194 protein-coding genes, 1 tRNA gene and 6 pseudogenes (2 of these 201 cut by a window edge) are annotated in these 230,686 nt (G+C 63.3%); 101 read left to right on the top strand and 100 right to left on the bottom strand.

Features of this window, described 5'->3' with window-relative positions:
• The 4 genes from HB777_27090 to HB777_27075 all read left to right on the top strand — a co-directional run.
• A protein-coding gene (locus HB777_27090) for a DMT family transporter (GenBank protein ID QND67229.1) crosses the window boundary here: on the top strand, positions 1-376 show its 3' portion. It extends 509 nt beyond the left edge of the window; 376 of the gene's 885 nt are visible here — the last part of the coding sequence; its start codon lies off the left edge, out of view; it ends in the stop codon at positions 374-376.
• A 77-nt stretch (positions 377-453) separates the two neighbouring features.
• Complete coding sequence (locus tag HB777_27085) at positions 454-1,476, top strand: substrate-binding domain-containing protein (protein QND68920.1); 1,023 nt, start codon at positions 454-456, stop codon at positions 1,474-1,476.
• Positions 1,473-2,456: a 2-hydroxyacid dehydrogenase gene (locus HB777_27080; GenBank protein ID QND67228.1), complete on the top strand. Its 984-nt coding sequence runs from the start codon at positions 1,473-1,475 to the stop codon at positions 2,454-2,456. Before HB777_27085 ends, HB777_27080 begins: the two co-directional genes overlap by 4 nt.
• 75 nt (positions 2,457-2,531) lie before the next feature.
• Positions 2,532-2,936, top strand: coding sequence for a hypothetical protein (locus HB777_27075; protein ID QND67227.1), 405 nt, complete (start codon positions 2,532-2,534; stop codon positions 2,934-2,936).
• On the opposite strand, the gene HB777_27070 is transcribed toward HB777_27075, so the two are convergent.
• Positions 2,937-3,710, bottom strand: a complete 774-nt coding sequence (locus HB777_27070; GenBank protein ID QND67226.1) for a gamma-glutamyl-gamma-aminobutyrate hydrolase family protein — start codon at positions 3,708-3,710, stop codon at positions 2,937-2,939. It lies immediately after the preceding gene.
• Between the two features lie 301 nt (positions 3,711-4,011).
• Here HB777_27070 and HB777_27065 point away from each other — a divergent pair, with 301 nt between their 5' ends.
• A complete protein-coding gene (locus HB777_27065; protein ID QND67225.1) occupies positions 4,012-5,121 on the top strand; it encodes a TRAP transporter substrate-binding protein in 1,110 nt (369 codons plus the stop codon).
• A 122-nt stretch (positions 5,122-5,243) separates the two neighbouring features.
• Here the strand turns inward: HB777_27065 and HB777_27060 are convergent, their stop codons facing one another.
• The 5 genes from HB777_27060 to HB777_27040 form a co-directional block, all read right to left on the bottom strand.
• Positions 5,244-5,618 carry a VOC family protein gene (locus HB777_27060; protein QND67224.1) on the bottom strand — a complete coding sequence of 125 codons (375 nt, stop codon included), beginning with the start codon at positions 5,616-5,618 and terminating at the stop codon, positions 5,244-5,246.
• Between the two features lie 279 nt (positions 5,619-5,897).
• On the bottom strand, positions 5,898-6,926 hold the full coding sequence (locus tag HB777_27055) for a zinc-dependent alcohol dehydrogenase family protein (protein QND68919.1): 1,029 nt from the start codon (positions 6,924-6,926) through the stop codon (positions 5,898-5,900).
• A gap of 19 nt (positions 6,927-6,945) precedes the next feature.
• Positions 6,946-8,727 (bottom strand): TRAP transporter large permease subunit, encoded by a 1,782-nt coding sequence (locus HB777_27050; GenBank protein ID QND67223.1) that lies wholly within the window; start codon positions 8,725-8,727, stop codon positions 6,946-6,948.
• The gene (locus HB777_27045; protein ID QND67222.1) at positions 8,727-9,311 is read right to left on the bottom strand and encodes a TRAP transporter small permease subunit; all 585 of its coding nucleotides are present in this window, start codon (positions 9,309-9,311) and stop codon (positions 8,727-8,729) included. The genes HB777_27050 and HB777_27045 overlap by 1 nt, the downstream gene beginning before the upstream one ends.
• 187 nt (positions 9,312-9,498) lie before the next feature.
• Positions 9,499-10,404, bottom strand: coding sequence for a branched-chain amino acid ABC transporter permease (locus HB777_27040; GenBank protein QND67221.1), 906 nt, complete (start codon positions 10,402-10,404; stop codon positions 9,499-9,501).
• A gap of 151 nt (positions 10,405-10,555) precedes the next feature.
• On the opposite strand from HB777_27040, the gene HB777_27035 reads away from it, so the two are divergent.
• The 6 genes from HB777_27035 to HB777_27010 all read left to right on the top strand — a co-directional run bounded on the left by HB777_27035 (position 10,556) and on the right by HB777_27010 (position 19,259).
• Positions 10,556-11,167, top strand: a complete 612-nt coding sequence (locus HB777_27035; GenBank protein ID QND67220.1) for a hypothetical protein — start codon at positions 10,556-10,558, stop codon at positions 11,165-11,167.
• Positions 11,148-11,696, top strand: coding sequence for a hypothetical protein (locus HB777_27030; GenBank protein ID QND67219.1), 549 nt, complete (start codon positions 11,148-11,150; stop codon positions 11,694-11,696). The genes HB777_27035 and HB777_27030 overlap by 20 nt, the downstream gene beginning before the upstream one ends.
• A gap of 220 nt (positions 11,697-11,916) precedes the next feature.
• Entirely contained in the window at positions 11,917-15,411 is a 3,495-nt protein-coding gene (locus HB777_27025) for an indolepyruvate ferredoxin oxidoreductase family protein (GenBank protein ID QND67218.1), read from the top strand.
• Positions 15,412-15,556: 145 nt separating this feature from the next.
• Positions 15,557-17,872 carry an EAL domain-containing protein gene (locus tag HB777_27020; protein ID QND67217.1) on the top strand — a complete coding sequence of 772 codons (2,316 nt, stop codon included), beginning with the start codon at positions 15,557-15,559 and terminating at the stop codon, positions 17,870-17,872.
• A gap of 319 nt (positions 17,873-18,191) precedes the next feature.
• Positions 18,192-18,971 (top strand): hypothetical protein, encoded by a 780-nt coding sequence (locus HB777_27015; protein QND67216.1) that lies wholly within the window; start codon positions 18,192-18,194, stop codon positions 18,969-18,971.
• 138 nt (positions 18,972-19,109) lie between these two features.
• Entirely contained in the window at positions 19,110-19,259 is a 150-nt protein-coding gene (locus HB777_27010; protein QND67215.1) for a DUF3096 domain-containing protein, read from the top strand.
• Between the two features lie 8 nt (positions 19,260-19,267).
• Here the strand turns inward: HB777_27010 and HB777_27005 are convergent, their stop codons facing one another.
• Positions 19,268-20,083, bottom strand: a complete 816-nt coding sequence (locus HB777_27005) for an alpha/beta hydrolase (GenBank protein ID QND67214.1) — start codon at positions 20,081-20,083, stop codon at positions 19,268-19,270.
• Positions 20,084-20,342: 259 nt separating this feature from the next.
• Between HB777_27005 and HB777_27000 the strand changes: the two genes are divergently transcribed.
• The 5 genes from HB777_27000 (at position 20,343) to HB777_26980 (ending at position 25,372) form a co-directional block, all read left to right on the top strand.
• Complete coding sequence (locus HB777_27000) at positions 20,343-20,567, top strand: aa3-type cytochrome c oxidase subunit IV (protein ID QND67213.1); 225 nt, start codon at positions 20,343-20,345, stop codon at positions 20,565-20,567.
• A gap of 85 nt (positions 20,568-20,652) precedes the next feature.
• Entirely contained in the window at positions 20,653-21,927 is a 1,275-nt protein-coding gene (locus HB777_26995) for a Re/Si-specific NAD(P)(+) transhydrogenase subunit alpha (protein QND67212.1), read from the top strand.
• Positions 21,927-22,352 (top strand): NAD(P) transhydrogenase subunit alpha, encoded by a 426-nt coding sequence (locus HB777_26990; protein QND67211.1) that lies wholly within the window; start codon positions 21,927-21,929, stop codon positions 22,350-22,352. The genes HB777_26995 and HB777_26990 overlap by 1 nt, the downstream gene beginning before the upstream one ends.
• Before the next feature lie 6 nt (positions 22,353-22,358).
• Positions 22,359-23,756 (top strand): NAD(P)(+) transhydrogenase (Re/Si-specific) subunit beta, encoded by a 1,398-nt coding sequence (locus HB777_26985; GenBank protein QND67210.1) that lies wholly within the window; start codon positions 22,359-22,361, stop codon positions 23,754-23,756.
• Between the two features lie 143 nt (positions 23,757-23,899).
• Positions 23,900-25,372 (top strand): hypothetical protein, encoded by a 1,473-nt coding sequence (locus HB777_26980; protein ID QND67209.1) that lies wholly within the window; start codon positions 23,900-23,902, stop codon positions 25,370-25,372.
• A gap of 103 nt (positions 25,373-25,475) precedes the next feature.
• On the opposite strand, the gene HB777_26975 is transcribed toward HB777_26980, so the two are convergent.
• The 4 genes and pseudogenes from HB777_26975 to HB777_26960 all read right to left on the bottom strand — a co-directional run bounded on the left by HB777_26975 (position 25,476) and on the right by HB777_26960 (position 32,537).
• Positions 25,476-26,393 carry a hypothetical protein gene (locus HB777_26975; protein QND67208.1) on the bottom strand — a complete coding sequence of 306 codons (918 nt, stop codon included), beginning with the start codon at positions 26,391-26,393 and terminating at the stop codon, positions 25,476-25,478.
• Positions 26,394-26,629: 236 nt separating this feature from the next.
• Entirely contained in the window at positions 26,630-29,101 is a 2,472-nt protein-coding gene (gene gyrB / locus HB777_26970) for a DNA topoisomerase (ATP-hydrolyzing) subunit B (GenBank protein QND67207.1), read from the bottom strand.
• A 145-nt stretch (positions 29,102-29,246) separates the two neighbouring features.
• Positions 29,247-31,825: pseudogene (locus HB777_26965) on the bottom strand (peptidase C14).
• A 142-nt stretch (positions 31,826-31,967) separates the two neighbouring features.
• Positions 31,968-32,537, bottom strand: a complete 570-nt coding sequence (locus tag HB777_26960) for an NAD(P)H-dependent oxidoreductase (protein ID QND67206.1) — start codon at positions 32,535-32,537, stop codon at positions 31,968-31,970.
• Positions 32,538-32,730: 193 nt separating this feature from the next.
• Here HB777_26960 and HB777_26955 point away from each other — a divergent pair, with 193 nt between their 5' ends.
• Positions 32,731-34,098, top strand: coding sequence for a cytochrome P450 (locus HB777_26955; GenBank protein QND67205.1), 1,368 nt, complete (start codon positions 32,731-32,733; stop codon positions 34,096-34,098).
• Positions 34,099-34,127: 29 nt separating this feature from the next.
• Here the strand turns inward: HB777_26955 and HB777_26950 are convergent, their stop codons facing one another.
• From HB777_26950 to HB777_26915, 8 genes and pseudogenes are all read right to left on the bottom strand, one after another.
• Positions 34,128-35,105, bottom strand: a complete 978-nt coding sequence (locus HB777_26950) for a complex I NDUFA9 subunit family protein (protein QND67204.1) — start codon at positions 35,103-35,105, stop codon at positions 34,128-34,130.
• A 186-nt stretch (positions 35,106-35,291) separates the two neighbouring features.
• Positions 35,292-35,744, bottom strand: coding sequence for a DoxX family protein (locus HB777_26945; GenBank protein QND67203.1), 453 nt, complete (start codon positions 35,742-35,744; stop codon positions 35,292-35,294).
• 194 nt (positions 35,745-35,938) lie between these two features.
• Entirely contained in the window at positions 35,939-36,220 is a 282-nt protein-coding gene (locus tag HB777_26940) for a hypothetical protein (protein ID QND67202.1), read from the bottom strand.
• 243 nt (positions 36,221-36,463) lie between these two features.
• Positions 36,464-37,465, bottom strand: coding sequence for an Ldh family oxidoreductase (locus HB777_26935; GenBank protein QND67201.1), 1,002 nt, complete (start codon positions 37,463-37,465; stop codon positions 36,464-36,466).
• Positions 37,466-37,636: 171 nt separating this feature from the next.
• Positions 37,637-38,446, bottom strand: a complete 810-nt coding sequence (locus HB777_26930; GenBank protein QND67200.1) for an ABC transporter permease — start codon at positions 38,444-38,446, stop codon at positions 37,637-37,639.
• A pseudogene (locus tag HB777_26925) lies at positions 38,446-39,110 on the bottom strand (ABC transporter permease). The gene HB777_26930 and the pseudogene HB777_26925 overlap by 1 nt, the downstream one beginning before the upstream one ends.
• 205 nt (positions 39,111-39,315) lie before the next feature.
• Positions 39,316-40,116: a transporter substrate-binding domain-containing protein gene (locus tag HB777_26920; protein QND67199.1), complete on the bottom strand. Its 801-nt coding sequence runs from the start codon at positions 40,114-40,116 to the stop codon at positions 39,316-39,318.
• 54 nt (positions 40,117-40,170) lie between these two features.
• On the bottom strand, positions 40,171-40,986 hold the full coding sequence (locus HB777_26915) for an ABC transporter ATP-binding protein (protein QND67198.1): 816 nt from the start codon (positions 40,984-40,986) through the stop codon (positions 40,171-40,173).
• 212 nt (positions 40,987-41,198) lie between these two features.
• Here HB777_26915 and HB777_26910 point away from each other — a divergent pair, with 212 nt between their 5' ends.
• From HB777_26910 to HB777_26895, 4 genes are all read left to right on the top strand, one after another.
• A complete protein-coding gene (locus HB777_26910) occupies positions 41,199-42,071 on the top strand; it encodes an amidinotransferase (GenBank protein QND67197.1) in 873 nt (290 codons plus the stop codon).
• Positions 42,041-42,715 (top strand): TetR family transcriptional regulator, encoded by a 675-nt coding sequence (locus HB777_26905; protein ID QND67196.1) that lies wholly within the window; start codon positions 42,041-42,043, stop codon positions 42,713-42,715. The genes HB777_26910 and HB777_26905 overlap by 31 nt, the downstream gene beginning before the upstream one ends.
• Positions 42,712-44,289, top strand: coding sequence for a 5-guanidino-2-oxopentanoate decarboxylase (locus tag HB777_26900; GenBank protein QND67195.1), 1,578 nt, complete (start codon positions 42,712-42,714; stop codon positions 44,287-44,289). The genes HB777_26905 and HB777_26900 overlap by 4 nt, the downstream gene beginning before the upstream one ends.
• A gap of 189 nt (positions 44,290-44,478) precedes the next feature.
• On the top strand, positions 44,479-45,186 hold the full coding sequence (locus HB777_26895; protein QND67194.1) for an SDR family NAD(P)-dependent oxidoreductase: 708 nt from the start codon (positions 44,479-44,481) through the stop codon (positions 45,184-45,186).
• Positions 45,187-45,286: 100 nt separating this feature from the next.
• Here the strand turns inward: HB777_26895 and HB777_26890 are convergent, their stop codons facing one another.
• From HB777_26890 to aroA, 5 genes are all read right to left on the bottom strand, one after another.
• Positions 45,287-45,586, bottom strand: a complete 300-nt coding sequence (locus HB777_26890) for a hypothetical protein (protein ID QND67193.1) — start codon at positions 45,584-45,586, stop codon at positions 45,287-45,289.
• Between the two features lie 110 nt (positions 45,587-45,696).
• Complete coding sequence (locus HB777_26885; protein QND67192.1) at positions 45,697-46,518, bottom strand: MOSC domain-containing protein; 822 nt, start codon at positions 46,516-46,518, stop codon at positions 45,697-45,699.
• Positions 46,519-46,750: 232 nt separating this feature from the next.
• Entirely contained in the window at positions 46,751-48,448 is a 1,698-nt protein-coding gene (gene rpsA, locus HB777_26880; GenBank protein ID QND67191.1) for a 30S ribosomal protein S1, read from the bottom strand.
• Positions 48,449-48,656: 208 nt separating this feature from the next.
• Positions 48,657-49,307: a (d)CMP kinase gene (locus tag HB777_26875; GenBank protein QND67190.1), complete on the bottom strand. Its 651-nt coding sequence runs from the start codon at positions 49,305-49,307 to the stop codon at positions 48,657-48,659.
• 277 nt (positions 49,308-49,584) lie between these two features.
• A complete protein-coding gene (aroA, locus tag HB777_26870; GenBank protein QND67189.1) occupies positions 49,585-50,943 on the bottom strand; it encodes a 3-phosphoshikimate 1-carboxyvinyltransferase in 1,359 nt (452 codons plus the stop codon).
• Between the two features lie 206 nt (positions 50,944-51,149).
• Between aroA and HB777_26865 the strand changes: the two genes are divergently transcribed.
• Both HB777_26865 and HB777_26860 read left to right on the top strand, forming a co-directional pair.
• A complete protein-coding gene (locus HB777_26865; GenBank protein ID QND67188.1) occupies positions 51,150-51,539 on the top strand; it encodes a TIGR02300 family protein in 390 nt (129 codons plus the stop codon).
• Positions 51,540-51,710: 171 nt separating this feature from the next.
• Positions 51,711-51,786: transfer RNA gene (locus HB777_26860), tRNA-Ala, on the top strand.
• Positions 51,787-51,902: 116 nt separating this feature from the next.
• Here HB777_26860 and HB777_26855 read toward each other — a convergent pair.
• A complete protein-coding gene (locus HB777_26855; GenBank protein ID QND67187.1) occupies positions 51,903-52,373 on the bottom strand; it encodes a hypothetical protein in 471 nt (156 codons plus the stop codon).
• Between the two features lie 323 nt (positions 52,374-52,696).
• Between HB777_26855 and HB777_26850 the strand changes: the two genes are divergently transcribed.
• The 3 genes from HB777_26850 (at position 52,697) to HB777_26840 (ending at position 61,438) form a co-directional block, all read left to right on the top strand.
• Positions 52,697-53,410, top strand: a complete 714-nt coding sequence (locus HB777_26850) for a 4'-phosphopantetheinyl transferase superfamily protein (protein QND67186.1) — start codon at positions 52,697-52,699, stop codon at positions 53,408-53,410.
• Positions 53,411-53,508: 98 nt separating this feature from the next.
• Positions 53,509-59,784: an amino acid adenylation domain-containing protein gene (locus HB777_26845; protein QND67185.1), complete on the top strand. Its 6,276-nt coding sequence runs from the start codon at positions 53,509-53,511 to the stop codon at positions 59,782-59,784.
• Complete coding sequence (locus HB777_26840) at positions 59,777-61,438, top strand: amino acid adenylation domain-containing protein (GenBank protein QND67184.1); 1,662 nt, start codon at positions 59,777-59,779, stop codon at positions 61,436-61,438. Before HB777_26845 ends, HB777_26840 begins: the two co-directional genes overlap by 8 nt.
• A gap of 19 nt (positions 61,439-61,457) precedes the next feature.
• On the opposite strand, the gene dgoD is transcribed toward HB777_26840, so the two are convergent.
• Complete coding sequence (dgoD, locus tag HB777_26835) at positions 61,458-62,606, bottom strand: galactonate dehydratase (protein QND67183.1); 1,149 nt, start codon at positions 62,604-62,606, stop codon at positions 61,458-61,460.
• An 8-nt stretch (positions 62,607-62,614) separates the two neighbouring features.
• The gene (locus HB777_26830) at positions 62,615-63,355 is read right to left on the bottom strand and encodes a FadR family transcriptional regulator (GenBank protein ID QND67182.1); all 741 of its coding nucleotides are present in this window, start codon (positions 63,353-63,355) and stop codon (positions 62,615-62,617) included.
• A 201-nt stretch (positions 63,356-63,556) separates the two neighbouring features.
• Here HB777_26830 and HB777_26825 point away from each other — a divergent pair, with 201 nt between their 5' ends.
• The 6 genes from HB777_26825 to HB777_26800 all read left to right on the top strand — a co-directional run bounded on the left by HB777_26825 (position 63,557) and on the right by HB777_26800 (position 70,525).
• Positions 63,557-64,546, top strand: a complete 990-nt coding sequence (locus tag HB777_26825; GenBank protein QND67181.1) for an arabinose ABC transporter substrate-binding protein — start codon at positions 63,557-63,559, stop codon at positions 64,544-64,546.
• Positions 64,547-64,617: 71 nt separating this feature from the next.
• Positions 64,618-66,129 carry an L-arabinose ABC transporter ATP-binding protein AraG gene (locus HB777_26820; GenBank protein ID QND67180.1) on the top strand — a complete coding sequence of 504 codons (1,512 nt, stop codon included), beginning with the start codon at positions 64,618-64,620 and terminating at the stop codon, positions 66,127-66,129.
• 10 nt (positions 66,130-66,139) lie between these two features.
• Positions 66,140-67,090, top strand: a complete 951-nt coding sequence (gene araH / locus HB777_26815; protein QND67179.1) for an L-arabinose ABC transporter permease AraH — start codon at positions 66,140-66,142, stop codon at positions 67,088-67,090.
• 15 nt (positions 67,091-67,105) lie between these two features.
• On the top strand, positions 67,106-67,885 hold the full coding sequence (locus HB777_26810; GenBank protein QND67178.1) for an SDR family oxidoreductase: 780 nt from the start codon (positions 67,106-67,108) through the stop codon (positions 67,883-67,885).
• Positions 67,886-67,899: 14 nt separating this feature from the next.
• Entirely contained in the window at positions 67,900-69,612 is a 1,713-nt protein-coding gene (locus tag HB777_26805; GenBank protein ID QND67177.1) for a dihydroxy-acid dehydratase, read from the top strand.
• Between the two features lie 7 nt (positions 69,613-69,619).
• Positions 69,620-70,525, top strand: coding sequence for a dihydrodipicolinate synthase family protein (locus tag HB777_26800; GenBank protein QND67176.1), 906 nt, complete (start codon positions 69,620-69,622; stop codon positions 70,523-70,525).
• A 56-nt stretch (positions 70,526-70,581) separates the two neighbouring features.
• Here the strand turns inward: HB777_26800 and HB777_26795 are convergent, their stop codons facing one another.
• A complete protein-coding gene (locus tag HB777_26795; GenBank protein ID QND67175.1) occupies positions 70,582-71,256 on the bottom strand; it encodes a GntR family transcriptional regulator in 675 nt (224 codons plus the stop codon).
• Positions 71,257-71,645: 389 nt separating this feature from the next.
• Between HB777_26795 and ssuD the strand changes: the two genes are divergently transcribed.
• The 12 genes from ssuD (at position 71,646) to HB777_26735 (ending at position 84,784) form a co-directional block, all read left to right on the top strand.
• On the top strand, positions 71,646-72,818 hold the full coding sequence (gene ssuD, locus HB777_26790) for an FMNH2-dependent alkanesulfonate monooxygenase (protein QND67174.1): 1,173 nt from the start codon (positions 71,646-71,648) through the stop codon (positions 72,816-72,818).
• On the top strand, positions 72,815-74,275 hold the full coding sequence (locus HB777_26785; GenBank protein QND67173.1) for an NAD(P)-binding protein: 1,461 nt from the start codon (positions 72,815-72,817) through the stop codon (positions 74,273-74,275). Before ssuD ends, HB777_26785 begins: the two co-directional genes overlap by 4 nt.
• A gap of 164 nt (positions 74,276-74,439) precedes the next feature.
• Positions 74,440-75,543, top strand: a complete 1,104-nt coding sequence (sfnG, locus tag HB777_26780; protein QND67172.1) for a dimethyl sulfone monooxygenase SfnG — start codon at positions 74,440-74,442, stop codon at positions 75,541-75,543.
• A 126-nt stretch (positions 75,544-75,669) separates the two neighbouring features.
• The gene (locus HB777_26775) at positions 75,670-76,602 is read left to right on the top strand and encodes an ABC transporter ATP-binding protein (GenBank protein QND67171.1); all 933 of its coding nucleotides are present in this window, start codon (positions 75,670-75,672) and stop codon (positions 76,600-76,602) included.
• Positions 76,599-77,498 carry a branched-chain amino acid ABC transporter permease gene (locus tag HB777_26770; protein QND67170.1) on the top strand — a complete coding sequence of 300 codons (900 nt, stop codon included), beginning with the start codon at positions 76,599-76,601 and terminating at the stop codon, positions 77,496-77,498. The genes HB777_26775 and HB777_26770 overlap by 4 nt, the downstream gene beginning before the upstream one ends.
• A 3-nt stretch (positions 77,499-77,501) precedes the next feature.
• Entirely contained in the window at positions 77,502-78,542 is a 1,041-nt protein-coding gene (locus HB777_26765; GenBank protein QND67169.1) for a branched-chain amino acid ABC transporter permease, read from the top strand.
• 84 nt (positions 78,543-78,626) lie between these two features.
• Entirely contained in the window at positions 78,627-79,964 is a 1,338-nt protein-coding gene (locus HB777_26760; GenBank protein ID QND67168.1) for an ABC transporter substrate-binding protein, read from the top strand.
• Between the two features lie 81 nt (positions 79,965-80,045).
• Positions 80,046-80,837, top strand: coding sequence for an ABC transporter ATP-binding protein (locus HB777_26755; GenBank protein ID QND67167.1), 792 nt, complete (start codon positions 80,046-80,048; stop codon positions 80,835-80,837).
• 24 nt (positions 80,838-80,861) lie between these two features.
• Positions 80,862-82,109, top strand: coding sequence for an SfnB family sulfur acquisition oxidoreductase (locus tag HB777_26750; GenBank protein QND67166.1), 1,248 nt, complete (start codon positions 80,862-80,864; stop codon positions 82,107-82,109).
• Between the two features lie 69 nt (positions 82,110-82,178).
• The gene (gene msuE / locus HB777_26745; GenBank protein ID QND67165.1) at positions 82,179-82,739 is read left to right on the top strand and encodes an FMN reductase; all 561 of its coding nucleotides are present in this window, start codon (positions 82,179-82,181) and stop codon (positions 82,737-82,739) included.
• 119 nt (positions 82,740-82,858) lie between these two features.
• Positions 82,859-83,344 (top strand): hypothetical protein, encoded by a 486-nt coding sequence (locus HB777_26740; GenBank protein ID QND67164.1) that lies wholly within the window; start codon positions 82,859-82,861, stop codon positions 83,342-83,344.
• A 321-nt stretch (positions 83,345-83,665) separates the two neighbouring features.
• On the top strand, positions 83,666-84,784 hold the full coding sequence (locus HB777_26735) for an epoxide hydrolase (protein ID QND67163.1): 1,119 nt from the start codon (positions 83,666-83,668) through the stop codon (positions 84,782-84,784).
• Between the two features lie 41 nt (positions 84,785-84,825).
• On the opposite strand, the gene HB777_26730 is transcribed toward HB777_26735, so the two are convergent.
• The 7 genes from HB777_26730 to HB777_26700 form a co-directional block, all read right to left on the bottom strand.
• The gene (locus HB777_26730) at positions 84,826-85,500 is read right to left on the bottom strand and encodes a helix-turn-helix domain-containing protein (protein ID QND67162.1); all 675 of its coding nucleotides are present in this window, start codon (positions 85,498-85,500) and stop codon (positions 84,826-84,828) included.
• 174 nt (positions 85,501-85,674) lie between these two features.
• Positions 85,675-86,214 (bottom strand): hypothetical protein, encoded by a 540-nt coding sequence (locus HB777_26725; GenBank protein QND67161.1) that lies wholly within the window; start codon positions 86,212-86,214, stop codon positions 85,675-85,677.
• A complete protein-coding gene (locus tag HB777_26720; protein QND67160.1) occupies positions 86,207-89,089 on the bottom strand; it encodes a sarcosine oxidase subunit alpha family protein in 2,883 nt (960 codons plus the stop codon). Before HB777_26720 ends, HB777_26725 begins: the two co-directional genes overlap by 8 nt.
• Positions 89,086-89,352, bottom strand: coding sequence for a sarcosine oxidase subunit delta (locus HB777_26715; GenBank protein ID QND67159.1), 267 nt, complete (start codon positions 89,350-89,352; stop codon positions 89,086-89,088). The genes HB777_26720 and HB777_26715 overlap by 4 nt, the downstream gene beginning before the upstream one ends.
• Before the next feature lie 20 nt (positions 89,353-89,372).
• Positions 89,373-90,626, bottom strand: coding sequence for a sarcosine oxidase subunit beta (locus HB777_26710; protein ID QND67158.1), 1,254 nt, complete (start codon positions 90,624-90,626; stop codon positions 89,373-89,375).
• 82 nt (positions 90,627-90,708) lie between these two features.
• Positions 90,709-93,120: an FAD-dependent oxidoreductase gene (locus HB777_26705; protein QND67157.1), complete on the bottom strand. Its 2,412-nt coding sequence runs from the start codon at positions 93,118-93,120 to the stop codon at positions 90,709-90,711.
• A 136-nt stretch (positions 93,121-93,256) separates the two neighbouring features.
• On the bottom strand, positions 93,257-93,916 hold the full coding sequence (locus HB777_26700) for a TetR/AcrR family transcriptional regulator (GenBank protein ID QND67156.1): 660 nt from the start codon (positions 93,914-93,916) through the stop codon (positions 93,257-93,259).
• 270 nt (positions 93,917-94,186) lie between these two features.
• On the opposite strand from HB777_26700, the gene HB777_26695 reads away from it, so the two are divergent.
• The 4 genes from HB777_26695 to HB777_26680 all read left to right on the top strand — a co-directional run bounded on the left by HB777_26695 (position 94,187) and on the right by HB777_26680 (position 98,100).
• A complete protein-coding gene (locus tag HB777_26695) occupies positions 94,187-95,626 on the top strand; it encodes an aldehyde dehydrogenase family protein (GenBank protein ID QND67155.1) in 1,440 nt (479 codons plus the stop codon).
• Positions 95,627-95,734: 108 nt separating this feature from the next.
• Entirely contained in the window at positions 95,735-96,310 is a 576-nt protein-coding gene (locus HB777_26690; GenBank protein ID QND67154.1) for a DUF1349 domain-containing protein, read from the top strand.
• A gap of 196 nt (positions 96,311-96,506) precedes the next feature.
• Positions 96,507-97,403 carry a dihydrodipicolinate synthase family protein gene (locus HB777_26685; protein ID QND67153.1) on the top strand — a complete coding sequence of 299 codons (897 nt, stop codon included), beginning with the start codon at positions 96,507-96,509 and terminating at the stop codon, positions 97,401-97,403.
• Positions 97,404-97,416: 13 nt separating this feature from the next.
• The gene (locus tag HB777_26680) at positions 97,417-98,100 is read left to right on the top strand and encodes a GntR family transcriptional regulator (GenBank protein ID QND67152.1); all 684 of its coding nucleotides are present in this window, start codon (positions 97,417-97,419) and stop codon (positions 98,098-98,100) included.
• A 95-nt stretch (positions 98,101-98,195) separates the two neighbouring features.
• On the opposite strand, the gene HB777_26675 is transcribed toward HB777_26680, so the two are convergent.
• The 5 genes from HB777_26675 to HB777_26655 all read right to left on the bottom strand — a co-directional run bounded on the left by HB777_26675 (position 98,196) and on the right by HB777_26655 (position 104,329).
• Positions 98,196-99,416, bottom strand: coding sequence for a glycosyltransferase (locus HB777_26675; GenBank protein QND67151.1), 1,221 nt, complete (start codon positions 99,414-99,416; stop codon positions 98,196-98,198).
• Positions 99,417-99,613: 197 nt separating this feature from the next.
• Entirely contained in the window at positions 99,614-101,140 is a 1,527-nt protein-coding gene (locus tag HB777_26670; GenBank protein QND67150.1) for a mercuric reductase, read from the bottom strand.
• Positions 101,130-102,479, bottom strand: a complete 1,350-nt coding sequence (locus tag HB777_26665) for a hypothetical protein (protein QND68918.1) — start codon at positions 102,477-102,479, stop codon at positions 101,130-101,132. Before HB777_26665 ends, HB777_26670 begins: the two co-directional genes overlap by 11 nt.
• 147 nt (positions 102,480-102,626) lie before the next feature.
• Positions 102,627-103,379 carry an SDR family oxidoreductase gene (locus HB777_26660; GenBank protein QND67149.1) on the bottom strand — a complete coding sequence of 251 codons (753 nt, stop codon included), beginning with the start codon at positions 103,377-103,379 and terminating at the stop codon, positions 102,627-102,629.
• A 140-nt stretch (positions 103,380-103,519) separates the two neighbouring features.
• Entirely contained in the window at positions 103,520-104,329 is an 810-nt protein-coding gene (locus HB777_26655) for an IclR family transcriptional regulator (GenBank protein ID QND67148.1), read from the bottom strand.
• Positions 104,330-104,513: 184 nt separating this feature from the next.
• Here HB777_26655 and HB777_26650 point away from each other — a divergent pair, with 184 nt between their 5' ends.
• The 6 genes from HB777_26650 (at position 104,514) to HB777_26625 (ending at position 111,242) form a co-directional block, all read left to right on the top strand.
• Entirely contained in the window at positions 104,514-105,527 is a 1,014-nt protein-coding gene (locus tag HB777_26650; GenBank protein QND67147.1) for an ABC transporter permease, read from the top strand.
• Entirely contained in the window at positions 105,527-106,369 is an 843-nt protein-coding gene (locus tag HB777_26645; GenBank protein ID QND67146.1) for an ABC transporter permease, read from the top strand. Before HB777_26650 ends, HB777_26645 begins: the two co-directional genes overlap by 1 nt.
• Positions 106,370-106,435: 66 nt before the next feature.
• Complete coding sequence (locus HB777_26640; protein ID QND68917.1) at positions 106,436-107,449, top strand: ABC transporter ATP-binding protein; 1,014 nt, start codon at positions 106,436-106,438, stop codon at positions 107,447-107,449.
• Positions 107,446-108,477 carry a dipeptide ABC transporter ATP-binding protein gene (locus HB777_26635; GenBank protein ID QND67145.1) on the top strand — a complete coding sequence of 344 codons (1,032 nt, stop codon included), beginning with the start codon at positions 107,446-107,448 and terminating at the stop codon, positions 108,475-108,477. Before HB777_26640 ends, HB777_26635 begins: the two co-directional genes overlap by 4 nt.
• An 87-nt stretch (positions 108,478-108,564) precedes the next feature.
• On the top strand, positions 108,565-109,788 hold the full coding sequence (locus HB777_26630; protein ID QND68916.1) for a CoA transferase: 1,224 nt from the start codon (positions 108,565-108,567) through the stop codon (positions 109,786-109,788).
• A gap of 17 nt (positions 109,789-109,805) precedes the next feature.
• Positions 109,806-111,242 carry an NAD-dependent succinate-semialdehyde dehydrogenase gene (locus HB777_26625; GenBank protein ID QND67144.1) on the top strand — a complete coding sequence of 479 codons (1,437 nt, stop codon included), beginning with the start codon at positions 109,806-109,808 and terminating at the stop codon, positions 111,240-111,242.
• 4 nt (positions 111,243-111,246) lie between these two features.
• On the opposite strand, the gene HB777_26620 is transcribed toward HB777_26625, so the two are convergent.
• Both HB777_26620 and HB777_26615 read right to left on the bottom strand, forming a co-directional pair.
• Positions 111,247-111,888 (bottom strand): class II aldolase/adducin family protein, encoded by a 642-nt coding sequence (locus HB777_26620; protein QND68915.1) that lies wholly within the window; start codon positions 111,886-111,888, stop codon positions 111,247-111,249.
• Positions 111,888-113,240, bottom strand: coding sequence for a four-carbon acid sugar kinase family protein (locus tag HB777_26615; protein QND67143.1), 1,353 nt, complete (start codon positions 113,238-113,240; stop codon positions 111,888-111,890). The genes HB777_26620 and HB777_26615 overlap by 1 nt, the downstream gene beginning before the upstream one ends.
• 131 nt (positions 113,241-113,371) lie before the next feature.
• Here HB777_26615 and HB777_26610 point away from each other — a divergent pair, with 131 nt between their 5' ends.
• Positions 113,372-114,109 carry a GntR family transcriptional regulator gene (locus HB777_26610; protein ID QND67142.1) on the top strand — a complete coding sequence of 246 codons (738 nt, stop codon included), beginning with the start codon at positions 113,372-113,374 and terminating at the stop codon, positions 114,107-114,109.
• 34 nt (positions 114,110-114,143) lie between these two features.
• Here HB777_26610 and HB777_26605 read toward each other — a convergent pair whose 3' ends face one another.
• The 3 genes from HB777_26605 to HB777_26595 form a co-directional block, all read right to left on the bottom strand.
• Entirely contained in the window at positions 114,144-115,364 is a 1,221-nt protein-coding gene (locus HB777_26605; protein ID QND68914.1) for an aminotransferase class III-fold pyridoxal phosphate-dependent enzyme, read from the bottom strand.
• 128 nt (positions 115,365-115,492) lie between these two features.
• Positions 115,493-117,055 (bottom strand): ABC transporter substrate-binding protein, encoded by a 1,563-nt coding sequence (locus HB777_26600; GenBank protein ID QND68913.1) that lies wholly within the window; start codon positions 117,053-117,055, stop codon positions 115,493-115,495.
• Positions 117,056-117,139: 84 nt separating this feature from the next.
• Positions 117,140-119,314, bottom strand: a complete 2,175-nt coding sequence (locus HB777_26595) for an MFS transporter (GenBank protein QND67141.1) — start codon at positions 119,312-119,314, stop codon at positions 117,140-117,142.
• Positions 119,315-119,656: 342 nt separating this feature from the next.
• Between HB777_26595 and HB777_26590 the strand changes: the two genes are divergently transcribed.
• Together HB777_26590 and HB777_26585 are read left to right on the top strand one after the other, a co-directional pair.
• Positions 119,657-119,935, top strand: coding sequence for a type II toxin-antitoxin system ParD family antitoxin (locus HB777_26590; GenBank protein QND67140.1), 279 nt, complete (start codon positions 119,657-119,659; stop codon positions 119,933-119,935).
• Positions 119,932-120,231: a type II toxin-antitoxin system RelE/ParE family toxin gene (locus HB777_26585; protein QND67139.1), complete on the top strand. Its 300-nt coding sequence runs from the start codon at positions 119,932-119,934 to the stop codon at positions 120,229-120,231. The genes HB777_26590 and HB777_26585 overlap by 4 nt, the downstream gene beginning before the upstream one ends.
• A 47-nt stretch (positions 120,232-120,278) precedes the next feature.
• On the opposite strand, the gene HB777_26580 is transcribed toward HB777_26585, so the two are convergent.
• On the bottom strand, positions 120,279-121,058 hold the full coding sequence (locus HB777_26580; GenBank protein ID QND67138.1) for a helix-turn-helix transcriptional regulator: 780 nt from the start codon (positions 121,056-121,058) through the stop codon (positions 120,279-120,281).
• A gap of 157 nt (positions 121,059-121,215) precedes the next feature.
• Between HB777_26580 and HB777_26575 the strand changes: the two genes are divergently transcribed.
• The 5 genes from HB777_26575 to HB777_26555 all read left to right on the top strand — a co-directional run bounded on the left by HB777_26575 (position 121,216) and on the right by HB777_26555 (position 128,503).
• Positions 121,216-123,330, top strand: coding sequence for a hydantoinase/oxoprolinase family protein (locus HB777_26575; protein ID QND68912.1), 2,115 nt, complete (start codon positions 121,216-121,218; stop codon positions 123,328-123,330).
• Positions 123,331-123,343: 13 nt separating this feature from the next.
• Positions 123,344-125,548, top strand: coding sequence for a 5-oxoprolinase (locus HB777_26570; protein ID QND67137.1), 2,205 nt, complete (start codon positions 123,344-123,346; stop codon positions 125,546-125,548).
• Entirely contained in the window at positions 125,545-126,030 is a 486-nt protein-coding gene (locus HB777_26565; GenBank protein QND67136.1) for an acetone carboxylase subunit gamma, read from the top strand. The genes HB777_26570 and HB777_26565 overlap by 4 nt, the downstream gene beginning before the upstream one ends.
• A gap of 96 nt (positions 126,031-126,126) precedes the next feature.
• Positions 126,127-126,954, top strand: a complete 828-nt coding sequence (locus HB777_26560) for an SDR family oxidoreductase (protein ID QND67135.1) — start codon at positions 126,127-126,129, stop codon at positions 126,952-126,954.
• Positions 126,955-127,183: 229 nt separating this feature from the next.
• Positions 127,184-128,503 carry an O-antigen ligase family protein gene (locus HB777_26555; GenBank protein ID QND67134.1) on the top strand — a complete coding sequence of 440 codons (1,320 nt, stop codon included), beginning with the start codon at positions 127,184-127,186 and terminating at the stop codon, positions 128,501-128,503.
• Positions 128,504-128,695: 192 nt separating this feature from the next.
• On the opposite strand, the gene HB777_26550 is transcribed toward HB777_26555, so the two are convergent.
• The gene (locus tag HB777_26550) at positions 128,696-129,961 is read right to left on the bottom strand and encodes a sugar ABC transporter substrate-binding protein (GenBank protein ID QND67133.1); all 1,266 of its coding nucleotides are present in this window, start codon (positions 129,959-129,961) and stop codon (positions 128,696-128,698) included.
• A gap of 100 nt (positions 129,962-130,061) precedes the next feature.
• Entirely contained in the window at positions 130,062-130,739 is a 678-nt protein-coding gene (locus HB777_26545; protein ID QND67132.1) for a sugar transferase, read from the bottom strand.
• A gap of 602 nt (positions 130,740-131,341) precedes the next feature.
• On the opposite strand from HB777_26545, the gene HB777_26540 reads away from it, so the two are divergent.
• Positions 131,342-131,617: an exopolysaccharide production repressor exox gene (locus tag HB777_26540; protein QND68911.1), complete on the top strand. Its 276-nt coding sequence runs from the start codon at positions 131,342-131,344 to the stop codon at positions 131,615-131,617.
• Positions 131,618-131,634: 17 nt separating this feature from the next.
• Here the strand turns inward: HB777_26540 and HB777_26535 are convergent, their stop codons facing one another.
• From HB777_26535 to HB777_26510, 6 genes and pseudogenes are all read right to left on the bottom strand, one after another.
• Entirely contained in the window at positions 131,635-133,479 is a 1,845-nt protein-coding gene (locus HB777_26535; GenBank protein ID QND67131.1) for an ABC transporter ATP-binding protein, read from the bottom strand.
• Between the two features lie 8 nt (positions 133,480-133,487).
• Entirely contained in the window at positions 133,488-134,474 is a 987-nt protein-coding gene (locus tag HB777_26530) for a serine kinase (GenBank protein QND67130.1), read from the bottom strand.
• Positions 134,471-136,398: pseudogene (locus tag HB777_26525) on the bottom strand (lasso peptide isopeptide bond-forming cyclase). The gene HB777_26530 and the pseudogene HB777_26525 overlap by 4 nt, the downstream one beginning before the upstream one ends.
• A complete protein-coding gene (locus HB777_26520; protein QND67129.1) occupies positions 136,395-136,928 on the bottom strand; it encodes a lasso peptide biosynthesis B2 protein in 534 nt (177 codons plus the stop codon). The pseudogene HB777_26525 and the gene HB777_26520 overlap by 4 nt, the downstream one beginning before the upstream one ends.
• Positions 136,912-137,241, bottom strand: coding sequence for a PqqD family protein (locus tag HB777_26515; protein QND67128.1), 330 nt, complete (start codon positions 137,239-137,241; stop codon positions 136,912-136,914). The genes HB777_26520 and HB777_26515 overlap by 17 nt, the downstream gene beginning before the upstream one ends.
• 132 nt (positions 137,242-137,373) lie before the next feature.
• Positions 137,374-137,526, bottom strand: coding sequence for a lasso peptide (locus HB777_26510; GenBank protein ID QND67127.1), 153 nt, complete (start codon positions 137,524-137,526; stop codon positions 137,374-137,376).
• 520 nt (positions 137,527-138,046) lie between these two features.
• On the opposite strand from HB777_26510, the gene HB777_26505 reads away from it, so the two are divergent.
• The 8 genes from HB777_26505 (at position 138,047) to HB777_26470 (ending at position 146,563) form a co-directional block, all read left to right on the top strand.
• Positions 138,047-139,177, top strand: a complete 1,131-nt coding sequence (locus tag HB777_26505; protein QND67126.1) for a nucleotidyltransferase family protein — start codon at positions 138,047-138,049, stop codon at positions 139,175-139,177.
• A gap of 95 nt (positions 139,178-139,272) precedes the next feature.
• Complete coding sequence (locus tag HB777_26500) at positions 139,273-140,295, top strand: glycosyltransferase family 2 protein (protein ID QND67125.1); 1,023 nt, start codon at positions 139,273-139,275, stop codon at positions 140,293-140,295.
• Between the two features lie 311 nt (positions 140,296-140,606).
• Positions 140,607-141,002, top strand: a complete 396-nt coding sequence (locus tag HB777_26495; protein QND67124.1) for a hypothetical protein — start codon at positions 140,607-140,609, stop codon at positions 141,000-141,002.
• Positions 141,003-141,154: 152 nt separating this feature from the next.
• Positions 141,155-142,018, top strand: coding sequence for a family 16 glycosylhydrolase (locus HB777_26490; protein QND67123.1), 864 nt, complete (start codon positions 141,155-141,157; stop codon positions 142,016-142,018).
• A 67-nt stretch (positions 142,019-142,085) separates the two neighbouring features.
• Positions 142,086-143,417 carry a UDP-glucose/GDP-mannose dehydrogenase family protein gene (locus HB777_26485; protein ID QND67122.1) on the top strand — a complete coding sequence of 444 codons (1,332 nt, stop codon included), beginning with the start codon at positions 142,086-142,088 and terminating at the stop codon, positions 143,415-143,417.
• A gap of 92 nt (positions 143,418-143,509) precedes the next feature.
• Positions 143,510-144,952, top strand: a complete 1,443-nt coding sequence (locus HB777_26480) for a GMC family oxidoreductase (protein ID QND67121.1) — start codon at positions 143,510-143,512, stop codon at positions 144,950-144,952.
• A 13-nt stretch (positions 144,953-144,965) separates the two neighbouring features.
• On the top strand, positions 144,966-145,415 hold the full coding sequence (locus HB777_26475; GenBank protein ID QND67120.1) for a hypothetical protein: 450 nt from the start codon (positions 144,966-144,968) through the stop codon (positions 145,413-145,415).
• A gap of 68 nt (positions 145,416-145,483) precedes the next feature.
• On the top strand, positions 145,484-146,563 hold the full coding sequence (locus HB777_26470) for a glycosyltransferase family 4 protein (protein QND67119.1): 1,080 nt from the start codon (positions 145,484-145,486) through the stop codon (positions 146,561-146,563).
• 10 nt (positions 146,564-146,573) lie between these two features.
• Here the strand turns inward: HB777_26470 and HB777_26465 are convergent, their stop codons facing one another.
• Both HB777_26465 and HB777_26460 read right to left on the bottom strand, forming a co-directional pair.
• Entirely contained in the window at positions 146,574-147,596 is a 1,023-nt protein-coding gene (locus tag HB777_26465; GenBank protein QND67118.1) for a phosphoribosyltransferase, read from the bottom strand.
• A 52-nt stretch (positions 147,597-147,648) separates the two neighbouring features.
• A complete protein-coding gene (locus HB777_26460; GenBank protein QND67117.1) occupies positions 147,649-149,145 on the bottom strand; it encodes a lipopolysaccharide biosynthesis protein in 1,497 nt (498 codons plus the stop codon).
• Positions 149,146-149,330: 185 nt separating this feature from the next.
• Here HB777_26460 and HB777_26455 point away from each other — a divergent pair, with 185 nt between their 5' ends.
• From HB777_26455 to HB777_26430, 6 genes and pseudogenes are all read left to right on the top strand, one after another.
• Positions 149,331-150,503, top strand: a complete 1,173-nt coding sequence (locus HB777_26455; protein QND67116.1) for a glycosyltransferase family 4 protein — start codon at positions 149,331-149,333, stop codon at positions 150,501-150,503.
• Positions 150,504-150,543: 40 nt separating this feature from the next.
• Positions 150,544-151,538: pseudogene (locus tag HB777_26450) on the top strand (glycosyltransferase family 2 protein).
• Positions 151,538-152,488, top strand: coding sequence for a glycosyltransferase family 2 protein (locus tag HB777_26445; protein ID QND67115.1), 951 nt, complete (start codon positions 151,538-151,540; stop codon positions 152,486-152,488). The pseudogene HB777_26450 and the gene HB777_26445 overlap by 1 nt, the downstream one beginning before the upstream one ends.
• On the top strand, positions 152,478-153,428 hold the full coding sequence (locus tag HB777_26440; protein ID QND67114.1) for a glycosyltransferase family 2 protein: 951 nt from the start codon (positions 152,478-152,480) through the stop codon (positions 153,426-153,428). The genes HB777_26445 and HB777_26440 overlap by 11 nt, the downstream gene beginning before the upstream one ends.
• A 74-nt stretch (positions 153,429-153,502) precedes the next feature.
• Positions 153,503-154,399, top strand: coding sequence for a UTP--glucose-1-phosphate uridylyltransferase (locus HB777_26435; GenBank protein ID QND67113.1), 897 nt, complete (start codon positions 153,503-153,505; stop codon positions 154,397-154,399).
• A 236-nt stretch (positions 154,400-154,635) separates the two neighbouring features.
• Positions 154,636-157,023, top strand: a complete 2,388-nt coding sequence (locus HB777_26430) for a polysaccharide biosynthesis tyrosine autokinase (GenBank protein ID QND67112.1) — start codon at positions 154,636-154,638, stop codon at positions 157,021-157,023.
• A 40-nt stretch (positions 157,024-157,063) separates the two neighbouring features.
• Here HB777_26430 and HB777_26425 read toward each other — a convergent pair whose 3' ends face one another.
• From HB777_26425 to HB777_26410, 4 genes are all read right to left on the bottom strand, one after another.
• Positions 157,064-157,516 carry an OsmC family peroxiredoxin gene (locus HB777_26425; GenBank protein QND68910.1) on the bottom strand — a complete coding sequence of 151 codons (453 nt, stop codon included), beginning with the start codon at positions 157,514-157,516 and terminating at the stop codon, positions 157,064-157,066.
• A complete protein-coding gene (locus HB777_26420) occupies positions 157,510-158,139 on the bottom strand; it encodes a GntR family transcriptional regulator (protein ID QND68909.1) in 630 nt (209 codons plus the stop codon). Before HB777_26420 ends, HB777_26425 begins: the two co-directional genes overlap by 7 nt.
• Before the next feature lie 83 nt (positions 158,140-158,222).
• Positions 158,223-159,305: an acyltransferase gene (locus HB777_26415; GenBank protein ID QND67111.1), complete on the bottom strand. Its 1,083-nt coding sequence runs from the start codon at positions 159,303-159,305 to the stop codon at positions 158,223-158,225.
• 137 nt (positions 159,306-159,442) lie between these two features.
• Positions 159,443-161,350: a propionyl-CoA synthetase gene (locus HB777_26410; protein ID QND67110.1), complete on the bottom strand. Its 1,908-nt coding sequence runs from the start codon at positions 161,348-161,350 to the stop codon at positions 159,443-159,445.
• A gap of 192 nt (positions 161,351-161,542) precedes the next feature.
• On the opposite strand from HB777_26410, the pseudogene HB777_26405 reads away from it, so the two are divergent.
• The 4 genes and pseudogenes from HB777_26405 (at position 161,543) to HB777_26390 (ending at position 164,512) form a co-directional block, all read left to right on the top strand.
• A pseudogene (locus tag HB777_26405) lies at positions 161,543-162,324 on the top strand (DUF2259 domain-containing protein).
• 446 nt (positions 162,325-162,770) lie between these two features.
• Positions 162,771-163,058, top strand: coding sequence for a PqqD family protein (locus HB777_26400; protein QND67109.1), 288 nt, complete (start codon positions 162,771-162,773; stop codon positions 163,056-163,058).
• A 36-nt stretch (positions 163,059-163,094) separates the two neighbouring features.
• Entirely contained in the window at positions 163,095-163,529 is a 435-nt protein-coding gene (locus tag HB777_26395; protein ID QND67108.1) for a lasso peptide biosynthesis B2 protein, read from the top strand.
• Complete coding sequence (locus HB777_26390) at positions 163,526-164,512, top strand: serine kinase (GenBank protein ID QND67107.1); 987 nt, start codon at positions 163,526-163,528, stop codon at positions 164,510-164,512. The genes HB777_26395 and HB777_26390 overlap by 4 nt, the downstream gene beginning before the upstream one ends.
• Positions 164,513-164,747: 235 nt before the next feature.
• Here the strand turns inward: HB777_26390 and HB777_26385 are convergent, their stop codons facing one another.
• From HB777_26385 to HB777_26305, 17 genes and pseudogenes are all read right to left on the bottom strand, one after another.
• Complete coding sequence (locus HB777_26385) at positions 164,748-165,698, bottom strand: glycosyltransferase family 4 protein (GenBank protein QND67106.1); 951 nt, start codon at positions 165,696-165,698, stop codon at positions 164,748-164,750.
• Positions 165,695-166,561, bottom strand: coding sequence for a glycosyltransferase family 2 protein (locus tag HB777_26380; protein QND67105.1), 867 nt, complete (start codon positions 166,559-166,561; stop codon positions 165,695-165,697). Before HB777_26380 ends, HB777_26385 begins: the two co-directional genes overlap by 4 nt.
• Before the next feature lie 162 nt (positions 166,562-166,723).
• Positions 166,724-167,738 (bottom strand): annotated as a pseudogene (locus tag HB777_26375) (nucleotidyltransferase family protein).
• 69 nt (positions 167,739-167,807) lie between these two features.
• Positions 167,808-168,794: a dihydroxyacetone kinase subunit DhaK gene (gene dhaK, locus HB777_26370; protein ID QND67104.1), complete on the bottom strand. Its 987-nt coding sequence runs from the start codon at positions 168,792-168,794 to the stop codon at positions 167,808-167,810.
• Between the two features lie 93 nt (positions 168,795-168,887).
• Positions 168,888-169,310 carry a hypothetical protein gene (locus HB777_26365; GenBank protein QND67103.1) on the bottom strand — a complete coding sequence of 141 codons (423 nt, stop codon included), beginning with the start codon at positions 169,308-169,310 and terminating at the stop codon, positions 168,888-168,890.
• A gap of 11 nt (positions 169,311-169,321) precedes the next feature.
• Positions 169,322-170,908 (bottom strand): phosphoenolpyruvate--protein phosphotransferase, encoded by a 1,587-nt coding sequence (ptsP, locus tag HB777_26360; protein QND67102.1) that lies wholly within the window; start codon positions 170,906-170,908, stop codon positions 169,322-169,324.
• Positions 170,892-171,194 (bottom strand): HPr family phosphocarrier protein, encoded by a 303-nt coding sequence (locus HB777_26355; GenBank protein ID QND67101.1) that lies wholly within the window; start codon positions 171,192-171,194, stop codon positions 170,892-170,894. The genes ptsP and HB777_26355 overlap by 17 nt, the downstream gene beginning before the upstream one ends.
• A gap of 22 nt (positions 171,195-171,216) precedes the next feature.
• A complete protein-coding gene (locus tag HB777_26350; protein ID QND67100.1) occupies positions 171,217-171,606 on the bottom strand; it encodes a PTS-dependent dihydroxyacetone kinase phosphotransferase subunit DhaM in 390 nt (129 codons plus the stop codon).
• Positions 171,603-172,205 (bottom strand): dihydroxyacetone kinase subunit L, encoded by a 603-nt coding sequence (gene dhaL, locus HB777_26345; GenBank protein QND67099.1) that lies wholly within the window; start codon positions 172,203-172,205, stop codon positions 171,603-171,605. Before dhaL ends, HB777_26350 begins: the two co-directional genes overlap by 4 nt.
• Positions 172,206-172,277: 72 nt before the next feature.
• Complete coding sequence (locus HB777_26340; GenBank protein QND67098.1) at positions 172,278-173,921, bottom strand: DAK2 domain-containing protein; 1,644 nt, start codon at positions 173,919-173,921, stop codon at positions 172,278-172,280.
• Positions 173,922-173,994: 73 nt separating this feature from the next.
• Entirely contained in the window at positions 173,995-175,008 is a 1,014-nt protein-coding gene (locus tag HB777_26335; protein QND67097.1) for an ABC transporter ATP-binding protein, read from the bottom strand.
• Entirely contained in the window at positions 175,001-176,113 is a 1,113-nt protein-coding gene (locus HB777_26330; protein QND67096.1) for an ABC transporter ATP-binding protein, read from the bottom strand. The genes HB777_26335 and HB777_26330 overlap by 8 nt, the downstream gene beginning before the upstream one ends.
• Before the next feature lie 2 nt (positions 176,114-176,115).
• Complete coding sequence (locus HB777_26325) at positions 176,116-176,319, bottom strand: hypothetical protein (GenBank protein QND67095.1); 204 nt, start codon at positions 176,317-176,319, stop codon at positions 176,116-176,118.
• Between the two features lie 335 nt (positions 176,320-176,654).
• A complete protein-coding gene (locus HB777_26320; protein ID QND67094.1) occupies positions 176,655-177,605 on the bottom strand; it encodes a carbohydrate ABC transporter permease in 951 nt (316 codons plus the stop codon).
• Entirely contained in the window at positions 177,602-178,549 is a 948-nt protein-coding gene (locus HB777_26315) for a sugar ABC transporter permease (GenBank protein ID QND67093.1), read from the bottom strand. Before HB777_26315 ends, HB777_26320 begins: the two co-directional genes overlap by 4 nt.
• 126 nt (positions 178,550-178,675) lie before the next feature.
• The gene (locus HB777_26310; protein ID QND67092.1) at positions 178,676-180,007 is read right to left on the bottom strand and encodes a carbohydrate ABC transporter substrate-binding protein; all 1,332 of its coding nucleotides are present in this window, start codon (positions 180,005-180,007) and stop codon (positions 178,676-178,678) included.
• Between the two features lie 283 nt (positions 180,008-180,290).
• Positions 180,291-180,980 carry a PIG-L family deacetylase gene (locus HB777_26305; protein ID QND67091.1) on the bottom strand — a complete coding sequence of 230 codons (690 nt, stop codon included), beginning with the start codon at positions 180,978-180,980 and terminating at the stop codon, positions 180,291-180,293.
• A gap of 28 nt (positions 180,981-181,008) precedes the next feature.
• Here HB777_26305 and HB777_26300 point away from each other — a divergent pair, with 28 nt between their 5' ends.
• The 5 genes from HB777_26300 (at position 181,009) to nhaA (ending at position 188,125) form a co-directional block, all read left to right on the top strand.
• Positions 181,009-181,899 (top strand): DMT family transporter, encoded by an 891-nt coding sequence (locus HB777_26300; GenBank protein QND67090.1) that lies wholly within the window; start codon positions 181,009-181,011, stop codon positions 181,897-181,899.
• A gap of 94 nt (positions 181,900-181,993) precedes the next feature.
• Positions 181,994-184,606 carry an ATP-dependent helicase HrpB gene (gene hrpB, locus HB777_26295; GenBank protein QND67089.1) on the top strand — a complete coding sequence of 871 codons (2,613 nt, stop codon included), beginning with the start codon at positions 181,994-181,996 and terminating at the stop codon, positions 184,604-184,606.
• Between the two features lie 26 nt (positions 184,607-184,632).
• A complete protein-coding gene (locus HB777_26290) occupies positions 184,633-185,964 on the top strand; it encodes an ActS/PrrB/RegB family redox-sensitive histidine kinase (GenBank protein ID QND67088.1) in 1,332 nt (443 codons plus the stop codon).
• A 112-nt stretch (positions 185,965-186,076) separates the two neighbouring features.
• Positions 186,077-186,613 carry an ActR/PrrA/RegA family redox response regulator transcription factor gene (locus tag HB777_26285; protein QND68908.1) on the top strand — a complete coding sequence of 179 codons (537 nt, stop codon included), beginning with the start codon at positions 186,077-186,079 and terminating at the stop codon, positions 186,611-186,613.
• 315 nt (positions 186,614-186,928) lie between these two features.
• Positions 186,929-188,125, top strand: a complete 1,197-nt coding sequence (gene nhaA, locus HB777_26280) for a Na+/H+ antiporter NhaA (GenBank protein ID QND67087.1) — start codon at positions 186,929-186,931, stop codon at positions 188,123-188,125.
• A gap of 9 nt (positions 188,126-188,134) precedes the next feature.
• Here the strand turns inward: nhaA and HB777_26275 are convergent, their stop codons facing one another.
• The 5 genes from HB777_26275 to HB777_26255 form a co-directional block, all read right to left on the bottom strand.
• Positions 188,135-188,635, bottom strand: a complete 501-nt coding sequence (locus HB777_26275) for an MmcB family DNA repair protein (protein QND67086.1) — start codon at positions 188,633-188,635, stop codon at positions 188,135-188,137.
• 229 nt (positions 188,636-188,864) lie between these two features.
• The gene (locus tag HB777_26270) at positions 188,865-189,296 is read right to left on the bottom strand and encodes a hypothetical protein (GenBank protein ID QND67085.1); all 432 of its coding nucleotides are present in this window, start codon (positions 189,294-189,296) and stop codon (positions 188,865-188,867) included.
• Positions 189,297-189,421: 125 nt separating this feature from the next.
• The gene (locus HB777_26265; protein ID QND67084.1) at positions 189,422-189,595 is read right to left on the bottom strand and encodes a hypothetical protein; all 174 of its coding nucleotides are present in this window, start codon (positions 189,593-189,595) and stop codon (positions 189,422-189,424) included.
• A 173-nt stretch (positions 189,596-189,768) separates the two neighbouring features.
• The gene (locus HB777_26260) at positions 189,769-190,341 is read right to left on the bottom strand and encodes a hypothetical protein (protein ID QND67083.1); all 573 of its coding nucleotides are present in this window, start codon (positions 190,339-190,341) and stop codon (positions 189,769-189,771) included.
• 166 nt (positions 190,342-190,507) lie between these two features.
• A complete protein-coding gene (locus tag HB777_26255; GenBank protein QND67082.1) occupies positions 190,508-191,479 on the bottom strand; it encodes an IS1595 family transposase in 972 nt (323 codons plus the stop codon).
• An 829-nt stretch (positions 191,480-192,308) separates the two neighbouring features.
• Here HB777_26255 and HB777_26250 point away from each other — a divergent pair.
• Complete coding sequence (locus HB777_26250; GenBank protein QND67081.1) at positions 192,309-192,512, top strand: hypothetical protein; 204 nt, start codon at positions 192,309-192,311, stop codon at positions 192,510-192,512.
• 877 nt (positions 192,513-193,389) lie between these two features.
• Here HB777_26250 and HB777_26245 read toward each other — a convergent pair.
• Entirely contained in the window at positions 193,390-193,722 is a 333-nt protein-coding gene (locus tag HB777_26245; protein QND68907.1) for a QacE family quaternary ammonium compound efflux SMR transporter, read from the bottom strand.
• Positions 193,723-194,235: 513 nt separating this feature from the next.
• On the opposite strand from HB777_26245, the gene HB777_26240 reads away from it, so the two are divergent.
• Positions 194,236-194,511, top strand: coding sequence for a hypothetical protein (locus HB777_26240; protein ID QND67080.1), 276 nt, complete (start codon positions 194,236-194,238; stop codon positions 194,509-194,511).
• Between the two features lie 366 nt (positions 194,512-194,877).
• Here HB777_26240 and cueR read toward each other — a convergent pair whose 3' ends face one another.
• Entirely contained in the window at positions 194,878-195,297 is a 420-nt protein-coding gene (gene cueR / locus HB777_26235) for a Cu(I)-responsive transcriptional regulator (protein ID QND67079.1), read from the bottom strand.
• A 227-nt stretch (positions 195,298-195,524) separates the two neighbouring features.
• On the opposite strand from cueR, the gene HB777_26230 reads away from it, so the two are divergent.
• A complete protein-coding gene (locus HB777_26230; protein QND67078.1) occupies positions 195,525-196,142 on the top strand; it encodes a L,D-transpeptidase in 618 nt (205 codons plus the stop codon).
• Between the two features lie 165 nt (positions 196,143-196,307).
• Here the strand turns inward: HB777_26230 and HB777_26225 are convergent, their stop codons facing one another.
• From HB777_26225 to HB777_26190, 8 genes are all read right to left on the bottom strand, one after another.
• Positions 196,308-196,634, bottom strand: a complete 327-nt coding sequence (locus tag HB777_26225; GenBank protein QND67077.1) for an NIPSNAP family protein — start codon at positions 196,632-196,634, stop codon at positions 196,308-196,310.
• 71 nt (positions 196,635-196,705) lie between these two features.
• Positions 196,706-197,275, bottom strand: a complete 570-nt coding sequence (locus tag HB777_26220) for a NifU family protein (protein QND67076.1) — start codon at positions 197,273-197,275, stop codon at positions 196,706-196,708.
• A gap of 143 nt (positions 197,276-197,418) precedes the next feature.
• The gene (locus tag HB777_26215; GenBank protein QND67075.1) at positions 197,419-197,910 is read right to left on the bottom strand and encodes a universal stress protein; all 492 of its coding nucleotides are present in this window, start codon (positions 197,908-197,910) and stop codon (positions 197,419-197,421) included.
• Positions 197,911-198,015: 105 nt separating this feature from the next.
• On the bottom strand, positions 198,016-199,083 hold the full coding sequence (gene trpS / locus HB777_26210) for a tryptophan--tRNA ligase (protein ID QND67074.1): 1,068 nt from the start codon (positions 199,081-199,083) through the stop codon (positions 198,016-198,018).
• Positions 199,084-199,179: 96 nt separating this feature from the next.
• Positions 199,180-200,484 carry a glycosyltransferase family 2 protein gene (locus tag HB777_26205; GenBank protein QND67073.1) on the bottom strand — a complete coding sequence of 435 codons (1,305 nt, stop codon included), beginning with the start codon at positions 200,482-200,484 and terminating at the stop codon, positions 199,180-199,182.
• A gap of 2 nt (positions 200,485-200,486) precedes the next feature.
• Positions 200,487-201,017, bottom strand: a complete 531-nt coding sequence (locus HB777_26200) for a polysaccharide biosynthesis protein (GenBank protein ID QND67072.1) — start codon at positions 201,015-201,017, stop codon at positions 200,487-200,489.
• A 103-nt stretch (positions 201,018-201,120) separates the two neighbouring features.
• Entirely contained in the window at positions 201,121-202,734 is a 1,614-nt protein-coding gene (gene murJ, locus HB777_26195) for a murein biosynthesis integral membrane protein MurJ (GenBank protein ID QND67071.1), read from the bottom strand.
• A 46-nt stretch (positions 202,735-202,780) separates the two neighbouring features.
• Positions 202,781-205,585 (bottom strand): [protein-PII] uridylyltransferase, encoded by a 2,805-nt coding sequence (locus HB777_26190; protein QND67070.1) that lies wholly within the window; start codon positions 205,583-205,585, stop codon positions 202,781-202,783.
• Between the two features lie 193 nt (positions 205,586-205,778).
• On the opposite strand from HB777_26190, the gene HB777_26185 reads away from it, so the two are divergent.
• The 3 genes from HB777_26185 (at position 205,779) to HB777_26175 (ending at position 209,633) form a co-directional block, all read left to right on the top strand.
• On the top strand, positions 205,779-208,283 hold the full coding sequence (locus HB777_26185) for a heavy metal translocating P-type ATPase (protein QND67069.1): 2,505 nt from the start codon (positions 205,779-205,781) through the stop codon (positions 208,281-208,283).
• Positions 208,284-208,326: 43 nt separating this feature from the next.
• The gene (locus tag HB777_26180) at positions 208,327-208,719 is read left to right on the top strand and encodes a DUF305 domain-containing protein (protein QND67068.1); all 393 of its coding nucleotides are present in this window, start codon (positions 208,327-208,329) and stop codon (positions 208,717-208,719) included.
• Between the two features lie 68 nt (positions 208,720-208,787).
• On the top strand, positions 208,788-209,633 hold the full coding sequence (locus HB777_26175) for an aldo/keto reductase (protein ID QND67067.1): 846 nt from the start codon (positions 208,788-208,790) through the stop codon (positions 209,631-209,633).
• 208 nt (positions 209,634-209,841) lie between these two features.
• On the opposite strand, the gene HB777_26170 is transcribed toward HB777_26175, so the two are convergent.
• Positions 209,842-210,048, bottom strand: a complete 207-nt coding sequence (locus HB777_26170) for a hypothetical protein (GenBank protein ID QND67066.1) — start codon at positions 210,046-210,048, stop codon at positions 209,842-209,844.
• A gap of 33 nt (positions 210,049-210,081) precedes the next feature.
• Here HB777_26170 and HB777_26165 point away from each other — a divergent pair, with 33 nt between their 5' ends.
• From HB777_26165 to HB777_26155, 3 genes are read left to right on the top strand one after another with little or no spacing between them, the layout of a single operon-like run.
• Positions 210,082-210,873: a S1 family peptidase gene (locus tag HB777_26165; protein QND67065.1), complete on the top strand. Its 792-nt coding sequence runs from the start codon at positions 210,082-210,084 to the stop codon at positions 210,871-210,873.
• A gap of 11 nt (positions 210,874-210,884) precedes the next feature.
• The gene (locus HB777_26160) at positions 210,885-212,888 is read left to right on the top strand and encodes a S8/S53 family peptidase (protein QND67064.1); all 2,004 of its coding nucleotides are present in this window, start codon (positions 210,885-210,887) and stop codon (positions 212,886-212,888) included.
• Positions 212,889-212,912: 24 nt separating this feature from the next.
• Positions 212,913-214,568 carry a hypothetical protein gene (locus HB777_26155; protein ID QND67063.1) on the top strand — a complete coding sequence of 552 codons (1,656 nt, stop codon included), beginning with the start codon at positions 212,913-212,915 and terminating at the stop codon, positions 214,566-214,568.
• A 168-nt stretch (positions 214,569-214,736) separates the two neighbouring features.
• Here HB777_26155 and mutS read toward each other — a convergent pair whose 3' ends face one another.
• Positions 214,737-217,463, bottom strand: coding sequence for a DNA mismatch repair protein MutS (mutS, locus tag HB777_26150; GenBank protein QND67062.1), 2,727 nt, complete (start codon positions 217,461-217,463; stop codon positions 214,737-214,739).
• A gap of 214 nt (positions 217,464-217,677) precedes the next feature.
• Here mutS and HB777_26145 point away from each other — a divergent pair, with 214 nt between their 5' ends.
• Both HB777_26145 and HB777_26140 read left to right on the top strand, forming a co-directional pair.
• On the top strand, positions 217,678-219,957 hold the full coding sequence (locus HB777_26145) for an NADP-dependent malic enzyme (GenBank protein ID QND67061.1): 2,280 nt from the start codon (positions 217,678-217,680) through the stop codon (positions 219,955-219,957).
• A 276-nt stretch (positions 219,958-220,233) separates the two neighbouring features.
• On the top strand, positions 220,234-221,325 hold the full coding sequence (locus HB777_26140) for a sensor domain-containing diguanylate cyclase (GenBank protein QND67060.1): 1,092 nt from the start codon (positions 220,234-220,236) through the stop codon (positions 221,323-221,325).
• Positions 221,326-221,344: 19 nt separating this feature from the next.
• Here the strand turns inward: HB777_26140 and HB777_26135 are convergent, their stop codons facing one another.
• Positions 221,345-222,250: a LysR family transcriptional regulator gene (locus HB777_26135; protein ID QND67059.1), complete on the bottom strand. Its 906-nt coding sequence runs from the start codon at positions 222,248-222,250 to the stop codon at positions 221,345-221,347.
• A 117-nt stretch (positions 222,251-222,367) separates the two neighbouring features.
• On the opposite strand from HB777_26135, the gene HB777_26130 reads away from it, so the two are divergent.
• Positions 222,368-223,474 (top strand): polyamine ABC transporter substrate-binding protein, encoded by a 1,107-nt coding sequence (locus HB777_26130; protein ID QND67058.1) that lies wholly within the window; start codon positions 222,368-222,370, stop codon positions 223,472-223,474.
• Positions 223,475-223,526: 52 nt separating this feature from the next.
• Positions 223,527-224,486, top strand: coding sequence for an agmatinase (gene speB / locus HB777_26125; GenBank protein QND67057.1), 960 nt, complete (start codon positions 223,527-223,529; stop codon positions 224,484-224,486).
• A gap of 33 nt (positions 224,487-224,519) precedes the next feature.
• On the opposite strand, the gene HB777_26120 is transcribed toward speB, so the two are convergent.
• Complete coding sequence (locus HB777_26120) at positions 224,520-225,221, bottom strand: DUF2384 domain-containing protein (protein ID QND67056.1); 702 nt, start codon at positions 225,219-225,221, stop codon at positions 224,520-224,522.
• Positions 225,222-225,647: 426 nt separating this feature from the next.
• The gene (locus HB777_26115; protein QND67055.1) at positions 225,648-226,640 is read right to left on the bottom strand and encodes an adenosine kinase; all 993 of its coding nucleotides are present in this window, start codon (positions 226,638-226,640) and stop codon (positions 225,648-225,650) included.
• Positions 226,641-226,867: 227 nt separating this feature from the next.
• On the opposite strand from HB777_26115, the gene HB777_26110 reads away from it, so the two are divergent.
• Both HB777_26110 and HB777_26105 read left to right on the top strand, forming a co-directional pair.
• Positions 226,868-227,770 carry an EamA family transporter gene (locus HB777_26110; protein ID QND67054.1) on the top strand — a complete coding sequence of 301 codons (903 nt, stop codon included), beginning with the start codon at positions 226,868-226,870 and terminating at the stop codon, positions 227,768-227,770.
• Positions 227,771-227,861: 91 nt separating this feature from the next.
• On the top strand, positions 227,862-228,578 hold the full coding sequence (locus tag HB777_26105; GenBank protein ID QND67053.1) for a sulfate transporter family protein: 717 nt from the start codon (positions 227,862-227,864) through the stop codon (positions 228,576-228,578).
• Here the strand turns inward: HB777_26105 and HB777_26100 are convergent.
• The 3 genes from HB777_26100 to HB777_26090 form a co-directional block, all read right to left on the bottom strand.
• On the bottom strand, positions 228,575-229,573 hold the full coding sequence (locus tag HB777_26100) for a proline racemase family protein (protein ID QND67052.1): 999 nt from the start codon (positions 229,571-229,573) through the stop codon (positions 228,575-228,577). The two genes, HB777_26105 and HB777_26100, sit on opposite strands and share 4 nt — an antisense overlap.
• A 14-nt stretch (positions 229,574-229,587) precedes the next feature.
• Positions 229,588-230,391 carry an oxaloacetate decarboxylase gene (locus HB777_26095; protein ID QND67051.1) on the bottom strand — a complete coding sequence of 268 codons (804 nt, stop codon included), beginning with the start codon at positions 230,389-230,391 and terminating at the stop codon, positions 229,588-229,590.
• An 80-nt stretch (positions 230,392-230,471) separates the two neighbouring features.
• Positions 230,472-230,686, bottom strand: the final stretch of a protein-coding gene (locus HB777_26090; protein ID QND67050.1) for a hypothetical protein. Its footprint extends 640 nt past the window's final position; 215 of the gene's 855 nt are visible here — the last part of the coding sequence; its start codon lies off the right edge, out of view; its stop codon occupies positions 230,472-230,474.

Genomic DNA, 230,686 nt, shown 5'->3' with positions numbered 1-230,686 from the left:
CCTGTTCTCGGCGCTGGCGCCGGCGTTGCTGCTGTTGCCCCTGCTGCCGTTTTCGTTCTCCCTGCCGCATGACGGCTGGCACTGGTTCGTGCTGGTCATGCTTGGCGTGTTCGGCGGCGTCGGTCACTGGTTGCTGGTCCAGGCCTACCGGCTGGCGACAACCACCGCATTGGCGCCCTATCCCTATTCGCAGATGGTGTGGATGATCATTTCAGGCTGGATCGTCTTCAAGCAGTTTCCCGACCGCTGGACGTTGGTCGGCGCCGCCATCATTGTCGCCAGCGGCCTCTACATCGTCCATCGCGAGCACCGGCTTCGGCTGCAGAGCCGCGCGGCCTCGGATGTCGAGGCGGAAGCGCTGGCAAAAAAACTTTGATTTGCCCCCGATCGGTGGCATAACGCCGCCTTTAAACAGTTTAGGTCTGGAAATTCAGGTCCGGGGAGCGCAAGGCGCTGGCACAGAAAATCAAGCTTTCGACGATCGCGGATGCGCTCGGCGTGTCCACGGCCACGGTCTCGCTGGCGCTACGCGACAGCCCTTTGGTTGCCGGGGCCACCCGCGATCGCATCAAGGAACATGCCCGCGCCATCGGCTATATCTACAACCGCCGCGCCGCCAGCCTGCGCACCTCGCGGTCGGGCATTGTCGGCGTCGTCGTCCACGACATCATGAACCCGTTCTTCGCCGAGATCCTGCGCTCGATCGAAAGCGAACTCGACCGCAGCCGGCAGACCTTCATCCTGTCCAACCACTACGATCAGCTCGAAAAGCAGCGCACTTTCATCGACACGCTTTTGCAGCTCGGCGCCGACGGCGTCATCATGTCGCCGGCCATCGGCACACCGGCTTCCGACATCGTGATGGCCGAGGAGAACGGACTGCCGGCGGTGCTGATCGCGCGCACCGTCGAGGGCGCCGACGTGCCGGTCTTTCGCGGCGACGACTCTTATGGAACAGGCCTCGCCACCAACCATCTGATCTCGCTCGGCCACAAGCGTATCGCCATGATCGGCGGCACCGACCAGACCTCGACCGGCCGCGACCGCTACCAGGGCTATGTCAACGCCATGGATGCGGCCGGGCTGGAAGTCAGGCCGTCCTGGCGCATCGCCGGCCCGCGCACCAAGCAGGCCGGCTTCGAAGCCGCGGGACAATTCCTGGCGCTGAAGGACAGGCCGACGGCCGCCTGCTGCTGGAATGACCTTGTCGCGATAGGCCTGATGAACGGCATTGCCCGTGCCGGCCTGGTGCCTGGCGTCGACATCTCCGTTACCGGCTATGACGACCTCGAAGAGGCGGCGATCGCGACGCCGGCGCTGACCACCGTCTGGAACGGCCAGCGCGAGGTTGGCCGCCGCGCCGCCAGCGCGCTGCTCGACAAGCTCAACGGGCAGACGGTGCGGCCTTCGCAGGAATTGATCAAGCCGGAACTGCATGTGCGTCAGTCGACCGGCAAGCCGGTGGAGCGTGCATGACCAAGGCCGAACAGCTGCAGACCGTCGCCATTCTGGTGCCGGGCGATTTCAACGACCATGCGGTCGACCGCATCCACCACACATTCAGGCCTGTCCCGATCGAACGCGCCGATCCGTCCCTCGTCACCGACGAGATGCGCAGCAATGTGCGTGGCATCGCTTCGTTCGCCGGCATCAACGCGGCGATGATGGATGCACTGCCCAACCTCGAACTCATCGCCTCGTTCGGCGTCGGCTATGATTCGGTCGATGTCGGCCATGCGGCCGCGAACAACATCATGGTCACCAACACGCCTGACGTGTTGACCGAGGAGGTTGCCGACACCACCATCGGGCTGCTCATCAACACCGTCCGCGACCTGCCGCGCGCCGAAACCTGGCTGCGCGACGGCAGCTGGGTGCGCAAGGGCAACTATCCGCTGAGCCGGCTGACCTTGCGCGGGCGAAAGGTCGGTATCTTTGGCATGGGTCGCATCGGGCAGGCCATCGCCCGGCGTCTGGAAGCCTTTGGCTTGCCTGTCGCCTATCACAATCGGCGCCTTGTCGAAGGTCTTTCCTACCAGTACCACCCGACCCTGAAAGGTCTTGCCGAAGCCGTCGATACGCTGATTTCGGTGGCGCCAGGCGGCGCCTCAACGGAGAAGGCGGTCAATGCCGAGATCCTGTCGGCGCTCGGCGCCAATGGCGTTTTCGTCAACATCGGCCGTGGCAGCACGGTCGACGAGGCAGCGCTTGCGGCAGCCCTTGCCAACGGCACCATCGCCGCCGCTGGCCTCGATGTCTTTGCCGACGAACCGAACGTGCCCAAGGCGCTGCTCGACGCGCCCAACACCTCGCTGCTGCCGCATGTCGGCTCAGCCTCGGACCACACCCGCCGCGCCATGGCGGATCTATGCGTCGACAATCTGGTGTCCTGGTTCACCGAGCGCCGGCCGCTGACGCCGGTGCCCGAGACGGCGCATGTGAAGGCCAAAAGCTGATTGCCACACTTATTAACGTCAGCTTAACCCTTTGGAAACATTCTCCATCCTGTCCGTGTGCGTGGATGAAGAACGATGAAAACACTTTCCGTATTGATCGCTGCCGCAGCGCTGTTTGGCGGCGTTCAGTTGTTTCATGTTGGCAGCGGGGAAAGCGTGGCCAACGAGGCCGCCCCGTCCAGCAGCTACAGGCTGGTCGCCAATGGCGATGAGGCGGCCTGTGCAGTCAGCCGCGGGGCCGAAATTTCGGACGGCTTGTCGCTGCTCACCGTTGCTCCGAAATGCCGCCGGCTCTTGCCGGGCATAGAGCAGGCGAAGTTCTGGCGCGAGCAAAACGACGGCACGGTTGCCTTCAGCGCCAATGGTGTCGATCCGATCGTCACTTTCGCGGCTGCCGATGGCGACGGCTACGAATCCTATGCCCCGGCGCTGCCGCTGCTGTCGCTGGCGGCCACCGGTGATAAGAAGTCCGGCGACTGATTATTCCGCTGCGGCCCGCGCTCCAGCCTTCGCTGCGGCGTGCAGGCGAACCGCATCGCCGAAGGCACGGAATATTTTCACCGAGTTGCTGTCAGACTTGACCCAATATTCCGGGTGCCATTGCACGCCGACGGCGAAGGCGCGGGAGTCGCGCACCGAAACCGCCTCGACCGTGCCGTCGCTGGCGACCGCCTCGATCTGCAGATTCGAGCCGAGCCGGTCGATCGCCTGGCGGTGCAACGAATTGACCTTGATGTCGCCGGCACCGAACACGCCGGCCAGACAGCTGCCTGGCTTGATCGAAATGGTTTGGTGTATGGCGAAGCGTTCGTCCTGCTTGTCGCTCACCGGCGCGCGGTGGTCGAGCGAGCCCTCTCGCTCCTGGATCTCGGTGCCCAGCGTGCCGCCGAGCGCCACGTTCAATTCCTGAATGCCGCGGCAGATGGCGAGCAGCGGCACGCCGCGCTCGATCGCCCGGCGGATCAGCGGCAGCGTCGTGGCGTCGCGCGCCGGGTCATAGGGACCATTGGCTTCGCTGGCGTCGCCACCATAAAGCGAGGGATGCACATTGGATTTCGAGCCGGTGACCATGACGCCGTCGACCGACGACAGAAGCTCGTCGAAGTCGAGCCGGTCGCCGAACGATGGCACCAGCAGCGGGAACACGCCGGCGCCGGTGATCGCCGCTTCCAGATATTGCTGTGGGGCGGCATGCCAAGTGTAGTTGTCGAACTGACGGACGTCGGTCGATATGGCGACGAGCGGCTGATGCATTTTGGCTCTGTGTTCCATCTGGGCAAGGAATGTCCTGCCTCTAAAATAGGCGATCCCTGGGTATTTTTCCATGCCAAGTTTCAGCGTGTCGCATGGGCCACGAAATCAGGCAGGACATAGCATTAGACTATAGTTGCAGGCCACGCGCCGGCGCCGCGAATTCCGCGAAAGCGCCATCGTCAAATCCGGCCGCCGTGCTGGACTCGACCTTTTGCCTGTGTATTGTTTCGCCCCAGACTGAGCCGGGATATCGAGGATGTTCCCGAATCTTGGTCTGTTTGATCCAAAAGGGAGGTACTTCATGGATCGTCGTTCATTCATTCGCAAGGCCGGTGTCACCGGCGTCGGTGCCGCCGCGGCGGCGGCCACGCTGGCGACGCCAGCAATCGCCCAGTCCAATCCCAAGGTGACGTGGCGATTGGCGTCCTCCTTCCCGAAGTCGCTCGACACCATCTATGGCGGCGCCGAGGTGTTCTCCAAGATGCTGTCGGAAGCCACCGACGGCAACTTCCAGATCCAGGTTTTTGCTGCCGGTGAGCTGGTGCCAGGCCTGCAGGCGGCCGACGCCACCACCGCCGGCACGGTCGAGGCCTGCCACACGGTGGCATATTATTACTGGGGCAAGGACCCGACATGGGCGCTCGGTGCGGCCGTTCCGTTCTCGCTCAACGCGCGCGGCATGAATGCCTGGCACTACCATGGCGGCGGCATCGACCTGTTCAACGAGTTTCTCGCCACGCAGGGCCTTTTCGGCCTGCCGGGCGGCAACACCGGCGTGCAGATGGGCGGCTGGTTCCGCAAGGAAATCAACACGGTGGCCGACCTTTCCGGCCTCAAGATGCGCATCGGCGGTTTTGCCGGCAAGGTGGTGCAGAAGCTCGGCGTCGTGCCGCAGCAGATCGCCGGCGGCGATATCTATCCGGCGCTGGAAAAAGGCACCATCGACGCCGCCGAATGGGTCGGCCCCTATGACGACGAGAAGCTCGGCTTCTACAAGGTCGCGCCCTATTACTACTATCCCGGCTGGTGGGAAGGCGGTCCGACCGTCCACCTGATGTTCAACAAGGCGAAATACGACGAGCTTTCGCCGGCTTACAAGTCGTTGCTGCGCACCGCGGCACAGGCGGCCGACGCCAACATGCTGCAGAAATACGATTATCTGAACCCTGCAGCGGTGAAGCGGCTGGTGGCTGGCGGCGCGAAACTGCGCCCGTTCAGCCAGGAGATCATGGCCGCCTGCTTCGAAAAGGCCAACGAGGTCTATGCCGAAATGGAAGCCACCAACGCCCCGTTCAAGAAGATCTGGGAATCGATCAAGGGCTTCCGCAAGGAGCACTATCTCTGGGCGCAGGTGGCCGAATACAATTACGACACCTTCATGATGGTGCAGCAGCGCAACGGCAAGCTCTAGAGCAATTCCAGGAAAAGTGCGTAGCGGTTTTCCGTCCGGAATTGCGTCAAAACAAAGAGATAGAGCAGCCCATCGCATTGACGCAAAAGACCCCGTGCCTGCTTGCCCGGGGTCTTTCTTTTTCAGGCTGGTGAGGAACTGACCTCGACCAGTATTCCGCCCGGCGCATGGCAGTAGAAGGTCGTCGAGCTGACGCCGCCGCGCGTCAGCTCTTGCACCGCACCCGGCATGAGGCCCGCATCGGCAAGCTCGGCCTGCTTTGCATGCACGATGTCCGGTTTGCCAACGAAGAAGCCGATGTGAAAGCCGCCGGGATAGGCGGCGGTCTCTCCCTTGCCCGGCACCATCAGGTTGAGGATGAAGCCATCGGTCCCGCGCAGGACAGCGAAGGCATCCTTGCCGCGCATGGCGAGAAGTTCGAAGCCGAAATGGCTGGTGAAGAAGCCGGCAAGAGCCGCGACTTCCGGTGTAACGAGATTGGCGTGGTTCAGTTTCATGGTCTTTGTCCTGTCGCGGGTTGAAATGCGGACAGGCTTGGCTGCAGACCGTGAACCGGCGGGGCGTGGCATCAGGAAATCCGGACATGACCCAACCGGCCCGCGGGCTTTCGCCTCGCTTGCCGGCCGCGGGTTCTCCCGCAAATCATGCGGTGAACAGGCTTCCGTTTTAGAAACGGAAGAGACCGGACTACCGGACCGGTCATGTCTTTTTCGGCGCGCCCCCAATAGCCGATCGATGGGTTGCCGGCAAGCCTGCGCGCGAGGGCCAGACGCAGCTCAGCCCCGGCGCGGCACCACCAGCACCTTGACCTCACCCGGCGCCGGCGGATTGGCGATCACCGCTGCCGCGTCTTCGAGCGGCACCTGCCTGGAGATCAGCCTGTCGATTTCGATCGCACCCGATGCAATGAGTTCGGCGGCGCGGCGATGGGTGTGGGGATTGAGGAAGGAACCGAGCACCTTCAGTTCCCGGAACAGCAGGTCGAAGGGCTCGAATTCCGCTTTCATGCCTTGCGGCGTCACGCCGACAATGACGACCGTGCCGCCGGCCCGGGCCAGCCGCATCGACTGCTCGACGGTCTCCCGCACGCCCGCGCATTCGAAGACGACGTCGGCTCCGCCTGGCGTCAGACCAGCCGGTCCGGCGATGGCCTTGATGACGTCGGTGGCGGTCGGATCGACCGTCACTGTCGCGCCGAGCTCCTCGGCGAGGGCGCGCCGCGAGGCTTGCCTGGTCGACAGGATGATGGTCGTGGCCCCGGCCAGTCTTGCCAGTTGCACGGTGAGCAGGCCGATCACGCCGCCGCCCAGCACCACAACCGAGCTGCCTGGTTTGATACCGGCAAGGTCCACACCATGCAGACAACAGCCGAGCGGCTCGCAGAAGGCGCCATGTGTCGGCTTCAGATCGGCAGGCAGGACAAAAGCCTGCTGCTGCGGCAAGGCAAGATAGTCGGCAAAGCCGCCATCGCGATGAATGCCGATGGCGCGCAAATTGCTGCAGAGGTTGACCCGCCCGGCGTGACAGTGCGCGCAACGCCCGCAGGCGATGTTGGGGTCGCCGGTGACGCGATCGCCGACGGCAAAGCCCGAGACGGACCTGCCGATCGCCTCGACGATGCCGGAAAACTCGTGGCCGGGCGTCACGGGCGGTGTGCACGGGAATTCGCCGTGAAACAGATGCCGGTCCGTGCCGCAGACACCGCAGGCTTCGATCCGCACCAGAAGCTCGTCCGGCCCGATGTCAGGCTTGTCGACGTCGCGCAGCGCGATGCTGCCCACCGCCTCAAGCCGCACCGCTTTCATCATCGTCGCCATGCCGGTTTCAATTGAAGCTCGGTGGCTGCGACAGGTCGGGCTGTGGCGCCGCTGGCTTGGCTGGTGCCGGATCGCCGAAACTCGGCGGCTGCGAAAGGTCAGGGGCTGCCGGCGCCGTGCCGCCGCCAGTAGGCGCTGCACCATCCGCCGGCGGCGTGCCGAGCGGCGACAGGCCGGGTACTTCCGGCACCTTGTAGTCGATGGTGCCCGGATCGACGGTCGTTGCCTTGTAGTGCATCACCATTTGCGGGAAGGCGATGGTCAGTCCGATCATGATCACCTGGATACAGACGAAGGGCACCGCGCCCCAATAGATCTGTCCGGTGGTCACCGGCGCGATCTGTTTGCCGGTGAGGCGATCGAGATAGGGCACGCGGGCGGCCACCGAGCGCAGGTAGAACAGCGCGAAGCCGAAGGGCGGATGCATGAAGCTGGTCTGCATGTTGACGCCCAGAAGCACGCCGAACCAGATCAGGTCGATGCCGAGCTTGTCGGCCGCCGGCGCCAGCAGCGGCACGATAATGAAGGCGAGCTCGAAGAAGTCGAGGAAGAAGGCGAGGAAGAACACGAGAATGTTGACGCCGATCAGGAAGCCGACCTCGCCGCCCGGCAGCGAAGTCAAAAGGTGTTCGACCCAGATGTGGCCGTTGACGCCGTAGAAGGTCAGCGAGAACACCCGCGCGCCGATCAGGATGAACAGCACGAAGGACGACAGCCGCGTCGTCGCGGTCAGGGCCTGCTTGACCACGTCCAGCGACAGCCGACCCTTTGCCGCCGCCATGATCAAGGCGCCGACAGAGCCCATGGCGCCGCCCTCGGTCGGGGTGGCGATGCCGAGGAAGATGGTGCCCAGCACCAGGAAGATCAGCGCCAGCGGCGGGATCAGCACGATGATCACCTGCTGGGCGAGCCTGGACATCATGTTGAAGTTCAAACGCTTGTCGGCAATGGCCACGATGTAGATGAACAGCACCCCGGCAGTGGCGCCGAGGATGTCGGCATTGTCGCCATGCGCCGGCGCGAGATAGCGGTACGCCGCGTAGGAGATCGCTGATGTGACCACCAACGCCACCAGCAGGGACATCACGCCATGGCCGAGCGTGCGCGCTTCCAGCGGCAGCGCCGGCACCATTTTTGGCCGGAAGATCGAAACGATCAGGATGTAGAGCGCGTAGAGGCCGGTGAGCACGAGACCGGGAATCAGCGCCCCGGCATACATGTCGCCGACCGAGCGGCCGAGCTGGTCGGCGAGCACGATCAGCACCAGCGAGGGTGGGATGATCTGGGCAAGCGTGCCCGAGGCGGCAATGACGCCGGATGCCAGCCGCCGGTCGTAGCCATAGCGCAGCATGATCGGCAGCGAGATCAAGCCCATGGCGATGACGGAAGCCGCCACCACGCCGGTGGTCGCCGCCAAAAGCGCGCCAACGAAGATCACCGCATAGGCGAGGCCGCCGCGGATCGGCCCGAACAGCTGGCCGATCGTGTCGAGCAGGTCTTCGGCCATGCCCGATCGTTCGAGCACGATGCCCATGAAGGTGAAGAACGGAATGGCCAGCAGCGTGTCGTTCGACATCACCCGGCTGCCGTAGAAATTATCCGGCAATGCGTGCAGGAGCGGCCAGGCGAGGTTGATCGATCCGCCGGAATAGGGCGACAGGAGCACGCCGATGAAAAAGAACATCAAGCCGTTGGCGGCCAGCGAGAAGGCGACGGGATAGCCGATCAGCAGGAAGATGATCAGCGAGGCGAACATGATCGGCGCCATGTTCTGGGCGATGAACTCCATCACGAGCGCACCTCATCGGCCAGTGCCTTGGCTTCGAGCTCGGCCTGCTCATGCGCCGATATGAAGGGATTGGGGTCGTCCATGTCGCCGCGCATGATGGCGATCTTCTTGATGATTTCGGAGATGCCCTGCAGCGCGAGCAGGAAAAAGCCGACGAGCAGGATGGCCTTGGCCGGCCAGATGATCAGCCCGCCGGAATTGTTGGACATCTCGCCGCTGCGAAACGACAGCGACACATAGGGGACGAAATAGATCACCATCAGCGTCACGAACGGCATCAGGAAGAGGAGATGGCCAAGCAGGTCGATCCAGTGCTGCACGCGGCGTGAAAACAGGCCGTAGACGATGTCGATACGGATATGTTCGTTCTGCTTCAGCGTATAGGCGGCGGCCAGCATGAAGGCGGCGCCGAACAGATACCACTGCAGCTCGAGCCAGGCGTTCGAGGATATGTCGAACACCTTGCGGATGATGGCGTTGGCGGCGCTCACCAGGATCGCCAGCAGGATCAGCCACGACACCCATTTGCCGATGAATTCGTTCGCGCGATCAATGGTTCTGGATAGAGCGAGAAGCCCTGCCATGCATTCCTCCCTTGTACCGAGGCGTGCCGGCTTCCCCCTTTTCGTCCGTCACGCCGCGTGGTCCAACGGTATGCCGCGCGTGGACTGACGGGTCAACAAGGATAGAGGCAGCAAAATATCGTCGCTTGGCAGGCAGTGCCGGATACCGGCGGTCTGCCCCGGCGTCATGCAACCAAAGTCTGATGGCTCAGGCGAGCTTGCCGGTATCGCGGCCGGCGCCGATCAGGATCAGCGTGGCGACCAGGAACAGATACATCCACGCATCACGCCATTCGACCGGGAAATAGCCGGCCCACAGCGATTCGGCCATGCCGAAGGCGGCCGCGCCCAGCGCCGCCCGTGGCGGCGACAGATAGCCGCCGACCGCCGTCACGAACAGGATCTTCAACCCGTAGACGAGGCCCGAGCCGAAGCTGACATTGCCGTAATAGAGGCCGGCCATGACGCCGGCCAGCGCGGCGCAGAAGCCGCCGAACAGCACCGCATGCCGGAACACCGTGCGCACGTTGACGCCGCACATCGCCGCCGCCTTGGGGTCGTCGGAGACGGCGCGCCAGCGCCGGCCGAAGCTCGAGCGGGCAAATGCCCAGCTGGCCAGCGCGATTGCCGCCAGCGCCAGCGCGCAATCAATGAGCTGGATGAGCGTCAGCGTTGCCTTGAAGGTCGCGCCCTGTGCGAAAACGATGGGCTGCGCCAGCATCGGCGGCAGCCACAGATCATGCGTGTCGGCGGCGATGCGGCTTGCCTCCGACAACAGCAGCAATATGCCCAGCGTCGTCACCACGATTGCGTTGGGTGTCCGGTCGGCCAAAGGTTCGAAGACGCTGCGCGACAGCACGTGGCTGATCAGCGCGGCATAGAGGAACGCCGCCACGACGCCGAGCGCCACCGCCGCCAGAAGCGTCAGCCACAGCACCTGATAGCCGAAGGCGGCCGTGAGGATCATCGTCTGGCCGCAAAAGGCGAACAGCGCGCCATAGGCGAGGTTGGTGCGGTGCAGGATGCCGTTGGTCAGCACATAGCCGAAGGCGAGCAGCGCGTAGAGCGCGCCCGAATGCAGTCCGTTCAGCACCTGCTGGAAGAAGTAGAGCATGCGAAACCCTCGGAGCATGTCGCCCAAACGTGCAAAGCGGTTTTGGGACAACGATATGCTCAAGACAGAGGCTGCGGAGTCCGCGCCCGGTAGAGAAATTGCATTGCTGAATCTAACTTGTCAAATGCGATTTATCGGTTAGATTCCGAGCATGACGGTATCCTGGACCCCGCACCGCTTCACTGGCGGCCTGCTCGCGCTCGACACGGCGAACACCGTCGTGCTGCGCGGCGATCCGGAGCGCACCTTCGACCGTTTCGACAATCCGTCCGAGATTGCCCGCTTCGCCGATGCGGCGAGCCGCTTTCGCGCCGCCGAGCTTGGCGACAGGCCGCTGGCTGCACCGTCACCGGAGACGATCGCACCCGTCGTGCTGTCGATCCGCGAGACGACGGACCAGCTGTTTCGCGGAGCGGTGTCGAAGGGCGCGGTTGTCACCACCGATCTGCCGGGGTTCCTGAGAGCCTGCGCCGAGGGTCTGGCCGGCAGCCGGACCGAGATCGGTGCGCCGGGAAGGCCGTTCGGTGATCCCCTGACGCCGATCGCCTTCGAGGCGGCGCTGGCGGTTTCCGCGCTATCACTGTTGCGCGACGACACCGTCGCAAGGCTTAGGATCTGTCCCAACTGCACCTGGCTGTTCGTCGACAGAAGCCGCAATTCCAGCCGCCTTTGGTGCGACATGGCGGTGTGCGGCAACAGGCAGAAGGCAAGTCGTCACTATCGTCGCCGCCGTATGGCGGAAAATGAGGTCAAGGATGCCTAGAGGTCTTTCCCGTTCGATCGTTGTCGGCGCGGCACTCATTGCCGCCGTGGCGCTCGGCGCCTGCCGCGATACCGGCAACGCCGAAGGCAAGCTGTTCGAGATTTCCGGCAAGATATTCGTCTTCAACTACCGCCTCGCCAGGGCGACCTATGTGGTGACGTTGCGGCCGCTGCAGCCGATGGGAGAGGGCCAGGTCGCGGTCGCAAGCTTCCAGAATCCCGCCGGCGGCGCGCCTCTGGTGGTCGAGCAGAAGGTGTGGCCAAAGCTCGACAAGGTGACGCTGGAGAGCCCGGCGCTGACCTGCGTCGTCAAGAACAAGCCCTATGCGATTGCCATCAGCGTCAAGGGCGCCGACGGTGCGGTTCTGCAGAAGATCGACACCACGCTGATGTCGACGGAGGACCAGTCGGTGCTGCCCGACCGGCCATTGGTCATCGACCAGCTCTATACGGCCAATCCAGATCTCGTCGGCCATCCCGACGGCAAGCTGCCGGGCGAACCGAAGCCGGATTGCTCGAAGGGCAGCTGACGCATCGCTGTCAGCCCTGGTTGCAGCTGAAACTTTCGTGCGCCGGGAAACGCCTGCTGGTCGGTTTCGTACTCGATTCGAATGGCCACGGACTGTTCGTTGCGCGTTGCCTGGCACCTTCGATTTTGTTTGACCTGCCTTGCAAGGGGAGAAAGGATGCGTCATCCGACCCCGACGTTGGCTGCCTGCCCCCGCGTGGCCTCCGCAGAGGAAATTCCTGATGACGCTGCATGACGTCGCGCTCGACGACAAGTTCGACCTTGGAAAGGAGCGCATCTTCCTGTCCGGCGCGCAGGCGGTCATCCGCATGCTCCTGATGCAGCGCGAGCGTGATCGCCGCGCCGGCCTGAACACGGCCGGCTTCGTCTCCGGCTATCGCGGTTCGCCGCTCGGCGGCCTCGACATGCAGCTGTGGAAGGCGAAGAAACAGCTCGCTCAGGCCGACATCGTCTTCCAGCCAGGGCTCAACGAGGAGCTTGCCGCCACCGCTTGCTGGGGATCGCAGCAGACGGAACTGCTGGGCGAGGGCACCCATGACGGCGTCTTTTCGGTCTGGTACGGCAAGGGGCCGGGCGTCGATCGCTCCGGCGATGTGTTTCGCCATGCCAATCTCGCCGGCTCTTCCAAACATGGCGGCGTGCTCGCCCTGATGGGCGACGACCATATGGCCGAATCCTCGACCAACGCGCACGCCACCGAATTCCTGTTCGTCGACACGATGGTGCCGATCCTCAACCCGGCCGGCGTCCAGGAGATCATCGACTACGGGCTCTACGGCTTTGCCATGTCGCGCTTTGCCGGCACCTGGGCGGCCATCAAATGCGTCAAGGACAACATCGAATCGACGGCCTCGGTCGATGCCTCGCTCGAGCGGCTGAACATCGTCGTGCCGGATTTCGACATGCCATCAGGCGGTCTCAACATCCGCCACGAGATCGACATGCTCGGCCAGGAGGAGCGGCTGCATGAGCACAAGCGCGCAGCCGCTTCCGCCTTCATCCATGCCAACGGGCTGAACCGCATCGTCTATTCGGGCGGCCGCAACCCCAAGATCGGCATCATCACGCTGGGCAAGAGCTATCTCGATGTCCGCCAGGCGCTGGAGGACATCGGCATCGACGAGGCGGCCGCCAACCGCATCGGCGTGCGGCTGTTCAAGGTCGGCTGCCCCTGGCCGCTCGACCTGCATCACATCGCCGATTTCGCCCGCGGCCTCGACACCATCGTCGTCGTCGAGGAAAAGCGCTCGCTGATCGAGGTGCAACTGCGCGAAAGCCTTTACGGCACCGCCACGCAGCCGGTCATTGTCGGCAAGAAGGACGAGCGCGGCGACTGGCTGTTCCCGGCCAAGGGTGCGCTCGACCCCAACGAGATCGCCATCGCGCTAGGCGAGAGGATCGTGCGGACCATCGGCCCGTCCGAGGAGATCCTGGCGCGGGTGGCAAAGCTGCGCCAGTTCCAGGCAATGCTCACCGATGCCACCGACATCGGCTCGCGCACGCCGTTCTTCTGTTCCGGTTGCCCGCACAATTCGTCGACCAAGGTGCCGGACGGCTCGATCGCCGCGGCCGGCATCGGCTGCCACTTCATGGCGCTGTGGATGGACCGCAACACCGTAGGCTTCACGGCGATGGGCGGCGAGGGCGCGCAATGGGTCGGCCAGGCGCCGTTCTCGAAGCGTGGCCACATCTTCCAGAATCTCGGCGACGGCACCTACAACCATTCCGGCACGCTGGCGATCCGTTTCGCGCTGTTGAGCGACGCCAACATCACCTACAAGATCCTCTACAACGACGCCGTCGCCATGACCGGCGGCCAGCCGCACGAAGGCGGCCTGACCGTCGACATGATCGCCAGGCAGGTGCGCGCCGAGGGTGTCGACCGCATCGCCATCGTCACCGATGAGCCGGACAAATATGCCGGCAAGGCCGAATTCCCGGCTGGCGCCAGCATTCATCACCGCGACGACCTCGATCTCGTCCAGCGCGAACTGCGGGACGTAAAGGGCGTATCAGTGCTGCTCTACGACCAGACCTGCGCCGCCGAAAAACGCCGCCGCCGCAAGCGCGGCACATTCCCCGATCCCGACAAGCGCGTCTTCATCAACGAGCTGGTCTGCGAAGGCTGCGGCGATTGCGGCGTGCAGTCGAACTGCGTCTCGATCCAGCCGGTCGAAACCGAATTCGGCCGCAAGCGCAAGATCGACCAGTCGAGCTGCAACAAGGACTTCTCCTGCGTCAACGGCTTCTGCCCGTCCTTCGTCACCGTGCACGGCGCCAAGATCCGCAAGGCCGAGGGCCTGGCCGGCAAGACCGATCCGCTCGACGGCGTGCCCGTGCCGTCCGAATTCCCGCTTGGCGAGCAGGGCTGGGCAGCGATCATCGACGGCGTCGGCGGCACCGGCGTCGTCACCGTCGGTGCGGTGCTTGGCATGGCGGCGCATCTCGAGGACAAGGGCTGCGGCATGATCGATATGGCCGGCCTCGCCCAGAAGGGTGGCTCGGTGTTCACCCATGTCCGCATCGCCCGCACCCCGGACGACATCCATGCCATCCGCGTCTCGGCCGGCAAGGCCGATCTCGTGCTTGGCTGCGATCTCGTCGTGTCGGGCGCCAAGAAGGTGCTGACCGCGGTGCGCGAGGGCCACACCATCTTCGTCGCCAACACCGCCGAGATCATGCCCGGCGAATTCGCCCGTTCGGCGGATTTCTCGTTGCCGATAGAACGCCTGAAGAAGGCGATCCGTGCGGCCGCGGGCGACGACAAGGCGCATTTCTTCGACGCCACCCGCACCGCCACGGCACTTTTCGGCAATTCGCTCGGCGCCAACATGTTCATGCTCGGCTTTGCCTTCCAGCATGGCGGCCTGCCGCTGTCGGCCGAGGCGGTCGAGAAGGCGATCGAGCTCAATGGCGAAGCCGTGGCGATGAACATCGCTGCCTTCCGTTGGGGCCGCCGCGCTGCCCATCAGCCGGATTTCGTGCGCGGCCTCGTCGCCCAGCCGGGCCCAACCGTCGCTGGAAAGACCGGCCAGGCTGCCGACGTCGCCGAGACGCTGGACGACATCGTTGCCCGCCGCGTCGCTTTCCTGACCGCCTATCAGAATGCCGCCTATGGCAAGCGTTATGCCGAGAAACTGGCGGTTTTGCGTGCCGCCGAAGCCAAGGCCGTGCCGGGTTCGACGGCGGTGTCGGAAGCCGCCGCGAAAAACCTGTTCAAGCTGATGGCGATCAAGGACGAGTACGAGGTGGCGCGTCTTTACACGGACGGCTCTTTCGCCGCTGAACTCGGAAAACAGTTCCAGAGCTACGAAAAGCTCGAATTCCACCTCGCGCCGCCGATCATGGGCCGCCGCGGCAATGACGGCAGCCCCAGGAAATCGAGCTTCGGCCCGTGGATGATGAAGGGTTTTCGCCTGCTGGCGGCGATGAAGGGCCTGCGCGGCACCGCCTTCGACCTGTTCGGCTACACCGCCGAGCGGCGCATGGAGCGGCAGTTGCTGGCGCGGTACGAGGCGGATCTGGAACTCATCGCCGGATCGCTGGCCCCGGCCAGGGTCGATGCGGCGGTTGCGTTGGCCTCGGTGCCGGCCCTCATTCGCGGCTATGGCCACGTCCGCCAGGCCAGCGCGGAAAAGGCCGCCGGCGAACGCCAAAGGCTGCTCGAACGCCTGTCGGGCACGCCGTCGCGGCCGGAGCTTCAAGCCGCCGAATGATCGATACGCCTTGTTTACCTGAACGACAGTTTCCTCGCTTTCCGCAACGTCACCCGGCTTGACGGCAGCGGCGCGAGGGGCTCTCTAAATCTTTCTTAAGGCGGATGTGACACTGCTTGGGTCCCCAAGGGTTGGGATTCAGGCGTTGAATCTGAGAAAAAAGAACGAGATCCCGGTCGACGTCTACATTCCGTTCGTGGAAACCCTGTTTCGCGACGGACTGACGCTTTCGATCGGCATTCTCGCGCAGACCTTCCTGATTGGCCTTGTCTGGTGGAAAAACGGCGATCCGCTGTATTTGCTGGTCGCCATTTCGATGGTTCTCGTCGGTATCTTCCGCATGAGAAACTTTCGAAAATACAACAGCATGCCGTCGCCGACGACCTGGGAAGAAGCGCACAAGCGCGAGAATGACTACATTCTCTACGGTTCCCTGCACGGCTTGACGCTGGGCGCCTTCTGCCTGCTCGGCATCTATTTCGCGCGCGACGGTTTTGCCGAAATCGCCTCCGTCTGCCTGACGCTGGCGACGGCGACCTCGATCGCCGGCCGGAACTACGGCTCGCCGCGCATGGTCACCATCCTGACCCTTGCCTTGACCTGGCCGATCTCGCTGGGCTTCCTGCTGCGCGGCGACATCTACCATGTCCTCCTCGGGCTCCTGTCCGCGCCGTTCCTGTTCGCCATCCGCAAATTCGCCAACACCGTGCGCGACGTGCTTTTTGCGGCGGTATCGGAAGAGAAGAAGGCCAACCGCATCGCCCAGCGCTTCAACCGGGCGCTCAACACCATGTCGCATGGGCTTGTCATGCTCGGCCCGGACGGCCGCGTCGCGGTGGCCAATGCCGAGGCCGCGCATCTGATGTCGCTGAAGTCGCCGGATGCGCTGCTCGGGCGGTCGATCCATGGTCTGTTGATGCGTGGCGTCGCCGGCGGCATGCTGGCGCCCAAGGATTGCCGCTATATCGAGGCTCAGCTGACGCGCGCCCTGCGCGAGGGCCGCGACCGCAAGGTGCTGGTTTCCCTTGCCAACGGCCAGCACTACGAATTCTCGGCTCGCGAAGGCAGCCAGGAGCTGGGTGTCATCACCTTCGAGGATGTCACCGCCCGTGTCGAGGCGGAAGACAAGATCCGCTTCATGGCACGCTACGACAACCTCACCGGCCTGCCCAACCGCGCCTATTTCCATGAGCTCATCGGCGAGGCCATGGTATCAGGCGATCGCGACCGTCTCTGCGGCCTGGCGGTGCTCGACCTCGACGATTTCAAGAGCGTCAACGACACGCTTGGCCATCCGATCGGCGACGGCTTGATCTACGCCGTTGCCGAGCGGCTTGCCGCCATTGCCGGGCAAGGCATCACGGTCAGCCGTTTCGGCGGCGACGAGTTCATGATCTTCTTCGACCGCGTCGAGGATGAAAGCCATCTGACCAGCCAGCTCGACGAGATCTTCGCCGGCCTGCAAGGGGAAGTCGATGTCGCCGGGCACGGGCTGCGCATCCAGGCCAGCGGTGGCGCGGTGCTGTCGCGGGTCAAGGATACCGATGTCGACGCCATGATCGTCAAGGCGGACCTGGCGCTCTACAAGGCCAAGGAGCTCGGCAAGAACAGCTGGCGGCTGTTCGAAGCCTCGATGGATGCCGCCTTCCGCAACCGTCAGCTGATGAAGGCGGATCTACGCACCGCTGTGGAAAGCAAGAGCCTGCGGGTGGTCTATCAGCCGATCGTGGCGATGAGCACCATGCGCATCGCCAGCTGTGAGGCGCTGTGCCGGTGGGATCATCCCGATCTCGGGCCGATCTCGCCCAGCATCTTCATTCCGCTGGCCGAGGAAATGGGCATCATTTCCGAGATCAGCACCTTCGTGCTGCAGGCAGCCTGCGCCGAATGCGCCAAATGGCCGGACCAGACCAGCGTCTCGGTCAATCTCTCGGCCAAGGATTTCCGCAACCGCGACGTCATCCAGAAGGTTCGCGATGCGTTGGCGAGCACCGGCCTCGCCGCCAGCCGGCTCGAGATCGAGGTCACCGAAACGGCGCTGCTCGACGACAAGTCGCTGACGCGCCAGTATATCGAGGAGCTGAAGCAGATTGGCGTGCGCATCGCGCTCGACGATTTCGGCACCGGCTATTCGAGCCTGAGCTACCTGCACAAGCTGCCGCTCGACAAGATCAAGATCGACCGTTCTTTCCTGATGGACGTCACCCAGAACCCCCGTTCGCTCGAGCTGCTCAAGGGCATCGTCAACCTGTCGCGACCGCTGGGGCTTTCGGTGACCGTCGAAGGCGTCGAGACCTTCGAGCAGCTCAAGATCCTGGCGCTGCAGGTCAAGCCCGACCTTGTCCAGGGGTTCCTGTTCGGTTCGGCGCTCAGCGCCTCCGGCATCGAGACCATGTCGAACACGGTATGGCCCTTCGCCAAGGACATCAGGACTGCCAAGAAGGCGGCGGTACGTCGCTGATTCGCGGCGTATGGAGCATGGAGATCATGCCCAAACACGGATGGGGCAGGCTCCAGGTCCGAGGATATTCATGGCAGTCAGAGATTTCCTCGCACATGGCAGCGCTATGCCAAAATCGCTGCCGCCTCCTATCAGGTTCGAGAACCGTTCTTTCTCCATTTGGATGCAGAAAATGAAGAAATTAATCGAATTTTAGTAATATTTTACCAATTGTTAACCTTAACGACTGGTAAACGGCCCCCTTCCCATTTTCATCTTTTACATACCATGACCCTGTCGTAGTGTCGGATCGCGGCGGCAAAGTACGGGGATTGAGTTGATGATTGTGCAGTTGAGTTCGCTTCGCCCGGTGGCGGGCGAGGCCGGCAAGGATGCCGCCGACAACATGTCCAGCTTCGCCCGCAACGTTTCGGCGATGCTTGAGCGGACAGAGTATCGCCGCTGCGACAAGGGCGAAGATCTCGAAGATATCTACCGCCTGCGCTACAAGTCATATCGCTCCAACGATATGGTGCCCGACAACGAGAACCACACCATTCATGACGAGCTCGACGAGGCACCGAATGTGTATCGTTTCGGGGTCTATATCGACCAGGAACTCGTCAGCACGCTGCGTATCCACCACGTCACCTTGGCGACGCCGATGTCGCCTTCCACCAAGGCGTTCGGCGACATCGTCATGCCGATGCTTCATGAAGGGTTGAGCTTCATCTGCCCCAGCCGGTTTGCGTCCGATCCTGAATGGTCGCGCGTCTATCCGCAAATCCCCTATCTGACGCTGCGGCTGGCCGGCATGGCGTGCTTCCATTTCAACGCACCCTACTGCCTGTCGACCATTCGCGAGGATCACGCCGGCTTCTACAAGCGCATCTACTACTCGGAGAAGATCAGCGAGTCGCGCGCGTATCCGGGCGTGTTCAACAAGGTCGTGCTCTATCGCGCCGACGTCAACGCCATCCGCGAGCGGTCCTTCTCACGGTTCCCGTTCTTCCGTTCGACGCCGATGGAACAGCGCATGCTGTTCGATACGCCGCATGTCGGCGAACTTGCGCCGCTGACCATCCTGCCCACGGCAAAATACTATCACGAAGCCGCCTGATACGGCAGGATCGCACGATTTTGCCGGATGGACATTTTGCCGGATCGACCGGGAGCCTTTCGGCCGCTCGGGCGTTCTGGATGACGCCAAGGGCGCCGCCGCACTCTGGCACGTCACGAAGTCTTTGAGGAACCCGACATGACCATTTCCACGCTTGCGCTCACCCCGCTCATCTCGCTGATCGCCGGCGTGCTGATCCTCGTCATGCCAAGGCTGTTGAACTACATCGTCGCGCTCTATCTGATCGTCGTCGGACTGCTCGGGCTTTTCCCGCATCTTGCCGGCTGAAGGGTTCGTCAGCGGGCGAAGAAGCGCAAGGCGGCGGCTACGATCGCCTCAGGGGCATCTTCCTGCATGAGATGACCGGACCCTGGAATGAGGGTCAAGGCGCAATCCGGCAGCAGGGCCGCGAGCGAGTGACCGCTTTGCAGCGGTATCCAGCGATCCTCTTCTCCCCACAGCAAGGCCACCGGGCAGCGGAATTTGGCATAAAGCGGTTCGACCTCGTCGGTGAAACGCTGATCCATCTGGGCGATCTGGCGGTAGAAAGCCGGCTGGCCAACTGGCCCCATCCATGGCGCGACATAGGGTTCCAGTTCGTTCTCCGACAAGGGGCTCGCCGCGGCGCCCGAAACATACGCTTTCAGGATCGCCGCTTGAATGTAGTCCGGCACGCCGGCAAACGCAGATTCATGGTGCCGGACATGCTGGACGAAGGGCGAGCCCCAGGGCCGCACAGCCACCGGGTCGATGAGCAGCAGCCTTTCATAGTCGCAACCGTCGATCAGATGTGCACGCAAGGCGGTGGCGCCGCCGAAATCATGGGCGATGACTTTGGGGCGCTCGAGCTTCCAGAAAGCCAGCATCGCCGCCAGCGCCTTGTTCTGGATGCCCAGCGAAACATCCTGGCCTGCCCGTTTGTCGGATTGCCCATATCCAGGGAGATCGTAGAAATACAACTGGTGGCCGCGCGCCAGCTCCGGAACGATCCGGTGCCAGACATGTGACGAAAACGGCGTCCCATGGATGAGCACGAGCGAGGGTCCAGAGCCGATCGTGTCCCAGGCTATGCCGGTGCCGTTCCAGTCAAATCTCTGTGTCGGCGAAATCATGGCGTTTCACCCTTCGGCCGATGGTGTCCGCGACAATAGTCTTCCCTCATGTCGGCAAAAATCGCGAAATTATCACAGCATGTTCAAAGACGCTGACAGGGTCGCCGGTTCCGGCTGTGGTTGGCCTCCAGGGCCGCGTCGGCAGTCGGCTTCAATTTTCCTTTGAGGCAGTTGTCGGCTGCAATGCGGCAATAGCGCCATTGCTCTCGGCCCGGCTTTTCGCTATGTGCCTCAAAGATGTCTTCGAAGGGGTATTCCTATGGCTGATCACTCGCCGACCGGTCCTGTCGAACTGGGCGCGAAGATGGACTATGCAGAGCATGACCGCACCTATGCGGGCTTCCTCATGCTGGCCAAATACGGATCGCTTTTCTGCGGAGCCCTGCTTCTGGCGATGGCTTTTGGTTTCTTCGCGGGCGGCTTCTTCTCGGCGACCATCCTCTTCGTGCTGATTCTGGCCGTCGGCGGCTTTATCCTCCGATAGATTTTTCCGACACCTTGTCCATGGCGCTGCCGCGAGGCCGGCCGGCGTCTTGCGGGAAACAGCTTCCGGCCGAAAGGATCATGCGGTGGGACAGACGGTTTTCATCCCTCGTGAACTCGATGCCAACGAGCCGCGCGTCGCGGCCTCGCCCGACACGGTGAAACGGCTGGTGGCGCTGGGCTTCGACGTCGTTGTCGAGGCCGGTGCCGGTTTGAATTCGCGCATCGTCGATGCCGATTATGCGAGCGTTGGCGCCGCCATCGGCAAGGCTTCCGATGTCGCCAAGGCCGATGTGGTGCTGAAGGTGCGTCGGCCCGGTGATGCCGAGCTGAAGAGCTACAAGCCCGGTACGGCGGTCATCGCCATCATGGATCCCTATGGCAACGATGCCGCCGTGGCAGCCCTTGCCAAGGCCGGCGTCACCGCTTTCTCGATGGAATTCATGCCGCGCATCACCCGCGCCCAGTCGATGGACGTCTTGTCCTCGCAGGCCAATCTTGCCGGCTATCAGGCGGTGATCGACGGCGCTTCGGAATATGATCGCGCATTGCCGATGATGATGACGGCGGCGGGCACGGTGCCGGCGGCAAAGGTCTTCATCATGGGCGTCGGCGTTGCCGGCCTGCAGGCGATCGCCACCGCGCGCCGGCTAGGCGCGGTCGTCACAGCCACCGACGTTCGCCCCGCCGCCAAGGAACAGGTAGCCTCGCTCGGCGCGAAGTTCCTCGCGGTCGAGGACGAGGAGTTCAAGGCTGCCGAGACGGCCGGCGGCTACGCCAAGGAAATGTCGAAGGAATACCAGGCCAAGCAGGCGGCACTCACATCAGAGCACATTGCCAAGCAGGACATCGTCATCACCACGGCGCTGATCCCAGGTCGGCCGGCGCCGAAGCTGGTGTCGGCGGCGATGGTCGCCTCGATGAAGCCGGGCTCGGTGCTCGTCGACCTGGCGGTCGAACGTGGCGGCAATGTCGAGGGTGCTGTACCGGGCCAAGTGGTGACAACGGCCAATGGCGTAAAAATCGTCGGCCACCTCAATGTGCCCGGCCGCATCGCGGCGTCGGCATCGCTGCTTTACGCCAGGAACCTGTTTGCCTTTCTCGAAACGCTGGTCGACAAGACGACCAAGACGCTCGCCATCAATCGCGACGACGATCTGGTCAAGGCAACGATGCTGACCGATGGCGGCAAGGTGGTTCATCCGGCCTTCGCCAAGGCCGACCAGCAGCCTCATGTCGAGCCGGCCGCGATCCCGGCCAAGACCATGGTCGCCGACGCTTCGCCTGCTGCCAAGAAAGCCGCGCCCAAGAAGGCGGCCGCATCCAAGTCGCCCTCGTCGAAGCCGAAAGGGATCGCGTGATGGACCAGACCCTGCAGAAAGCCCTCGACCAGCTCGACCAGGCCTCCGCCGCCGTCCGGCTGGCGGTGCACAATATGGCGACCGCACCCGGTGGTGCCGATGCCGCGGGTGATGCCGCGCATGCGCTGTCCGGCGGCGCCATAGATCCCTTCGTCTTCCGCTTCGCCATCTTCATCCTGGCGATCTTCGTCGGCTACTACGTCGTCTGGTCGGTGACCCCGGCGCTGCATACGCCGCTGATGGCCGTCACCAACGCCATCTCCTCGGTCATCGTCGTCGGCGCGCTGCTTGCCGTCGGCATCGCCGCCTCCGGTGTTGCGGCTGGCTTCGGCTTCGTCGCGCTGATGCTGGTCTCGGTCAACATCTTCGGCGGCTTCCTCGTCACCCAGCGCATGCTGGCCATGTACAAGAAGAAGGACAAGTAGAGCGCCATGAACGCCAACTTCGCGTCCTTCCTCTATCTGGTCTCCGGCGTCCTGTTCATCATGGCGTTGCGCGGCCTGTCGCATCCGACCACCAGCCGCCAGGGCAATCTCTACGGCATGATAGGCATGGGCATCGCCATCGCCACCACACTGGCGCTGGCGACCCCGTCCGCCGGCCGCTTCGGCCTGATCGTGCTTGGCCTTGCCATTGGCGGCGGCGTCGGCGCCGTCACCGCGCGCCGCATCGCCATGACCTCTATGCCGCAACTGGTCGCTGCCTTCCACAGCCTCGTCGGCCTCGCCGCCGTCATGGTGGCTGCCGCGGCCATCTATGCCCCGGAAAGCTTCGGCATCGGCACGGATGGCGACATCCATGCCCAGGCCCTGATCGAGATGAGCCTTGGCGTCGCCATCGGCGCCATCACCTTCACCGGCTCGGTCATCGCCTTCCTCAAGCTCGACGGCCGCATGTCCGGCAAGCCGATCATGATCGGCGGCCGTCACTTCATCAACGCAGCGCTTGCCATCGCGCTCGTCGTCCTGATCGTTCTGCTGGTGACCACCGAGGCCAAGCTGGTGTTCTGGCTGATCGTCGCCGCCTCGCTGGTGCTCGGCATACTGCTGATCATCCCGATCGGCGGCGCCGATATGCCGGTCGTCGTCTCGATGCTGAATTCCTACTCGGGTTGGGCGGCGGCCGCACTCGGCTTCACGCTCGGCAATCTGGCGCTGATCATCACCGGCGCGCTGGTCGGCTCGTCCGGCGCGATCCTGTCCTACATCATGTGCAAGGGCATGAACCGGAGCTTCATCTCGGTCATCCTCGGCGGCTTCGGCGGCGAGACGGCGGTAGCGGCCGACGACGGCATCGAGCGCACGGTCAAGCAGGGCTCGGCCGACGACGCCGCCTATCTGATGATGAACGCGCAGAAAGTCATCATCGTGCCGGGCTACGGCATGGCGGTTGCCCAGGCTCAGCATGCGCTGCGCGAAATGGCCGACAAGCTCAAAGCCAACGGCGTCGACGTCAAATACGCCATTCACCCGGTGGCCGGCCGCATGCCCGGCCACATGAACGTGCTGCTCGCCGAAGCCAACGTGCCTTACGACGAAGTGTTCGAACTCGAGGACATCAACTCCGAATTCGCGCAGGCCGACGTTGCCTATGTCATCGGCGCCAACGATGTCACCAACCCGTCCGCGCGCGACGACAAATCGTCGCCGATCTACGGCATGCCGATCCTCGACGTCGACAAGGCCCGCACCTGCCTGTTCGTCAAGCGCTCGCTCGGTTCCGGCTATGCCGGCATCGACAACACGCTGTTCTACAAGGACGGCACCATGATGCTGCTCGGCGACGCCAAGAAGATGACCGAGGAAATCGTCAAGGCCATGGATCACTGATCGGCGATCAGCACTGAGACAAGAAACGCCCGGCTTCGCGCCGGGCTTTTTCTTGGCTGGGCTTTCTTGGCTTGACGGGGGTTTCAGCGCTACGATGACGGCTTCCCGTCTCGCCGGCGGGATTGTCGTCAACGGAGGCGCTGGTGCTCGATCCCGTCGCATCGCCGGTCACCGGAAAGGCACCGCACAAGCTGAGCCAGGCGGTGGTGATCGTGCATGGCATGGGCGAACAGCGGCCGATGGATACGCTGCGCGGTTTTGTCCAGGCCGTCTGGAGCCATGATCCCAGCCGCGCGCCGTTTTATGCTCATGTCGCCGATCCGGCCGACCCCACCGGCGCGAAGATCAACCAGAGCTGGATCACACCCGACAGCCGGACAAATTCATACGAACTTCGGCGCATCACCACGCCTTACGATGTCGATGACCGCCGCACCGATTTCTACGAGCTCTACTGGGCCGACATCACACAGGGCACGACGCGGGGGCGGCTTGCCGCCTGGGTGACAAATCTGCTGTGGCGCAAGCCCGCCGACATTCCGCACGACGCCCGCAAGCTCTATCTCGTCACTCTTCTGGCCGTCATCGTCGTCCTGGGCGCGATGATCGCGCTCGCGACCTCGGTTTGGCAGCACTATATCTCCTGGGCCGCCGCTCTGTTCGTCACCATCCTGGCCTCGTTCATCATCTGGGCGGTGGACCGGTTTGGCCTTCCCTATTTCGGCGATGTCGCCGCCTATGTGCGCGCCGAAGCGGCGACGGTCGAGAAGCGCGCACTGATCCGTGAGCGCGGCCTGAAGCTGCTGAAGCGTCTGATGATGGACGATGGCTACGACCGGATCGTGCTGGTCTCGCACAGCCTTGGGTCGATGATCGCCTATGACCTTTTGCAGATCTTGTGGGCCGATTTCAGGCCTCGAAAACTGGAGGCCATCCGCGACAAGGCGAAACTGAAGGCGATTCACGCCATCGACAAGGCGACGCTTGTTGCCGACGGTTCGGCTTGGCCCGGCAGCCTGGACGATCTCGCCGGCTTCCGGCGCGATCAGTGGGAGCTCTACCGGCAACTGCGCACTGGCGATGCCGACCATCGGCCCTGGAAGATCAGCGATTTCGTCACCCTTGGCAGCCCTCTGACCCACAGCGAATTCCTGGTGACGTACAATCTCGCCGAATTCAGGCGCGGCATCGCCGAGCGGCTGTTCTCGGCGTGCCCGCCGATTGCCGAAGGGGCAGCGGCTGGTGGCACCGTGCTCTATCAGGAAGGCCGCAACCGTTCGGGCAAGCCGCAGCGCGCCGTGCATCATGGCGCGGTGTTTGCGGCGACGCGCTGGACCAACATCTTCGACCGCGGCAATGGCTGGCTGACGGGCGATCCGATCTCCGGGCCGATGGCGGAAAATTTCGGTCCGGGTGTGGAGAATATCCAGGTCGAGCTGCACAGCTCACTTGGTCGCGTCTTCACCCACACCCTGTACTGGTCGCTGGCGGCGACCGGTGTCGAGGTCGCCGCCGGCGCTCGCTCGCATCTTGCCGTGCTGCGTGACGCTGTCGACCTCGGCCGCAAGCTGGAGCCGAGCCAAGCGGAAGCGCCGGCTATGACTTCCGAAAAATGAGAACGGCGAACGGGATCGAGACTCCACGCGCCGCCTGGCAATTTAAACAAAAATCCACCCCGGGGTTTTGGCCCGGAGTGGATCGATCTGCCTCAGGTCCAGATCAGCGGCTGGTCAGGAACACCGCTTCTTCGTCGTCGCGCTGCCTGCCGCCGAGAGCGGCTGCCGCACTGGCGATGAAGGCGCCGATCACCAGCGACAAGGCACCGAGCAAGGCAAAAGTCGCGCTGCCCTTCCTGGCGGTGTCGGCGGCCTGTTGTGCCTTGACCTTGGCGTCCTGGACCTTGGCGATTAGGGCATCGACACGTGCCCTGGCGTCGGCCTCGGAGAGGCCGGTGCGGGCGGCGACCAGTTGCGACAGATAGGTCCTGTCGTCGGCCGAGATTTCGCCTGCCACGGCACTTGCGACCAGGATACGCGAGGCCTGCCCGATCGCGGCCGCATCGCCGTCTGGACTGACCGCCGTGAGCTTGCTCGAATCAGCCGGACGAAACAGCGAATCCACCAAGTAGGACGTCGCATTGTCAGCAGCAGCGCCACCAGCATTGTCGGATGCACCGGCCGACGCACCCATGGCGGCGCCCGACGCCACGGTCGAGACTGCCTGCACGCCTGAACCCACCGCAGCGGAAAGCGCCGAGCCCAGGACACCGACGACGAGCAAGGTGGCCAGCGCCCAAGCCAAAAAGCCGTGGGCAGTGTCACGGAAATAGATCTCGTCGGTGTGGATGCCGACCCATTTCGTGCGCAGGCGTCCGGCAAGGTAGCCTCCGACACCGGAGGACAGCCATTGCACGACGACCAGCCAGATCGCGGTGGAGACCGCGAAGGTCGTGACCGACGCGCCGGAGCCAGACCAGGGTGACACCATGCTCAGCCCAAGGCCTGAACCAAGCAGCATGAGGATGAAGGTCAACGTCGAGGCCGCGAAGGCGCCGGCGATGATCGGTCCCCAGCTGACGGCCGTGGCGGATGATTCTGTTGAAGTGGAAACGTCGACAGCCGATAGGGTGGACTGCATGAATTCCCCCTATCGTACGAAAAGCATGATCAGAATGATGATCGGAATCGGAATACCGAGCAACCAGAGCAAAATTCCGCGTCCCATGAAGGCCTCCTGTGAGAAATTGTGATCGATGTTGTCACAATGTCCCGAGGGGACTTCCGTTCCGGCGGGTTATAAAATGATTTTGTTTACCACGGGTGGAACAATTGGCGCGCCGCGGCGCGCCAACGTCAGAGAATAGAATATCGAGATCAGATATCCAGATTGGCGACCGACAGCGCGTTGTCCTGGATGAACTCACGCCTGGGTTCGACCTCGTCGCCCATCAACCGCGAGAACAGACTATCCGCATCCGTCGCGTCGTTGACCTTGACCTGCAGCAGCGAGCGCACGTTCGGATCGAGCGTGGTTTCCCAAAGCTGTTCGGCGTTCATCTCGCCGAGACCCTTGTAGCGCTGCATGGTCAGGCCCTTGCGCCCGGTCGCGAAGACCGCGTTGAGCAGCGCCATCGGCCCCGAGATGGTCTCCGAGACATCCTTGCGGCGCAGCACCGGTGGTTCGCCATAGACTTCCGTAAGGCGCGGCGCATAGCGGTCGAGCTGACGTGCATCGGCCGAATTGATCAGCCCCAGATCGAGATGCGCGTATTCCTTGACGCTGCGCACCGTGCGCTCGAACACATAACCGCCAATGCCCTCGTTCGAGGTCGACATGCGACCGGTCCAGCCGCGTTCGGTGTCCTCGGCGATGATGTCGAGACGCTTGGCGATGCGCTCGGCCATGGCGTTGGCCTGGGCGAGATCGGTAAAGACGTCCGGGTTGAGGCCGCCGGCAATCGCCGCCTGCTCGACCACGCCCCTGTTGTAGCGCGTATGCAGGCCGTTGATCAGCTGGCGCACGGCCAGCGCGTCATCGATGGCGCCGCGCAGATCCTGTCCGATGCGAACCTCGCCCGAGCCGAGTGTAAGCGATGCTTCCTCCAGACCCGAGCCGATCAGGAATTCCTCGAAGGCGCTCTCGTCCTTGATGTATTGCGAGCTCTTGCCACGCGTCACTTTGTAGAGCGGCGGCTGGGCGATGTAGAGATGGCCGCGCTCGATCAGCTCCGGCATCTGCCGGAAGAAGAAGGTGAGCAGCAAGGTTCTGATATGGGCGCCGTCGACGTCGGCGTCGGTCATCAGGATGATCTTGTGGTAGCGCAACTTGTCGGCGTTGAACTCGTCCTTGCCGATCGAGGTGCCGAGCGCGGTGATCAGCGTGCCGATCATCTCGGAGCCGAGCATACGGTCGAAACGGGCCCGCTCGACATTGAGGATCTTGCCGCGCAGCGGAAGGATGGCCTGGTTCTGGCGCGAACGGCCGCCCTTGGCCGAGCCGCCGGCGGAGTCACCCTCGACGATGAAGATCTCGGATTTCGCCGGGTCGCGTTCCTGGCAGTCGGCCAGCTTGCCGGGCAGCGAGGTGATGCCGAGTGAACTCTTGCGGGTGATGTCGCGGGCCTTGCGCGCCGCCTCGCGCGCCGCGGCGGCCTGGATCACCTTGTCGATCACCACCTTGCCTTCGGCCGGATGTTCCTCGAGCCAGGTGCCGAGAGCCTCGTTGACCAGTCCTTCAACCACGGGGCGGACTTCGGACGAGACCAGCTTGTCCTTGGTCTGCGAGGAGAATTTCGGGTCGGGAACCTTGACCGACAGCACCGCCGTCAGGCCCTCGCGGCAATCGTCGCCGATCAGCCCCACCTTTTCCCTCTTGGTCAGCCCCGAGGATTCGCCATAGCCGGTGATCTGGCGTGTCAGCGCGCCGCGGAAACCGGCCAGATGGGTGCCGCCGTCGCGCTGCGGGATGTTGTTGGTGAAGGCCAGCACGTTCTCGTGGTAGCTGTCGTTCCACCACATCGCCACTTCGACGGTGATGCCGTCGCGCTCGGCCTTGATGGCGATCGGCTTGTCGATCAGCGGCTTCTTCACCCGGTCGAGATATTTGACGAACTCTTCCAGCCCGCCATCATAGTGCAGTTCATGGCGCACGACGTCGGCATGGCGGGCATCGGTCAAAATGATGCGCACGCCGGAATTCAGGAAGGCGAGCTCGCGCAGCCGGTGCTCCAGCGTGCCGAAATCGAACTCGACCATGGTGAAGGTCTCGGACGACGGGAAGAAGGTGATCTCGCTGCCGCTGCGCCCTTCATAGGTGCCGGGCTGCTTGTCCTGCTCATAGCTGCCGGTGGCCTTCAGCGGCGCGTCGGCATTGCCATGCGTGAAGCTCATCTCGAAGATCTGGCCATTGCGGCGAATCCTGAGCTTCAGCCAGGCCGAAAGCGCATTGACCACCGAGACGCCGACGCCATGCAGGCCGCCCGAGACCTTGTAGGAGTTCTGGTCGAACTTGCCGCCGGCATGCAGCTGCGTCATGATCACTTCGGCCGCCGAAATGCCTTCGCCGGTGTGGATATCGGTCGGAATGCCGCGGCCATTGTCGATCACGGTGACCGAACCGTCGGGGTTGAGCGTCACGGTGACGAGGTCGGCGTGGCCCGCCAGCGCCTCGTCGATCGCGTTGTCGACCACCTCATAGACCATGTGATGCAGGCCCGAACCGTCGTCGGTATCGCCGATATACATTCCGGGGCGTTTGCGGACAGCATCCAACCCCTTCAAAACCTTGATGGAATCAGCGCCGTATTCGGCTTCAGCGCCGTTGTTGTTGTCGATCTGATCGCTCATGAAAACCTGTTGTCTGGGTGCCGTTTGCACGGCTCGAAAAATCGGCCCCGAATCGCGCCTCTGATATGCGCTAGATATAGGCGCAAAAGGCGGTTTTTCCAAGGTTTGCGGGCATTTCCGGGTCGAATACCGAGCCGGCAGCCGGCTATTTTTTTCGGGCGCCGAATTTGGCGAGAAGACCGCGCAAATATTTGACGGTGGATTTGTCCCTGGGCGCCAGCCGGCCCGTGCGGTCGAGCTCCAGCGTCAGGTTGAGCGCCTTGGTCAGCACCGCCTTGGGATCCTTCGCCACATAGGCATAGTTGATGTAGGCTTGCACCAGATCAAATTGCCAGATCGCATTGTCCGGATCGGACTGGGCCAGCCGCTGGCGGATACCGAGGCTGGCTTCGAAGGCTTTCCTGGAGCCCTCGAAGTGGCGCTGCTTGGTCTCCAGCATGCCGATTTCCGAGAGCGTGATCGACAGGTCGCGTTGCCAGTCGGAATTGGCTGGGTCGAGCTTGGCCAGGCGGTCGGCAATGGCAAAACTGTCCTGATAGTTTTGCAGCGCGCCGCCGACATCGCCCTGGACGTCAAGCACACCGGCGACCTTCTCCAGACAGACCGACAGGTCCCGCTGCCAGTTTGTGTTGCCAGGATCGGTGGCGGCCAGTTCGCGCGCTATATCAAGCGCTTGCTGATAGGAAGCCAGTGCTGGCGACCAGCTCTTCTGGTCGCTCAGCGCATTGCCGGCCTTGGCGTAGCTGATCGACAGGTCGCGCTTCAAATCGGTATCGTTGGGGTCGCGGCGCACCAGCTCTTCGGCGATCGCCTGGCTCTGGTTGTAGGCCACGAGTGCACCGGCGGGGTCGCCGCGCTCGCGCAGCACGTCACCGATCTTTTCATGGCTGACGGAGACGGCGCGCTGGCGCTCAGGGTCATCGGGTTTGTTCTCGGCCAGTGCCAGCCGAATTCTCAGGCTCTCTTCAAAGGCCGTCTGGGCGCTGTCCAACTGGCCGGCGGTACGGGCAAGGTCGCCGATTTCATCATAGGTGATGGTCAGATCGCGCATCAAATAGGCGCGGTCCGGCTCCGCATCGGCCAATTGCCGCTTGATCGACAGGCTTTGCTGATAGGCCTGGGCCGCCGCGCCAACATCGCCTTGCGTCGCCAGCACGTTGCCGATCTTGTCATTGGCCATGGCCAGATCGCCAAGCCAGCCTTTCTCGTCCGGCAGGCTTGCGATCAGGCCCTGCAGCATGTCCCTCGCGGCCTCGTAGTTTTCCAGGGCGGTTGGCAGGTCGCCTTGTACCATCTTGATGTTGGCGAGCTTGATATGGCTGATGGCGAGATCGCGCTTGACGCTTGGATCGGTTTCCTGACGCGACCGCTGCTCGAGGTTGGCCAACAATGCGCTAAAGGCGCGGCCGGCCGCCTCGACATTGCCGACCGTCGTATAGAGGATACCGAGTTCCTCCAGCGTGCGGCTCTGGCGGTCGGCCTGTTCCAGGCTGAGCGAGGTTTGCCCGGCCTCGCCATACAGCGACAGCACGGTTTCATAGCCCTTGATGGCCGCCGCATAGTTGAGGTCCGCGCGTGCCGCGCCCGCCGACAGGAACAGTGTTGCGGCTTGCGACAGCGTGCGGTCGACGAAATTCACCTTCAGCGCCTTGCGCGACACTTCGTCGATATCGGCCGCTTCCGCCAGCTTTGCCTGTGCCGCGTCGAAGGCGCCCAGGGCCAGTTGCTCCTCGGCCTGCCGGCGCAGTTCCGCCACACGCGGATCGTCGGCGGCCAGCGTCTTCATCTCGCCGCGCACCTTGACGAAGGCGTCCGCCGCCTCGCGTAGGCTGGCGTCCAGGCTCTCGGCGGAAAGGTGCTTGGTGTCGAGACCGATCAGCGCGCCATAAAGCGGCGCCAGCGGCATATCGGCGTCACTGGCGATCTGCTCGACCTGGCCGCGCATTTCGGGCGTCACATCGGCCATGGCGAGCAACAGGCGCTCGCGCTCGGGCAAATCCTGCCTGGCTTTCGCGGCAAAAAGAGCTGCGGCAGGCCGCTCTCGACGTAAGGCAGTTGCTTGCCGCGCGACAGGTCGTAGACCTCCTGCTGCACCAGCGTCAGCACCGATCGGATCTCGAGCCCGTCGGTGCCGAGATATTTGGTCAGCGCCGTCGTGAATGGCGAGTTCTGGCCGGCTCCGTCGGCGGCCGTCTCACCCGGTGCGGCGGAAAAGGCAAACAGGATGTTTTCCGCGCGGCCAGTCCGGCCGAGACCCGGCTTCACCTTGTCGGCGACATCCTTGGCCAGCGACGTCGCGCCGCGCCCTTCACCGCTGCTTCCCGAGAAGGGATCGCTGCGGCAGGCATCGAGCATGATCAAGCCGACCTTGGCGGTGGCCGCCACGGTGTCGCGCACCTCCTCCAACGGCAGGCTGGTCTTCTCCAGGGCATCGAGCGAGGAGGCGTCGGCGTCGACCGGCAGCAGCCGGTTGTTGCCCGAGATTTCCACGCCATGGCCGGAGAAATAGACCAGCGCCACATCGGCGCCTTTGGCATCGTCGCGAAAATCGTCGAGCGCGCGGCGCATGCGCCGCAGGTCGCGATTGGTTTCGAGAACGACCTCGAAGCCGAGCTTCTTCAGCACCGCTTCCATCGCCTCGCCGTCATGAACCGGGTTGGCAAGCGGCCGGATCAGGCGGTAGTCGTCGGCGGCGATGACCAAGGCTACGCGCCGCTCAGCCATCGCCGTGGCGGCGGTCATGAGCGTCAGCAGCAAGGCAAAAAGCAAACGCAAGTCGAACCGCCCCCCGGCTTGTTCATTTGCGCGAACATTCCACCTCTTTATGGCATGAGCAAGCCGGGCTTTTGGTGGAAGACCAGCGCTTTCAGGCAGCCCGCATCGGCTTCAAGGCCTCGCTCCAGCGCGACAGCTCGTCGAGCATGGTTTTGGCTCCGCCCTGCACCTGTTCGCTGGCGTTGAAAGCCCCGTTCTCGTCGAGCAGTTTCTGATACATCGGCAGGGCGACGCCTTCCGAGATCGGCATGACACCCACCGAGGTCAGCAGCGGCTTCAGCGCCTGCGCCGCACGCAGGCCGCCGGAGACGCCGCCATAGCTGAAAATGGCGGCAGCTTTGTACTTCCACTCGCGCGAGAGATAGTCGATCGCGTTGACGATCGCCGGCGCCACGAAATAATTGTATTCCGGCGCCACGAAGACGAAGGCATCGGCGGCGTCGATCGCCTTGGACCAGGCCTTGGTATGGTCGTTCTGGTAGTTGCCAAGCCGTGGATGGTGCGGTTCGTCCAGCACCGGAAGCTTGAACGTATCGATGTCGGTCAGCACCGGCTCGAACTTTCCGTGCTCGCGCGCGAACCTCTCCAGCCACTCGGCAAAAACCGGTCCGGTGCGGCCAGGCCGCGTGCTGCCGATGATGATGTTCAACTGGTGCTTCAAGATGGGCTCCTGCGGTGGCGGTATCTATTGGTGACTGCCACCTAAGCCATGCCGCTCGGGGCAACAAGAAGGCACTTCGCGGTAACCGGTCACATTCCGGAGAGCAGGGGGCCGGAGAGCAGGGGTCTTGCCGTTCGGTCACATGGACGCCTGCTTTGCGGCCCACTACATTGGGTCATCAGCGGAGCACAGCATGGACATCCAGCCCGCCCCATTCGTCCCCCCGGCGCCGAAGCCGCGCACGACGCCGCCCTCGACGCTGGAGATGATCCGCATCGTCTACCGCAATCCGCTCGAACTGTGGGGTGAGCACACCTACAACGAGCCCTGGATTTCGGCGAATGGCGTTGGCGGACATCTGATCGTCGCCAACGATCCAGGCCTTATCCGCCACGTGCTGGTCGACAACGCCAGGAACTACAAGATGGCGACGGTGCGTCAGAAGATCCTGCGCCCGATCCTTCGCGACGGCCTGCTGACCGCCGAGGGCGAAGTCTGGAAGCGGTCGCGCAAGGCGATGGCGCCGGTGTTCACGCCGCGCCACATTTTCGGCTTCGCCCAGCCGATGCTCAGGCGCACGCAGGACTTCGTCACCCGCTACGAAGACGGCGGCACGTCTGACATCGCCCATGACATGACGCTGCTCACCTATGACATCCTGGCCGAGACGCTGTTTTCCGGCGAGATCGCTGGCGAGCCCGGCAGTTTCGCCAATGAGATCGACCGCCTGTTCGAGACCATGGGCCGCGTCGACCCGCTCGATTTGTTGCGCGCGCCCGACTGGCTGCCGCGTCTCACCCGCATCCGCGGTCGCAAGACCATGGCCTATTTCCGCAAGATCGTCACCGATACGGTCAAGATGCGCGAAGAGAAATTCAAGCGCGACCCCGATGGGGTGCCGCAGGATTTCCTGACGCTGCTGCTCAAGGCCGAGGGGCCGGAGGGACTGACGCGAGCCGAGGTCGAGGACAACATCATCACCTTCATCGGCGCCGGCCATGAGACGACCGCGCGTGCGCTCGGCTGGACGCTCTATTGCCTCGCGGAATCACCGTGGGAGCGCAACCGGGTCGAACAGGAGATCGACCGGGTGCTCGCACGCGAGCCCGATCCGACGAAATGGCTCGATGCCATGCCGTTCACGCGCGCGGCTTTCGACGAAGCGCTCCGGCTCTATCCGCCGGCGCCGTCGATCAACCGCGAGCCGATCGAGCCGGAAATGTGGAAGGATCTTTATATCCCCAAGCACGCCGCGGTGCTGGTGATGCCATGGGTCGTGCATCGCCACAGGAAGCTGTGGGACCGGCCGAACGCCTTCCTGCCGGAGCGCTTCCACCCGGGAAATCGCGAAAAGATCGACCGCTTCCAGTATCTGCCGTTTGGCGCCGGTCCGCGCGTCTGCATCGGCGCCAGCTTCGCCATGCAGGAGGCGATCATCGCGCTGGCGATCATGCTGTCGCGCTTCCGCTTCGACACCACCGCCGAAACCAAACCCTGGCCGGTGCAGAAACTGACGACACAGCCGCAAGGTGGTCTACCGATGCGGGTCACGCCGAGATAGGCGTGACACCTTCAGGCAGCTGCGCTGAATTAAGCTGCCGGCTTGCGCTGCTGGAACTGCCCGGCGGCGCGGTAGCGCCAGAGGTAGCTGGGCAGGATCGTCGCGATCGATTGCGGCTGGATGCCGAGCCCGGCGAGTGTCCGGTTGGCCTTGGCGGCCGCGTCCGAGACGATGTTGTGCTCGCGCAACTGCATCACCTGGTCCTTGGTCAGCAGCGGATTGGGCAGGAGGCCGAGGATCGAGGCCTGGATGTTGGCCACCCACCACGGCACCGGCACCAGCAGGCGCTTGCGCTCGATCACCGCGAGCAATTCTTCCATGCATTCCTTGAAAGTGAGCACCCTCGGCCCGCCGAGCTCATAAATCTGGCCGCCATCGACCTTGCCGTCGACGGAGCGCGCCACCGCTTCGGCGACGTCGCCGACATAGACCGGCTGGAACTTGGTCTGGCCGCCACCGATCAGCGGCAGCACCGGCGAATACCGCGCCATGTTGGCGAAGCGGTTGAAGAATTCGTCCTCTGGCCCAAAGTTGACCGACGGGCGAAAGATGACCGCGTCCTTGATCGTCTCCATGACGGCCTTTTCGCCAAGCGCCTTGGTGCGCGCGTAGTCCGATTCGGAGTTCGCATCCGCGCCTAGCGCCGAGACATGGGTGAGGCCGGCGCCGACGGCGCGCGCGGCTTCGGCCACCGCGCGGGCGCCGAATTCGTGCACGGCAGAGAATTTCTGCCGGCCGCTCTCATGCAGGATGGCGACCAGATTGACGACATGGTCGGCACCCTGAACGGCGCGGTCGACCGACCAGCGCATGCGCACATTGGCCTGCACCGGCTGGATCTGGCCCACATTGCCAAGCGGCTGCAGATGGCCGGCGAGATCGGGCCGCCGGCAGGCGACGCGGATGCGATAGCCGCGCTTGGCCAGCGCGCGCACCACATGGCGGCCGACAAAGCCTGATCCGCCAAAGACGACGACGAGCTTTGGGGTCTGCAGGATTTCGGTCATGGCTGGCTCCGGCGCTCGCAAGCTTGGCTGAAGCCGTTTCATAATCCGTTTCGCGCCAAAGGCAAAGGGCGACGCGTCGTCGCTGCCGCCCTTGTTTTCAGAGCAATCCCAGGAAAAGTGTGAAGCGGTTTTCCCGGGAAAAGCGCATAGCGCTTTCCCTTGGGGATTGCGTCTAAACAAGCCTTGTCAGAACGCCTTGCCAACACGGGCGTCGACCGAATGTCGGTTGCCGCCGCGGATGACGAAGAAGAGCAGGATTGCCGCCCACAGCAGCGACTTTTCCGCGCCCGAAAAGCCCTGGCCCATGGTGACCCAGTGGAACCAGACCGTGACCAGCAGCACGAACAGGCCGGCGAAGGCGGCCGGTCGTGTCAAAAGCCCGATGGCGATGAAAATGCCGCCGAAGAATTCGGTGCAGGCCAGGAGCAACGACCACAAGGCGCCCGGATAGAAGCCGAGGCCCTCGACCATCTCGGCGGCGCCGAAAGGATTGGTGATCTTCTGCGAACCATGAATGGTGAGAAACGCACCGGCGACGACGCGAAGAGCGGTTTCCGCACCCTCGTGCAAGGCTGCGTAAAGCCTGCCAAAGGCTGGAATGATGAGGCTGTTGCGGGGATTGTCCGTGCTTGCCGACATTATGGCTCCTCTGTTTGCTCAATCAGCGCAAACGGCCGGTCAGGTCGGGCGAAGTCAAATAAACAAAAGTTGACCAAAATGCGAATGTTTATCCTTGCAGCGACGAAACGCAGAAAACCCCGCCGAGGCGGGGTTTTCCGGGTGACATCCATGCGAAGCCAGGGGCCGACGGAGCGGCCTGACCTGAGACGGTATCAGGAGGGCGTGAAGCAAGTACGCCCACCCCAGCCCTGAACATCCGACATGGTGCCGCCAACCTTCTTGCAGGCCGCGACGAAATCGGCGCTGCAATTGGCGAATTTTGCATGGCCGTCCTTGCAGTAATGATCCTCGGTGGCGCCGCCGCTCGGGGCGGTGATGACGCCCGGGCTGGACGGCTTGGCCGGCGCGGCCTTCAGAGAGGCTGCCTGTGTGGCACCCATGAACGAGCCGAGCAGAAGGACAGCGGTCAGCATGGTGATCTTGGTGTTGGTCATGACAATTTCCTTTGATTTGGGTTGAGTTTTCCGAGACGCAAAGGACGATCCTTTGCGTGAAACAGGCTTTCGCTTTTCGGTTTGCTGCTTCCCTCGGTGTGGATCGGGCAAGCTCGCCTTGCCCTGGACAAAGGTGGGTCGCAGCAAGGCGCGGAAAGGTTCAGCGGCGCGCAAAGAAAATCGCACCGCGCCGCGCCTCAGGCGGGCAGATCTGAGATAACTATCTGATATCTAACTGTTTATTCAGGAAGAATAGCGGGCGGCGAATTCGGAAATGCGCTGCACCACCGCCTTGGACGCGGTGATGCCGCGCGCTTGCGCCTTCTCGGCTGCTTCGGCCCGGGCACGACCAGGCACATGCACGCCGAAGCGCCGCCGCAGCCGGTCGAGCTGGTCCTTCATCCGCTGCTCGAAATCCGGATCGAGCAGCTTTGGCTCGACCGCAAGCACGAACAGCCCGGTGCCGGGGCTGTCCGGCCCACCGCTGAACCATGGCGCGTCGAGCGACCAGTTGGCGCCCGACAGGCCCGCCGCCAGCACCTCGACCATCAGCGCGATGTTGGCGCCGCGCTGGCCGCCGAAGGCAAGCATGGCGCCTTTCATGGCGGCGGCTGGATCGGTGGTCGGGTTGCCGCTGGCGTCCAGCGCCCAGCCCTCGGGGATTGTCTTGCCGTCCTCGGCCGCCTTGCGGATGTTGACGAAAGCGGTGGCGCTCGACGACTGGTCGATGACCAGCGGCGCGCCGTCGGCCGCGGGTGCGGCAAACGACATCGGGTTGGTGCAATAGACCGGCTTGACCGAGCCGGAGCCGGCAAGCACGGCCGGGCCGTTGGTGGCGGCGAACGACACCAGTCCCTGGGCCGCCAGGCGCCCGGTGAAATAGCCAAGCGCGCCACATGTATAGGCGTTCTTCTGCGAGAAGATGGCGACGCCGAACAGTTTTGCCGCCTTGGCGAGGTCGTCGATGGTGCGGTCGAAGCCGGTATGCGCCAGCCCGCCGCGCGCATCGGAGAGATAGACCGCCAGCGCCGGCCGGGTGATCACCGGGTCGGCATTGCCGTCGATGCGTCCGGCTTCCAGTGCCTCGAGATAATCGATGAAATGCGACAGTCCGACGGAGGAAAGCCCTTCTGCCTCGGCTGATATGATCGAGGCAGTGAGCGATTGCGCCGCTTCCTCATTGGCGCCGGCGCCAAGCGCCGCCATCCGGCACAGTCCTTTTGCCTGGTCGAGACTGAGTTGCATCATGGCCGTCCTAGGGGAGTAAGGGAACAGGGGAGTACGAGAGTAGGGGACAGTGGGCAGTGAATAGCGAATGGGGATGGAAATGTGAATGTGGATAGTGGCCTGATACTCCCCTACTCCCCTACTCCCCTACTCCCCTACTCCCCTACTCCCCTACTCCCCTACTCCCCTCTAACCGATCTTGTTCGGGATCCTGGCCTCTATCCTGCTGAAGGCGAAGACCAGAATGCCGGTGATCGTCATGTAGATCAGCGCCAGCAGCAGCAGGGGTTCATAGGTGAGGTAGGTGTCCTGCCGCACCTTGGACGAAACGGCGAAGATGTCGATGACGCTGATCGTCGCCACCAGCGGCGTCGACTTCAATTGCAGCACGGTCTCGCCGGTCAACGTCGGCAGCGCCCGGTAGATGGCTTGTGGCAGCCAGATGCGCCGGAACGCCTTCCAGCGGCTCATGCCGAAGGCGCGGGCAGCCTCCAGTTGTCCCTTGGGCACGCCGGCAAAGGCGCCGCGCATCACCTCGCCCTCATAGCCGGCGAAAGACAGGGTCAACGCCAGCACACCATAGGGCCAGGCTTGCCTGAGATACGGCCACATCCAGGATTCGCGGATCCACGGATATTGCGGGAACAGCGAGCCCAGGCCGTAATAGAGCAGCCACAGCTGGATCAGCAGCGGCGTGCCCCGGATCACCGTGCAGAACACCTTGGCGGGCGCGGCGAACCAGAACGAGCCGGCGGCCTGCGCCAGCCCGAGCGGCACGGCGAGCAGGAAGCCCAGCACGCAGGTGACGGCCAGGATCCACAGCGAGCGCCAGATGCCGATCAATCCCATTTCGTAATATTGCGGCAGCCAGTCCCAGCGCATGAAAAAGGCGGCCGACAGAACCAGGCCGAGTGCGATCAGGATCAGCACGATGCGGTGTGGCTGCAGCCACAGCGACGTTCGCGCGACGACGTTGATGATGGCCGCTTCGTTGGCCATCAGCGCGCCTCCTTGAGCGAAGGCATGCCGCGCCTGGACCAGGCCTCGATCCGGCCGATGATGAGATTGGAAAACAGCGACAGCAGCAGGTAGAGCACGCCCGCTGCAAAAAGAAGGTGAAATAGGCTTTGGTGACACCGGCGGCCTGCCGCGTTGCCAGCGCCAGCTCGTAGAAACCGACGACCGCCAGAAGTGCTGTGTCCTTGGTGGCGATCAGCCAGAGATTGGCGAGGCCCGGTATGGCGAAGGGCAGCATGGACGGCAAGGTGATGCGCCGTAAGAGAAGGCCGGGAGACATTCCATAGGCGCGGGCGGCTTCGATCTGGCCCTGCGGAATGGCCAGGATCGCGCCGCGTATCACCTCGGTCGAATAGGCGCCCTGGACAAAGCCGAGCACGGCGATGCCGGCGGCAAGGCCGCTGATGTCGACACGCTGATAACCCATTGCCGTCAGCGCCTGGTTGATCAGGTCGGTGCCGGCATAATAGAGCAGCAGGATCAGCACCAGTTCGGGCACCGCGCGCACGATGGTGGTGTAGACCGCCAGCAGATCGCGCACCACCGGGCCGCCATAGAGCTTGCCATAGGCGCCGCCGGTGCCAATCAACAGACCGAGGCAGGTGGCGCCCAGGGCGATCTCGATCGAATGCAGGAGCCCGACCAGAAGCGTCCCGCCCCAGCCCGGCGGGTAGGGCGAGAGGAGTTCGGCGATCCCCGCCGCCGAGGCCGAAAGAAGTGCGTCGATCAGCGTCGCCCCCGGATTGCTGGCTCTAACCGCCGACGGCTGCGCCGGCGGCAAACATGCCTGGGAAAGATCGGGCAGGAGGGCATGGCGCTGACGCCATGCCCCTCAGCTCATGCGAGGATCGTCAGTTCGACTGCGCGCCGCCGCCGCCGTAAATGTCGAAATCGAAATACTTCTTCGAGATTTCGTCATACTTGCCGTTGGCGCGGATCGCCTTGATGCCTGCGTTGATTTTGCCCTTCAGCTCGGTGTCCTCCTTGCGCACGCCGGCGCCGACGCCTGGTCCGAGCACTTCGTCGTCCGGAGCCACCATGCCCTTCAGATCGCAGCAGGCTTTGCCCTGGTCCGATTTGAGGAATTCGCCAAGCGCGATGGAATCGGCCTGCACCGCGTCGAGACGGCCGGCCGCAAGATCGTTGTTGGCTTCGTCCTGGGTCTGGTATTCCTTGATCTCGGAAGCCGTGGCGCCGAAGTGCTTCTTGGCGTAGACGGCATGCACCGTCGACACCTGAACCCCGACGACCTTGCCCTTGAGGTCGTCCGGAGCGGAGCCGAATTTCTGGTCCTTCGGGCCGATGATCGCGGTCGGGGTGTTATAGTATTTGTCCGAAAAATCGATCGTCTTCTCGCGTTCGGCGGTGATCGACATCGAGGAAACGATGAGGTCGATCTTCTTGGTCGTCAGCGCCGGAATGATGCCGTCCCAGGCAACCGGGGTGATGACGCAATCAAGCTTCTCTTCGGCGCACACCGCGTCGATGAACTCGATCTCCCAGCCGACCCATTTGCCGGAAGCGTCCGGCGAGGTGAAGGGCGGATAGGGCTCGGCGGCGACGCCGATCTTGACCGGATCGGCCTTGGCCACGCCCATGGCGGCGACGCCCAGCAGCAGCGCTGCGGCGAATGTCTTCAGAACGGTCTTCATGTCACGACTCCCAGTTTGTTGTTGGTTCCCGGTTTTCTTCCGTCCCGGCCTGTCCTAGCCGATGTTGCGGATGAACTGCTTCAGCCTTTCGGATTTGGGCGCGCCGAAGATCTGCTCGGGCGGTCCTTCTTCCTCGACCAATCCATTGTAGAGATAGACGACATGCGTCGCGACCTCGCGGGCGAACTTCATCTCGTGCGTGACCAGCACCATGGTGCGGCCTTCGCGCGCCAGGTCGCCGATCACCTTCAACACCTCGCCGACCAGCTCGGGATCGAGCGCCGAGGTCGGTTCGTCGAACAGCATGACGCGCGGATTGATGGCCAGCGCACGGGCGATCGCGGCGCGCTGCTGCTGGCCGCCCGACAGATAGGCCGGATAGACGTCGCGCTTTTCGGCCAGGCCGACGCGGGCGAGCAGCTTTTCGGCCTCTGCGATCGCCACGTCGCGCTTGATGCCAAGCACATGCACGGGAACCTCGATGACGTTCTCGATCAGCGTCATGTGGCTCCACAGGTTGAAGTTCTGGAACACCATGCCGAGCTTGGAGCGGATGCGCTCGATCTGCTTGCGGTCGGCCGGAACCGTGTGGCCATGGCTGTCGGCCTTGAGCTTGATCTCCTCGCCATTGACGCGGATGATGCCGCTCGTCGGGTTTTCAAGGCAGTTGATGCAGCGCAGCAGTGTCGATTTGCCCGAGCCTGAGCCGCCGATGATGGCGATGACCTCGCCGTCGCGCGCCGACAGCGAGACGCCCTTCAGCACATGCAGCTCACCGAATCTCTTGTGCAGGTTCTCGACATGGATGGCTTCGGCGGCGCCGTCCTGCGCCGTGCCAGATTGGACTGCGGCAGCTTCCGCCGCGCTCACGGTGTGGCCTCTATAGGGTAGGCGGCAGTTCGTCGAACGTCTATCCGGCTAATCAACATATACGCTGTACTGCCCCGCTCCAGACTTCAGCATGGACCCAACGGCGCGAGCCCGTCAATCCTGCTCATTACGGCACTTGCGAGCTTGTTGTGCAAGTGTATAAATAGCCGTCCATGAAATTTTCTCGATTTTTTCAGCGAAAAAGGGCTTCGATGAGCGCTTTCGGATCACAGTCCATGGCGGCGCCGCTGCGCCGCGTGCTGATGCGGTCGGCGGCCAACGCCATGCGCAATGCCGACAGGGCTGCCTGGCACTATGGCCCGGGATTCAATCCGGCGAAAGCTGCATCGCAGCACGCGCTCCTTGCTGAACTGGTGGCGGCTTCCGGTGCCGAAATCGAATGGATCGAGGACACGGCGGATGGACTTTCGGATTCGGTGTTCACGCACGACCCGTCGCTGATGACCGATCGCGGCGCGCTGATTCTGTCCATGGGCAAACCGTTGCGCGCCAGGGAGCCCTCGCTGCATGAGGAAACCTACCGAAGGCTGGGCATTCCAATCCTGGGCCGCGTCGACGTTCCTGGCCAGGTCGAAGGCGGTGATTGTGTATGGCTCGATGCCCGCACGCTGGTGATCGGGCGCGGTGTCCGCTCCAACCAGGAAGGCATCCAGCAGGTTTCCAACCTGCTGACGCCGCTGGGCGTTACCGTCTACGGCTTTGATCTGCCGCTGTGGCAAGGCGAAGAGGCGTGCCTGCATCTGATGTCGGTGATCAGCCCGCTGGCCGACGACCTCGCACTGGTCTATTCACCGCTTTTGCCGGCCCCGTTCTATCAGATGCTGAAGGCGCACAACATCCGGCTGGTCGAAGGCGACGCCGAAGAGTTCGCGGCTTCCAACGGCCTTAGCCTGAACGTGCTGCCGACCAGCCCACACAAGGTCATTGCCGTTGCAGGCTTTCCAAAGACCAAAGCCGCGATGGAAGCCGCCGGCTGCACGGTCGAAATCTTCGAGGCGGATGCGCTCTGCATCGCCTGCGAGGGCGGGCCGACATGCCTGACGCGACCGATCCTGCGCCAATGAATACGCCATCCCGCCGCAGGTTCCGTCGCGAGGGCGAGGAGCGGCGGCGGCAGGATCTGATCGAGGCCACTCTGGACAGCGTGGCCGAACATGGCCTGCAGGGCGCCACCTTGCGCACCATCGCATTGCGTGCCGGCGTCACCGCTGGGCTGATCCGGCACTATTTTCCCGGCAAGGAAGAATTGCTGCAGGAAGCCTATGCAGCGCTGATGGGCCGCATGACCGAGCAGGCGAAAGCGGCGTTGGTCATGGAGGATACCTCGCCTCGCCAGCGCCTTGCGGCTTTCGTCACCGCCAACCTCAATGCGCCGATCATCGATGCGCGGGTGTTTTCGCTCTGGGCAACCTTCATCGGCCGCGCCAGAGCGGATCCGACCTTGGCCCATGCCCACCGCGAAGGCTACCTTGGTTTTCGCAATGAGGTGGAAGCGGTTGTGGCTGAGGTGCTCGCCGCCGAACGGCGCAATCCGGACACAAGCCAATTGCGCCACCATGCCATCGCGATTAATGCGATCATCGACGGACTCTGGATCGAAGGTTGCCTGGCCGGCGAGATGTTCTCGCCCGGCGAATTGGCGGCGATCGGCATCAAGACTGTCGAGGCCGAACTAGGCCTCGCGCCGGAAGGGGAGGAAAACCAATGACGACACTCGGCGAAGCCCTCATTTCGCTGCTCGAAGCCCATGGCGTCGACACGGTGTTCGGCATTCCCGGCGTGCACACGGTCGAACTCTACCGTGGGCTGGCGCGCTCCAAGATCCGCCATGTCACGCCGCGTCACGAGCAGGGCGCCGGCTTCATGGCCGACGGCTATGCGCGCGCCAGCGGCAGGCCGGGTGTCGCCTTCGTCATCACCGGACCGGGGCTGACCAACACCATCACCGCCATGGGACAGGCACGCGCCGATTCGGTGCCGATGCTGGTCATATCAGGCGTCAACGCCATGCCGACGCTGGGCAAGGGGCTGGGCCATCTGCATGAACTGCCGGACCAGCGCGGCATGATGGAGAAGGTGGCGCTGTTTTCGCAGCGCGTCACCGAGGCCAGCGAATTGCCCGGTGCGCTGGCGCAGGCCTTCGCCCTGTTTTCATCGGTCAGGCCTGGTCCGGTGCATATCGAAATCCCGACCGACGTCATGGTCAAGCCGGCGGATGGCATCGCTGCCATGCTGAGCAATGTGACGCCACCCGCGCCGGAAGGTGCCGCAATTGCCAGCGCTGCCAAACTCATCGCTGCCGCGCGCCGCCCACTGATCCTGGTCGGCGGCGGCGCCAAACGCGCCGAGGCGCCATTGCGGCGTCTGGCCGAACGGCTGGGCGCGCCGGTCGTCCAGACCGCCAATGCGCGCGGTCTGCTGCATGGTCATCCGCTTTGCGTGCCGGCCAGTCCCAGCCTGAAGGCGGTGCGGGCGCTGATGGCCGACGCAGATCTGGTCATTGCCGCCGGCACCGAGTTCGGCCCGACCGACTATGACGGCTACAGCGATGGCGGCTTCGTCCTGCCCGCCAATCTGATCCGCATCGATATCGGCGCGGACCAGCTTGCCCGCCGCCCGGCGACGGTTTCGATCCAGGCCGATTGCGCCGAGGCGCTCGAAGCGCTGCTTCTGGAAACCGGCCATGTCCCGGCAAGCGAAGGCGGTTCGTCGCGCGCCGCTGCTGCACGAAAAGCAGCCTTTGCCGAACTCAATCCGACCCTGCAGGCGCAAGTGCGCGCCGTCGAGATGATCCGCGACGCTTTGCCGGGCGCACTTATCGTCGGCGATTCGACGCAACCGATCTACGCCGCAAACCTCTATTACGACCATGACCGGCCGGGCGGCTGGTTCAATGCCGCCACCGGCTTCGGCGCGCTCGGCTATGGCCCGCCGGCGGCGATCGGCGCTGCCCTTGCGGTGCCCGATGCGCCGGTCGTCTGCCTCACGGGTGACGGCGGCTTCCAGTTCACGCTGCCGGAACTGGGCGCCGCACTCGATGCCCGGGCACCGGTCATCTTCGTCGTCTGGAATAACAGAGGTTACCGCGAGATCGAAACCTCGATGCTCGACGTCGGCGTCGAGCCGGTTGGCGTATCGCCGGCGCCGCCGGATTTCTGCAAGCTGGCGCAAGCCTATGGCATCGGCGCCGAACGGCTTGCCGATATTGATGGTCTGGCGGACGCGCTGAAACGCGCGCGGGCCACCGGACTGCCGCGCGTCATCGAAATCACGGTTGACTGAATATCAGTGTCGCGTGGCTCCCGTCCCGGCTGGCATGACCCATGGCCGAGTGGTGGGCGGACGCATGCAAAGACGCGACAACTGCCATGTCGAGATTTCAATTGAGTGATGGCGCGAAAGGCGCGACGCTTCGCGTCGGCGTGGCGTAAGAAACGACCTAACGATAAAAAAATGACAGGAGCGTCCAAGATGACGGAAACACTTGAAGGCAAGCATATCGTCGTGACCGGCGGGACCGGTGCGCTCGGCGGTGCGGTTGTCGGCAAACTGCTGAGTGACGGCGCGATCTGCCATGTGCCCAATGCCCATGCCGCCGCACCAACGCATTTCCCTTTCGCCACGCATGACCGTGTCAGGCTGGTGCACAATGTCGATCTCTCGGACCCCGCCAAGGTCGAAGCGTTCTACAGCCAGGTTCCAGGCCTGTGGGGCTCGATCCACCTGGCCGGCGGCTTCACCTCGGCACCTGTGGAAAAGATCGAGTCGGCGTCCTTTGCCGAGATGATGGACACCAATGCACGCACTGCCTTCCTGTGCTGCCGCGCCGCGGTCCGCTCGATGCTGGCATCAGGCACGGCAGGCCGCATCGTCAACATCGCTGCACGAGCAGCACTGGAACCGCGCAGGGGCGCCGGTTCGGTCGCCTACGCGGCCAGCAAGGCCGCGGTGGCGGCGATGACGGTGGCGATGGCCGAGGAGCTGAAGCACAAGGGCATCCTGGTCAATGCAGTGGCGCCGTCGACGCTCGACACCCCGGCAAACCGCGCCGATATGCCGGATGCCGATGTCACCAGATGGGTCAGCCTCGAAGCTGCCGCCGAGGCCATCGCCTACCTTGCCTCGCCGGCCAACCAGGCGATGAGCGGCACGCTGGTGCCGCTTTACGGCAGGGCCTGAGGACCCGCCGCGGCGCGACCGCCGGCTTCGCCTGACACGGCGATGAAGCGGTCGCCCCGCTCGAGCATCTCGGCAGCCGTCGGCGGTGGAGTCCGGCGGCTCATTTGCAGACGAGCTTGCCAATCTGCAGCTTGAACTTGCGCGGACCCGGCATCGGCTCGGCGCTTGTGTCGTCGACGATCAGCACATCGAGCGTGCAGCCGCCGGCCCCCACCCGGTAGCGGTCGGTTCCCATATGCTCGATCGCGTCGATGGGGCGGCTTTCCAGTTTGCCGGCAAGATCGGCACTGTCCGCGATGGCTCGGATCTCGGCCTGTCGTTGCCAGTAAGGCGGCAACGCCGCCGCCGCCGCCACGGTGCCGGTCAACAGCAATGCGGCAACAAAGCCGATACGGATCATGGGGCCTCCGATCGTTTGGCTTCCAAGGGCGGCTTGTTGCCGACCTTGTCAGTCTACAGCCGAGGTCGGCCCGTTCCAAGCATGGCGGCCGCCGACGCTGGGAGCAGCGACTATGTCAGGTTCGAGCCCCCTGCTTCCATGATCTCGACCGCGTCGCCGATGGAGATCGTGCCGGCGTTGTTGGGAATCGCATTCTGGCCGAAGATGATGCCGCCCTTGGCGGAGCGATGGAGTTTGCCAAGCGTCTGCAACGGCTCGCGCGGATCCGGTTGCTCGCCACTGTGCGGATCGCGGGTGGTGATGACACAGCGCGCGCAGGGCTTTGCGATCCGCAACTCGACAGAACCGATACGGATCGTTTTCCAGCTGTCTTCGGGCCATGCGCCTTCTGCGTCGAGCACGATGTTTGGCCGAAACCGCGCCATCTCGATGGGCCTGGCAAGATGGCTGTTCAGAAGGTCCAGCGAGCCCGTGGTGGTGACCAGCAGCGGAAAGCCGTCGGCAAAGCTGACGTAGTCGCCAGGCTGGCCGAATTCCGGGTCGACCGGCCGGTTTTGCGGATCGTCCAAATAGACGAGATCGACGGGCCGGCCAAGAATCGTGGAGAGATAGGCGCCGGCGGCAGGGTCACCCGGCCGCGCAGCAACTATATCCTTCCAGATCTTGACCTGACGGAGCACGGCGTCTGGGGCTGGAGCCTCGACGGCGTGCGAACCATGCTTGTCATGCTTCAACAGGATGCCCGTGCCGCGATGGTCGACGTCGATCGTCGTCATTGCCGGTATCTGGCGAATGGTGAGGAAGTGTCCATCCTTGTCGACGACCATCCAGCGGCGGTCCCCCGCCATGCCCATGGTCTCGATGTCAGCACTCTGTACGGCATGACCGCGCAGGCTCTTGACCGGATAGCGATAGATTCCGACGACCTTCATGCGCAATGTTTCTCTGTTGCCTCGGGCATGGCGTTCCGATGTCTACCTGCAACGACGGCCCGAACTTACAGCCGCGCGTGCGCAATTGAAGGTGTTCCATCGTCTTTGTCTTGTGCCAACCCCATCGCAAGGCCACCACCTGGCTTTATCGCGCATGAAAAAACCCGCGAGCCTTGCGACCCGCGGGTTTCCTTGTTCAGGCCGCGCGCGAGGCGCGGCGGACAGCCGAAGCTTAGCTGCCCTGCTTCTTCAGCGCGGCGCCCAGGATGTCGCCCAGCGAAGCGCCGGAGTCGGTCGAGCCGTACTGAGCGACCGCTTCCTTCTCTTCGGCGATTTCCAGCGCCTTGATCGAGACCTGCAGCTTGCGGGTCTTCTTGTCGAAGGCGATGACGCGGGCGTCAACCTTCTGGCCGACGGTGAAGCGCTCGGGGCGCTGCTCGTCGCGGTCACGGCTCAGGTCGGAGCGCTTGATGAAGGTCTCGATGCCGCTGTCGACCAGCCGCACTTCCAGACCGCCATCCTTGACGCCGATGACTTCACAGGTGACGACCGCGTTCTTGCGCAGTTCGCCTGAAGTCGCCGCCTCGCCGACCGTATCCTTGGCCAGCTGCTTGATGCCGAGCGAGATGCGCTCCTTGTCGATGTCGACGTCGAGCACCTGCGCCTTGACCATGTCGCCGCGATTGTACTCTTCGATGACCTGCTCGCCCGGACGGGTCCAGTCGAGGTCGGAAAGGTGCACCATGCCGTCCACGTCGCCTTCGAGGCCGATGAACAGGCCGAACTCGGTCTTGTTCTTGACCTCGCCCTCGACCTGGCTGCCGACCGGATGGCTCGAGGCGAAAGCCTGCCACGGATTCTCGAGCGTCTGCTTGAGGCCGAGCGAGATGCGGCGCTTGGCCGGATCGACCTCGAGCACCACCACGTCGACTTCCTGGGTCGTCGACAGGATCTTGCCGGGATGCACGTTCTTCTTCGTCCACGACATTTCCGAAACGTGGATGAGACCCTCGATGCCCGGCTCCAGCTCGACGAACGCGCCGTAGTCGGTGATGTTGGTGACGGTACCCTTGATCTTCTTGCCGATCGGGAACTTGGTGCCGATCTCGGACCACGGATCGCTCTCGAGCTGCTTCATGCCGAGCGAGATGCGGTGGGTTTCCTGGTTGATGCGGATGATCTGCACCTTGACCGTCTGACCGATGTTGAGGATTTCGGTCGGATGGTTGACGCGGCGCCATGCCATGTCGGTGACATGCAGCAGACCGTCGATGCCGCCGAGGTCGACGAACGCACCGTAATCGGTGATGTTCTTGACGACGCCTTCGACAACCTGGCCTTCTTCGAGGTTCTGCACGATTTCCGAACGCTGTTCGGCGCGGCTCTCCTCGAGCACGGTACGGCGCGACACCACGATGTTGCCGCGGCGGCGATCCATCTTGAGGATCTCGAAGGGCTGCGGGTTGTGCATCAGCGGGGAGACGTCGCGGATCGGGCGGATATCGACCTGGCTGCGCGGCAGGAAGGCCACGGCGCCGTCGAGGTCGACGGTGAAGCCGCCCTTGACCTGGTTGAAGATGACGCCTTCGACGCGCTCACCCTTGGTGAACTTCTCTTCGAGACGGACCCAGCTCTCTTCACGGCGGGCCTTCTCACGGGAAAGCATCGCTTCGCCAAGCGCGTTTTCGATGCGCTCGACATAGACTTCGACGGTGTCACCAACCTTGAGGGTGGTGTCCTTGCCCTTGACGCCGAATTCCTTCAGCGGCACGCGGCCTTCGACCTTGAGGCCGACGTCGATGATGGCCATGTCCTTTTCAATGGCGGTGATGATGCCCTTGACGACCTGGCCTTCGCCGGAGTGACCGGCGGTAAAAGATTCTTCGAGCAGGCTCGCGAAATCATCGCGAGTGGGATTTGCAGCTGACATTGTTTCTCCTGGAGTGCCCCGCATCTAGAAGCGGGACGGGCGCCGTGGGTTAGCGTTGCGTTGGCCTGCCGGCGTTCCGGGCTACAAAAGCCCTGGGCCGCTCTTTAAGCGGCAATTCCGGCGCATGAAGAATGCTGGCAGGCTGGTTCGTGCCCGATATGGGTATTTTCTTCGCCTCCGACAATCGGAACACGAGGGAAAACCCGGATCAGGCCTTGTCTCTCTTGGCCAGCACGTCGTCTATGATCGCCATGGCTGCAAGAAACGCGGCTTCTATAGCCATTTCGCTGGTATCAAGCAAGTGCGCGTCGGTCGCCGGCTTCAAAGGTGAGTCCGCACGGCCCATGTCGCGCTCGTCGCGGCGCACGATATCGGCGAGAATCTCGGTGAAATCAGCGGTCCCGCCGATGCTCTCGATCTCGGCCAGCCGCCGCCGTGCCCGCACCTCGGCGCTCGCCGTCACATAGAGTTTGATGTCGGCGTCGGGACAGACGACGGTGCCGATGTCGCGCCCGTCGAGCACCGCACCCGGCGGCGTCTTGGCGAAGTCGCGCTGTTTTTCGACGAGGATGCGCCGCACTGTCGCGTACACGGCGACCTTCGAGGCTGCCTCGCCGACCGCATGCGCTGACAAGACCGTCCGGTCGAGCTTCGCCAGATTGACCTGGCGGGCAGCGGTCTCGGCGGCCGAGACATTGTCGAGCGGCAGCGCGTGCTGGATGAGCGCATAGGCAACGGCGCGATAGGTGAGGCCTGTGTCGAGAAGGTTCAACCGGTAGTGGTCGGCCAACCTGCGGGCAAGGGTGCCCTTGCCGGCGCCGGCGGGGCCGTCGATGGCGATGGTGAAGACGTGTGTCATGTGCAGGCCACCAAAACCGGGATCGAGAAGCCCAACGAACCAGGCAGACGTAGCGATCCTTTGCGCCCCCCTCTGTCCTGCCGGACATCTCCCCCACGAGGGGGAGATTGGCAGTTTCGACATCGGCGCATTTTCTTCGACGTTGAAAATTGGCGAAAGCCGTCCCGACATCCGATCTCCCCCCTCGTGGGGGAGATGCCCGGCAGGGCAGAGGGGGGCGCCGTCCCGCAGACATTCCAGTCCGGCCCCAGTCTCCACGCCCAATCATTGCCATCGACTAGCCAATCTCCGCGCCCAGGCCCGTCATCAGGCCCATGAATTCCGGAAAGCTCGTCGCGATCATCGCCTGATCGTCGATGGTGACAGGCTTTTCCGTCGCCAGCCCCATGACCAGAAAACTCATGGCGATGCGGTGGTCGAGATGGGTCTGCACGGTGGTGTCCTGGCCGTTGGGATGACCGCCAAGGCCCTTGCCGCCTGGTTTGCCGCGCACGGCGAGCGAGGCCTCGCCTTCGGTGCAGTCGACGCCGTTGAGCTTTAGCCCGTTGGCGACGGCCGACAGCCGGTCGGATTCCTTCACGCGCAGCTCCTCCAGCCCCTGCATCAGCGTTTCACCCTCGGCGAAGCTGGCAGCGACCGCGAGCACAGGGTACTCATCGATCATCGACGGCGCCCGCTCGGGCGGCACGATGACGCCTTTCAGTTCGGAGTAACGCACGCGCAGATCGGCGACATCCTCACCGCCGGCATTGCGCGGGTTCAGGATGTCGATCTTGCCGCCCATCTCCTGCAACGTCAAAAGCAGGCCGGTGCGGGTCGGGTTCATCAACACGTTTTCGATTGTGATGTCCGAACCCGGCACGATCAGTGCGGCCACCAGCGGGAAGCCGGCCGAGGAGGGGTCGCCCGGCACGGCGATCGTCTGGCCGGTCAGCTTGCCCTGGCCTTCGATGAAGATGTGGCGCACGCCGCGCTCGTCGGTCTCGACCGACAAATTGGCGCCGAATCCTTTCAGCATCTTTTCGGTGTGGTCGCGCGTCATCACGGGTTCGATGACGGTGGTGATGCCGGGCGTGTTCAGCCCGGCGAGCAGCACCGCCGATTTCACCTGCGCCGAGGCCATCGGCACGCGATAGGTGATCGGGGCTGCATGCTTTGGTCCATGCAGTGTGATCGGCATGCGGTCGCCCGGCGTCGCCTTCAGCACTTGCACGCCCATCTGGCGCAAGGGTTCGAGGACGCGACCCATCGGCCGGCCGGATAGCGAGGCGTCGCCGATGAAGGTCGTTTCCATGTCATAGGTGCCGACAAGGCCCATGGTGAGGCGCGAGCCGGTGCCGGCATTGCCGAAATCGAGCGGGCCTTCCGGCTGCAGCAACGCGCCGTTGCCGGTGCCGCGGATCACCCACTCAGCGCCGCGTTTTTCTATATGTGCGCCCATTGCCTTCATGGCCGCACCCGTGCGCATCACGTCCTCGCCTTCGAGCAGGCCGGTGATACGGGTCTCGCCGGAGGCGAGGCCGCCAAACATGAAGGAACGGTGCGAGATCGACTTGTCGCCCGGCACGCGAGCGGTGCCGGAAAGGGCTGGGGATCGGCGGGCGGTGGCCGGCTTGGGGGCGGCGGCGTGAGACATGGAATTTCCCTGGACGGAATGCCGGCGGGCCGGCGCTTTTCATTTGTTGCGGCGGTCTCGTATCACGGCGGGCCGAAATGGTCATCCCCATGGTCGTCACTTGACGCGAGGCCTTTCAATGCATGGTTTTGTGACGCCGGCTTTTCGCTTTGACAGCGCTGCAAACTGTGGTTAAGGGGACCACTCTTTTATTGACGAGGCTTGCCGTGGCAAAAACCGAACTTGGCACAAAACGCATCGACCCGGAGACGGGCCGAAAATTCTACGACCTGAACAAGGACCCGATCGTCTCGCCCTACACCGGCAAGACCTATCCGCGTTCCTATTTCGAGGAAGGCAAGATTGCCGCTCTCGAGGAGGAAGAGGAAGTGGCCGAGAAGGAAGTGGACGCCGAGGAGGAAGAGGGCGTTGAGGTCGTCTCGCTCGAAGAGGCGGACGAGGACGTCAAGGCCGATGATCTTCCCGATCTCGGCGATGACGAGGACGATGTCGACCTCGGCGACGACGAGGATGACACTTTCCTTGCCGACGAAGAGGAAGAAGACGACGACGTCGCCGACATGATCGGCGTCGGCGACGACGACGACGAGGTCTGATCGGCCTTGAAAGCGGGCGTTTGCGGGCTTTCGAGGCCTGTGAAGAAAAAGCGGCTCTCGAAGGCTTGATATCTGAGAAAGGCGGGGTTAGAAGCCGCCTGCACTAACGGCGCGGTCTCCAACCCGCGCCGGATCTCTTCGCCGGAAACGGCGCCGGTGACTGCCGGAAGTGGGGCCATAGCTCAGTTGGGAGAGCGCTTGAATGGCATTCAAGAGGTCGTCGGTTCGATCCCGATTGGCTCCACCAGTTTTCATCTAACATTTTCAGATAGTTAGATGACCACCTGAGTTGGTCTAGCTTGCTGACGCCTCGGGGACCGCCAAGGTAGCCGCGAGACGCCGTTTCGACACGCGGGCCATGACTTAGATAAACGCGTTGATAGACATAAGTCCCATCATGAAGAACCCCAACCCGGTAAGAGCTCCGCAAAGGGAGAGCAGGAAAGTAAACGTCGCCCACAGATGCCACCGCCGCGACGCAGCGGTCTCGACAAGATAGGGCGGGTCCTGGGTCCTTTCCCTGGCCAGTCCTTCGTCTGCGTAGCCGCGATTGGATAGGAAGGCCACGACTGTTGCGAGTACCGTCACAAAGGCGCCGAGCGCGAACCAGCGGAGCGATGCAACCATGCTGGTCAGCAAATGCTGCTGTGCTTCGGGTACGTTCTCCTTGGCGAATGTGTTCGCAAGAAATCCCAATAAAGCGATGCATGCCCCGCCATTAAGCAACAGCAGCGCCTGGAACGACTGCTTGGCAAACTGAATACCGGCGTCCGTCTGTCGTTCGTAGCGTTCATGGGCCCTATCGTGAGCAATCTTCGCCTTGCTATCGGCCACGGCTTGTCCCCCAATCACCACAACTATCTTAAGTCGATCAGCAAGCTCATTGGCGACGCCGGGTCAATTACCGCTGTGGTTCGGCGCCTGCCAAGGTAGCCCGCGCAAAGTTCGTCTGCTTTCGGGATGACACGCGCAGTGGGCGCAATGAACTTGAAATGTTTCGACTTTTCAACCCTGCGCCAGTCGTAAATTTACAAATGGATTGATCAAGCTTCCGACCGAGAGACGTTGCCACTTCCTTGTGTTTAGTGTGCGATCGCCATCGGCACGAAGGAGCGGGCGAGTGTCTAGTCGTTACTAAATTTTTCCGGAGCAAAGGAATGGCATTGCCTGTTGAGCCGGAACTCCGCGACGATCGTTCGTCAGTCCAGCTGGTGGCAGCTGTCCGGCGGTTGGTTGGCCACGGCCTCGTCATCGAGGGCGGCGATCTCACACCAGCCGATCGCGACCTGTTGCTCGAGGAAGAACTTTCGCTGGGCAATGTCGTGCCGGCACGACGCCGTGAATTTCGCGCGGGACGCTTCTACGCACGGCAGGCGTTGCAGGGCCTTGGCGCGGGCGGCAGCGTCATCCCGATCGGGGACAATCGTGCGCCGCTATGGCCGACAGGCGTTGTCGGTTCCATCTCTCATACCCGAAGCCTGTGCGTCGTCGCCGTCGGATCATCCACCGAATTCCTCGGCGTCGGCATCGACATCGAGGAGGATTCTCCCCTTTCGTACGAACTGGCGCGATTGGTGTCCAACGCTGCCGAACTAGAGGGGCGGGAAGAGATTGAAAGGCGTCTGGGCTGCGACCTGCCAAAGCTTCTGTTCGTGATCAAGGAAGCGTTCTACAAAATGTATTCCCCGCTTACCGGCCGGTTTTTGGCGTTTCACGATGTTCGCGTCGAACTGGATGTGGAAAAACACGCCGCCAGGGCCCGGATCGTTCCATCAAAGCGCCTGGCGGCGATCGACAGCCGCTGTTTTGAGGGTCGCTTCGGCAGCAGCGGCGGAACCCTGTTTTCATGTTTTGAGCTCTCCGCGCGTTGACAGCCGCGCCGCCAGCAAGCACTCAGGGAACCGGGCACAGGCTATTTGGGTTGAACGGTGGGTATTTCTGATCGACGTCGATCCCGGATCGGGATCTGATGGGCACGATACGTGACCATGTGGACCGGCATGCCGGATACAATTCGCAGACGGTGGCCCTTCTGGCCGCGGGACGGCCAGCGCTTACCTTTGAAGGGCTGGCTGCCCAGATCCGCCATGTCGGCGAAGCGCTGGCGCTGCAGGGCATCGGCCTGTCCGACCGTGTCGCCTTGCTGCTGCCCGAGGGTGCGGAAGCCGCGGTAGCGATCGTGGCCGTCGCAGCCAATGCGGCGTGCACTCCCTTGAACCCCGCATGGCCGGCGCGGGAACTTGAATCGCAGCTGGACGCGCTGCGCGCCACGGCGCTGATCGTGCCGCATGGCTGGCAATCGCCGCTGCTTGCTGTGGCGGCCTCACTCGATATCCGCGTCCTGCAACTGCTTGCCGAGCCGGGTGCGGCGGCCGGGCGCTTTTTGCTGACAGGTGCCGGCGCGACGCATCGCGATGATCGGCACATGGCCTCACAACGGGATGCCGCAACGCCGGACGATACCGCGCTGCTGCTGTTCACCTCGGGCACGTCGGCGCGGCCCAAGCTGGTACCGCTGACCCATCGAAACCTCTGCGTTTCGGCGCAGGATATCTGCGCGGCACTGGATCTGCGGCACACCGACCGCTGTCTGGGCGTGATGCCGCTGTTCCATATCCATGGCATCAGCAGCCTTTTGGCGTCGCTGGTTTCAGGGAGTTGCTACGTCAGCCTGGCGGGCTTTTCCGCCGACGGCTTTTTCAGCGGCCTCGAAGAATTCAGACCGACTTGGTATTCGGCCTCGCCCGCCATCCATCGCACGATCCTCGACCAGATCCGTCTTTGCCGGGGAGACCCGCGGGCGGCCGGGCTGCGCTTCATTCGTTCGGCTTCGGCGCCAATGCCATCCCAATGGATCGCGGATATCGAAGGCGTGTTCGGCGTACCGTTCGTCGAGGCCTACGGGATGACCGAGGCGGCGCCGCAAATTGCCAGCAACGGCCTGCCGCCGTTCGAACGCAAGCGTGGCTCCGTCGGCAGGTCCGCAGGCCCGCGGATCGCCATCATGGATCAAGCCGGACGTCTCCTGATGCCGGACGAGAGAGGCGAAATTGTCATTCGTGGCGCCAATGTCATGCCCGGCTACGATGGCGATCCCGCTGCCAATCAGGCGGCTTTCGTCGATGGCTGGCTGCGGACAGGAGACAGGGGCCATCTCGACGCAGACGGCTATCTGTTCGTCTCCGGCCGCCTGGCGGACACCATCAATCGCGGCGGCGAAAAGATCGCACCGGCGCTGGTGGAGCAAGTCCTGCTCGACCATCCCGGCATCGAACAGGCGGTCGTCTTCGGCATCCCCCATCCGGTGCTTGGCGAGACTATCGCCGCAGCGGTCGTTCCCAGGCCGGGGAAAGTGCTGTCGACGCAGCAGATCCGCGGCTTTGTCGCCGAGCGGCTGGCGCGCTCCAAGGTGCCGCAACGGATCGTGCTGGTGGATGAGGTCCCGGTCGATGCCGGCGGCAAGATCAATCGCAAGTATCTGGCTCTGGCGCTGAACCTGCAAGAACAGGACGGTCAACCTGTTCCGCCGCAGGCTGGCAAGGTGGTTGCGCGAACCGCGATCGAGCGCCGGGTAGCGGCGGTCTTTGCCGAGGTTCTCGGAACCGATCCGCCCGGCATCGATGACGACTTCTTCGACCTTGGCGGTCATTCGCTGACCGCAATGCAGGTTCTCGTCCGGCTGCATGCCACATTCGAGATCACATTGCCGGTCGATTGCATGTTTGACTGCCCGACCGTGGCCCGGCTTTCCCAGCGCATCGGCGAGGAGATGGCCAACCTCGTCGCGGATGGCCTGGCGCGGCTCGAGCGGGGATCGGCCTCCGGGCAGGCAACGACACGCATTCCTCGCCGACAGGAGGCTGTGCCTGCGCCGCTTTCCTCAGCCCAGCAGCGCGTTTTTTTCCTCGACCGGATGGGCGCCGGCAGCGCTTACACCATGTCGGCCTCGCTGTGGTTGAGAGGCGCGCTTGATGAGCGTGCGCTGGCCTTGGCGCTCGATGAGATTCGCCGACGCCACGACATCTTGCGCACGACCTTTCACCTGCGCGACGGCGACCCTGTACAGGTCGTTTCCGGATTTCAGGAAACCGGGCTGGTGACGATCGACCTGGCCGGCCACGAGGCGGATGCGCGAACCGCCGAGGCCATGCGCATCGCCACGCAGGAAAGTGCTGAACCGTTCGATCTGGCGCAAGGTCCGTTGTTTCGCGTCAGCCTGGTTCAGCTGGCCGAGCAGGACCATGCCTTGCTGCTGACGATGCACCACATCATCTGCGATGGCTGGTCGGTGGGTGTGCTGCATGACGAGCTGAAGCAGCTCTACGAAGCTTTCCATGACAACCGGGCGTCGCCGCTCGCGGAGCTGCCGCTGCAGTTCGGAGACTTCGCCGCCTGGCAGCAACGCAGCCTCGAGACGGCGGAGATCGAACGCCAGACCGCATACTGGGTCCGGCAACTCAAGGACCCGCCGCCGATCTGCACGCTGCCCACGGATCGGCCCCGCCCGGCGGTCCAGTCCCATCGCGGTGGCACGGTGCAGGTCGAGATCGATCGGCAAACGACGGATCGCCTGAAGCTCCTCGGCCGAAGCCAGGACGCGACAATGTTCATGGTCTTTCTGGCGGCCTTCAAGACATTGCTGTTCCGATACAACGGGCAGGATGATTGCGTCGTCGGCATGCCGATCGCCAATCGCCCGAGGAAGGAACTGGAGCCGCTCATCGGCTTCTTCGCCAACACGCTGGTTTTGCGCACGACGCTGGGCGGCGACCCGTCCTTCGTCGAATTGCTCGGTCGCATCCGCTCGACGGCGCTCGACGCCTACGCGCATCAGGATGTCGCCGTCGAACGCATCGTCGATCAGCTGAAGGTCGCGCGCGATCCCGGCCACACGCCCCTGTTCCAGGTGATGTTCGCGTTCCAGAACGTCCCGGATCATCTGGCGGGACCGTCTTTCGATTTCGCGCCGGATCTTGCGGCACAGAAGCTGCCCATCGACAGGGCGATGGCGAAATTCGACCTCACTTTGTACCTGTCGGAAACCCCGGACGGGATGGCTGCGACCTGGCAATTCAACGCCGATCTCCATGAGCAGGCCGCCATCGATCGGCTGGCCCGGCAGTTCCAGGCCTTGCTCGAAGGCATAGCAAGCGATCCCGCGCAAACGCTTTCGCAATTGCCGCTGTTGCCCGAGGTTGATCGTCGCCAGATCGAGACCGACTGGAACCGCACGCAAGCCGGAGAACTGCTGGGGCAGGACTATGTCCAGCTGTTTGAGGCACAGGTCGAGCGGACGCCTGATTCTGTCGCCGTGCTGGACCGGGACCAGCGGCTCACCTATCGCGAGCTGAATGAACGGGCCAACCGCTTCGCACGCTATTTCAGCAGTTGCGGCGTCACCAGCGAGACATTGACTGCGGTCTGCCTGCCAAGGTCGGCCGAGGTGCTGGCGGTGTTGCTCGGCGTGTGGAAGGCGGGCGGCGCGTTTCTGCCGCTTGACCCCGACTACCCGCCCGATCGCATTGCCTTCATGCTGGCCGATGCGGGTGCGGCACTGCTCATCACCGAGACGTCGCTGTTGCCGAAATTCGGCGCCGCGTTTCAGCCGGGGGCATCAGGCCAACCTGCCGCGGGGCGGGCCATTTGCATCGACGCCTGCCGGTCGTCCGTCGCGGAGCAGGATCCAGGCAATCCGGGCGTCGTCGCTGCACCCGATGCGCTCGCCTACGTCATCTATACGTCGGGCTCCACGGGCCGGCCCAAGGGCGCGATGATCACGCAGGCGAATGTCGGCCACTATGCGCAGGCGATGGTCCGCGCCGTCGGGCTCGAACCGGACGACACCTGGCTGCACACCGCCTCGTTTTCGTTTTCCTCGTCGATACGCCAGTTTGCCGTTCCCTTGTCGTGCGGTGCGGCGGTTTCGATCGCCTCTGCCGAGGAAATCAGCGACCCGCATCTGCTGTTCGAGACGGTGCGCCGCCAGTGCGTGTCGGTGGTCGATCTCGTCCCGTCCTTTTCGGCCGGCTGCCTGCATGTGCTGATGTCGCTCGATCCATCCGTGCGCCAGGGACTGCTCGACAATCGGGTGCGGCTGATGTTGTGGGCCAGCGAGCCCCTGCCGGGCGCCCTGGTCGAAAAATGGCGGCGTCTCTGCAGGCCGGCGACGGAATTCATCAACATGTTTGGCCAGACCGAGACGACGGGAATCGTGACCGTCCATCCCATTCCGGTCGAGGCCGGCACGACGGGGATGATCCCGATCGGCCGGCCGATCGCCAATACGCAGGCCTATGTCTTGGACACGTCCCGTCGTCCGGTTCCGGTCGGCATCAGCGGCGAGCTTTATGTCGGCGGCGCCGGTGTCGGCCGCGGCTACATCAATCACTCCGGAGCCAGCAACCTCGTGCCGAACCCGTTCAGCACGGGCGAGCGGCTGCAGCGAACCGGCGATCTGGCACGCTACCTGCCCGACGGGACGATCGAAATTGTCGGGCGTGCCGACGAACAGATCAAGATCAACGGCTTCCGCATCGAACCGGGTGAGATCGAGGCTGCACTCCACGCGCATCCGGAGGTGCGCGAATGTCTCGTCCGAATTGTCGAGGATGCCCTCGAAGATGACGATATCGGCAATCGCAAACGCCTGGTCGCCTTCGTTGCGGTGAATGTCCCGCATGATGCGGAAACGCTGGCTCTGTCGCGGCGGCTGCGCGATTTTCTGCGGCGGCTGCTGCCGCAATACATGCTGCCTCAACGCATCGTCATCCTGGATCGCTTGCCGCGCACGCCAAACGGCAAGATCGACCGGCGGGCTCTGCTTGCCAGCCAGCCGCAAGCCGCGACGCAGTCAATTGCCGGCATAGCTCCCCTGGGCCAGGCCGCGTTGCATGGCGTGGCGCCAACGGAGGCCGAGACGATCCTGGCGGTGGTTTGGAAGAAGGTCCTGAGGCTGGAGGAGGTTGGCCTGCACGACAACTTCTTCGACCTCGGCGGCAATTCCCTGCTCAGCATCAACATCGTCGTCGAAGCAGGCAAGGCCGGCCTGGCCATCGATTTGCGTCAGCTCTACCAGCACCAGACGATCGCCGATCTGGCGCGCGCTGCCTCCCAGGCGCGGCCTGGGCAAACCGTTGCGGCTGCCCCGGTGGACGCGGCGAAAGTTCCGGTGACGATCGAAAGCCTCCGTGCCTATGGCCGCGAAGCGCTGACGCGGGCCGGACTGAGCGCGCAGGGTGCGGCGATCGTCACCGAAGTGCAGCTCGAGGCAAGCCTGCGCGGACAACCGACGCACGACATTGTCAGCATTCCCCGCTACGCCACGCGGATTGCCTCGGGCAAGATCAATCCGCACCCGCAAATCCGCATCGAGCATGACAGCGCCACCATCGCCGGCATCGATGGCGACAACGGCCCCGGCCAGTGGGTCAGCACGGTGGCAATGGACCTCGCCATCGAAAAGGCGGGCAGGCATGGCGTCGGCATTGTCGGTGTCCGCCGCTCCAACCATTTCGGCGCCGCCGGCCACTATGTCTGGCAGGCGGCACGGAAAGGGCTGATCGGTCTGTGCACCACCAATGGACCGCTGATCCTGGCGCCGACCGGCGGCGTTACGCCGACTTTCGGCAACAACCCGCTCGGCGTCGGCATTCCGGCAGGGCGGCATTTTCCCATCCTTCTCGACGTCGCCATGAGCGTTGCGCCGCGCGGCAAGATCGGCCTGTCGGTCGCCGAAGGCAGTCCGTTGCCGGCGGGCTGGATTCTGGACCGACTCGGGCGGCCTTCGACAGACCTTAGCGATCTCGCATCCGGGCTCGGCGTACCGATCGGCGGACACAAGGGCTATGGCCTGGCCATGGTGATGGAAGTGCTCGCCGGCGTGCTCACAGGCGCCGGTTTTGGCAGCGACCACCATCAGGACAGGTTGCGCGAAGGCTCCCACACGCCGGATTACGGCCATTTCTTCATGGCGCTCGATCCCGAGCGGTTCATGCCCTTGGCCGACTTCACCGAACGCGTCGATCGTCTCATCGAGCAGACCAAAAATGGCGAACACGCCGAAAACGCCACCGAAATCCTCATCCCGGGCGAAATGGAATTGCGCACCCGGCAAGAGAGCCTGAGCCAAGGCGTGCGGCTGAGGTCATCGACCTACAAGGTACTCCTCGCCTACGCCCGCAAGGCCGGGTTCGATGCCGGACTGGAGATCGTGGGAGAAAACCAGTTTGCCGAAAGCCATGGCTGAGCTGCCGACGTTCGATCGAAGCGAGCTGGACGGGAGCATTCCGGCGCGTTTCGGCAAAGTGGTGCACAGCTTCGGCTCGCACGTGGCGATCGGTGGCGGCGACCGGCCATGGACCTATGACGAGGTCGACCGGCGGACCAATCAACTGGCCCGGGCGATCCTCGAGCGCAAGCAGCCCGGGAACGGATGCGTCGCCTATCTTGTCGACCATTCGCCCGAGATGGTGATATGCGCGCTGGCCGTGCTCAAGGCGGCGAAGGCGTTCCTGTGCGTCCATCCGGCTATGCCGCTCAAAGCGCAACGTGACATCATCGGCGATGCCGTCCCGGACCTGCTGCTGACCGACGCGGCCCACGCAGCAGCAGCGCGTGACCTTGTCGGCGATGAAAGCCGGCTTCTGCTGCTGGAAGACATCGACGCGCGGTACTCCGCCGATGCGCTGCATGTTTCGGTCGAGCCAAGCGACCCGGCGGCGATCTTCTACACGTCGGGAAGCACCGGGCGGCCGAAGGGTGTGGTCAAAAGCCATCGCACCGTGCTGCACAGGGCCTGGCTTTGTGCCGGGTATGACGGGTTGGCCCCCACCGACCGGCAGTCTCTTCTGACCTATTGCAGTTTCGCCTCATCGGAGGCGGATGTTTTCGGCGCGCTGCTGAATGGGGCCACGCTGGAACTCTACGATGCCGCATCGCGTGGCCTCGGCGAACTCGGCGCGTGGATCGACGAGCGTCGCATCACGCTGCTGCACCCGCCCGTGATGCTGTTTCGCAAATATCTGGAGATGATCGACGGCGACGGCCTGCATCCCTCGGTCCGGCTGGTGGCGCTGGCAGGCCAGACGGTCATTGCCTCCGATATCGAACTATGGCGCCGCCGCTTCGCCCCGTCCTGCGGCTTGCGTCACCGTTTCTCTTCCACCGAGGCCGGCCATATCGCCGTGGCATCGGTGGCTCCGGGCGAGACACCTGGATCAGGCACGGTGCCGGCGCCTCGACCCGTCGCCGACAAGTTTCTCCTGGTCGTCGATGAGGACGGGCAACCGGCCGAACCGGGCGGCGTCGGCGAGCTCGTCGTGCGCAGTGCCTTTTTGGCCGAAGGCTATTGGCGCCAGCCTTCCGAAACGGCGAAATATTTTCGCGATGCCCCAGGTTTCCCCGACCAGCGCCTGTTTCACACCGGCGACCTCGGGCGGCTGTCGAGCGATGGCAGTCTTGAATTTCTCGGGCGCCGCGACGACCAGGTCAAGATTCGCGGCTATCGCGTCGAGACGCGGGAAGTCGAGCAGGCTTTGCTGCAGCTTCCAATGGTGGATGAAGCCGTCGTCATCACCGAGCTCCGCCAGGATGCGCACTCGCTTGCCGCCTTCGTCGTGATGAAGCAGGGAGCCTTGTTCCGGGCTGACGCACTAAGAGCCGGCTTGGGGGCCATCTTGCCGCCGTGGAAAATTCCAGGCCGAATCCATGCGATGGAGTCTTTGCCGCTGACGCCAACCGGCAAGATCGACAGGCCACGCCTCCAGCAAGTCCTGCAGGCACGTAACGGCTCCGTCGAAAACAGTCAGGTTGCGCAGTCGCCCGACGAGAACATGACGGTGCCGACCGCCAAACGGATCAGGAACTGGAAGCGGCTGTTTACCCGGACCGGTAACCGGTGAAGGGCGAGCGACAATCCCGTCACCACTCGGCGAAAGAACCGTCCTTGTGGCGCCAGATCGGGTTGCGCCAGCGGTGGCCTTCTTTAGCGCGTTCCTTGACATAGTCCTCGTCGATCTCGACACCCAGGCCTGGGCCGTCGGGGATGGCGACATAGCCATCCTCGTAGCGGAAGACATCCTTGTTGGCTGCATAGTCGAGCAGGTCGTTGGCGGCGTTGTAGTGGATGCCGAGGCTCTGTTCCTGGATGAAGCAGTTGTAGCTGACCGCGTCGAGCTGCAGGCAGGCGGCAAGCGCGATTGGCCCAAGCGGGCAGTGCGGCGCCACGGCGACGTCATAGGCTTCCGCCATCGCCGCGATCTTGCGGCATTCGGTGATGCCGCCGGCATGCGACAGGTCTGGCTGGATGATATCGACGACACCTTCCTCGAACACCGACTTGAAGTCCCAGCGGCTGTAGAGCCGCTCGCCGAGCGCGATTGGCGTCGAGCCAAGAGCGGCGATCTCCTTCAACGCCTCGCGGTTTTCGCTGAGCACCGGCTCCTCGATGAACATCAGCCTGTAAGGCTCCAACTCCTTGACCAGGGCGCGCGCCATCGGCCGGTGCACGCGGCCGTGGAAATCGACAGCGATGCCGATGTTGGGGCCGACAGCCTCGCGCACCATGGCGACGCGTTCGACAGCGGCGTCGATCTTGTCATGGCTGTCGACGATCTGCAGCTCTTCCGTGCCGTTCATCTTGAGCGCCAGGAAGCCGCGCGCCACCATTTCCCTGGCGCCGGCCGCGACCTCCGCAGGCCGGTCGCCGCCGATCCACGAATAGACCTTGATCGTGTCGCGCAACTTGCCGCCGAGCAGTTCATGCACGGGCACGCCGAGCGCCTTGCCCTTGATGTCCCACAACGCCTGGTCGATGCCGGCAATGGCGCTCATCAGGATCGGCCCGCCACGATAGAAGCCGCCGCGATGCATCACCGTCCAATGGTCCTCGATCAGGCGGGGATCCTTGCCGATGAGATAATCACCAAGCTCCTTGACCGCTGCCTCGACGGTCAGCGCCCGGCCTTCCACGACCGGCTCGCCCCAGCCGGTGACGCCGGCATCGGTTTCGATCTTCAGGAAAAGCCAGCGCGGCGGAACGATGTAGGTGGTGAGCGAGATGATTTTCATGCGCAGTCTCAGTTGCTCTTGAGTTTCTTGGCGCTGACGAGGTCGCGCGCCGCGAGGTCGAGGATCTTGTTTGCCGCCCCACGTGCCGCATCGACGTCGCGCATGCGCAGCGCCTCGACCACCTCGCGGTGCGCCGCCACGGCCTCCGTGCGCCGGTCGAGCGAAATCACCGCCGTCGCCTCCAGCGAGAATTTCAGCCCTGTGTCGATCAGATTGCCGATCTGGCGAAAGATCGGGTTGTGGCTCGCGGCATAGACGATCTGGTGGAAAGCGATGTCGCTGCGCGAGAAGGCGGCCAGATCCTCGCCGGCGCCGGCCATGCCGCGCCAGGCGGCTTCGAGATCGGCGATCTCCTGCAGCGTCGCGCGGGTGGCGGCGAGTTCCGCGACCAGCGGCTCGATGGCCCGGCGCGTTTCGAGGATGGCGTCGAAGAGCTTGTCGTCCAGCGCATGCGGTGCGTGCCAGGCCAGCACCTGCGGGTCGATGATGTTCCAGTCGTCCTCGTTGCAGACGATCGTGCCGACGCGCGGCCGTGACAGCACCAGCCCCTTGGCCGCCAGCACCTTCAGCGCCTCGCGGATGACGGTGCGGCTGACGCCATATTCGACGCCGAGTTCGTTTTCCGTAGGCAAGGAGGATCCGGCCGGGTAGCGCCCGGAAAAGATGTCCGAGGCCATCGCCTTGGTCACATCGGGCATGACGCGCGGGCGGCGGGTGTCGCCAGGTGCCTTCTTCAAAATCTCGGTCACCTCAGCCCTCCTCCAAGGCGGCGAACCTGCTGGGTTCGCACAATTGGTCCGGCCTTAAAGGATGCGGATGATTTGCGCCAGCGGTCGTTGGTCAGAGCATGTACATTAATTATCATACCAGATCAATTGACGAGTATGATAAAAACGAATAGAGACTCCGGCATCCGGGCTGAGCGCCCGGCCTATCGCTGGGAGGAAATCATGCGACTTTTGAAGACCGCGCTCGTCGCGGGTGCGCTTGCCGTGCTGTCCGTCACGACCATTGCTGCATATGCTCAGGACACCAAGATCGGTTTCATCGTCAAACAGCCGGAGGAGCCGTGGTTCCAGGACGAATGGAAATTCGCCGACCAGGCCGCCAAGGAAAAAGGCTTTACCCTGGTCAAGATCGGCGCCGAGGACGGTGAGAAGCTGATGTCGGCGATCGACAATCTCGGCGCCCAGGGCGCCCAGGGTTTCATCGTCTGCACACCCGACGTGAAACTCGGACCCGGCATCGTCGCCAAAGCCGCCGCCAACAATCTCAAGCTGATGACCGTCGACGACCGTCTGGTCGGCGCCGACGGCAAGGCGCTGGAAGACGTGCCGCATATGGGCATCTCGGCCACCAAGATCGGCGAGGCCGTCGGCCAGGCGATCGTCGACGAGATGAAGGCGCGCGGCTGGAAGGCCGACGAGGTCGGCGCCATCCGAGTCTCCTACGACCAGCTGCCGACCGCCGTCGATCGCGTCGAAGGCGCCATCTCGGTGCTCAAGGCGAACGGCTTCAAGGCCGAGAATATCTTTGACGCGCCGCAGGCCAAGACCGATACCGAAGCTGCCCTCAACGCCGCGACGGTCGTGCTCAACGCCCATGCCGACATCAAGAAGTGGGTCTCCTTCGGCCTCAACGACGAAGCGGTGCTGGGTGCGGTGCGTGCTTCCGAAAGCGTCGGCATTCCGGCCGAGAACGTGATCGGCGTCGGCATTGGCGGCGCGGATTCAGCGATCAACGAGTTCAAGAAGCCGACTGCCACCGGCTTCGTCGGCACGGTGATCATCTCGCCGAAACGTCATGGCTACGAGACGGCGCTCAACATGTATGACTGGGTTGCCAACAACAAGGAACCGGAGAAGCTGATCCTGACCTCGGGTGCACTCGCCAAGCGCGACGACTACCAGAAGGTCCGCCAGGGTCTCGGCATCCAATAATCCTCCCTGTACAAACAGGCGGCGGCTCATCCCGCCGCCTGTTCGCCATGGCACAAGAAGGATCGGCGCCCTTGTCCTTTCTCGACTTCTCGCACATCACCAAGACCTATCCGGGCGTCAAGGCGCTGTCGGACGTCTCGTTCGGCGTCGACAAGGGCGCCGTGCACGGCCTGATGGGCGAGAACGGCGCCGGCAAATCCACCCTGATCAAGATCCTGTCCGGCGACCAGCATGCCGATGAGGGCGAGATCCGCATCGACAGCAAGGTCCAGGCCTATGCCTCGACCCGGGATGCCTTCGACAATGGCGTCATCGTCATCCATCAGGAACTACAGCTCGTCCCCGAGCTTACCGTTGCCGAAAATCTCAGCCTCGGGCGTTTCCCCGCCAACGCCGGCATCATCGCCGGCCGCCGGATGCTGGACGACGTCGGCGCCAAGCTGAAATCGGCCGGCATCGACATCGACATGCGCCGCAAGGTCAAGACGCTGTCGATCGGCGAACGCCAGATGGTCGAGATCGCCAAGGCGATCATGCTCGACGCACGCGTCATCGCGCTGGACGAACCGACCTCGTCGCTGTCGTCGCGCGAAAGCGAAATCCTGTTTGCCCTGATCGACCGCCTGCGCGGCGAGGGCAAGGTCATCATCTACGTCTCGCATCGGCTCGACGAAGTGTTCCGGCTCTGCGACAGCCTGACCGTACTGCGCGACGGCAAGCTCGCGGCGCACCACGCTTCCTTGAAAGGCGTCACGCGCGACCAGGTCGTCGCCGAAATGGTCGGCCGCGAAATCTCTGATATCTGGGGCTTTCGCCCGCGCCAGGCTGGAGATATCAGACTGAAGGTCGAGACCCTGTCCGGCTCGAAACTGAAGACGCCGGCCAGCTTCGAGGCTCGCGCCGGCGAGATCGTCGGTTTCTTCGGTCTGATCGGCGCCGGGCGCTCGGAACTGATGCGGCTGGTCTATGGCGCCGATCCGCGCTCGGGCGGCACCATCACTGTCGACGGCAAGCTGGTCCGCGCCACCGATCCGCGTGGCACGATCCGGGCCGGCATCGTGCTGTGCTCGGAGGATCGCAAGCATGACGGCATCATCCAGGGCCGTTCGATCGAGGAAAACATCAACATCTCGTCGCGGCGCCATCACACGCGCTTCGGCGTGCTCAACCGCGCCAGCGAGATCGCCACCGCCGAAACCTTCATCAAGAAGCTCAAGGTGCGCACGCCGTCGCGCAAGCAGGACATCATCAACCTCTCCGGCGGCAACCAGCAGAAGGTCATTCTTGGCCGCTGGTTGTCCGAACAGGGCGTGCGGGTCCTCATCGTCGACGAACCGACGCGCGGCATCGATGTCGGCGCCAAATCGGAAATCTACGAATTGCTCTACCAGCTTGCGCAGGACGGCATGGCGATCGTCGTCGTTTCGTCCGAACTGCCGGAGGTGATGGGCATCTGCGACCGCATCCTGGTGATGTGCGGCGGACGCGTCAGCGCCGAACTCACCCGCGACCAGTTCGCCGAAAGGGCGATCCTGGCCGCCGCTCTCCCCGATCAGAAAACTCCCGACGCGATCGCATCCTGAGGACTTTGGCATGACCGACCAGTTGAAGAAAATCCTGCTCGGCGAACAGGGCCTCGTCGTCATCTTCGTCGTTGCCTTCGCGCTGGTGTCGTTGCTGGTGCCGAACTTCCTTACCGACCGCAACATGCTCGGCCTGCTGCAGTCGGTGGTCACCGTCGGCATCGTCGCCTGCACCATGATGTTCTGCCTTGCCGCGCGCGACTTCGACCTGTCGGTTGGTTCGATCGTCGCCTTCGCCGGCATGGTCGCGGTGATGGCGTCGAATTACACCGGTTCGATCCTGCTCGGCCTCCTGGCGGCAATCGCCTGCGGCGCCTTCGTCGGCTTCATCAACGGCGTCGTCATCGCCAAATTCCGCATCAACGCGCTGATCACCACTTTGGCCACCATGCAGATCGTGCGCGGTCTTGCGCTGATCGCTTCCGACGGCCGCGCCGTCGGCATCAACAGCCCGGATTTCTACCAGCTGGCACTGTCCAAACTGCTCGGCATACCGACGCCGGTCTGGGTGCTCGCCATCCTGTTTTGCATCTTCGGCTTCGTGCTCAACCGCACCGTCTTCGGCAAGAACACGCTGGCCATCGGCGGCAATCCGGAGGCCTCGCGGCTTGCCGGCGTCAATGTCGACTGGACGCGCATCTGGATTTTTGCGCTGCAGGGCGTCGTCTGCGGCATCGCCGGTATCCTGCTGGCGTCGCGCATCACCTCGGGCCAGCCCAACGCGGCGGTCGGGCTGGAACTCTCGGTCATCTCGGCCTGCGTGCTCGGCGGCGTCTCGCTTGCCGGCGGCCGCGCCACCATGTCGGGCGTCATCGTCGGCGTGCTGATCATGGGCATCGCCGAGAACGCCATGAACCTGCTCAACATCCCGGCCTTCTACCAGTATATCGTGCGCGGCGTGATCCTGCTGCTTGCCGTGCTGCTCGACAATCTGCGCTCGTCGGCACTGGGCCGGCGTTAGGCTGGAGGGATAAAAATGGCTGAGCGCCTTTCCGGCAAACGCATCTTCCTGACCGGCGCCGCGCAAGGCATCGGGCTCGCCATCGCCGAGGCCTGCCTTGCCGAAGGTGCAAGGCTGTTCCTGGTCGACCGCGATGGTGCGCTGCTGGACAAAACGGTCGCCGGCCTCGCCGCACCGCAAGGCCATGTCGGACACCTTGCAGCCGACATCAGCGACGGAGCTGCGATTGCCGCCGCCGTCAGCCAAGCGACCGTCGAGATCGGTCCGATCAACGCGCTGATCAACAATGCCGGGGTCAATGTGTTCTCGACGCCGCTCGAGGCGACCGAGGAAGAATGGAACCGCAATTTCGACGTCAACGTCAAGGGCGCCTGGAATTGCAGCAAGGCGGTGCTGCCGGGCATGATCGCGAGCGGCGGCGGCGCCATCCTCAACATCGCCTCGACGCACAGCTTCACCATCATCCCGCACACCTTCCCCTATCCGGTCGCCAAGCACGCGCTGCTCGGCCTGACCAAATCGCTGGCGCTCGAATATGCGGCGCAAGGCGTGCGCGTGAACGCGCTGGCCCCGGGCTATGTGGAGACGCAGAAGGCCATCGACTACTGGAACAGCTTTCCTGATCCGGCAGCAGCACACGCCAACACCATGGCGCTGCATCCCGGCGGCCGCATCGCCACGGCGCGTGAGATCGCGCTGGCTGCGGTGTTCATGATTTCCGACGAGTGCCCGTTCATGAACGCGGCCACGCTTGTCGTCGATGGCGGGCTGAGCCAGCTCCAGCATCCTGCCTGAATTCCGGGAAAACCATGACCAAGAGACGATCGCAGCACTGGTTCGGCGGCCTCGGCAAGGATGCCTTCATCCACCGCAGTTGGATGAAGAACAACGGCCTGCCCGACGACGCCTTCGACGGCCGGCCGGTGATCGGCATCTGCAACACCTTCTCCGAATTCACGCCTTGCCACGTGCATTTCCGTGGCCTGATCGAACACATCAAGGCAGGCGTGCTGGAGGCCGGCGGCTTGCCGCTGGAGTTCCCGGTCTTCTCCTGCGGCGAGTCCAACCTGCGCCCGACGGCGATGCTGTTTCGTAACCTCGCCTCGATGGATGTCGAGGAGGCGATCCGCGGCAATCCGATGGATGGCGTCGTGCTGATGGCTGGCTGCGACAAGACCACGCCGTCGCTGGTCATGGGCGCGGCCTCCTGCGACCTGCCGTCGATCGTCATTTCCGGCGGGCCGATGCTCAATGGCCGCTTCCAGGGCCGCGAAATCGGCTCCGGCACCGATGTCTGGAAATTCTCCGAGGATGTCCGCGCCGGCGTGATGAGCGAGCAGGATTTCGCCAATGCCGAGAGCGCCATGTCGCGCTCGCCGGGTCACTGCATGACCATGGGCACCGCCTCGACAATGGCCTCGATGGTCGAGGCGCTCGGCCTGGCGCTGCCCGGCAACGCCGCCTATCCCGCCGTCGACGCGCGCCGCAGCCGCATTGCCCGCATGAGCGGGCGGCGCATCGTCGAGATGGTCAACGAGGATTTGCGCCCGTCGGCCATCCTGAAGAAGGCGGCCTTCGCCAACGCGATCCGCGTCAATGGCGCCATCGGCGGCTCGACCAATGCGGTCGTGCATCTCATCGCCATCGCCGGCCGCGTCGGCACCGAGCTGACGCTGGACGATTGGGACAGATATGGCCGCGATGTGCCGACCATCCTCGACCTGATGCCATCGGGCCGCTTTCTGATGGAGGATTTCTGCTACGCTGGCGGCATTCCGGCGGTCATGAAGGAGATCGCCGATCTGCTCGATCTCGACGCGCTGACGGTCACCGGCAAGACCGTGCGCGACAACATCACTGATGCCCAAAATTACAATCCCGAGGTGATCCGACCGCGCGACAAGGCGCTCACTTCGCAGGGCGGCATCGCGGTGCTGCGCGGCAATCTGGCGCCCGACGGCGCCATCATCAAGCCATCAGCCGCGTCGCCGGTTCTGATGAAGCATCGCGGCCGCGCCGTCGTCTTCGAGGACATCGACGACTACAAGGCGCGCATCGACGACCCCCTGCTCGACATCGACGAGACGTCGATCATGGTGCTGAAGAATTGCGGCCCCAAGGGCTATCCGGGGATGGCTGAGGTCGGCAACATGGCATTGCCCCAGAAGCTGCTGAAGCAAGGCGTCCGCGACATGATCCGCATCTCCGATGCTCGCATGTCCGGCACCGCCTTCGGCACTGTCGTTCTGCATGCCGCACCCGAAGCCGCTATCGGCGGCCCGCTGGCGTTGGTCAGGAGCGGCGACATGATCGAACTCGATGTCGAAGCGCGGAAATTGCATCTCGACGTTTCGGAACAGGAGCTCGCAAAGCGGCGGACATCCTGGGCTCCGCCGCAGCCGGCGATGCGCGGCGGCTATCAGGGGCTTTACGTCGACCATGTCCTGCAGGCGGATCGTGGCGCCGACCTCGATTTTCTCGTCGGAAGCCGTGGCCATGCCATCCCGCGCGAAAGCCATTGAGGTCCGCGTGACAAAGTTCAAGCCCGATGATTTCCACGGCATTCACGCCATTCTCTACGCGCTGTTCGACGAGAATGAACGGCTAGACCGCGCGGCGATGCGCAGGCAGGTCGAGATCTGCCTGGCGAGCGGCGTGCACGGCATGGCCGCACTCGGCCTGGCGACGGAAGTCGCCAAGCTGACCGAGGCCGAGCGCCGCACGATCATGGACTGGACGGCGGAAGACACCGCCGGGAAAGTGCCGCTCGCCTTCACCATCTTCGGCGCTTCGGTGGCCGAGCAGGTGGCACAGCTTCGCCATGCTGAAAGCGTGGGAGCGGATTGGGTGATCCTGCAGCCGCCGCCGGTCGGATCCTATGGTGCGCCGGAATACATCAAGTTCTTCGGCCGCGTCGCCGAGGCGACCGACCTGCCTGTGGCGATCCAGAACGCACCAGCCTTTTTCGGGCGCGGCCTGTCATCGGACGAAATCCGCGACCTCGTCACGCTGCATCCCAACATAAGGCTGATCAAGGGCGAGGGTCCGGTCACTGACATTGCGGGATTGATCGAACGCACCGAAGGCCGGATACCGGTTTTCAACGGACGTGGCGGCCTGGAGCTGATCGACAATTTCCGCATTGGTTGCCGCGGCATGATCCTGGCGCCTGATGGCATCGACCTCGCCGTGCGCGCCTGCAATGCGTTCCGGGCCGGTGACGAAGCAACGGCCGAGGCCGAGTATGCAAGAATGCTGCCGGCAGCGGTCTTCGTCATGCAGGGCATCGAAAACCTGATCTGCTACGGCAAGCGGCTGTTCGGCGCTCGTACCGGCATCCCGATACACGACCGGGCTCCCGCGATGCGACCGAGCGAGGTTGGCATGGCGATGGTGGCGCGCTTTGCGGCTGGCCTCGGCCGGTTGCCGGGCTAAGCGGCAATTCCCGCTAATAGGTCGTCCGCCCGACCCGCGACAATATCAGCGGGAGGCTAACCGAGGAGGTCGGCTGCGACATCCAGCGTGTTGCGCAACGACGTCTCGAGATGGCGTTCCATCGCTTGCGCGGCGCCTTCGGCGTCGTGATGCCTCAAAGCCTCGAAGATGGCTTCGTGCTGCTCGATCGTCTGTTCGCCATAGCCGGGCTTCGGGATGACGAGGTGGCGGCCGCGATCCATCTGCGCCTTGGAGATGTCGACGGCTCTCCAGATCATCGGCAGGCCGCAGATTTCGGCGATGGTGCGGTGAAAGACATCGTCGAGTTGTATCGCGGTGGCATATCTGCCCTGCGATATGGCAAGCCGGTGCGCTGCCATATTGTCTTCCAGCAATTCGCTGGCTGCCAGTGAGAACTTGGCGGCCGCGCGCCTGGCGCTTTCCATCTCCAGGGCTCGGCGGATGACGTAGGCTTCTTCCAGGTCGGCCCGGCTGATCGGTGCGACATAGGTGCCGGTCTGCGCCAGGACGTTGACCAGACCCTCGTCGCTGATGCGCTTTACCGCTTCGCGCACCGGGGTACGCGAAACACCGAGCGCTTCAGCGATGGCCACCTCGTTGATCACTTCGCCTGGCCTCATCTGCCCGACGACGATCAGGTTGCGAATCTGGTGATAGATCTGATCGCGGAGCGGAAGAGCCCTATTGAGCGCCGAAGGATCCAGGTCCATGGGAAATCCGTGGCTTAAGTCGCCGGAAATGGTCAGTTTAGAATGAAAATCAGAAAGCCTCTAATACGAGGGGCGGCTCGGGCGTGCAACTCGCCCATGGCTTCCGGAATCCGATGCCGAGGACAACAGGCCAGCCGCCGGGGGAGGGACCTGGCCGCCCGAGGAAGGCGTGGCAGCCAGTGAGTTCGCGTTCGGGCGGATGGAGAGAATTTCTAATTCCGTCAGCGGATTTGGAATAAACTAACTCTACAGAATTTATGGAATAAGCAATCTGCACTGGCGATCTGGTTTCCACCCGGACAGGACCACGCCATGCCTAATCTTTTGCGCCTGCGCTCAACCACAGCAGGCATAGCCGGCCGCCTCCGTCAGCACACGGGAGGAAGACCATGACCAAAGACATTCCAGAACGCATCAAGGTGCTCTGGTTTCTGCCGACGCATGGCGACAGCCGCTATCTCGGCACGACAGAAGGCGGCAGGGCCGTCGATCTGCCCTATCTGACGCAAGTGGCGAAGGCTGCCGACACGCTGGGTTACTACGGCGTGCTGCTGCCGACCGGCCGGGCATGCGAGGATTCCTGGGTGATCGCATCGGCTTTGGTGCCGCTGACCGAGCGCTTGCGTTTCCTCGTCGCCGTGCGGCCGGGCCTGCAATCGCCGACGCTGGCCGCGCGCATGACGGCGACGCTGGATCGCATCTCCAACGGGCGCCTGCTGATCAACGTGGTCACCGGTGGCGATCCGCTGGAGAACAAGGGCGACGGCATCTTCCTGTCGCACGCCGAGCGCTATGAGGTGACGCAGGAGTTCCTGCAGATCTACAAGCGGGTGCTGAGTGGCGAGACGGTCGAGCACGACGGCAAGCATTTCCGCATCGAGGATGGAAGGCTGCTGTTTCCGCCGGTGCAGACGCCCTATCCGCCGCTCTATTTCGGCGGCTCGTCCGACGCCGGATCCGTGGTGGCGGCGCAGGAGATCGATAAGTATCTGACCTGGGGCGAGCCACCCGCCGATGTCGAGCGCAAGCTGGACGGCGTGCGCGAACTGGCCGAGAAGGCCGGCCGCAAGCTGTCTTTCGGCATTCGCCTGCATGTCATCGCGCGTGAAACGACCGAGGAGGCCTGGGCCGCCGCCGACAGGCTGATCAGCCGCCTCGACGATGCGACGATCGCCTCGGCGCAAAAGGTTTTTGCCCGCATGGATTCGGTTGGCCAGGCGCGGATGAGCGCGCTGCACGGCGGCAATCGCGCCAAGCTCGAGATCGCGCCCAACCTCTGGGCCGGCGTCGGCCTGGTGCGCGGCGGTGCCGGCACTGCCCTTGTCGGTGACCCCGACACGATCGCTGAGCGCATCGACGAATACCGGCGCCTCGGCATCGATACCTTCATCCTCTCCGGCTACCCGCATCTGGAAGAAGCCTATCGCTTCGGTGAGCTGGTGCTGCCGAAACTGCCGACCGATCATCCGGTGAAAGTTGCTGCTTCGTCCGTCAACACCGGTCCGTTCGGCGAGACCATCGCCGGCGACCACCGGCCGAAGTCGCTCGCCAGCGCCTCGTGAACGCGCTCCCTCCGGCCCGTCGGTTGCGCGTCGCCATAATCGGCGGCGGCTTTTCCGGCGCGGCGCTGGCCTGGCACCTGGCGCAACTCCATCGGTCGGAGCGCATTTCCATTTCTGTGATCGAGCCGCGACCCTTGCTGGGCGGCGGCCTTGCCTACTCCAGCGAGGAGCCGTCGCACCGGGTCAATGTCCCGGCTGTCAGAATGAGCATGGCTCCCGACGATCCGCAGCACTTTGCGCGCTGGTTGGCCGGCAGTGGCGAGCTCGAGCGCGACATCGACGCCATCTGGAAAAATGGCGACGCCTATCCGCGCCGGCGCGTGTTCGGCCGCTATGTCGCCGAGCATCTGGCGCCCTATCTCAGTTCCGGCGCTGTCCACCATGTTGAAGGTTCCGCCACCCGTGTGACGCGTGATGCCAGTGGCACGGGCTGGACCGTGCGCACGCCAAGTGGGCCAATTGGCGCCGACATCGTCGTCCTGGCAGCGACGCATCCGCAGCCTGGAATTCCCACCGCGCTGACCTCGCTGTCGGAAGCGTCGGGTTTCATCGCCGATCCATACGCGCCATCAGCACTTGCCGGGATCGGTCCGGACGCGTCGGTGTTGATCGTCGGCTCGGGACTGACCTCGGCCGACATGGTCGCCGAACTCGACCGCCGAGGCCATCGCGGCCGCATCCTGTCGCTGTCGCGCCGCGGCTTACGCTCGCGCGGCCACCCTGACATCAGGGGCGAGCCCTTCGGCGACTTTGCCTCGGCGCCGGCTGCCACGGCGCTTGGCTTGCTCAAGACCATACGCGCGGCACTGGCCTCGGCGCGTGCGGCCAATGTCAACTGGCAGTCCGTTTTCGACCAGCTGCGCCTGCAGGGTCCTGTGGTGTGGGCCGCACTTGCCCCGTCGGAGCGGGCAAGGCTGGTGCGCCAACTGCGCGTGTTCTGGGACGTGCATCGCTTCAGGATCGCTCCGCAGGTCGCTTCCGTGCTCGACCGGCGTCATGCGGCCGGCACATTCGACACCATTGCCGCCAGGCTTGTCGCATCGAACGATGAGGACGGTAGCCTGGCGGTCAGCTTTCAACGGCGCGGGCAGACGCGGATCGAGACGACGCGCTTCGATGCCGTCATCAACACCACCGGTCCGGCCCATGGGCAGGCGCTGCGGCTGAACCCGGCGCTAAGCTCGCTGGCTGAGGCCGGGTTGATCAGGACGGACCAATACGGGCTGGGCATCGAGACAAGTCTCGACAGCCGCGCCGTCGGCCGGGATGGCAAGATAGTCTCGACACTCTTCGTTGCCGGTCCGCTGGCGCGAGCGACTTTCGGCGAGCTCATGGGCCTGCCCGAGGTTGCCCGCCATGCCCAGGCGGTCGCGGCCGAAATTACGAAGCTGCTCGAAACGCTGCCGTCGACTGAGGCTGTCGGCGCCAATGCCACGCTCGGGCCAGTCACGAGCTGACCCCGGCAAGCCGGCTCGGCCTGATGAAATTGGTATTTCCGTCCCAAGAGGGCCTTAAAAACGGAAAATCCTTCTTTGTATATATATTCTATAAACATAATAAATATTGGGGAAGCCGGCGCGGCCGGGGCGATCAACGACACGGCCAGAATGGGAGACAGTTCATGGCACACGCAGAAACCGACGCGATCAAATTCGCCTACTGGGTGCCCAATGTTTCGGGCGGCCTGGTGATCTCCAACATCGAGCAGCGCACCAACCATTCGGCCGAATACAACCGCAAGCTGGCGCAGATCGCCGAGAAGTCCGGCTTCGACTACGCGCTCAGCCAGATCCGTTTCACCGCCGGCTACGGCGCCGACGAACAGCATGAATCGGTGGCGTTCAGCCATGATCTGCTGGCGGCGACCACGACGCTCAAGGTCATCGCAGCGATCCTGCCCGGACCGTGGAACCCGGCGCTGGCGGCAAAGCAGATCGCCACCATCAGCTACCTGACCAATGGCCGCGTCGCGATCAACCTCGTCTCCGGCTGGTTCCGTGGCGAGTTCCACGCCATCGGCGAGCATTGGCTCGATCATGACGAGCGCTATCGCCGCTCGGAGGAATTCATCCGGGCACTGCGCGGAATCTGGACGGAAGACAGCTTCACTTTCCGCGGCGATTTCTATCGCTTCAATGAATATTCGCTGAAGCCGAAGCCACCGCAACCGCTGCCCGAAATCTTCCAGGGCGGTTCATCGCGGGCCGCGCGAGACATGGCATCGCGGGTTTCGGACTGGTATTTCACCAACGGCAACACACCCACCGAGATTGCCAAGCAGGTCGACGATATCAGGGCCAAGGCGAAGGCCAACAACCATTCCGTCAAGGTCGGCGTCAACGCTTTTGCGGTCGTTCGCGAGGCCGAGGACGAGGCCAGGGCGGTGCTCGCCGAAATCATCGTCAAGGCCAATCCCGAGGCGGTAAACGCCTTTGGCCACGAGGTGAAGAATGCCGGCAAGGCTTCGCCGGAGGGTGAGGGCAATTGGGCGAAATCCTCCTTCGACGATCTGGTCCAGTACAATGACGGCTTCCGCTCGAACCTGATCGGCACGCCAAGGCAAGTCGCCGAGCGCATCGTTGACCTGAAGCGCGCAGGCGCCGATCTCATCCTGCTCGGCTTCCTGCACTTCCAGGAAGAGGTCGAGTATTTCGGCAAGCATGTCATTCCGCTCGTCCGCGAGTTGGAAAACGCCGAGCAGGCAGCGTCGCTGGCGGCGGAGTAGTCACCCCCCACCGGCTGGCCGGACAGGTTCCGGCCGGCACACGAAATGAAAGCCACCCGGCGCGCTCGAGCCATCGAGCCGCAATGGGAATTTGCGCGCCTGCTGAAGCAATCGAGGACGATTGGAATGCCTCTGCCCAGTTATACGCTCGGAGTGATGGAGGCTTCCGCCTATGCGCCGGAGGTCTTTGCGCGCGGCCTGCCGTCAAGCCCGCTGGAGCAGCAGCCCGAAGCCGACGGTGAGCCGATCGGCTCCGTTGACGGCGTCGCCTCTGCATTGCTTTCGCTTCAGAGCATCAGCCTGTCGTTTGGTGGCGTCGTGGCACTGGCCGATATCGATCTGTCGGTTCTATCAGGAGAGATCCGCGCCATCATCGGCCCGAATGGCGCCGGCAAGAGTTCGCTGATCAACGTCATCAGCGGCGTCTACCGGCCGGATCGCGGCCATGTCCAGCTCGACGGCACTTTCTATGCCCAGGTGCCGACGCAGCGGCTGGCGCATCTCGGCGTCGCCAGGACCTTCCAGAACCTTGCGCTGTTCAAAGGCCTCAGCGTCCTCGACAATGTCGCTTCCGGCCTCGCTTACAAGGTCCGCTCCAACTTTGCCGGCCAGGTGCTCGGCATCGGCCGCTCGCGCGGCGAGCAGCGCGACTCGCGCAGCCGCGCCGAACAAATCCTCGAATTCCTCCACCTCACCCATGTTCGCGATCGTCTAGTCGGCACACTGCCTTACGGGCTGCAGAAGCGGGTCGAACTGGCTCGTGCACTGGTCGCTGAGCCGCGCCTGCTTTTGCTCGACGAGCCGATGGCCGGCATGACGGCAAGCGAAAAGAGCGAGATGGCGGGTTTCGTCCGCGCCGCGCGCGACCGCTTCGCCACCACCGTCGTGCTGATCGAGCACGATGTCGGCGTCGTCATGGGCCTGTCCGACCGCATCGCCGTTCTCGACTACGGCCGCAAGATCGCCGACGCCACGCCCGACGAAGTCAGGAACGACCAGCGCGTCATCGATGCCTATCTCGGCGTCGCCTCGGACAATGAGGACGGGGCAGGCATATGATCGCCGATTTCGACTACCAGTTCTTCATCGAAGTGCTCGTCGGCGGCCTGCTCTCCGGCGTCATGTATTCGCTGGTCGCGATCGGCTTCGTGCTGATCTACAAGACCTCGGGCGTGCTCAACTTCGCGCAAGGCGCGATGCTGCTGTTCGCGGCACTCACCTTCGTCAGCCTTGTCGAGCGCGGCATTCCGTTCGCGCTGGCGCTGGTGGTCACCTTCGCCATCATGGTGGCGATGGGTGTCGCCATCGAGCGCACTGTGCTGCGGCCGCTGACCAACAAGCCGCCGATCACGCTGTTCATGGCGACGCTCGGCCTGTCCTACATCATCGAGGGCGCCGCCCAGCTGATCTGGGGCACGCAGGTCCATGGCCTCGACCTCGGCATCGAGGACGTGCCGCTCGAAGTTGGCGGCGTGCTGATCAGCCAGTTCGACATCTTCGCGGCTGTGGTTGCGGCAGGCATGGTTCTCCTGCTGTCGCTGTTCTTCCGCTACACCCGCATCGGCCTCTCCTTTCGCGCCGTCGCCGACGACCAGTTCGCAGCCCTTGCGGTCGGCCTCAGGCTGCCCTTGATCTGGGCCACCGTCTGGGCTGCTGCCGGCCTCGTCGCGCTGGTGGCCGGACTGCTCTGGGGCGCACGCCTCGGCGTGCAGTTCTCGCTGTCGCTGGTGGTGCTGAAGGCGCTGCCGGTGCTGGTGCTGGGCGGCTTCGATTCCATCCTCGGCGCCATCGTCGGCGGCCTCTTGATCGGCGCCAGCGAGAAGCTCGCCGAGGTCTATATCGGCGACTATTTCGGCGGCGGCATAGAGAGCTGGTTCGCCTATGTCGTCGCGCTCGTCTTCCTGCTCATCCGTCCTTCCGGCCTGTTCGGCCAGAAGCTTGTCGAGAGGATCTGAGCGATGACCGCCATAACAAGCGATTTCTCCTCCGCGCCGGTGCTGCCCAAATGGGTCGTGCCCGTGCTGCTGCTCGCCTTCGCCTATGGCGTCGTGCCGTTGATCGGCTCGAGCTATCTGTTCGAAGCCATCCTGCTGCCGTTCCTGGCGCTCAGCCTCGCTGGCGTGGGCTTGAACATCCTCACCGGCTACGCCGGCCAGGTTTCGCTTGGCAGTGCCGCCTTCATGGCGGCCGGCGCCTTCGCCGCCTACAATTTCAACCTGCGCGTCGAAGGGTTGCCGCTGATCGGCAGCATCTTCCTGGCCGGCATCGTCGCCGCCGCGATCGGCATCGTCTTCGGCCTGCCCAGCTTGCGACTGAAGGGTTTTTATCTCGCGGTCTCGACGCTTGCCGCGCAGTTCTTCGTGCAATGGGCGCTGACCAAGTTCAGCTGGTTCTCCAACAACTCGGCGTCCGGCGTCATCGATGCGCCGAGGCTGTCGATTTCAGGCTTCGCGCTCGACGGCGCCATCGGCCGCTATCTCTTCGCGCTGACCATCGTCAGCATCCTGACTTTCCTTGCCCACCGGCTGGTCACGTCGCAGACCGGCCGCAACTTCATCGCCATCCGCGACAATGAAACCGCCGCTCGCATCATCGGCATCCCGGTGCTGAAGACCAAGCTGCTGGCTTTCGCCATCTCGTCCTTCATCATCGGCGTTGCCGGCGTCATCTGGGCCTTCGCCTATCTGCGGACCGTCGAGCCGGATGGCTTCGATCTCGACCGGTCGTTCCAGATCCTGTTCATCATCATCATTGGTGGCCTGGCCTCGATCCGTGGCGCCTTCTTCGGCGCCGCCCTCATCGTGGTCTTTCCGCTTGGCTTGTCTCGCCTCGGCGGCTTCCTGCTCGGCGATCTCTTCGACTCGGGCGTGCTCGACATGAGCCAGCGCATCGTGCTGGGCGCGCTCATCATCCTGTTTCTGATCCTCGAACCCGACGGGCTGGTAGCGCTGTGGGACAGGATCCGAAGACGGCTCCTGTTCGCCTGGCAGTCGACCTGAGCCCCATGCATCCACTCCGAACTGACATTTGAAAATGAGCCAGAGGCCGAACCCAAGACGGCCCATACCGGGAGTACTCTAACCATGACTTTCCTCAGCACAATCAAGGCGGCGGCGCTGTCCGCGGCGATGATCGTGTCGGTGGCCTTGCCCGCCGCGCATGCCGACGAACAATATTTCCCGCTGCAGAGCTATCGCGTCGGACCGTACGCGGCCGGCGGCACCGGCTTCTTCGGCGGCTTCATCGATTACCTCAACCTCATCAACATCCGCGACGGCGGCGTCAACGGCGTCAAGCTGACCTGGGACGAGTGCGAGACCCAGTATGAGGTCGAGCGCGGCGTCGAATGCTACGAGCGGCAGAAGAGCCATGCGGGTGCTGCCGCCTGGAACCCGCTTTCGGTCGGCATCGCCTATGCCATGATCGACCGCATCACCGCCGACAAGGTGCCGCTGATCACCGTTAACCACGGCCGCACTGACTCGACCGACGGACGTGTCTTCCCTTACGTCTTCCCGCTGCTGCTCAACCCCTACAGCGAAACCTCGGGCATCGTGAACTACATCGCCTCCAAGGAAGGCGGCATCGACAGACTGAAGGGCAAGAAGATCGTCGTGCTCTATCACGGCTCGCCCTACGGCAAGGAGACCATCCCGATCTATGAGCTGCTGGCGCAGAAATACGGCTTCACCGTGCAGCAGATCGAGGTGCCGCATCCCGGCAATGAGCAGCAGTCGCAGTGGCTGACCATCCGCCGCGCCAAGCCGGACTTCGTCGTCCTGCGCGGCTGGGGCGTGATGAACCCGGTGGCGTTGAAGACGGCGGTGAAAGTCGGCTTCCCCGTCGACCATATCGTCGGCAATGTCTGGTCGAATTCCGAAGAGGACGTCATCCCCGCCGGCGACGCCGCCAAGGGCTACACCGCCATCACCACCCAGGCTTCCGGCAACTCCTACCCGGTGGTGCAGGAGATCGTGAAGACGGTCTACGGCGCCGGCAAGGGCAATCTGGAAGACAAGGCGCGCATCGGCTCGGTCTACCACAATCTCGGCATCGTCAACGGCATCCTCAATGTCGAGGCGATCCGCGTCGCGCAGGAGAAGTTCGGCCACCGCACGCTGACCGGCGACGAGGTCCGCTGGGGCTTCGAGCATCTCAAGCTCGATCCGGCCAAGGTCGAGGCGCTCGGCGCCAAGGACCTGTTCCACTCGATCAATGTCAGCTGGGACAACCATGAAGGCGAAGGCTACGTGACCTTCCAGCAATGGGACGGCAAGAAGTGGAACGTCGTCTCCGACTGGATCGCGCCGGACTGGGCGCTGCTGCGGCCGATCATCGAGAAGTCCGCCGAGGCCTATGCGGCCGAAAAGGGCATCAAGCTGCGCACGGCTGACGACGCCGACGCCGTGACCACAAACTGATCAGCCAAGGCCTGGCGCTGCGGATCGGGTTCCGCGGCGCCAGGCCTGTTTCGGTTCATCGAACCACGGAAATGAGAGCCCATGCCGGACAATGACGTCATTCTTGCCGTGGATACGGTCCATGCCACCTACAACCACGCCATCACGGCGCTGCACGGCGTCAGCTTCGAGCTTCGGCGCGGCCATATCCTGGCGCTGCTCGGCGCCAATGGCGCCGGCAAGACCACGACGCTGAAGGCTGTCTCCAACCTGCTGCCGGCGGAACGCGGGCAGGTCAATTCCGGCACCATCCGCTATGAAGGCTCGGATGTCTCGCGCCGCAAGCCGGGCGATCTCGTGCGTGCCGGGCTGGTGCAGGTGCTGGAAGGGCGCCACTGCTTCAAGAGCCTCACCGTCGAGGAGAACCTGATCGCCGGCGGCATCGGCCGCAGCGGCAGCCGCGCCGAGATCAATCAAGACCTCGAGCGGATTTACGGCTATTTCCCGAGGCTCAGGGAAAAGCGCCGGACATTGTCCGGCCTGACTTCGGGCGGCGAACAGCAGATGACGGCGATCGGCCGGGCGCTGATGTCGCGGCCGCGCCTGCTGGTTCTCGACGAACCGTCGATGGGGCTCGCCCCGCTCATCGTCCAGGACATCTTCCAGAGCTTGAGAAAACTCAACCGCGAGACCGGCCTGTCGATCCTGGTCGCCGAGCAGAACTCGGCGGTGGCGCTCAGATACGCCGACCACGCCACGGTGCTGGAAAACGGCGTCTCCGTCCTCTCTGGCGCGGCTGCCGAGCTTCGCCAGCGCGAGGACGTCAGGGCCTTTTATCTCGGGCAGCAGGCATCGCCTGCCGCCAAGCCAGCCCATCTCCATGCCGTGGCCTGAAACGAAATCCGAAGGAGCATTGAAATGACCGTTTCGACCGTCAAGACCGACCACGCTTCCGCCGCCGTGCCGCCAGTCGCGCGGCCAACCGCCCCGGCGCATATCATCAAGGATGACGCCGAGGCGATTGCCATCGCTCACGCGCTCGCTGCCGAATTCGTCAAGGACTCCTCCAAACGCGACCGCGAGCGGATCTGGCCGGTTGCCGAACTCGATGCATTCTCGCAAAGCGGCCTATGGTCGATCAATGTGCCCAGAGCTTTTGGCGGGCCGGAGGTGTCCTATGCGACGCTGGCGAAGGTGATCGAGATCATCTCGGCCGCCGATTCCTCGATCGGCCAGATTGCCCAGAACCATCTCGGCGTCGTCGCCGCCATCCGCACCGTGTCCGAAGCCGATCAGCAGAAGCTGCTGTTCGCCGAAGCGCTGAAGGGCACCCGGTTCGGCAACGCCTTCTCCGAATTCGGTTCCAAGCGCGCCGCCGATTTCGAGACCCGCTTCACCGATGCCGGCGATCATGTCGTCGTCAACGGCCGGAAATTCTATTCGTCCGGCGCGCTGCTTGCCCATCTGGTGCCGATCGTGGCGCTCGATGACGAGGGCCGCGCCTGGTATGCGATCGCCGACCGCGGCGCACCCGGCCTGACGGTCATCGACGATTGGTCGAGCTTCGGCCAGCGCACGACACTGTCCGGCACCGTCATCATCGACAATGTCAAAGTGCCGAAGACGCATCTGGTGCCAGGCTACAAGGGCTACGACAAGCCGACCGCCGACGGCGCCATCTTCCAGATCATCCAGGTGGCGGTCGACACCGGCATCGCCCAGGCGGCGATCGACGAGACGGTTCACTTCGTCAGGACCAGGAGCCGCGCCTGGATCGACAGCGGCGTCGACAATGCCTGGGACGATCCCTACACCATCCAGGCCATCGGCGATCTGACGCTGCGTTTGCACGCGGCGCAGGCGTTGCTGGAAAAGGCCGGCCTGGCAATCGACCGCGCGGTGGCCGAGCCGACCGCCGAGACGGTGGCGCATGCACAGATCGTCACCGCCGAGGCAAAAATCCTGTCGACCGAGATCGCTATCGCCGCCACCAACAAGCTGTTTGAGCTAGCGGGAACCCGCTCGACGCTGGCCGAACACAATCTCGACCGGCATTGGCGCAACGCCCGTACCCACACGCTGCACGATCCGGTGCGCTGGAAGTATTCGATCCTCGGCAAATATTTCCTCAACGGCGAAAACCCGCCGCTGCACGCCTGGAGCTGATTTCCCACCGGCGGGCGGGCGGCCCGCCACGTCAAACCTTCGACTATCATTCCCAAGAGGCCCACTGCCATGTCAAATCCAACAGTCGTCGGCTTTTCCGGCAACATCACCCGGCCGTCAAAGACGCGCGCCTTCGTCGATCTGGTCACCAGGGACATCGCCGCCAGCCACGGCCTTTCGGCGAGCACCTATGACATCGAAGATCTCGGTCCGTCGCTGGGAACGGCGAAATGGGCCCGCGATCTCGACGGCCAGGCGCGCGCGATCCTGGAACAGATCCTCGCCGCCGACGTCCTCGTCGTCGGCTCGCCGACCTACAAGGGCAGCTATACCGGTCTGTTCAAGCATTTCTTCGACCTGATCGATCCGGCGGCATTGCGGGGAAAGCCCGTCGTGTTGACGGCGACCGGCGGTGGCGAGCGCCATGCCTTGATCGTCGAACATCAGCTGCGGCCGCTGTTCGGCTTCTTCGAGGCCTTTGCCCTGCCGACCGCCGTCTACGCCACCGACAAGGATTTCACCGACGGGGTGTTGCGCTCGGAGGCCATCCTGAAGCGTGCGGCGCAAGCGGTCGACGAGGTCGGCTTCGTGTTGGCCAACCGCTCGGCCGGCAGGATCGCCGCCGAATAACTTGCCGGCAGCGGATTGCGCCGCGATCGAAATAGGCGAGGGCAGTGCCCTCGCTTACGCGCAATTTACGACCGCCCGCTAAAAACGTTCCTGTCTGATTCGTCTGGGACAGGAACGTCATGAGCAAAGCCCTCACATCCTTCGCACTCGTCGCCGTGCTGACGGCCTTGCTCATGGCGTTGAGCCTGGCTGTCGCCAGGCACGGCTATCCCTATGGCGCGATCGGCGTCAGGCGCCTTGACGGCATTGCCGATGCCGGCGTGTTCATCCCGATTGCCGCCGTCTATTTCTTCAGCGCGATGCTGATGATGATCCTGCCGATCAGGGCGGCCGGCATCGTCCTGACTCATACCGCCGACGCCCTCTTCTGGACCGTGATCGCGCTGTTTGCGACCATCGTCGGCTGTCTGGTCGCCAGATGGGCTTTCGGCCAGGGCAGCGCCGTGTGGGCATTGCTGAACTGGCGGTTCCTGTTTGCGGCGGCGATCGTCGGTTGTCACTTCGTCATGAACGAGCTGCGCCGCAACGTGCTGCTGCGCAGCCTGTTCTTCGTGGTGTTCGCCGCCGCGACACTGGCCTGCCTGTTCTGGTCGTTCTCGCTCTAGCAAAAGCGACTGCTCGCCTTGCCGGCCGCACCCTTTACCTGCGACGCGGTTGAACGCGTCGCAGGTAGCCCAGGCTAGTCGTCGTGTCTCCATTCCTAGCCCAACTTGGGCAGGAGAATGAAAACCGTCCAGCATTCGTTTCAACGGGACGATTTGCGTAAATTTACAATCCGCGCTGCCGCCGCTCCGTTAGTTTGGTTCCATTGAACAAAACAGGAGCTGCGAAATGAACCGCCGCGGATCTGCGATAAGCCTCATCGCAACAGCGCTTCTCGGCAGCCTCACCAATCGTCGCGCCTTCTCACAGAGGAGAACACCACAATGGCCAAGCCAGCCCCGTTCAAGATTGCCATTTCCGATGACCAACTCGCCGATCTAAAGGCGCGCCTGCAACACACCCGTTGGCCGGACGAGCCCGCCGGAGCAGGATGGATGACTGGTACAAATCTCGATTACATGAAGAGACTGACCGACTATTGGCTCCATGAATATGATTGGCGAAAGGCCGAAGCGAGCCTGAACGCGTTGCCGAACTACAAGGTCAATATTGAGGGGATTGACCTGCATTTCGTCCATCGACCGTCACGAAAGAAGGGCGCGACGGCAATCCTCTTGCTTCATGGCTGGCCGGACAGTTTTTACCGGTACCACAAAGTCGTGGATGCGCTGGCGGAGGAATTTCACGTTGTCGTGCCCTCCATTCCGGGGTTTGGCTTCTCCGGCAAAACGGCTCTTCCCGCCGACAAGGTGGCCGACATTTTTGCCCGGCTCATGGATGATGTCCTGGGTTACCACCGCTTCATCGTGGCGGGCGGCGATCTGGGGTCGGTGATCGCCATGTCGCTGGCGCAGCGCCACGCGGACAAGCTTATTGGTTCCCATCTGACCGATGTGGGCTACCCGGACCAGACCACGGATTTTGGCGCCCTGAGCGGGCTGGAACAAGGTTATGCAGGGGCGATTCAACAATGGTTCTTCATGCATGGCGCCTTTAATCTTGTGCAGGCCACAAAGCCGCAAAGCCTTGCCTTCGCCATGAATGACTCGCCGGTAGGACTCGCGGCATGGATCATGAGCTTCATGGCCGGAATGGGGGTCGGCGATGATGCGGATGCCAGATTTGGTCGCGATGAGCTTTTGACCAACATCATGATCTACTGGCTGACGGAAACGGCCGCCTCATCGTTCCGCGTCTACAATCAAAACGCTATGCAGCCGCCTACGATCAAGGGGAAGAACACCAGGGTTCCGGTGGCGGTGGCGACTGAAGTGCCGATTCCAGGCGGAGTTCGCCTGCCCCGTGAATGGGCGGAGCGCCAGACCTCGGGAAATGTCGTGCAATTTCACGATATGGAAAAGGCAGGTCATTTCGCTGCGTGGGAGGATCCAGCGTTCTATGTCGAAGACATCAAGCAATTCGCTGCACTTGTTGCGAAATAGCTCAGCCGTGGGCGCTCGCCGGGCGAAAGGCTCGCCCGGCATCAGATCTTGTGAACCGCATCAAGGTTTGATGGCAACGAACCCATTATCTTCTTGATGGACCTGATCATGTGCGATTGATCCGTGTAGCCAAGGTCGAAAGCCACCGTTACGGCGCTATGACCGGCTTTCAAGCGCCGCACCGCTTCCTGCGCGCGACGGATCAGCTGAAAATCTTTCTGCGTAATGCCGGTGGTGTTTTTGAAATGCTGTTGTACCGAGCGTTTGGAGGCGGCTTTGGGTTTTTCGGTAAAGGCCCTGGCCACAACGTCGTTGGAAACGAGCAACCCTGCCACGATCATCCGATCGACAAGAGCTTCGGCGTTCAGAAATGTTGGGAGCGGCAGTTCAACTCCGTCGAGTAAAAATTCGTCTTCTTTTACATCTAGAAAACGGACGGTCGCGCCGGTTCGCACCTCTTTGTCGCGCGCAAGATAGACATGGGCGGCAAAGGAGATGACAACGGAGTGCTCACCTTCAACGTATGGCACTTCGACGGGCTCAGTTGCCTGCCCGCTTAGAAACATAACGGATTGACCATCCGGGGCGACGCTGCGGATCAGATCCCACGATCCGTCCGGTGTGGCCAGATAAATTCCGTCACTTAAACACACAGTTTGCCAGATCGTGTCGATCCAGGGATGGGAGGATGACCGGCTGGTGTGCTTTTGGACCATGATCGGCTCCGGTAAAACTGCGACGGCGATTCAAAAACGGCGCACCGGCTACAGAGTTGAATCCTTGCGCGACGGCGTCCAGCCCTTGCAACGGATTCTCTGAAGATCCAAACGCACCCTCTCCGAAGCGGAAGGGCGATTGGCTCAAGGGATTTCCGGCTGCGTATTAGCCGGCTAATTTGCTGATCCGGCGGCAATGTTGCGGGCCGCCGTTTCCATCCATGTCCAGAGATAGGCGGCAAGACCGCGGTCGACGTGGATGCGCAGTTTGTCTTCATGGCGATAGACGATGGCGCTGATGCCGGCAAAGGACAGTGCTGCACTGGCACTTGGCTTCGCGGGATCGAGTGTCGTTCCACGCATGATGAAAGCATCGAGCGCCGTGCCCTCGACCTCGAACACTTGCAGCCCGGCACTGATCGCCGTCACCGCGAACCCGTCTGCGTGCCAGCCCGTCGCGATGGCGAGCGGGCTGTCCGAGACGACGAGCAGCCGGTCGCGCGCCAGCCGCGCCGCGTAGCGATCGCCCTGCGCGGCACCAAAGGCGCCCACGCCGGTCCCATCGGCGCCCGAAACGCGTGCCCACGCGTCGAGGTCGCCGCTGACCAGCAACTGGTTGAGGTCGAGGACAGCTCGTATCGCGAGGCCCGGCGTGGCGATGATCGCGCCCTGCCAGTCCGGTGCAACGAACCATTTTTCCGCGAGATCACGCATGCAGCCGCTCTCCTGCCGGGTCGAAGGCGCAAGGGGCGGTAATCGTCGCCTTGCTGATCTTGCCGAGATGCTGGATGTCGATCGTCTCGCCATGGCGCGTCGCGCCGCGCTCGATCAGGCCGAGCGCAACCGGGCGGCCAAGCGTCGGGCTCTGGTAGCTCGAGGTGACAAAGCCCTGGCTGCGCAATCCGCCGTCGATCCGTTTGATGCCATGCGCGCCGGTCGGCAGCGGCGCTTCGCCTTGCGGCACCGCCAATCCGACAAGCTGCATGCGGTTGTCGCGCGAGGCCTCTTCGGTGAACAGCGAGCGGCGGCCGACGAACTCGGTCTGGCGCTTGGCGCGCGGACCGTCGACGCCGAGATCGTGCGGCAGCGTGGTGCCGTCAGTGTCCTTGCCGATGACGATAAAGCCTTTCTCGGCGCGCAGGATCATCAGCGCTTCGAGGCCGATGACGATGGCATCGAACGCCTGGCCGGCCTGGCGCAGTCGCGCCCATAGCGGCTCGGCTCGATCGGCACGGATCGAGATTTCGTAGCTCCTGTCGCCGGTGAAGCTGACGCGGGCGATGCGGACTTCGTCACCGGCATAGGTGCCATGACCGATCGCCATATGCGGCAGGTCGGCGTCGTCGAGCGAGAGACCGAGGTCCAGCGCTTCGAGCAGTTTTCGGGCGTTTGGCCCCGAGACGGTCAGCGTCGCCATGTCTGATGTAGCGTTGTGGATGTAGACGGCGCCGCGCCCGAAGCGGTCCTGGCGCCATTCCTCCAGCCGCGCATGGACGGCAGCTACATGCGAGGACGAGCACGACACGACGAAGCGATGCTCGTCCAGCCGCACCAGCACGCCGTCGTCGAAGACCACGCCATTCTCCGACAGCATGAAGCCGTAGCGGCAGCGCCCCGGTTTCAGCGTCGACATGGTGTTGTAGTAGAGGAAATCGACGAACGCCGCCGCCTGCGGTCCGATTACCTCGATCTTGCCGAGCGTCGAGCCATCGAACAGCGCCACAGATTGACGGGCGCGTAGCGCCTCGTCCGCGATCGAACGCTCCGCGTCAGTACTGCCGCCATAGTGGGCTGGGCGCAGCCAGCCGCCATATTCCTGGAAGACGGCGCCGCTGGAACGGTGGACGTTTTCGAGCGGCAGCCGGCGCACAGGCGCCATCAATTCGCCGACGCGCGCCCCGGCAAAGCTTGCCAACGGCACCGGCGTGAACGGCGGCCGATAGGTGGTGGTGCCGACCTCCGGCACCGTGCGGCCGGTGATACCGGCCATCAGCGCCAGGCCCGGCAGATTGGAGGTCTTGCCCTGGTCGGTCGCCATGCCGAGCGTGGTGTAGCGCTTCAGATGTTCGACCGAGACGAAGTTTTCGCGCGCCGCCAGTTCGACGTCCTTCACCGTCACGTCGTTCTGATAGTCGATCCAGATGCGTCCCTTCGAGCCCGGAATCGGCCATGCCGGGCGGATGCCGCCCGTCGCCTCCGGTCCGGTGCTGCGCGGTAGGGCAGCCTTCGTCTGGCCGAGCGATGCAACGGCGGTGCCGGCGCCAGCAAACACCTCCGACAAGGCGACCGCGCCGGCTGCGGCACCAACCACGGCGATGCCGTCGACCGGATCGCCGGGCAGGAAGGCCGCGCGCGCCTCGCTCCAGGCGAGCTTGCCCTTGGCCTGGCCGAAGAGATGAATGGTCGGCGTCCAGCCGCCGGAGATCAGCACACAATCGGCATCCAACCTGGAGCCGTCGTCGAGCGTCACGCCGTCGACGCGCAGTCTGCCGCTGGCGGAAGCCAGGGCGCGCCCTTTGATCAGCCGGACATTGGCGGGCGCGTTAGGCGTGCCGTTGCGCCGAATGTCCACAAGCGCAACGTCAGCCCCAGCCTCGGCGAGCGCGCCCGCAACTTCGTAAGCGCTGTCATTGTTGGTGGCGACGACGATGCGGCGGCCGACAAGTACGGCGTGGCGCCGGAGATAAGCGAGCGCCGCATCCGCCGACAGGATGCCCGGCAGGTCGTTATTGGCGAAAGGCAGCGGACGCTCGATGGCGCCGGTCGCCAGCACGATCCGGCGCGGCCTGACCCGCCACAGCGTATCCGGCCGGCCGTCGAAATGGCGCTGGTTCAGCCCGACCAGATTGTGGTCGTAAATGCCGAAGGCAGTGGTCGAAGGCAGGATCAGCTGGCCGGCCGAGCCAAGTGCTGCAACCGTCTCCGCAATCCAGGCCGCCGCCGGTTTGTCGTCGATCTCAGCGGCACGATGGCCAAGCGATCCGCCGGGGCTCTGCTGGTCGTCGACCAGTGTGACGGTCAGACCAGCGCCAGACGCCAGTCTTGCCGCCGCCAGCCCAGCCGGCCCCGCGCCCACCACCAGCACGTCGCAATGGTGGTTGACCTGGTCCGCCATGCCCGGCGAGGTCCAGTCGGCATCGACTTTGCCCAGCCCCGCCATGGCGCGGATGCGTGACTCGAACCTGTGCCAGTCCGGCCACATGAAAGTCTTGTAGTAGAACGCGGCCGGGATGAAGCGCGCAAAACGGTCGAGGAAGGCGTTGCGGTCGGTCAGCGCACTGGGCGTCGCGTTGACGCTTTTCGCCACCAGCCCGTCGCGCGCCGGCTCGGTCGTGGCCCGCGTGTTCGGCGTCGCCCGTGGGCCGCCAATATCGACCAGCGCGTTCGGTTCTTCCACGCCTGCGCCCCAGATGCCGCGCGGCCGGTGGTACTTGAAGCTGCGGCCGACGACCGCGACGTCACCCGCCAGCAGCGCCGAGGCGATGGTGTCGCCGGCAAAGCCTTGCACGGTGGCGCAGTCGAAGCTGAAACGGATCGGGCGCGACCGGTCGATGGCGCTGCCGCCGGTGGCAAGACGCGAGGCGGTCACGCGGCGTGCTCCCCGCCGAGAGCGGCCGAGGACAGCACCTTGTGGGTGACGGTGTCACGCTCCATGACGAAGAACTCGCCGCAGTTCATGTGAACCCAGATTTCGCGCGCCGTGCCTTTGGGGTTGGCGCGCAGATAGAGATAGTTTGCCCAGCGCTCGATCGGCACGTCGGCGCCGTCCGGCCGCGCATTGCCGGCATCCCCGCCAAAGTGGAACTCGGTCTCGTCACGCGGGCCGCAGAATGGGCAAGGAAAGAGTTGCATGATTGCCTCTGATCTTTGTCTCAGTGCGCGATGCCGGAGCCGGCCGCTTCGTCGATCAGCCGCCCGCTGGCGAAGCGATCGAGATCGAAGGGGCGGCTGATGTCGTTGTGTTTGCCCGACGCCAGCAATTGCGCCAGCAGTGTGCCGCCGGCGGGAATGGCCTTGAAGCCGCCCGTGCCCCAGCCGCAATTGAGGAACAGGCCGGGCAGCGGCGATTCGCCGATGATCGGCGAGGAGTCCGGCACGACGTCGACAATGCCCGCCCATTGCCGCATCAGCTTCAACTGGCCGAAGATCGGGAACATCTCAAGCAGGCCGGCAATCACCGCCTCCAGCGTCGGCAGATTGCCGCGTTGCGCATAGGAGGGGATGCGGTCGAGGCCGCCGCCGATGACGATCTCGCCCTTGTCCGACTGGCTGACATAGACGCCGCAGCCGGGCGAAAGCACCACCGTGTCGAGGATCGGCTTGACCGGCTCGGAAACACAGGCTTGTAGCGCGTAGGAATTGATCGGCAGCCGGAAGCCGGCCTTGGCCGCCAGCACCGAGGAATGCCCGGCCACCGCCATGCCGATGCGCTCGGCACGGATCGCGCCACGCGAAGTCTGGACGCCGCGGCAGCGGCCGCCCTCGATGATGAAATCGGTGATCTCGCAATTCTGGATGATGTCGACGCCGAGCCGGCTCGCCGCCCGCGCGTAACCCCAGGCGACCGCGTCATGGCGCGCCGTTCCGGCCCTGCCTTGCCAGATGCCGCCGAACACCGGGAAGCGTGCGTCCGGTGAAAAATTGTAGATCGGCGCCACCCGGCGCACATCGTCAGGTGAAAACAGCTCGGCATCGATGCCGTTGATCTGCATGGCGTTGACGGTGCGTGCGCCGATCTCCATCTCGGCGGTCGAGTGGCAGAGATTGACCATGCCGCGCTGTGACAGCATGACGTTGTAGTTCAGGTCTTTCGACAATCCCTCATAGAGCCGGTGCGCCAGCCCGTAGAGCTCGACGCTTGCCGGATAATAGTAGTTGGAGCGCACCACGGTGGTGTTGCGGCCGGTGTTGCCGCCGCCGATCCAACCTCTTTCCAGCACAGCTACTCTTGCGATGTTGTGGTTCTTGGCCAGGTAATAGGCGGTCGCCAGGCCATGGCCGCCGCCGCCAATGACGATCGCGTCATAGGACGGCTTCGGTTCTGGCGAGCGCCAGGCCGGCTGCCAGCCGGTCTGGCCGGCCAGGCCCTCCTTGAACAGCGACAGGGCGGAATAGCGTCGGGTCATGGCGTGCCGGACAGGCCTGATTTCGAGGGAGAAGCGTGGATCATCGCATGGTCTTTTACAGGGATGGCGCCGGTTCGATCGGTCATGCCCGCATCGCCTTGCCTAGTGGATCGTATGGCGACGAAGCGATGACGCGCGCACCTCTTTCGACGCCGACGATGTGGGTTGTCAACTCAGTATCGATACCGGCCGCATCGCGATCGACCAGCGCCATGGCGAGGCTCTTGCCGACCGTGTGGCCATAGCCGCCCGAGGTGACGAAGCCGGCAAGTCTGCCCTTGTTCCAGATAGGCTCGTAGCCGCTGGCATCAGCGCCCGCCGCGTCGATTTCGAGTGTCACCAGCGTGCGCCTCGATGGAACCTTCTGCTCTTTCAGGGCCGCCTCGCGCCCGATGAAATCGCCCTTGTCGAAGGCGACCCAGCGGTCCATCCCGGTCTCATCAGGCGTATAGTCCTGCGTGAACTCGCGCGACCAGATGCCAAAACTCTTTTCGAGCCGCAGCGAATTGACCGCGCCGAAGCCGTATTCGGTCACGCCGAGGTCCTTGCCTGCCGTCAGCAGCGCGCGGCGCAGCGCCGCGTGCTCATTGGCCCGGCAATGGATCTCGTAGCCAAGTTCGCCGATGACCGACAGTCGCCCGACCTTGGCCCGCACCAGTCCGACATCGAGCGTCCTGCAGGCGAGGAATCCGAAGGCCTCGTGCGAGACATCCTGGTGTGTCAGCCGCTCAAGCAGAAGACGCGCATTGGGTCCGGCCAGAGAGAAGCCGACGACCGTGTCCGAGATATCGCGGACTGTGACGCCGTCAGCCAGATGCTGTTCGAACCAGCGCATGTGCCACTGGCGCAGATAGTAGGAGCCCATGATCCACCAGGAGCCATCGCCCCAGTTGAAGACGGTGAGGTCGCCCTTGAGCTTGCCGTTCTCACCCAGCATCGGCGCGAGTTTGGCGCGACCCGGCTTGGGCAGCGCACAGGCGAGCAGCCGGTTGAGCCAGGCCTCGGCCTGTGGGCCGGTGATCTCGTAGCGCGAGAAGGCTGATATATCGAGCAGGCCGACGCCTTCGCGCACCTTGCGGCATTCCTGTGCGACGATGTCGAAGGCGTTGGAGCGCTTCAGCGTCGGTGTCTCGACGAAGCCTTGCGGCGCGAAATAGAGCGGCACTTCCATGCCCCACGAATTGCCCCAGCGCGCTCCGGCTGCGTCCATGGCGTCATGCGCGCCGGCCGTCTTCAAGGGCCGTCCCGCCGGCAGCTGCTCGTTCGGATAGCTCATGACGAAGCGGCGCGAATAGAATTGCCCGGTGGTCTGCCTGATGTATTCGCGGTTGGAGGCGAAGTCGCCGTAGCGGGCGATGTCCATGCCGTAGACATCAGCTTCCGGCTCGCCATGGATCATCCATTCGGCAAGCGACTTGCCGACGCCGCCGCCTTGCAGGAAGCCGGCCATGACGCCGCACGCCACCCAGTAATTGGGCACGCCGCGCACCGGGCCGACCAGCGGATTGCCGTCCGGCGAGAAGGTGAAGGCGCCGTTCACCCAGCGCTTGATGCCGGCATTCTCCAGGCAAGGGTAGCGGCTGAAGCCGAGCGCCAGCTCGTCGGCGATGCGGTCAGTGTCTTCCTGGATCAGTTCGATGCCGTAGTCCCACGGCGCTCCGTCCATGTTCCAGTGCTTGTGGTTGATCTCGTAGATGCCGAGCAGCAGGCCCTTCTGCTCCTGGCGCATATAGGTGAAGCCTTCGAGATCGACGATCAGCGGCAATTCCTTGTCCAGCGCCTGGATTTCGGGCAGCGCCTCGGTGACGAGATAATGGTGCTCCATCGGCGATACCGGCAGGTCGATGCCGGCCATCCGGCCGACCTGCTTGGCCCACAGCCCGCCGGCATTGACGACGTGCTCGGCAATCACCGTGCCCTTCTCGGTGACCACGTCCCAGCAGCCGTCGGCGCGGCGATTGAGTTCCAGCACGCGGTTGTGCTCGATGATGTCGGCGCCGCGCAGCCTGGCGGCCTTGGCATAGGCGTGCACGACGCCCGAGGGATCGATATGGCCTTCGCGCGCGGCATAGAGCCCACCCAGCATGCCGTCGGTGTTGAGGATCGGGCAGCGCTGCTTGATCTCATCGACGCCGACCAGATGGACATCGTCGATGCCCATGGTCTGGAAGATGCGGTAGGAGGCCTTCAGCCATTCCCAACGCTCCGGCGCCGAGGCGACCGAGATGCCGCCGGTCATGTGCATGCCGATGCTCTGGCCCGATTCCTTCCCGACCTCGGAGAGCAGGTCGATCGTATAGGCTTGCAGCGCGGCGATGTTGGGATCGGCATTCAGCGCATGGAAGCCGCCGGCCGCATGCCAGCTCGACCCTGCGGTCAGCACCTCGCGTTCGATCAGCGCGACGTCGCTCCAGCCGAACTTTGCCAGGTGATAGAGCACCGAGGCCCCAACCACGCCGCCGCCGATGACGATCGCCCTATATTGGGATTTCATTCTGTCGCGCTCCACCCAGTCATGGCGACGCAACCTAGTGGCATTGTACATCAGTGTCTAGTGCTTTGCGCGGCTTCGCACTGCGGTGGCGTTTTCGCTGTGGTCATGATTGACAACGATGCGAGCGAGTGGATGGCTAGCGGCTGCGGGGAACGGTTTTCTCGACGTAGCGCGAGAAATCCTCGACGTCCTGGGGTGACGGCTCCTGGCCGGTAAAACTGCGCAGATACGAGGCAACTTGAGCCAGGCGGCTGCTCATCGGCTCGTTGAGTTCGAGCGAGTAATAGCCGATCTGCATGAAATAGAGCACGCGGGCCCGCACGAACGCATCCACCTCGTCATAGCCATGACGCATGAACATGTCGCGAATGGCGTTGACGCGCTCCTCGTCGGCCTCGTCGAGCGCGCGCCGGATGGCAGGCGACCGGCGAGCCCAGGCCCTGATCGCGAAATCCAGTTGCGGATCGAACAGCCTTTCGTCCACCCAGCATTCGAAAATGCTCATCACCCCGCGGATGACGGTGGCGGAAGGCCGCCTGGCGCGTTCGACGATGAATTTGGTGTTGGTCTGCCGCCAGTAGTCGAGCAACTGGTCGAGCAGATCCTGCCGGCTCTTGAAATACCAGTAGAAGCTGGAACGCGACACATCGAGCTTCTGGCCCAGCGTCAGCACGCGGACACGTTCGACGCCATCCGAGATCAACGTTTCAAGCGCAAGCTTCAGCCAGTCTTCGCGAGTGGCCTTGATGTTGCCGGTGGCGCCGGCGCGCTGGATCGTCGTTTCGAGAGCTGCCATCGACACGACGCATGACACGCTGCCTCAGGCAAATCAAGGCCGTGTACACTCATGTACAGCGCAATTGGATCAACTTCGAACGACGCGTCACGAATGTTAGCCGGGTTGGGGTCGACAAGGCGCTATGGCCATCGCGTCATCGGCGTGGTGCAGAGCCAGGGGATTTTTGTCGCGGCCACCGGCTCAGTGTTTGCTTTCCCGCAAGGCAATTGTCTGGCAAATACCAGTTCAGACAGATGCCCGCGCGGCCAACCAGCAGGAACACACGACATGACGCTGTTTCGACAGAACCTCATCGATGGCGAATGGGTCGGCGAGGCCGGTTCGCGTAACATCAACCCCTCGGATACCGGCGATGTCGTCGGCGACTATGCCTCGGCGGGAGCCGAGCAGGCGGGTCAAGCGATCGCGGCGGCCAAGGCGGCGTTTCCGGCATGGTCCCGTTCCGGTCCGCTGGCGCGCCACGCGGTGCTGAAAAAGACCGCCGACGAGATCATGGCGCGCAAGGACGAGATCGGCCGCAATCTGGCGCGTGAGGAAGGCAAGACGCTGGCCGAAGGCATCGGCGAGACCATTCGCGCTGCCCAGATATTCGACTTCTTTGCCGGGGAAACATTGCGTTTGACCGGAGAGGTCGTACCGAGCGTGCGACCGGGCGTCGGCGTTGAGATGACGCGCGAGGCGGTCGGCGTCGTCGGCATCATCACGCCGTGGAATTTCCCCATCGCCATTCCGGCGTGGAAGATTGCGCCGGCGCTGACCCACGGCAACACCGTCGTCTTCAAGCCGGCCGAGCTGGTTCCGGAGAGCGCCTGGACCATCGTCGACATCCTGCATCGCGCCGGCCTGCCGAAGGGCGTGCTCAATCTCGTCATGGGCAAGGGCTCGGTCGTTGGTCAGGCGATGCTCGACAGTCCCGATGTCAACGCCATCAGCTTCACCGGCTCGGTCGGCACCGGCAAGCGCGTCGCCGCGGCAAGCATCGAGCATATGCGCAAGTTCCAGCTTGAAATGGGCGGCAAGAACCCGCTGGTCGTGCTCGACGATGCCGACCTTGCGGTCGCCGTCGATTGCGCGCTCAATGGCGCCTTCTTCTCGACCGGCCAGCGCTGCACTGCCTCGTCCCGGCTTGTCGTGACGGAGGGCATTCATGATCGCTTCGTCGACGCCCTCAAGGATCGCATGAGCAAACTGGTGATCGGCGATGCGCTCGACGCGCAGACCCAGATCGGCCCGGTCGTCGACGCGACGCAGCTGAAGCAGGACGAGGACTACATCGCCATCGGCGTCAGGGAAGGTGCCACGCTTGCCTTCGGCGGCGAGCGGCTCGATCGCAAGGCGCCGGGCTTCTACTTGCAGCCGGCATTGCTGACTGAGGCCACCAACGCCATGCGCAGTTCGCGCGAGGAGATTTTCGGCCCTGTCGCCAGCGTCATCCGCGTCAAGGACTATGACGAGGCGCTTGCCGTCGCCAACGACACGCCCTTCGGCTTGACCTCGGGCATCTGCACCTCGAGCCTCAAGCATGCCACCCACTTCAAGCGCAATTCGGAGGCCGGCATGGTGATGGTCAACCTGCCGACGGCGGGCGTCGACTTCCATGTTCCCTTCGGCGGCCGCAAGGGCTCGAGCTACGGCCCGCGCGAACAAGGCCGCTACGCGGCGGAATTCTACACCACGGTGAAGACCGCCTATACGTTCGCTGGCTGATCGGCCGTCGGTCGATCATGCCGGGCTGATCGGCTGTAGGCTGATCATGCCGGGCTGATCGGGGCCGGCCACCCGCCACGCATATCTGGATTGGAGCGGCGCGAAGCGATGACAGTGCAGAACCTGACCTGGCTCAACCCGCCGTCGCACCACACCGTCGGCGGCGATAGTGTTCGTGTGCGCACCGGCAAGGAAACCGATTTCTGGCGCGAGACCTTTTACGGTTTCTGGCGTGACAACGGCCACTTCCTGTACCGGACGGTCGAGGGCGATTTCACCGCCGAAGTCACGGTCAAAGGCGATTACAAGGTGCTTTATGATCAGGCCGGGCTGATGGTCCGGCTCAGCGAAACGCATTGGATCAAGGCCGGTATCGAATACACCGATGGCCTTGCCTATTTCTCCGTTGTCGTCACCAACGACACGTCGGACTGGTCGCTGGTGGCCATTCATGCCGATCCGAACGGCGTCAGGATACGGTTGACCCGTCACGCCGAGGCGATCCGGGTCCAGTACCTCGATGCTTCCGACGGCCACTGGAAGCCGGTGCGGCTCGCTTACTTCCCGATTTCGAAGACGGTCGATGTCGGCATGATGTGCTGTTCGCCGCAGCGCGAAGGCTTCGAGGTCACGTTCTCCGATTTTTCCGTCGGTCCGCCGATATCGCGCGAATTGCACGATTGAGGCGTGCGGTCTTGCGCGGAACCGCGAGCACTTCGACCTTTACGACAGCCACTGTTTGAAGACTTGCCGCGCGCGCCGTCGGGTTGTCCGACCGCGCCGTGAAGGGGGCGCGGCAATTGCCCTGGGCCTTGCCCTTTCACATATTGTATGATTGGATCCAATCATACAATATGGATATGAAGAGGAAGACCGCACGATGACGCACTGGCAAGGGGTCTTCCCGGCGGTTACGACCAAGCTGAACCAGGATGGTTCGATCGACATCGAGGCGACGCAGGCGAGCATCGATCGCCTGATCGCCAATGGCGTGTCTGGCGTCATCGTCCTGCCGATGCTTGGCGAGAACGCATCACTGCAGCCGCAGGAGCGGGAAGCGGTCATCCGGGCCGCGAAGGAGGTGGTGGCCGGACGTGTCCCGCTGCTGTCCGGCCTTGCCGAGATTTCGACGGCCAACGCAACCGCAGCCGCGCGCAAGTACCAGGATTTCGGCGCCGAAGGCCTGATGGTGTTCCCCAGTCTTGGCTACAAGACCGACCCGCGCGAGACGGCTGAGTGGTACAAGGCGATCGCCAACGCCAGCGATCTGCCGATCATGATCTACAACAACCCGATCGCCTATGGCGTCGACGTCACCCCGGCCATCCTGAAGGCGCTGGCGGACTGCCCGACCATCGTTGCGGTGAAGGAAGAGACCGGCGATGTGCGCCGGGTCACCGACATGATCATCGAGCTCGGCGATCGCTTCGATATCTTCTGCGGCGTCGACGACCAGATCGTCGAGAGCATGGCGCTCGGCGCCACCGGCTGGGTGTCCGGCATGACGAACGCATGGCCAAAGCAATGCGTCCGCATCTTCAATTTGTGCGCGGCCGGCGATTTCGCCGGCGCGCGCGATCTCTACCGCATCATGACGCCGTCCTTTCACCTCGACACGCATGTCAAGCTGGTCCAGTACATCAAGATGGCCGAGCATCTCGTCTATGGCGCGCCGGAGTGGACCCGAGCGCCGCGTCTGCTCCTGGTCGGCGAGGAGCGCGCGCGCGTAACCGCCATTATCGAGGCGGCGATCGAAAAGCTCAGGCAGCAGGACTGAACACGGGACGCCCATGGCCACCACCGATAAGCCGCTGCTGCAGCGCCAGACCGTGACGGCAATGGTCGCCGAGTACATCGCCGCCCGGATCATCGGCGGCGATTACCCGGGTGGGCATCAGATCCGCCAGGAAGCCATCGCTGCCGAGCTTGGCGTGAGCCGGATCCCGGTGCGCGAAGCGCTTCTGCAACTGGAGGCGGACGGCCTTGTCGTCATCAGGACGCATCGCGGCGCGGTCGTGTCGGAGCTGTCCGCCGACGATGCGATCGACCTATTCGATGCGCGTCTGCTGCTTGAGCCCTTCCTGGTCGAAAAGGCGATCGCGCACGCCTCGGATCAGGATATTGCCGCCCTCGAAAAATCGCTGCGCGCCTATGAGGCCGCCATCGCCCGGGGCGATGATCCCAAGGACCTCAGCCGTCTCAACTGGGCGTTCCACACCGCATTGCTCGAACCCTCTATGCGGCCGCGTTCGATGGCCGTCGTCCAGGCGCTCTACAATTCCGCCGACCGCTATTTGCGTCTGCAGATCGAGCCCGCCAAGGCACAGGCCAAGGCTCTGCAGGAGCATCGCGAGCTCTTCGAGGCCTATCGTCGGAAGGATATCGCCGAGACCGCACGCCTGTTGAGAAAACACATCGCCGACGCGGCCGGCGAAATCGTCAGCCAGTTGCGGCGCAGCGAGACCGCCGCCTGACGATTATCCGTAAATGTCGCGGCAACCCTGTTGCGGCAGGGCACATCGATGCGGGACGATGTCGCTCTTCCATGTCTGGTGGAGGGTCGTTGGAATCATGCGTCGGCCTCGTCCGGTCCCAGCCCGGCGCGGACGGCGTTGCGGATGGCTTGCGGGCCGAACCTAGTCCAAACCGCTTGATGTGCGCGGATGCGCTGGCGTGCTCTGCGGTCGGTGTCCAGGCAAAGTCCGACAGCCATGTCGGCCAGCCCTTCATCGGTATCCGACAGCAGCAGTTCCTCCTTGTCGACCAGATCCAGACCCTCGGCCGCCATCGGCGTCGCGATCACCGGCACGCCCCAGGCCATCGCCTCCAGGATCTTGATGCGCGTCCCGCCGCCTGCCGCAAGCGGCATGATGCTGAGATGCGCCCTGGACAGGAGCGGTGCCACGCTTTCGGGGTTTTCGACGAGTTCCACGCCAGGCAACCCGGCCAGCGCCTGCACGGCCGATTTCGGGTTGCGTCCAGCGAGGATCAGTGTCGCGTCCGGCAAGGCCTGTCGGATACGCGGCAATATGGAGCCGGCTAAGCGCTCGACAGCATCGACGTTTGGCGGATAGCCGAGATGGCCGATAAACAGGATCACCGGAAAGCCGTTGCCGACCCCAGGCTCGGCTGGTAGCGTTTCGAGACGGTGCGCTGTGTGCGGAATTCCGTTCGGAACGACGTCGATCGGCACGGTGTGCCGGGAAAGCGTCATCAGCCTTTCGCGATCCTGGCGCGAGCAGACCCAGACCCTGTCGACCAGGGCAAGCGCCTTTCTCTCGAGACGCCTGATGCCAAGGCTTGGCGCGATCGTCGCCACGGCAGGTCGCTTCGCATCGACGCGCCGCAACTGTCCCGCCAGGTCGGACTCGACATTGTGCATGTCGAGGATCAGCTGTTTCGTCAGCGCCCGCAAAGGCCGCAGCAGCTTGAACAGGCCGATACCCTCAACCAGCACGGTGTCAGGGCGGAAGTCTCGAACCAGTGCTTCCAGCCGCGTCAAGGCGGCGCGCGAAATGCGATGCTCCGCCCTTATGCGCCACCACCCGATCGAACCGGAGCGGGTCTCTCCTTCGATCGACAAGGCCTCGGTACGGATCGACGGATCGGCAGCTTCCATGGCTCGCGGCCGCACCGACACCAGGCAGACCGGGCCGAATTCCGCTGCCGCTTCAGCGTTGCGATGATTTCGCAGATCCGCGCCGGAGGTTGGCGGAAAGGCCGGATCGTGGGTCACGACAAGCGTACGCCTTTCGGCATTCCGTGCCGGGAGGGCCACGTGCGAGGTCATCGTGTTGGCGGCGTGCACTCGGGACTGTGCGCCCGGAGCTGCACCAAAGACTTTATTCCAGACGGCATTCCTGACGGCCCCGCAGCCACAAAACCAGCTTCGACTTGTTTAGCTGATCGGCACTTTCGTCAAGCGCTGGATAGTCCTTGAGTGTCTGGTGCGCCGGGTTGGCGACAAGGTCCGGTCAGAATGTAGGGTCATCGTCTGGATCGTTCCAGCCAACGCGTCGTGACATGTCTCCAGAATGAGGTGAACCGCGTTCGCCTGTAAGCGTCGGCGGCCATCTTTATGCCTTGTGCCTGCGTTGGGAACGGATGGATGACGTCGGCCAGCGCGAGCAGACCCATGCCCGACTTGATCGCCAGCGACACCGCATTGATCATCTCGCCGGCATGGCTGGCGACGACCGTCGCACCCAGGATGCGGTCGGACCCCTCCCTGACGTGGATTTTGACAAACCCCTCTTCCTCGCCGTCCATGACCGCACGGGCGACATCGTGCATCAGCACCGTATAGGTCTTGACCGGGATGCCGTTCTGGCGCGCCTGCGCCGGATAGAGGCCGACATGGGCGATCTCCGGATCGGTGTAGGTGCACCACGGAATGACCAGTTCGCTCAGTTTGCTGCGTCCGAGAAACAGGGCGTTGTGCACGACCATGCGGGCTGTCGCCTCGGCGGTATGGGTGAATTTGTAGGCGAGGCAGACATCGCCCGCCGCATAGATGCGCGGATTGGTGGTTCTGAGATAATCGTCCACTTTGACGCCGGTGGCGTCGTATGCCACCCCGGCGTTCTCCAGGTCGAGACCATCGACATTGGGCGAACGGCCGATGCCGGTGATGATCTCGTCGACGGAAATCGTCGTCGTCTCGTCGTCGCGCACCAGGTCGGCGAGCTTCTTCCCACCCCCTGTCCGCACCGCGACGACCTCGGTGTTCAGGCGAACCTCGACCCCTTCGCGTGCCAGCGCGTCCGAAAGGATCTGGGCGGCGTCGCGTTCCTCGCCAGGTAGGAACATCGGATCGCTCTGCGCCAGAATGACCTTCGCTCCCAGCAGGCAGAAGGCCTGCGCGGCCTCGCAACCGAGCGGTCCGCCGCCGATGACCAGAAGCCGTTTCGGGCGGTCTGTGAGATCGAACATGGTCTCGTTGCTGAGATAACCGGCTTCCGCCAGGCCCGGAATCGTCGGCAGGGCCGCACGCGCGCCCGTCGCGACCAGCGCCTTCCTGAAACGCAGCGTCTTGTCCGCGACCATGACCGCGTCCGGTCCAGAAAATCGCGCCTCGCCGAAATAGAGGTCGATGCCTTCGGAGGCCAGGCTCGCGGCCGAATCGGCACGGCTGATCCGCTGCCGGATCTGCCGCATCCGCGTCATGGCCCGCTGAAAGTCGACGTGAAGACGATCCGGCGTGTCGCCGCCAAAAGTCTCGGCATCGCGCATATCGGCGTAGAGCCTGGCCGTGCGGATGATCGCTTTCGAGGGGATGCAGCCGACATTGACGCAGGCGCCGCCGATCAGCCCGCGCTCGATCAGCGCGACTTTCGCGCCAAGGTTTGCCGCCTCGCGCGCGGCGGTCAGCCCAGCCGGCCCGGCGCCGATGACGACCAGATTGTATGGGCCGTCGGGTTGCGGGTTCTTCCAGTGCGGCGGATGGGCGCTCTTGATCAGGCTGATGTCGTTGCTGTCGACGGGGAAGGCGGGAGCCCAGTGGTCACGCGCCATCGCCGTCATCCCTCGCCGGGCTTGCCGGCTGCGACAGCCAGCCGCCGCTGAACCCGGCCTTGCGCAGGCCGCGACGGATATGCTGATTGGACCGCATCAGCTTCCAGATCAGCCCTGACCGATGGTTCTCGATCATCATCACCACGATGCCCTGATCCAGCCCGAAATGGCCTTCCGATACCCAGCCGTGCCGGCCGAATTTCCGCCGGTTCGCCAATGTCGGATTGAAGCCGCTCGGCAGCCGGAAATTATCGATCACCTCGGGGTAGCGATCCCCGAGATGGCGCAAGGCAGTCAGGCAGATCTCCGGCGCGAACGGCAGCGATGCCGGATAGGACCATGGCGCGATCGTCCCGTCATCGGGCCCGAACGGCGCGCCGCGCGCGGCATAGCCGGAAAACCGCCGGCGCTGTCGCGCCACGCTGGTGCGAAAGCCGCCTGGCCCGTCGCCCGCCGAAAGTCCCCACAAATTCTCGTCGTAGCCGCCGTAGCCGTAAGGGTTGTGGCGCGCATAGTCGCGATGCAGGTAGGTCGCGCGGCGGCTGTTTTCGAAATAGTCGGAGTTCTTCTCTCGCATGAAGGCGTCGCGGATGCCGGCAAAGTCGATCCAGGCATGCGAGAACTGGTGCATGAACAGCGGACCGCCATAGAGCACGTCGTAGCCGTAGATGTTTTCCCACTGATAGGTCGCCGTCCAGCCCTCGTAGCTGTTGTCCGAGGTCGGGCTGTCGGGCGAGGCCATCGACAGCACATAGAGGATCGTCGCTTCGTTGTAGCCTTCCCAGCCATAGTGGAGAAAGCCGCTCTTCGGCTTCCAGCCCTGACGGAGCGTCGGGCTTGAGCCTTGCGCCCATCGCCAGTCGACGCGCCGGTAGAGCGCCTCGGCCAGTTCCCGGATTCTCGCTTCCTCCTCATCCTCGCCGGAGAAATAGGATGCCGCCACCAGCATGCCTGATATCAGCAACGCCGTGTCCACCATCGACAGTTCGCAGCGCCAGACGCGCAGGCCGGTCCGCATGTCGAGGAAATGATAGTAGAAACCCTTGTGGCCGGTGACGTCCTCGCCATTGCCTTGCTGGCTGGTCGAGAAGAAACGCAGTGCGGCCAGCGTCAGCTTCACGGCTGCTTCGCGCGTCATCCAGCCGCGCTCGACGCCGATCGGATAGCAGGACAGCGCGAAGCCGACGACAGCGATGCTGACCGGCGAATTCGGTCGCGATGTATCGGCGACCAGTCCGTTTTCGGGGTTCACGTTCTCGAGGAAATAATCGAAGGCGGCGCGCTGATAGCGGTCCAGAAGCTCGTCGTCGGACAGTGCGGCAGGCTCGGCTCTAAGCAAAAGCAGCAAGCTCCCGCCGGATGGCTGCATCCCGTGTCATGGTTTCCCGCTACCTTTGTTGCGATTTGTCGGTTCGAAGCCTGCAACTATACGCCCGTAAGCTCCCGTTCGTTGCACCGTCACGCGGAATTGAGATGCGTCTTGGTCTCAGTAGGTGGCGCGGCCGCCGGAAACGTCGAACACGGCGGCCGTCGTGAACGAGCACTCCTCCGAGGCGATCCAGCAGATCAGCGCCGCCACCTCGTCAACCTCGCCGAAGCGCGCCATCGGTATCTTGGACAGCATGAAGTCGATGTGCTCCTGGCTCATCTGCTTGAAGATCGCGGTGCGCACGGCCGCCGGTGTAACGCAATTGACCGTCACCCTGGTCTTGGCCAGTTCCTTGCCGAGCGACTTGGTCAGGCCGATCACCGCGGCCTTGGACGTGCTGTAGGCGGAGGCGTTGGGGTTGCCTTCCTTGCCGGCGATCGAGGCGATGTTGACGATGCGGCCATAGTTGCGCTCGAGCATGTGCGGCACGAGCGCCTTGTTGCAGTAGAAGACGCCGTTGATGTTGATGTCGATGACCTTCTGCCAATCCTCGGTCGAATAATTCCAGGTCGTCATGTTGGGTCCGGTGATCGCCGCACTGGTAACCAGGATGTCGACACCGCCAAACGCTTCGATCGTCCGTGCGGCGGCGTTTGCAACGCCGACGGCATCGGCGACGTCCACCGCCACGCCGTGCAGTCCCGGAATGACGACTTTCGCCTGCTCGATCTGGGCAGGATCGCGATCCCAGACCGAAACCCGTCCGCCCTCTTCGACAATCCTCTGAGCCACCGCCAACCCGATGCCCGATGCGCCGCCGGTGATGACCGCCGCCCGACCACTGAATCGTCCTGCAAAATTCATCGGCATCCAATTTTCCCCCGTCACCTGAACCCGATGGACGCCGACGATGCGCGACCGTCATACCATCGGCGGCGACTGTGCGGTCACCGTCGGGCAAGTTCAAGCCGGCATGCAGGCTGATCGTCTGGGCCAATCCCGCGCCGGGATTACATGGGGTTTCCCTCGAGCTCACTGCCCAGCGCTTTCACCATCGCCACCAGCGCCGGTCCGATCTCGCCATGCGCGCGGTCCTCGGTGATGATTTCGCCGATGCCGCCGCAGGTGATGGCAACCAGCGGCGAGCCGTCACGCGGGCGGAACGGCACGCCGACCGCATGGATGTAGCTGTGCCAGGCGCCGAACGACGTCACGTAGCCCTGCCGTGCATATTGGGCGATCGCATCGTCGATCGCAGTCGCGATCAGCGCTGCCTTGTCCGGCTCCGCTTCCTGCAAAGCCCGCACAAGGCCGGCGCGCTCCTCGGGGGAAAGCGCCGCCGCATAGGCCAGCCCCATCGATGTCTTCCAGATCGGCAGATAGGAGCCTGGATTGAGCCGCAGCGTGACAAGGCTCTCCGACCGGCAATTGGCGAGATAGACCATGTTGAGGCTGTCGCGCGTGCCGAGCGCCACCGCCGCGCCGGTCAGATCGGCCAGCGGCTGCATCAGCGGCCGGGCGACGTGAACGACGGCGCTGGAACTCAGCGCCGAATAGCCCAGCGCCACGGTGGCCGGTCCCAGGCTGTAGCGGCCGAGATCCTTGTCGTAGAGGAGGTAGCCGAGCGCGCTCAGCGTATAGGTGATGCGCGACACCGTGGCTTTGGGCAGGCCGGTGCGGGCGATGATGTCCTGGTTGCCGAGCGAGGCATCGCCCGGCCGGAAGGCGCGCAGGATGCCCAGCCCGCGCACCAGCGACGACGAAAGCTGCGCGCCTTCGCCTTCAAGCTCCGTCTCGTCCCTGGTCGCTCGCTTGCGCACGCTGGGTCTTTCTGGCGTCGTCGTCCGCCTGTCGGCCGGTGCCGCCGGCACGGTCGATCAAAAATGAAATTAAATTCCATTTATATTGACAGCGGCTTTCGCGGACTGTCAATATGCTTCCATCGATGGCATCTCCCAGCGCCTTGTGCCATCTTACGAAGCCCCTCCTTGTGAAGGTAGCCACGTGTCTCGCTATATTTTGCGCCGGCTTATCGCGATGCCGTTTCTGGTGCTCGGCATCGTCACCATCGCCTTCCTGATCACCACGGTGACCAAGGGCGATCCGCTGACCGCCATTGTCGCCGAACAGCAGATGAGCAACCCGGAAGTGGTGGCCGCGGCCAAGGCGCGCTGGGGTCTCGATCGCCCCTTGCCGGAACGCTATATGATATATCTCGGCAATCTGCTGAGCGGCGACCTTGGCACCTCCTTCATCACCAAGCGCAATGTCGGCACCGACATTCTCTACCGCTTGCCGGCAACGCTCGAACTGGTTTTCGCGGCGATGATCTTCGGCACCACGCTCGGCATCGTGCTTGGCGTGCTGGCGGCTTATTTCCGCAACAGCCTGATCGACCACGGCGCCCGCCTGTTCGCTTTGTTCGGCTCGTCGCTGCCGGTGTTCTGGTCGGGGCTCGGCCTGTTGTTCATTTTCTCGGTCATGCTCAACTGGCTGCCGGGGCCGGGCAGGGTTGATGCCCGCCTGGCATTGCCGCCCGGCATCACCGGCTTCCTGACCATCGATTCGCTGCTGGCTGGCGACTGGACCGTCTTCAAGGACGCGCTCTGGCACCTGCTTCTGCCGGCGTTCGTGCTCGGCTGGACGGTTTCGGGCACCATATCGCGGCTGGTGCGCGCCAACATGCTGGATGTGATGAGCCGCGAGTTCGTGCTCACCGCGCGCGCCAAGGGGGCGAGCGAATTCCGCGTCGTCATCGTGCACGCGCTGCGCAACACCATGGTGCCGACCTTGACCGTCATCGGCTATTCCTTCGCCTATCTGATCACCGGCGCGGTGCTGACCGAAACCATCTTTTCCTGGCCGGGCATGGGCTCCTATGCCGTCGAGGCGGCGCGCGCCCTCGACTTCCCGGCGATCATCGGCGTCACCATCGTCGGCGGCCTTGCCTTCTTGGTCACCAACCTCATCACCGACATACTCTACGTCGTGGCCAACCCGCGCGTGAGATTGAGCTGATGTCGGCGGTCGCAACCAAATCCCGTTCCGCCGCCGTTCCCGAATGGCTGACCGCGCCTTTGGTCATCGGCACGGTCGTCATCCTGTTCTGGCTGTTCATGACCGTGTTCGCCAACCTGGTCGTGCAGTTCGATCCGCTCGAAATGGTGGCGCGCCGGCTGCAGCCGCCGAGCTGGGCGCACTGGCTGGGCACCGATGCGCTCGGCCGCGATGTCTTGAGCCGCACCTTGCACGGAGCGGCGCATTCGCTGCCGATCGCGGTTCTGGTCGTCGTCTCGGCCGTGGTGATCGGCTCGCTGCTCGGCGCCATCTCCGGCTTCGTCGGCGGCCTGACCGGCGCGGCGATCATGCGGCTTGTCGACGTCACTCTGTCCTTCCCGCCGATGCTGCTGGCGATGGCTGTTGCGGCCTCGCTCGGGCCTGGCCTCGGCAATGCGGCCATTGCCATGGTGCTGGTCTGGTGGCCGGTCTATGCCCGCCTGATGCGGGCGCAGGTGCTGGAGGTGAAGGAGCGCGAACATGTCGAGGCGGCGATCGCCGCCGGCGCTAGGCCGCGGCGCGTGCTGTTCACACACATATTGCCGCTTTGCTGGACCCCCGTGCTGATTAGCGCGACCATGGATCTCGGCCAGGTCGTGCTGCTTGCGGCGTCGCTCAGCTTCATCGGCCTCGGCGCCACGCCGCCGACGCCCGAATGGGGCTCGATGATCTCCGACGGCGCGGTCCATTTCTATCAGTGGTGGATCGCTTTCGGTCCCGGCATCGCCATCCTCACCATCGTGCTCGGCTTCAACTTCATCGGCGATGGCTTACGCGACATTCTCGATCCAAGGTCGGACTAGGCGATGAGCGCACAGATATCTTCAGCGCAGTCCGGCGCAGTCGACAAGGCAGGCGAGCGCGAGCCGCTGCTGTCCATACGCGGCCTGCGGGTCGGGTTCCGGCGGGCCGGCAGTCAGTTCGAAGCGGTGCGCGGCATCGACCTCGACGTCGCCAAGGGCGAAGTGGTCGGCATTGTCGGCGAGTCCGGCTCGGGCAAGTCCGTTGGCATGCTCGCCGCGCTCGGCCTGACCTCCAAGAACGCGGTGGTCACCGGCTCGGTCCGCTTCAACGGCGATGAACTGGTCGGCAAACCGGCGCGCGAGATGCGCAAGATCAGGGGCGCGCGTATCGCCATGATTTTCCAGGACCCGCTGTCCTCGTTGAACCCGGTGATGACCGTCGGCGCCCAGATCGCCGAGGCGGTCAGGCTGCATCAGCGCGTGACGCGCAAGCAGGCGATGGCGCGCGCCGTGGAACTGCTCCATCTGGTGGCGATCCCGCAGCCGGAGCGCCGGGTCAACCAATATCCGCACGAATTCTCCGGCGGCATGCGCCAGCGCGCGGTCATCGCCATGGCCGTCGCCAACGATCCAGACCTGTTGATCGCCGACGAGCCGACGACGGCGCTCGATGTCACCGTGCAGGCGCAGATACTGTCGGTGCTGCGCTCGCTGCAGGAAAGGCTCGGCCTCGGCCTGGTGCTGATCACCCATGATCTCGGCGTCGTTGCCGGTCATGCCGACCGCGTCGCGGTCGTCTATTCCGGCCGTGTCGTCGAACAGGCTAGCGTGTCCGAGCTGTTCGCCGACCCGCGCCATCCCTACACGCGCGGCCTCATCGCCTCGATCCCCAATCTCGAGGAAAGCCGCGAGCGGCTGTTCTCGATCGATGGCTCGCCGCCCGCACTTGGCCGCTTGCCGGGCGGCTGCGCCTTCCATCCGCGTTGCATCTATGCCGAGGCGCGCTGCCGGGCCGAGGATCCGCCTTTGCATGATATCGGCGGCCGCTTCTCGGCCTGCCACTTCGCGACGACCTTGCCGCCCTTCCACAGCGCCGCGCTGGCGGCGGCAAGCCTGGACAGTGGAAGCGTGGCCCCATGAGCGCAGCGGAGCAACTCCAGGCGGAAACCAAACCGGCGCCGGCGCTGTCGGTTCGCCATCTCGTCAAGGACTTTCCGGTTCGCGGCGGCCTCGTCTTCGACCGCGCCATTGCCCATGTCCGTGCGGTCGCCGATGTCTCGTTCGACGTAGCGTCAGGCGAAACGCTGGGCCTCGTCGGTGAATCCGGTTGCGGCAAGTCGACCCTCGGGCGCTGCCTGATGCGGCTGATCGAGCCGACCAGCGGCGAAAGCTGGTTCCGTGGCCAGAACCTGCTCGCCCTCAACCACGAAGACATGCGCCTGATGCGGCGCTACATCCAACTGGTCTTCCAGGACCCCTACGGGTCGCTGCATCCACGCATGCGCATTGCCGACAACATCGCCGAGCCGCTGCGCATGAGCGACATGTCGGCGGCCGACCGCCGCGCGCGCGTCGCCGAGCTGCTCGAACTGGTGCGGCTCAATCCCGAGCATGGCAAGCGCTATCCGCACGAACTCTCCGGCGGCCAGCGCCAGCGTGTGGTTATCGCGCGCGCTCTGGCCCTCAACCCGCAAGTGGTGATCCTCGACGAGCCGGTTTCGGCCCTCGACGTTTCGGTGCAGGCGGGCGTGCTCAACCTGCTCAAGGATATCCAGCAATCCTTCGGCACCTCCTATCTGTTCATCGCCCATGACCTGTCGGTGGTGCGCCACATCTCGCATCAGGTCGCGGTGATGTATCTCGGCAAGATCGTCGAAATCGCGCCCGCGGCCGAGCTTTATTCCAGGGCGCTGCATCCCTACACCCAGGCGCTGCTGTCGGCGGTGCCGCTCGCCAACCCCGAAAAGGAGCGCAAGCGTGAGCGGATCGTGCTGACCGGCGACGTGCCGAGCCCGCTCAACCCGCCATCCGGCTGCCGCTTCCGCACGCGCTGCTTCAAGGCGCAGGCGATCTGCGCCGCCGTCGAACCGCCGCTCGATCCGGCCGGTGGGTCGCATCGCGTAGCCTGCCATTTCCCGGAGCCCGTCAACACGTTCAAGACCGTCTGACCGGTCCTCACGGTTGCTGTACCCACGAAGGATATCATCGTGACTGAAGCCCAGACCGACGATGCCAGCACGTCAGGCCGCGCACGCTTGCCGCTCGAAAGCATCAAGGTTCTCGATCTCTCGCGCGTTCTGGCCGGACCGTGGGCGACGATGAGCCTTGCCGACCTCGGCGCCGAGGTCTGGAAAATCGAGAACATCGATGGCGGCGACGACACCAGGGCGTGGTCGGTGCCGAGCTACAAGGGTGTTTCCACCTACTATCTCTGCGCCAATCGCGGCAAGCAGAGCATCGCACTCGACATGAAGAGCCCGCAGGGGCTGGCGATCGTGCGCGAGCTGGCGGCGAAGGCCGACATCGTCGTCGAGAATTTCCGCTCCGGTACCGCCGATCGCCTCGGCGTCGGTTTCAAGGAACTCAGTGCGTCGAATCCGCGGCTGATCTACTGTTCGATCTCCGGCTACGGCCAGACCGGCCCCGATGCCGGACGGCCCGGTTACGATTTCGTCATGCAGGCCGAAAGCGGCCTGATGGCCATCACCGGCGAGAGCGATGGCGAGCCGATGCGCGTCGGCGTCGCCATCACCGATATTGTCTGTGGCATGGTCGCTACGCAGTCGATCCTGGCGGCGCTTTTCGAGCGGTCGACGACCGGCAAGGGCCAGTTCCTCGACCTGTCGCTGATCGACTGTGCGCTCAGCCTGCTGATCAATGTCGGCAGCGGTTACCTCAACACCGGCCGCGAGGTCGCCCGCTATGGCAATGCCCATCCGACGGTTGTTCCCTACCAGATATTCGAAGCTTCCGACGGTGGCTTCGCGCTGGCCGTCGGCAACGACCGTCAGTTTGCGGCTCTGTGCGAGCAGGTCGTGCACCTGCCACATCTGGCTGGGGATGCGCGCTTCATCAAGGCAGGGGCGCGCGCCACCAACCGCGAGGCGCTGATCCCGCAGCTGGCGGCCGCCTTCAGGACCAAAACACGCGACCATTGGATGGCGGCTTGCGCCGCCGCCAGCGTGCCGGCCGGCACGGTAAAATCGATACCGGAAGTCTTCGACAGCCCCAATGTGCGCGAGCGCGGCCTTGTCCACACCTTGCCGCATCCGCATCTCGGCTCCGTCGCCATGGTGCGCCCGGCGCAGGGACTTGCAGCGCAATTGACCGCCGACTTCACGGCGCCGCCGATGCTGGGTCAGGACACGCAAGCCGTGCTGGCCGACGTGCTCGGCTACAGCGCCGAGACCATCGACCAGCTGATCGGCACCGGCGCCATCGGCGTCTATGCGCCGGCCGCCGAGCCTGTCCCCGCCTGATCTTCACGGAGCCCGACATGTACAAGAACGTGCTGCTGCACATAGATGGCGCGTGGCGCTCGGCCCGAGATGGCCGCACCATGCCGATCGTCAATCCGGCGACGGAGGCCGAACTCGGCTCGCTCGCCCATGCCGGTATCGACGATCTCGACGAGGCGCTGGCCGCTGCCGCAAAAGGGTTCGAAACATGGCGCCGCGTCTCGCCTTTCGATCGCTCCAAACTGATGCGCAAGGCCGCCACCATCCTGCGCGAGCGCAACGAGCACATCGCCACGCTGATGACGCTTGAGCAAGGCAAGCCAATCGCCGAATCGCGCATGGAGGCCTTTGCCGCCGCCGACATCATCGACTGGTTCGCCGAGGAGGCTCGACGTTCCTACGGCCGCATCGTGCCGGCGCGTCTTGAGGGCGTCAGCCAGTCGGTGGTCAAGGAACCCGTCGGCCCGGTCGCCGCCTTCACCCCGTGGAATTTTCCGCTCAACCAGGCGGTGCGCAAATTGTCGGCCGCATTTGCCGCCGGCTGCTCGATCATCATCAAGGGGCCGGAAGAAACGCCGGCTTCACCCGCCGAACTGGTGCGTGCCTTTGTCGATGCCGGGCTGCCCGATGGCGTCTTGAACCTGGTCTATGGCACGCCGTCGGAAATCTCCGCCTATCTCATTCCGCATCCGGTGATCCGCAAGATCTCCTTTACCGGCTCGACGCCGGTCGGCAAACAACTGGCGTCGCTTGCCGGCCTGCACATGAAGCGGGCGACGATGGAACTTGGCGGCCATGCGCCGGTCATCGTCCTGCCCGACGCCGATCTCGACCGCGCCGCACGCTCGATGGTCGCATCCAAATTCCGCAATGCCGGGCAGATCTGCGTCGCGCCGACGCGCTTCCTCGTCGACCATGCGGTCTATGACGAGTTCGTCGGCCGCTTCGCCGAGGCGACACGCCAGATCAAGGTCGGTGACGGTCTTGCCGAAGGCACCACCATGGGGCCGCTCGCCAATCCGCGCCGCGTGCAGGCGATGGAGGACCTGGTCCACGACGCCGTGCAGAAAGGCGCCGAACTCGTCACTGGCGGCAAGCGCATCGGCAATTCAGGCTATTTCTTCGAGCCGACCATCCTGTCGGGTGTCGGGACAGATGCCCGCGCCATGAACGAGGAGCCGTTCGGCCCGCTGGCGCTGATGACTCCGGTCGGCGGTCTCGACGAAGCCCTGGCCGAAGCCAACCGGCTGAATTACGGCCTTGCCGCCTATGGCTTCACCCGCTCGGCGGCGAGCGCGGCAAAGATGTCGTCGGGTATCGCCAGCGGCATGGTGTCGATCAACCATTATGGTCTGGCGCTGCCGGAGGTGCCGTTCGGCGGCATCAACGATTCCGGCAACGGCACCGAAGGCGGCGCCGACGCGCTGGAGAGCTACCTCAACAGCAAATTCGTCTCGCACCTGCAGGTCGATTGAACGGTTACGGCTTCTGCTGACCGTAAGTCTTGTAGCGCCCGCGAATGGCGGCGAGCTCGGTGCCCTCGATCAGCACCGGCGTGCCGGCGCTGCGCGCCAAAAGATACTGCCGCGCCAGGGTTTCCAGCTTGATGGTGCGGATGAGCGCCATGTCGAGATCCCCGCCGAAGGCGATCATGCCGTGATTGGCGAGCAGGCAGGCCGTGCGGTCCTTGAGCGCCACGACGGCGACCTTGGCCAGTTCGCTTGATGCGAACAGCGCATAGTCCGAGCAGCGCACATCATCGCCGCCGAAACCGGCGACCATGTAGTGGAACAGCGGCAACGGTTCGCGCAGGCACGATAGCGCCACGCAATGGTCGGGATGGGCATGCACCACGGCGCCGGCCTCGGGAAAAGCCTTGTAGATCTCGGCATGCATTTCCCATTCGCTCGACGGCCGGAATGCGCCGTCCCAGGATCCATCGAGCTGCATCGCCACCATCTGCTCCGGCCGCAGGGCGCTCGTGGCTATTCCCGTCGGCGTGATCAGCATGCCGCCTGTCGTGCGCACGCTGATGTTTCCGGTGGTGCCGACATTCATCCCACTGGCGTCCAGCGTCTGCGTCGCGGTGATCAGGCTCGTGCGCTCGATTTCGAGATTCATCACGATGCTCTCCTTGCCGGGGGCCATGTGTCGATTGCCGGTGCGATGGCGCTCGGCCGTGTCATGTCTTGCAGAACGTCGGTGAAGATATCGGGGCCGCCGAGCTTTCCCGATTTCAGCATCAGCGCCAGCGGATCGGATGGCAGGCCGGGGAGGTGGGCGATGGCGCGCGACAATCCCGGGCCCTGATAGGCACCCATGGCGATGCGGTCGATGCCGAGCGCCTTGACCACCGAACCGGCGGTCTCGCCGCCGGCGACGACGAGCCGGCGTACGCCGAGTTCGCGCACCAGAATCTCTGCAATCCCGGCCAGGATCTTTTCCGCCTTTGCCGCTACCGCCTCGCGGCCATACGCCTGCTGCAGCGTTTCGACCGTCGCTTGCGGCGCTGTCGTGGCAATGGCGATCATTGCACCGGGCAAATGGCGCTCGGCAAAGGCGCGCGCTTCGGCTGTGACATCGGCGCCGGCAAAGGCTCTGGCAAGGTCGATCGTCAGCAATGGATTGTTTTGCGCGAAACGTTCGAGCTGTTCGATGGTGCGGTCGGCGACGCTGCCGGCCAGCACCGCTGCCGGGCCGTTTACGGCCGGTAGGCTGGCGGCAACGAGCTCGCTGGATGTCAGCAGCCCATGCGCCAGCCAGGCCGGTGGCAGATGCGCCGCGACCGAGGAATTGCCGGTCATCAGCGGCAGGTCGAAGGTTGCTTCCGCGATCGCCGCCAGGTCACGCTCGCGGATCGTGTCGGTGACCAGCAGCGTCTCGCCGCGCGCGCTGTGCTCTCGTATGGCGTTGCGGATCGCCACGGCGCCGGCATCGACGACGAGATAGGGCACCAGCCCGACCTTGCCCTTGCTCTGCGCCTGCAGCACGCGAACCAGATTGGAATCGGTCATCGGCGTCAGCGGATCGAAGCGCTTGGGCGATTCACCCAGCAACTGGGCGCCGCCGAACATATGCCCCTGATAGACGGTGCGGCCGGTCTCACACAGCGCCGGGGTGAACAGCGTGACGCCGCCGCCAAGCCGCTCAAGCAGCGCTTCGGCGCAAGGGCCGATGTTGCCTGCGGGGGTGGAATCGAAGGTGGCGCAGTATTTGAAGAAGATCTGCCGCGCGCCCGCTTCCACCAGCCGGTCCGCCGCCTCCAGCACCTGGCGCACCGCATCGCTGGCCGCGATGACGCGGGTCTTCAGCAGGATCACATGGGCAAGACTGCCTGAAGGGATCGGCGCCTCCAGCCCGACCGTGCATCCCGTTGGAATGCCGCGCGCCACGAGCATCGACGCCAGCTCGGTGCCGCCGGTCAGGTCGTCGGCTATGGCGCCGAACAGGAGGGAAGGCATCGACGCGGTCATGCGGCCCGTCTCGTGTCTGGCCGTTTCTGGGCTGCTTGTCTCATGTCGGTGGTCAGGCCATTCGTGGTATCATATACACAGGCCACGCGACGCAGGCGACGCCTGCGCTGTTGCAAGGACGGAGAGCGGATGTGACTGCTTCTATCGCGCCGATCGCGCGCGACAATCTGACGACGCGTGTCTACGAGGAGCTTCGCCGCGCCATGATGGAAGGCCGTTTCTGGCCGGGCCATCGCTTCAAGATCCGCGACCTCGCCGCCAGCCTTCAGGTGTCTGAGACGCCGGTGCGCGAGGCGCTGATGCAGCTGGTGCGCGAAAAAGGACTGGAGATGGAGGCCGGCCGCTCGATCACCGTCGCCCAGCTGTCGCTGGCCCAGTATCTGGAGCTGCGCAGCATCAGGCTGCATCTCGAAGGCATGGCCGGCGCGGCGGCGACGACGCGCATCGAGCCGCGCGAGATCGACCGCCTGGCGGCGGTGCATGACAGGCTGATCGCCGACGAGGACAATGGCCGCTGGTTCGAAGCCGTCCGCGACAATTGGGAATTCCATCACTCGATCTACCAGGCGGCGCAAATGCCGGAGCTGCTGGCGATCATCGAGGGCATCTGGCTGCGCAACGGACCGCTGGTGAACTACCAGTACCCGCACGCCAGGCCGACCTATGACGGCCGCCACCGGCATCTCGACATCCTCGACGCGCTGCGGGCGCGCGACGAGAACGGCGTGCGCAAGGGCATTCAGCAGGACATGATCGAAGGCGGCCGCCTGCTGGTCAAGGTTCTCGAACGGTTGAACGATGGCGCGGTCACGCCCGAGGAGCTGCGCCGCGCCGCGCAGAACGGCCGGCTGGTGTCGGCCGCCGGCTGAGCGGGTTTTTCTCCTCGACCGCATCGGCGCCGGTTCACGCCACCTGCGCGGCTGCGGCCATGCCGGCATCGGCAGCCTGCAGGGCGAGATCTATGTCTTTTGCGGTGTGCGCAGCGCTCAGGAACATGTTGTGCCGGGGATGGAAATAGGCGCCTTCGCGCAACGCCGCAGAACAGAAGGCGTTGGCCAGCTTGAATTCGGCATCGCCGTCGAACAGCACCATCGGCATCGACACCGGACCTGTCTGTCGCAGCGAAAGACCGTGCTTCTTCGCTGCAGCATCGAGGCCTGAACGTAGCCTGTCGCCGGCCTCAGTCATGCGGGCGATAGCGTCGGTATCGCGCAGCGTGTTGATGGTGGCGATCGCGGCGGCCATGGCGACGGCGCCATACCAGAACGAACCCGTCACATAGACCTTGGTCGCGGCCTCGCGGAACCGGTCGGTGCCGGTGATCGCGGCAAGCGGATAGCCATTGGCGATCGCCTTCGAGAAGGCGGAGAGATCCGGCCGAACACCGAGCGGCTCCCAGCTGCCGGCGAGGTCGATGCGGAAGCCGGCGCGCACATCGTCGACGATCAATGCTGCGTCGGCGGCGGTGGTCAGTTCGCGCGCCCGTCTGGCGAAGGCGGCGGTCGGCAATTCCTGGTCGCGGGCGATGTCGTGCCGGAAGGCGGTGACGACGACAGCAGCGAGATCGTCGCCGGCCTGCTCGACGGCTGCCTCGAGGCTGGCAACGTCATTGTAGTCGAAATGGATCAGATGGGCGCGGTCCTCGGCAGTGACGCCGGCGAGCGAAGGCGTGCACCACGGCACGGCGCCGTGATAGGAGCCGCGCGCGACCAGAACCTTGCGACGGCCGGTGCCGGCGCGGGCGATCGTCACGCAGGCGGTGGTGGCGTCGGTGCCGTTCTTCTGCAGCATTGCCCAGTCGGCATGCGCGACGGTCTTGACCAGCAGCTCGGCCAGCTCGACCAGCACTTCGCCGGGGCCGTTCATCGCATCGCCCAGGCGCCGCTGCCGCTCGGCCGCCGCCTCGACCGCCTGATGATGATGGCCGAGAATGTTGGGCCCCCAGCTGCACATCAGGTCGATGTATTCGCGGCCATCGACGTCCCAGACCCGGCAGCCGTCGGCGCGTTCGAAGAACTGCGGATAGGCGGAGCCGAGATAGCGCGTCGCCATGTGTCCCCACATGCCGCCCGGAATGACCGAGGCCGCACGCTCGCGCAGCAACTGGTCCTTGGAATTGATCAGGGAAGGCATAGCGAGGTCTCCGCTCATTGATATATCATATATGGACTTTGGTGTTGGAAGAACAGGATTTGCTGGCCTTCCGTGATGGAGAACAGGGAGGCGGCTGTCGCCTCCCTGTATTGTTTCGCTCAGTGGCTGAGTTCCGCCAACGGCAGGTTGCAGCAGGCGCTGTAGCGCACACCCTTGACGTCCGACTTGTAGGCCAGGATCAGGTTCGGGCTGATCAGCGGCAGGATGATCCTGTCCTTGATCATTTCCTCGCCGGCCTGGTGCCACAGCTTGGCGGCCTCGTCGCCGCTTGCCGCAAGGGCTGCCTTGTAGATATCCGCCTCCTTCGGGTTGAGCACAGACGGGTCGCGCTCCGCACCGGCGCGGCGCGACCACGGGCTGCCCTTGGTCATGGCGAAATAGTCGATGTATTGCGAGGTGCCGTAGTAGTCCGGCGCGTAGAACACCGCCGTCATCGGGATGCCGTCGCCATTGACGCGTTCGCGCCAGTTGGCGAAGGGGATCGGCTGCAGGTCGAGCTTGATGTTGATCTTGGCCAGATCCTGCTGGACCTTCTGCATCAATAGCGAGAGATCGACGCCGTAGACGTTCATGCCCGGGAAGGCAGCTTCCATCTCGAACCCGTCGGCATGGCCGGCCTTGGCCAGAAGTTCCTTTGCCTTGGCGACGTCATAGGGCTGCGCCTCGAAGCCCGAACCACCGGGGAAGCCAAGCGGGATCGGCGCGCTGATCAGCTGGCCCTCGGAGCCGATGGTGAAGTCCAGGATACTCGGACGGTCGAGGCCGAGCGAGATCGCCTCGCGCACTTCGGGCGTCAGCGGAACCTTGTTGGCCTTGGCGCCCGGCGACAGCGCCACATAGATGAAGTTGTAGGACGGCACGGTCTCGATCTTGACGTCGCTGCCGGTCATCGTCTTGGCCGTATCCGGGTCGATCTGCATGGCGATGTCGGCGGTGCCGCTTTGCAGCATCTGCGCCTGCGCCACCGCATCCTTGGTCTGCCGGATGACGACTTCGCTCAGCGCCGGCGCGGTGCGCCAGTATTTGTCGTTGCGCGCCAGCCGCAGTTCCGAATTCGGCTCATAGGACTTCAGCACGAACGGTGCGCTGCCGGCCGAATGCGCCAGGAACCAGGCCTCGGCATTGTCTGTCGTCGAAGCGTCCGCATCGGCCTTGGCGCCGGCTTCGGAAGCAACCTTGCTGTTGACGACCGCGGCGTAGGGCGCCGCCGCGATGTTGAGGAATTCGGAGCTCGGCGCGACCATCTTGACGACGACCGTATGCGCGTCCGGGGTCTCGATCGAGGCGACATTGTCCATCAGGAACGAGGCGCTGCCCTTGAGGTTCTTCAGCCGCTCCCAGGACCATTTGACATCCTTGGCTTCGACCGGCGAACCATCCGAGAATTTGGCGGCCGGGTCGAGCGTGAAGGTGAAGCTGCTCTGGTCGGCATTGCCTTCCCATTTCGACGCGAGCAGCGGGATCAGCTTGTTGTCCTTGTCCAGCGTCAGCAGCGATTCATAGACGCTGGAATTGTAGATCTGGCAGGTGTCGCAGAAGGCGCGGTGCGGATCGAGCGAGTTGAGGTCGATGTTGCGCGCGATGACCAGCGGCTTGCTGTCCTGCGCGAAGGTGGCCGGTGCCCAGAAGGCGCTGGTGGCCAGCAGCACCGCTGCCAGCATCGTCGCCCTGGTCTTGTTTCTCGGTAGGATGGTCATGTCAGTTCTCCCATTTTCTTGTCGGATCTTTGTGGCAATGCGTTCGCTCTATCCACCCACGGCAGTGAGGGATTGAAGCGCGGCCTTGAGCTTTTCAGCGCCGCCCAGTGCGGCGCGGTTGAGCGGGGCCGATACGACGGGAGCCGAGAGGCTTCCCGTCACATGCAGGATCTCATGGTCGAGATAGTCGAACACGCGATCCTGAATCTCTTGTGTCAGCCGTCCGCCAAGCGACAGCCCACGCTGCACCTGCTCGACGACGGCCACCCGGTTGGTCTTGCGGATCGAGGCTTCCACCAGCGGCCAGTCGAGCCCGGTCGGGTCGAGGCTGCGCAGGTCGATGATCTCGGCGTCGATGCCGGTCTCCTCGACCACCTGGCTGGCGACGGCAACCATGCTGGCGCTGGTGAGCAGTGTGCAGGCGCTGCCCGGCCTGACGATCTTCGCCTTGCCGAGCCGCACGCAATAGTCGCGGTCGTCCGTCGGAACAGGACCCTCGCTCGGGAACAGTTCGACATGCTCGATGACGACGACCGGATCGTCGCATTTCAAGGCGGAATTCATCAGGCCGATATAGTCGAAGGGCGTCGTCGGGGCGACGATGCGCCAGCCTGGGAACAGGGCGAACAGGCCGGACGGATCGCCCGAATGCTGCGAGCCGTAGCCGGTGTGCGGCGAGACGCGGACCCTGACCACGATCGGCACCGGAAAGCCGCCGCCGAACATATGGCGCACCTTGCTGACCGCGTTGAACAGCTGGTCGGCGGCAACCAGGCAGAAGTCGCCGAACATGATCTCGACGATTGGCCGCAAGCCGCAAAGCGCTGCACCCAGCGCAACGCCGACAAAACCATTCTCGGCGATCGGCATCGCCAGCACGCGCTCGGGCCAGCGCTCCAGCGCGCCCTTGGTGGCGCCCGAAACGCCGCCGCGCAGCCGGTGCACGTCCTCGCCCATGATGATGATGCGCGGGTCCTGCTCCATGGCGCGGGCAATCACCTCGGAGGCGGCAACCATGAACTTGACCGGCCTGGTGTCGGCCGCCGGCACATCCTCGATCTCGAGGAAACGCTCATCCCTGAGTTCGGAAAGATCGCCGCGTATCTGGTTGTCGATGTCGCTTGGGTTCGGCCACAGATGGTCGGGAATGCGCAGCGCGTTGCCACTCATTTCGGTGAGCGAATCGGCGGCGGTGTTGACCACCTCCAGGACGCGCTGGTCGAGTGTGCCGAGGTCGGAAACGTTCAGAATGCCCATCGTCTTCAGGCGAGCCGCCATGGTGGCAAGCGGGTCACGGGCTTTCCAGGCGTCTTCCTCGGCGCGCGTGCGGTAGCCGAATTCGCTGCCCGGGCGGGCGCCGCTCTGATGTAAAAACCGGTAGCAAAGCGCCTCGACCAGCACCGGGCCGCCTTCTTCCTCGATCGTCCGGCGCGCTTCGCGCATGGCGTGATGGACCGCCACCACATCCATGCCGTCGCATTCGATGCCACGAAAGCCGAGCATGGGTCCGCGCGAGGCCAGCCGCGTCTCGCGCGTCTGCTCATTGATGTGCGTCGAGACGGCATAGAGATTGTTTTCGGCGAAAAAGATCACCGGCAGCCGGTAGAGCGCGGCGATATTCATCGCCTCATAGGCCGGTCCCGCCATCATCGTGCCGTCGCCGAAGAAGGCGACCGAGATGTTGCCGGTGCCGAGCAGCTTGTCGGCGAGCGCGTAGCCGGCCGCGTGCGGCAGGTTGCCGCCGATGATGGCGCTGGTGCCAGGAATCCCTGAAGCATCGTCACGCATATGCATCGAGCCGCCACGGCCGCCGCAATAGCCTGACTTGAGGCCCATGATCTCGGCCATCAGGCCGCGAACCGATCCCTGCATGTCCGGATTGAAAGCGTCGCCCAGCGGGTCGAATCCCCTGGGCGTCTGCGCGTTGACCAGCTTGGCCAACACCTGGTGATGGGCGCGATGGGTGCCGTTGATGCGGTCGCCGGTGCCGAGCACGGACATCGCGCCGACCGCCGTCGCCTCCTGGCCGATGCTGGCATGCGCCGGACCATGCACCAGCCCGGCGTTGGCGAGATCGAGCACTTTTTCCTCGAAACGGCGGATGAGCAGCATCTGGTGATACCAGCGCACCAGGCTCGAAACCTCGGCGTCGTTCCAGTCCGAATCGTCGACGTCTAGCCGCAACCAGGGCGCCGATGGCTGGATCGATGTCTGCTGGACCATGTCAGCTATTTCCGTTCTGGTAGATGATATATCAAATATTTTCTCAGTCGATTGGGCCGTTCGTTTTTCCTGGGCACGGCACTGGCTTGCGGGCACCGAACAAATGGAATTAAATTTCATTTTCTGTGCGAAGCCGAGACTAAGCCGGGACGCCGCCGTTCCGCAAGAGGAATTTTGAAGCCTGCTTTCGGGTCATTCCACTCTTGAAACCGAATGCCAGATTGCGGTGAAATCAACGCCTTAAGCGGGCATGTCGGCACCCGTCCCCGGATGACGGCGTCAGATTTCAGGTGCGATCCCGCGTCGGTATGATATAATCACACCGATGTTATAGGAGAAATCATGGCCGCTACCGAAAAACGCACCTTCAGCCTGCCAACAGAGCAGGCTGCTTTCATCGACCAACTCGTTAAATCGGGAACCTACGCGACCAGCAGCGAAGTGATCCGCGCCGGGCTTCGTGCCCTGCAAGAGCGCGACGCGGCTGTTGAGCGCTGGCTGCGCGAGGAAGTCGTGCCGACCTATGACAGATGGAAGGCAGACCCAAACGGGATCTCGCGGGAAGAAATGGCAGAGCGGGCGCGAAAACGCCACGAGGCGCGCATGCAGAGGGATGCGTGAAGCAACGGACTGTCATTTATGCCGCCAAAGCCGGCGACGATCTCGACTGGATTTACGACACCATTGCGGACGCCAGCAGCGCCTTCACGGCTGATCGCTACGACCAACGCATCAGGGCATTCTGCGAAAACCTTGACTACGGCTCTGAGCGAGGTTCGCGTAGGGATGACCTGCGGCCGGGGCTTCGCGTAATCGGATTTGAGCGCCGCGTCACCGTTGCTTTCATCGTGGAACCTCACCAGGTGGTGATATTGCGCGTGTTCTATGGCGGGGCCAATTGGGAGGATGAGCTGTAATCCGCGACGGGAAAGAGTCATGAATCGGATGGTCGCGTGAACCCCGGCTAGCGATCCGCTTGGTGCTGGAAGAACTGCAAAAACAATTCTCGCTCCGTGGTGATGTCGAGCTTCTCGTAGATGCGCCGGCGATGGTTCTTGACCGTGCCGACGGTGATGCCGAGGCGCTCGGCGATGTTCGCCGTCGGATGGCCGGCAAGGATCAGCTGGACAAGTTCCCGCTCCCGCAGCGACAGCTCCGGCCACAGGCTGGCTGGAATGGTCGGCTCCTGCCGGGGCGAGGCGCCGGGGCCTGTCGGCGCCGACGTGCGGGAGAATTCGGTTCCGCGCGCCTTGATGTCGAGCGCGTGCAGCGCCTCGAACACCGGCAGCCGCTCATCCAGCAGGGCGATCTCGCTATCCTTGAATGTGGTGGTCGAGCGGTCGAGGAAGATGCCGAGGCAGCAGTCGCCGCCATCGGCCAGCATGATGCCGACCTCGTCGCAGATCTCCGACTGCGCCAGGAAGCCGGCTATGTACTGGCCGCGCTTGGCCTCGTCGTCGGCGAGCCGTTTCAGCGGCATGATGCCGAGCCTTCGTTCGCGCCGCCACGAGGCATAGAACGGGTCGAAGACGTAGTAATTGTCGAGATAGCGCCGGACCATTTCATCCGAGAAGCGCCGGTGCTTGATGAATTCGGGTGTCTGCGTCGCCGAATAGCGCGTCACCGTGACGAGGTCGTGCTCGATGTCGGCGCCGATCAGGTCGATCAGGCAATCGACATGCCTGTCCGTGCCGGTGGCGGCGATCGCCTTGGCGAGCGGCGCCCAGATATTGCCCATGCGCATGCCCTTTTCTCGGCGATCCCAGCCCAACCGTCATTGTGTCTTTAGGCATATGGCGCGACGCCGCCTGTCGAATCTAGCCTGGCGTCAACCTAGACCAGATCCCGAGGCGACCGTGACCCAACCCAATCTCACCGCCCCCATCGTCGGCAACCCAATCGTGATTGGCATCGACGCCGGCGGCACCATGACCGACACGATCCTTGTCGATCAGGACGGCCACTTCAAGATCGGCAAGTCGGCGACCACGCCGAAGAACGAAGCCGAGGGTTTTCTGGCTTCGGCCGAGGACGCGGCGGATGCCTGGGGCATCTCGCTGGAATCATTGTTTTCCGGCGTCAACGTCGTGCTCTATTCCGGCACCGGCATGCTCAACACGCTGTTGTCGCGCACCGGGCGTCGGCTCGGCCTGATCACCACCAAGGGCCTGGAAGACATGATCCTGATGGGCCGCGGGCTGCAGGCCTGGGCCGACTATTCCTATGCCGACCGGCTGCATGCCGTCACCCATCACCATCCCGATCCGCTGGTGCCGCGCCGCCGCACGCATGGCGTCACCGAGCGCATCGACCAGTTCGGCGACATCGTGCTGCCGCTCTACGAGCATGAGGTCTCCGCCGCCGCCAAAAAACTGATCGCCGACAAGGTCGAGGCGATCTGCATCATGACCATCTTCTCGCACGTCAATCCGGTGCACGAGAAGCGCATCGCCGAGATCTGCCGCGAAGAGGTCGACAAGGCCGGCGCCGACATCATCGTCTACACCAGCCACGAGGTCCGCCCGGTCATCCGCGAGCAGTCGCGGCTGAACTCGGTGCTGATCGAGGCCTACGCTACCTCGCGTGGCCGCAAGCAGCTCAAGGGCATCGAGGACGTTTCGAAGAAATACGGCTTCAAATATGGCGTGCAGACGCTGCTCTCCTTCGGCGGCCTGACCTCGATCAACCACCCGCGACTGCACGAAACCATGATCTCAGGCCCGATCGGCGGCATCCTCGGTGCGGCCTATGTCGGCAAGCTGATCGGCAACGACTCGCTGATCTGCTCGGACATGGGCGGAACCTCTTTCGACATGGGCGTCATCACACGCGGCCAGACGCGGATCGAGAACGAGCCGCTGATGGATCGTTTCAAGCTCAACGTGCCGACGCTGCATCTCGACACCATCGGCGCCGGCGCCGGCATGATCCTCAAGGTTGATCCCCTGACCAAGAAGGTCTCGCTTGGGCCGGAAAGCGCCGGCTCGGATCCCGGTCCGATCTGCTTCGATCGCGGCGGCACCGAACCGACCATCGCCGATTGCGACGCCATTCTCGGCCGCCTTAACCCGCATTACTTCCTCGGCGGCAAGGTCGTGCTGCAGGTCGAAAAGGCGCGCCGCGCCTTCCAGGAGAAATGCTCCGACATATTGGGCGTCGGGGTGGAGGAAGCCGCCGAAGGCATGATCGACATGCTGGAATCCGATGCCAACAACGCGCTGCGCCGCGTCATCTCGGGCCAAGGCATTCATCCTTCGGAGTTCACACTGCTGTCCTATGGCGGCTCCGGTCCGCTGCATCTGGCCGGCTGCTCCAGGGGCATAGGCTTCAAGGACATCATCACCTTCCAGTTCGCGGCCGCCTTCTCCGCCTTCGGCTGCACCACGGCCGATTTCATGCGCCGGCATTCGGTGTCGACGCAGCACGACATTCCGTCACGCGCCGACGAGGCGACGCTGGCCGCCTTCGGCGCAAAGGTCACCACGGTCTGGAACGACCTGACCAAGGCCGCGGTCGACGAGATGATCGCCGACGGCCACGCGCGCGAAAAGATCAGGACCGTGCCGTTCCTGATGATGCGCTACACCGGCCAGCTCGAGGATGTCGAGGTGATGGCGCCGCTCGCCGAGGTCAATTCGGCCGACGACATGCGTAGGGTTATCGACGAGTTCGAGGCGGTCTACGCCAAGGTCAACCATCGCGTATCGCGCTATGGCGAAGCCGGCTTCACCATCACCGAACTCGGGCTGATCGCCACCGCCGACAAGGTCAAGCCGGTGCTGCTCAAGCGGCCGCTCGGCGCCTCCAATCCGGCAGCCGCCCACAAGGGCGTGCGCGAGGCCTATATTGGCGGACGCTGGCATAAGGCCAATCTCTATGAGATGGACCAGCTGCAACCCGGCCACGAAGTGATCGGCCCGGCCATCATCGAACATCCCGCCACCACGCTCGTCGTTCATCCGCTGGATCGCGTCCATGTCGATGAATGGACGCTGCTGCACTACACCCACGCTTGAGAGGGCGACCGCCATGTTGGACAAACCTGCCTCGGCCCTGCGCCTTCGCGAAAGACTGCTCGATTCCGAGCGGCTGATGGAAGAGACCGGCTGCTATGACGGCATCACGGAACTCACCCTGCGCAACCAGGATCCGCTGAAATTCGAGACGCTGCACACCAAGCTGCGCGCCTATTGCGTCTCGGCGCGCGAAATGGCCCGCCGCATCTCGGCCTCGCCCGGCGTGCGCGAGGTCGGCGAGATGGTGGTCGCCATCTACACGCCCGAAGGCGATGCCATCGCGCTGTCCAACGGCATCATGGTGCATGTCCATACGATGAGCCGCTTCATCAAATGGATGATCAAAAACGGCTACGAGGAAAACCCGAAGATCCGCGAAGGCGACATCTTCGCCAACAACGATGCCTTCATCGGCACCGTGCAGGTGCCTGATGTCATGGACGTGGTGCCGATCTTCCATGAAGGCACGCTGGTCGGCTGGGCCGGTGCGGTCTGCCATGAGCTGGAAGCCGGCGGCATCACGCCGGGCGGCGACGTCTGCTTGGCGCAGGAGCGCTTCACCGAAGGCCTGTTCGTGTGCGCCGAGAAGATCGGCGAGAACGATGAGATCCGCCGCGACTATGTCATCCGCTGCGAGCGCAATCTGCGCATGCCGATCTACTGGGTGCTCGACGAGAAGGCCAAGGTCGCCTCCTGCATCGACATGCGCGAAAGCGTCAAGCAGTTGATCTCGGAGATCGGCCTCGACTACTGGATGAAGGTGTCGAAGGAGTTCATCGAGGAAGGCCGTCGCGCCCAGCTCGCCCGCACCCGCCAGCTCACCGTGCCCGGCATCTATCGCGGCCACACTCTTTACGGCCACGTCACGGCGGGAAAGCCCGGCTTCCAGCTGCTCGGCGATCCCGACTGGCTCTACAACATCCCGATCGAGATGGAAATCACCACCGACGGCAAGATCACCATGGACTTCGAGGGCACGCAGCCCTGGGGCTATCATTCGATGAACTGCACGCCGGCCGGCATGGATGGCGGCATGTTCGTCACCTTGACCCAGCACATGAATTTCGAAGGCCTGGTCAATGACGGCGCCTGGATGGCGACCGAGCTGAAATTGCCGCACGGCACCTGGACCAACCCCGACAACGAGATGGTGGCCACCGCCACCTCATGGGCCTTGCTGCTGCCGGCCTACGGCGTCTTCCAGCGGCTTTTGTCGCGCAGCTTCGTGGCGCGCGGTTATGTCGAGGAGGCCTTCGTCGGCCAGGTCAACAGCCCGATGATCGAGATGGGCGGCGAAAGCCAGTACGGCACGCCGTTCGGCATGGCGCATTTCGAGTGCGCCGCCGCCGGTTCCGGTGCACTGGCCATCAAGGATGGTCTCGACACCGCCTATGTCGGCTGGAATCCGGAATCCGACATGGGCAACATCGAGGTCTGGGAACAGTCGATGCCGATGGTCTATATCGGCCGCTCGATCGTGCCCAACTCCGGCGGGGCCGGCAAATATCGCGGCGGCTGTTCGTTTGTCTCGACCTGGCTGATCAACAAGACTTCGCATCTGCGGCTCCACACCTCGGAGCACTCCTCGCGCGTGTTCGACAATGCCGGCATGTGCGGCGGTTATCCCGCGCCGACCTGCCAGAAGCATCGCGCGGTGCGCAATTCCAACATCCACGAACTGGCCGCAAGAGGCGAACCGCTGGCGCATGCGCCCGGCATCGACCCGCATGTCTCGGATTACGAGCGGAACATCGGCGGCGACCATGTTGTGGTCGAGGGCCCCTACATCACCTCGCCACACAAATCCGGCGATATCTTCAGCCATTCCTACAATGGCGGCGGCGGCTATGGCGACGTGCTGGAGCGCGATCCGATCAAGACGGCCTGGGATGTCGAGAACGGCTTTCTCACCCGCGAAGCGGCGGACCAGGTGTTCGGCATCGTGCTGGAGGACGATGAGGACGGCTATCCCGTTGCCGATATCGACGCCACGGTCGAGCGTCGCGCCGCCATGCGCAAGGAGCGTCTGGCCAAGGCGATCCCGGTTTCGGACTGGATAGCCAAGGAGCGTGGCCGAGTCGAAAAGGCCGACTTCGCGCCGGAGGTGAAGAAAATGTACGCCAGCGCGATCAAGCTGTCGTCGCGCTTCACCAGGGATTTCAGCGATTTCTGGAACGTCGACGCGAAGTCGATCTTCATGCCGGGAGCAAAGCCATGACCTCGTACAGCAAGGAAGTCCTCGGCGATTTGGCCGCCGGCAAGCTGCCCTGGCCGCAGACAAGGCGCATCATGAGCGCCTACAAGGATGATGACCGCTTCTTCAAGATGGTCGCCGTCTATCAGGACCGCGTCGCCTGGAAGGATCCGATCCTGCTGCCGGTCTCGGATCACCTGTTCATCTGCCAGAGCGGCGATGGGCGGATAACCCGCTGCGAATGCGGCCATTCCTTCGGCGACTATCGCAAGAACTGGAAGCTCAACGCCGCGATCAACGTCCGCAACACCGAGGAGGCGCTGCGCGAGATCTATCCCAACAGCGATCTCCCCGATCCCGAATGGATGGAAATCCGTGAATTCATCTGCCCGGAATGCGGCACGCTGCATGAGGTGGAAGCGGCGGCGCCCGGTTATCCCATCGTCCACGATTTCGAGCCCGACCTCGAAGGCTTCTATCGCGAATGGCTGGGCAAGCCGCTCTAGGAAACATGAATCGCTGTCGATGGAGGCTGGCCGGTATGATTGCCAAATCCGGTCAGGCCTGATTGCCTGCCCGGAACAAAGCGGAGACCGTGCGCCATGAACAACCTTTCCGGCCGCAGCGCCATCGTCACCGGCGGTTTCTCGGGCATGGGCTTCGCCATTGCCACGGCTTTGGCCGAGGCCGGCGCCAACGTTGCCGTCGGCTCCTACATCGCGCCGCCCGGCTCTGACAGGTCCGATGCCGCCTACTATCCAGGCGTGGACGAGATCGAGCGTGTGCGGTCTACCCTTTCAGCCCATGGCACCAAGGTTTATGCCGCCCATCTCGACGTGCGCGACAGCGACGTCACCAATCGTTTCGCGGCGGACGCCGAAGCCGCCATCGGACCGGCGGACATCCTGGTCAACGCCGCGGGCACCACCGCCGAGCAGCCGGTCTGCGGCCATTCCGACGCGCTGTGGGACAAGATCGTCGACACCAACCTGACCGGCGCCTTCCGCGCCACCCGCGCGGTTCTCCCCGGCATGATCGAGCGCGGCTGGGGCCGCATCGTCAATATCGGCTCGACCGCCGCCTCGGTCGGCTGGAGGGACAACCCTGCCTACTGCGCGTCCAAGGCCGGCCTTCTCGGTCTCACGCGCTGCGTGGCACTGGAAGGGGCCGCGCATGGCGTCACCTGCGTCATGATCAGCCCGACCTGGGTCGAAACTGAACTGATGCGCCGCAACGTGGCGCAAGTCGTCGAGCGCGAGGGCAAGGGGCGCACCGCTGAGGAAGCGATGGCCGAGATCGCCAAAGGCAACCCGCAGCAGCGCATGCTGCAACCGCAGGAGATCGCGGCTCTGGCGGTCTTCCTGTGCTCGGACCTGGCCATGGGCATCACCATGGAAAACATACAGATCACCGGCGGAGCCCTGTGGTAGCGTTTGCGCCGACAGGAGACAGAGCCTGATCCAGGCCATCAGGCCGGACGGACCTCTCCGCAAATGCCGCGCTGTAAGACAAGGTGACCGGATTTGCCATTGAGCGCCGGGCGCGATAGGTTATATTGCACTGCACAATGGAGACGCCGTTTATTGCACGACCATGTTTGCGCAGATTCCGGCCGGCTCATGGCTTGCCGGCCCTGGGTCGCGTCGGCGGGACTCTGAGATGAAGATTCCAAAGTCCCTGCTGATCGATCCCGAGAAGAACTCTGTCTATGGTGCCTTTGCCGTAGCCGTCTCGATCTGGGCGTTTTCCTATTCGGTCATTTTCGGCCAGGTGCTGATCCTGGCCTACTATGCGGTCTGGCTTCCGCTCATCATGGTCGACTACAGGCGGTTCCTGCGGCATCTGTCCAGCGCCTGGCTGCCGCTGCTGTTTGCCGCCTATGTCTGCTTCTCGGTTTTCTGGTCGCAGGCTCCCGGCGTCACCGCAAGGACGTCGGTCCAGTATTTTTCCCATATCGCCTGCGCATATGTCGCCGCGCGCACCGTCAGCGTGCGCACGCTGACCATAGGGGCGCTGGTCGGGATATTCGTCGTCCTTCTCTATTCGCTGAAGGTCGCGAACTATTCCGAGGACGTTCTCGACGGCACCGTCAACTTTGTCGGCGCCTTCGCCTCCAAGAACCAGATCGGCTTTGTCGGCTCGCTCGGCATCTATTTCTGCGCCGTCTTCCTTGCGTTCTACAGGCGCGGCCGGCTGAGCTTCATCCTGGCGGTGCCCGTCGTGCTGCTGTCGGCCTATGTGCTGGTCGTGTCGCATTCCGCCACCTCGATGGCCTCGATACCGGCGGTTCTGGCGCTGGTGGCGCTTCTTGCCATGAGCAAACTTCTGTCACGACGCTATCGCCGGGTGATCTTCCTGATCGGCGCCGGCCTGCTGGTCGTGACTGCCTTCGTCGCCTTGAATCTCGGGCTGATGGACTTCGTCCTCGGCCTCTTCGGCAAGGATTCGACACTCACCGGGCGGACCTATCTGTGGGAGCAAGGCTGGAACGCCGTGCAGAAATCGCCGATTCTCGGCGTCGGCTATGCCGCCTATTGGGTGCAGGGCTTCGCCGAAGCCGAGCGGCTGTGGAACGAGTTCTACATCACCACCCGCACCGGCTTCCACTTCCACAACACCTATATCGAAGCCCTCGTCGAGCTCGGCTTCGTCGGAGCGACGCTGGTATCGCTGATCATGCTGCGCACGCTCTACGGCCACGTTTCGGCGGTGATCTTCAGGACATGGCAGGCGGATTCGGTGATCCTCTTCGGCGTGATGGTGCTGCTTTTGATCCGCTCCTTCGTCGAGGTCGAGATACTCAACCCCTACATCATGGGCTCTTTCCTGATGTATTTCAGCTTCTTCAAGCTGGCGCGGCTGCCCGTCGTCACTACCCGCACGCGGCGGTCGCAGGCCCTGGAGCCGGCGGAGGCGGCCAGGGGCGAGGCCGACTGGCCCCGGCATGCCGGCCGTCCGGCGGCGGCCGGTCGGTCATGAACTATCATCTCGCGGGCTGAAGGGAGCGGCCGTCCCCTTGAGCAGGCATGTGCTCGGACGGGAAGCCTCGATCCGGAGACGGTTATTACAGTTTCCGCAGGGAGATGTTCAAACAAACTGAGCCAGAGCCTCATCCCGATTCTATCGGGGTGAGGCTCCGGCTCGAAACACTGGATCGTGTTGGAAGTCGGACTACTGGCTGGCCAGCGGCGCCAGCTTGACCTTGATCACATCGCCAGGCAGCACCAGTGTGTCTTCCTTGGCGGCGATTTCGCTGGTCTTGCCGTCGACATTGCGCACCAGTGAATAGAGCAGGGTGGGCTGCTGATCATTTGTCATAGCGGCCGTCGTCGCGGGATCGGTGGCCTGGGCTATCAGGCCCTTCTGCATATTCGCCTTCAGCGCGGCCTCGTTCAGGTCGGCTTCGGTCTGCTGCCGGTCGGTGGCGAGACTTGAGCTCAAGGTGTTCTGGGCATCGATAGCGTCCTGCTTCGCCTTGCTGATCGCCTGCTTGGCGGTGAGGATGGCCGTTTCGTAGTCCAGGATCTTACCCTGCAGGTCGGCGACCGACTGCCGCGAATCCAGCAGCCGGGCGTTGGCGATCAGGCCTTTCTGCGCCAGCGGGCCGATGCTGGTGAGTTGCTGCTGTGCCAGGTCGACCTGCTGCTGCTGGTTGACGATCTTCTTCTGCAGCGATTCGATCTCGGATTCCAAAACCCCTTTCAGATCGTCGAGCGCCTCGAGTTTCAGCTTCAGCGCCTTTTGGTCAGCCGTCAGGATCGTCATCTCGTCCGCGACGATGGCTGGCAGTCTCGGATCGCCCTCGGCCTCCTTCGGCACGTCGAAACTCGCCTTGCCGGCCATGTCCGCGTCGATGCGGGCGCGCCTGACGATCAGCCGAATGCGCTGGTCGTCAGAGATATCGAAATTGCCCTTGGCGGTGACCAGGTCCTTGCCGAGCTGGGGACCGTAGTCGGCGTTGCGCCGGATGCCTCCGGCGACGCTGATGGCCTTCAACACTGTCAGATCGGGTACAAAAGGAAACTGGCCGGGGTTCTGGACTTCGCCCGAAATGTAGAATGGCCGGAACTGCGCCATCTCGACCGAGGCTTCCGGTCTGTCTGACAAAGCGAGCTTTTTCTGCAAAGCCTCGCCGATCGCCGTTGCGATTTCGGACGTGGTCTTGCCGGATGCCGGCAGTTCGCCGGCGAACGGCACCGACAGCGTGCCGGATGGACCGACCGTGTACTCGCCGTTCACCGCCGACCAGTCACGGAATGTGCCTTCCACGGTCTGCCATTCGGCAACGCGGATGGTGAGCTTGTCCTGCGATCCGAGGCGGTAGTCGCCGGCAGTGGCGATGTGGGGCACGACGAGCGACACGGCAAGGCATGTGGCCAGCAAACGCGCCCGCCGTAGGCGGCCGGAAACCGGGCCGCTGCGAAAGGCTTCGAACATATCTGTTTTCAACTGAACGTTCCGATCCGCTTTAGCCCCATCGCCCGATGAGCTTGCGTCGAATGGCCGGCGCCAATGTCTGGCATTGGCCACCGGCTGGTCAGTAAGAGCCGCGCGACATCCACACGGCCGGGACGGTCTTGATGATGATGCGAACGTCCTCGAACAGCGACCAGTTCTCGACATAGTGGCGGTCGAAGGCGACGCGGCTGTCATAGGATACGTCGTTGCGGCCGCTGACCTGCCACAGGCCGGTCAGGCCGGGGCGGGATTTCAGGTAGTAGACGGCGGATGTGCCATAGATCTCCAGTTCGTCGCGCACGACTGGACGAGGCCCGACAAGGCTCATGTCACCTTGCAGGATGTTGATGATCTGCGGCAGCTCATCAAGGCTGAGCTTCCTCAGCACCGCGCCGACGCGGGTGACGCGCGGGTCGTTCTTCAGCTTGCGGGTCGCTACCCATTCCGCGTTGGCGTCCGGGTTGGTGGCGAGATAGGTTGCCAGCACCTTGTCGCCGTCCGGAACCATGGTGCGGAACTTCAGGCAAGGAAAAACCCGCCCGCCGCGCCCGATTCGCCGGTGGCCGTAGAAAATCGAGCCGCCGTCGGAAAACTTGACGAGCAGCGCTATCATGACAAACAGCGGGCTGAGGGCGATCAAGCCAATCAGTGAACCGGTGATATCGAAGCTGCGTTTGAGCAGGCCGCCGATCGGCGGCGGAAAATCGATGTCAGCCTGCGAAAAGCTCGCGGTGGCTGACTTGGCAGCGTCCCTCATGCCGTAAACTCCATGCGTTGAACGAATGGTTCACCACACGATACCAAAAAAATGTTGCAGCGCAACACACAATTTCCCACCCCGTTGAAATAGTCGCGTCATGAATTGACTAAATAATAAGCTAGACATGCACAAATTTCGGGATGTTTAGCACATTTGTGACAATAAACGGGCAGCGTTGAAAAAATAAGGACATTTTCGGGGCGGTTTTTAGGCAGGCCTACCTATCTGTCGAGATGTGGCGCACGTTAGTGCTTTAGCAAGCCATGATACTCGGGAAAAACCATATAAAATACTACTTAATATTGCCCATTCTACTGAAAATCGCGGATGGCAGGAGGTCGGCTTGAATCCGGTCGCGTGCATTGCACCATGGCAGAGTCGATCGCAAACGCTCAATCAAAAATATCCGCGGTTGCCCTTGCCGCCTACTGCTCGCCTTAATAGAATTGCAAATTATACCTGTCAGAGTAGCGACAGGTATCAAAGGCCGGAAGCAACCGGTCGAGAGTGGGCGACCTTAACAAGCCCACATGACAAGGGACGGCGCTCGGGTGGGGCAATCGTTAAATGTACCCGAGCCGGTTTATGGGCTGTTGGGTATGGCGCTTCCAAAATTCATCCTCGGGATGATTTTCGCTTTGGCGATCGTTGTCGGCTGGTCGTGGCTGGGCGGCGCGTCGATAGGCACAATACTGCTGCGCGTCATCATCTGCGCCGTGGTTATCCAGGCGGGCTATTTCGTGCTCATCTACGCCATGATTGCCAGGAGCGCACCGACGCCGGCCGACATGGCTCGTGACGCCGAACGAAAACTGAATGCGCCCGAGGTGGCCGAAGGCGAGAAACTGGGCAGCGCCAGGCGTAGCCTGCACTAACCAGCGCCCGACCGGCCTCACGCCACGTTGGCGGGTTCGGTCTCCGACTGCTCCCCCGACAGCATCCTCGACAACCGGCTGCCGGTTTTTTCCTTCAGCCGCTGATATTGGCCGACCTCGACGATGCGGCCGTTTTCCATCGCCACCACCCAGTCGGCGAAGGCGATCATCGACGGCCGGTGCGCAATGGTCAGGATCGTCATCGTGCCGCGCAATCCGTCGATCGACCTGGCGATCAGCGACTGGTTCTGCCAGTCGAGCGCGCTGGTGGCCTCGTCCAGGATGAGCAGCGACGGCTTGCGCAGCAGCGCGCGTGCAAGCGCGATGCGCTGGCGTTCGCCGCCCGACAGCCGCACGCCGCGGTCGCCGACCACCGTCTCGAGCCCGAGGTCGAGCCGTTCGACGAACTCGCCGGCGTGCGCCTGATGCAGCGCGGTCCACAGATCGTCATCGCTGGCCTGCGGCGCGGCAAGGCGCAGGTTCGCCGCGATCGTGTCATGCAGCAGGAACACGTCCTGCGGCACATACGCCACCTGGTCGCGCCAGCGGCGGCGATTGCCGGCATCGATCTCGACGCCGTCGACGAGCATTTTGCCGGCGGTCGGCTCGAGCAAGCCGAGCAGCATGTCGGCGATCGTGCTCTTGCCCGATCCGGACGGGCCGATCAGCGCGGTGACCTTGCCCGCCGGCAGGCCGAAGGTGATGCCGGTGACCACCGTCCTGGCAGGGTCGTCGCCATAGAAGAAGGAAACGTCCCTCACGTTGAGCCCGGTGGCGAGCGACAGCTTGTCGCCTTCCCCGGCCCCCGCCTCGTCCGGTTCGCGCTCGGCGTCGAAACGCGCCTGCAGGCCGCGCATCGCCGTATAGGCGGGCAGATTGATCAGCACTTGCTGAGCCTGCGTCTGCATGTCCATGAAGCGCGGCGCGATGCGCATGAAGACCAGGAGCAGGACGACGATCTCAGCCAGCGACAGGTTGAAGCGGACCAGCGCCACATAGATGAACAGGCTCAGGCCTATGACGCTCGCCACCTGGAACACCGCGGTGCCGATGGTGCTGTTGCGCACATAGTCGACATTGTCGGCCTTCATCTTTTCCAGCGTCGACTGCAACTGCGCGAAATAACTGGCTTCGACGTTCAGGCTCTTAGCCACCTTGATGCCGCCGAGAAATTCCGAAACCGTCCGGTACTGATCCTGGCGATTGGCGGTCAGCACCCGGCCAAAGGCAGTGGCCCGCGCCCGGAAGGGCTGTAGCGCCACGAACATCACGATGCCAATGGCGACGGCAAACAGTGTCATGACCGGCGAGATGAACATGGAAATCAGCAGATAGCCGGCCAGGAGCACGGCTATCTGCACCAGCATCAACAGCGAGAACGCGGCGCCCTGGACGCGGTCGATGTCGCCGGTCAGGGCGTGGTCGAGGTCGGAGCTCCGCATGCGCGTGAAAACGCCCCAGCGCGCCTTGCCGATGCTTTCGAACAGGTTCATGCGCACGCGGTTGATGAAATCGAACAGCAGTCTGGCCATGTAGACCGACTTGAAGCGGTTGAATGCCGCCTGGACCGCAACGAGCCCGACGAGCGCACAGAGCACCGTGGTCAGTTGCAGCGTGCCGTCCGGCACCAGCCAGCGCACGAAATCATTGTTCGGCAGCTTGACCGCGAAATCCTGGTCGGAGCGTCCGACCAGATGCAGCAGCGGGATGAGCAGCAGGATGGAGATGCCTTCGGTCAGGCTGCCCAGGATCAGGAAGATCAGTGCCGTCCAGGCTCGCCGGCCGCCGATCTGGGCAATGGCGGCGCCAAATGCGGCGACGTCTCGAAACAGCGACAGGCGAAGGATTGAGGACTTCGACATGATTGCGCTCACGACCGCCGGCTGCCAGCCGCCAGATCCCTTTCGATCAGGTCCACAGCCTCACCGATCCTGTCCAGGCCCGTCGGGACTTCCAGCCGGCACACACCGACATGGTTAGCAATCCCTGAACAGTGCCGAAGATGCGCCGCCGCGAAATGGTCGGGCAGGGCCGCGCGACCGAAACGCGTCACATAGGAGAATTTGATGATGGCCGGCAGGGCGGCGATGGCGGGCAAGGGCGTGATATCGGCCTTTTCGCCGCGCTGGAGAATATAGATCCTGGTCGCCGGCACCTTGTTGCCGGAAAAGCCACCGTTCAGGCGATGCTGCATCTTGTCGATCGCCGGATGAACCTGCGGCCGCACCTCCGCTTGCCTCAGCGAGATCGCCGCCGCGGCGTCGGCGGCCAGTTTGATCTGCGGAAAACCCGGAACGATCATCGGCTCGCCCGGATCGGCGAGGTCCAGCGCCACCACGTCATCGGTAAGCAGTTGATGTCCGGCCCGGATCATAGCGCTTGCCGTCGTCGACTTGCCGGCGCCCTTGTCGCCCATGAAGATGGCGCTCCTGCCGGCAACGGCAATGGCGCTGGCGTGCAGGACGAGCAGGCCGCGCCGATGCAGGAGCAGCGCCATGACCGGACCCAACAGCGGAAACGCGATCAGCGTATCGTCGACGCCGGGCGCCGGCTCGATGTCGATACGGCTGAAATCACTGATCAGGAACGCGCCGACGGCATGCCAGGCTAGATATTGCCGGTCCGGCCCGAAACGGAAGTCGGTCGCGGCTTCGGGCGAGGGCTTTGGCAGGTCGATCGCGCCGACGGCGATCACGACATCCGCCGTCCCCGGCGCCGCCGGCTCCAGTTCGGGCAACGTCACCTCGGACGCGATGGTCAGGCCATAGGCCCGGTAGAAGCGGCGTTCCCGCACGACCCGGCCATGCGGGCGGGGATCGTCACCGTATGCGGCGAGCGGCTCGTTGCGAGGCATCATGCGGGGCTCCCGCTGTGCTGGAGTTGCCGCAGCCAGAGCGACAGCGAGGCCGAGCGCCAGACATACTGGACATCCAGGGGGCTGCCTGATCGGGTTGGCGCAGCAGTCGCGCATAGGCTGCACTCACCTGAGGCAGATTGACGTAGGGCGCGATACGGTTCGCATCCGAGACCAGCAGCTGTTCCAGGAGGTCGCGATGGTTGCGCAGCATGCCGTTGACGAGATTGGCGGTGAAATCGATCTTGTCGCGCCGCCATTGCACCGCCGCCGGCAGGACGCCTTGCATGGCGCGGCGCAGCACATAGCGGCCGAAGCCGTGGCTCAGCTTCTCCTCACCCGGCAGTGCCAGGCAGAACTCGACCAGCGGCTTGTCCCAGAAAGGGTAGCGCGGCTCGACGCCGAAATTGGCGGCGGCCTTGTCGAGAACCTCGAAAGCATGCGGGACATAGCCGTTTGACAGGATCCAGCGGTGGCTCAAGGCATCGCTGGCCTGGATGCCGGGCGGCATATAGCCGGCCCGGTGAAACCGGTCGACAAGCTCGGTGCGCCTGGCCAGGTCCGGATTGATCAGGTCGCGCCAGCCGCGCGGCGCCCCGGTCGGCTTGCGGATCCTGCTCAGCACACGGTTCGCCATGTGCCTCAGCCTGGCGATGCGCCAGGCCGGCCCGTAGAGGGTCAGGAACTGGAAATAGAGGCCAAGCGTGCTGTCGCCATAGGTGTTGGAGGCGCTGCGGATCTCGCGCCACAGATCCATCCATCGGCCGGCATTGGCAAGCTCATGCAGATGACCGTGGCCTTGTGAAACGACCTCGTCGCCGCCGTGGCCATCCAGCAACACCCTGATGCCCTTGGCGCCGGCGGTCCGGTAGATACCGCGGGTGAGCGTCAGGCCCGGCGCCAGGAACGTTCCTTGCTGCTCTTCCAGCACGCGTTCGAATTCGGCGAATGGCGCATAGTTGCCCACTGGTATCAGCGTTGGGTCAAACTGCTGCTGGTCGAGAACGGCATCGATAAAGGGCCGCTCGTCCATCGGCGAGCCCTTCTCGAAAATCAGCGAGAAGGTCTGCAGCTTCGGCTTGCGCGCAGCGGCGTTCTGCAGGCCGGCGACACAGGCGATCGACGAGGAATCGAGGCCGCCGCTCAGCATTGCGCCGACCGCCTGACTTCCCCGCATGCGGTTGCGCACCGATTGAGAGAACAGGTGGGCGAATTCCTCCGGTGCATCGGACCGCAAGGGCCGCGCCGATGGCTCGATCTGCCAGTAGCGGCGCAGCACCACCTGTTGCGCGGTGACGGTGAGGCTGTGGCGGGCCGGCAGGCTGAATACATCGCTGTAGGGAGTAGACTGCGGGTCGTCGGGAAGCCCGGCCAGGAACCCGGATATCTGGTGCTCGCTGATACGTGCGCCGACCCCCTCGACGCCCAGGATCGGCCCGATCTCCGAGGCAAAGGAGAAGCGCTGGTCCGCCGCGTGGTAGTAGAACGGCTTGACGCCGAAATGATCGCGCGCGCAAAACAGCGATTGCCGTTCGCCATCCCAGATGGCGAAGGCGAAATCGCCTTGCAGGTGCACCGGGCAGGCTTCGCCCCAGCGCAGATAGGCCCGCATCAGCAAGATCGCGTCGGCGACCGACTGGTCGCGGATGCCGAGCCTGGCCAGCAGCTCGTCACGGTTGTCCAGCCGGCAATCGGCGGTGACGGCGAGTCTGCCCCCAGCCATCGTCAGCGGACCGGGGCCGGCTTCATCCGTGGTGTTGAGCCAGGCGTGGCCAAGCGCGATGTTGGTGTCCAGCCACCACGAACTGCCGTCAGGGCCGCGATGGCGCATGCGGGCCAGCATCCGCTGGATGTCGGCCGCCGCGACCGCCGGTGGATGTCCCAGTGGATGCCCTTGTCGCAGCAGAATTCCGGCGACGCCGCTCATCGGCTGCCGTGATCGACGAGATGGGCGAAACCGTCGATCGATCCGCCAAGCACGATATGGTTGTCGCTGATCAGCCAGGCATGTGCTTTCAGTTGCTCGCCCGTGCCGCGTTCGATGCCGATGCGTATCTTCGATTCATTGCCCTGGCGGGCGAGAATGTATTGACCTGAAAGCGCCTGGGTCAGGCACGTGGCGTAAGGCACGAAACGGGCCGCGGCGGCAACGCCCCAGGCGACACGCCGCAACTCGCCCATCGAGGCGCATTGACGCGTATCGAGCCGTGTCACCAGGCTGCGAACACGATTGTAGGACAGCAGCGTCAGCCCCAGCCGAACCGCCGCGACCACCAGCAGGCAGCGGCCGAGGAAGATCATTTCCGAGCCGCTCAGGGAGAAAACCCTGAACAGACTGCGCCGGCTTCCCCGACGTTTCGTCTGCTTAAGGCTTCTTTCCGTCGCGGGTTCCTGCCGCAAAACCATGGCCCCCGAAACGATGACCTTGTGCGGAGCCGGCCTAGACAAGTGCCTCATGATGCAGCCTCGCAAGCCCGTTGTCGGCCAGCCCCTTCAGCAATGCGTCGATATCGGCCTGGCAGCGCTCCGGGTCGACATTGTAGCGCGCAAGCACGGCGCCGCGGATGTCGGCGATCGACCTGGGTTCCTGGATCAGCTCCCAGATGAAGGCACCGACACCATTCAGGCTGTAATAGACATTGGATTTGAGATTGAGCAGCGCCAGGCCATTGCCGAACTCGCAAGCCACGGCGTCCTTGGCAGCACTCACCAGATCGTGGTCGGCCAAGGGGTGGTCAGCCAAAAGGGGAGCGGATAGCTTCAAGTTCATCCCAAAACCTCGCTTACACTACGCTTCGCAGTTCCAGGCAATGAAGTGGAGTCGGAGGCTTTGCCCCCCGACTCTCTTATGTTTTTGGACCCAGAGCCCCAACATCGTCGCCCTGGAAAAACTGCGATAACCTCAAGAGAAGGTAATGTCGCCGAAAGGCGTTCCTGCCGGGAAAGCGGCGTCCGTTACTGCGCCTGACGAGCCGCCCTGGGTGATCGTTTCAATCGAACCATGCACCGTCAGGCTTGGCGTTTCGTATTCATGCTTTTCAACATTCTGTTCCATTTTACTCTCCGATAAGGACTGGAAACGGCTTGTCGAGTGCCGTCAGCAGGTACATGCTGCAGCGCAATAGCTGCATAGCAGCATTTATGAGTCAAGCCTGATTTACCAGGCGTTAATCAATTACGGGTTGTGCGCGTCACCATACGTGTGAGCCATGCCCAAAACCTGACTTCTTTTGAGCCGATTCCTTGTGCACAAGGACCACGTCGACGTCTCTTCTTTAAGCATCTGATTTTGCTTGCATAAAGTGTCTACTTAGGTGCCTCTTTTTTAGGTATCGCTAATGTGGCGAATCTTGCTTGGCAAATCCTTGCTGAGGATCGGCTGAAACGCCCTGGCAAGCGGGTGTTTCTACTGCGGTTTTCGCCGCCCCTCAAGCGAGCCCGGTAAACGCTGTGGTTGCAAAATTCCGCACTGCAAAAGGAAAGGCTTTACGGCGTCGAGGTTTTTGGTGATGTTTGCTTCGCACTTGCAGCATAAGCGTCCGCGCAAACCGCTTTCTTTGGAGACTGTGCGCTAAATGGCCTTGCCGGATGGTTCATACGAACGATTGCGCGCCGCCGGCTGTGCCGACGAGGTGGCCTATGTGCAGGCCTGCCTGCGGTTGTATTTCGCCGGGCCGCTCGCAACCGCGGGCGACGTGTCGATGCACGGTCTTGACGGTGCCAAAATTGCCGACATTGTCAGGCTGAACAAGGTTGCCACCTTTGTCCTCAAGGCCCTGTCGCGGGCACCCGCGCATGAGAGGCCGGCCGAGCTCTTCCAGTGGCTCGACACCTACCGCAGGAGAACGGTTTCGATGAACGCGTCCTGCATCATGGATTCGATGGCGATCCATGACGTGCTGCGCGCCAGCGAGATCGATTTCGTTTTTCTGAAGGGTCCGTTCCAGCAGCAGCTTCTCTATGACGACCACTTCATGAAGCCTTCGGGCGATGTCGACATCCTGGTTTCGCCGGTGGGGTTTTTCAGGACGCGTGATGCGCTTCGTACGATCGGCTACGAGGTGTCGGGCAAATCGCGCTCCGTCTGGTGGGTCCGCTTCCTCGGCGAACAGCATATGACCCGCGGCGATGGGCCGAGACCGTCCACGGTCGATCTCCACTACCGCCTCCAGCAGCCCGGCTCGCCGAGCCCGCGCGACGCGGACGGGTTCCTGCGGCGCAAACGACAGGTCGAAATCGCCGGCGGGGTAGTGCCGTTCACCTCGATCGCCGACACTTTGCTTTTGTCCTGCATCAGCGTTGCCAAGGCGCTTTTCAACAGGGAACCCTGTGCGGGCTACGTCTGCGATATCAGCGCCAGCGCCAGCCGCCTCGACGAGGCGGATCAGCAGCGTGTGCTCGATGCCGCAACCGCGCAGGGACTGGATGACACGCTGCTGCTCGGCCTGCGCGCCGCCGATGTCCTGCTTGGCGGCGCCGGCACGCTGCTGTCGCAGCGCGCGACCCGGATCCTGTCGCGCATCGGCAATGAGGATCTGCTCAGCATGGTCATCGCGCCGTGGCTGCCGTCGCTGCGCTGGCCGCAGCGGCGAACGGTGCTGTGGGAACTGTGCGGCCGCGCGCCGGTGCGCTATCTGGCCGAAGCCGGCTGGGCGGCGTCCGCCGACATCAGCCGCCGCATCTTTGAGCGGCCAGGCAGTCGCTGAATGAAGACAGATCGGGCGCTGATGGCAATTCAATCGGGCATCGAACGAGTACGGGGCAAGGGCAAATCGATATCACCTGTACGAGAGGCAAATCCATGTCGATGACGAAACCCCAAGTCTGCGTGATCATCGCGGCAAAAAACGCGGCGGCGACAATCGCCGTCGCCATCGCGTCCGCGTTGCGCGAACCGGAAGTGGCGGAGGTCGTCGTCGTCGATGACGCCTCCACCGACGACACCGCTGATGTCGCGCGATCCGCCGACGATGGCAGCGGGCGGCTCGCGGTGATGCGCCTCGACGTCAATCGCGGTCCCTCCTTTGCCCGCAATGCAGCGATCGCCGGCTCGAAATCGCCGTTCATCAGCATTCTCGACGCCGACGATTTTTTCCTCGAAGGCCGGTTTGGCAGCCTGTTTGCCGGCGCCGATTGGGATTTCGCGGCGGACAACATCATGCTGATCAGGGATGATGCGACAGGCGATGCGACGAAAATCGTCGCGCCTAAATTTGCCGCCGATCCGGAATTCCTCGATTTCGAGCGCTTCGTCGAAGGCAACATCTCAAGGCGGCGCGTGCAGAGGGGCGAACTGGGTTTTTTGAAGCCGGTGATCAGCCGTGCCTTCCTCGACCGCCATGGCTTGCGCTACGACGAGAGCCTGCGGCTGGGCGAGGACTATGAGCTCTACGCCCGCGCGGTCGCCCGTGGGGCGCGGTTCAAGGTCATTCGCTCCTGCGGCTACGGCGCCATCGTCCGCGCCGATTCGCTGAGCGGCCGCCACAAGACCCAGGATCTGAAGCGTCTGGCCGATGCGGATCTGGCGCTGCTGGCGATCGACAGCCTGCCGGAAGGCTCGAAGGCGGTGCTGCGGCGGCACGAGCGGCACGTGCGCGACAAGTATCGGCTGCGCAATTTCCTCGACGTCAAGGCCGAGCGGGGCCTGGCATCGGCCGCGGCTTACGCTTTCGCCAGCCAATCCAACCTCGTTCCCATCGTCCAGGGCGTGGCTTCCGACAAACTCGAGGCGCTGTTTCGTCGTGTCGGCCTTGTGTCCAGGCAAAAGCATGTGCCGCCGCTGCGTTTTCTGATGGCCGGAACCAGCACGGGCAACGAACGTTAAGAGCGGGTCCGTTGCGTGCGATTTGCCCGCCAGGGACACGTTGATCACGCAAAGCATTTCGGCATCACGCAAACCATTTCGGCCGGATTTATGAGTTTACGAATTGGGTGGTTGCCTCGCGGCTCCGACGATGGCAGTCTATGTTGCGGTGCAGCAAATTAGACGACCAGCCGAACTGGCCCCCGATCGGATTGGTCTGATGTCTCTCCTTCAGAGGAGCAGGACAATGCGACACGAGTTTTTGAGCCCCGGCTGCGGGGATCGGCCAGAAAGCCCGGCCCACAAGCCGGCGATGACAGGAATCTGAGTTCATGGCCTCGATATTCGGTTTCAGATCAAGGGATCCGGCCCGCGACCGGCAGGCCGATGTTTCACGTCTTGATCGTCTGGCAAAGCTGTTCGAGCAGATCGCGGCCGAGATCGAGGCCGAGAGGGCAGGGCTTGAGAATCGCTACCGGACGACGGCGACCAACGCCGCCTTCCTGGTCGAAGCGATGGAAAACGGCTCCGCCTCCGACCGTCGGTCATCCGAAGTCAGCGCACTGACGACGTCGATCCTGAATTGCGAACGCCGCATCGCGGCGCTGTCGCGCCAGGACGGCATGATGAAAGAGCTCCGTCACTCGCTGGATATGGTCTTCGACGAGAATGCCGATTCGGCCGCCACGGCCGAATTCGCCCGGCCGGCAGGCGCCGGCAGAGGTTGAAAGTGAAGGCACGGAGCTGTTGCAACGGATTTGATGCGAGGCAGGGGAAAGCAATTCGAGAGGGTCACGAAGGAGGTCAAGGTTGGCCCGTTCAGGAGCGGTTCGAACGTCGACTTTGGGTTGGGGACGCACAGCGCAAAGGTGAGTTTGGTATGAATTCGAATCCGAGAACTACGTCCACGACAGCAATTGACGCATCGCCGTTCGCGCACCGGACCGGGCAAACCGGCTGGCGGCGACTTGTTTCGCTCGGTGCGTTGCTGCTGGCCGCTCTTGGCAGCTTCCTGGCAACCCCTTCCTATGCCCAGGACATTCCGACATCGCCGTCCTTTGTCGACGATTTCAAAAGCTTCGATCGTGCGCGCTGGTATGTTTCCGACGGCTGGAACAATGGCAGCCATCAGAATTGCACCTGGTCGAAGGGACTGGTCAGCCTGTCGGACGGGGTGCTGTCGCTCGGTTTCGAGAAGCAGAAGCTGAAGGACCGCGAGTTTGCCTGCGGCGAGATCCAGACCAAGCAGCGGTTCGGCTACGGCACCTATGAGGCACGGCTGAAGACCGATACCGGCTCCGGCCTCAACGCGGCGTTCTTCACCTATATCGGCCCCACCGACAAGCAGCCCTGGGACGAGATCGACTTCGAGATCCTCACCAAGGACACCTCCAAGGTGCAGGTCAATGCGTATATCGCCGGCAAGGGCAAGAACGAGAAGCTGGTCGATGTGCCGGGCGGCACCGAGAACGCCTTCAACGACTACGCCTTCGTCTGGAAGAAGGACAGCTTGAGCTGGTACGTCAACGGCAAGCTGGTCAACACGATCACCGATCCGGCGAAATTGCCGACGCACGCGCAGAAGATCTTCTTCAGCCTTTGGGGCAGCGATACGATGAAGGGTTGGATGGGAGCTTTCGCCGATCCAGGCCGCAAGCTTTCGCTGCAGGTCAAGCGCGTTGCCTTCACAGCCTTGGGCGAACCCTGTCAGTTTCCGGAATCGCTGGCATGCAGCGTAAAGTAGTTGGGAAAGTCGATTTGAACTGGCCGGGCCGGAAACGGTCCGCTGCCTTGCATGGGAATGAAACCGAATGAATTTGACGGTGTTTGGAATTGGCTATGTCGGCCTCGTGCAGGCGGCGGTGCTTGCCGAAGTCGGACACCAGGTGGTGTGCGTCGACATCGACGCCGCCAAGGTCGAGCGGCTCAACCAGGGCCTGGTTCCCATCTTCGAACCCGGACTGGAAAACCTCGTCAAGGAGAACCATGCCGCCGGCCGCATCAAGTTCACCACCGATGCCGCCGCCGCCGTCAGGCATGGCGAGATCCAGATGATCGCCGTCGGCACGCCGCCCGGCGAGGACGGCTCGGCCGACCTCAAATATGTGCTGGCCGTCGCCGAGACCATCGGCCGCGAGATGGACAAACCCAAGATCGTCGTCGGCAAGTCGACGGTGCCGGTCGGCACCTGCGAAAAGGTCAAGGCGAGGATCGCCGAAACGTTGAAGAAAAGGGGCCGCGAGGACCTGACCTTCGATGTCGCCTCCAATCCGGAATTCCTCAAGGAAGGCTCCGCTGTCGCCGACTGCATGAAGCCGGACCGCATCATCGTCGGCACCGACAGCGAGGGCACCGAGGCGGTGATGCGCGAACTCTACGCGCCGTTCAACCGCAACCACGAGAAGATGATCGTGATGGACGTGCGCAGCGCCGAATTCACCAAATACGCCGCCAACTGCATGCTGGCGACCAAGATCAGCTTCATGAACGAGATGGCCAACCTGGCCGAGCAGCTCGGCGCCGACATCGAGGAGGTCCGCAAGGGCATCGGCAGCGATCCGCGCATCGGCTACCATTTCATCTATCCGGGTCTGGGGTATGGCGGCTCGTGTTTCCCGAAGGATGTGCGGGCGCTGATCAAGACCGCCGAAGGCGTCAAGTTCGACGCCAAGCTGCTGCGCGCCGTCGAGGAACGCAACAACGACCAGAAATCCGTGCTGTTCGACAAGGTGAACCGCTATTTCAAGGGCAATCTCAAAGGCAAGACCTTTGCGCTTTGGGGCCTCGCCTTCAAGCCCAACACCGATGATATGCGCGAGGCTCCGGCGCGTGTGCTGATGGAAGCGCTGTGGAAGGCCGGTGCCAACGTGCAGGCCTATGATCCGGAGGCGATGCAGGAGTGCCAGGCCATCTACGGGCTGCGCGACGACCTGCTTCTGTGCGGCACCAAGGAGGCGGCACTGCGCGGCGCCGACGCGCTGCTCATCGCCACCGAATGGAAGAGCTTCCGTGCGCCATCCTTCGACGCGCTGAAGGACGCGCTGACCACGCCGGTGATCTTCGACGGCCGCAATTTGTATGACCCCAAGGTCGTCGCCCGCCATGGCATCGAATATCACTCGATCGGCAGAATGGCGGCATGAGACCGGGCCGGGACAAACCGATGCGAGACCGGCCCGGATATGGCCTGCGGGCGCCACGGCTGAGCGCGTATTTCTGTGTGGAGTTGTAGCTGATGGTGCTGGATGTAAAGCCGGAACAAATCACCAAGGATCATTTCGATCTCGTCGCGATCGGTTCCGGCTTCGGTTCGGCCTTCTTCCTGCATGAGTTCGCCAAGCGGCGAAAGGCACGCATCCTCGTGCTGGAGTGGGGCCGCCACAACACCCATGAATGGCAGCTCGACCAGAACGCCAACACCGACATCGACGACGAGACGACCTACAAGACCAACTCCGACAAGCCGTGGAACTACACGATCGGACTGGGTGGCGGAACGAACTGCTGGTTCGCGCAGACGCCAAGGTTCCATCCCAACGACTTCAGGCTGAAAAGCACCTACGGCATCGGCAATGACTGGCCGATCAGCTATGACGACGTCGAGCCGTTCTACTGCGACGCCGAAGACATCATGTCGATCTCCGGCGATCCCGACATGGCGGCGATGCTGCCGCGCTCGAAGCCGTTTCCGCAACCGCCGCATCGCATGTCGACACCAGACAAGATGATGAAGGCGGCGCAGCCCGGTCAGCATTTCGTCATGCCAACCGCGCGGGCGCGGCTGCCGACATCACAGCGCACCTCGTGCTGTGCCAATCTGCGCTGCTGGCTGTGTCCGGTCGATGCCAAATTCACCGTCAACAACGGGTTGATGCATGTCTTCGAGCATCCCGACATTTCGGTCTGCCTCGGTGCGGAAGTGCGCCGGCTCGATCACGTCGGCGGCGCGGTCCGTTCGGTCAATTTCACGCATGACGGCAAGGAATACCAGGTCAGCGGCGACCTCTTCATCCTCGGCGCCAATGCTATCCAGAGCGCGGCGATCATGCTGCGATCCGGCCTCGGCGGCGAATTCGTCGGTCGCGGCCTGCACGAATCCTACGGCTGGAATTTCGAGGTCTATCTCGACGGCGTCGACAATTTCGACGGCAGCACCATCACCACCGGCCTGAATTTCGGCCTCTATGACGGTCCGCACCGATCGGAACATGCGGCGGCACTGGTCTATTTCGAGAACCGTTGGCAGCACGGGATGCGTGCTGAAAAGGGGCGGCTGCGCCAGGCGCTGCCACTTGTCGTGGTCACCGAAAACCTGCTCGATCCCGAGAACTTCGTCACGCTTGATGCGGATGAGAATGCCTTCGTCAGCTTCAAGGCGCCATCGGACTACGCGGTGAAGGGGATGGCTCGTGCGTTGGAGAAATTGCCTGACCTTTTGGCGCCGCTGCCGGTCGAAAAGCTCTTCGACCGTGGCATCCGGCCGACCGAATCGCATGTCCAGGGCACGCTGAGGATGGGCACCGGCCCGGCCGATTCGGTTATCGACAGCGGCATGATCCACCACCAGCTCAGAAACCTGGTCGTCGTTGGCACCAGCACCTATCCGAGCTGCTCCTGCGCCAATCCCAGCCTGACCGCGGCAGCGCTGTCCTTGCGGGCGGCGAGCCGGATCGCGTGAAAGGAGGTATCGCATGATCGAGATTTCCCGACGCTCGGCCCTGGCCGTCATGGCTGGCGGAGTGGTTTCGACCGGGGTCGCCTACGCCGCCGTTTCCTCCTTCTCGGACGAGGATCTGGTGCGCGTCACGCTGGAAAAATACCTTGGCAGGCTGAACATCCGCATCGAGCATCTGCAGCAGTTCGTGCTGGAGTTCCGCAACCGCAATCCGTGGATATTTCCAAGCGAAAAACTAAGCGACGCCGTCACTCTGGTGGAGGAGCTCAAATTGGGCGTCGCACGCCGCCTGCTGCCCCAGCAGAAGCGGGAAGATCTGCTGCATTTCGACCGCTGGGTCGTCGCTGAATTCCATATGTTGACGGACTACGCCTGGCGCAGTTCGCCCAGCGACCCGATCCGGTTTACCGGCTGGCAATCCTGTACCAATCCCTTCGCGAATCTGGAGCCGCCGAAGCTTGCCTGATGTCGAAGCGAGGCGGCGGGCTTTGCCTGTCGCCTTTGAGCGAAGAATACGAGAAGGAGCCCGATCCCATGAAAGTTCTTTTTGCAGGCGGCAACGGCTACCCACCCGAGTTCAGTGGCGGCGTTCAGTCCAGCACGCATCATCTGGCCGAACAGCTTATCGAGCATGGCCACGAGGCCGCCGTGCTTGCCGCTCTGTTCGGGGATGGCGTCTTCGGGCTCAAGGCGCGCGCCAAGATGAAGCTCCTGCGGCAGCCGGCGGTCGTCGACAGCTATCCCGGCTATCCGGTGATCCGGGCCTGGTTTCCCTGGGAGGCGGCGAGCTTTGCCGTCGACAGGGTGAAACCGGATGTGGCCCTGGTTCAGTGTCACAAGTCGGTTCCCCTCGGCAAGGCGCTGCAGGCCGAGGGCGTGCCGCTGGTCGTGTATCTCAGAAATGTCGAATTTCACGAACTGGGCGGCGATCTCCGCGAATTGCATTCAGCGCTCTACATAGCCAATTCCGAGTTCACCGCGCGCACCTACAAGCAACAGTTCGACATCGATGCGACGGTGATCCCGCCGACCATTAACCCGGCGCATTACTCGACGCCGACGACGGGCCAGTTTGTCACGCTGATCAATCCTTATGAGGAAAAGGGTTTTGAGCTCGCGGTGCGGATCGCCGGCGCCTGCCGCGAGATACCGTTCCTGTTCGTCGAAAGCTGGAAGCTGGAGGACGATCACCGGGCGCGGATCGAACAGACGATCGCCCCTCTGGGCAATGTCGTGCTGGAGGGCCGCACCAGTGACATGAAGACGGTCTATGGCCGCACCAGGATTCTGCTTGCACCCAGCAAGTGGGAGGAAGCCTGGGGCCGCGTCGCGTCGGAGGCCCATTGCAGCGGAATCCCGGTTGTCGGCTCGCGGCGTGGCGGTCTGCCCGAGGCGATCGGCTCGGGGGGCGTGGTGCTCGACTATGATGCCCCGCTTGCCGACTGGGTCGCAGCCGTCAGGCGGCTGTGGAACGACAACCAGGAATATGACCGGCTCTCAGGCCTCGCGCGCAGCTTCGCCGGGCGCCCGGAACTCGATCTCGATCGCCAGTTCGTTACCTTCTTCTCGATACTCGACAGGGCGGTGCAGCAGCGCGCGCGGCAGGCCGCATAGGCGCTCCGGATCAGGCGGGACGCTTGACCCGGCTTTTCAGCGTCTCGTAGCCGCGGGCGCCAAGCAGGGCGCGGGCAATGGTCTTGGCGGCGCTCTTGCGGCTCTCTTGCGACTTGATCTGCCGCAGCCGTGCCGGCAGGTTGCGGGCTGCCTGGCCAAGTGCCGGCAGCGACAGCGTGTCGGGAAAGCTGACCATATGCGTTTCGACGCACAGCACCGGCTTGCCGGACAGTTCGGTGATCCGCAGCGCCTGTTCATGTTCGCTCTCGATGAACAGAATGGCATCGGATTTGCGATAGAAATCGGCCTTGAAACTGCCATGCGCGCCAAGCCGCTGCCGTTCCGCCTTGCTGGGCAGGTCGAGCATGATCAGCCGGTCGTATTTGATCTCGTGCTTGGCGAGCCATGCTTCGGTCAGCGCGCGGTATTTCTCCAGCCGGCTGGTGACCAGCCAGCCGATCTTGTGGGTCGCAACATGGAGCGGCCGGGCTTCGCTGAGGAATTTCTCGTAGGCCGGGCCGTCGTCGTTTTCCGCCTCTGTCGGATCGAGGCACAGCACGCCGTCAATGTCGACGCAGCACTGCGCCAGGAATTTGTGATGCATGAAGTTCCACTGGAACATGCGCGGATGCGGTACGACCTCGAAGACGAGGTCGGTTTCCTGGTGCCGCGGCTCGAGGCCGAACACGGCGGCAAAGGTGAAATCCGCCTCGATGCCGGCAGCCTGGATGCGGGCGCGCGCGTCGCGCATGGCGTTGCCGCCGGCGACGCTGTCGTCGATCACCAGCACCTTGCGCATCTCGGAGACCTTGCGGTCGAGAGCGGCACGGCGCTTGGTGACGCCTGACGTGTAGATCCGCCCAGCCAGGAAGCTGTCGAGATCGGTCATCGGGATGTTCGCCGCAAGGCTGACCAGCGTTGCCGCCAGCACGCCGCTTCTGGGAACGCCGACGACCAGGTCGATGTCACGCGGCAGACGGTGCAGGCCCCTGACAATGGTGTCGTTCATATCGGAGATCGATCGGTAGTGCATGGTTCAGACCTGGTCCTGTAGGAGATGTCCGTAGCTGTCGAAGGCGACCAAATTATTGCGCCTCGCGCGGCGCTGCCGCGGGCAGCCTTGCCGGCAGCATCTTGAGTGCCTCGCGCAAGGCTTCGCGGCCGGAGGCGAATGCCAGTGCGATGGCGATGGTGATGAGGTAAGCGAGCACGGCGCCGCTGGCCAGGGCAACAACATGCTGCTGCGGCAGCAGTGGCTTGATGAACCAGATCGCGGCCAGCGCCAGATGGGCGCCAAGCACGAATGGCGTTGCCGCGCGAAGCACATGGTGCGCCTGCAGCGGTCCGCTCTTGCCGACATAGAGCCACAGGAACGGCGTCCGCAGATACTCGCTGATAGCATAGGCAATCGCCACGCCGAGCGCGCCATAGGGCAGGCCGATCATGAAGGCCAGCACGGAGGTTACGGCCGTTACGATGCCCCAGCGCATGAAGTCGCCGGAGCGGCCCTGGCTGACGAAAAGCCACCCGGCCGGATTGTTGAGCGGCTGCAGCAGGCCGGCAAAGCCGAGCGCCAGGAAGATCGAGGCGCTTGCGCGCCATTGCTCGCCGAGCACGAAGGGGATCAGCACATCCGACATCGCGGTGGCGAAGGCGACGCCGGGAAGCGCCACCAACAGGATCAGCGGCATGACGCGCAGATAGGCGCTGCGGTAACGATCCGGCTCGTCCTTCAGCCTGGAAAGCGCCGGCACCATCACCTTCGACAAAGGGTTGGTGATCTGGCTGAGCGGGAACAGAAGCAGCTTGTAGGCGCGGTCATAGAGGCCGAGCTGCGCCTCGCCCCAGTATTTGCCGATCAGCACATTGTCGAGGTTGCGGGCGAAGAAATTGGCGAAGTTGAAGCCGGTGATGCCGGCGCCGAAATTGATCAGCTCGCTGATGCCGGCGACCTTGCGCGGCAGGCCCGGGCGCCAGCGCGAGCTTGCCCAGTAGCAGAGCGTCGGCAGCACCGCACCGGTCAGCGTGCCGGCAAACAGCGCCCAATAGGAGCGGTCGATGAAGGTCCAGGCGATCGACACGGCGAGGCCTGCGATGGCGCTGGCGACGTCGATGACGGCCAGCCGGCCGAACTGCATGCGGCGCGTCAGGAGCGCCAGATGCTGCGCGCCCAGCCCATAGGCCATGATCTGCAGCCCGAATGCGGCGACCAGGCCGGTCACGCGCGGTTCGCCATAGAAAGCAGCAACCAGCGGTGCTGCGCCCGCAAGCACGCAAGCCAGGATCGCGCTGACGGCGACATTGATCCAGAAGAGGTAGTTCACCTCCTCATGCCGGATGCCGCTTTTCTGGATTGTCGCCTGGGTCAGGCCGAAATCCTGGAACAGCGCGATGAAGGCCAGCACCGGCGCGCACATCGCCACGACGCCGAAATCCTGTGGCGACAACAGCCGCGACAAGACGATGACGGACAGGATCTGTGTCGCGACCCGCACCGATTGCGCCATGGCCGTGACGACCGCGCCGCGCCCAACCGATTTGCGCAAGGAGCCTTCTGGCGGATCGAATGCATTGGCTTCCAAATTCAGGATTCCTGATTTTTTACGCGGATTTCCGAGCTCGAAAATCCACGACCGCCGCCAACCACAAACTACGGCAATAATTTTGCAGTGCAACAGAAAACGTCGATCGGTGCAGCAAAAATGTTGCGATGCAGCAAGAGCTGTACTAGCATTCCCGTGGGTGGGCCAACAGCGGTCGAGTTTGTATGCTGCATGTCTTGTACCTTGTGCACGACGTTTCCGACCCGGCCGTGCGCCGGCGGATCACGATGCTCAGGGCAGGTGGGGCCCAGGTCACCCTGGCCGGCTTCCGTCGCACCACGAATCCGATCGCGGATGTCGAGGGATTGCGGCCGATCGACCTCGGCGCGACGCGTGACGGGCGATTCGGCCAACGCCTCGCGGCGGTCGCCAAGGCTGCTCTATCGATAGGCTCGAAGCTTGGCGCCATGCCAAGGCCCGATCTCATCATCGCGCGCAACCTGGAAATGCTGGCGCTCACCCGCCGCGCCAGATCGGCCTTCGGTGCATCGGTTCCAATCGTATACGAGTGCCTCGACATTCATCGCCTCGTGCTGCGCAACGATCTCCTGGGCAGGGCGCTGCGCGCCACCGAACGCTTTCTGGCCAGGGACGTGAAGCTGCTGGTGACCAGTTCGCCTGCTTTCATCGCCAATTACTTCGAGCCGTTCCGCCAGGTCGCGGCACCCATCGAGCTGGTCGAGAACAAGTATTTCGAGGCCGCGGCGATTTTGCCCGGCGCCTCCGAGAGGGTAGAGAGTCCGGTCGGCCCGCCGTGGCGGATCGGCTGGTTCGGCGCGCTGCGCTGCCGCCGTTCGCTCGAGCTTCTGGCCGATTTCTCCCGCCGCATGGAGGGGCGCTTCGAGATCGTGCTGCGCGGCCGTCCAGCCCTGTCGGAATTCCCTGACTTTCACGGCTTTGTCGAAGCCGAGCCATGGCTGTCGTTTGGCGGACCTTATCGCAATCCGGAAGACATGGCGGCGATCTACAACGACGTCCATTTTTCCTGGGCGATCGATTTCTTCGAGGCGGGGCAGAACTCCGAATGGCTTTTGCCAAACCGGCTGTACGAAGGCTGTCGTTTCGGTGCGGTGCCGATCTCGATGGGCAACACCGAGACCGGGCGGTTCCTCAAACAGCAGGATATAGGCGTGCTGTTGCCCGATGCGTCACGCGAGGCGCTCGAAGCCGCGCTCGGCAAGATGGAGGAGCATCGCTTCGCCAGGCTGAAGGGGCGTGTTCTGGCCCGCAACCCGAGGACCTGGAGCTACGATCGCAGCGATTGCCGGGCGCTTGTCGAGCGGCTGCGCAGCCTGACCGCCATGCCCGGCTCCTTTGCCGCCGAGGCGTTGGCATAGGATGGCCAGAGATGGACAGTGGCAAGATGGACAGAGGTTGATGACGCAGACTGAAAAACCCTCATCCAGCCTGATCGTTATTCCGTGCCTGAACGAAGCCGCCCATATCGGTGCGCTGCTCGCTCAACTGCGCCCCGCGGCCGATCGGCTTGGCGCAAGGATCATCGTTGCCGACGGCGGCAGCACCGACGGCACGCTGGCCATCGTCGAGGACGTCATCACCAAGGATCCGCGCGTCATCCTGCTTCACAACAAGCGGCGCATCCAGAGCGCGGCGATCAATCTCGCTGTCGGCACCTTCGGCGAGGGTGCCGACTATCTCATCCGCATCGACGCGCATGGCGGCTATCCCGACGATTATTGCGACCGGCTGGTCGAGGAGGCCTTGGCCACGGGCGCGGATTCGGTTGTCGTTTCGATGCTGACCAGCGGCAGCGGTACCGTGCAGAAGGCGGCCGCCGCGGCGCAGAATTCCAAGCTCGGCACCGGCGGCTCGAAGCATCGGCATCTTTCGGGGGAGAGTGGATTGACCACGGCCATCATGCGCTGATGCGGATATCGGCCTTCGGTTCTGTCGGCGGTTATGACGAGACGTTCAGCCACAACGAGGACGCGGAGCTCGATTACCGCCTTCGCAAGGCCGGCTACAAGATCTGGATGAGCGGCAAGACGCAGATGGTCTACTATCCGCGCGCCTCGCTCAGCGGCCTCTATTTCCAGTATCTCGGCTATGGCCGCGGCCGCGCCAAGAACGTGCTGAAGCACCGCGTCATCCCGAAGGTCCGGCAGATGGTGCCGCTGCTGGTGTTTCCGGTCGTGCTGCTGGCGGCCTTCTCTTTCGTGCACTGGCTGGCGGCGGTGCCGCTGCTGCTGTGGGCGTCGGTGTGTCTGGGTTATGGCCTGTGGACAGCCATCCGCCAGCGCAATGCCGACATCGCGCTTGCCGGTGTCTCGGCCATGGTCATGCATCTTGGCTGGTCGGTCGGCTTCTGGCTGCAGCTTCTCGGCCTCGGGTCGCGGCGCGGGGTGGCGTGATGGCGGTGTCGGCCAAGAACCTCAGCATCGATATCGGCGTCTGCACGTTCCGCCGGCCGGAACTGGCCGACACGCTGCGCTCGCTCGACGCCATGGAGATGCCGGCGGGATTCGATATCCGCATCATCGTCGCCGACAATGACGACACCCCGACCGCTCGCGATCTGGTGATGGCGCTGTCGCAGGAATTGACGCTGCCGATCCACTATCAGCATGCCCCGGCGCGCAACATCTCGATCGCCCGCAATGCCTGCCTCGACGCCAGCATTGCGGATTTCGTCGCCTTCATCGACGACGACGAGACGGCCACGCCGTCATGGCTCGCCGAACTGGTCGCGATGGCAGAAGCCAGCGGTGCCGCCGCCGTGCTCGGCCCGGTCAGGGCGCGTTACCGCCCGGATGCGCCGGACTGGATGCGGCGCGGCGATTTCCATTCGACCTTGCCCGTCTGGGTGCGCGGTGAGATCCAGACCGGCTACACCTGCAACGTTCTGCTGCGGATGGGATCGGACAGCCTGCGCGGCCGCCGCTTCAGCCTGGCGCGTGGCCAGACCGGCGGCGAGGACACCGAATTCTTCGACCAGATGCACAAGGCCGGCGGCCGCATTGCCTTCTCGCCCGAGGCCTGGGTCGATGAGGTGGTGCCGCGCTCGAGGGCGGCATTCGACTGGCTCGGCCGCCGCCGCTTCCGCGTCGGGCAGACGCATGGCCATCTTCTGGGCAGCAGCGCCAGCGGCGTCGGCCTGGTCAAGCAGGTCGGCCTGGCGTCGGCAAAGGCCATCTATTGCTTCGCCTCGGCACTTCCGGTCGTTGTCAGTCCGGTTCGCAGGAACCGCAGCGTGCTGCGCGGCATCATGCATGTCGGCGTCGTCAGCGGCCTCGTCGGCATCCGCGAAATCCGCCTTTACGGCCAGCCCTCGCCACAGGACGGAGGCAAGCGTGCAGCCTGACGTCTCCTTCGTGATTGCCGCCTACAACGCCGAGGCGACCCTCGACCGGGCGATCGCCAGCGCCATCGCCCAGAAGGGTGTCAGCGTCGAAATCATCGTCGTCGACGACAAGTCGCGCGATGCGACGCTCGACGTGGCGCGGGCCTATCCCGGGGATATCGTCCGCGTCGTCGCCCTGGCCAGCAATCGCGGCCCTGGCGGCGCCAGGAATGCCGGCCTCGACGCCGCACGCGGCAGATGGATCGCGGTTCTCGATTCCGACGACGCGGTCTTTCCAGATAGGCTCGCCACGATGATCGCACGCGCCGAAACGGCCGGTGCCCAGATCGCCATCGACAATTTGCAGGTCATCCGCGAGGACGGCGTCGTTGAGGACGCGATGTTCCCTCGGCGCTATCTGGAGGATTTGCGCGAAATTTCACTGGCCAGCTACATCGCCGGCAACGTCGTCTTCGAATCGAAGTTCAATCTCGGCTATCTCAAGCCCATTTTTCAGCGCGAGTTCCTGAACGAGAACGCGCTTCGCTATGATGAGAAGCTGAGGATCGGCGAAGACTACATCCTGTTTGCCGAAGCCTTGGCAAAGGGCGGCAAATGCGTGGTCGAGCCTGACATCGGCTATGCCTATCATATCCGCAGCGACTCCATTTCGCGCGTGCTCGAGCTTCACCACGTCGAAGCGATGAGCCAGGTCGATGCCGAGTTCGCTCAAAACCATCAGATGGACGAGGCCGCGCAAGCCGCGTTTGCCCGGCGCGGCCGCAGCCTGCGCAAGGCCGCATCGTTCCTGTCGATGGTTCAGCACATCAAGGCGCGGTCCCCGCTCAAGGCGATCCGGACAGCGCTCAGCGACCCAGCGGCGGTCAGGCATATGGGCATGCCGATCGCCGTGCGGTTGCGAAGAATGGCGGCACAGTTTGCCGTTGGGGTGGGGAGGTGAAGATGCAGGCACATGGAGGGATTTTTCGTGGCCTGTGAAGGAACTGAAGTCGATCTCCTCAGAAGGAATTTGCGATGAAGAAAATCAGGAAGGCCGTGATACCGGTGGCGGGGCTTGGAACACGGTTCCTGCCGGCGACCAAGTCGATGCCGAAGGAAATGCTTCCCGTGGTCGACAGGCCTGTCGTGCAATATGCGGTGGACGAGGCCTTCGAGGCGGGCATCGAGCACATCGTGTTCGTGACCGGTCGCAACAAGGCGGTGATCGAGGACTATTTCGACCTCCATCCGGAACTGATCGGCACCCTGGAGCAGACCGGCAAGAAGACCCAGCTGGAGGCGCTCGAAAGCATGCTGCCTGTGGCCGGCGCCACCAGCTTCATCCGCCAGCAGTCGCCGCAGGGTCTCGGCCACGCCGTCTGGTGCGCGCGCGAGGTCATCGGCAACGAGCCCTTCGCCTTGCTGCTGCCGGACATGGTGTCCTTCGGTGGGCGCGGATGCCTCGCAGAAACCGTCGACCTCTATGAGCGCACTGGCGGCAACGTCATCGCCGTCGAGCGTTGTGAACCGAGCGAGACCAACAAATACGGCATCGTTGGCCGTGGCGCCGAGATCGGCGGCGGTTTCGAGGTGACGGCCATGGTCGAAAAGCCGGCGCCGGCCAATGCGCCGTCGAACTTCTACATCAACGGCCGCTACATCCTGCAGCCCGAGATCTTCGCGCTCCTGGGCAATCAGCAGCGCGGCGCCGGCAACGAGATCCAGCTGACGGACGCCATGGTCCGTCTGTCGAAGGATCAGCCTTTCTTCGCCCAGCCTTTCAAGGGTCGCATGTTCGACTGCGGTTCCAAGGAAGGGTTCATCCAGGCCAACATCGCCTTCGCGCTGGCGCGCGACGACATGAAGGGCCCGGTTTTCGAGATGCTTCAGGAGTTCGTCCGGTCGCATGAACGCCAGGAAGAAGCCGCATAATGCCCATCTTTCGGGAGCATTGTCGGATGGCTGGCGAAGAGGGGCCGGCAGGCCCTCGGCGTCTGGCACGACGCTTGCGCCGCTTCTGGCGATGCTCCCGATCTTCGAGGCGTCTGCAAGCCAAAGCATGATCCCGGAAAGTGGGTCCCGGTTTCCGGAAAAGATCGTGCTCAAACAGTGAGATAGAGCCCATTGCGATCCATCGGAATGGGACCGGCTCTAGAATTGGACCGAAGATGAATTATGCCAACTTTCCTCTCGACAAGAGGATGCCATTGCCGAATTCGGATGCAGGAGACGGCGAAGACTTCATCGATATCGAGCGGCTGCTTGGCATGGCCGCACGGCAGGCCAAGGTGGTTGCCGTGTGTGCTGTCATCGGTCTCTTTCTGGGCCTGCTCTATCTGCAGACAACACCGCCCAAATATCAGTCGGTCGCGAGCGTGCTGATCGACGAAGGCTTGAACAAGATCGTCGATGATATCTCGGCGGCGTCGACAACCATGCAGACCGATTCCGCCATCCTGAGCCAGATCGAGATCCTGACCTCGACGCGGCTTGCCGCCGTGGTCGTCGACAAGCTGAAGCTCGACCAGAACGATGCCTTCATGAATCCACCCGTATCGGCTCTGGCGAAGGGCGTCGGCCTGGTCCGGAGCGTGATCCAGTATGTTCGGCCTAGCTCCTCCATGCCGGGTGGTGCTGACTTCAGCAAGCTCGACCCGGCCGCCCGCGACGCGCTGATCGCCACGTCGCGTCGCGACTACGCGATCCTCAAGCTGCAGAACGAGGTGCGGGCGGAGCGCATCGGCCGAAGCTACGTCATCGCGCTTGGCTATCAGGCCACGGATCCGGCCCTGGCAAACGCCATCACCAAGGCCTATGCCGATGCCTATCTCGCCGATCAGCTCGATGCCAGCTTCGACGCCACCGAGCGGGCGGCGGTCTGGCTGCAGGGCCGGCTGACCGAACTGCGTCAGAGCTCCCAGGTAGCTTCGCTCGCGGTCGAGAAATTCAGGGCCGAGCATGGGCTCGCTGCCAACAGCGACGGCCAGCTGATGAGCGACAAGCAGCTTTCCGATCTCAATGCCCAGCTCATCGTGGCGCAGGCCGACACCGCACGCGCCAGCGCCCGCTACCAGCAATACAAGGCGATCGTCGACAGCGGCTCCGACAACGCTTTCAACGATGCCGCCATATCAAGCGACCAGCCGAGCAGCTCGGTCATCGCCGCGCTCAAGACCCGCTATCTCACGGTGGCCAAGCGGCTGCAGGATGTCGAGGCGAATTTCGGCCCCGAGCATCCGCAGGCGGTGGCGCTTGCCAAGGAGAAGGCCGACATATCGACACAGATTTTCGGCGAACTGAAGCAACTGACCGAAAGCTATCGCAACGAATATGAGGTGGCGCTGGCGCGCGAGACCGCGCTCAGGGCCAATGTCGCGGCCGCACAAGGCAAGAGTTCCGTCGACAATCAGACGCAAGTCAAGCTGCGTGAACTCGATCAGCAGGCGACGGCGCTCACCACGCTCTATCAGACATTCCTCGGCCGCTACGAGGAAGCCGCACAGCAGCAATCCTTCCCGGTCGGCAAGATCCGCATCATCTCCGACGCTTCGATGCCGATGGCCGCGTCAAGCCCGCGCACGATCGTCGTGCTTGGACTTTCGCTGGTTCTCGGCATGCTGATGGGCGCCGGCTTCGGCGGCCTCAACGAGTTCAACGAACGGTTCTTCAGGACCGGCGAGGATGTGCGCGACCGCGTCGGCCTGAAATTCCTCGGCTATTTGCCGGCGATCGGCGGCAAGCTCAGCAAGGAAGAAAAGCCTGGTGAGACCCAGGTGGATGCCAAGACCGCCAAATCGCTGTCGGCCGCGGAAAAACGGGCGCGCATGCGGGTCAGCATCGATTCGCCTGCGTCGATGTTCTCCGAAACGCTGCGCAGCGCCAAGATTGCCTTCGACGTCGTCCTGGAAGGGCAAGGCAGCCGCGTCATCGGCGTCATCTCGGTGCTTCCCGGCGAGGGCAAGTCGACGGTCGCGGCCAATCTCGCCGGCCTGCTTGCCGCTAACGGCGCCAAGACGCTGCTGATCGACGGCGATCTGCGCAATCCCGGCCTCAGCCGAGGGCTTGGCATGGAAGCCGAGCAAGGCTTGATGGAAGCGGTGGTCAACGGCCAGACCTGGCAGTCCGTCGGCAAGATCGACCGGCAGACGAAGCTGGCGATCATCCCGGCGGTGCTGCGCGGTCATTTCTCGCATACCAGCGAACTTCTCTCCTCGGCCGGCATGCGGCGCTTCATCGAGAACGCCAAGGAGACGTTCGAATACATCGTCGTCGATCTGCCGCCGCTCGGACCGGTGGTCGACGCCAAGGCCTTCGCGCCGCTGGTCGATGGTTTTGTGCTGGTCACCGAATGGGGGCGCACGCCGCGCGCGATGGTCAGGTCGATGCTGGAATCCGAACCCTATGTCGCCAACAAGATCGTCGGCGCGGTGCTGAACAAGGTCGAACTGAAAAAGCTGGCCAAATACGGATCGTTCGGCGGCTCGGAAAAGTTCTTCGACAAATATTCGAGCTACTATCTGGAAAAGTCGGAAGTGCGCGGCAAGGCTCCGGTTTAGGCCGAACCCTGGTTGTGTTGTCCAAGAGGCGATGGGAGGGTCAAGCGGCTACCTGGATTTCCGTCTTGACGGAATTTGCGATGAAGCACTGTTCATGCGCCAAGTGGTGCAGTTCCGCTTGCGTTGCCGCGGTTGGCTGCTCCCCGGCGTAGACGATGGTCGGATTGAGCTCAACGCGGCTGACGATCAATTTTCCGTCGACCTTCTCCATCACGCCCGTCGCCTTGTCGGTATAGCTCTCGACGACGATCCGCCTGGGCGCCGCGAGCGAGAGAAAGGTCAGCATGTGACAGCTGGAAATCGCCGCGATGTAGGCCTCCTCCGGATCGACGTTGGCTTCCACGGAGTAAGGAAGCGGAACGATATGCGGCGAAGCCGACGCCGGCACGACCTGGCCGCCGTCAAAGCGCCAAATGTGTGCGCGGCTGTAGCGCTTGTCGGTGAAGACCGCTCCTTCGCGCTCCCAATGAACCTCGACGGTCATTTTCATGATGGATCCTTTGTCGGCATGGAAAGAAGTCTTGCAGTCGTTTGAGCGATGTGGCGGCGAAGATGCTGCGCCGCGGCGTCGAAATCACGGCTCGCACAAGCGAGAACGATCGCCGCGTGTTCCTCGAAAAAATCAATGCGCTGCTGGGCGCCACGCTCTTGGTGAAGGGTCGACCGCCGGGATTCTCGTCGGAGGTCTCCGATGGTCTTAAGCAATCGAGTGTTCGTGCTACCGCTGTACAGCGTGAGGTGAAACTGTTGGTCGAGCTCAAGAATCCGCGACGGATCGTACTCCGCGAACAGCTCGTCGTTGAGCCTCTCAGCCCTATGCAAGGTGGAAGGCTGAAGCTCCGGCAACGACTGCTCCAAGGCTGCGATCTCTAGAATAGCCCGAAGTTCGCAAAGTTCAGTAGCCTCCCGTTCTGAGAGGACCGCTACCGCCAGGCTTCGATCGCGACGCCGCACGACCAAGCCGCTCCCGAGCAACTGGTCCAGGGCCTGCCGCACCGGCTGGCGGCTGACCCCGAAACGCTCGGCTATCAATTCCTGCTTGAGAACGGAGCCCGGTGCCAATTCACCGGACTCGATCTCGTCCTGCAGCTCGCTGAAAATCGACTTTGGATCCATGGATCCAAAGTAATAGGCTTCCTTGGAATTGGTCAAGCCTTAATCAGCCGGATCGCGGCATTCGCTCAAGCGGACAATGGCGGCTACGCGGCCTTGAGCCGATAACGGAAAACGGTGTGGTCGAGCAGCCGCCGGATGCGTGGCTCGGCCTCGGTCGCCACCAGCCAACTTGCCGCGATCATCGTCGCACCGACGACCACCATCGAGACCAGATGCGGCAGTCCGGCGCGGACCAGGGCGCCGAGCAGGGCTGCGCCGACGACATCGTGCAGCAGGTAGAGCGGGTAGGTCATCAGGCCTATCCGGCGCCAGCCGCTCCAGGATAGGTCGAGCCGCAGCGACCATGCCATCAAAGCGATGCCGATGATGAAGATGAGGATCGGCGGCGCGAACGGCATCTCCCGCCCGACCTTCAGGATGTGGACGTCGACCGAACTAGCGATCTGCAGCACGCCGCCGCCCAGGAACAGGGCGCAAAAGGCAAGGCGAGCTGCCGTCACCGCCTTGAAGCGCATCAGCCACAGCATGACGCCGGTCGCGAAGAAAACACCGTGATGCACCAGAAGCAGGTCGAGCGTACGTGTTTCGGCAAGATCAGCCCAGCCGAGCGGGTAATACAGGCACCAGAACAGCGTGCTGACCAGGCCGATGGCGATGGCCACCATTTCCATCTGATGGAAGCGGCCAAGTCTGAGCAGGGCCCAGACGACGGCATAGAAGGCGATCTCGATGCCGAGCGTCCAGTAGACGCTGTCCACCCATGGCGCGTAAGGGGCGAACAGGCCGGTGCGGACGAGCCGGATGACGGCGTCCGTCGGCCAGCTGAGGCCGACAAGCAGCAGCACCACCGCCGTGACCGGTGCGCAGATCCAGACCGCCGGTGCCAGCCGTTTTACTCTCGCCTCAAAAAACCGCAGGGGCGTCGACCTTTCGGCGCTGAAGGCGATGACGAAGCCACTGATGACGAAGAAGATCTGCACGCCGACCCAGCCGGATTCGACCCAGGCGCCTATTGCCGGTTGCGGGGGAACGCCACCCGTGGCGCGCGCCGAAACACCGTCCGGATACGCCCACACCCAGAAGCCATAGTGGTAGACCATGACCATGACGGCGGCGAGAAACCGCAGGATGTCGACGCCGCCAAATGTAATCTTCTGCTGAGCCATGCGACCTTTGTCGATGGCCCCCCGCAAAGCACTGTAGGGTGCATTGCTGCGTTGCACAATAAAAGTATTGCTTGCCGATCGAAAAGGCGCCCAACGCAGACAGGCAACGGGTCGTCCGCAACCCACCCTTCAGTGGCTCAAAGTCCGATGCCGCGCTCCTTCAGGGCCATGGTGATCTCGTCGAGGATGACTGGGTCGTCGATCGTCGCCGGCATGGTCCATTCTTCCTTGTCGGCGATCTTCTGCATGGTGCCGCGCAGGATCTTGCCGGAGCGCGTCTTTGGCAGGCGCTTGATCGTCACCACCGTCTTGAAGGCGGCGACCGGGCCGATGCGTTCGCGCACCAGGCCGACCACTTCGTTCTCGATCAGGCCGATATCGCGCGTCACACCCGCATTCAGCACCACGAAACCAAGCGGAACCTGCCCCTTCATGGCGTCGGCAATGCCGATGACCGCGCATTCGGCGACATCGGGATGGGCGGAAAGCACCTCCTCCATGGCGCCGGTCGACAGCCGGTGGCCGGCGACATTGATGATGTCGTCGGTGCGGGCCATGACGTAGAGATAGCCGTCCTCGTCGACCATGCCGGCATCCGCCGTCTTGTAGTAGCCGGGGAACTCTTCGAGATAGGCTTGGCGGAACCGTTGATCGGCGTTCCACAGCGTCGGCAGGCAGCCGGCCGGCAGCGGCAGCTTGACCACCACATTGCCCAGCGTGCCGCGCGGCACTTCGTGGCCTGCATCGTCGAGCACGCGGATGTCGTAGCCTGGCATCGGCACGCCGGGCGAGCCGTATTTCACCGGCAGCAGGCCAAGGCCGGCGGGATTGATCGTCATCGGCGAGCCGGTCTCGGTCTGCCACCAATGGTCGACCACCGGCACATCAAGCTTCTGCTCCGCCCATTTGATGGTTTCCGGGTCGGCGCGCTCGCCGGCAAGGAACAGCGTGCGGAATTTCGAGAGGTCGTGTTTGGCAATGAACTCGCCCTTCGGATCCTGCCCCTTGATGGCGCGGAACGCGGTCGGTGCGGTGAACAATGCTACGACACCGTGCTCCGATATCACCCGCCAGTAGGTGCCGGCGTCCGGCGTGCCGACGGGCTTGCCCTCGAACAGGATGCTCGTGCAGCCATGCAGCAGCGGCCCGTAGACGATGTAGGAATGGCCGACCACCCAGCCGACATCGGATGCCGCCCAGAACACCTCGCCCGGCTTGACGCCGAACTCGTTTTCCATCGTCCACTTCAGCGCGACCATGTGGCCGCCATTGTCGCGCACGATGCCCTTGGGCTGGCCGGTCGTGCCCGATGTGTAGATGATATAGAGCGGGTCGGTGGCAAGCACCGGCACGCAGTCGACATTGGCGCCGGCTGCCCGTTCGCGGGCGACGGCATCGGCGTAGTCGATGTCGAAATGCTCCTTCAACTCGCAGCGCAGCTGGTCGCGCTGCAAGATCAGGCAAGCGTCCGGCTTGTGGCGGGAGATCTCGATCGCCTTGTCGAGCAGCGGCTTGTAGGCGACGACGCGACCCGGCTCGAGGCCGCAGGATGCCGAAATGATCAGCTTCGGCTTGGCGTCGTCGATGCGGGTGGCAAGTTCATGCGAGGCAAAGCCGCCGAAGACCACCGAATGCACGGCGCCGATGCGGGCGCAGGCCAGCATGGCGATGGCCGCCTCGGCCACCATCGGCATATAGATGATAACGCGGTCGCCCTTGCGAATGCCGCGGTTCTTCAGCACCGAGGTGAGTGCAACCACCTCGCGCTTGAGTTCGGCATAGGTGAATTTCTTGATAGTGCCGGTAATCGCGCTGTCGTGGATCAGCGCGATCTGGTCGGCGCGTCCGCCCGCGACATGGCGGTCAATGGCATTGTAGCAGGTGTTGCAGGTGGCATTGGTAAACCAGCGGCCATAGACGCCGGCCGTGGCATCGAACACCTTGTCCCAGGGCGAAAACCAGTCGATGGCGCCGGCCGCGTCCGCCCAGAATTGTTCCGGGTCGCGTTTCCAGCCGTCATAAACCTCATGATAGCGTGAAGCCATCCGTATCCTCCCCAGGAATGATTTTCTTCCCTCCAGATAGCGCGCTCTAACCTTGGCCGCAAATGCCCGCCATTGTGCTGACGACATCGACTGGGCGCTTGGGGGCAAGCAGCTATGAAATTGCGATACCGGATTGGCGTGGCGATGTTCTCTGCTGTGCGGATCGTCGGGCGCTTTGCACTCCTATCGGTCATGGGCGCGGCACTTGCGATCTCCGCTGGAACCGCTCAGGCTGGCGACGCCGCGGCACGGCGTATCATCGGCTTTTCGCCCGATGGCGCCTATTTCGCCTTCGAGCAATATGGAACGCTCGACGCCGGCGCCTCGGACTCCGGCTGGTCTGAGATCGACATCATCGACACACGCACCGATGAATTCGTCGGCGGCAAGCCGATCATCGTCGTTGAAGAAACGGAGGAGGCGACGCTGACGCTGGAGCAGGCGAGGGCGCAGGCCGCCGCGCAGGCGGCACCCGTTCTCGCCAGATATGCCATCGCATCACAGGGCGAGCAGACAGCGTCCGACAAATTCACCTTTCCGGGTGAAATGGTTGCCTACAACGACATTTCCCGCCTCGAACAGGTGTCGCAGAAATGGCTGTCGCCGCTCTATGACGAAACGGGCATTTCGACCATCCAGCTCGACGAGATACTGGCAGCCAGCACGGGCGATTGTTCGGCGAGTTTCGATGCGACGCGGCAGGGCGACCAGGCACTTCAAGGTGAAAAGGCCGGCAAGGCGCTCGGCTTCCGGCTGAGCTGCAAGGGCAGGACGGCAAGCCGTTCAAGGTCCTGCATGAGGACAAGGCAGTGCCGGGCTCGAGAAACTGCCCGACCTCCTACAGCCTGTCGGAATCCTACGCGTTCACCCCGGCTGGCAAGCCGGCGGTGCTTGTCGTGCTGGTGCAGCGTTTCAGCCAGGGTTTCGAGGGGCGAGATCGCCGTTTCCTTGCCGTCACCGGCCAGCCGCGCTGACAGGGTCAGGCGCGCTGACAGCCGACATCCATTCGATCCGCGCTTGTCTAGATCGGCAGGGCCACAAGCATGAGGCCAATGCCGCCAGCGATCAAAAGAGCTGTCGCCAGCGCTTTTCTGTGACGTTCGAAGCTCGTCGGAGCCCGTTCCCAATTGTAACGCATACGCAATCTCCCCAAGACCCAGGCAGGTTTTACCTTACTCTAGGGAAGAAAAGCAACGGTCGGGCCGACCGGTTCAGTTGCTTGTCTCCTCGCGTTGACGACTATTTCTGGGACGATTCCGGCCGGGAACAGGCAGCCGTGCCGTTTTTAGCGACTTGGCGAAGGCCTACTGGACGCATCGCCGCAAGAATCCGCCCGCCGGTCCCTCATGATCGTCTAATAGACAGCGTCCCGGCACCGCGCTATCTGATTTCCGGGTTCTTGCATGGCTTGGTGGGTTTCGTGATGGAAATTGCCTCTAGAACGGTTCTGCGAATGGCGGAAGACGCTTCGGTCCAGCATGTCGGCGATGGCGCCGTCGTGCTTTTGGCGCGCAGCGGCCAGCTTTACACATGCAACGGCACGACCGAAGCCTTTCTCGACAAGGTGGACGGCGCGCGCAACCTCGACCAGATCGTCGACCTGCTTTGCGAGGAGTTCGAGGTCGACAAGGGGACGCTCGACCAGGACATCGCGGCACTGGCCGCGGATCTGGTCTCGGAAGGTATCCTCGCCGCGCCAGGTGCTTGATGTGTAAAGGTGCTTGATGGCTAGAGGTACCGCTTGATGGCCGACGGTCCTCTCCTGCGCGCTATGTTTCGCTGCCACCTATGGGCAAGCGCGCGGTTGATGCCGGTCCTGGTCGCCAACCGCAGCTTCGAGGACGTGCTCAAATGGGCGCCGCTGACCTCGTCGAAGCCCTATCGTGGCTTGCCGTCCGCCTACATCGTCGCCGCCGTCAACCGCACCGTCCGCCATCCCTGGCTGATGCGCGACCGCAGGTGCCTGCGAGAGGGTCTGCTCGGTCATCGTTTCCTGCACCTTGCCGGCTTCGATCCGGACCTGCGCTTCGGCGTCGATCCTAAGTCGATGCAGGCGCCGCGCATGTCGGCGCATTGCTGGGTCTGCCTCGACGGCAGGCCGGTGGTCAGCGACAGCCTTCCCGGCATGGTCGAGATCTACCGTCACCATGCCGATGCCACAAAGGCGCGTCCCGCTTGACCAGACCTTCAGCGTGCTATGGCCTCAACGGCCAGATCCTCGGCATATCAGCCGAGCGCCCCGAGCTGTGGCAGGATTTCGACCGGATGCTCGCCGGCTTGCGTATCGCGGAACCGGTCGAGCCGGGATTTCGTCTTGAGATCATCGAAACAGAGACCCTGGATGAGACACCCCACGGATCGCTCGTCTTCGATGGCGAGGTGCCGGAGGACGGCTCTTGCCGGATGATCGAGGACGGCGGCACCATCCATCTGGTCTTTCCCGGGCGTCAGACCGTTGTGATCAATGGCGGGGAGGGTTGGGCCGAACTCCGGATTCGCCCCGGAGCGAAAGCTGCCTGGACGCCGTCGATGCTGGTGCTCGACGCCGCGCTCGACGCCGGTGGTCAGCATATGCTGCACACGGCCGGGCTGACCCTGCCTGACCACGATGCGGTGGTGCTGATCCACGCCCCGAGCGGCACCGGCAAGACCACGACGTCTCTGGCGCTGGCAACACAGGGCTTTGGCCTCTGCTCCGACGACGCCATGATCGTGAATGTCGGTTCGGGCAAGGTCGTGGCCTGGGGTTTGCCGCGCGCCGTCAAGATCCATCAAAACACTGCGCAGATGATCCCGCAGGTGGCGCCATGCCTTGGCCAGACCTGGGATCGCAACGGCGAGCAGCCCGTCTCGCTTGAAAGGCTGGCCGGGATCGTGCGGGTCGAAAACGCGTCCGCCCGGCCGGTGGCGGCCCTTCTGCACCTGGCGCGCTCCGCCGACAGCCAGACCCGGCTCATTGCCATGGCCGGGACGGACGCAATGGTGGCGCTGGCAGTGGACAATGTCCGCACCGGCATGACCGGACTGCCGCCGATGCAAAAACGCCGGTTGGCGACCATCGCCGGGCTGGTCAATGCGGTGCCGACCTTCCGGTTGGAGGTGGGTGCGCGCCCGGCCGACGCGGCCGCGCTGATCCGCGCCGCCCTGACGATGCGGGACTGAACACCCCGGGCAACGTGCGGTCGCTATTCCTTGTTTTGAAGCAATTCCAAGGAGTGGGGGATAGCGTATTGCGGAGTGCTTCTTCTTCAAGTCTCGCGCAAAGAAGGACAACGGTTTACGCGCGGCGCCGCCTCGTCATCCTTGCTGAGCGAGGTATGGAAGAGCGAGGGTCCGGGGAATCTCGAATGGTGCTACAAAGGGCAGGTTTGGGAAGGCACATCCGAAGCCGCACATCTCACAGGCGCGATCGCTCCGTCTGCAGCAACGAGGCAAACATGTGCGCGTAATTCTCGGCCAGAACGCTCCAATCCCATTCTCGGATCGTCTCGATCATGCGGGCGGCCATCCGCGACCGGAGCGATGGCGTGTCCCGTAACAGGGCGAGCTTGTTCGCAAGCCCCTCCGCAGTTCCATCGAAGAACAGCCCGTTTTCGCCATCCCGAATCAGCTCGGGCATGTTTCCCACACGGGTCGTCACCAAGGGGACACCGCACGCCGCCGCCTCCAAGCAAGGATTGGGAGCGCCTTCGCTGCGACTGGCGCAGACATAAACGTCGAGATCCCGATAGAAGTCGAGCATCTCGTCAGCGTTACGCCAGCGTTGCTCCCGAATCGCAGTCAGTAGCCGCACGCCCGGCAAGGCAGCGACCGCAGGCTCGATGACTTCGTGGAAGCCGCGATGTGCCGGACCATGGTTGCTGAGACTTCCCGCCCATCCGACGCGGAGTTCGCCAGAATAGGGTTGTGGCTCTTGTGGGGGGCAGAAGAATGTCGTGTCGACTCCATTGGGCGTGTAGTGGACCGGAACACGCAGGAGAGGGCGGTATTCGTGCTCGAGCCGCCGATTATTGACAAAGACAGCGCGTGCTAGCCGGCGCAGGGTAGCGAGCCCGGGCTCGCGGAATTCGCCCTCCAGCTCTCTGTGGCCGCAGATCCCGATAACCAGCCTGTCAGACCGCCGGGCGAAGACCGATTCCGGCAGGGCCAGCTTCGAGAATTGGAGCCAATAGAAGATGAGCACGATGTCCGCCGCGTTCACGTCGGACTCAGTCACATCATGCTGAAATCGTTGGACGACCTCGAACCTTCCTTCCAGCACACGCCGGAGATTCTGGGTCTTGCGATCGATCGCCCAGCCGGGTCGGTCCGCGATCGCCAGAATGCGGGGGAGGTGTATATCGCTCACGAGGCGTACCTCTCAAGCCAGTGGGTCGACCATGGGTTGGCCTCGTCAAGATCGTCGTCCGTCGCAGTGGTGCGCACCTGGGTAGCGTCCGGCAGCTGGATATCCTCTGATCGCAAGCGGGGTCGCCATCCGTGCCAGCCAAGACCAACGACCTCCTCGCTCAGATACCGGCGGCCAGCATACTTGAGCGCGGCGTGCTCTGCGCTCAGGAACAGATAATGCTTCATGCGAAAACGCGCGGGGTAGAGCTTCACGGGACCTCCGAAGCGTACGCGATGGCCGCCTGACCACGCAATCTCCATGGGGCCGTCCTGCTTCTTGTAGGCCCGGACGCAGTGTGGGGAGGTCGGCCGGAACGGGTAGTAGGTGCGCAGCGTGTGTTGATAATTGGGATTGTCGTGATTGGGGGCTTCCCTGGTGGGAATGAACGTGAACTCAGAAAACTCGATCGCGTTGCAGCCGAGTGCGTCGGCTGCCGCAATAGCGGAGACCAACGATGAGTGCGAAGTCGGCGGAAGGTGGATCTCGTCAGCGTCAAGATGCATGAGCCAGTCTGCTTCGAGCGACTGAAAGAGTTCCTCTTTGCGGCGAAGAAGTTGCTCCCAGCGGTACCAGCCGCTGTACGGGATGCTCTCGAATCCTATCAATCCGGCCCCGCTGTAGCGCCGGACAATCTCAAGCGTCCGGTCGGTCGACTGATTGTCGCAGACGTAGACCTGCACGCCTTGACGAAATAGGTTCTCGAGACATCCGGCGATGAACCGTTCCTCGTTCCGTGTTGTAAGGACCGCGACGACTCGCGGGAAACTACGATCACGCGCAGCATTCGCTATGTGGGTGTTGGGATCGGCCAAGTCCCTCAATCCTTCGTTGTATGCTTCCGAACGACGTTTAAAGATTCAGAGCGGCCATGCCAAGGCGCGCCACCGCTTTCCCAACTGAAGTGTATACGCGCTCATAGCGGTTCGCGCCTGCGGTGCTCTCCGCTCTAGGATTTGGACCGATGGCATCGGGTGCTAGCGGTGCTATGACTTGGCCTTGACCAATCGCTGGATCCACCGGAAGGCGTCGCGGCGCAGGCGCGAACCAAGCTTGTCCCTGGAATTGACGCCGAGCAGCGTGTTCGTGGTGATCAACCGTCTGGCCAGCCATATCGAGAGATCTGGCTTGATGCGGCCGGCGAGTTCAAGCGCGCTGCTCTCGTCGAACAACTGGCCGGTCACATTGAGCACGACAGCCAGTTCAAGCTCGATGCCGGTCATGCGGGCAGCGTCGAACAGGCGTGCTTCCGCTTCGGGTGATTGCAGCGCCCGCACGCCTTGCAGCACGTCGACGCAAAGCTGCAGCCGGTGGAATTTGTGGCCGCCGGCGGCGTGCACGATGGCGATCGTCAATAGTGCCGCTGGCGTGTCTGTCGCTTCGCCGTCGATGGCGCGCAATTCCCGGAACCCCAGCGACAGGCGCCGCCGCATGCCGGTGTCATGCACGAGGTCGCCATGCAGTTCGACCAGCAGGCTCGAATTCTCCTTTTCGAGCCATTTGAATTCCTGCAGTTCGAAGGATTCAGCCTCGTTGCTGCCAAGCTCGAAGCCGCATGCCGCGATCACCCGGTTTGCCCGCGCCAGATTGGCGGGCTCGACCAGGATGTCGATGTCGGTGAACGGCCTGTCGGCGATGTTGCGGTAGAGCTTTCGCGCGAAGACCGGCCCCTTGACGATCCGCGCCGGAACATTGTCCGCCGCCAACCCCTTCATGATGCGGTCGCCATGGTATTGCAGCAGCATTGACTGGCCGGTGGCGATCGTCGCCTTCTGGCGCAGATACTCCAGTCTGTCCCGCAGCCCCTGATCCGGTGGCAGCTGCGCGGTCGCCGCGCTCTTGCAGCTTGCGCAGCATGATCGGCAAGATGCCGTGGAATTCGGCATTGTCGAGCAGCGCCGACAAAGTCTTTGCCGACAAATCTTCCCCGACCGCCGCCGCCTCCGGATCGGCATAGCGCAGCAACAGTCTTTCTTCTGCAGAGGTGAGAGATGGCAGCATCAACCCGGACAATGTTGCGGCAAAGGGATTGTCTGGGATGGTTACAGAAAAGCCTGATGTAAGCCAGCTTTACATGCCCCAGCGTAGCGCCGCCGTGTGCACCGGCGCGTCCCAGAACGCGGTCGTCTCGTCGTCGAGCATGGTCAGTGTGATCGAGCAGCCGGCCATGTCGAGCGAGGTGACGTAGGAGCCGACCAGTGAACGGGTCACCGTCACGCCCTGCTTTTCGAAAATCGCCCGCGCGCTGTTGTACATCAGATAGAGTTCCATCAGCGGCGTGCCGCCGAAGCCGTTGACGAACAACAGCGCCGGGCCTTTCGCCCTGTCGCCGAGATCGCCCAGGATCGCGGCACAAATCTCCTGCGCGATGGCATCGGCGCTTTTCAATTTGTCGCGCCGGCGTCCGGGCTCGCCATGGATGCCGACGCCAAATTCCATCTCGCCGTCGCCGATATCGAAAGTCGGCTTGCCCGCCGCCGGCACGGTGCAACTGGTCAGCGCCACGCCCATCGAGCGGGTAGCCGTGTTGACACGGTCGCCCAGCGCCTTCAACGGCGCCAACGCCAGGCCGTGTTCGGCCGCCGCACCGACGATTTTTTCCACCACCAGCGTTCCAGCGACCCCGCGCCGGCCCGTCGTATAGGAAGAATTCTCGACGGCGACATCGTCATTGGTGACGATCTGCTGGACGCCTTCCGACATCTCGGCCGCCATGTCGAAGTTCATCACGTCGCCCTCATAATTCTTCACGATGAACAGGCAGCCGGCGCCGGTGTCGACGGCTTCCGCCGCCGCCAGCATCTGGTCCGGTGTCGGCGAAGTGAACACTTGGCCGGGGCAGGCGGCGTCCAGCATGCCGTGGCCGACAAAGCCGCCATGCAGCGGCTCATGGCCGGAGCCGCCGCCGGAGATCAGCGCCACCTTGCCCGGCCGCAAGGTCTTGCGGCGGATGAATTTGTGCTCGTCGCCAAGCACGAGGATGTCGGCATGGGCGGCCACGAATCCGTCGAGGCTCTCGGTCAGCACCGTGTCCACCGAGTTCATGAACTTCTTCACGATCGTCTCCTCCCGAAATAGGCCTTCCAAAGCAATTCCAGGAAAAGTGTGTCGCGGTTTTCCGTCCGGAATTGCGTAAAACAAAGAGTTCGATCAGCTACCTTTGCCGGTGATGCTGGTGATCTTCTGGATGAAATCGTTCACCGCTTTGTCGAGCGCGGCGTTCTGCTTGTCGTCGCCGAAATCCGGCACGATCAGCGAGACATGCCGCGTCTTGCGCATGCCTGATGCGATCGACATCTTGCCTGGATGCGCCTGGTGATAGGCGGCGAGAAACTGGTCACGTTCGGCCGGGCTGAAATGGCACACCGAAAATATAGCCGGCAAATGTTTTGACGGAATCGGGATCGAATAGGCGGGGCTCGAAATCTGCGTGACGAAACTGCGGTGCTTGCCGAGCGCATCGGCGAGGCGCTGGCGCATGCCGGACGGGCGCTGGTCGATGACGTGCGACAGGATCGTCTTGTAGGCGCGGATCGCCTCTTCGGAACCGGGTTCGGGTTTGATGTCGACCATGCCAACCGCGCCTAGACCGGAATGTCGGCGATGGCCGCCTTGGCCATGGCGAGTTGCGCCGGCGCGACGGAAAGATCGCGCAGGCCGGCCTCGAGCAGTGACGGGATCGAGGCTGGATCGCCGCCGGCATCGCCGCACAGGCTGACCGGGATTTTTTCCTGCTGCCCAAACGCGGTCACGGCAGCGATCAGCCGCAGCACGGCCGGATGACGGACCGAATTGAGATGAGCCACCGCAGCGTTGTCGCGCGCCGCCGCCATGACATATTGGGTGAGGTCATTGGAGCCGATCGAGAAGAAGGCGGCGTCCGCAAAGGCTTCCGGCACGATCGCCACCGATGGCACCTCGACCATGATGCCAAGTGGCGGCATTCTATGCGCGATGCCGCGCGCGGCGAGCGTTGTCTGCTCCTCGGCGAACATCGCCGCTGCCTGCCTGTATTCCTCTACAACGGCGATCATCGGAAACATCACTTTCAGACTGCCGTGGACGGCGGCGCGCAGCAGTGCCCGGATCTGTACACGAAACACCTCCGGTCTTGCCAGCGACAGCCTGATGCCGCGCAGGCCGAGGAACGGATTGGTCTCCTCGACGGTGAAGCCGGGCACCGGCTTGTCGCCGCCGGCATCGACGGTGCGGATCGTCACCGGTTTGTCGCCGGCCCAGTCCAGCACCTTGCGATAGGCGCGATACTGCGTCTCTTCGTCGGGCAATGTCTTGCCGAACAGGAATTCGGTGCGCATCAACCCGACACCGTCGCAGGTCGCGATGTCGATGCCGTCGACATCGGACGGATCGGCGATGTTGACCTGCACACGCACCGGCGTGCCGGCCTTGGTGACCGCCGGCCGCGCCAGGAACGTCCCGGCCAGGTCGCGGCGCGCCGAGAATGATGACGAGGATTGGCGAAAGGCGTCGATTTCGGCCTTGGAGGGTGACAGCACGATGCCGCCATGTTCGGCGTCGAGCAGAGCGATGCCGGCAAGATGAGCCGGCGAAGCACCGAGCCCGACTACCATGGGGACGCCGCGCGAGCGCGCCAGCATGGCGACGTGGCTCGCCGTACTGCCCGCCTTCAGCGCGATACCGCCGCCGCTGCTCCAGTCGGTTTCGAGGAAGCGCGTCGGCGCGATGTCCTCGCCATAGAGGATGGCGCCGGCCGGTGCCTGGAAGTCGCCATCCTCGGACAGAGCCCGCAGCACCTGGTCCCTGATATCGCGTATGTCGGCGGCACGTGCGCGAAAGTAATCCTGGTCGGAAGCATCGTAGCCGGCGATTTCGGCGTCGAGCGCCTGCCGCCACGCTCTGTCGGCCGGCAGGCCGGTGCGGATCGCGGCAAAGGCCGGGCTGCTCAGCGCATCATCCCCCAGCATGGCGATCTGGAACTCGAGAATGTCGGCGGCATCACCTACGGCCATCTCAATCATTACGCCGAGGCGGCCCGCCGCGACGGCGATTGCGGTTTCGAGCGCGGCCTTCTCGTCGTCGGCTGTTTCTTTGCCGACATAGGATGCGGCAATCCGGTCGAGGTCGAACAGCGGCCCCTCAGCATAACCGGCCGAGGCCGAAATGCCTTGCAACCTAAGCGGTTCGGACATGGTCCGCGCCTTCGTCGAAATCGCGCCGCACCAGTTCGACCAGCGCGTCGACGGCATCGTTGGCGCCGTCGCCGCTGGCCCTGATGTGCAGCACGGTGCCCTTCGGCGCCTTGGCCGCCATCACCTTGACGATGCTCTTGGCGTCGAACCACGGCCCGTTGGCGGCCAGTGCGATTTCCACCTCGGCCACAAAAGTCTTGGCCAGCTTGGTGAACTTCACCGAAGGACGCGCGTGCAGGCCCACCTCGTGGGTGATCACAACGGTCGCTTCGGCGGATGCGGACATGTCTTTCAAAATTCCCGTTCGTTCACGACGGCGACAATTCGTGTGCCGTCGCCACCACTTCCCGGAGCGAGGCACCGCCGGAGGCCTCGGTCGCCGCCATCACCGCGCCTTCGACGATCGGTGCGTTGCAGACGATGATCTTGTGCGACCGTGGCTCGCCGATCATCTCCACCGCCATTTCCGAGTTGGTCTCGGCGCCGCCGAGATCGACCAGAATGGCGACACCGGCTTCCGACCAGGCCTTGTCGATGGCGCCCATGATCGCCTCGACATTGGTGCCAAGCCCGCCATGGCCGTTTCCGCCGCACCATGCAAGCGGCACTTCGTCGCCCACCATCTGCCGCACCATGTCGGCCGTCCCCTCGGCAACCAGCGGCGAATGCGAAACGATGACGATGCCGACATTGCTCATGGCTGCCCTTCCAGCGTTTCGACGATCGTGCGCACCAGAAGCGCGGTCGAACGTGCGCCGGCATCCATGTGGCCGATCGAACGATCGCCGAGGAACGACGCGCGGCCGCGCAGAGCTTTCATCGGCACGGTCGCCTCGGCCGCCGCGTCGGCGATATCGGCGATTTCCGGCGCCGTCTTTCCCTCAGTCAGCGCGTCATGCACCGGCTGCAGCACGTCGAGCATGGTTTTTTGTCCAACCTGCGACTTGCCGCGCGCAGCCACTGCTTCGATTGCCTTGCCGAAAGCTGCCGTCAGATTGGCGCGATCGGGCTCCGCCGAAATCTCCTTGCCGAGCGCCATGAACAAGGTGCCGAACAGCGGACCGGAGGCGCCGCCCACCGTCATCACCAGCTTGGTGCCGATCGACTTCAGGGCTTCGGGGAGCGGCTTGGCCGAAAACGCCTCGGCGTCGGCCCGCACGGCCGCGAAGCCGCGCTTCATGTTCAGCCCGTGGTCGCCATCGCCGATCGCCTGGTCGAGCGCCGTCAACTCTTCGGCGTGAGCGGCGATCGCATCCGCGACGGCTGTAATCAGCCTGGCAAGGTTCAACGCCGCCATATCGGCCAAATTCCCGGTTTCCACCCCGCCGGCAGTATCGAAAGAACGCTCATTCGACAACTGGAGCATGAATCAGGCCGCTTCATGCAGTGCGGCGACGGCCGCGAAGGCCTCGGCCACTGCATAGGCGCCGGGGTCGACCACGCCTTGCAATTTGCTGCCGACATAGGCGGACCGTCCGGCTTTCGCCTTCTCCATGGCAGCGGTGGCCTCGGCACCATGGTGAGCCGCCGCCGCCGCTTCCTCCAGGCCGCTGGCGTCGAGCGCTTTGAGGGCCGGCTCCAGGGCATCGACCATGGTGCGGTCACCCATCCTTGCGCCGCCATAGAAAGTCATCCGCTCAAGGCCGGCAAGCAGCGCCTTGGCCAGGTTCGCGCCGCTGTCCAGAGCTTGTGCCGCCGCGGTGAAGAAGATCGACAGCAGCACGCCGCTGGAGCCGCCCATCGACGCGCTCAGAATGTCGCCTATCGCGCTCAGGGTCGCTGCGGGTTCGGCAAGCGGCAGCGTATCAAGCCGCTCGAGAATACTGCGCGCGCCGGTCGCCACTGTCGAGCCGGTGTCGCCGTCACCAGCCTTGGCGTCCAGTCCGTTCAAAGTGGTTTCCAGCGCGATCAGCCTTTCGCAGACGGCGACGACAAGACGCCTGGCGCGCGCATCCTGACTGGGCTTGCGTGCCGCGCTCTGTCCGGCCGCTTTCGCCATCGGCACGATAGCCGGCGGCACAACCGGCTTTGCTGGCATCCAGGCATGCGGGCCGACCAGCGCCAGCAGGGCGGCTTCACGTGCTGCGTCGAGCCGGATCAGCGACAGCGAGAAGCCGTTCATGTTGAGCGCGGTCATCAGCGGGCCGGGGCCGATCGTCAGCTTGATGGTTTTGGCCAGCGGCGAGGCAAGCACCGCGTTGGCTACGAGCGACATTTCGAGCGGCGGAACCGAACCGAGATTGTTGATCAGCAAGGCGTAGGTGGCCTTGGGGTCAAGCCGTGCCGCGAGGCGCTCCGCCATGATCGCGACCAGCCTGTCGGCGCTTTGCACCGCAATCCGCTCGACGCCCGGCTCGCCATGGATGCCGAGGCCGAGCTCGCCGTCGTTTTCGCCAAACCTGTCTTCGTGCGGCTGGCCTGGGATCGAGCAGGACGACAGCGACATGCCGAGCGAAACGATATCCTTCGCCGCAGCGCGGGCGGCTGCCGCAACGGACGCAAGATCGTGGCCGGCTTCCGACAGGTGGCCAGCGATCTTGTGCACGAACAAGGTGCCGGCAACGCCGCGCGGCTGGTTGATATCAGGCAAAGCGATGTCGTCGGCGACGATCACCATCTCGACACGAAACCCTTCGGCGCGCGCCTTCTCGGCCGCCAGGCCGAAATTGAGACGGTCGCCGGTGTAGTTCTTGACGATCAGCAGGCAGCCGGTCGGACCGGTGACCGCGCGAATAGCCGCCAGCACGGCTTCGACGCTCGGCGAGGCAAAGATCTCACCTGAAACCGCCGCCGTCAGCATGCCCTTGCCGACGAAGCCGGCATGCGATGGCTCGTGCCCCGCACCGCCGCCGGAGACGACGCCGACTTTCGTCTTGTCCCAGTCGGCGCGCAGGATGACCTTGATCTCGGGATAGCCGTCGAGACGCGCGAGATCACCTGACCCGATGGTCCGCAACAGGCCGTCCAGCGCCTCGGTGACGATCGTTTCCCTGCGATTGAAAAAGTGCTTCATCGAATTCGTCCCGTACTCGCAATCGTCAATCAGAAGCCGGCGTTGACCCTTGAGTGGGAACACCGAGAACCGTTCACATCAGTCTTTGTCCGTCAGCGCCGAAATACAGCGGCGACCGGTAGCGGATCACCACCCTGTCGCCCTGCGCCAGATCCGTGTCGGGATCGGTCAGCGTCACCAACTTCTTCGGACCAACCGTCACATGCAGGTGGTTCTGGTCGCCGAGATGCTCGACCCAGTCGACGACGCCGTCGGCATGGCCATTGGTTGCCTTGCCGATCGACAGATGTTCGGTGCGCGCACCGATCGTCTTGGTTCCCACCGGCGCGCCGCTATCGGGCAGCAGCCCGGTCGGCAGAAGATTGATCGCCGGCTGGCCGAGCCTCGCCGCGACATGAAGGTTTGCCGGCTCGGAATAGATGGTGCGCGGTGAACCGATCTGCACCAGCATGCCGTCGGCGAAGATGCCGATGCGGTCAGCCATGGTCATCGCCTCGATCTGGTCGTGGGTGACGTAAAGCATGGTTGCGCCGAGTTCGGTCTGGATGCGCTTCAGCTCGAGCCGCAAATCCGCCCGCAGCTTGGCGTCGAGCGACGACAGCGGCTCGTCCATCAGATAGATCGAAGGCTTGCGCACCAGCGCGCGGCCGATGGCGACGCGCTGCATTTCACCGCCCGAAAGCTTGGTCGAGCGGTTGGCGAGCTTGTGATGGATGCGCACCATCCTGGCCACCTCCTCGACCCGGCGGCGGATCTGGTCTTCCGGCATTTTCCGTGCTGGCGAGCGCAGTGGGAAGGCGAGATTGTCGAACACCGACAGATGCGGATAGAGCGAATATTGCTGGAACACGAAGGCGGTGTCGCGCTCGGCCGGCGATAGGGTCGTGGCATTGTGGCCGCCAATTTCGATTGTGCCGGAATCCGGCCGTTCCAACCCGGCGATCAGGCGTAGCGTCGTCGTCTTGCCGGCCCCGGTCGGCCCGAGCAACACGACGAATTCACCATCTGATATATGCAGGTCGAGACCGTCGACGGCGACATGGTCGCCAAAACTCTTGGTCACGTTCTTGATGTGCACCTCAGCCATGCTGGGCCCTCCGCTCAGAGGCGACATCGTGGATCGCGGTTCTCACCGCGCGGCCGGATCCTTTCTCGAACAGCGATAGGCGCGCACTGCTCAGCGCCAGGCCGACATGGTCGCCGGTGGAGAGGCGGATTTCGGCCGGCACGCGTGCCTTGATGATGCCGTCCGCCGTCTCCACCGCGACGATCTGCGTGGTGCCGAGATATTCGGTGCCGTAGATGGCGCCGCGCAGCTTGGAGGCATCGTCGAAGCGGATGTGTTCCGGGCGGATGCCGAGTGCCATGTCGCTAGGCGCGATATCCTCGCGCACCTCCGGCACCGCGACCTTCGCGCCTTGCACGACGATCTCCTTCGTGCCCTTGGCGAGCCCGCCGCCAAATCCCAAAAAGTTCATCGGTGGCGAGCCGATGAAATCGGCGACGAACATGGTCGCCGGGCGGTCGTAGATTTCGCGTGGTGTGCCGAACTGTTCGATGACACCATGGTTCATCACCGCGATCTTGTCGGCCATCGACATCGCTTCCATCTGGTCGTGCGTGACATAGACCGTCGTGGCGTGGATGCGGTTGTGCAGCTCGCGCAATTCATGGACCATCAGATCGCGGAATTCGGTGTCGAGAGTCCCCAGCGGCTCGTCCATCAGGAAGCATTTTGGCCGCCGTACGATGGCGCGGCCGAGCGCAACGCGCTGGCGGTCGCCGCCGGCAAGTCCGGAGACGGATTTGTTGAGCAGATGGTCGATGCGCAGCAGCTTCGCCGTTTCTTCGACCCGCGTGCGGATTTCGGCCGAAGGCATGCCTTGCGCCAAGAGCGGGAAGCCGATGTTCTTGCGCACATTCATGTGCGGATAGAGCGCGAACAGCTGGAAGACGAAGGCGATGTCGCGTTCGCGTGCCCGCAGCATGGTGACATCGTCGCCGCCAAGCAGGATCTGGCCGCCGGTCGGGAGCTCGAGCCCGGCGATCATGCGCAAGGTCGTCGTCTTGCCGCAGCCGGATGGTCCGAGCATGACGAAGAATTCGCCATCCTCGACGACGAAGTTGGAATCCTGCACGGCGACGAAATCGCCGAAGGCCTTTCTCAGGTGCTGGACGCGGATCTCGGCCATGATTATTCCGGGAACTTGGAGACGACGATGAACATCACGGTGCCGGCGAGCATGGTGATGAAGGAGTAGGTGTAGAGCGACAGCGCGAAGGGCTGGAACAGCATCAGGAAGCCGATGGCGATCAGCGCCGTCGCGATGTTTTCCATCAGCCCGCGCCTCGCCCAGACTGGCCAAGATGACTTTTTGGTGATGGCTGGGCGCGTCATGCGGAACTCCCTTCCTTCTCCCCGTTCAAGGGGAGAGATGGTTGCCAGGTGGTTCCCCCACTCCGTCGCTGCTTCGCAGCGCCACCTCTCCCCCTCCGGAGGGAGAGGAAGGGAGTCTGGCTGAATGAAGTTCGCGCCCTTCCTCTACCCCGTCGATCGGGGAGAGGTGTCGAGCGAAGCTCGACGGAGTGGGGGTCGACCTGGCGCGGCGCAATGCACCTGCTTGCCATGCACGCTATCGCCAAACGCTAAGCGTTCGCAAATGTGTCGATACCGTAGCCGTGAACGAAGGGGAGGGACACGATGGCACCCTCGGCTTCTTATTCCCATACTAATCATTTGCGCACCGCGCCGAAGGTGATGCCGCGCAGCAATTGCTTGCGAAGCAGGATGGTGAAGACCAGGATCGGCACCAGGAAGATCGTCGTGCCGGCTGCCACCGCGGGCCAGTCCTGGCCGCCTTCGCCGATGATGGTCGGGATGAAGGGCGGCGCGGTCTGCGCCGTGCCGGAGGTCAGGAGCGCGGCGAAGGCATACTCGTTCCAGGCGAAGATCAGGCAGAAGATGGCGGTCGCGGCGATGCCGGTGGTCGCCTGCGGCAGCACGGTGCGCCAGAAGGCTTGCAGCCGCGTATAGCCGTCGATCATCGCCGCTTCCTCATATTCGCGCGGGATCTCGTCGATGAAGCCTTTCAGCAGCCACACAGCCAGCGACACGTTGACTGCCGTGTAGAGCAGGATCATGCCGAGCGCGGTGTCCGACAGGCCAAGCTCGCGGTACATCAGGTAGATCGGAATGGCGACGGCGATAGGCGGCATGAAGCGCGTCGACAGGATGAAGAACAGGAGGTCGTCGGCGAGCGGCACCTTGAAGCGCGAGAAGCCATAGGCCGACAGCGTGCCGAGGAACACGGCGCAGAAGGTCGAACCGAAGGCGATGATCAGCGAGTTGACGAAGCGCGGCAGGAAGTTGGACGGGCCGGCGATCACCATGTTGCGCTTGCGCGTGGTCTCGTCGCAGAAGCCCGTCGCCGGTCCAAGCGAGTTGATGTATTCCGGCGTCTGCCGCGTCCGCGTCGTGAACAGATTGCAGTAGCCTTCGAGGCTCGGCTGGAACAGGATCTTGGGCGGATAGGCGATCGAGTCCGGCGGCGTCTTGAAGCTGGTGGCGAAGATCCATAGCAACGGCACGATCGAGATCAGCGCATAGGCGATGATGATCGCGCCGGCGATGCGCTTCGAGTTGGTGCTCGGTGCGACGACCGAATGGGCTGTGGTCAGGCTCATCTCTGCTTCACCTTGTTGAGCGCCTTGACGTAGATGTTGGCGAGGCCGAACACCGCAACGAACAGGATTATGGCGAAGGCCGAGGAGTAGCCGGTGCGCCAGCTCTCGAAAGCCTGCCGCTTCAACGTGATCGAGGCGACCTCGGTGGTCGAGCCCGGCCCGCCGCCGGTCAACAGGTTGACCATGTCGAACATCTTGAAGTTCTCGATGCCGCGAAACAGCACCGCCAGCATGATGAAGGGCAGCGCCATCGGCAGTGTGATCGACCAGAACTGCCGCCAGTTGGAGGCGCGGTCGACCTCGGCCGCCTCATAGATGTATTCGGGGATGGAGCGCAGGCCCGCCAGGCAGATCAGCATCACGTAGGGCGTCCACATCCATGTATCGACGATGATGATCGACCATGGCGCCAGCGAGACGTTGGAGAGCATCTGGATATCGGTCGGCGGAATCCTCGTCACGAAGGAAATCGCATAGGCGAACAGGCCGATCTGCGGTTCGTAGAGGAAGCGCCAGAAATTGCCGACCACCGCCGGCGACAGCATCATCGGCACCAGGATCAGCGTCGTCCAGAAGGCATGGCCACGGAACTTCCGGTCGATCAGCCAGGCCAGCGTGAAGCCGATCAGCGTCTGCAACAGGATGGTCCAGAACACGAAATGCGCCGTCGTCTGCATGGCGATCCAGATATCCTTGTCGCCGAGGATACGCTGGTAGTTGGCAAGCCCGAGATTCTTCACCACTTCGTTCGGGCGGTTGGCGCGGTAGTTGGTGAACGACAGATAGATCGCCCAGAACAGCGGGAAGATGTTGATGGCCAGCAGCAACAGGATCGTCGGCGAGATGAACAGCCAGGCGAGGCCCTTGTCGCTGATGCCCCGGACTTTGCGGGCCAACGGTTCCGGGGTCGCCCGGGCAACGTTCTCCGCGGTCCGATTGAGCATGGTGAGTCCTGCTTCGGTCACTTGGTCGTCTCTGTCATGGAATTTATCTGAACTGCGTCCCGTGCCAAGGGTGGCACGGGACGCTTGGGCCTAGCTCGGGAGGAGCCGGTTACATCTTTGCCCCGGTTACATTTTGCCGTCGTCCTGGAAGACCTGCGTCCAGTCCTTGACCAGGCCGTCGAGCGCGTCCTTGGCCGAACCCTGGCCGGCGACGACATAGTCGTGGAAGCGCTTCTGCGAGGCCTGCAGCAGTGGGGCGTAGCTCGGCTCGGCCCAGAAGTCCTTCACGATGGCCATCGAGTCGAGGAAGGTCTGCGCGTAGGGCTGGCTAGCCGGGAACTTCGGATCCTTGACCACCGCGTTGAGGCAGGAATAGCCGCCGAGCGACCACCACTTGGCCTGCACGTCCTTGTTGGCGAACCACTTGATGTATTTCAGCGCCGATTCCTGCTTGTCGGAATAGGACACCACCGAGATACCCTGGCCGCCGAGCTGGGCGAACTGCTCGCCGTCCGGACCCTTCGGGTTGACGAAGTAACCGATCTTGTCGCCGCCGACATTCTCGTCCTTCTGCAGGCCCGGCCACGTGAAGGCGAAGTTCATGTGCATCGCCACCTGGCCGGATTTGAAGGCATCGACGCCTTCGCCCATGTAGCTGTTCGAAGCGCCCGGAGGCGTGCAGCAATCATAGAGCGCCTTGTAGAATTCCAGCCCCTTCACCGACTTGTCGGAATTGACGAAGCCTTCCATTTCGTAGGGCTTCTTGGGGTTCTCGTACTGGAAGCCGTAGCTGTAGAGCACGTCCATGGCGCCCATGGTGATGCCCTCAGAGCCGCGCTCCGTGTAGATCGAGGCGCCGTAGACGGTCTTGCCGTCGATTTCGCGCTTCTGGAAGAACTCCGCGACCTGCTTCAGCTGGTCGAAGGTGGCCGGCGGGCCGAGATCCCAGCCGTATTTCTCCTTGAATTCCTTCTGCAGCTCCGGCTTGGAGAACCAGTCCTTGCGATATGTCCAGCCGACGACGTCGCCCATGGCCGGCAGCGCCCAGTAGTTCGGCGTGTTCTTCGGCCATTCCGAATAGCCGACGACGGTTGCCGGCACGAAGTCGTCCATGCTGATCTTCTCCTTGTCGAAGAAGTCGTTCAGCTTGACGTAGTGGCCGTTCTCGGCCGCGCCGCCGATCCACTGGCTGTCGCCGATGATCAGGTCGCACAGCTTGCCGTGCGAATTGAGCTCGTTGAGGAAACGGTCGGCATAGTTGGTCCATGGCACGAATTCGAATTTCATGCCGATGCCGGTTTCCTTGGTAAAATCCTTGGACAGTTCGACAAGCGCGTTTGCCGGGTCCCAGGCGGCCCAGCACAGCGTCAGGTCTTCAGCGTGCGCGACGTTCGAGACGGCTGTCGACGCGGTAATCGCCGAGGTCAGTCCCAACGCCAGTTTCAAGCTCGATTTCATGCCTTCCTCCCATTTGCGAAACGCGCCCGGATGACGGTTTCAAGAGCCTTCAACCCCTCTCCTCAGGGGCCTAAACATGGCAGCGCTACAGCACCGCAGATGTTTAGTAATTTGTTTAGTGATGCAATTTTTACTAAACAACGCAAGCGAATTCGTTGCTGCGCCGCAGCATGCTTGCGTCGGTGTCTGAAAACGCTGGGAAAAGTGTGGATCGCTGGTCGGGCCCACGGATTGCCGAAGCTGCGCGGCTCGTTGCGGCCTGGCCTGAAGACAGTGGCGGCTCTCAGTCGATCCGTCTGGTGCTCACCATGACCTTGCGGATTGGCGGCGCCGGCGGCAGCAGTTCGCGGATGTCGGCGAAGGGGAACGACGGTTCGAAGCGAAACGCTTCGGCCAGCGAACCTTGCGCGCCATTGCACTGACCTGAACGAAAAAGGTTCTGCGTTCGCGCGCCGTCGACGAAGCGCTCGGGGTCCTGCGACTGATGCATGCGGATCGCTTTCGCCTTGATGTCGGCATGGGCGGAAATATCGACATAGTGCGTCGGCGAAAAACCGGTGCCGCCGAGCGTGTCGGCATGCAGCATCGGAACCGCGAACGACGCGGCGATGCGCACGCCGTCCGACAGCGCGCGGTGGTCGCCGTGATAGTCGTTGGGCGCATGCGTGATCGCCAGATCTGGTCCGGTTTCGCGTATCAGCTCTTTCAGCGCCCCGATCAGCGCTGCATCGGCCACCAGTTCGCCGTCGGGAAAGTCGAGGAAGCGCAGCGTCGCCCCGAGCAGCGCGGCCGCGGCCGTTGCTTCCTCGCGACGGACATGGGCGAGAGCGACGGGATCACTCTTGCCGCCCTTGGCGCCATCCGTGGCTATGGCAAAAGTGAGTTCTGCGCCTTGCACGGCATAGGCGGCCATCGTACCGAACATGAAGATCTCGATGTCGTCCGGATGCGCACCGAGCGCCAGGATTTTCAAACCACTCTCTCCCCGGAAATGGAACAACGTGACGAACGGAATCCTGCTCGCCCTGATCGCCTATGCAAGCTATTCGGGCAGTGATGCCGTTGTCAAAAGTCTGGGCGGACAATTCACGGTCTTCGAGATCGGCTTCTTCACGACCTTGTTTGCCGGCTGTTTTCTCTTTTTCACGCGGCCAGCGGACGAGCGCTGGCGTGATTTCTGGCGCACCAGGCGGCCCTGGGCCGTGCAGGCGCGCGCCTGGGCGGGTATCGCGTCCGGCGTGCTCAGCGTCTACGCCTTCACCACCATTCCGCTGGCCGAGTCCTATGCGCTGATCTTCCTGGCGCCGCTCTGCGTCACCATCCTCTCCACGGTGATCCTCAAGGAGAAGGTCGGCCCCTGGCGCTGGCTGGCGGTGGTTGCCGGTTTTGCCGGTGTCATGCTGGTGGTGCGGCCGGGCTTTCGCGAACTCAATCTCGGCCACCTTGCCGCGTTCGGGGTTGCCTTCCTCGCCGCCACCAGCGTCATCCTGATGCGCTCGCTGGCGCAGCAGGAAAAGCGCACGACCATGCTGGGCGTGCTGGTCGGCTACGGCCTGTTGTTCAACGGCATCGGCGCCGCCGCCACCGCATTCACCGTTCCCAGCGGCACACAGTTGCTGTGGCTGGTGATGGCCGGTGCCTTCACCGCAGGCGGACAATTCCTGCAGCTGCTGGTCATGAAATATGCACCCGCCAACCGGGTCGCACCGACACATTATTCGCAGATCGTCTGGGCGGTGATCCTCGGCGCTCTGTTCTTCCAGGAATACCCCGACTGGCTGGCATTGGTTGGCCTCGCCGTCGTTGGCGGTGCCGGCCTGCTGACCATGGTGCGCGAGGAGGTGCGGCTGGGCACCGTGCGCTGGAATCCGTTTTCCCGGAACCGGCTTTGAGTGGGTCCAGCCCGATAAGTTGCACGGCCCCCGCGACCGCTGCTATGCGGACGGGGCGGACCTGCCGCGGTTGGACGAACGCATTCCTGGACCGATGACGACAAAACCCCTGCCGGAGCTTCCGGTATCCGCTGTGCTGCCGGCGCTGAACGAAGCGCTCGGCCATGGCAACAGCGCCGTGCTGGTGGCGCCGCCCGGCGCCGGCAAGACGACGCTGGTGCCGCTGGCGCTGCTCGATGCGTCCTGGCTGGGGGCCGGCAAGATCGTTCTGCTCGAACCGCGCCGGCTCGCCGCCCGCGCCGCCGCCCGCCGCATGGCGCAATTGCTTGATGAGGAGCCCGGCGCCACCGTCGGCTACGCCATGCGCATGGAAAACCGCATTTCGGCAAAGACCAGGATATTGGTCGTCACCGAAGGCGTTCTGGCGCGCATGATCCTCGACGATCCCGAATTGCCTGGGATCTCGGCTGTCATTTTCGACGAATTCCACGAGCGTTCGCTCGATGGCGATTTCGGTCTCGCTCTGGCGCTCGACGTGCAAGGCGCGCTGCGGCCGGATCTGCGTGTGCTGGTGATGTCGGCGACGCTCGACGGTGCGCGTGTCGCCAAACTGCTGTCGGGTGCGCCGGTGATCGAGAGCGAGGGCCGCGCCTTTCCTGTCGACATCCGCTATGACGAGCGCCCCGCCGGCACCACCATCGAGGACGCCATGGCCAAGGCGATTCGCGCAGCTCTGGCCGACGAGAGCGGCAGTGTGCTTGCCTTCCTGCCCGGCCAGCGCGAGATCGAGCGCACCGCCGAACGGCTGGCCGGCAGGATCGGTGCCGACACCGACATCGTGCCGCTCTACGGCATGCTCGACGGCAAGGCGCAGGATGCCGCGATCAAGCCGCCGCCGGCCGGCCGCCGCAAGGTGGTGCTGGCCACCTCAATCGCCGAAACCTCGATCACCATCGACGGCGTGCGCGTCGTCATCGATTCCGGCCTGTCGCGGCTGCCGCGCTACGAGCCGGCCAGTGGCCTCACCCGGCTGGAAACCGTGCGCGTCAGCAAGGCTTCCGCCGACCAGCGCGCCGGCCGTGCCGGGCGCACGCAAGCTGGCATCGCCATCCGGTTGTGGCGGGCCGAGCAGACGGCTGCACTCCCCGCCTTCACGCCGCCGGAGATCCTCGAGGCCGACCTGTCAGGCCTGCTGCTAGACTGCGCCGCCTTTGGCGTTGCCGATCCGACAGGGCTCGCCTTTCTCGATCCGCCGCCCGCTCCGGCGCTCAATGAGGCAAGGGCGCTGCTACGCGCGCTGGATGCCATCGACGAGGCAGGGCGCCTGACGGATGCCGGTGCTGCGATGCGCAAGCTCGCTCTGCCGGTGCGGTTGGCGCATATGGTCGCCGAGGCAGCGAAGAGCGGCCATGCTTTCGCGGCAGCGATACTTGCTGTGCTGCTCACCGAGCGCGGTCTTGGTGGCGACGGCGCCGATCTGGAGCGGCGGCTGATGCGCTTTCGCGGGGAAAGATCGCCGCGCGCTACCGCCGCGAAACAGCTCGCCGAACGGCTGGCGAGACAGGCCTCTTCACCCTCCCCCTTGTGGGGGTCCGAAGGACGGGCGAGACCCGTGGCTCGCCCCGGCACGTCGATCCGCGAAGCGGAGCGGGGTGGGGGTAGGCCGAGCTCGGCACCCCCACCCCGTCTCCCGCGCCTTGCTGCGCAAGACGCGCTCGCCGACCCTCCCCACAAGGGGGAGGGTGGCGCCGGACCCCTGCTCGTCCACGCCTGGCCGGATCGGGTGGCCAAGGCGCGCGGCGAGCGCGGCCGCTTCGTGCTGGCCAATGGCTCCGGCGCCATGCTCGACGCCGCCGACGCGCTGGCGGGCGAGCCGTTTCTGGTCGTCGCCGACCTGCAGGGCAAGGCGCAGAATGCGCGCATCACGGCGGCAACAGCCATCAGCGAGGACGATGTCCGCGCTGTACTGGCGGCCAGGATCGAGACGCGCCGTGAAACCAGTTTTGATCGCGACAAGCGCGCCGTGCGTGTGCGCGAAACAGTGCGCCTCGGCGCCATCACCCTTGCCGAGCGTATGCTGCCGCCGCCAACCGGTGCTGACGCCGATCGCGCCATAGCAGATGCGGTGCGCGAGCATGGACTGTCGCTGCTGACCTGGAGCAAGGAGGCGCAAACGCTGCGCCAGCGGCTTGGCTGGCTGCATCGCGGCCTTGGCGCGCCGTGGCCCGATATGACGGATGCCGCCCTCATCGAGCGCCTCGACGACTGGCTTCTGCCTTACCTCGCCGGCGCGGCATCGTTTGCCGCCATCGATGCGGGCGTTGTCTCGGCCGGACTGGCCACACTCGTACCGCATGATCTGCAGCGCAGGATCGATACGCTGGCGCCAACCCATTTCGATGCCCCGTCGGGCAGCCATGTGCCGATCCGCTATGACGGCGAATGGCCGGTGCTGGCGGTTCGCGTGCAGGAGCTGTTCGGCCTCGACCGCCACCCCGCCATCGCCAATGGCAGCGTGCCTTTGACGCTCGAACTCCTGTCGCCGGCGCACCGGCCGATCCAGACGACACGCGACCTGCCCGGCTTCTGGCGCGGCTCCTGGGCCGATGTGCGCGCCGACATGCGCGGCCGCTATCCCAAGCATGTCTGGCCGGAAAACCCGCTGCTCGCCACTGCCACCGCCCGCGCAAAACCCAGAGGTACCTAGCGCTTCCCGTCTCGCGGCTGTAATTCATGGCCATGATCAACGTTTTGCGTTCGCCCGATTTCCAGCAGAGCCAGAGACTGCGCCTCAACACGCTGATCCGGCTGCGCTGGCTTGCCATTGTCGGTCAGAGCCTGGCGGTGCTCGTCGTCGCCTATGGCCTGAAGTTTCCGCTGCCGGTCAGCCTGTGCTTCGCCCTGATCGCCTGTTCGGCCTGGATGAACCTGTTCCTCGCCTTCCGGTTTCCGGCGGCGCATCGGCTCACGCCGATCGCGGCCTTTGGCATCCTCATCTTCGACAGCCTGCAGCTTGCCGGCTTGCTCTACATGACCGGCGGCCTCACCAACCCGTTCTCGCTGCTGATGACCGTGCCTGTCGTCATTTCGGCGACATCGCTGCCCCTGCGCCTGACCGCCATCCTCGGCGGGCTGGTGATGTCGGCGGCGACCTTGCTGGTCTTTGTCCATCTGCCGCTGCCCTGGTATGAGGGCGCGCCGCTGGCGATGCCCTTCATCTATGTCGCCGGCATATGGATGGCGGTGCTGTCCTCGATCGCCTTCACCGCCATATACGCCTTCCGGGTGGCTGCCGAAGCCCGGCTTCTGGCCAATGCGCTTGCCGCCACCGAGCTGGTGCTGCAGCGCGAGCAGCACCTTTCGGCGCTCGATGGGCTAGCCGCGGCGGCCGCGCACGAGCTCGGTACGCCGCTTGCCACCATTGCGCTTGTCGCCAAGGAGATGGAAAAGGCGCTCGGCAAGGATCCGAAATACGGGGAAGACGTGAAGCTGTTGCGCTCGCAAAGCGAGCGCTGCCGCGAGATCCTCAAGCGGCTGACCAGCCTGTCCTCCGAGGGCGAGGCGCATCTTTCGCGGCTGCCATTGACCTCGCTTGTCGAGGAGGTCACCGCGCCGCACCGCGATTTCGGCATCTCGATCAAGCTTCGGCCCGGCGAACGCATCGGGCCGGAGCCGGTCGGTCGCCGCAACCCGGGCGTCATCTACGGCCTCGGCAATCTGGTCGAGAATGCCGTCGATTTCGCCCGCAAGAGCGTCACCGTGCGCTGGAGCTGGGATGACGCCGCTGTGACCTTCTCGATCATCGATGACGGGCCCGGCTTTCCGGCCGAGATCATCGACCGTATCGGCGAACCCTATATGTCGACGCGTCAGGGCAATGAAGCCGGCGGCGGCCTGGGGCTCGGCCTGTTCATTGCCAAGACCCTGCTCGAACGCTCGGGCGCGACGCTCGATTTTCGCAATTCGAGCGGTCTGGGCGAGGGCGCCGTGGTACAGATATCGTGGCCGCGTGGTGTGTTCCTCAATCCGGAAATCACTTCGGCCAGCATGTTCGACACCGCCTGAGAGCCTTGAAGCAGCTCTAAAAATTGGACAATGAGGCTCAGGAACTATATCTGCGTAAAATTAAGGCAGCAGGAATTTTGAGACTATGACAGGCGACGAAAATATTGGCGCAATGGTTGAAGGCGAGGACACCTCGCTGCTTATCGTCGATGACGACAAGCCGTTCCTCACGCGCCTGGCCCGCGCCATGGAAACCAGGGGCTTCGTGGTCGAGACGGCCGAGAGCGTCGAGGAGGCGGTTGCCAAGGCGCGCGCCAATCCGCCCGCCTATGCCGTGGTGGACATGCGGCTCGGCGACGGCAACGGCCTCGACGTGGTCGCGGCCATCCGCGAAAAGCGTCAGGATTCCCGCACCATCATCCTGACCGGCTACGGCAACATCGCCACCGCGGTGACGGCGGTGAAGCTCGGTGCTGTCGATTATCTCTCCAAGCCCGCCGACGCCGATGACATCTTCGCCGCACTCACCCGCACCGCCGGCGAGCGCGCGGCGCCGCCGGAAAACCCGATGTCGGCCGACCGCGTCCGCTGGGAGCATATCCAGCGCGTCTATGAAATGTGCGAGCGCAATGTCTCCGAGACGGCGCGCCGGCTCAACATGCATCGCCGCACCTTGCAGCGGATCCTGGCCAAGCGCGCGCCGCGCTAGATCGCAGGACACGCAGGGCAATCGCCTCGGGCCGATTTTCCAATTCGTGGTGGAGGCCATCAATTATCGAAGTCAGCGCCGCCCCTCATCGCCCTGCCGGGCACTTCTCCCCGTATAGTGACGGGGAGAAGGGGGCTGGCCGCCATGTCGGCGCCCTTCTTGCGACGTTGGTGATTGGCGAAATCGGTGATGACAGCGTCCCTCTCCCCGTCACTATACGGGGAGAGGATGCCGGCAGGCAGGTGAGGGGCAGCGCAAACGCCTGTAAAAAGGGTAATGCAGCAAAGTCGAAATTAGCTGCTTAACGGAGGCGACATGCAGGACTTGAAACAGCGGCCGGTTTCCGTCTTCCGCGAATTCCTCGATGGCGAAGCGGCTGGCGGCATTATCCTGATGGTAGCCGCCGCCCTGGCGCTGATCGTTGCCAATTCGCCGCTCGCCGAAACCTACTTTTCCGCGCTCCATGCCTATCTCGGCCCGCTCAGCGTCTCGCACTGGGTCAATGACGGGCTGATGGCTGTGTTCTTCCTGCTCGTTGGGCTGGAGATCAAGCGCGAGGTGCTGGACGGCCAGCTCTCGACCTGGCCGCGACGCGTCCTGCCCGGCATTGCCGCCGCCGGCGGCATGCTGGTGCCCGCGCTCGTCTATGTCGCGATCAACCGCAACAATACGGCGGCACTGTCCGGCTGGGCGATCCCGACCGCCACCGACATCGCCTTCGCGCTCGGCGTGCTGTCGCTGCTCGGCAGTCGCGTGCCGGCCTCGCTGAAGGTCTTCCTCACCGCGCTTGCCATCATCGACGATCTCGGCGCCGTCATCATCATCGCCATCTTCTACACCAGCGGCCTGTCGCTCGCTTATCTGGGTGCTGCCTTTGCCGTCATTGCCGTGCTCGTCGTGCTCAACCGCATGCGGGTGATGACGCTGGTTCCCTATCTCGTGCTCGGCGTGATCCTGTGGGTTCTGGTGCTGAAATCCGGGGTCCATGCCACCCTTGCCGGCGTTGCGCTGGCGCTGACCATTCCGCTCGAACGCTCCGCCGGGATCGCCCACGACCTCGACCATTCGCCGCTGCACCGGCTCGAGCACGGCCTGCACAAGATAGTGCCCTTTGTCGTCATCCCGATCTTCGGCTTTGCCAATGCCGGCGTTTCGCTCGCCGGCCTGAGCTTTGGCGCGCTGATCGAGCCGTTGACGCTGGGTGTCGCCGCCGGCCTGGTTATCGGCAAGCTGGTCGGCGTGTTCGGCTCCTCGGCACTTGCCATCCGGTTCGGTCTTGCCGACCTGCCGGCCAATGCCGGCTGGTCGCACATGATCGGCATCTCGCTGCTGTGCGGCATCGGCTTCACCATGAGCCTGTTCATCGGCCTGCTCGCCTTCGCCAGTGACGTGGCGTTGCAGGACGCGGTCAAGGTCGGCATCCTCGCCGGCTCCTTCATCGCCGCCATCCTCGGTGCTGCCGTGCTGTTGATGGCGCCGGCGGTTGGTGGGTTGGAAGAGAGCGAAGAGTAGGGCGAAAACCTACTCGCTCTCACCCTCCAGCGCCGGCACCGACACGCCGGCAAGTTCCGCCGCCAGCAGCCGAGAGGCTCCGGCCCGTGCGATCCGCAGCATCAGCGCCTTGCGCGTTGCCGCCGCCATGCGGTGCTCGGGCGCATCGCGCAGGATCTCGGCGCCGTAGCCGTCGGAGAGGATGAAACCGCACTCCTCGGGAAAGATCTCGGAGGGTACGCCGGGATGGGTGGCGAAGAAGAAGCGGTCGGAGTGCAGCCGGTAGTCCGGCCATTTGCGGTCGACCCGAAAATCCTCGATCGAGGATTTGATCTCGATGATCCAGATGTCGCCCTGCCGGGTCAGCGCCACGAGGTCGGCGCGGCGGCCGGTGGCCAGCGACAGTTCGGGCAGCACATGCGCGCCCATGTCCATCAGCAGTCGCTGCACGCCGCGCCGCACCAGCATGGCGCGTTCGGACTGGCGACCGTCGATGAGAGGGTTGATCGGGATAGGGGAGATGATCGGCATGACAGGCACCATGCCAGACTTTGTTCACGGTTTGAACCCGTCTTATGCGGGGGATTGCCCATTTGACAAACCAAATCATTCAATGCGATTCTTTCGCCCGACAGGCCGGCGCCGGCTGGAGTAACAGCCGATCCTTTTTGCCGCATTCCCGGCACAAGGTTGAAGAGTCAGACTACCCCTCTAGCTTAGAGGGGTAGTCATGGGTCGCGTCGAGTTCTTCACCATACGGCTACTTCGGCGTTTGCCGATCTCGGTCGCTTTTGACGCGCATCTCAGCCGGTGCGCTTTTGCGTCCTCGCTGTTCGACGAGAATTTGACTCTTGGCAAACTGCTTGGCTGGACTGCTCTGGAGAGCAGCATAGGCCAGACGGACGCGGGTAACGAGGCTATTGAAGCCGCCATGCTTGCCGGCTGGATTGCCGAGAACAGGGACGGCGGTATAGTCGGTGAAGTTATCAGCGTCGAGCACAAAGGCGAGACGATCCACTAGTTCCTGCGCGGTTTCGCCGGTGATGATGACATAGCCGATGTGCCGCTTGTCGTGCATCACCGGCTTGGATACAGGACCGACTGCGCGCGCCAGAGCTTTTAGTTCCCGGTCGCACAATTCGGCTTCGAATTTTAGAAATACCTGGAGCAAAAGAACGTTCTTGTAGGCCATGGGGAGGATGCCTTCTCGAATCGGGGGAGGATTTCGACTCTCCGCAGATTCCGCAGCGTCAACAAGCCCTTAAGCGCCGGCTAATGCCCCATCCCTGTGGGTTGCGAGGATAAATCCCAGCAATCTCAGTCTGAAGGCCTCTTCCGCACCTGTTTGGCGAGGGCCTTTATCTCTTCGTCCGTCAACTTCTGCGCCTTGGCGACTTTTGCGACGGCATCGTCATAGTCCTCGTCCGTCACATCCTCTAGGGCGCGAGCAGCTTCAAGGAACTTGTCGATCTGAGATTTATCCTTAGCCATGGGTCGACTCTTTACGGGTTTCCGGGAGTCAGATATGAATGTCGCCGCCGGCGAGTTTTCTCGCCAGCGGACAACCGAGCCTTAGATGCTATGCAGAGCCTTGGCCCTCATACATCTATTATCTTGGTTGACCACATGGGCCTCTCCTTTCCTTTGCGCCTGTCCGGGCTGGGTTAAAAGGGGGTGTCATCGTCGCCGCGGCGAAGGCCTCTTGCCGAATTCAACAAATCGGCAATGCTTTCCTGAAGCGACTTCTGGGTGGAGCCGGAGGGAATCGAACCCTCGGGAGAGCCGGTTGGTAAGGCCTGCTCCCGACCAGTTTCCGGCCCCGTTTCGTCAAAAGGCTCTGACGTTGGCGCGTCAGAGCCTTTTGTGAAATCTGGTACTTGCGTCCTAATCCATTTGTCTCCGTCCTTGTCCGCCAAGCCGTCTGCGCGAAGGCGTGACAGGATGGATGAGACAGAGGTATTGCTTGTGTCCCGTCCTGCCGCCGAGATGGCGTTAGCGATCTCCAGCGGCGTCTTGCCTTCGATCCCGTCTAGTTGCTCTAGGATCAAATCCTTGAGCGTAGGAGCATCTGGACGAAGGGACGGCGCCGGGGCGCCAGTAAGCAGCGCGATGGCTTCGTCAAGAGACCGCAAGTTGCCCTTGGCCTCCTTGAGGTCGGACTGCAACTGTTCAATGCGATCCGCGAGGGTGCCGCGTTCCGCGATGAGAATCGAGACTGCATGGGATGGACGGGTCATCCGCGAGAACTAACGCGATTCCCAGACAAACGCAAACACTGTCTGGAGACAGACACGGTTTCCCTAGGTTGTCTGTTTGCCACTCAGAAACACATGCAGATATCTTTATTTCCGCCTGCGCTTCGGCTTGAACGGAAGACGGCGCTGGACAGGCTTACGGCGGAAGTTATGCCGGGCGTCGCGCAGGACCTCGGAACGTAAGGCGCTTGCCCTTCACGCCAAGGAGAGCCTTCACCGCGCGCACGCCATCATCGACGCCAAGGGCAACGCGGTTGCTGTAGCGGAAGTCAAATTCGGCAAGGTAGCGGTGCAAGTGGTGTTCCGCGCAATGCTGGTAGACGCCTTTCATGCCGCGCTTAAAGATACTGTAGAAGCCTTCCACGGTGTTCGTGTGGATGGTCTTTTCGCCTTCGTAGCGGACGTATTCGTCCTTGGAATGCACAACCGTATCGTGCGATGCGAACTCGCCGCTTAGATAGCGGTAGCCGCCCCACTCGTCGGTCATCATCGCAGTCTCTTTCGCGATGTTGGCGCGAACGATTGGCATGACAGTCTTTACCTTGGCGCTGTCGATGTGGAACGAGCGGGCGATGCCGCCGCGCTCGACCAGCGTAAGGACGGTGTTCTTGTGGGCGCCGCCGCCGCGACGGACTTCCGTGCCGGCTAAACGTCCGATGTAGGTCTCATCGGCCTCGACGGTTTTTCCCGGGCCGCCCATGGGCGAAAGGCTGCCTGATGCCATAGCGAAGCGAACGCGATGGCAAAGAAACCAGGCGGTGTCATACTTGCATTCCAGTATCCGGTGGATCTGATGCGCGCTGATGCCCTTCTTCGATGCGCACATGAGGTGTATCACCTGCAGCCACTTGTGCAGCGGCATGTGGCTTTCCTCGAAAATGGTGCCCATGCGGACGGTGAACTGCGAACGGCATTTTGAGTTCGAGCACTTGTACAGACCGTGGCGCTCGACGCCGTTCGGGTTCTTTTTGGAAGCCTTGGAACGAACGCCCTTCAAAGCATAGTGGCGCTCGTTGGACTTGCACTTGGGGCAGACCGGACCATTCGGCCAAAGAATGCCCTCGACATGTTCGAAAGCCTTGGCTTCGTCATGGAACTCGGGGCGGGACAGAACTGACATCGCGATAACTCCTTGGAATCGTTATCGCATAATCCGTTTGGTTTGTCAAACGGGTAATCGCCCTTATGCGGGCGATTGTATATTTGACAAACCCTCAGGACAGGCCGGCCTGTTTCAGGACGAGCGCTCCACTGACAATTAGACATCGCTAATGTATACTCTGTGGAAATGCGAGGGGGCCGTCATGGGACTGCCACGAAGACGGATCGCGCTGGCGTGCCTTGTCTTATCTGGCAACGCGGATGCCCACGATTGGTACACCGGCAAAAAAGACCCGGTTATGCAATCTGATTGCTGCGGCAACAAAGATTGCCATCCGATAGACCCTCGCGAGGTCAGGGAGACGAAAGACGGCTATTACGTCAGGGTGCCTCGCCCGGCATATATGAATGAGCCCCAAGAGCCGGAGTGGTTTATCCCTAGAGAGCGTACCCAAGCCTCCCCCGATGACCGCTACCATCTCTGTGAGCATTTGATGACGTTCTATCGGACGATCATCCCCCATATGAAGTTCGAGGCCTACCAGAGATACAGATGGAGGTGTTTCTTCGCGCCCAAGGGCACGAGTTCAATCGAGAGGGGCCGCTAGGGGGTCTTCGATGGGCGCTTCCCAGCCATAGAGGAATGGCCGGTGCAGTGGGGGCTCCACCGTGGGGGCAACGGACCACACCGGCCACTACGGGAGCATTCCCCCGCGCTGCTTAATCTATGGGCATATTAGCAATTGCGCAATTGGCCTATCGACGCTGTCCATCCGATTGCACATTCGATATACCCGGATATACCCAAAAGAAGTCAGGTATTGATCCCTTGAAAGATTGAACTTGCGGTGCATACCGTTGTTTCCATGGGAACGAGCGACGCAAAATCGAGCAGCGCCGAAGGCGAACAAATGTGGGCCTTTGACCTTGACGCTCTGCGCAAGGCGTTCAGAAAGTCCGTTCAGGAACACAAGATCACGGCGGCTGATTGGGCGGAACACGCCAAGCAGTTCCTCGAAAAACAAAGAGATCGTCAGCGCAAATCGACTTGATGTGTCGCGCCGATTAACTTCCGTTCCAAGGACCAAAGTCTTTCGCGTCGCCAGCCAAGGTCTGATGTTGTCGATTTGGTTCGGCGAGTGTCCATTGGACGTCCGTTATGCCAGCCAATCTCAAAAATATGCCTAAAAGGATGGCCAGTGCTCAGTTGTGCCAAGGGTTAAGTGGGCCCGGCCATCGCGGGATTAGGCTTTTTGGCGACTGGGATCGTCCCCCCCCGCATTGCCTAAGCTATAGATACATTAGAGATTGATCAATTAAGACTGAAGTCCTTACCCAGCTGTAGAAGGCGGACGGCCTTGAGCGCGTGGAAGCCAGCCTTGTGTGGTGCCGTAACTTCCGCTCCAAAATATGAGACGGCAGGACCAAAGTCTTGCACTCCACACGCAAAGGTCTGGGAGGACTGCAAAAGTTCCACATATGTTTGTTGGACGTTCCTCATTTTAGTCAATCGGCATATATTGGTTGCCGTAACGTAATGACCTATCGCCTTGCCCTGCGCCAGCCCGCGACGCGTGCTTCCGCCTCCGAGCAAAACCGGCGCTCACCATAGTGCGGGCTTATCCTCGTCTCCCAGTAATGCTCCTGGCCGGGGGCATGGTAAATGTGCTCCCCGGTGTTGATGCTGATATTGCCTTTGATGTTGCTCGTGCCGGATGCGCCACTGGACTTGCCGCCCAGCCAACCGGTGGGCAGGATCCGCGACGGCTTCGACGCTGCCTGGACTTGCCGTGGCCAGCGCGGCCAGAGACACCATCACCAGCGCGAACAGGCACTGCAGCGGCCACAAACGCCGCCGCCGCTTCCCGACGCTCTTGCGCCAACGGTCGGCCTGACCGGGTAACGCGCACCTGACAAACCCGGCCCAAATTAATGGGCGCTCGTTTTGGACAGCAGGTTTAGAACCAATACGCCAGCCAGGATCAGGCCCATGCCGACGAAGCCTGCCAGGTCGGGTCTTTGCCCATAGACAATCCAGGCGACCAACGCGACCAGAACAATGCCGCCGCCCGCCCATACTGCATAGGCGACGCCGACCGGTATCCGATCCAGGACTTGGGATAGAAAGAAAAATGCCGCTGCGTAACCGAGCAGCACCAATATCGACGGGCCAAGCCGGGTGAAGCCCTCTGAGGCTTTCATAGCGCTCGTTGCGACGACCTCACCGATAATGGCCAAAGCAAGAATGGCATAAGCGGAAATGAGAGAAACCTCCTTTGATGGGAGGCATCCAATGATCAGAACTCTACAGCGACGTCACGTTCACTTTCCCGTGATGGGCGCTGGCCAGCTGCAGGTGGTGCATGGCCGCTTTCATTAAATTAGCTATAGCGAATATAAAGTGGTATTTTGGGAGGCAGCCGGAGCTCCCCCATCACACCCCGCTCCGGTCAGGCCCGGTAGCGGTCCACCCAAAGGAAAGGCTACCGGGCCGCTCCCTTCCAGTCGAGTCCCGTGTGCCGTTTGCAACCAACCCATGGCCCGCTCGTTGATCCCATGCTGGGTTGATCCCCTGGCACTCCAGAATTGCCCGCTACCCGAGGGTGGCGGGCCTTTTCTGGTTGGAATTCTTGCCAACAACAACAACTAAGGCCCCGGCAGATGTCGAGGCTCTCACGTTGCCGGCTGTCGTCAGAAGCGGATCCAGAAAGATCTGCGGAAACACCTGCGGCGCCAGTAACCGTGGCGCCAGTAGCGACGGCAAACCCGTCTCCAATGGCGACGGCGGCCGCGGTGGTGCCACCTGCGATGCCGCACGAACTCGATGCCGCCTTGGCCATCAGGGCCATCCTGGTCAAGGATGGCGTCGGACGGTTTGTCGAGTTCATCGAGAATGCCGGGTCCCGTATTCGGGATGCCGGCCAATGCAGTGGCAGGACGCGCGATGGCGACCACGGTCGCAGCCCCTGCCAGCCCAAGCATTCCAGTCAGAAACAATCGCCGATCCATGCCAAACCTCCATCGTTGATCATCGCGACAAGGAAGACATAGAGCGGCAGATTGACGCGCCTAGATGCCGAAGAAAATTGTGTCAATCGACCTGCCATGCTGGCGATGACGGGCCTATTTGGCGCCTGCCTGACAATCCCAGCGCCCAAATGCACCACTCTCCTGGGCATTGCGGGGCATCTCATGAAGAAGACTCATGAGCGTCCGACGCTGGTGAAGCGCGAAAAGCTCACGACGGTTACGGCCATCATGTGCGTTTCAGGCTGCCCGTTTGACCGAAGCCGCGGACCTCGACAAGTCCACGCCGCGACTGGTGGAAAGCACGGTCGACGGCCCATAATTGCCTTGTTGGAGGCGCTGTCCCTTTGACGGATCGTTCGTTGCGGACGGCCGGTTTTCAGCCGTTTCCTAGGGTCTCGCTGAAGCGGCCTTGTCGTCGAACATGGCGCCTGCCATGTCATCAAGGATCGGACAATCCGGCCTTTCGTCGCCATGGCAGGCATGGATCAGTTTCTGCAGGGTCAAGCGCATCGACTGCAGCTCGCGCACCTTCTCCTCGATCGCCGTGACATGGGCGGCGGCGATCTCGCGCACGTCGTGGCTGGCGCGGCTGCGATCCTGGTAGAGCGCCATCAGCTGGCGGCAATCGTCGATGGAAAAGCCGAGATTGCGGGCGCGACGCAGAAAGGCCAGCCGGTGGATGTCATCTCCGGAATAATCGCGGTAGCCGTTGGCGGCGCGCGCCGGGGCGATCAGGCCGATCTCTTCATAGTAGCGGATGGTCTTGGCCGGCAGGCCGGAGCGGTGGGCGGCGTCACCGACATTCATGACGGTTCTCCTCTATTTCCAGGAGCCCATGATTCAGGCCCCTTGAATTTGCTTCACAATCCTGTGAGGGCTGTTGCCAAAATGCCATAGTGATACGCTTACCGGCACGTCAAGTCAGGCATATAGGCATCGCGCGCTTGGCAAGCAAAGCAAATGCCAGCATGAATGACGGCTAGAAAGCGGCCGACTCGTGCCGCCGAAGTTGGGGCGGGGCACCGGATCACCTGATGCGCATGAAGTCGTTTGCAATCGCCGCCGCACTGGCGCTTTCCACTGCTATCGCTGGTTGCAGCACCATCGGCTCGCAGATATTCTCCAACGACTACGGCTCGGTCACCGACGCTGGTTACCAGCTGCCGCGCATCCCGATCGAGAAGGTGCCGATGAAGTATCATCGGCAGGAAGTGAACTACGACAGCCCGGAAAAGCCGGGCACCATCATCGTCGATACGCAGAACAAGTTTCTCTACTTCGTCGAGGGTGACGGCAGGGCAATTCGCTACGGCATCGGCGTCGGTCGCGAGGGTTTCGAGTGGCACGGCACCGCCCATATCGCGCTGAAGCGCGAATGGCCGACCTGGACGCCGCCGAGGCAGATGATCCAGCGCCAGCCCGAACTGGAAAAGTTTGCCGGCGGCATGGAGCCGGGCCTGAAGAACCCGCTCGGCGCGCGCGCCATGTACCTGTTCAACAAGGGCGGCGATTCGGGTTATCGCCTGCATGGCAGCCCGGAATGGAATTCGATCGGCAAGGCAATGTCGTCAGGCTGCATCCGCCTGATGAATCAGGACATTATCGACCTCTATGACCGCGCCTCGGTCGGCGCCAAGGTCATTGTTCTTTAGATCATGATGCCGAGAAACCGGTACCGGTTCTCGGGAAAATCATGATCAGATAGAGGCAGCTTTCGTACGCGGACCGTCTAGGCAACAACGGACGTCCCAAACAGAAAACCGGGCAATTTGGCCCGGTTTTTTGTTTTTTTGCGCGATGCGACGCCTGCTCGGCGGTCAGGACACCTCCGAGAACGAGGTGGGAGCCAAAATTTGGTTGGTGATTGTCTCGGTGATCTGGCCATCACGCTCGGAATCTTCCCGCGCCTGCGTCCAGGCAGGGTCCTTCACGAACGCCGTCCAGCGCTCTTCGCGTTCGGCCAGCGATTCCCATGCCAGCATATAGGTCAGTTCGTTGTTCGAAGCACCGATCAGTGTGGTAAAGAAACCCGCTTGGCGGATACCGTGCTTTTCCCACAATTTGAGGGTGATCTTGTCGAAGCGATCAAGAAGCGCCGGCAGGCGTCCCGGCAAAGCCCGGTACACCCGAAGTTCGTAGATCATTTGGAGTTCCTTCTGATCGATGCGCCGGAAGCGAAGAAAATCGGACCAGATGTAGAATTATCAAAGGGGCGTCAGGAGACCTGTTCGACCTGCTGCACTTCCGGCACGAAGTGGCGCAGAAGATTCTGGATGCCGTGCTTCAGCGTTGCCGTCGATGACGGGCAGCCGGCGCAGGCGCCTTTCATGTGCAGGAACACCGTGCCGTTCTCAAAGCCGCGGAAGGTGATGTCGCCGCCATCCTGGGCGACCGCCGGGCGCACCCGCGTATCGAGCAGTTCCTTGATGGTGATGACCAGTTCCTCGTCGGCCTTGTCATAGAACTCGCCGGTCTGGCTGGTCTCGGCGGCCGGGCCGGCCTTGGCCATGACTGGCGCGCCGGACATGAAATGTTCCATGATGGCGCCGAGGATCGCCGGCTTCAGATGCTGCCAGTCGGGGCCGTCCTTGGTCACGGTGATGAAGTCATAGCCGAAGAAAACACCGGTGACGCCGGGAATCTCGAACAGCCGGCCAGCCAGCGGCGAGGCAACAGCGGCGCCGTCGGCATCGCGGAAATCGGCGGTGCCTTCCAGAAGCACTTCCTTGCCGGGCAGGAATTTCAGCGTCGCCGGGTTTGGCGTCGATTCGGTCTGGATGAACATGGCCATCTCCGTGCCCATTTCGGGCAGCTAGTTTGGAATAATTCTAAATAGGCTCAATTGGCTGGACATTCAAGCGAAACGCATCGCCGGAATGGCTGGCTGGCGGAATGTTTTTGCGCGCCTAGGACGCGCTCGAAGCAACCTCATGCGAGGCTGTCGATCTCCTCGTCCGACAGGTTCTGCGGCACGACGGTCACCGGGATCGGGAAGGCGGCACCCTTGCCGGCGACAGCGCCGACCAGCGGCCCCGGGCCTTCCTTGCCGGCACCGGCGGCCAGCACCAGGATGGCGATGTCCTGGTCTTCTTCGATCAGCTTGTGGATCTCTTCCGTCGGCTTGCCTTCGCGCACCACCATCTCCGGCTCGATGCCAAGCTTCTGGCGTACCTTGTTGGCATAGGTGTCGAGTGCTGCGCGCGCAGTGGCGGTCGCCTCCTCGCGCATGATCTTCTCGACACCCAGCCAGTGCTGGAAATCGTCCGGCTCGATGACATAGAGCAGCACCAGCGTGCCGCTGGTGCTCTGCGCCCGCTTCGAGGCGTAGGCGACGGCGCGCTCGCACTCCGGCGTGTCGTCGATGATCGCCAGGAACTTGCGGCGATGGCCGGCTTCGCGGCTGAGGCGTTTGGAGACCATGTCTATCTACTCGATGCTTTATCGGCCGCAATCTGCCACTGCAGCGGACCGGCGGCAAGCCGCCGGCCTTGTACCTGTGTTGGTGCAGTGCACCCGACGCTGGGATCAGCCCTGCAGCAGCCCGATGATGTCGCGCACCGTCTTCATCGTCGCTTCGGCGAGCACGCCGGCACGTTCGCCACCGTCCTTGAGCACCGCGTCGACATAGGCACGGTCGTCGGAAATGCGGCGCATCTCGCTGGCGATCGGCGCCAGCTTTTCCACCGCAAGGTCGGCCAGCGCTGGCTTGAATACCGAAAACTGCTGGCCGGCGAATTCCTTGAGCACATCCGCCTTCGACATCTCGGCGAGACCCGCATAGATGCCGACCAGGTTTTCCGCCTCGGGCCGGTTGGCCAGGCCGTCCAACTCGCTCGGCAGCGCTTCCGGGTCGGTCTTGGCCTTGCGGATTTTCTTCGAGATGGCATCGGCATCGTCTGTCAGGTTGATGCGCGACAGATCCGACGGGTCCGACTTCGACATCTTCTTGGAACCGTCGCGCAACGACATGATGCGCGCCGCCGGCCCGCCGATGACCGGTTCGGTCAGCGGGAAATAGCCGTTCACGGTCTCTTCACCGACCTGCATCTCGACGCCGACGCCAAGGGCGGCGATGCGGTCGGAGAAGTCGTTGTTGAACTTCTGCGCAATGTCGCGGGTCAGTTCCAGATGCTGCTTCTGATCCTCACCCACGGGCACATGGGTGGCACGATAGAGCAGAATGTCGGCAGCCATCAGGGAAGGATAGGCTAGCAGGCCGAGCGACGCGTTCTCACGGTCCTTGCCGGCCTTGTCCTTGAACTGCGTCATGCGGTTCATCCAGCCGATGCGCGCCACGCAATTGAAGATCCAGGCGAGCTCCGCATGCTGCATGACGCGCGACTGGTTGAAGACGATGTGCTTCTTCGGGTCGATGCCCGAAGCCAGGAACGCCGCGGTGATCGACCGCGTCTGGTCGGCGAGGTCTTCATAGACGAGTTGTGCCGTCAGCGAATGCAGGTCGACGACGCAATAGATGCAGTCGGAGGTGTCCTGCAGGGCGACGAATTTCTTGATGGCGCCGAGATAGTTGCCGAGGTGCAGATTGCCGGTCGGCTGGACACCGGAAAAGACGAGTGGCTTGAAGGCGGTCATGATTGTCCTCATGGCTTGTGGAGGGCCGTTTCGCGCGCGGCGAAAGTCTTTCGACGGCGCGCTTATGGACGAACATGCAAAAACCGGCAAGAGGTGTCAGCGGCCTGAACGAAACTTGGCGATGAACTGCGCGTGCTTTGCAACAACGCTACGCCACCCCAGCGGCGTTACCTCGATGTCCGCCATGCCGATGCCGGTGCGTTTTCCGGCGGGACGCTGCAGTCTGTTGAGATGAAGCTCCAGGATGGTATGGTCATTTCTGCGTAGCGCCGTTTCAAAGGTCGCCTGCGCGTTCCAGAGATAACCCTCCTGGCGCGCCTCCGACATATCCGTCACAATCGGGCGGCCATTCGCGGACAGTTTGAGCGTGGTCAGTGCTTCGCGGTATGGGTGCCAGATATCGAGACGAATTCGCGCCTTGCCGGAATATTTGAATGGCACGAGCAGCTTGGGGCGCGGATTCCATCCGACCCAGCGCATACGGTCGGTGCTGGCTTCAAACGGACACCAGTCGAGGGCTTTTGATGCATTGTCCTGCTTGATCACCTCGTACTGCCTGAGACCGCGCAGGTCAGGGCGGACGATGCCTTTGTTCGTCGCATTTTGGGTCGCAAGCTGACCATTTTCATACTGCTCGAAATCCGGATAGCCGACGGTCATGAAAGCATTGGCCGCCTTTGCCCTGGTCAGTTCGGACGCCACATAGCCCTCATATCCGGCCCGCTGCATTCGTGCGACCATCCGTTCCTGCTCGTCCGAAGTGTGGCTGAGATAACTCAGGTAGCGGTGGCCGGCCGCGAACTTCTGCACGGTGATGCGCTGTGTCGAGACAAAATTCATGCCTGACTTTGCCGCGCGCAGCAGGAAGTCCGCGTCGACCGGTGGAGCGATCTCTTTTGGATCGCGCCATTTGCCAATTCGATCGGTCACGTCGCGTCGATGGCCAAAACTCGAAGGCGGAAAGAAATGTGTGAGAGCGGCGCTCTCCTCGCTGAAGATCCCGCTCACCAGCCGGAAATTGCTTGCCCTGGGGCCATGGAAGATCGCCCCGCTCACGGCAAAATCCGCCCGCGGGTCGCGCCCGAAAAGGTCAGCAAGCGCCTGAAGATGGTCTGGCGCCCAGACGTCGTCATGGCCGAGATAGGCAATGTATTGCCCGTGCGAAAGCTCGATGCCGGCATTATTGGGGAAGGACTGGCTGCCGCCTCGCTCCGGCAGGTTCAGCCAGCGGATTTGAGGCGATGCCAGCGCCCGCACAAAATCGGCCGTATCGTCGGTGCAACAGTCACCCACGACCAGCAGTTCGAAGTCCTGACAGCTTTGATGCAATACCGACTGTATCGACGGAAGGATGTGCCTGCCGCGATTGTAGGTGGCCATGACGACGGAAAACATCGGCATGGTCAGACGAATCGATAAGGGATGCCCGGGTGATCGAAGCGTATTCGTGACTTGTCCGGATTTTCGGGGTCGTAGGCATTGGTTGGCATGTTGACGAATGTCGCCGTGCTCTTGCCCCTGTTTTGAACCCCATGGACGACAAAGGGCGGAATGGTCAGCAGGATCTTGTTCGCGGCGCCGACGTCGAGAATGTCGAGCGTTCGGTATGTCGGGCTATCCTCGCGCAAATCGTAGAGAACAACCCGGATGTCGCCATTCGTATAGGCGAGCCGGTCGAACTGTCGCCTGTGGTAGACCCAAGCCCTGATCGAACCCGGCTCGGCCGACACCAGATAGACATGCGGCGGCGCGGTGACGGGCTCTCGCAGTGCCGATAGGAGAACCGTAAGGTCGCCACGCTTGTCTGCGCGTGTGATCAGGCGTTGCGTCCGTACGCCCGCAATCGGTTTCTCGACCGAAACGTCCTCCAGGAAGGGAAGCTCGTCTCGCCAAGGCTCGTCGTCAACGAAATCTGCAAGCGACAAATTTTCCATCCCAACCCTTCCAGCCTTCGGACTTCCGGAACCAATCCGCAAATCGGTGACCTTGCTTCCGGTTTCTATCCAGCCGATGCCAAAGGCAATGCCTCTTGGCGACTCAATCACCTGGCCCGTCAGTTGGGTCCGGCTGCGGAGGGGACGCTTTCGGCGTGCCCCGTTTGACGTTGCGCCTGATCATGCCGAAATCCGCGCCGCCGGTGGCAAACGCGGTGATGAAATAAAGCAGCGCTCCGCCGGCAACCAGCGACAGCAGCGTCGTCGCCTTGACCACCAGCGGCGAGCCGGGTCCTAGCCTGACGGTGAACCAGTGTTCGGCAAAATAGAGTGCCGCGCCCATCACCACCGCCGACAGCACCAGCCGTGGAATGCGTTTCATCAGCGGCACGTCGCGGCCCCAATGGCCGCGCCGGATCAAGACGCCGAGCAGCATCACCGCGTTGACCCAGCCGGCGACGGCCGAGGCCACCGCAATGCCGGGCGCGCCCATCCGTGGAAACAGTGTCAGTGCCGTGGTGACGTTCACCGCCACCGAGATGGCGGCAAACATCATCGGCGTGCGCGTGTCCTCGCGGGCGAAATAGCCTGGGGTGAACGCCTTGATCAGCACGAAGGCGGGCAGGCCGAGGCCGAAGATCGCCAGGATCGCCGCCACTGTCGGCGTCGAGCCGTTGGCGGCGAACGCGCCACGCTCATAGACCAGCCGAACGATCGGCTCCGACATCACCCAGAGTGCCGCGGCTGCCGGCAGCGTCAGGAACAGCGTGAATTCGACCGAGCGGTTCTGCAGATTGGCCGCCTCGATCAGATTGCCCGACTTCAGCGCCCGCGACAGTTCGGGCAACAGCACGATCGCCACCGCCACGCCGACCACGCCGAGCGGCAGCTGGTAGATGCGGTCGGCATAGGCGAGCGAGGACACCGCGCTGTTCTGCGCCGAGGCGATTGCCGTACCGATAAGCTGGTTGATCTGGGTGATGCCGCCGGTGATTGCCGCCGGCAGCGCCAGGATCAACAGCCGCTTGACCGCGGGCGTCATTTTCGGGCGGCGGAAGCCGATCGAGATGCCGGCATGGCGCACCGCCACCCAGACGATCGCCAGCTGCACCAGTCCGGCGGCAAGCACGCCCCAGGACAGCGCGTAGCCGACTGCAAGGGCGTCGGAGCCCTTGTACCATGCATAGGCGAGCACGCCGATCAGGATGATGTTGAGGAACACCGGCGCCACCGCGGCGGCAAAGTAGCGGCGCAGCGAATTCAGCATGCCCGCCATCATGGCGCCTAGCGACATGCAGATCAGATAGGGGAACATGATCGTCGCCAGCGTCACCGTGGTGTCGAATTTTCCCGGCGTGCTGGCAAACCCCGGCGCCACCAAATAGCGCACGATCAGCGGCATCGACAGTTCCATGACGATGGTCAGCGCCAGCAGCGCCGTGAACAGCACGCCGAACACTTCCTCTGAGAAGCGCTTGGCGCCGTCGGTGCCGTGGGTCTCGATCTCCTTGGCGAACAGCGGCACGAAAGCGGCGTTGAAGGCGCCCTCGGCGAACAGCCGGCGAAAGGTGTTGGGAAACTGGAAGGCGGCGTTGAAGGCGTCGGCGACCGGTCCGGTGCCGAGTGCGGCCGCCATCAGCATCTCGCGGCCGAAACCAAGCGCGCGGCTCATCAGCGTGCCGGAAGCAACCGTTGCGAATTTCTTGACGAGGCTCATGCGTTTGGAGACTGCCTACAGGATAAGGACAAAGTGATGATGGCGGTCACTCGGCGGCCGCCGCCCTGGCCTTGCCGCCGCGTTCGGGCACGATGCCTTCGAGCGTCGCCATCAGCCGGTTGCGAATGGTGGCGATGCGGGCCGGGTTGTCGATCTTCTGGCCGGTGAGGTCGGTGACATAGAAGGTGTCGATGACCTTTTCGCCGAAGGTGGTGATGTGGGCCGATGCGATGTCGAGCGACAGGTCGGAGAGTGTTCCGGTGATCTCCGACAGCAGCCCCGGCCGGTCCAGGCCTTCAACCTCGACGACCGAAAAACGGTTGGACAGCGTGTTGCGGATTTCGGCGCGTGGCGGGATCTTGAACACCTTGGCGCCGCGCCGCGGCTTGGTGCGCTTCTCGATCATCTCCGGCAGCCAGCTCTTGCCCGACAGCACGTCCTCGATCAGCCGGCCGACACGCTCGGCGCGCCGGCGCTCGTCCTCGTCGCGGTCGAATTCCCTCGAGATCAGGATGGTGTCGAGGGCGCGGCCATCCGACGTCGTGAAGATCTGCGCGTCGACGATGTTGCCGCCGGCCCCGGCGCAAGCCCCGGCGATCACCGACAGCAGGCGGGGATGGTCCTGCGCCAGCACGGTGATTTCGGTCACCGCCTCGAACTGGTGGGTCTTGACCATGGTGGCAAGCTTGTTGCCCGACGCGTCTGCCTCACGAATGAACTCGGCATGGCGCAGCTGGTCGGCGAGATCGACGGTCAAAAGGTAATTCTCGTAGTGCTGGCCGACATAGCGCTTGCGGGCCTTGTCCGGCCAGTCGGCAAGCGCCTCGGCCAGACGCTCGCGCGCCGCCGTCGTGCGCTGGGCGCGCGACACTTCCGAAAACCCGCCGGTCAAAAGCAGTTCGGTCTCGTAATAGAGCGTTCGCAGCAGCTGGCCCTTCCAGCCGTTCCAGACACCGGGTCCGACGCCCCTGATGTCGCAGACGGTGAGGATCAAAAGCATCTTCAGCCGCTCGACCGACTGCACGATCGCGGCGAAATCCTCGATGGTCTTGCGGTCGTTGAGGTCGCGGGTCTGCGCCGTCATCGACATCACGAGGTGGTTCTCGACCAGCCATGCCACGGTTTCGGTATCGGCCGGCGACAGCCCCATATGCGGGCAGATGCGGCGTGCGATCCTGGCGCCGGCCTCGGAATGATCCTCCGGCCTGCCCTTGGCGATGTCGTGCAGAAGCACCGCGACGTAAAGCGCCTCGCGGCTCTTCTTCAGCCCCGGCATCAGCGTGTGCGACAGGGGATGGACCTTTTCGCCGTCGCCGCGCTCGATCTCGGCCAGCACGCCGATGCAGCGGATCAGGTGCTCGTCCACCGTGTAGTGGTGGTACATCGAGAACTGCATCATGGCGACGATCTTGCCGAAATCCGGGATCAGTCTGCCGAGCAGCCCGGCCTCGTTCATGCGCCGCAGATTGAGTTCGGCATTGCGGTCCGACGTCAGGATGTCGAGGAACAGCCGGTTGGCCTCTTCGTCGCGCCGCAGCGACTTGTTGACCAGGCCGAGCGAGCGGGTCAGCAGCTTCAGCGCATCGGGATGGAATTCCAGGCCGTGCTTGTCGGCGAACCAGAACAATCTCAAAAGATTGACCGGATCGCGTTCGAACACCTGGTCGTCGGCGATGTTGATGCGGTGGTTGTCGACAATGAAGTCGGAGGTGCCGGCCAGCTTGCGCTTGCGCCGCGAGAAGGTGAGGAAGATGCGGTTGAAACCCGGCACGTGCTTGGCTTGCTCTTCCTCGAGCGCGGCACAGAAGATGCGGGTCAGGTCGCCAACATCCTTGGCGACCAGGAAGTAGTGCTTCATGAAGCGCTCGACCGCCGACAGGCCAGGGTGGGTGGTGTAGCCGAGACGTTCGGCAATCTCGCGCTGGATGTCGAAATGCAGCCGTTCTTCGGCTTTTCCGGTGAGGAAATGCATGTGGCATCGTACCGCCCACAGGAAATCCTCGGCCTTCTGGAACTCCCGGTATTCGCCTTCGGTGAAGACGCCCTTGTCGACCAGTTCCTCGCCGGTGCGCACCCGGTAGAAATATTTGCCGATCCAGAACAGCGTCTGCAGGTCGCGCAGGCCGCCCTTGCCGTCCTTGACGTTGGGCTCGACGAGATAGCGGCTTTCGCCCGCCTTGGCATGGCGGTCGTCGCGTTCGGCAAGCTTGGCCTGGACGTATTCGGGGCCGGTCGTGCGCACCACCTCATGGTCGAAGCGCAGCATCAGTTCGTCATAGAGTTTTTCGTCGCCCCACAGGAAACGCGCTTCGAGGATCGAGGTGCGGATGGTGACATCGGTGCGCGACAGGCGCAGGCATTCGTCGATGTTGCGGGTGGCGTGGCCAACCTTCAGCCCCAGATCCCACAGCATATAGAGCATGTATTCGACGGTCTGTTCGCCCCACGGCGTCTGCTTGTAGGGCAGCAGGAACAACAGGTCGATGTCGGACCCGGGCGCCAGCGTGCCGCGGCCGTAGCCGCCGACAGCGACGACGGCCATGCGCTCCGCCGAAGACGGGTTCTTGACCCGGTAGACATGGGTGACGGCGAAATCGTAAAGCGCCCGGATGATCTCATCCATGAGATGCGACAGCCGCGCAGCGCAGGCGCTGCCGCCGCCATCGTCCCGCAGCATGCGTTCGGCAATGGTGCGCCCCTCGGCCAACCGCCCCTTGAGCAGCTGGAGCACACCGCTGCGCGCGGCCTGTCCGGAACCGTCGCCTGCCGTGGCCGCGGTCAGCGCGGTCATCTCGCGGCGCAAGGCTTCGCCGTCGATCAGTTCGTCGAGCTTCAGGGAGATTCTTGCCATATGTACAGGTCGGCCTTGCCTTTTCGGCGGCGTCTATAGCGCGTTTTCGCGGCGCTGGGTATGGGCGGGCTGGCACGTTCTCCACAAGCGCCCGACAGTCGCCGCCACAAGAAAAGTAGAAATCGGCCCTTGACCTTCCAGTTACTGGAAGCCCTATCTCCGCCTCACACACCGATCCATTGAGGTATTTTGAATGACGCATTCCAATCACGATCATCACGCGCATAGCGGCTGTTGCTCGGCAAAAGGCGCCGCGCCTGCCGCAAAGGCCGTTGTTCGCGACCCGGTCTGCGGCATGATCGTCGACCCGGCCGCCGGCAAGCCTGCGGCCGAGCATGATGGCCATCTCTATCATTTCTGCAGCCAGGGCTGCTGCACGAAATTCGTTGCCGAGCCGGAAAAATTCCTGACGGCCACCGATCCGGTCTGCGGCATGAGTGTCGATCGCGCGACGGCCAGGCACTTTGCCCGCCACGAAGGCCAGGGCTTTTATTTCTGCTCGCCCGCTTGCCAGGCGAAATTCGAGGCGGAGCCGCAAAAATATCTCGGCGACAGGCCGGCGCGGCAGCCGATGCCCAAGGGCACGCAATACACCTGCCCGATGCATCCCGAAATCATCCGCGACAAGCCAGGATCCTGCCCGAAATGCGGCATGGCGCTGGAGCCGATGGGGGTGCCCACTGGTGACGAAGGCCCCAATCCGGAGCTGGTCGATTTCACCAGGCGGTTCTGGGTCAGTGCCGCACTGTCTGTGCCGTTGCTGATCGTCGCCATGGCCCCGATGCTCGGCCTGACGTTCCAGGCTTTTGTCGATGAGCGGACCACGGTCTGGCTGGAGCTGGCATTGGCCAGCCCCGTCGTGCTGTGGGCGGCGCTGCCTTTCTTCCACCGCGGCTGGGATTCGCTCGTCAACCGCAGCCCCAACATGTGGACGCTGATCTCGCTCGGCGTTGGTGCTGCCTATCTCTACAGTGTCGTCGCCACGCTGTTTCCCGACATTTTCCCGCATCAGTTCCGCGGCCATGGCGGTGCCGTGCCGGTCTATTTCGAGGCCGCCGCCGTCATCGTCGCACTGGTTTTCCTTGGCCAGGTGCTGGAGCTGCGCGCCCGCGAAAAGACCGGTTCGGCAATCCGCGCCTTGCTCGATCTCGCGCCGAAGACCGCGCGGCTGATCGCCGCCGATGGTTCCGAAAGCGATGTGCCGCTCGACGCGGTCAAGGCCGGCGATCGCCTGCGCATCCGCCCCGGTGACGCCGTGCCGGTCGACGGCACGGTGCTGGACGGTCGTTCCTCGATCGACGAATCGATGATCACGGGCGAACCGTTGCCGGTCGAGAAGACCGAGGGCGATGCGCTGACCGGTGGCACGCTCAACAGACAAGGCTCGCTGATCATGCGCGCCGAGCGGATCGGCGCCGAGACCACGCTTGCGCGTATCGTCGAGCTCGTCGCCAAGGCACAGCGCTCGCGTGCTCCGATCCAAGGCTTGGCCGATCGCGTTTCCTTCTACTTTGTCCCGGCCGTGGTGCTGGTAGCGATCGCGGCCTTTGTCGCCTGGGCGATCTTCGGACCCGAGCCCAGCCTGATCTTTGCCATCGTCTCGGCGGTGTCGGTGCTGATCATCGCTTGCCCCTGTGCGCTCGGCCTCGCCACGCCGATGTCGATCATGACCGCCACCGGGCGCGGGGCGCATGCCGGCGTGCTGATCAAGGAGGCCGCCGCGCTCGAACGCTTCGCTTCCGTCGACACGCTGATCGTCGACAAGACGGGTACGCTGACCGAAGGCCGGCCGAAACTGACCGATGTCGTCACGGCAAATGGTTTTTCCGAGGACGAATTGCTGGCGCTTGCCGCCGGCCTGGAGAAAGGGTCGGAGCATCCGCTGGCCGAGGCCATCGTCGACGGTGCCGGCACGCGCGGTGTGACCGTTGCCGAGGCCAGCGGCTTCGAGGCGGTCACCGGCAAGGGCGTGTCCGGTACGGTGTCAGGAAAGAAGGTCGCGCTCGGCAACGCCGCGATGATGGCGGATCTTGGCATCGACATCGCATCCATCTCAGCCAGGGCCGAGGCGCTGCAGACCGATGGCAAGACGGCGATGTTCGTTGCGGTCGGCAACAGACTGGCCGGCCTCGTCGCCGTCGCCGACCCTATCAAGGCAACGACGGCCGAGGCGATCAGGGCGCTGCATGGCAGCGGCTTGAGGATCATCATGGCGACCGGCGACAATGAACGCACGGCCAATGCGATCGCCAGAACCCTTGGCATCGATGAGGTTCGCGCCGGCCTTCTGCCGGAACAGAAGGCAGCACTCGTCGATGAGCTGCGCGCCAAGGGAAAAGGCGTTGCGATGGCCGGCGACGGCGTCAACGACGCGCCGGCCCTTGCCGCCGCCGATGTCGGCATCGCCATGGGCACCGGTGCCGATGTCGCCGTCGAAAGCGCCGGCATCACCTTGGTCAAGGGCGACCTCAACGGCATCGTGCGTGCACGCACGCTGGCCCAGGCGACGATCCGCAACATCCGCCAGAACCTGTTCTTTGCCTTCCTCTACAACGTGCTTGGCGTGCCGGTCGCCGCCGGCGTGCTCTATCCGCTCACCGGCACGCTGTTGTCGCCGATGCTGGCGGCGGCGGCGATGAGCTTGTCCTCGGTGTCGGTGATCGCAAACGCATTGCGGCTGAGAACATTGAAACTCTGAGCCAAGCCCCCAAATACGAAACCCACTCAACAGGAGACCATGAATGACCTTGGCCAAAAAACTCGTGCTGCTGCTGATGGCGGCCGGAATGCTGCTTGCCGTCTTCCTCGAAAGCGTCCCGGCACAGAGCGAGGAGATGAAACACGACATGGCTGGCATGTCGACGGACGCGACCAGCCCTTCGACCGAAGGCTACAAGGCGGCGATGGACAAGATGCATGCCGACATGATGGCATCTGAATATACCGGCAATGCCGATGTCGATTTCGTCCGCGGCATGATCCCGCATCATCAGGGTGCCATCGACATGGCCAAGGTCGAGCTTGCCAACGGCAAGGATCCGGAAATCCGCAAGCTCGCCGAAGGCGTCATCGCCGCGCAGGAAGCCGAGATCAAGCAGATGCAGGATTGGCTCGCCGCCCATCCGGTGCAGTAAGCTTTCGCGAACGCCTCTGGATTTCTCGCCCAGCCTGTGGTGCGATCCGGCCCCAACTGGAACCCGCCATGCCATCGACCATCAGAACCACCAAACTGCCCTCAGGCGAAGCCGTTCAACTGCTTGGCCAGGGGACATGGAAGATGGGCGAGGCTATCAGTCGCCGTACCGATGAGGTGAATGCTCTCAAGTTCGGCCTCGACCTCGGCATCACGCTGATCGACACCGCTGAAATGTATGCCAGCGGCGGCGCCGAGGAGGTGGTGGCCGAGGCTATTGCCGGGCGCCGCGACGAGACCTTCCTGGTTTCGAAAGTGCTGCCGTCAAACGCTTCGCGCGCCGGCGTGCAGCGCGCCTGCGAGAACAGCCTGAAGCGCCTGCGCACCGACCGCATCGACCTCTATCTGCTGCATTGGCCCGGCAGCGTGCCTCTGACGGAGACGGTCGCGGCCTTCGAGGCTCTGAAAAAGGCCGGCAAGATCCACCACTGGGGCGTCAGCAATTTCGACACCGACGAGATGGAAGAGCTGATCGGCTTGTCCGATGGCGGCAATGTCCAGACCAACCAGGTGCTCTACAATCTGGTCCGGCGTGGCCTCGAATTCGACCTGGCGCCGTGGAGCCGGCAGCGCGGCATCCCCTTGATGGCCTATTCGCCGGTCGAGCAGGGCGCGCTGGCGCGCAATACCAGGCTTGACGCCGTCGCCGCCCGCCACAATGCGACCCCGGCACAGATCGCCCTGGCCTGGGTGGTGCACCAGCCGGGCGTCATCGCCATCCCGAAGGCCAGCAGCCAGGAGCATGTCCGCCAGAATGTCGCCGCGCTCGACATCAAGCTTACGGACGAAGACCTCGCCGAACTCGACCGCGCCTTCCCGCCACCGGCGCGCAAACGTGGCCTGGAGACGATCTAAGCGCTGAAACAATCGAGGCGTCGACGGCTTGCCTCGCATCCTCCGCGATCAGCCGTCCAGCGCATGTCGCCCAAAAGTGCCCCCGGTTTTGAGAGAACGACATGCATTCGGGCGATTTTCGCACGCCCTGTTCCGCGATGATCTTGCCCGGTCTGGCGGGTACGGTGCGACGTACAAGCAGAGAAATCGCGACAAAAGTAACGACATCCTAGGTTGCGGAAATCTGGAGCGGTGAACTCTTCGGTGCGCCGGATTGCGTCGAATCGAGCCCCATCTTGTTGAAAAATAAAACAATTATGTAAATCTGGCACTGCAAAATCCCACCGCGCCAATAGACGCTGGCGATGAATTGTTCAACAGGCGTTGTATAAATAATAGAAAACCCCTTGCCGTAACAGTATTGCAGAATGCGCATTTCCATGTCAACTTGAACGGCAGGGGAGAAAAAATGCTTAAGGCGGCAGCCATTGCATTTTGTTTGGGTTCAATTTCCTGCCCAACTTATGGGCAGGAAATGGCGGCGCCCATCGAACCCCCTGATGAAATCCCGGCCGATCTCGAAGTTGTCGGAGCCAAGCCCGTCTCGCCGGCGGCTTGGCCGGCGACGTTTATCTTCAGGGTCGGCACCGGAGGCTGCACGAGTACAGCCGTTGGCAAGAATGTGATTCTGACGGCCGCTCATTGCGTGACGTCTGGCGCCACGGCCACGGTGCTGAATGCGGGAAAGACCCTGTCCGTGACCTGCACGAACCATCCTGGCTATGGCAATGGCGATCCTGCCTCGGATTTCTCGCTGTGCTATGTCAAGGACGGGCTTACAGGCTTCCCGTTCGAGACGATAAGCACATCGATTTCATATCCCAGAGTGGGACAACAGGTGCTGCTTCTTGGTTTTGGGTGCGTCAAGGCAGGCGGCTCCGACGCTTCATTTGGCGTGCTACACCTTGGCGGCGCCGCCCTGCTGCTGCGCCCTGAGAATGCCAAGGGATTTGCGACCACCAAAGGCGATGCCGCGATCTGTTTCGGCGACAGCGGAGGCGCTGCTTATTTTGCCTTGGACAACGACGCCAGCAGACGCCTTGTCATCGGGATCAACTCTCGTGGGGATATAAACCAGTACTCTTTCCTGTCGCCGACCGCGACGGAGGGTTTTGTGGCCTGGGCGATCGCCTGGAGCGGGCAGAACAAGGCTTCAATCTGCGGCATAGATCCGTCGGCAAAGGGGTGCCGGCCTTTTTGAGGGTGGGCGAGATGCGTTTTTGTGTTCTGAGCGCTGCCGTCTTGATATCGGTCTCGCCCGTCGCGGGGCAGGATCTCGATACGGTTGAGAACAACGATCAGCAGATAGTCGTCATCGAGACACCGACAAAGTCGGCCTTGGAGCAGACGGAGTCCGTGCTGATGGAATCCGCTGGGCCTATTCCAGCCACTCCATCCGACGGGGACACGTTTCGGGCTTTGATCGGTCGTGCCTGCCCGGGCGCAAGCGATAGCTATATGCAGCGCGCGGAAGAAGTCATGAAGGTTCTGAACAATCAGCCGGCCATCGGGCTCGACCAGCAAGCTCCCCCAGACCAAAGCGTATACATTCCATACTGTGTCGGCCAGGAGCTTAAACGCTACGTGGTGAAGAATGGCGACAATCTCTGGAAGATTTATCAGGGACAGCGTAGCGCGCCGGAAGGAATAGCGGCGTGGGAGACATTCCAGGACCTGGCCACCTATGTGAACAGGAGCAAGCTGGGAGCCAACGGCGAGATGAAGCCAGGTTCCAACATCTATCTGCCGAAGCCTGAAGTTTCCGTTCCGCTCTGGAAGGACACCGTCCGCCCCGTGATAGAAGAGCTCAAGAAAAAGGGAGGCGTTGGCGGCGTCGAGCTGTCCGACCCGAACTGGGGCTACATCCAGGCGGACTCGATGGAGGAGTGCTCTCAGAGCGTCTCCTCGACGCAAATTGCCGAGACGAAAATCGAGGAGCTCTCCAGGATCCTTACGCTCAACAAAGAGATAGACAATGGCAGCAAGGAATGGGAGCGGAGCGCTTCCACGACATTGATAGGTGTATTCGACAGTGGAATAGACGGGATCAGCAATCCGACGATGAAGAACTCTCGAAAGAGAATTTCGCAGCAGGTGCTGGATGAAGACATGGGGGTCCTTCCAGAGTATGACAAGAAATTTCACGGGTCGGGCGTAAACACGGTCGCCCAAGGGGGCCACATACTTGCGCGGCTGAACCCATTGTTCAGCCTTGTCGACATCGCACCTTACAGGATCATTGAAAACAGGTGTGATCCACCTCGTTCCCGCGACCAGGCTCCGCTCTGCAATTTTCGAGCCAATCCCGAGCGTTTGACCTTTGCCCTGGGAGAAGTTCAGGAGAAGCGGCACGACGTATCGGTTGTCAATATAAGTGCTTCCTTCAAGAGGGACATCAAAGGTTTCAGCAAATTCAGGCAGAGCCCATTCGTCATTGTCGTGGCGGCGGGAAATTCTTCTCTTGAGCTGAATGCAAGCAACGAGGCTCATCCGGCCATGAGCGGCGGCGACGAGGTTTCAAACATCATCACCGTTGCGGGTGTCGATGGTGACCGTAAGCTCATGGCATCATCCGGCAGATCGACAAAGTATGTCGATATAGCGGCCTGGGGCTGCAACGTCCCTGTCCTCGAATACGATCCGCAAGCCGAAGACTTCGTGGTTCGCGAACGGACCGGCACATCCTACTCCGCGCCACAGGTGTCTTTTGCCGCCGCCATGGTCTCGCAGGAGACGAAGGACAATGGCGCGAAGCTGCTGCCCGTTGATGTCAAGAAGCGGCTTCTGTTCTCCGCGGACATCGAGCCGTCGCTTTGGTCGGATGTGAAACACGGGCGCGTCCTCAACACGGCAAAAGCCTTGTCTGTTTACTCCGATTGGGTGGAACTGTCGGATGGGAAAGACAAGATCGGAAGAGTAACCATGGATGGTGAGGATCTCGGGCCAATAACGCTTTGCCCAGACGTTAGAATCAACAGGGCTGATTTACGTAAGATCGCCCAGCTGGATCCGATCCCGGATGGAGGAAAAAAATACCTGATCTACTCCGAGGACTCGTCGGTGGATGATAGCACGCAGCGAAAAGTCGACGTTAGCTGGTGCGATCAGCTGTTTGCAAAGATGTCTGTTCTGGACTGGAATTCGGGAAAGTCCACCGATTTGGATTTAAGTGATGTAAAGGACGTTGTCTTTGCGTCTTCACCTTACTGGGAGTAGATCTGTTAAAAAAGGGATGCGGATATGCGCAACATTCTTCGCATGCAATCGGCGGCATTGCTGCTGGCGACCTTTCTATTATCAAGCGCCTCGGCTCAGAACGCACCCATATGTCCGCGCGAGGCTGACAATGTCCACTTGACCGGAGAAGCCCTGCGATCGGTTGTGTTGACCGTGGGCAGGGACCCCAAGGTCTTTGAAAACGACAATTTCTCGTTCTCCCGTACCCTGGCCTCCATCCTCGCCACCGGCTTTGTGCCGGATCAGACAAGCGGTGTCCCGGTCGACAAACAACTGCAGCTGGCGACATCGAGGTCAGAGCAGATAAGCCTGCTCGCATCGATGCTGCGCACCTTTAGAAATCTGGATCGATCGAACGGCACCGTACGCAACAATGCCAGCTTTCGCCCCGGCGAGGCGGAGCTTGAGGCCGCCGTCCTGTTGGATCCGGCAAATCCCCGCGGGATGCGGCCGATTGGTCTGTTCAACCGGCTCGACCTCGCGCCTGCGAGTTGGAGATACTGCGGCGAGCACCGGGTGGTTTACGGGATGGGGGATGGATCCAATCGGCTGGACCGGTTTTTCCTGATCTTCGAAGCCGCCGTGGACAATCCGGATCCTGGCCACAGTGCGCTGGGCTGTCTGCGCATAGCGGAATTCTGGAACTCGATTCCCCAGAAGAGCGAAAGCGACAGGCCCGCGGCATTGGCGAATTTCTACTACAAAGGCGACTTGGGTGACGGCGGCCCGCCGATTACACCGGTCATTCACAATCAGCATTTCGGATTGCCCTTTGGGCAAGTCAGGGGAAATCTGTTCGTGACCAAGAACGACCCCGGTACCAATCCCTGGATGTTGCGCGAGTGGAGGACCTTTCCCACGACGGACAAGAGCATTGCTTTCGTGGCGGACACCGTGAAGTCCAATCCCAACCCTGAATTCTATCGCGACAACACGGTTCTCGACAGTCCGAAGACCGGAAGGACTCAGGCTTTCATCGACCAGGGCGTGGAATTCAGAGAGAGTTTCCTGGTGAGCCACGTCAGGGAGTTGCTGGAAGTCGATCTCGAGGCTTCGGTAGACGGGACGACACCAGGCAAGGATGACGTATTCAACAGGCTGAGCGCGCTGTTCGAGGACAAGTTCAACGACTTCGAAAGCATCTCGCAATCTGGTGACGATCCTGGAAAGCAGGATTCGGCGGTTTTCAAGTCGCGCATTGAAAGGGAAATCAAGAAGCTGTCGCTGCCGGCGGGCTCCGTTATCACGCCCGACCAGGTCCTGACGCGTGCTTCCGCCTTGAGTTGCGCCGGTTGCCATCAAACCGCCGTGGGCAGAGAGGTTGCACCAGGCGTTGTCTGGCCGGCATCGAATGGGTTCACGCACATCGCCGAGACGGGAACCCTGTCGCCGACGCTGCTCGACAGCTTCTTGCCGGCACGCTGTGATGGGATGCAAAAGTTCATTCATGACACACAGGGCGCCCCTCCGGTTACGGTATCTGCTCCGGGTGAGACCGAGATTGCGATCATCCGGGACGACTACGCGAAGATTCAAGGTTCGGAAATACAGACCGTGCTGGCGGAGGGCTTGGCCGACCTGTCAACAAATGTGACTGAAGCGAGGACGCAGAATGCCAAGGCTGCCGGCGCGTTCAGGCGCTTCCGCAGAACGCACTGATTCCAGGTTCGCCCGCCGCGCAAGCGGCGGGTGTTTCTTGCACACCCATGCGCCGCCGGATGCCCTTCTGGCGATCCGACAAAAGAGGCTGGTGCTTGCGCGGCGAGCATACGCGGGGAAGCGGTCCGACTTTTTTGAAGGCACATTTGGCAGCGCGAAGTCCCACAGTTACTTCGCCAGCCCCTTCAGCCGGTAAAGCGCCTCCAGCGCTTCCCTTGGCGTCATTTCGTCGGGATTGATATCGCCGAGTGCCGCCCCCAGCGCGTCGCTCTTGACCGGCTTCGGCGCTTCCCGTTTCACCGCCACCGAAAACAGCGGCAAATCGTCGACCAGCCGGTTGGTCTTGCCCGAAACCTCGCCCTCCTCAAGTTGGTGCAGCACTTCCTTGGCCCGGTCGACCACGGCTTCCGGCAGGCCGGCCAGCCGCGCCACCTGCACGCCGTAGGAGCGGTCGGCGGCACCCTTGCCGACCTCGTGCAGGAAGACGACGTCGTTTTCCCATTCCTTGACCCGCATGGTGACGTTGTGGAGCCGCGCCAGCTTGCCGGCCAGCGAGGTCATTTCGTGAAAGTGAGTAGCGAAGATCGCCCGGCAACGGTTCTTCTCATGCAGATATTCGACCGCCGCCCAGGCGATCGACAGGCCGTCGAAGGTGGCTGTGCCGCGGCCGATCTCGTCGAGGATCACCAGTGCACGTTCGCCGGCCTGATTAAGAATGGCAGCCGTCTCGACCATCTCGACCATGAAGGTGGAGCGGCCGCGCGCCAGATCGTCCGAGGCGCCGACGCGAGAAAACAGCCGGTCGACGACGCCGATATGGGCTGATGTCGCCGGCACGAACGAGCCGGTCTGGGCCAGGATGGCGATCAGCGCGTTCTGCCGCAGGAACGTCGACTTACCGCCCATGTTGGGGCCGGTCAGAAGCCAGATGGCGCCGTTCTTGGCGCTGCCCTCCGGCGACAGGTCGCAATCATTGGCGACGAACGGGCCTTCGCCGGAACGGCGTAGCGCCTGCTCGACCACCGGATGCCGCCCGCCCGCAATATCGAAAGCGAGGCTCGAATCCACCACCGGGCGGCACCAGGCTTCGCTTTCCGACAAAAGTGCGAGTGCCGCCGATACGTCGAGCACCGCCAGCGCATCGGCGCCGGCGCGGATGTTCTCCGCCTCGCCGACCGCTTCCGCCGTCAGCGCGTCGAACGCGGCAAGCTCGATGCTGAGCGCCCGGTCTGCGGCATTGGCGATCTTGGTCTCGAGTTCGGCAAGCTCGGTCGTGGTGAAGCGCATGGCGTTGGCCATGGTCTGGCGGTGGATGAAGCGCGCCTTGGCGCCGTCGCTGCCGGTCATCACTGCATGATGGTTGGCGGTCACCTCGATGTAGTAGCCAAGCACATTGTTGTGCCGGATTTTCAGCGAACGGATGCCGGTCTCGTCGATCAGCGAGCGTTCCAGCCCGGCGATCACCTTTCGCGATTCATCGCGCAGCGCCCGCATCTCGTCGAGATCGGCATGGTAGCCGCCGCGCACGAAGCCGCCGTCGCGCTTGAGCAGTGGCAGTTCGTCGCCAAGCGCCTGCGTCAGATGCTGGGCCAGCGCCTGGGGCAGCGCATGGATGGCGGCGAGTGCGGCCGTCAATTCCTGGGGCAGGGTGGTCGCGGCAAAGATTTCGGCGATCGCGCCTGCCGCTTCGAAGCCGGCGCGCAGCGCGCCGAGGTCGCGCGGACCGCCCCGGTTGAGCGCCAGCCTGGACAGCGCACGCGGCATGTCGGCGACGCTCTTCAGGCTCGACCGCACCGCCTGGCAGAGCCGCGTTTCGGAGCGGAAGAACGACACCGAATCCAGCCTGGCGCCGATCGCGACCGGATCGGTCAGCGGCGCCATCAGCCGGTCGGCGAGCAGCCTTGCGCCGCCGCCGGTCACAGTGCGGTCGATCGCCTTGAACAGCGAGCCTTCGCGGCTGCCGGACAATGTGCGCAAAAGTTCGAGATTGCCGCGCGTCGCGGGGTCGATGAACAGGGTCGATCCCTGCTCCTCGCGCTCGGGCCGCGACAGTGGCGGCCGCTCGGCCTTCTGCGTCTTCTCGACATAGGCGATGGCGCCGGAGATCGCCGACAGTTCAGCGCGCGAAAACGCGCCAAACGAGTCCGGCGTCGCCACATCGAAGAAACGGGCGATGCGTCCGGTGGCCGAGGCCGAATCGAACAGTGACGGCGGCTGCGGGCTGGCGACGCGGCCGAGCACGTCGAACACCGGCTTCAGCTCCGGATCATGAAACACCGGCTCGGCGACGATCAATTCGCGCGGGTCGACGCGGAAGATGTCGGCCAAAAGCCGGTCGGCGGTGGTGTCGGTGACGCGGAAGGCGCCGGTCGAGATGTCGATCCAGGCCAGAGCGAAACTGTGATCTGCGCCACCCTTCACCCGCCCCAGCGCCATCAGGAAGCTTGATTCCGAGGGCGCCAGCAATTTGTCCTCGGTGATGGTGCCAGGCGTCACCAGCCGCACCACGTCGCGGCGCACCACCGATTTGCCGCCGCGTTTCTTCGCTTCGGCCGGATCCTCGATCTGCTCGCAGACGGCAACGCGGAATCCCTGGCCGATCAGCTTCTGCAGATAGTCGTCGGCCGCATGCACCGGCACGCCGCACATCGGAATGTCGAGCCCTTGATACTTGCCGCGCTTGGTCAGCACGATGCCCAGCGCCCGGCTCGCCTTCTCGGCATCGTCGAAGAAAAGCTCGTAGAAATCGCCCATGCGATAGAACAGCAGCGAATCCGGGTTCGCTGCCTTGATCTCGATGAACTGCTCTATCATCGGCGTGGCGCCGGCGTGGGCGGTCGGCACCGGCGTCATCGCCTCGGGGGCGTCTGGCTCGTTCGGGCTGTGCATGTTCATGCACGGCACGCTAGCAGATGTGATGGCGCGGTTTAATGCCGGGGCTTCGAAAAACGGGGGACGACCGGGATGGCATGTTGTCCGCAATTGCCGACGCGAACAGCGATTCCCGCGCACTGGCGGTTTACACGCGGCGGCGCGTGGTCTTAATTCGGACCGAAACAAAGCACCCGCCTCAAGGAGGTGCTGCATCGGCGAGGAAATCAAGACCATCATGGCCAGGAAAACCGAGAACAACGGTCCGTCCGTCAGCGCGCAGGAAGCGCTCGAATTCCACGCCATGGGCCGCCCCGGCAAGCTGGAAGTCGTCGCCACCAAGCCGATGGCAACGCAACGCGACCTGAGCCTCGCCTATTCGCCGGGTGTCGCGGTTCCGGTTCTGGCCATCGCCGAGGACCCCTCGCGCGCTTTCGACTACACGACGCGCGGCAACATGGTCGCCGTCATTTCCAACGGCACCGCCATTCTCGGCCTCGGCAATCTCGGCGCGCTGGCCTCCAAGCCGGTCATGGAGGGCAAGGCGGTGCTGTTCAAGCGCTTCGCCGATGTCGATTCCATCGACCTCGAGGTCGACACCGAGGACGCCGACGAGTTCATCAACTGCGTGCGCTTCCTTGGGCCCTCCTTCGGCGGCATCAATCTCGAGGACATCAAGGCGCCGGAATGCTTCATCATCGAGCAGCGCCTGCGCGAACTGATGGACATCCCGGTCTTCCACGACGACCAGCACGGCACCGCCATCATTTCGGCCGCCGGCCTGATCAACGCGCTGGAGATCACCGGCCGCGACATGAAGACCACGAAGATGGTCTGCAACGGCGCCGGTGCGGCCGGCATCGCCTGCATCGAACTGATGAAGGCGATGGGTTTTGCGCCCGAAAACATCACTTTGTGCGACACCAAGGGCGTCGTCTTCCAGGGCCGCACCGAAGGCATGAACCAGTGGAAGTCGGCGCATGCCGTCAAGACCGAGGCGCGCAGCCTCGCCGAGGCGCTGGACGGTGCCGACGTCTTCCTTGGCCTTTCCGCCAAGGGCGCGCTGACCACCGCCATGGTGCAGTCGATGGCCAAGAACCCGATCATCTTCGCCATGGCCAATCCCGATCCGGAAATCACGCCGGAGGAAGTGGCGGAGATCCGCACCGACGCCATCATGGCCACGGGGCGTTCCGACTATCCGAACCAGGTCAACAACGTACTCGGCTTCCCCTACATCTTCCGCGGCGCGCTGGATGTGCGGGCGACCACCATCAATGACGACATGAAGATCGCCGCCGCCCGCGCACTGGCGGCATTGGCACGTCAGGACGTGCCCGACGATGTCGCCGCCGCCTACCAGGGCAACCGGCCGAAATTCGGCCCCAACTACATCATCCCGGTGCCGTTCGACCCGCGCCTGATCTCGGCCATCCCGATTGCGGTGGCCAAGGCGGCTATGGACTCGGGCGTCGCCCGCAAGCCGATCCTCGACCTCGACCGCTATGCGCAGGAACTCTCCGCCCGCCGCGACCCGATCGCCTCGACCCTGCAGCGCATCTACGACCGCGTGCGCCGCCAGCCCAAGCGCATCGTCTTTGCCGAGGGCGAGGAGGAGCAGGTCATGCGCGCCGCCGTCTCCTATGTGAACCAGCGGCTCGGCACCGCCATCCTGCTTGGCCGCGACGACGTCATCAAGGAAAACGCCAAGCACGCCGGCATCGACCTCAACAAGCAAGGCATCGAGATCATCAATGCAAGGCTGTCGCGCCGCAACGGCATCTACACCGACTATCTCTACGAGCGCATGCAGCGCAAAGGCTTCCTGTTCCGCGACTGCCAGCGGCTGATCAACAACGACCGCAACCACTTCGCCGCCTGCATGGTGGCGCTGGGCGATGCCGACGGCATCGTCACCGGCGTCACCCGCAACTATTCGACCGCGCTAGACGACATCCGCCGCGTCATCGACGCCAAGCCCGGCCACCGCGTCATCGGTGTCTCGATCGTGCTGGCGCGGGGCAAGACCGTGCTCGTCGCCGACACCGCCGTGCACGACATGCCGAATGCCGAGCAGATCGCTGACATCGCCGAGGAGGCGGCAGGCTTCGCCCGCCGCATGGGTTACGAGCCGAGGCTTGCCATGCTCGCCTACTCGACCTTCGGCCATCCGCAGGGCGAGCGCTCCGAACGCGTCCAGGAAGCCGTGCGCATTTTGGACAAGCGCCGCGTCGATTTCGAGTATGACGGCGAGATGGCCGCCGACGTCGCCCTCAACGCCCGCGCCATGGCGCAGTATCCGTTCATCCGGCTGACCGGCCCGGCCAATGTGCTGATCATGCCGGCGTTCCACTCGGCCTCGATCTCGACCAAGATGCTGCAGGAACTCGGCGGCTCGACGGTGATCGGGCCGCTGCTGGTCGGCCTGAACAAGCCGGTGCAGATTGTTTCGCTGAACGCCAAGGACAGCGATATCGTCAACATGGCGGCGATTGCGGCGTACACGGCGGGAACTTGAGGAGAGCGGTCCGCGTTGCGGACGAAAAGCCTGCGAACGCTCTCGAGGAAAGCAAGGCAGAGACCTTGGGCTTGTGCAGCCTGGACGGAATCGACCGCGCCACTCTGCCTGCGTGCAAATTGCAGGAATCTCGCGATTCAAGCCGAATTTGCGGGTAAATCACCGCGATCCATAAGAGATTGATAATATCCGGTTGTTATACCAGGGAGCTGTCGTAGATGTGCCAGAGCGGCATTTTGGACAGACTGGGGTGGTGACCGTCATGGATTTTCAGCCGTGAAGCACGATACGAGTCCTGCAACCGTGGTCGGCCAGGGAGCCTATCACGACGAGCGCCTGGATGCGCTTCTCAGCATCACCGGCCGGATGGACGGCTACCTTTACCGCTGCCGCAACGATGCGTCCTACACCATGCTCTATATCAGCGACGGCATTTTCACCGTCAGCGGTTATCGACCGAGCGATTTCATCCACAACGCGGTGCGCGACTATGTCTCGGCCATCCATCCGGACGACCTGCCCTCGGTCTATGCCGCCGTCGACGCCGCGCTGGAAGCGCGCCGCAACTGGAACGTCGACTACCGCATCGTGCCGAGCGTTGGGGAACCGCTTTGGGTCCGCGAGATCGGCGGCGGTGTCTGGGATGATGCCGGCGAACTCGAATTCCTCGAAGGCTTCGTCGTCGACATCAGCGACCGCAAGGTCGTCGAGGACCTCAATTCCCAGCTGCTGCTGGATCTGAAGACAGCCAACGAGGAGCTGTCCGCGCAAAAGCGCGAGATCGAACTGGCGAAGCAGCAGAGCGACCATTCGGCCAACCACGATGCATTGACCGACTTGCCCAACCGGCGCGCCTTCCACGACGAACTGAAATCGGTGGTCGCCCGCTGCGGCGCCACCGGCGAGGCGGCGGGTCTTCTGTTCATCGATCTCGACCGGTTCAAGGAAGTCAACGACACGCTCGGCCACGAGGCCGGCGATGCGCTGCTGCAGCGCGTGTCGAGCCAGCTTCGCTCGATCCTGCGCAGCGCCGATTTCGTCGCCCGGCTTGGCGGTGACGAGTTCGCCTTCCTGTTCTCGGGCGACGCCGATCTGGCACAGCACAAGGCCGTGCGCGTTGCCGAACGCATCCTGGAAAGGTTGCGGATCAAGGTTCCGACACCGAATGGCGCCATCCAGGTCGGCTGCACCGTTGGCGTGGCCATGTATCCGGCGGAGGCCGCCGATTCCGAAGCGCTCATCGCGCTCGCCGACCGGCTGATGTACATCGGAAAAAAGAGCGGCCGCAACCGGCTGGTCACCGCCAGGGAAATGGCGACGCAACAGCCCTCGTCGAGGCACCGCCACCCGATTAGCAAGACTGCCTAGGCGACGCTATCAAGGACTCTCAAGCCATACCCATCGCCTGCTTGTGGGTGGCAATCTCCGCCAACAGCCACGCGCGGAACCGCTTGATCCCGGCCGAGCCGCGATTGCCCGACTTCTGCTGCAGGCAGTAGCTTTCCGGAATCGCGTGCCGCACCGGAAACGGCGCCACCAACTGGCCGCTGGCCAGCAGATCCTGCGCCATGATGTTGTCGACCAGCGCCACACCGCCGCCATTGACCGCCTCGCGCACGGCCAGTGCCGGGTCATGGAAGATCGGGCCGGATTTGGCGTCGACCTTCAGCCCTTCTTTCTCGAACCATTCCTCCCACCAGGCGGTCGTATTCTCGTGCAGCAGCCTCTGTCCGGCAAGATCGGCTACCCGGCTTGGCGCATTCGGACCGGCAAGCAGGGCCGGCGCGCAGACGGGAAAGATCACCAGTGACACAAGCTGCAAATAGTCTGCATTGCCGGCATCGGCGGTGAACAGCACGCGCAGATCGGCGCTCGGATTGCCACCCCGGCTCTGATCGTCGTGGATCGACACGTCGAGTTCGAAATCGGGGTTCTCGGCGCGGAAGCGCGGCAGGCGATCGGCCAGCCACAGGTTCATGAAGGTGGCGTTGATCGACAGCGAGGCACGCTTGGCGGCATCGGGGCGGCCATGGCTGCCCAACTCTTCGATGGCAGCCTCGATCGACCTGAAGGCGGTGGACAGCCGGCGAGCGAAGTGGGTGGCTTTCGGCGCCAGTGTTACCTGCCGGATGCCACGCTCGAACAACTCCATACCCAGCGCCTGTTCCAGGGATCGGATATGCCGGCTCACCGCCGAGGGCGTCAGCCGCAACTCGTCGGCGGCCTCCTTGAAGCTGTGCAGGCGCGCCGCCGCTTCGAAAGCCCGGATCGCATTCAACGAAGGTAGCTTCATGCGCAAAGACAAAACTTGAGATGAGTTTTTGTCAAGTATGACGAACAGAAATGCCGTTTGTCGGACTGTGCCGAACGGGCAATTCTCGCGCGATCCGACCCCTTGGGAGACCGCGCCATGCGCCATCTTGCCACCCTTGCCGTATCGATGTTCGCCCTGTCCGTTTGCGCCCTGACGAGCGGTGCTCTCGCCGCCGAGGACAAGACCGTCAACATTTACTTCTGGTACGATTACGTGCCCGCCGACACCATCGCTGACTTCGAGAAACAGACCGGCATCAAGGTCGTCTACGACACATTCGATGCCGTCGAGATGCTCACAACCAAGGCGCTGACCGGGGGCTCCGGCTATGACCTGATCATGCCGGGCGCATCGATCGTCGGCCAGTACATCAAGGCCGGCGCCATCCAGAAACTCGACGAAACGAAGCTCCCCCACGCCTCGGGTCTCAATCCCGACATCATGGCCTTCCTGGCCAGGCAGGATCCGGGCAACGCCTATGCGGTGCCCTATGCCTATGGCACCACGGGCATCATCTACAACAAGGCCAAGATCGCCGAGCGGATGAAGGACGCCCCGCTCAACAGCCTCGACATGATCTTCAAGCCGGAGGTGGTGGAAAAATTCCAGGATTGCGGCATCGCCATGGTCGATTCGCCGGAAGGCGTGATGTCGATCGCGCTCAACTACCTCGGCTTCGACCCGTTCTCGACCGACGAGAGCGAGATCAGGAAGGCAGCCAATCTGCTCACGGTGATCAAGCCTTACATCAGGCATTTCAAATCCGGCTCGATCATGAGCGAGATGGCGGCCGGCGATCTCTGCCTGGCGCTTGGCTGGAGTGGCGATGCGATCGGCGCGGCGACCAAGGCGGTGGACGCCAAAAGCGGCGCCGATATCGGCTATTCCATCCCGAAGGAGGGCACGGAAATCTTCTTCGACGTCGTCACCATTCCGGTCGATGCGCCGCACCCCGAAAATGCCCAGGCCTTTCTGGATTTCCTGATCACGCCGCAGGTCGCCGCCCGCTTCACCAACGCGACGCTCTACCCCAACGCGGTCACGGCGGCGGCGCCGATGATCGACGAGACCGTCCGCGACAATCCCGACATCTACCTCTCGAAAGAGACGATGAAGCATCTGTTCGCCGCCCAGCCGCGCGACCAGAAATCGCTTCGCCTGGTCACCCGGCTGTGGACCGGCTTCATCACCGGAACGAACTGATCCCCGGCTCCGCCCGACTCCCAACACTCTCTCCAGCAAAGATGTGATCGACATGCTCAAATCCCTGCCGCGTACGCGCGAAACCGACGATGCCGTTTTCGGCAAGAACATCTATGGCGGCTCGCACGAGCCGGTCTATGGTGGCGTCCTGTCCTTCATGCGCCGCAGGTTGACCCGCAACCTTGACGGCGTCGATGTCGCCGTGTGGGGCATTCCGTTCGATGCGGCCGTCTCCAACCGGCCGGGCGCCCGCTTCGGTCCGCAAGGCGTGCGGCGCGCCTCGGCCATCCTCGAAGGCGATCCGCAATATCCCTTCCGCGCGGATCCGTTCGAACGGTTGGCGGTCATCGACTATGGCGATTGCGGTCTCGATTTCGGCCGGCATGACGAGACGCCGTGGCAGATCGAGGCACAGGCAAGCGAGGTCGTCGATGCCGGCGTCACGCTGTTGTCCATCGGCGGCGATCACTACGTCACCTGGCCGCTGCTCAGGGCGCATGCGAAGAAGTATGGGCCGCTGGCGCTGGTCCAGTTCGACGCCCATCAGGACACCTGGCTCGACGAGGAGAAGCGCATCGACCATGGCTCGTTCGTCGCCAGGGCGGTGGCCGAAGGCCTGATCATACCGGAGCGCTCGATCCAGGTCGGCATCCGCACCCATGCGCCGGACACCTGTGGTCTTGAAATCCTGCATGGCGAAGATGTCGCCGAGCTCGGTGTGGCCGGCGTTGTCGAGCGCATCAAGGCGCGTGTGGGCGATGCCAGGACCTATCTGACCTTCGACATCGACTGTCTCGACCCGGCCTTTGCCCCAGGCACCGGCACGCCGGTCGCCGGTGGTCTTTCGTCACGCGAGGCGCTGATGATCCTGCGGCGCCTGGGCTCGCTCGATATCGTCGGCGCCGATGTCGTAGAAGTGGCGCCAGCCTATGACCATGCCGACGTCACGTCGATCGCCGGTGCTGCCGTGCTGCAGCACTATCTTGGCTTGCTGGCGGAAAGGAAAGGATAGCTCCGGCCGGCGGGACTCGTATCAGTTTTAGTTTTAGTCCGGCGCGAAGGCACGCGCTGCCTCGACGACCCCATCGACCTGATCCTGCCGGAGCAGGTCGATGGGAACACGGCCGTCGAGCTGCCCCGAGGGGCGCGTCAGCCACAGCCATGCCAGTCTGGGATTGCTGATCAGCGACAACACGTCGCGAATGCCCGCGACCGGCCTGCCGTCGACGAACTGCGCCAGCGGGAAGACATGTTTGCGGCCGCCCTTGCGCAAGGCGATGACCTCACCCCGCCGCTGCCAGCGATGCAGCGTCGAGCGGGCGATGCGCAAATTCTCTTCCAGGTAAGTCGAGCCGGCGACGCGGCCCGCCCAGTCCTCGATCAGCATCGATTCGAGATCGTCGGACTTTGGCAGCGAAGGGGGCTCGACATCGGCCAACGGGATCGTCGTCGGCTTTGTCGCGCTAGCAATACCGGCTTCGCTGCGCCGCGCGGCCTCGGCCGCCAGTGCGCGCACGAATTTCGATGCCAGGCCGGGAAGGTCGGCATGAATGGCGTCGATGGCGCGCTGGTGCTTCGGCGACAGCAAGGTGACGGCGGATGCTATGCTGCCGGCGATCTTGCCGACCGAGACCATGGTGGGCTTGTTGATGGCCTCGTCATAATGGGCAAGCGCGCGTTCGACGTCCTCCGCGACCATCTCCGCGAAGTCGTCCTGCTTGAGGCCCTGGATATGAAATCTGTTCATGCATCTGTCTTCCGGGCCGCGCGCTCCTCCCCGCGACCGGTTGTTGAACTTCTAGAGCGGAAAGCGGAAATCGCAGCGGCAACAGATGCAGCGGCCCGACAGCTTGCTGTCTTGCATTTCTTGACACCCCAACTGACTGTGGGCGCCCCGAAATGTCAGTCGCAGGGCGCCTCGATTGCGTGTAGGTGCGATATGTGACAGCCGCGCGACGGTGAGCGCACCGACGGCTAAGCTGCCGATCTCCCCCCTTGTGGGGGAGATGCCCGGCAGGGCAGAGGGGGGCGCGAAGGATCACTACTGAGCGACGCTTTTTTCAGCGCCCCACGCTCTTCTTGATGTGCAAATTCGCAGGAGATGCTGGCGGGACAGCGCCCCCCTCTGGCCTGCCGGCCATCTCCCCCACGAGGGGGAGATCGGCAGTTGTCTCTACAGCAACCCCGCCTGCTCAGCCTCTCGGCGCAAATTCTGCCGTGGCCTGGGGCCGATCTGCTGGATCACCAATCCGGCCGCCAGTGAGCCAAGGTCGCCGCAGGTCTGCAGGTCGCGGCCTTGCGTGTAGCCATGCAGGAAGCCTGCGGCATAGAGATCGCCGGCGCCAGTCGTGTCGACCAGTTCGTTGATGGCGGTCGCCTTGATCACCACGGTCTCGTCGCCACGCACGATCACCGAGCCTTTTTCCGAGCGGGTCACGGCGGCGATCCTGCAATCCTTGCGGATCTGCGCCAGCGCCTCGTCGAACGACGACGTCTGGTAGAGCGACTTGATCTCGTGGCTGTTGGCAAACACGATATCGACCGTGCCCGAACGCATCAGCTCGAGGAATTCGTCGCGGTAGCGGTCGACGCAGAACGAATCCGACAGTGTCATCGAGACTTCGCGGCCTGCCGCGTGCGCCAGCTTTGCCGTCTGCCGGATTGCTTCCTTGGCGCGCGGCGGGTCCCACAGATAGCCTTCGAAATAGGTGACTTTGGCGCCAGAGGCCTTGTCGGCCTCGACGTCCTCAGGGCCAAGCTCGACGCAGGCGCCGAGATAGGTGTTCATCGAGCGTTCGCCGTCGGGGGTGACGAAGATCATCGAGCGCGCCGTCGGCGGCTCGCCCTTGAGCGGAATGGTGTCGAAGGCGACGCCCTGCGCATGGATGTCGTGGGCATAGATTTCGCCCAGCGCATCGTTGGAGACCTTGCCGAAGAAGGCGGCGCGGCCGCCGAAGCTGGCGACGCCTGCCGCCGTGTTGCCGGCGCTGCCGCCGGAGGCTTCGATCGCCGGCCCCATGCGGCTGTAGAGCAGTTCGGCGCGCTTTGTGTCGATGAGGTTCATCGCGCCCTTGATGATGCCGTTGGTCTCGAGGAATTCCTCGTCGCACTGGGCGATGATGTCGACAATGGCATTGCCGATGCAAAGCACGTCATATTTCGGCATCAATGTCTCCGCCAAAAACCGAGCCGGCTTCTTGCCACGCCCGGGCGGGTCTACAGCATGACACCCGATAATTGGCAACCGATTTTCTGTCGTCGCCGGCGGGGGCGGTGCGCCAGATGCGCATCAGCCGCGAGGCGCTATGACAATTCGACCGTGGCCGAAGCATTTCGTCGCCGCCCCGCTTACAAGCCTGGCTCAGACGATCCCGTTTCAAAGGCGAGCCAGCCATGCCTGCAAAGAACGACATGACCACCGACCTGGCGCTGCTCGTCGTGCTGGCGGTACTCTGGGGCGCCTCCTACACCTTCATCAAGATCGGCGTCGAGACGATCCCGCCGGTCACCTTCATTGCCGCCCGCACCCTGATCGCCGGTGGCATCCTGTTGGCCATCATCCGCTGGCGCGGGCTCGCCATGCCGGGCGACGCGGCAAGCTGGCGCCGCTTCGCCTTCCAGGCATGCCTCAACAGCGTCACACCGTTCACCCTGATCGCCGCGGCCGAACGCTCGGTCGACGCCGGCCTCGCCACCATCCTGAACGCGACCTCACCGATCTTCACCTTCCTTTTGACCGCGCTCATCACCCGCCACGAGCCGGTCACGTTGCGCAAACTGATTGGCGTCGGCGCCGGCATTGCCGGCATCTGCCTCATCATCGGCACGCAGGCGCTGGGTGGTCTCGGTCATGAGTTGTGGGCGCAGTTGGCAATCGTCGCGGCAACAATCTGCTATGCCGGTGCGGCCATTTTCGGCCGTGGCTTCAAGGGCCTCGATCCAATGCTGCCGGCCGCCGGTTCGATGCTGTGCGGCGCCGTCATCCTCGTGCCCCTCAGCCTGGTGTTCGACCAGCCATGGACGCTGGCGCCGTCGACCGCATCGATACTGGCCTTGCTCGGCCTGTCGGTGTTTTCCACGGCGCTGGCCTTCGTCATCTATTTCCGCCTCATCCACACGCTGGGCTCGGTCGGCACCACCTCGCAAGCCTATCTGCGCGTGCCGATCGGCGTCGGCATCGGCGCGCTCTTCCTCGGCGAGAGCCTCGGCTCGACAGCATGGCTGGGCATGGGTTTTGTCGTGGCTGGGGTCGCGGCGATGACCATACCGGTTAGCAAGCCGGCGTTTGCACGGTAAACGCCCGCCCGCTTGTGCTCATGGCCTGCGCTGCCTATCTCGGAAGCATCCGCCTTTTAGGCGGCGTCCGCTAACGGGGGGGTGTGACAAGGTGATTTTCGACGCTGCCCGCACTGCGGCCCTTGAGCTGCTCTCGCCTCCATTTCGGGCCGTGTTCATCAAGACGCTGGGCTTGACCGTGTTGGCGCTGGTCGCCCTGTGGTTCGGCCTGACCAGCCTCGTCGAGTGGCTGGCGCTGCCTTGGCTGCAGACGCTGTTGCCCGGCATGCCGTCCTGGGCCGGCTGGCTCGGCGGCATCATCGCGGCAATAGCGCTTGCCTTCGGCATGGCGTTGCTCATCGCACCGGTGACGGCTGTCGTCGCCGGCCTGTTCCTCGACGATATCGCCGACGTGGTCGAGCGCACCGACTACCCCGGCGATCCATCTGGCCGCGCCATGCCGGCACTGCGCTCGCTGGTGCTGTCGATGCGATTTCTCGGCGTCGTCATTCTTGGCAACATCGTCGCCCTGCTGCTTCTCCTGGTGCCGGGCGTCAACATCGCCGCCTTCTTCATCGTCAACGGCTATCTGCTTGGGCGCGAGTTCTTCGAATTCGCCGCCATGCGCTTTCGCGGCGAAGAAGAGGCCAGGGCCTTGCGCAGGCACTATGCCGGCACGGTGTTTCTCGCCGGGCTGCTCATCGCTGCCTTCCTCGCCGTGCCATTGCTCAATCTGGTGACGCCGCTCTTCGCCGCCGCCATGATGGTGCATCTGCACAAGGCGATCTCGGTACGGGAAATGGCTCGATCCGGATATCGGCGCCCTTAACGCAGGAGAAATCCGCGTCCGAGCTCGTCATCGGCCTCGACAATGAATTCGGCCCGCCCGGAATAATAGGCGCGTCCGCCGACGCGGGCGATGATCGCCTCATGCGGGCCAGCCTTCGCCGTCCGCACCACGGCTCCGGAAAAGCGCGAACCGGCGATGCTCTCGAATGTACGCGTCTGTCCGATCGCGATCTGGCCCTTGGCGTGCATGGCCGCCAGGCGAGCAGTGACACCGGAACCGGTCGGCGAGCGATCGACCTCGGCTTCGGCGAAGACGCAGATGTTTTTGGTCACCTCGCCGGAAAACGCATCGCGGCCATCGGTCAGGATGGTGCCGTAGAGAAAGGCAAGGTCGGCGTGGTCGGGATGCGACAGCGGAAAATCGGCCTTGAGCCTGTTTGTCAGCGCGGTTGCCGCATCGACGAAATCGCGCACCCGGTCGCGGCCGAATTCCAGCCCGAATTGGTGGCAATCGGCCAGAGCATAGAAGGCGCCGCCATAGGCGATGTCGAAGCCGATCGTGCCATGGCCCGCCAGCTCTATCGTCTGGCTGCCGGCGAACAGGAAGGCCGGCACGCTTTCGAACGACACCGCGCCGGCCTTGCCGTCCCTGACCTCGACCGAGGCGACGACCAGCCCGCACGGGGCCTCGATATTGACAGTCGTGATTGGCTCCTGTTTCGCCACCAATCCTTCATCGATGGCGTAGCGGCCGAGAGCGACGATGGCGTGGCCGCACATGGTCGAATATCCCTCATTGTGCATGAACAGCACGGCGAGATCGGCGCCGGGCAGATCGGGTTCGACCAGCAAGGCGCCATACATGTCGTAATGGCCGCGCGGCTCGAACATCAGGATTTTCCTGAGATGATCGAGGTGGTCGCGCACATAGGCGCGCTTTTCCAGGATGGTGCCCTTTGGAATGCTGGGATAGCCGCCGGTGACGATCCGGAGCGGCTCGCCGCCGGTATGCATATCGACGACGGTAAGCGTCATGCGATGGGTCCCATCTAAGCTGAAGGTTTGGCGAACAGCGCCTGCAATTTGCTGAACGGCATGGCGGCGCGGGTGAAGCCGAACGTGCCGTCATGCTGGATCTCGCGTGCCGCCGTTTCCAGCATGCCATACGCGAAATTGGTCAGCCACGGCCCGAGCGAGACGCGCTTGACGCCGGCCATCGAAAGATCGGCGATCGTGAAGCCGGGCTTTGCCATGACATTGACCGGCTTGCTCACCGCCGAGCAGACCGTGCGGATCATCTCGACGTCGCCGATGCCCGGCGCATAGAGCACGTCGGCGCCGGCCTTCTCGAAGGCCTGCAGCCGCTTGATCGTGTCGTCGAGGTCGGACTTGCCCCACAGGAAATTCTCGGCGCGCGCGGTGAAGACGAAATCGCGCTTGAGCGCCCGCGCCGCCTCCACCGCCGCCGCAACGCGTTCGACCGCGTGCGCAAAATCATAGATCGGCTTGTCCGGATCGCCAGTGTGGTCTTCGATCGAGCAGCCGGCAAGACCGGCCGCTTCGGCCGCGAAGATGGTTTCGGCGGCCTGCTCGGCGCTATCGCCCTTGCCTTTCTCGAGGTCGGCGGAGACAGGCAGGCTGGTCGCCGCCGTCACCTCGCGGCAATGATGGATCATCTGGTCGAAGGTCACCGCGCCGTCCGGCAGGCCGCGCGAAAGGGCAAAGCCGGCGCTGGTCGTCGCCAGCGCCGTGAAGCCGAAGGAGCCGAGCAGCTTCGTCGTGCCGATATCCCAGGGATTGGGCATGACGAAGGTCGAGGCATGCAGGTCGCGAAAGATCTTGCCCTTATCCATGGTAGTTCCCCCATCATGTGCGGTGTTATTAAGTGGATTTTATCCTGCCCCCTTTGACCGGGCAAACGAATGCGGTTGGCTCAGAAGCGTTTGGCGTTCTCTCCTGCCAATTTGTCCAGCGCGTCGGAATCCTTGGCGTAGCGCGATGTCTTCTTGTCCCAGCGATAGGTGACGGAAATCGCGTGGGACTCTGGTTTGGGCGGCTGGTCGTCGCAGCTTTCGTCGCTCGGCACCGTGGCGTCGGTCACCGTCACCTTGATCGCGGCATGGCGTTGGCCCTCGGCGATGGCTTTGA

The sequence above is a fragment of the Mesorhizobium loti genome, from assembly GCA_014189435.1.
GTDB classification, from domain to species: Bacteria; Pseudomonadota; Alphaproteobacteria; order Rhizobiales; family Rhizobiaceae; genus Mesorhizobium; species Mesorhizobium loti_G.
This window is presented reverse-complemented; position numbering and strand designations above follow the sequence as displayed.

Coding starts and splice junctions, on each gene's coding strand:
- HB777_27080 (QND67228.1), top strand. CDS start 1,473: ATGACCAAGGCCGAACAGCTGCAGACCGTCGCCATTCTGGTGCCGGGC.
- HB777_27075 (QND67227.1), top strand. CDS start 2,532: ATGAAAACACTTTCCGTATTGATCGCTGCCGCAGCGCTGTTTGGCGGC.
- HB777_27070 (QND67226.1), bottom strand. CDS start 3,710: ATGCATCAGCCGCTCGTCGCCATATCGACCGACGTCCGTCAGTTCGAC.
- HB777_27065 (QND67225.1), top strand. CDS start 4,012: ATGGATCGTCGTTCATTCATTCGCAAGGCCGGTGTCACCGGCGTCGGT.
- HB777_27060 (QND67224.1), bottom strand. CDS start 5,618: ATGAAACTGAACCACGCCAATCTCGTTACACCGGAAGTCGCGGCTCTT.
- HB777_27055 (QND68919.1), bottom strand. CDS start 6,926: ATGAAAGCGGTGCGGCTTGAGGCGGTGGGCAGCATCGCGCTGCGCGAC.
- HB777_27050 (QND67223.1), bottom strand. CDS start 8,727: ATGGAGTTCATCGCCCAGAACATGGCGCCGATCATGTTCGCCTCGCTG.
- HB777_27045 (QND67222.1), bottom strand. CDS start 9,311: ATGGCAGGGCTTCTCGCTCTATCCAGAACCATTGATCGCGCGAACGAA.
- HB777_27040 (QND67221.1), bottom strand. CDS start 10,404: ATGCTCTACTTCTTCCAGCAGGTGCTGAACGGACTGCATTCGGGCGCG.
- HB777_27035 (QND67220.1), top strand. CDS start 10,556: ATGACGGTATCCTGGACCCCGCACCGCTTCACTGGCGGCCTGCTCGCG.
- HB777_27030 (QND67219.1), top strand. CDS start 11,148: ATGAGGTCAAGGATGCCTAGAGGTCTTTCCCGTTCGATCGTTGTCGGC.
- HB777_27025 (QND67218.1), top strand. CDS start 11,917: ATGACGCTGCATGACGTCGCGCTCGACGACAAGTTCGACCTTGGAAAG.
- HB777_27015 (QND67216.1), top strand. CDS start 18,192: ATGATTGTGCAGTTGAGTTCGCTTCGCCCGGTGGCGGGCGAGGCCGGC.
- HB777_27010 (QND67215.1), top strand. CDS start 19,110: ATGACCATTTCCACGCTTGCGCTCACCCCGCTCATCTCGCTGATCGCC.
- HB777_27005 (QND67214.1), bottom strand. CDS start 20,083: ATGATTTCGCCGACACAGAGATTTGACTGGAACGGCACCGGCATAGCC.
- HB777_27000 (QND67213.1), top strand. CDS start 20,343: ATGGCTGATCACTCGCCGACCGGTCCTGTCGAACTGGGCGCGAAGATG.
- HB777_26990 (QND67211.1), top strand. CDS start 21,927: ATGGACCAGACCCTGCAGAAAGCCCTCGACCAGCTCGACCAGGCCTCC.
- HB777_26985 (QND67210.1), top strand. CDS start 22,359: ATGAACGCCAACTTCGCGTCCTTCCTCTATCTGGTCTCCGGCGTCCTG.
- HB777_26975 (QND67208.1), bottom strand. CDS start 26,393: ATGCAGTCCACCCTATCGGCTGTCGACGTTTCCACTTCAACAGAATCA.
- gyrB (QND67207.1), bottom strand. CDS start 29,101: ATGAGCGATCAGATCGACAACAACAACGGCGCTGAAGCCGAATACGGC.
- HB777_26955 (QND67205.1), top strand. CDS start 32,731: ATGGACATCCAGCCCGCCCCATTCGTCCCCCCGGCGCCGAAGCCGCGC.
- HB777_26950 (QND67204.1), bottom strand. CDS start 35,105: ATGACCGAAATCCTGCAGACCCCAAAGCTCGTCGTCGTCTTTGGCGGA.
- HB777_26945 (QND67203.1), bottom strand. CDS start 35,744: ATGTCGGCAAGCACGGACAATCCCCGCAACAGCCTCATCATTCCAGCC.
- HB777_26940 (QND67202.1), bottom strand. CDS start 36,220: ATGACCAACACCAAGATCACCATGCTGACCGCTGTCCTTCTGCTCGGC.
- HB777_26935 (QND67201.1), bottom strand. CDS start 37,465: ATGCAACTCAGTCTCGACCAGGCAAAAGGACTGTGCCGGATGGCGGCG.
- HB777_26930 (QND67200.1), bottom strand. CDS start 38,446: ATGGCCAACGAAGCGGCCATCATCAACGTCGTCGCGCGAACGTCGCTG.
- HB777_26920 (QND67199.1), bottom strand. CDS start 40,116: ATGAAGACCGTTCTGAAGACATTCGCCGCAGCGCTGCTGCTGGGCGTC.
- HB777_26910 (QND67197.1), top strand. CDS start 41,199: ATGAGCGCTTTCGGATCACAGTCCATGGCGGCGCCGCTGCGCCGCGTG.
- HB777_26905 (QND67196.1), top strand. CDS start 42,041: ATGCCTGACGCGACCGATCCTGCGCCAATGAATACGCCATCCCGCCGC.
- HB777_26900 (QND67195.1), top strand. CDS start 42,712: ATGACGACACTCGGCGAAGCCCTCATTTCGCTGCTCGAAGCCCATGGC.
- HB777_26895 (QND67194.1), top strand. CDS start 44,479: ATGACGGAAACACTTGAAGGCAAGCATATCGTCGTGACCGGCGGGACC.
- HB777_26890 (QND67193.1), bottom strand. CDS start 45,586: ATGATCCGTATCGGCTTTGTTGCCGCATTGCTGTTGACCGGCACCGTG.
- HB777_26885 (QND67192.1), bottom strand. CDS start 46,518: ATGAAGGTCGTCGGAATCTATCGCTATCCGGTCAAGAGCCTGCGCGGT.
- rpsA (QND67191.1), bottom strand. CDS start 48,448: ATGTCAGCTGCAAATCCCACTCGCGATGATTTCGCGAGCCTGCTCGAA.
- HB777_26875 (QND67190.1), bottom strand. CDS start 49,307: ATGACACACGTCTTCACCATCGCCATCGACGGCCCCGCCGGCGCCGGC.
- aroA (QND67189.1), bottom strand. CDS start 50,943: ATGTCTCACGCCGCCGCCCCCAAGCCGGCCACCGCCCGCCGATCCCCA.
- HB777_26850 (QND67186.1), top strand. CDS start 52,697: ATGGCATTGCCTGTTGAGCCGGAACTCCGCGACGATCGTTCGTCAGTC.
- HB777_26845 (QND67185.1), top strand. CDS start 53,509: ATGGGCACGATACGTGACCATGTGGACCGGCATGCCGGATACAATTCG.
- HB777_26840 (QND67184.1), top strand. CDS start 59,777: ATGGCTGAGCTGCCGACGTTCGATCGAAGCGAGCTGGACGGGAGCATT.
- dgoD (QND67183.1), bottom strand. CDS start 62,606: ATGAAAATCATCTCGCTCACCACCTACATCGTTCCGCCGCGCTGGCTT.
- HB777_26825 (QND67181.1), top strand. CDS start 63,557: ATGCGACTTTTGAAGACCGCGCTCGTCGCGGGTGCGCTTGCCGTGCTG.
- araH (QND67179.1), top strand. CDS start 66,140: ATGACCGACCAGTTGAAGAAAATCCTGCTCGGCGAACAGGGCCTCGTC.
- HB777_26810 (QND67178.1), top strand. CDS start 67,106: ATGGCTGAGCGCCTTTCCGGCAAACGCATCTTCCTGACCGGCGCCGCG.
- HB777_26805 (QND67177.1), top strand. CDS start 67,900: ATGACCAAGAGACGATCGCAGCACTGGTTCGGCGGCCTCGGCAAGGAT.
- HB777_26795 (QND67175.1), bottom strand. CDS start 71,256: ATGGACCTGGATCCTTCGGCGCTCAATAGGGCTCTTCCGCTCCGCGAT.
- ssuD (QND67174.1), top strand. CDS start 71,646: ATGACCAAAGACATTCCAGAACGCATCAAGGTGCTCTGGTTTCTGCCG.
- sfnG (QND67172.1), top strand. CDS start 74,440: ATGGCACACGCAGAAACCGACGCGATCAAATTCGCCTACTGGGTGCCC.
- HB777_26775 (QND67171.1), top strand. CDS start 75,670: ATGCCTCTGCCCAGTTATACGCTCGGAGTGATGGAGGCTTCCGCCTAT.
- HB777_26770 (QND67170.1), top strand. CDS start 76,599: ATGATCGCCGATTTCGACTACCAGTTCTTCATCGAAGTGCTCGTCGGC.
- HB777_26765 (QND67169.1), top strand. CDS start 77,502: ATGACCGCCATAACAAGCGATTTCTCCTCCGCGCCGGTGCTGCCCAAA.
- HB777_26760 (QND67168.1), top strand. CDS start 78,627: ATGACTTTCCTCAGCACAATCAAGGCGGCGGCGCTGTCCGCGGCGATG.
- HB777_26755 (QND67167.1), top strand. CDS start 80,046: ATGCCGGACAATGACGTCATTCTTGCCGTGGATACGGTCCATGCCACC.
- HB777_26750 (QND67166.1), top strand. CDS start 80,862: ATGACCGTTTCGACCGTCAAGACCGACCACGCTTCCGCCGCCGTGCCG.
- msuE (QND67165.1), top strand. CDS start 82,179: ATGTCAAATCCAACAGTCGTCGGCTTTTCCGGCAACATCACCCGGCCG.
- HB777_26740 (QND67164.1), top strand. CDS start 82,859: ATGAGCAAAGCCCTCACATCCTTCGCACTCGTCGCCGTGCTGACGGCC.
- HB777_26735 (QND67163.1), top strand. CDS start 83,666: ATGGCCAAGCCAGCCCCGTTCAAGATTGCCATTTCCGATGACCAACTC.
- HB777_26730 (QND67162.1), bottom strand. CDS start 85,500: ATGGTCCAAAAGCACACCAGCCGGTCATCCTCCCATCCCTGGATCGAC.
- HB777_26725 (QND67161.1), bottom strand. CDS start 86,214: ATGCGTGATCTCGCGGAAAAATGGTTCGTTGCACCGGACTGGCAGGGC.
- HB777_26715 (QND67159.1), bottom strand. CDS start 89,352: ATGCAACTCTTTCCTTGCCCATTCTGCGGCCCGCGTGACGAGACCGAG.
- HB777_26710 (QND67158.1), bottom strand. CDS start 90,626: ATGACCCGACGCTATTCCGCCCTGTCGCTGTTCAAGGAGGGCCTGGCC.
- HB777_26705 (QND67157.1), bottom strand. CDS start 93,120: ATGAAATCCCAATATAGGGCGATCGTCATCGGCGGCGGCGTGGTTGGG.
- HB777_26700 (QND67156.1), bottom strand. CDS start 93,916: ATGGCAGCTCTCGAAACGACGATCCAGCGCGCCGGCGCCACCGGCAAC.
- HB777_26695 (QND67155.1), top strand. CDS start 94,187: ATGACGCTGTTTCGACAGAACCTCATCGATGGCGAATGGGTCGGCGAG.
- HB777_26690 (QND67154.1), top strand. CDS start 95,735: ATGACAGTGCAGAACCTGACCTGGCTCAACCCGCCGTCGCACCACACC.
- HB777_26685 (QND67153.1), top strand. CDS start 96,507: ATGACGCACTGGCAAGGGGTCTTCCCGGCGGTTACGACCAAGCTGAAC.
- HB777_26680 (QND67152.1), top strand. CDS start 97,417: ATGGCCACCACCGATAAGCCGCTGCTGCAGCGCCAGACCGTGACGGCA.
- HB777_26675 (QND67151.1), bottom strand. CDS start 99,416: ATGACCTCGCACGTGGCCCTCCCGGCACGGAATGCCGAAAGGCGTACG.
- HB777_26670 (QND67150.1), bottom strand. CDS start 101,140: ATGGCGCGTGACCACTGGGCTCCCGCCTTCCCCGTCGACAGCAACGAC.
- HB777_26660 (QND67149.1), bottom strand. CDS start 103,379: ATGCCGATGAATTTTGCAGGACGATTCAGTGGTCGGGCGGCGGTCATC.
- HB777_26645 (QND67146.1), top strand. CDS start 105,527: ATGTCGGCGGTCGCAACCAAATCCCGTTCCGCCGCCGTTCCCGAATGG.
- HB777_26635 (QND67145.1), top strand. CDS start 107,446: ATGAGCGCAGCGGAGCAACTCCAGGCGGAAACCAAACCGGCGCCGGCG.
- HB777_26625 (QND67144.1), top strand. CDS start 109,806: ATGTACAAGAACGTGCTGCTGCACATAGATGGCGCGTGGCGCTCGGCC.
- HB777_26620 (QND68915.1), bottom strand. CDS start 111,888: ATGAATCTCGAAATCGAGCGCACGAGCCTGATCACCGCGACGCAGACG.
- HB777_26615 (QND67143.1), bottom strand. CDS start 113,240: ATGACCGCGTCGATGCCTTCCCTCCTGTTCGGCGCCATAGCCGACGAC.
- HB777_26600 (QND68913.1), bottom strand. CDS start 117,055: ATGCTGGCAGCGGTGCTGCTGGCCACCAGCGCCTTCTGGGCACCGGCC.
- HB777_26595 (QND67141.1), bottom strand. CDS start 119,314: ATGGTCCAGCAGACATCGATCCAGCCATCGGCGCCCTGGTTGCGGCTA.
- HB777_26590 (QND67140.1), top strand. CDS start 119,657: ATGGCCGCTACCGAAAAACGCACCTTCAGCCTGCCAACAGAGCAGGCT.
- HB777_26580 (QND67138.1), bottom strand. CDS start 121,058: ATGCGCATGGGCAATATCTGGGCGCCGCTCGCCAAGGCGATCGCCGCC.
- HB777_26570 (QND67137.1), top strand. CDS start 123,344: ATGTTGGACAAACCTGCCTCGGCCCTGCGCCTTCGCGAAAGACTGCTC.
- HB777_26565 (QND67136.1), top strand. CDS start 125,545: ATGACCTCGTACAGCAAGGAAGTCCTCGGCGATTTGGCCGCCGGCAAG.
- HB777_26560 (QND67135.1), top strand. CDS start 126,127: ATGAACAACCTTTCCGGCCGCAGCGCCATCGTCACCGGCGGTTTCTCG.
- HB777_26555 (QND67134.1), top strand. CDS start 127,184: ATGAAGATTCCAAAGTCCCTGCTGATCGATCCCGAGAAGAACTCTGTC.
- HB777_26550 (QND67133.1), bottom strand. CDS start 129,961: ATGTTCGAAGCCTTTCGCAGCGGCCCGGTTTCCGGCCGCCTACGGCGG.
- HB777_26545 (QND67132.1), bottom strand. CDS start 130,739: ATGAGGGACGCTGCCAAGTCAGCCACCGCGAGCTTTTCGCAGGCTGAC.
- HB777_26540 (QND68911.1), top strand. CDS start 131,342: ATGGCGCTTCCAAAATTCATCCTCGGGATGATTTTCGCTTTGGCGATC.
- HB777_26535 (QND67131.1), bottom strand. CDS start 133,479: ATGTCGAAGTCCTCAATCCTTCGCCTGTCGCTGTTTCGAGACGTCGCC.
- HB777_26530 (QND67130.1), bottom strand. CDS start 134,474: ATGATGCCTCGCAACGAGCCGCTCGCCGCATACGGTGACGATCCCCGC.
- HB777_26520 (QND67129.1), bottom strand. CDS start 136,928: ATGAGGCACTTGTCTAGGCCGGCTCCGCACAAGGTCATCGTTTCGGGG.
- HB777_26515 (QND67128.1), bottom strand. CDS start 137,241: ATGAACTTGAAGCTATCCGCTCCCCTTTTGGCTGACCACCCCTTGGCC.
- HB777_26510 (QND67127.1), bottom strand. CDS start 137,526: ATGGAACAGAATGTTGAAAAGCATGAATACGAAACGCCAAGCCTGACG.
- HB777_26505 (QND67126.1), top strand. CDS start 138,047: ATGGCCTTGCCGGATGGTTCATACGAACGATTGCGCGCCGCCGGCTGT.
- HB777_26500 (QND67125.1), top strand. CDS start 139,273: ATGTCGATGACGAAACCCCAAGTCTGCGTGATCATCGCGGCAAAAAAC.
- HB777_26495 (QND67124.1), top strand. CDS start 140,607: ATGGCCTCGATATTCGGTTTCAGATCAAGGGATCCGGCCCGCGACCGG.
- HB777_26490 (QND67123.1), top strand. CDS start 141,155: ATGAATTCGAATCCGAGAACTACGTCCACGACAGCAATTGACGCATCG.
- HB777_26485 (QND67122.1), top strand. CDS start 142,086: ATGAATTTGACGGTGTTTGGAATTGGCTATGTCGGCCTCGTGCAGGCG.
- HB777_26480 (QND67121.1), top strand. CDS start 143,510: ATGGTGCTGGATGTAAAGCCGGAACAAATCACCAAGGATCATTTCGAT.
- HB777_26475 (QND67120.1), top strand. CDS start 144,966: ATGATCGAGATTTCCCGACGCTCGGCCCTGGCCGTCATGGCTGGCGGA.
- HB777_26470 (QND67119.1), top strand. CDS start 145,484: ATGAAAGTTCTTTTTGCAGGCGGCAACGGCTACCCACCCGAGTTCAGT.
- HB777_26465 (QND67118.1), bottom strand. CDS start 147,596: ATGCACTACCGATCGATCTCCGATATGAACGACACCATTGTCAGGGGC.
- HB777_26455 (QND67116.1), top strand. CDS start 149,331: ATGCTGCATGTCTTGTACCTTGTGCACGACGTTTCCGACCCGGCCGTG.
- HB777_26445 (QND67115.1), top strand. CDS start 151,538: ATGGCGGTGTCGGCCAAGAACCTCAGCATCGATATCGGCGTCTGCACG.
- HB777_26435 (QND67113.1), top strand. CDS start 153,503: ATGAAGAAAATCAGGAAGGCCGTGATACCGGTGGCGGGGCTTGGAACA.
- HB777_26430 (QND67112.1), top strand. CDS start 154,636: ATGAATTATGCCAACTTTCCTCTCGACAAGAGGATGCCATTGCCGAAT.
- HB777_26420 (QND68909.1), bottom strand. CDS start 158,139: ATGGATCCAAAGTCGATTTTCAGCGAGCTGCAGGACGAGATCGAGTCC.
- HB777_26415 (QND67111.1), bottom strand. CDS start 159,305: ATGGCTCAGCAGAAGATTACATTTGGCGGCGTCGACATCCTGCGGTTT.
- HB777_26410 (QND67110.1), bottom strand. CDS start 161,350: ATGGCTTCACGCTATCATGAGGTTTATGACGGCTGGAAACGCGACCCG.
- HB777_26395 (QND67108.1), top strand. CDS start 163,095: ATGGCCGACGGTCCTCTCCTGCGCGCTATGTTTCGCTGCCACCTATGG.
- HB777_26365 (QND67103.1), bottom strand. CDS start 169,310: ATGGTCGACATCAAACCCGAACCCGGTTCCGAAGAGGCGATCCGCGCC.
- ptsP (QND67102.1), bottom strand. CDS start 170,908: ATGTCCGAACCGCTTAGGTTGCAAGGCATTTCGGCCTCGGCCGGTTAT.
- HB777_26355 (QND67101.1), bottom strand. CDS start 171,194: ATGTCCGCATCCGCCGAAGCGACCGTTGTGATCACCCACGAGGTGGGC.
- HB777_26350 (QND67100.1), bottom strand. CDS start 171,606: ATGAGCAATGTCGGCATCGTCATCGTTTCGCATTCGCCGCTGGTTGCC.
- dhaL (QND67099.1), bottom strand. CDS start 172,205: ATGGCGGCGTTGAACCTTGCCAGGCTGATTACAGCCGTCGCGGATGCG.
- HB777_26340 (QND67098.1), bottom strand. CDS start 173,921: ATGAAGCACTTTTTCAATCGCAGGGAAACGATCGTCACCGAGGCGCTG.
- HB777_26335 (QND67097.1), bottom strand. CDS start 175,008: ATGGCTGAGGTGCACATCAAGAACGTGACCAAGAGTTTTGGCGACCAT.
- HB777_26330 (QND67096.1), bottom strand. CDS start 176,113: ATGGCCGAGATCCGCGTCCAGCACCTGAGAAAGGCCTTCGGCGATTTC.
- HB777_26325 (QND67095.1), bottom strand. CDS start 176,319: ATGACGCGCCCAGCCATCACCAAAAAGTCATCTTGGCCAGTCTGGGCG.
- HB777_26320 (QND67094.1), bottom strand. CDS start 177,605: ATGAGCCTGACCACAGCCCATTCGGTCGTCGCACCGAGCACCAACTCG.
- HB777_26315 (QND67093.1), bottom strand. CDS start 178,549: ATGCTCAATCGGACCGCGGAGAACGTTGCCCGGGCGACCCCGGAACCG.
- HB777_26310 (QND67092.1), bottom strand. CDS start 180,007: ATGAAATCGAGCTTGAAACTGGCGTTGGGACTGACCTCGGCGATTACC.
- hrpB (QND67089.1), top strand. CDS start 181,994: ATGACGACAAAACCCCTGCCGGAGCTTCCGGTATCCGCTGTGCTGCCG.
- HB777_26290 (QND67088.1), top strand. CDS start 184,633: ATGGCCATGATCAACGTTTTGCGTTCGCCCGATTTCCAGCAGAGCCAG.
- HB777_26285 (QND68908.1), top strand. CDS start 186,077: ATGGTTGAAGGCGAGGACACCTCGCTGCTTATCGTCGATGACGACAAG.
- nhaA (QND67087.1), top strand. CDS start 186,929: ATGCAGGACTTGAAACAGCGGCCGGTTTCCGTCTTCCGCGAATTCCTC.
- HB777_26275 (QND67086.1), bottom strand. CDS start 188,635: ATGCCGATCATCTCCCCTATCCCGATCAACCCTCTCATCGACGGTCGC.
- HB777_26270 (QND67085.1), bottom strand. CDS start 189,296: ATGGCCTACAAGAACGTTCTTTTGCTCCAGGTATTTCTAAAATTCGAA.
- HB777_26265 (QND67084.1), bottom strand. CDS start 189,595: ATGGCTAAGGATAAATCTCAGATCGACAAGTTCCTTGAAGCTGCTCGC.
- HB777_26260 (QND67083.1), bottom strand. CDS start 190,341: ATGACCCGTCCATCCCATGCAGTCTCGATTCTCATCGCGGAACGCGGC.
- HB777_26255 (QND67082.1), bottom strand. CDS start 191,479: ATGTCAGTTCTGTCCCGCCCCGAGTTCCATGACGAAGCCAAGGCTTTC.
- HB777_26240 (QND67080.1), top strand. CDS start 194,236: ATGGCGACGGCGGCCGCGGTGGTGCCACCTGCGATGCCGCACGAACTC.
- cueR (QND67079.1), bottom strand. CDS start 195,297: ATGAATGTCGGTGACGCCGCCCACCGCTCCGGCCTGCCGGCCAAGACC.
- HB777_26230 (QND67078.1), top strand. CDS start 195,525: ATGCGCATGAAGTCGTTTGCAATCGCCGCCGCACTGGCGCTTTCCACT.
- HB777_26225 (QND67077.1), bottom strand. CDS start 196,634: ATGATCTACGAACTTCGGGTGTACCGGGCTTTGCCGGGACGCCTGCCG.
- HB777_26220 (QND67076.1), bottom strand. CDS start 197,275: ATGTTCATCCAGACCGAATCGACGCCAAACCCGGCGACGCTGAAATTC.
- HB777_26215 (QND67075.1), bottom strand. CDS start 197,910: ATGGTCTCCAAACGCCTCAGCCGCGAAGCCGGCCATCGCCGCAAGTTC.
- trpS (QND67074.1), bottom strand. CDS start 199,083: ATGACCGCCTTCAAGCCACTCGTCTTTTCCGGTGTCCAGCCGACCGGC.
- HB777_26205 (QND67073.1), bottom strand. CDS start 200,484: ATGCCGATGTTTTCCGTCGTCATGGCCACCTACAATCGCGGCAGGCAC.
- HB777_26200 (QND67072.1), bottom strand. CDS start 201,017: ATGGAAAATTTGTCGCTTGCAGATTTCGTTGACGACGAGCCTTGGCGA.
- murJ (QND67071.1), bottom strand. CDS start 202,734: ATGAGCCTCGTCAAGAAATTCGCAACGGTTGCTTCCGGCACGCTGATG.
- HB777_26190 (QND67070.1), bottom strand. CDS start 205,585: ATGGCAAGAATCTCCCTGAAGCTCGACGAACTGATCGACGGCGAAGCC.
- HB777_26185 (QND67069.1), top strand. CDS start 205,779: ATGACGCATTCCAATCACGATCATCACGCGCATAGCGGCTGTTGCTCG.
- HB777_26180 (QND67068.1), top strand. CDS start 208,327: ATGACCTTGGCCAAAAAACTCGTGCTGCTGCTGATGGCGGCCGGAATG.
- HB777_26175 (QND67067.1), top strand. CDS start 208,788: ATGCCATCGACCATCAGAACCACCAAACTGCCCTCAGGCGAAGCCGTT.
- HB777_26170 (QND67066.1), bottom strand. CDS start 210,048: ATGCGCATTCTGCAATACTGTTACGGCAAGGGGTTTTCTATTATTTAT.
- HB777_26165 (QND67065.1), top strand. CDS start 210,082: ATGCTTAAGGCGGCAGCCATTGCATTTTGTTTGGGTTCAATTTCCTGC.
- HB777_26160 (QND67064.1), top strand. CDS start 210,885: ATGCGTTTTTGTGTTCTGAGCGCTGCCGTCTTGATATCGGTCTCGCCC.
- HB777_26155 (QND67063.1), top strand. CDS start 212,913: ATGCGCAACATTCTTCGCATGCAATCGGCGGCATTGCTGCTGGCGACC.
- mutS (QND67062.1), bottom strand. CDS start 217,463: ATGAACATGCACAGCCCGAACGAGCCAGACGCCCCCGAGGCGATGACG.
- HB777_26145 (QND67061.1), top strand. CDS start 217,678: ATGGCCAGGAAAACCGAGAACAACGGTCCGTCCGTCAGCGCGCAGGAA.
- HB777_26135 (QND67059.1), bottom strand. CDS start 222,250: ATGAAGCTACCTTCGTTGAATGCGATCCGGGCTTTCGAAGCGGCGGCG.
- HB777_26130 (QND67058.1), top strand. CDS start 222,368: ATGCGCCATCTTGCCACCCTTGCCGTATCGATGTTCGCCCTGTCCGTT.
- speB (QND67057.1), top strand. CDS start 223,527: ATGCTCAAATCCCTGCCGCGTACGCGCGAAACCGACGATGCCGTTTTC.
- HB777_26120 (QND67056.1), bottom strand. CDS start 225,221: ATGAACAGATTTCATATCCAGGGCCTCAAGCAGGACGACTTCGCGGAG.
- HB777_26115 (QND67055.1), bottom strand. CDS start 226,640: ATGCCGAAATATGACGTGCTTTGCATCGGCAATGCCATTGTCGACATC.
- HB777_26110 (QND67054.1), top strand. CDS start 226,868: ATGCCTGCAAAGAACGACATGACCACCGACCTGGCGCTGCTCGTCGTG.
- HB777_26100 (QND67052.1), bottom strand. CDS start 229,573: ATGACGCTTACCGTCGTCGATATGCATACCGGCGGCGAGCCGCTCCGG.
- HB777_26095 (QND67051.1), bottom strand. CDS start 230,391: ATGGATAAGGGCAAGATCTTTCGCGACCTGCATGCCTCGACCTTCGTC.